The following is a 193963-nucleotide window of genomic DNA, read 5'->3' on the forward strand; positions in this document are numbered from 1 at the left end:
GATGGTAGTGTGGGAGTTCCCATGTGAGAGTAGGTCATCGCCAGACGCTTATTTAAGAAAACCCAGCCATGCTGGGTTTTTCTATAGTGTTCTGCTGATATAGCTCAGTTGGTAGAGCGCACCCTTGGTAAGGGTGAGGTCCCCAGTTCGACTCTGGGTATTAGCACCATCTTCGAAAACCCAGCCTAACGGCTGGGTTTTTTCGTTTTATCCTCTCTTGTATCCAGCAGGCCAGTTGCTGACTGCCCCGTCTCTCCCTCTCTCCCTCTCTCCATCTCTCAATCGCCCTGCAGCAAAAGAGCGTCTATTTCGACAATGGTGTGAGCTTGCTTGGCTACACTTTGCTTCCAACTGGCTGTTGAACTGAATTTTTGGAGGGGTGACCTTGCCTGTCTCGTCCGGATCCGAATTGGGGAGTCTTGGCTTCACTGAGCAGGATCTCACCTCTGAGGATGCATTTTGGCTTGGTGATATCCTGGTTGATCGGCGGGACTCCTCGGTTCATCACGCTGAGCAGCGGATCCCCCTATCTGACAGAGCACTCTCTTTGCTTCTGGTGTTGGTTCGTAACCAGGGAATCGCGGTGGAGCGAGAGCGCCTGATGCAGATGTGCAGCGACGCGACCCCGATCTCCAACAGGACACTGACTCAGCTTGTTGCTGAACTGCGTTCGGCGCTTCATGACGACAGTCATCACCCCCGTTATATCGAAACCTGTCCGCGACGCGGCTATCGCCTACTTGAAGAGGTGGTGATCCGCCCTGCTGTATTGTTGCCTGTCCAGGAGTGGCAGGGTGTCGTGATGCAACTTCGCTCCAGCCGGATAATCCGCGTCAGTGCAGGTTTCTTTATTGTGGCATGGCTGCTGTTGCAGGTGGTGGCGGTGCTGTTTCCCATGTTGGAATTGCCGGATATCGCCTACAAGGTGGTGGTGCTGTCGCTGACCGTTTTGCTCCCCACGATTCTCTACACGACCTGGATCCGGGAGATCCGAATCCGGCGCCGGAATCTGCAGCACAATGCGGGAGAGCATACCCGTTATCGGCGGCAGCTAGGGCTGGAGGCGTTGGTGATCCTGACCCTGACCTCCCTGGCCTTCCTGCTTGGTGGGCATGTGTTGTCCAAGCTTGATGCGGAGCCCCAGCCCATGGTGAGCGCTCCGGTTATCGACCCCAGTACCGTTGCGGTTCTGCCCTTTGTGTCCCGCGTTGATGACCGGGTTCCGAGCTACTTCGTCGGGGGGGTTCAGGAGGAGCTGATAACAACGCTGTCGGCGGCGGACAGCCTGAGGGTTGCCTCCATGCGCGCGACCCGAGGTATCGCCTCGGCGCTCTCTCTGGTGCAGTTACGAGACCGGCTGAGGGTGCAGTACGTTATCGAAGGCGGGGTGAGCCGTATCGATGAGGAACTGGTGGTGGTCGTGCACATTAGCGATACCGAGAACGGTTACCGGGTATGGCAGCAGGAGTTTCGCGGTGATGATAAGCGCCTGCTGGTGCTGTCCAGTCAGATTGCCCGCCAGATCTGGTTAGCCATGGGATTGCTGTTACCGGAGTTGCACCTGGAGGGCGAGGGGCCTCTGTTTACTGAGGATGTTGTTGCTTATGACAACTACCTGTTGGCCAAAGACCTGCTCAGGGACAGGCCCACGGAATCGCGATTGCTTAAAGCGGAGGAGTTATTGCTCAGGGCGCTGGGTCGGGATCCTGAGTTTGCCTCCGCATCCGTTGCCCTCTGTGGGGCTTATCTACAGCTTTTCATTAAAACGAAAGCAAAAGAGCAGTTCACTTCCGCCCAGCGGGCCTGTGAGCATGCCCGTACTTTCGAACTGACCCAGGTGGACGCCCTGTCGACCCTGGCGAATCTTTATCGTTTGTCCGGCCAGGAGTTGCAAGCCCGGGAGCTCTATCAGCAGGCGCTGTCACTGGATGATGCGCATGTTGATGCCCTGACCGGATTGGCGGCGCTGGCGTTTCGCTCCGGGGATCTTATCGAGGCGGATCGTCTCTACCAGCAAGCGTTGGCAGCGGAACCGGGGTATTGGCGCAACTACCACTATTACGGCGAGTTTCTCTTTTTGTCCGGGCAATATGAGCGCGCTATCCCCCAGTTTCGTCGCGTCGTCTTACTGCAACCCGATTACGGCCCGGGCTACAACAACCTGGGCAGCGCCACCTATCTGACCGGTCACTTCGATGAGGCGATCGAGGCCTGGCGCCAGGCCCTGGAGGTGGCGCCGACCGCGTCAACCTACTCGAATCTGGGCAGCGTGTATTTCTTCAGCCGGCTTTTTAAGGAAGCGGTGGCCATGTACGACATGGCATTGGCGATGCGCCCCGAGGACTTCATCTATCACGCTAACCGCGCGGATGCCCTGAAATATATACCCGGTGAAAAGGCGACCAGTGAGGCGGGGTACAAGGCAGCGCTGAAGTTGGCACTGAATCACGAGAAAATTAACAGCGGTGATGTGACGCTGCTGGCCCAGCTGGGACGTTATTACGCCGAGTTAAACCGATGTCCTGAGTCGAAAAGTTACCAGTCCCGGGTGTTGTCGGCGCCCTCCGACGATCCCTACCTTTACTATGACCTGGCGCTGGCGCAGATCCGTTGCGGCAGCCAGCAGGAGGTTGTGCAGTCACTCCGGCGCGCCTTGGTGCTCGGATATCCATCGACCCTTCTTGATAGGGATCATCAGTTTGAGCCCTATCGCGATCATCTTACTGAGATACACACTGCTCTATAACCCGAGGAGATACACCATGGTTCGTTCCACACTCTTTTCCTGTCTGCTGCTGAGCTTGGCAACGTTCACCGCACAGGCCGGGGACAAAACGCTTTACCTTCATTACTCCGCTGAAGGCCCAGGGGGATGTACCCTGACAATCAACCGGATCGATGATGGCGGCACCGATGAGGGATCCGGCTGCAGCGAAGATAATAAATCACTGTGCGAGAGCGATCCTAAGGCCAACGCCTGTGTCTGTGGCAAGAAGGATAACAAGGTCAAATGGAAGGTGAGTAAGGAGAGTGTTATTCCGGATGGGGTCAACTTCACCGTGACGTTTACCGCGCCGAAGGATGCGAGGGGACAAGCTTTCTCCCCCTTCAAAAACGAGAACCAGTGCGGCGCCACCATCATCTTTGGTAAAGAGGGTCAAAACTGTGCCTTGGGGGATTTTGCCTTATTCGACAGCCTTGCCTTCGAGTACGAGGTTATTGCAGCCAACGGTATCGAGCCTGGTCAGCCCGATGCGATCCACTGTGTTGCGGACCCCAGGATTGTGATCGAGCACTGAGGCGGCCTAGCATCCCCTATCAGGGGGTGCACCCCCCGAGGTTGGGATCCATGGCATCAATCCAGCGGTTGATAAGATCAACCGCTTTTTCATGGACCAGAGCCCGACCAATGGGGGGCATGCGGTCTTTAGCCTCAAGGTGGCTCATGCGGTAGGGAAGGATGGAGGCGCCGCTGTGGCCCGGGACAATGTCGTAGTCCAGCCCGGCGGCTCCGCCATCGTAGCCTGGGGGCTGTTTACAGATGCCGTAGCTGAACTGAGTATGGTCCTGGAAGAAGCCCAGCCGTAACCCCGATATGCTGGCAAACCCTTCGGCGCGGTGGCAGTGGGCGCAGTTGATGTCCAGGTATCCCTTAGCCCGAGCTGTCAGGCTCGCGGCTTCATCCTCCAGAGCCGCAGCGGTCGGGATCGCCTCTGGCAGGCGATCCAGCCAGCCATCGCCCAGCCAGCTTTCCAACTGTGCTTGTCCTGTGGCATCGGACCGATTCAGCAGGTGGGCCTTGAGGCCGATGGGACTTATCCGGGTGACACCCGCCTCATTGAGTTGATGGCACAGCTTGCATTGAGGCTGGGAGGGAACCTCGTAGGTGAAAGTTAGGGTTTGGTCCCGGTGGGTCATCTGGTGGTCGACACGGGCACCGGCGAGCGCCAGGCGTGCTTCTTCACCCTCCCAAAGATAGGGGAGGGCAACCCATCCGTTTTCCCGGTGGATCAGCAGCCGGGTCTCGATCAGGCGTTCGTTGTGGGCGCCTGACAAGGCGCTGTCCTGAGGCAGGGCGAAGGTCTTGACCAACACCGACCCCACCGGGAAGCTGAAGGCTTCTTGCTCTTCGTAGTTGACCTGACTCCCCGGGGGAAGGAAGAGAAAACGGTATTTACTGGCGTAATCGGAAAACAGTGCCGTCGTGAGCAGGTAGAGGCGACCGTTGGTGTTGGGATCGCGGGTTGGCTGGGCAGGGTCCACAAAGAGCCCGTATTGGCTCAGCCGTTCGCAGTTTTCCGTTTGCAGGGCGGTCCAGTTCACTTCGCTGGTCGTGGCCTCACAGGCGGACGCCGGAGGGGGCTCAGGAGGTGGAGAGGGCGGTAGGATTGGGACATTGGCCTGTTCGTTACTACCGCCACAGCCGGACAGTATCAGGACAAGAAGCAGGCTCTTAAGTTTGAGAGAGGTTCGCATCGGCCCTCCTTAATAAAGGCCGGGCTGGCAGATGCCAGCCCGGTAGAGGGGTTACTGAGAGCAGGCTGCCGATGGCAATCGCTTGATCCACTCGTTGATCAAGGCCACCCCGGCATCGTGGGACAGTGCCCGACCGATCTCCGGCATCATGTCACCTGCCTCGGTGCTCGCCATGCGGAAGTGCATGATTGAGGCTTCCGGATCCCCAGGGACGATGTCGTGGCTCAGGCTGCCGCCGCCGTAGGCAATGGGCGCCTTACAGGTGCCGTGTGCTTGCTCGTTGCCGGCGTAGGGGCGCCAGTACTCCAGCTTGAGGCCGGTGTTTGAGGCGTTACCCTCCGGACGGTGACAGTGGGCACAGTTGATGTCGAGATAGCCTTTGGCCAAGCTCATCACCTCGGCATCGGTAGCTTCGCTCAATACACCCATCTCATCGGCACCGAACTCACCCAGCAAGCCAAAGTTCGGGGCAGTGTTGATGGCGGCAACGTCCGTCGGCAGACCGGTCAGCAAGCCGTTATCTGCCCAGTGCTGCAACTGGTTGGCAGTACCGCTGGCGTAGGCGTAATCGCTGTTGAGGAAGCGGGCTTTCGGGCCAATGGGGGCAAAGCGGGCCACCCCTTCGCTGTCGGTCAGCTGGTGGCACTGCTTACACTGGTTAACGTTCGGTACGCTGTAGTCGAAGGTCAGGGCTTCACCTTGATGCATCAAGGATTGCTCAAACACCGAGCCGGGCTTGGTCAGCTTGGCTTCGCTCTTATCGGCGCTCCAGACGTACGGCAGAGCGGTCCAGCCGTTTTGGCGGTGAATAAGCAGTCGGGTTTCGAGCAGCTCTTCCCCTTCGGTGCCCGGCATGGCGCTGTCTTCGGGCATGGCAAAGGTTTTTACCAGTACGGTACCGACAGGGAAGTCGAAAGTCTCATCGGCGTTGTACTGCGCGGCTTGACCATCCGGCAGGAAAGCAAAGCGGTACTTGCTGCTGTAATCGGTAAACAGCGCGCTGGTGAGATCGTACGGGACGCCACCACTGTTGGGGTTCTGGGTCGGATCCAGCGCATCGGCAAACAGGTTGTAGTCCGCCAGAGTGGGGCAGTTCGCACCCAACAGGGCGTCCAGGTTGACGCTGTTGCCAGAGGCGACACACAGGGACTGATCGCCATCGCCGATGATGCTGGCTTCGCCATCGCCGATCTCGCCGGAGTCGCCAACGGTGTTGCCACCATCACAGCCCTCAACGTCATCGTCGATACCACAACCAAAGACCTGATCACCAAAGGTGACAGTGTGGACGGGCAGGCTGATCTGGCTACAGTTCATCAGAGTGCCTTCGCCGTTATCGAGCAGCACATCCGGCGTGCCCAGATCGGCGGCGGAGTGGTTGCCGGCATAGAGTTGACCAATGGTCACGTCGCCATTGTCGATGGCACACAAATTGTCGCTGCCATCGGCGGCAAACGGCGGCTCTTTGAAGTCGACGCCGGCGTAAGGCATGCCTTCACCACCATTGTCGAAGAACAGACCACTGTTGGCGATCGCCTCACCCAGACCATCATAGAGGATGGCGGGGAATACCCCGTGCAGGCCCTGATAGGCTGCGATGATATCGGGGATCAGTTTGCCATTGGGTGCGCTGCCACTGTCGCTGATCTGGTTACCGTGGATATGGATATTTCGCGGCACGGCGCGCCAGCCGTCGTCGATGATCCCGCCTGGCAGGGCGTAGTTCATGACGAACGCGCCTTCGATGTCCTGCTCGGCAATAAAGAAACTGGTGGCGGTGATGGACAGGGTGTCGTGATCTTCAATGACGTTGTCGAAGATCTCCACATCACGGGTGGAGAGGATGATCACCCCGGTGCCAGGTGGCACGATGTGTACCCCGGCGGGGTTGGAACTGGCGTTGGCAAAGTTGGGCGTGTTGTTCCCGTGTACGTGGTTGTTGAAGATCCGCACGCTACGGCCGTAGTAGCCGTTCCCGATGGGCAGATCAAAGACCAATATCCCGCCGGTGTTGCCCACTGCTTCGTTATCGTACACGTCGGCATACTGGGAGTTTTCGATCTCAATACCGGCGACGTTCTCTTTGGCGACGTTACGACGTACCACGATGTACTTGGATTGGCCAACGTAGATCCCCGCGTCCGCCGAGCCGCGCACATAGGTGTCTTCAATCAGGATATTTTCACATTCCACCGGGTACAGGCCGTACGCCCCGTTGTCGGCATTGAGTTCGCCGTCCCAGATGGTCGACAGGCGACGCAGGATGATGCCGTTGGTGTTTTTCAGCTTGATGCCGTTGTTGGCGGCTTCATTGACCTGCAGATCCTGGATGGTGATATTCATGGCGTTCTGCACAAAGATCCCATCTCCCCCCGCCGACTCGGAGAAGTCGAGGATGGTCTTGTCCTGACCGTGGCCCATGATGGTGACGTTCTTGGCAAAGACGCCATCTCCATCGGCATCGCCGTCAAACAGCAGAGTCCGGTCCGGTTTAAAGGTGCCTTCGGGCAAGACAATCACATCGTTGCTTTGCGCGTTAATGAAGGCTTCCAGGATGTTTTCGGCGATATTACCTTCGGCGCTGATCATGATGGCGCCCTCCGGGAAGGTCGGGCCTGTGGGCGCTGTCGGTTCGGTCGGGGGTGGGGTGATCACGAGCGCGGTATCGTCATCGCTGCCGCAACCGCTGACTCCCAATGCGCACAACAGCGCCACAGACGCCGCCAACTTGTGTTTTTGGAACATAGGTTTCTCCCTGAATGCGACCCCAACGGCAACCTTGCCCCGGGGGTTGGTTATGGTTTAAGCGCTAACCTCGGATAATCAGATGCAAAGGTCAATCGGCAATTTGGGTGGGTTGATGCAGTTATGAAGCTGATGTAAATCACAAATTGATGCGAAGGGGAGAGTAAATCGCCAACACCTTACCGGAATAAAAACTGTGATCTATGTCCTCTTTGTGGCGAAATAGGGGGACAGTTTTGTTGACCAGTGGCAGTATCTTCTGCTGAACCAGATCCAACCGATAATGACGGAATATAATAAAATGAGCGCTCAAGCCGATTCTGGACGCATGTCCAAAATTTTGGATGGGATAGAAAGAGCAGGTAATAAACTGCCGGACCCCGCCATCCTCTTCCTCAGCCTGATGATCGTGGTTTGGGGCCTGTCTGCGATCTTCTCCACCATGACCTTCGATGCGGTAGATCCCCGCACCGGCGAAGCGGTGGTGATCAAAAACCTGCTGACCCCGGAAGCATTGACCCAGTTCCTGACCAGTATGGTGAAGACCTTCACCGGTTTTGCCCCGCTGGGCGTGGTGCTGGTCGCCATGCTGGGTGTGGGTGTTGCCGAGCACTCCGGCTTCATTAACACCGCACTGAAAAAGATGCTGAAGATCACCCCGGCCAAGTTCATCACCCCGGCCGTGGTTTGTGTGGGCATCATCTCTCACACCGCAACCGATGCCGGTTACGTGGTGGTGATCCCGCTGGCAGGCGTTATCTTCTACGCCATCGGCCGTCACCCCATTGCCGGCATCATGGCGGCGTTTGCCGGGGTATCCGGTGGCTTCTGTGCCAACTTCATCCCCTCGGCGATCGATCCGCTGCTGCAATCCTTCACCCAGGCGTCTGCCCAGACTCTGGATCCGAGCATCCAGCTTAACCCGCTGAATAACTGGGGTTTTGCTGCTGCCTCTACCCTGCCGATCATCGCCATCATCTGGTACCTGACCGACAAGGTGATGGAGCCGCGCCTGATGAAGACCACCCCGCTGGATGCCGGTATTGAACCGCCTGCGATGGATGAGATTGGTGTGCGTGAGAACAAGGCGTTCCGCTTCGCGGGCCTGTCCATGCTGGCCTCCATGGCACTGGTTGTTGGCCTGGCGCTGCCGGAGTCCTCTACCCTGCGTGCTGCAAACGGTGAACTGACCGATTTCTCTGCTCCCCTGATGCAGGCGATTGTGCCGCTGATCTTCATCTTCTTCGTGATCCCGGGTGTGGTGTTCGGTTTCATGAACGGCACCTACAAGGTATCTGGTGATGTGATCAAGTCCATGTCCAAGGCGATGGAGGGCATGGGTGCCTACATCGTACTGGCCTTCTTCTGTTCACTCTTTATTGCCGCCTTTGCTTCTTCCGACCTGGCAGTGCTGCTGGCCGTGAAGGGCGCCGACTTCCTGAAGTCTCTGGGCATGTCCGCGGGCAGCACCATCGTTGGGATGATCCTGCTGGTGGCGTTCGTGAACCTGTTCATGGGCTCCGCATCCGCTAAGTGGGCGCTGATTGGTGCCGTACTGGTTCCGATGCTGATGGAGCTGGGCATCTCTCCGGATCTGGCCCAGGCCGGCTACCGTATCGGTGACTCCTCCACCAACATCATCACCCCGCTGATGCCTTACTTCCCGCTGGTCGTGGTCTACTGCCAGAAGTACGTGAAGAACACCGGTGTGGGTACCCTGATCGCGGCGATGCTGCCCTACTCCCTGGCGCTGCTGACCGTATGGACTGCCTGGCTGCTGCTCTACTGGGGCCTCGGCCTGCCGCTGGGTCTGGGTGCGTCCTACACCTACGGTGGTTAATCCGCTCTGAGCAAAAAAAAAGGGTCGCTGCGGCGACCCTTTTTTGTGCGTCATCGTCCGAACTACTGTCGGACAGTATTGTGCCTGCTCAGGACCTGATGAGGCTGAGACGGTAGCCAAACAGGCCATGTTGTTTACCGCTCTCCTTGGAGGAGAGCCGTAGTCTGGGTCGGGCATCGATGTGAATATCGATGGTGGTCATGTCGAGCAGGAGGGCGACGCGCTTCGACCGTGTTACGCCGAAACGATAACGCCAAAGCAGCTTTAGAAGTTCCCGCCAGCTCGTGAGAAAGACCGCCAGATGGCGGTCCGAAAAGTGCAGAGAAACCGAGGTGCTGGCTTGCGCCAACACCAGGGATCCGCGAAATTGCAGGGCGCGCACGGCCTTCACTTGAGGTTGCGGGCACGGATACTGATGCTGCCGTTGACTCGCCACGGCGCCTGCTGGGAATCGCCGTTGGAGTCGCTGGGGACGAGTAACTCGACATTGTCAAAGTCGTAGGTGAGCTCTGCGTTGCGCTCATTCAGCTTGTCGTAGAGGGCGGCGGCCAGTTCGGGCCAGTTGGTAGTGGGGTTAGCCATGGTGTACTCCTGCGTTTGCTTTCGGTTTGCATCGTCTCTAACGCAGGAGCCTTGAGCTCGGTTCAGTCCTTTTTGTCCAGCCGTGTAACCCACTCCATTACCCGGGCCCGTGATACCTTCAGGCTGCCCGTCTCCAGCGCCGGCGACCAGGGCAGGTAGCGGCGAGGCCGCATAAAGCGAGGCAGCTTCTTCATCACCCGACGATTGAGCGCTGCCTCATCCCAGTCACCCTTGACCACGGCGACCGGCAGCAGACCGAACTCCTCATCGGGCACCGGCACCACCACCGCCTCTTCGACGCCTTCGCAGCGCTTGAGCACTGCCTCGATCGCCTCCGGTTGCACATTCTCCCCCCCACTGATGAACATGTTGTCGGCACGGCCCAGCACCTTGAGCTGCTCACCGACCCATTGACCCCGATCCTTGGTGCTGAACCAGCCCTCGTGATCGAAAGGGGTCTCCAGGTTGCCGTCACGGTAGTAGCCGAGGAAGCGGCTCTCGCCCCGAACCTGGATGATCCCCTCCTCGATACGCACCTGGCGTCCCGCCAGCGGGAAACCGGACAGCCCCTCGGCATTGGCTGGCCCCGTGGTGATCTGGCTGCCCATCTCGGTCATGCCGTAGCTGGTGAGCGCCTTCAGTGGCAGGGATTTGAGCGCCTCCAGCAGGGGAGCCGGGATAGGTCCTCCGCCCAGCAGCAGAACCTTCAGGGATCCCAATAGCTCGGTGCCCTGCTCCCGGTCCAGGATGCGCTTGAGCTGGGTCGCTACCAGGGAGAGGTGGGTCAGGGCCTGGTTCGCCAGTGCCTCGGCGGGATCCGGGCTGTCCGGCAGCACCACGGTGGCACCGCAGCCCAGGCAGCGCCAGAGGATCGCCAGCCCACCGATATGGAACAGGGGCAGGGAGAGCAGCCAGCGGTCGCCCTTTGCCAGAGGGGTTCTATCCTGGCTCCCCTCCGCGGCAGCCAGGTGGTTCAGGGTATGGTGCATCGCCGCCTTGGGATGGCCGCTGGAGCCCGAGGTCAGGATCATGCTTACCGGCGCCGAGGCATCAAATCGCCACAGAGTCGGTTCGTAGCCTGAAGTGAGCGTCAGGGGGCGGGCGGTGCACTCCACCGGTGAGGCTTCATCGTGCCACAGCCACTGGATCCGCAGTTCGGTGATCAATTGCTGCTGCTGGGCTTCGGGGAAGCGGGGCGACAGGGGCACGAAGACCGCGCCCAGCCGCATGGCGGCGTAGAGCAGCAGGATCCCCTCCAGCCGGTTTTTGCCGATGTAGCCCAGGTGGTGCCCCGCCCTGACGCCCTGCTGCTGCAGGTGGTGGCAAAGGGCGCTGACCCGGCCATCGAGCTCGATGTAGCTCATTGGGTGACCCTGGCCATCGATGGCCAGGGCTTCGCCGAAGCGGCGGGCGGCGGTGTGCAGTGGGCAGGTGATAAGGCTCAAAACAGTCGCTCCAGTTGGGCTTCGGGGATCAGGGGGCGGCCGGGTACGCCCCAGAGGTTGGGCTGGCAGAGATCGGCACCGGTGGCTTCCAGCGTATCCAGTCCCGGCGTCTGCTCCGGGGTGAGTTGCCGGGCCAGGGCGGCGATGGCGGCCAACCCCAGGTTGCTCTCGAAGCTGGAGGAGAGCACACAGCGGACGCCATCGTGATGGGCGGCCTCAACGATGTCCGTCAGCCGGTCGATGCCACCGATGAGGGTGGGTTTAAGCACCAGCGCGGTGACGCCCGGCAGGGGTTGGTATCGGTACTCCTGTGCCTGGGTGGTTTCATCCAGGGCCAGGGGAAGGCGATGCTGTTGGTAGAGCGCCAGGCTCTCCTCCAATGTAGCGCAGGGCTCCTCAACGAAATCGATCCGGTCGAGGGGGACGCTGGCGGCGAAGGTGGCCGCCTGCTCGTACGTCCAACCCCGGTTGGCGTCCAGGCGCAAGCGCAGGCCCGGCGCCTGGCCCAGAACCCGGTGAACCAGATTGATCTCCTCCTCTACCGGTGCGCGGGCTACCTTGAGCTTGGCCAGCCGTGGCGGTTGAAGCTGCGCTGACAACTGCGCCAGGACCTGCTTCTCGCTGCCCGCCAGCAGAGGTACGGTTGACGGCGGCGGTCGTCGCTGTGGTTGGCAGAGCAGGCGGCCGCTGTCGAGGGCAAAGCGGGCAGCGGGGGGCAGGGACGCTTCATCGCCCTCCCTCTGGCAGTACGCCAGCAGGGAGTCCTGGTTCTGAGCCAGGGTGTCCCGGGAGAAACCGGGCAGTGGGCAGCAATCACCGTAATAGAGCTGGCCGTCGAGGCTGAACTTGAGCAGTAGACCCTCTCGCTGGTCGAGGGTTTGGCCGGCGAAGCGGATGGGGGTATCGAGAGGCAGTCGGTAGTGCAGCAGCGCGCTGGGGTGCATGGAGATATCAGAACATTGGGTGATGCCGGCAGTGTAGCAACTATTGCGGGCGAAACTCAGGATAAAGCCGCGTCGATCACCGCTTGCGAAAAGGCTTCCGGGACGCCGGCATGCAGGTTGTGGCCGCCACCGGCGAGGACAAGGTGGCTAACTGCGCCGCCCTGCCGGGCCCAGTCTTGGCCGAGCTCGGTGAACTTGCTGTCCTTTTGGCCGGTGATCAGGGTCAGCGGCTGGTACCGGGCCAGGGCGCGAAGATCGGCCTGATGGCCCAGGCTGGTCCCCAGGTAGAGTGCGGACAGGCAGCGGGAATCGTTGTTCTTGCGCATCGCGATAAGTCGTTGACGCTGGACGGGGGCAAGATCCGCAAAGACCGGTTGCCGGTACCAGGCCTCCAGGAAGCGCACCATGGGCTCCGTTTGCATCTTCCGATGCCAGCGCCCATCTGCCTCCAGGCGCTGCTGCCGCGCCTCCTCGCTGGTGAGCCCGGGGTGAGCGGACTCCAGGGTCAGGCTGAGTAATCGCTGGCTCTGACCCTGCTGGTGCAGGTGTTGCGCCAGGTGCAGGGCCAGTCGTCCTCCTAGGGAGTAGCCCAGCAGATGGAACCGGTCGATCTTCCGGGCGGCCAGGGTCGCCAGCAGCAACCGGTTGACCTCATCGAAAGCGGGCTGTCGGGTTAGCCGGACGCCCTGGCTGGCGCCGTGGCCGGGCAGGTCGAGGGCATAACAGCAAAAGTGCTGTCCTAAAGCGGCAGCCACCCCCTGCCAATCGGCATGGCTGCCGAGAAACCCATGCAGGAGTACCAGGGCTGGTTTGTCTGTCTGACCCCAGGCGGTGAGCGCCAGGGGAGCCTCAGCTGGCTCCATGGCGGATCTGCTCGGCCAGTTGCAGGATCTGCTCGGCGGACTCGTCGGGGGGAAGGATCACCTCGATGACGCTGGCGCCGGGGTGGGCCAGGGCGCTGTCCAGAGCATCGGCCAGGGCGTCCAGCTGTTTGGGCTGGTGATAGGGCAGGGCAAACAGCTCTGCCGCATGACGGAACCCCAGGCCGTGGCCGAGACGGTAGTAATCCTGGCGCAGCTGCTCGCTGGGTACCGGCAGCAGGTTGAAGATGCTGCCCCCGTCGTTGTTGAGGGCCAGGATCACCAGCGGCGTGGTGAGCTGTCGGGCCAGGGCCAGGGAGTTGAGGTCGTGCAGCAGAGAGAGGTCACCGATGCACAGTACGGTGGCACGGCCATTGGCCAGGGCAACGCCGCAGCTGGTGGCCAGCAGGCCATCGATGCCGGAGGCGCCGCGATTGGTCCAGATGACCGGAGCACTGTCGCTGGGCTTTGCCAGCATATCGTAGAGGCGGACAGGCAGGCTGTTACCGATGAACAGGTCGATGTCGCCATCCAGGTGCCGGGAAAGCAGGCGAGCAGCGGAGAGTTCGGTGAGCGCCCCCTGGTCATACTGTTGCAAACGGGTCTCCAGCGCCGCGTTATGGTCGCTCAGGTCGTCGGCCCAGCCCGCGTGTGGCGCCTGGCCCCAGGGCAGGCCGGGCAACAGGGCCAGACGACCTACAAACTGCTGCTTGCGGCGATGGTTGGGGTCGAGATTTCGGCGATGGGGCAAAAAGTGCCAGAACGCCTTCCAGGGGTGTTGTCCGATGTAGCTGAGCAGCCGCTTGGAGAGCAGCCGTCCGCCCACCAGCAGCAGATTTTCAGCCTGTTGCAGCAGGCTTTGGGCTGGGGCATGGTGCCAGAGCTGGTCCATGTGGTGGATCACGCCTTCACTCTGGCGCAGCTGGCTCTGGCTGTCGGCGATAATAGGCCAGCCCAGCTGGCGGGAGAGCGCCAGCAGCTGGCGGGGATCCTCCCCCGGCGCCAAGCTGCCGGCGACAATCACCCCCTTGCCACGGGCAAACTCGGCGCATTGGCCCGGGCTGGGCAGGGCGGAGTGGCTCTGGCGGGGAGCGTGAACCCAGGGGTGATTATCCTGTCGCCACTGGGCGATGGGTGCCAGGTAGTCGCTGAAATCGCTGCGCTCTGCATCCGGGTAGAGGGGCTCACGGTACATGCAGTTGATGTGCAGGGGCCGGTCCAGATCCGCCATGGCATGGTCCAGCTGGCTCAGAAGCGCCTGCGGCGGCAGGTGAAGATCCGCCGCTGGCAGGTCGAGCCGACGGGCGTAATCGGCAAACAGGGCAGGCTGGATGATCGCCTGGTTGGCTCCGCAGTCGATCAGTTCGGGGGGGCGGTCGCCGGAGAGGATCACCAGGGGCACACCGGTCTGGCTGGCTTCCACTACGGCGGGGTAGAGGTTCGCGACTGCCGTGCCTGAGGTGGTGATGATGGCCACCGGTGCCCCACCGGCCTTGGCCAGCCCCAGGGCGGCGAACCCTAACCCCCGTTCATCGAAGTGGGTGTGGCGCTGGAAGCCCGAGTGGTCGGCCGCGGCCAGGGTCAGCGGCGTCGAGCGGGAGCCCGGGGCCAGGCAGAGGTGTCGGACACCGAGGCGGTGCAACTCTTCGAGCAGCAGTCGCGCCCACAGCAGGTTCAGATCGGCACAGTGGCTCATAGTCCGTTGAGGATCCCCAGTACGGTGGCAAGTTTATTGTTCAGCTCCTGCCATTCAGCTTCGACCTCGGAGTCGCCCACGATACCGGCACCGGCGAAGAGGGTGATGCGCTCCGGGCTGAACAGGGCGCTGCGGATAGCCACCGAGAACTCGGATTCGTTCTGGCCCAGGTAGCCGCAGGCTCCTGCATACCAGCCCCGGTCAAAGCCCTCTCGCTGGCGGATAAAGCTCATGGCAGCATCCCGGGGCAGGCCGCCCACCGCCGGGGTGGGATGCAGGGCTTGCAGCAGCTGCAGGTCGGAGACGCCCGCCTTGATCTCGGCGCGGATCCCGCGGTGCAGATGCTGGATATGGTTCAGCTTGAGGATGGTGGGACTCTCCTCCACCCCGACGTAGTCCGCTAGGGGAGACAGCTGAGCCTCAATGTGTTGGCGAACCAGCTGGTTCTCATGGCTGTTTTTGCTGTCACTGAGCAGGGCATCGGCCAGCGCCTGGTCGTCGGCCTCATTGAAGCCCCGCACCGTGGTGCCAGCCAGTGCCTCGGTGGAGAGCTCGCGGCCAAGGCGATGATAGAGGCGCTCCGGCGAGCAGCTGATGAAGGTGTGCTGTTCGCTGAACTGGAAACCGTACTGGTAGCTGCCGGGATTCAACAGTTGCCAGGCGTGGAGTACCGTCCAGGGGTTGGGCTGGGCGCTGGTGCGCATCCGCGTTTCCCGGGCCAGCACCACCTTGGGGGTATCATCGATAAAGCTGGGGTGAGTCACCTGGCCGATCAGCGTCTCCCAACGGGCCCGGTTGGGGGTGTCCTGACGGGAGAGCAGGTGCGCCGGGCCCAGTGGAGGCAGCGGTGCTGCTTTTACCACGGCTTGCAGGGCGGTGTGAGCGTCACTCAGCTCCTGAGACCACTCGCGATTGTGGACGCTCAGGTTCAGGCGCAGCTGGGCCTGCTCTCCCTGGCGGCGCAGCTCCAGGCGCGGCAGGACAAACTGGGCCTGGCCGAACTCCGGCCAGGCGGGTTGCTTGGGATCGAAAGCCACGCCGCCGTAGAGGCGCAGATCGCCGTCACCATCCTGCTGCAGCAGCTGACGGTAGAGTCGGTCGAGGGTATCGGCATCGGGCATGCGATCCAGACGGTGGCGCTGGGCGATGCCGATGGCGGCAACCTCCTCACCGTTCCGGCGGCCTCGCCAGTAAATTTTGGCTTCCTGGGGCTGTGCGGCGAGCCAGGCGATCAGTGGTGGAGCCTCGACCGCTTCACTCAGGGTCAGGCATCGCTGGCCGGGGGCAAGGTGGCTCAGGGCATCCAGTTGTCGTTGAAGCCGGGTGACGGCTGCGGTCAGCGAGGGCAAAGACACCGAAGAAACCACCTTCATAAAAAGACTTAACTGATTGAAATTAAGAGCCTAGGCCGAGTGCTGTCAAGTTGGGATCGCCAGCCTGTGAGCTAGACCGAAGTCGCCAGCATTAGGCTGGTAAGCCCGGCCAGGGTGGTGATGGAGGCCGAAAACCCGGGCTTGCCGACATGGAGAATGTTCCAAACCACCTTGGTGCAGCTGGCGGTGGTTGCGATCATCAGCGCCAGCCGAAGCTGGTGCATCCACAGCAGGTGCAGCAGCACCGTCACGAGCAGCAGAGCGGCCAGGGCCGTCAGGCAATGCTCCATGCGTCCCTGCTCCGCCACCATGCCCCGTTCGCTGTTGAGCATCCGCGAGTCGGTTTCCCCACCCTTGAGGCTGTGCCATATCAGGGCGCTCAGGGCGATAACACCCAGTCCCGCCAGAATCACACTCTGGTTCCAGGCACCTACAGCGGAGAGGGTGACAACCAGTGGGCGGGCCCAAGCGTGCAATCGGGCAGCAGGGCAGTATGATTGGGTCATGAACGGCTCCGGCGGATGGGATGCGCCTATTAGAGCCGCGTATGACTCAAATGTCGCACAATTGACCATTTTGAGGCGGCAAATTGTGCGGCCGATCCCCTTGTGAATTGGGCCTTGAACGCTCTTTTCTTCCTCTTAACGTTCAGTTATCGGGCGGTATAAAAAGTGGTCACCTCAGTGGTTGTGGCGGCACCGGGCCACTGCCTGCTGCCAGCCCAGCAGCAACTCCGTGCGCTTAGACTCGTTCATGCTCGGGGTAAAGCGGCGCTCCAGGGCGCAGACGGAGGCCAGCTCGGAGAGGTCCTGCCAGTAGCCGATGGACAGCCCCGCCAGGAAGGCGGCCCCGGCGGCGGTGGTTTCCCGGTTCTGGGGGCGAAGTACCTCGGTGCCCAGCATGTCCGCTTGAAACTGCATCAGGAAGTCGTTGGCCACGGCGCCGCCGTCCACCCTCAGCTCTTTCAACGGGGTGGAGGCGTCCCGCTGCATGGCCTCGAGCAGGTCCCGACTCTGGTAGGCGATCGCTTCCAGGGCGGCGCGCACCAGGTGGTTGCGGTTGCAGCCCCGGGTCAGGCCGGTGATCACGCCCCGGGCCTCCGGCTGCCAGTAGGGGGCGCCGAGGCCGGTGAAGGCGGGCACCAGGTAAGCGCCGGCGGTATCCGATACCGACTCCGCCATGCCCTGGCTGTCGGCGGCGTGCCGAATCAGCCCCAGCTCGTCCCTCAGCCACTGGATGCAGGCGCCGCCCATGAACACCGAGCCCTCGAGGGCATAGGCCTGCTCGTTGGGGCCGGCACAGGCGAGGGTGGTGAGCAGGCCATGCTCGGATTGAACCGGCTTGTCGCCGGTGTGCATCAGCATGAAGCAGCCGGTGCCGTAGGTGTTCTTGGCCTGTCCCGCCCGGGTGCAGAGCTGTCCGAACAGTGCCGCCTGCTGGTCGCCCGCCATGCCCGCCACCGGGATCTTGGCCGGGCCTATCTGGGCATGACCGAAGATCTCGCGGCTGCTTTTCACCTCCGGCAACAGGCTGGCGGGGATATTCAGCGCCTCCAACAGGGTCGGGTCCCAGCACTGACGGTGGATATCGTAGAGCATGGTCCGGCTGGCGTTGGTGCGATCCGTGGCGTGGACGGCGCCGTCGGTCAGCTGCCACAGCAGCCAGCAGTCGATGGTGCCAAAGCGCAGCTCCCCCCGCTCTGCCCGCGACCGGGCCCCCGGCACGTTATCCAGCAGCCAGGCGATCTTGGTGCCGGAAAAGTAGGGATCCAGCACCAGTCCGGTGGTATCGCGAACGTGCTGCTCCAGTCCCTGGGCCTTGAGCTGCTGACACTGTTCCGCAGTACGGCGGCACTGCCATACGATGGCGTTGTGGATCGGCTGACCGGTGGCGGCATCCCAGATCACCGTGGTTTCCCGCTGGTTGGTGATGCCGATGGCGGCCACCTGGTCATGGCGGACACCGCTGCGGGCCAGCACCTCCGTCAACACGGCCCGTTGCCCGGCCCAGATCTCCATGGCGTCGTGCTCGACCCAGCCGGAGCGCGGGTAATGCTGGGTAAACTCGCGCTGGGCACTGGCGCGGATCTGCCCCTGGCGATCAAACAGCAGGGCGCGACTGGAGGTGGTGCCCTGGTCCAGGGCGAGGATAAATTGGTCTTGGGCCATGAGGTTCACAAGGGGTTGTGGGCATTATGGAAACTGTAACGGCTTTGGCCGCAGACGTCAGTGGCGAAGGCGAAGTTCTGGTGGGTGCCATCAAAACGCGCAAAGAAAAGCCGGCCCGAAGGCCGGCTTGAGATTGCCACTTTCGATCGCCCGATCAGTCGATGTTTGCTCCGGTTTCGACGCGGGCCTCGGCATCCGCGCTGGCAGAGCTGCCATCGTCATCAACGAACTGGATCAGGACCTGTTCATTGTCTTCGACCTCGGCTTGCAGGGTCTGGAAGTCGTCAGCATTGAGCGTCGACAGTTCAACGGTGAAGGCACAGGTTAATTCTGCACCCGGCGCCAGGGTGTAGTCGTCTGTTGTTAGCGGGCAGGCGCCATAGGAGGTGCCGTCCAAGCTGCCGCCATCGTTGACGATGCTGAACCCTTCACCCGTATTGCCGGTCACGACTTGAACGCCGAGCAAAGACAAGTTGGTCAGCTTGATAGTCTCAAAGTTGCTGGTGTTTTTGGCGTAGACAAATACGGTACCGGATAGTCCGAATTCTCCTTTGATAGTGGGGGTCACGTTCTTAAAGAGCACTAATGCATAGTCCGGTTCGGTTTGCAGAACCGTGCCGGGCTCATCGGCAGAGGTGAACTTTGCGAACGCGGTATTGAACAGAGGATCACCCCTCGCGACAACAGTGCCCATGTGATCCTTGATTCCGCCGTTCAAGTAGTTGCCGGTCACCTTCGCAACGATGGTACATACATAGGGGTTCGACAGCCCGCGATCACCATCGGTATAGGGGATGGTGATGCTCAGAGCCGCTTCGGGGCCGCCCGGGCATGCGTCCGCACGCTGGGCCGTGTCGCTGGCCCGGGTACTGAACAATACGTCATCCACCAGTTGCGTCAGAATCACATCCTCCTTGGTAACGGAATTGGTATTGGTGAAGGTAAAGCGGTAGACCACCGTCTTACCCGTCTCACCCGTCTCATCGACGCTGATCTCATCAACGAACGCAGCGGCATTCAGCGCGGGAGTTGGGATGCTGACGTCCACCGAGGGTGCCACTTTTTTCTGCAAGGTCATCATGGGTTTGGCTAACGTCACTGTCACCGCTTCGCTGGCGGTCGCGCGGCGGTTCTCATTGTCTCGGGCCTCCACGGAGGCGGTATTGCTATAAGAGTCTCCTTCGTTGGTAAGGCCAGAACTGACCACATACCGGCACTTGAACTCGGCATTGGGGGCCAGGGTCAGGGTGGGGCCATTGCGGTCACATTTGTCTCCGGCGTTGGGCGCAGAGTTGTCCTTCAATAACTCGTCGATACTGCCCAAGGTGCTGGTGTCTTTCAGGTAGGTGCCATCATCACTGCCATCGTCACCGCTGTCATCACTGCGGTTATCGACGCCGACCGTGAGGGTGTCCACCGAACTGGTGTTTTTGACCACGATCTCGAAGGTGAGATCGCCAGAACCCTCCACATACCAGTTGCCCGAGTCAGCCGGGATCTCGCTGAGTCCGTTGCCGTCCACTGGGGTCTTGGAAATTGTGATAGTGGGATTAACGTTTTCCAGATTGACCGTTACGGTATCGGAGCAGTTGTCATCGGCCTGGCGAGCATAGCCGGTTGCGGTGACGTCACAGGTATCGTCGCCGATCGGATCCCCATTGGCGTCCTCGGCGCTGAGGCGAATAAAGTCGATATAGGTTTCCAGTGGCGATGAGTCATCTTCAGGTGTCGCATCATTCGGCAGATCTTCGTCATCGATCCTGATGCGGAATTGACAGGTTTTGCTGGGTGTCGACTGGGTTAGGGTGAAGTCGGTGATCCCTGCGCAGGTGTTGTGCGCGCCCAGCAGTGTCAGGTTGCCCTTGATGGTGTTACCCGAGGTGCTGTCGTAGCCGGTATCACTACTCGGATCATCCAGATCGAATATCTGGGCGGCCATCGTCCCGTCCGGTCCGTTGGTTTCCGAGCGATAGACGTCCTCCAACTCGGTGACAGTCAGCGGCGTATCCGGATAGGTACCGTCCGCGTTTTTCTTCAGCTCGACTTTAAGCTGGAACTCGTAGATCCCGTCAGGCTCATCTTGTGTCGCTGGATATAAGGTGGTGTTGATCTGGGTCTTGGTAATCACCGGCGGATCCGGCGCAATAAAGACGTCGATATTGAACTGGTCGCAGTTACATTTCGACTTGGTGTTGGGCTCCTGACCCGGATAAGTTTGGGACTCCGAGCAGTTCATCCGCTCGATGTTGTCCCAGGCGGCGCAATAGATAAAGTCCACCTGCTTGTCATCCCCACCGTCACACAGCATGGTGAAGGTGGCATCGGGGATGGTGTATTCGTCGTTGATCAAACCGGCTTTGGCGATGTCGCCGCAGCGGTCTCCGTCAAGTTCCTGCGCCACACCCACATCAATGCCGACAGGCTTGGGGATCAGGATGCTACAGGCATTGTCATCCTGCTGCACCATCTGTGGTGATTTTTGATTGAGCGGCAAAAAGAAGGTGGTATCCCAGCGCTCGGCAGCGTTGGTGCGTACACGCAGATCGGCGGTCACCTCGAACAGCTCTCCCTGTGTACAGGTAAAGGGGGTGCTGGTGCTGCCGTTTACGGCGGTGACCGTAACTTGAGTGATTTCTACATCATTGGCGGTACAGTTGAGTGACTCGCCCACGACATCTTTTACACCAGATCCTCCTGTCTTGACGTACGCGTCCGCCATACAAGAATTAGCGGAATTGGCGGGATCATTGAAGATGGGATTGTTCGCCTCAGTAACCGCCGCCGTTAAGGCTGAATAACTGAGCAATGCCGCTGCAATACTGGCATTAGTTGCAAGCTTTTTCATTTTGGAATGCTTCATCATCATGCTTCCAAGTTTTTTGAGGGTCAGATAACCCTGCGTAAAGGCTACAAGACCATTACGAAGCCATAGGTGCAGAGCTCGTGATGGCAACTGCGAGTTTTTATACTTGGGGAGATGTAGGGGCGACATTCAAGATAAACATGAGTGCCGCCCTGGGCCGCCAACGATAAAGGGCCCGGGGGAGAGAGGGTACAAGGGTATGCATGACTGCCTCCGCCAACAACCAGACTCAGGGAGAGGGAACCGCGTATCCTTTGAAGTTTTACACCGCAGGTGGCACGCCGTTTCGTCGAGTCTGTAACAGGGTTAAGAGCATAGGAAACCTTAGTCCAGCAATACCCATGTTCAAGTTGTGGATTTGCAGCGGCAGGCCTAAATATTGTTTTTTCTGAAGAAGTTTTTTATTACTGGTGTGAACCGGGGCGCCCAACTTGTTCTGTTCCGGGTTGCCCGCCATGCCGAGGCGAACAGCCAGCGGCAGCGTGATCCTGAAGTCCCCCCTCAGAGGAAGAAAAGCGGCCCGTTCGGGCCGCTTTTTTGTTGTGAAGAGGGATTAGCGCCTCACTCAGTTGTGCATCTTGCCGCCGTGGTTCTGCATCAGCTTACCGGCGTAGTTGTCGGCTTCCGCATGACACTGGCCACAGGCAAACTTCTGCTGCAGGTAGGGATACATGTAGGTGTCTTTGGCTTCCGCATCCTGCAGTTGCCCGTTCTCGTTGTAGAGATCGATGGCAAAGGTGTGGATGCGGATGTCACCGCGCTTCTCCTTGGTCGGTGTGCCGTCACCGGTCACATTGCCAGCAGTGCCGTTCTTCACGACTTCCGGCATGTGGCAGGTGACGCAGTCTAAGTTGGCGTGGAGAGCGGAGTTGAATCCCTTGGCGTGGTCGCCGGAGTGGCAGTCGGTACAGGCCTTCACCGCACCCTGGTGGATATCTTCATCCTGGTTCAGGGTGGACTTGTGGGGCTCGTGGCATACCGCACAGGCGTTCTCGGCACCGTAGTAAAGCGGGAACTTGATGTAGTGCTTACCGGTGATCTCACCGCTGTCGGGGTCGATCGCCATCAGCTCATCGTGGGTCTGGTGGTGGCGGGGCAGGCCGCTGCGAACCATCACACGGGCGCCGTATTCTGGGCCGTCCGGGAACGCTTTGTTAAAGCTGCTTACGAAGCCGTTCTTATGGTTGCGGTCGCCGTCACGGGTATGACACTCGGCGCAGTGAACCGGCTGTCCGTACCCCATCTCTTCGCTTTGCAGGTCGGCGGTCAGGCGAGGTACTGCATTACGGGTGATGTTGTCGGTGCTGGGGTCCTTGGTGTGGGCCATGCCGGCACCGTGACAGCTTTCACATTGCACGCCAGCGGCCACGAAGGTGCCGGAGATCCCGGGCAGGTCGTCCTGCTTGTGTGGGTGGAGGGTGTCGTCAAAGGGCTTCCAACCGGTGGTGTGGCAGTGGCCGCAATCCCAGGGTTTGTCCACGGAGCCGGCGTTGTAGTTGACCATGATCTGATCATCCAGCCCCAGCGCTTCTGCATGGATGTTGTGCTGGGCCTGGGCACCGGTTACCAGGTAGCCGTCCTTATCCATCCAGCGCAGCTTCCAGCCGTAGCCCCCGGAGGTGTAACTGACGTCCGCGTAGGTTTGCGGGGCACCCAGGGTGTTGTCGGTGGGATTGCCGTTGTTGTCGATCTGTTCCAGGGCACCGCTGACGTCGGTGTAGGGGAACGCCGGCATCTGGTCGTCGGCGATCTTCATGATCTTAAAGTTGTGGCCGTGCAGCTGGTGGCTCTTCATGTCGCCCAGTGCCGAATTGTTGTGGCAGCTCAGGCAGCTCTGGCTACCGGCAAAGATCGCTTCCGCCACGGTGACGGTGATGGTGCCACTGGCTTCGTCGGTGCCGTCGCTGACGGTGTAGGTGATGGCGGCGTCGCCAACAAATCCTTTGGGTTCAAAGAGGATGCGGTCGGCATCAATGGTGACCGTGCCCTGTTCGCTGGTGGCACTGACTAAGGTCAGGATATCGTCCTGGTCTTCATCACTGGCGTGCAGCATCGGGTTGATGGTCAGCGCCCGGTTGCTGTCGGTCAGGCGGATAGCGTCGCCCGCCACTGGCGGCGTGTTCTCGGGCGGCGGCGGTGGCGGCTCGGTCGGTGCCTTGTCGTTGTCACTGCTGCACCCCACCATGGCGGCAGCGCTCATCATCAGAACCAGTGTGGTTTTGCGGAAGGCTTTCATCATCATCTCCTGCGACGCTTTGTGCGTCTTTTTTTTGGCAGGGTCAGTATCTGAAGGCGAAAAGAGGGCGGCCAGATAAGGGGAATTCCCCCAGAGGCTCAGATTGTGAAGTCTGCTTATCAAGCACTGTTTAAACTAATGATTTAATTTGATTTATTCTTGGCCTTCCTGCAGTAGGAAGTGACACATTTGCTGCCCCTCAGTTGTCAAAAAGTAGAGCTTGCTCACATTTTGCTGGATTAGTCCGCTCTGCTTGAGCTGGCGCATATGGAAGTTGAACTTGGTGTGGTCCGCCACGCCCACCAGGCGGCAGAGATCCATGAAGCGCAACTGACGATGGCGCCCGAGCTGCAGCAACGCTTGGCGCCGGATGGGGTTGGAGAGGGCGGAGAACACCTTATCCGCGGCCTCATCCGCCAGTTTTGGCTGGGGTTGGCGCTGGGCGTTAACCCGACGCACCGTGGTGGCCAGGGTGGCGAGGTTGAACGGCTTGGCCAGGAACTCATCCGCTCCCTTTTTCATGGCGTCGACGGCGGTATCCACCGTGGCAAACGCGGTGGTGATGATCACCCCCATGCCGGGCTGGAGACGGCGCAGGTTGGCGATCGCCTCGACGCCACTGAGTCCGGGCATCACCAGGTCCAGAATCGCCACATCAAAGCCCTGGGATTCGGCCGCATCAAGGGCGGTTTCCGCGCTGTCGCAGGCGCACACCTGCATCCCCTCCAGGTTCAGCGCCTCCTCCAGGGCCAGTCGCAGTTCGGTATCGTCTTCGGCCAACAGGATGTTGAGGTTCATTACAGGCTCCTCGGTAACGTGATGGTGACACACAGGCCATGCAGCCAGTTATGCAGGCTGAGTTCACCCTGGTGTTGCTGAATGATCTGCTGGCTGATGGCTAGTCCCAGCCCGGTACCATTGGGTTTGGTGGTGTGGAAGGGGCGCAGGCTGGCGCTCTGCTGCGCTTCGGGAATGCCCCCGCCGTAATCGCGGATGTGGAGCAATACCTGGTCTCCCATCGCCTCGGTGTGGATCTCCAGCCGACGCTCTGTCCGGCTGGCGTCGATGGCGTTGCTGATCAGGTTGATCAGCACCTCCTCCAGTTTGACGGGATCGCCAACGACCGTCAGTTGCGGGGCGAGATTGCGGTGGAGGGTGAAGGGTTTCAGGCGGTGGCCCATCAGTTCAAGGGCGGAATGGATCACCTTGTCCAGGGTCACCGGCTGCATCGGCTGGGGGGACGGGCGGGCAAAATGCAGCACCTCCTGCGCGATATGAGTGGCGCGATCCAGCCCTTTTCGGATGCGGTTCAGCTGGTGTTGCAGCGGCGGTTCCGGGGGAAGTTGCTTCTCCAGCAGATCTACCCCCAGGGTGGCGTAGCTCAGTGGCGTCTTTATCTCGTGGGCGATGCCGGACGCCAGCTCTCCCATGGCGCGCATCTTCTCGCCCAGCAACAGCTGGCGTTGCTGGGCCTCAATCTGCGCTTCCCGCTCCCGATCGAAGATCTTCAGGGCCTGATAGAGGGTCACCAGGATGGCAAAGGCACATAGGGTACGAAGCATCGGCACCCAGAGGCCCGCCTTCGTTGACAGCAGGCCGGCGGCCAGGCCGTAGGCGATCAGGGCGATGCCGCAGTAGGCGAAATAGTGGCCCGCAATACGGCGTTCCCGATACTGCTGGCGGGCGTAATAGATCATGCCTAAACCGGCAACCACGCTGGCACCCAAACCGAAGATCCAGCGGATCAGGGTGGCGGCCAGGCGCAGAAAATCATCCAGCGGCATCAGCGGATAGCTGGCGGCCAGGTGCAGAATAAAGACCCCTTGGGCCAGTCCCAGACCTGCCAGGGCCCAGGGTTTGCGGGCAACGTCGGTGATCACCAGCATCTTCCAGGCAAACCAGGCCAGGGCCAGGAAGGAGACCCAGAGTTTCAGCACCCGCAGGATCTTCATCTCCGAGTACCAGATCATCGGGGTATAGGGGCCCATCAGCTGAAGGTAGAGTTCTGACCATTCGTGAAAGGCGTGAACAAAACCGAAGACGGCGAGGGCGGGCAGGGCGGAGGCGATGGCCAGTTGACTGAGGCGCAGGTTGCGAAAGGCGATCACCGAGCCGATGGTAAAGAACACCAATCCATAAAACAGGTAGGTGTTAAACACCAGCAGCGTATCGAACACGGAATCCCTCCCTTTGATTGCCGCCAGTATGGCGTTGATCTTAGGTCGGTTACTGTGAGGTAAACAGAGTTATTGCAGTCACGGGTGAAAACTCGGCAATGGAAGCGTCATTGCGCTGCTCTGCCTGCTGGCGACCCTGAGCATTGGGCTCCATGAATGCCGGATCTTGGCCGCGACGGTTCACGGTCTTAAGTTGCTGGCGGTGATCGCGTACAAAAAGGGGGTGGCCTAGGCCACCCCAACTTCCCGGGGGACGGGAAGTGCGCTCAGGATTCAGGGACGGGTTGAGGCGCGTCCTCCGACCTTCATCGGGTCGCCCGGGTAACCGAGGGCGGTCCAGTCCAATCGGGTGCCTTTGCCATGGCACTCCATGCACCCAAGGGCATCCTCTTTGGGGGCGACCATGTGGTTAAGGCGCCACCACATCTCCGTGGGGGCAAAACCGTACTTGCCGCTGTATCCCAGCCCCAACTTTTTCAGTTCCGGGTTGGCCTCCATGCCCAGGCGGGCAGCCTGATCCCAGTCGAAGGTTGTCCAATAGCCGCCCTCGCCCCACACCTTGGCGGTGACGAAGATGTTGTGGCCGGCATCGTAGATCTGTTCACCCCGGTGGACCTTGAAGGGGTAGAGCTTGGCCTTGCTGTCGCGGATATCCCCCAGGGGGAAGGCCAGTTTGGTGACTTGGGTGGGGTCCATCTTGTCGCCGATGACGTAGGCATCACCGTTGCCGTTGTACCAGGCGTACTCCGGTTTCACCATGGTGTCCCAGACAAAGTCGCCCTTCTTGCGCTGGTAATTTTTGCGGCCGAACTGATCCAGGGTTTCCTCACGATTCTGGCCCGCGGTGGACCAGTCCCAGACCATCTTGGTGGGTTCGTTCTTGGCAAAGTAGGGGATGTGGCAGGTCTGACAGGCGACCGCGGCGACATGTCGGTCCAGCTTGGCGTTGTTGTGGGGGGCGGCATCGTGGCAGCGTTCGCAGCCGAAGTGGTTCTGGCCGCCAGGGGAGACCCCCATTGCCTGGCCGGCGATCTGGTGCTTGGGCGCGTCGTGACAGGCCTGGCACTGGAAGTCCAGGCCATCGACGTCCATGTGAACGTCGGTCTGGCGATCCGGGTACCCCATGCTGGAGTCCAGGTCCCCATGTTTCACCCCGTCGCCACCGCCACCGTAGAAGTGGCAGCTACCGCAGTTATCCCGTACCGGGGCCCCCACGTTTTGAGCCACCCTGAGCAGGTTGACCTTGGCCAGGGGGGCGCCGGCGCCTTCCGGGTCCTTAACGTAGGTGCCGGTGGTGTCATGGCAAACCAGGCAGTCCACCAGGGCGGTGTTGGTAAAATCAAAGTTGTTGTCTTTCCAGCCGTAACCGGCATGACAGCTGGTGCAGCGTGGCTCGTTACCGCTGATGGCGGTACAGAAGTTGTTCAGGGTGTTGCGCTTGCCCCGGTCAACGAGACGTCCGGGCAGTTGCTGTTCTAAAGACCAGGTCCAGTGGGAGCTTTGGATGAAATCCTTGGCATGCTCTTCGTGGCAGGCCAGGCACTGGGCCGTGGCCTCGGGTCCGCTGGTGATAGGGCCGTCGATATACTCGGCATGGGGGTTGGCTGCCCCCGCCGGCCCGGCGAGCAGACCAAGCATCAGGGGGAGTAAGATCGCTTTCATGGGGCCTCCTAGCGCGCCCGGGACGGTCCGGGCGCGTCGGCGTCAGAATTTCAGGGCCAGGGTGGCGTTGATGTCGTAGGCGGTGTCGACCACCGGCAGCATGGAGAACGCGCTGCCTGCAAGGAGATCGTCCACCTTCTGCGGGGCGCCCACCGGGGTGCCGCTGCCGCTGTACTCGTAGTCGTAATAGAGGCCGGCCAGCTTGATGAACATCTTCGGATTGATGTCGAAGATGTAGTAAGCCTCACCGACGTGGCCGCGGGTAGCCAGCTTGCTGCCGATGGGGTCGTCCTGGGCCTGGGTGAAGGGGGTCCAGTATTCGGATCCGTAGTTGTACTCCAGGCCGAACTTGCCGCCGGAGGTGGGGATTTGGAACCCGGTGTAGATGCCGTAACCGTTATGATCGCCGGGGTCCTGGGCTGCCACCGGCACCATGAGGATCTCGCTGCCGTCGGCGTTCAGTGCCGCCTCGAAGCGGGCATCCGCCATCATGCCGCCGAACAGGCCGGCATTGCCGTTGGACTCGGTGCGGGTCCACCCCAGGGAGGCGAAGCCGACCCAGCCACTGTCGCCCTCGTAGGCGTAGCCAACACCGCCGAGATACATGTCGCCGATGACGTTGGAGGGCTGCACCCGGGTGACGAAGTTGAAATCGTCAAACTTCTGAAGGTCCTGGTACATGGTGGGGGCGAAGATCCCGGCCAGTTGGGTGGGGAACGCCATCAGCCCCTTGAAACCGTCGTTGACGTCCTTGGCGCCGAACAGGGTGAGCTGGAGGAAATGGGTACCGTCGTTGAGGGCGTCAATATTGAAGCCGGCCAGGTGGGTATCCTTGGTGACGATGCCACCGTACATCTCGCCGTTGCCCCATTGGGACTCGAAGCCCTGGCCGTAGCAGAAGCGCAGCACCTGGCCTTCGACACCGGTGATTTCGCCGAGTCGGTAGCCCAGTGTGGCGCCGTCAAAGTTGAAGTTCACCAGGTGGCCTGAGGGGGTGCCACCCCGCAGCTCATTCTCCCGGTACTGGGTTGGCGGCCCGTAGGTGGAGGGGCGGCGGCCGATGGAGAGATAGAACTGGCTACCGGCGATCTCCTTCCAATCGAAGTAGGCCCGCTCTACCCGCAGCCAGTCGCCACTGGTGTTACCGCTGTTGGTGCCATCCATGGTGAAGCTGCGCCAGGAGTCGAACACCTGCACACCGGTGGAGTCGCCCCAGTTTTTGTACATGGTGAGACGACCGGCGAAGCTGACGTTGTCCCAAACCTTGGCGTTGAGGTTGAGGCGCAGGCGGGTGTTGTAGAGCACGTCATTGTTGACGTCGTAGGTTTGCTTCGGGGCCAGCATCATCGGCATAACGCCCTGGAGCTGGCCGCTCATAAAGGCCTGGGCCAGGACCGGGTTGGCGGCCATCATGGCCCCCAGGGGGGAGTCTGGGTTGTTTGGGTCGCCCAGCTGGCCGGAGATCGCTTTGGCACCGAAGTCATCGAAGTCCACCAGCATGGCCGGGCTCCAGGTCACGTCCTGGTAGTGCAGGGTGTGGGCCCGTACCCGGAAGTCGCCGGTCAGCTGGATGCGGTCCGTGGCGGTGTGGCGTTCGGCCTTGTCCAGCCGTTCGGAGAGGTATTCGAGCTCCTCGTTGAGTTCGTCGATGCGTTGCTTGAGGGCTTCCTGCTCGGTGGGATCCGCTGCCAATGCGGGGGCGGCCAGAGCGAGGGAAACCAGGGTGGCGATTAGGGTTTTCATGATGACACTCCTTCGTCCTGTTGGGGCTTAGCCGCAGGTGGCGGGCTGGTCGGAATCGGCGGCGTGGTCGTAGAGGAACTGGTTGATATCGAGCAGCATCTGTTCATTCAGTTGCTCGAAGACTTCGGGCTTGTCTTTGTGTTTGTCACGCTGGAAGAAGCGATCCCACTGACCCATGGTTTTGGACATGGGCGTCAGCTCCATGGTGGCTTCGGAGTGGCAGGCCTTGCAGTGTTTCTTGTAGAGGTGGCGGCCTTTTTTCGGATTGCCGCCATCGACGGCCAGTGCACCGGCGGCAGTGGCCAGTATCACAATGGCCAGTGTGGTCTTGATTGAGGTTTTCATCTCGTCCCCCTTTGCTTGCGGACGGAGCGCCAATGGAGCACTCCAACACTTTTGTTATATCCATACATTAGGCGAACCTCATTTAGCTTGTAATCAATTAGATAATACTGAATGAGTTGTTGTTGATATGGATCAAACAGTTTGTTAACAGTTGATCTGAGACAGAGATCAGGCTTGCAGGCGCCAAGCCGGCAGTGCAGGGAGCGAGGGGGAGGGAAAAGAAAAGGGACGGCCATTGCCGTCCCTTTTTCAATTGCTATGGGTCACATTACCGCTTGGTCACGAACTCTTCCGCGCTGGTGGGGTGCAAAGCCACGGTGGCATCGAAATCTGCCTTGGTGGCGCGCCACCCGTTCGATGCAAGCCGCCCGAACTTGCCTTGGCGTCAAGTTAGCGCATCGTTACAAACTCTTCCGCAGAGGTCGGGTGCAACGCCACGGTGGCGTCGAAATCTGCTTTGGTGGCGCCCATCTTGATGGCGACGGCGAAGCCCTGCAGGATCTCATCCATGCCGAAGCCGATGCCATGCAGGCCGACGATCTTCTCCTCGGGACCCACGCAGACCAGCTTCATCTCGGTGGCCTGCCGGTGGGCAGTCACCGCGGTGTACATGGCGGCGAAGGAGGAGGTGTACACCTTCACATTGCTTTCGCCGTATTCGGCCTGGGCCTGGGGCTCGGTGAGACCGATGGTACCGATGGGTGGGTGGCTGAACACCACGGTGGGCACCAGGGCGTAATCCATCTTGGCCTCCGGCTGGCCGCCAAACAGACGCTCGGACAGGGCGCGTCCGGCCTTGACCGCCACCGGCGTCAGTTCGATGCCGCCGGCCATGATGTCTCCGACGGTGTAGATCCCCTCCACGTTGGTGTTCTGGTACTCGTCCACCGGAATGTAGCCACGGTTGTCAGCTTCAACACCGGCGGCCTCAAGATTGATCTTGTCGGTGGCCGGCTCGCGGCCGATGGCCCAGATCAGACAGTCGATGTTGAGGCTGGTTCCGTTCTCCAGGTGCAGGGTGAGGCTGCCATCTTCCTCTTTGACCAACTCTTTGGGGATCGATTGGGTATGCAGGGTAGGCCCCTCTTCCGCCATCAGTTTGCTCAGGGTCCCGGTGATCATCGGGTCAAAGTTTCTCAGCGGTGCGTGCTTGCGCACCAGCAGGTGGGTTTCCGATCCCAGGCTGTGTAGCACGCCGGCCAGTTCGACGGCGATGTAACCGGCACCGATGACGGCAACGCGCTTAGGTTGTTCGGTGAGGGCGAAGAAGCCGTTGGAGTCGATCCCATGTTCCGCGCCCGGGATGGCCGGGATGGTGGGTCGGCCACCGGTGGCGATCAGGATATGGGGGGCGGTGTAGTGCTCACCGTTGACCTCGACGGTTTTATTGTCGACAAAGCGGCCGAACCCTCTCACCAGGGTCACGCCGTTGGCGTCCAGGCCACGGTTGTAACCGCCGTGGATCCGCTCGATGTAAGCCTCACGGTTTGCTATCAGTTTGCCCCAGTCGAAGCGGTTCAGGGTGGTATCGAAGCCATAGTCCGGTCCGTACAGCTTGATCGCTTCGGCGACCTGGGCACCAAACCACATCACCTTCTTCGGCACACAGCCGACATTAACGCAGGTACCGCCGAGGTGTTCGGCTTCGATCAGCAGCACTTTTGCGCCGCGCATTGCGGCCCGGTTGGCTGAAGCGATGCCGCCGGAGCCGGCGCCAAGAACGATGTAGTCAAATTGCTGTGCCATGGGGAGCTTCCTTTACCTGAAGTGGAGCAAAACGTTTGGCCCGAGTTGTACCCTGATCCGGCGATGGGCTCAACCACAAACAAAGGATTGCCCCTATCGGAAACGGCGTTCAGGGTGTGTGTCCAAACGGGGTGGCTGACGATGCCCGATCCCTTTGCACTTGGGGATGGCCAAGTGCGCCTGGGAACCGGGTTGTGGCTTACTCCTATCGGCTCGGCTTGCTGGAGCTCCTGCACCTCACCGATTTGCGCCGCCAAACGCTTTACACCGCCACTCTCTGTTTTATCTTGGTTTTAATCTCAATCGGTGGCTCCGGTTTTGCTTTGGAGGAGAGTAGCGATGCTGAGAAAGATGCTGCGAAAAATATTGGAAAAATGGATTTCCCGGCGCGAGCGTGCGAAGCGCCCCACCTTCCAGCCCGACTACCCGCCGCAGAAGCCGGGGGATTTCACCTACGACGACCGCCTTTCCACCGGACCGCACTTTCCCCGAGACGACTGACTGGCGCTCAGGTCTGCCTTACCGTCCAACCCCTACGTAGGGGATACCGGCTAGGGCGACCAGCTCCCGATCGGCGGTGGCGAGATCTTCAAGGTTGAAGTCGGCGAGACGGTCGTGGCCGCAGGCCCGAGCCATCACGGCCATCAGTGCGGTAGCACTTTTCAGGTAGCGAGCCACCCGTTTGGGCCCCTCGACGGTATCGAGGCGCCGCCGCAGCGAGGGATCCTGGGTGGCGATACCACTGGGGCACTGGTTACTGTGACAGATCCGGGCCGCCACGCAGCCCAGGGCCTGGATCGCGCTGTTGGCCAGGGCGATGCCATCGGCACCCAGTGCCAGGGCCTTGACGAAATCCGCCGGGGTGCGAAGCCCCCCGGTGATGATCAGCGTGACATTCCTTGCCCCCTGCTCATCCAGGTAGCGTCGGGCCCGGGCAAGGGCGGGGATGGTGGCGACGCTGATGTGATCGCGAAACAGGGCAGGTGCCGCGCCGGTGCCCCCGCCGCGGCCATCCAGGATCAGGTAATCGGCGCTGGCGTCGAGGGCAAACTGGATATCCCGCTCGATGTGATTGGCGGAGAGCTTGAAGCCGATGGGGATGCCGCCGGTGATTTCGCGCACCCGGTCGGCACAGCGGTGAAAGTCCGCCGGGGTCTGGAGGTCCCGGAAGCGGGCCGGGGAGACCGCCGGCTGTCCCGGCTCCAGGTTCCGTACCTTGGCGATCTCGTCGGTAACTTTGCTGCCGGGCAGGTGCCCGCCGGTGCCGGTTTTGGCAGCCTGCCCCGCTTTAAAATGAAACGCCTGCACCCCTTTTAACTTCGCCTCGTCAAACCCGAAGCGGGCCGGTGCCAGTTCATACAGGTAGCGGCTGCAGGCGGCCTGCTCGGCGTCCAGCATCCCCCCCTCGCCGGATCCTATTCCCGTGCCGGCCAGCTGCGCGCCTTCGGCCAGGGCAATCTTGGCTTCGCGGGAGAGGGCACCAAAGCTCATGTCCGAGATCAGGAGTGGAATGTTCAGTTTCAGTGGTTTCTGGGCGCCGGGGCCGATCACCAGTTCGGTCGCCACAGCCTCATCATCCAGCAGCGGTTGATGGGCCAGCTGGGCCACCATCAGCTGGATCTGGTCCCACTGGGGCAGGGTGTCCCTGGGTACCCCCATGGCCACCATGGGGCCATGGGAACCGCTGCCCTCCAGTCCCTCCCGCGCCAGTTGGTGGGTCATGGCCACCTGCGGCTCCTCTGCGGTCGGTCGGGCGATGGGCGCTCCCCCTTTCTCTTTTTTTTCTACCGCCTCCAGGGCCTGACCCACCTGGGCGTCGTCCAGCTGTTTATGGCTGCTGTCGCAGTAAGGCTGGTTACCACTTTGCTTGCACTGACACAGCAGCGCATCGCCATCCCGCTTGGCCTTGAACATCTGCGGGGTAAAGTCTGTTCCCTCGTGGGATCCGTCACAGAAGGGTTGGTTGGCCGAGCGGCCGCAGCGGCAGAAGGCGTACTCTTTTCCTTTCTCCAGCGTCACTTTGGCGGGGCGATTGGCGGCAACGATGGCTTTGCTCATGATGGGCTCCGTTTGGCGGTAGAGCTACAAGACTAGTCCAGCGTCCCGGTACCATTAGGACCAATCTGGGCTTGGGGCTTGAAGTTAGGGCCTAAAGGCGCCATCTATGGAGGTAATCATCACGTCCGTCGGCCTCCGACGGTTGGCCCAGTTCAAGGAGTCGCCATGACCAACCCCCTGATGGAACCCCAGTCCCTGCCCGCGTTTTCCCAGATCCGCCCGGAGCATGTTCAGCCTGCGGTGGAAGCCGCGTTAACACATTGCCGCGAGACGGTGGAGCGGGTGCTGGCCAGCGACGAGGCGGTCAGTTGGGATAGCCTGGTGGCACCCATCGACGAGGCGGACGACCGCCTGTCCCGGATCTGGTCACCGGTCAGCCACATGAACTCGGTGGTCAGCAACGACGAACTTCGAGCGGCCCACGACGCCTGCCTGCCGCTGCTGTCGGAGTACTCCACCTGGTTGGGTCAGAACAAGGCACTCTATGAGGCTTACAAGGCGCTGGCCCAGAGCGAGTCGTTTAGTGAGCTCAGTCAGGCCCAGCGCAAGGTGATAGAGAATGCCCTGCGGGACTTCGAGCTTTCCGGCATCGGCCTGCCGGAAGCCCAGCAGAAGCGTTACGGTGAGATCGTGATGCGACTGTCCGAGCTCTCCAGCCAGTACTCCAACCAGCTGTTGGATGCCACCAACGCCTGGAGCAAGCTGGTCACGGACAAGTCCGAATTGAAGGGGCTGCCGGAGTCGGCCTTGGACGCGGCTCGCCAGAGCGCCTCGGCCAGAGAGATGGAGGGGTACCTGCTGACCCTGGAGTTCCCCTCCTACCTGGCCGTCATGACCTACGCCGACAGCGCCGAGCTTCGTCGGGAGGTGTATACCGCCTTCTGCACCCGGGCATCGGACCAGGGGCCCCATGCCGGCCAGTACGACAACGGCCCGCTGATGGATGAGCTGTTGGCGCTGCGCCAGGAGCTGGCTGAACTGCTGGGTTTCGACAGCCCGGCCCATAAGTCCCTGGCGACCAAGATGGCCCAGAGCCCGGAGCAGGTGATCCAGTTTCTTAACGAGCTGGCGCTGGCCTCCAAGGGGCAGGGTGAAAGGGAGCTGAAGCAGCTGACCGAATATGCTCGGGCGGAACATGGCATCGAGGACCTCAATGCCTGGGATCTCACCTACTACGCGGAAAAGCAGAAACAGCACCTGTACCAGATCTCCGACGAGGAGTTGCGCCCCTATTTCCCCGAGGATAAGGTCCTTTCCGGACTGTTTCACACCGTCGAGCGCTTGTTCGGCGTTAAGGTGCAGGAGCGCCAGGGGGTCGATACCTGGCATCCGGACGTGCGCTTTTTCGATATTCTTGAGACCGATGGCAGCGTGCGTGGCAGCTTCTACCTGGATCTCTATGCCCGACAGCACAAGCGTGGTGGCGCCTGGATGGATGACTGCCAGGGGCGCCAGCGGCTAAGCGATGGTCGCGTACAGCTGCCAGTGGCCTACCTGACCTGCAACTTTAATGGCCCGGTGGGGGACAAGCCGGCCCTCTTTACCCATGACGAGGTGGTCACCCTGTTCCATGAGTTTGGCCATGGCATCCATCACATGCTGACCCGGATCGAAGACGCGCCAGGCGTTGCCGGGATCAATGGTGTGCCCTGGGATGCGGTGGAGTTGCCGAGTCAGTTCCTGGAAAACTGGTGCTGGGAGGAGGAAGCCCTGGGCGAGATCTCCGGCCACTATGAAACCGGGGAGCCCCTGCCTAAGGCGATGCTGGAGAAGATGCTGGCGGCCAAGAACTACCAGAGTGCGATGATGATGTTGCGCCAGCTGGAGTTCTCGCTGTTCGACTTCCGCCTGCACCTGGAGTACGCCCAGTTGGAGGGGGAGGATAAGATCCAGTCGATGCTGGACCAGGTTCGCGGTCAGGTGGCGGTGGTCAAAGCGCCGGACTTCAACCGTTTCCAGCACGGCTTCAGTCATATCTTCGCCGGAGGCTACGCGGCGGGTTACTACAGTTACAAGTGGGCGGAGGTCCTCTCCGCCGATGCGTTCTCCCGCTTCGAGGAGGAGGGGATCTTCAACCCCGAGGTGGGGGCGGATTTCCTTCACAATATTCTCGAGCGTGGGGGCAGTGACGAGCCGATGGCGTTGTTCACTGCGTTTCGCGGTCGTGAACCCGAGATCCAGGCCCTGCTGCGACACAGCGGTATCGTCCAGTGACGGCTCAGTGAGCCTGCCATCCGCAAGGGATGGGTTACAGCGCTGGTGAAAGCAACGCCCCGGTTTTTTCCGGGGCGTTTTTGTTGCAGAGCCCGCAAGGTGGAGTCGGGTATAGCTTAATCATTTGGCCGTGATGTTTTTTTCGTCACTTCTGCAGTTCAGTGGATATCACTCTCGTTGAGACTGTAATGCAGTGGGATCTGATAGCCAGCGTTTCCTGGCCGCGGTTTCTCTCTTTTTTGGGTGGAGGCCTCGTGAGCGACAACCGGCCCGAATGGGTGACTATGCATTTTATCTATTTTTTTATGTCCTAAATCTCTGATATAGGTGTGAATGCAACCAAATCGATGGTGTGTTTTCACCTGGTAGAAGGACAGACTGTGAGAATGAAGATCAGTAAGCATGGAGGCTTCCAGCGCTCCATATTGGCGACCTTAACGGCGCTTTACGTTTGTGGCGGTGCTTCGGCACTGGCCGTACCGAGCATGCAGCCGGTGGCGGGCGGCAAACTCTACGAACCGACTTTTACCGAAGCCGATCTGCTGGCGGAGGATGCCAAGCGTAAAGCGTATCTGGCGGGTGATATCTTCGTTGGTCCCGCTGGCCAGGTGAACAGCCAACTGCGCCCGCGGACGCCCCAGGAGGTGTTCCAGCCGATTGAAGGCGTGACCGGTGTTCAGCAGTATATCGTTCAGCTCAGCGGTGAGCCTGTGGCGACCTACGGCGGTGATCTGCCGGGGCTGAAGGCAACCAAGGCACCCCAAACCGGTTTGTTGATGGTGAAGGGGCGGGTGGATACCCAGTCCTCAGCGACCCAGGCATACCAGAGCTACCTGCGTGATCGCCAGTCGACCCTGGTCAACCAGGCGCGTCAGCAGGGCGCTAACATTCAGATTGAAAAGCACCTGACCCTGGCCAGCAACGCCCTGGTGGTGGAGATGACCCAGGAGGACGCGCAGATTCTGGCGCGTCAGACCGGCGTCACCAAGATCACCCAAAGCCGGGTGTTTGAGCTTCGTACTGACCGGGGCCCCGAGTTTATCGGTGCCACCTCCCTGTGGAACGGCTTGCTGCCAAACGCCAGCCTCGCGGTTCAGGGGGAGGGGATGGTCGTCGGTATCGTGGATACCGGGATCAACACCGACCACGCCGCTTTTGCCGATGATGCGGACTACGCCCAATTCAATCCCCTGGGTACCGACCAGTTCATTGGTGATTGCGAGGATGAGCCGATCCTCTGTAACAACAAGTTGATCGGCGTACGCTCCTACCCGGAGATCACCAGCGTTTACGCCGGGCCGGAGTTCCAGGACAACCCCTGGGGTGCCCCGGTGATGAAGCGTCCGGCTAACGGCGAGGATTACCATGGCCACGGCTCTCATACCGCCAGCACCGTAGCCGGCAACCGGCTCGAGAATGTCCCGCTGCAGCAGGCCAATGGCGAAGTGACCAGTGACGGGGTGGATATGCCCTTCACCTTTGCCAGCACCAGCGGCGTTGCGCCCCGTGCCCACATCGTCTCCTACCAGGTGTGTTGGCCCGGCAACGGAGGCGACCCCTATGCCGGCTGCCCCGAGTCCGCCATTCTGTCCGCTTTCGAGGACGCCATCGCCGACGGCGTGGACGTCATCAACTTCTCCATCGGTGGGGCGGAGTCCTTCCCTTGGGAAGACCCCATGGAACTCGCATTCCTGGCCGCCCGTGAAGCGGGGATCTCCGTCGCTGCCGCCGCCGGTAACGCGGGCAGCTTCTGGAGTGCTGACCACGCTTCACCCTGGGTAACTACCGTTGGTGCCGTTAGCCATGACCGCGTGCTCGATGCCGGGGTCAAGACCCTGGGCGATTTTGGTGGCGCACGCTACGTACCGAGCGCGCCGATCTCCGGCCGCAGCTACTCCGGTTCCATTACCGGTGAGGTGGTACTGGCGAGCTCCTACGACGACCCGAACCCCAATGACGAATACAACGCGGCGTCCTGCAACGCGCCTTTCCCGGCGGGGACCTTCACGGCGGACCAGATCGTGCTATGCGAGCGCGGTGATATCGCCCGGGTGGAGAAGGCGGAAAACGTCGCCGCGGGCGGCGCCGGCGGCTTCATCCTGCAGAACGTCGACTACAGAGCCAATAACGTGGTGGCGGACAAGTACGTGATCCCGGGTATCCATGTGGATATGTCGGCGCGTTACAAGCTGCGTAACTGGGTGCGTTATAACGATCCGGGCACTGCCATCGCGACCATCTCCGACTACGAAGACAAGTACTACTTCGACGAGACGCTGGCCAACAACCTGGCGCCGTTTAGCTCCATGGGGCCGAGCAAAACCAACAACACCCTGGTGCCGGACCTGTCTGCTCCGGGGGTACAGATCTACGCGGCCAATGCGGATGACCAGCCGTTCACGGCGTACCCCTCTGCATCAGATTGGACCTTCATGAGCGGTACCTCCATGGCGGCGCCCCATGTGGCTGGTGCCATGACCCTGTTGGCCCAGCAGCACCCGGACTGGACTCCGGCGGAGATCCAGTCTGCGCTGATGATGACGGCGGGTCCGGTTACCCTGAATACCGGTACTTACCTGCTGGAACCCTTCTATCACTTTATGGCGGGCGCCGGTGCCATCGATGTGGCCCGTGCGGCAGAGACCGGGCTGGTGATGGATGAAACCATCGAAAACTACCGCGATGCCAATCCGAACAATGGCGGTGTGGCCAACTGGCTCAACCTGCCCTCCATGGTGGAGATCGAGTGCGAGCAGAGCTGCAGCTTTATGCGTACCGTGACCGCGACCCGGGATGGTCAGTGGGAGGTGGAGAGCTTTGCCAAGGAGACTGGCTTTGAGGTGAGCGTCAGCCCTCAGAGCTTCCAGCTGTCGAAGGGGGAGAGTCAGACCCTGATGGTTACCGCCAAGGTGCCTGGCCTGACGGAGTATAAGGTCAATCCTCAGGAGCCGGGGGCGCCCTGGTCTGGTACCGATAACCTGAATGTTTTCTTCAATGGTGAGCTTCGCCTGACGGAAACATCCGGCGACAGCCCCAAGCTGCATATGCCCATCGTGGTGGCCAGCAAGGCAGACCAGATGCCGGTTTCCCTGGAGCTGAGTGTGACCCGTGAGCAGGGCAGCGAGACCCTGACCATGAACACCAACAGCTTCAGCGAGCTGACGCCGCGCTTCTACGGCCCAGTGGTCGGGACACAGGGCAGTGCCACCCTGGAAGCGGTGTCGTCGATGCTCACTCCGGAGAACATCGAGGCGGGCTGGGATATCCAGATGATCACCATTCCTGAAGGCACCAAGCGTTTCGTCTTCGAAGCGATGGAAGGCAAGCAGGTTTCCGGAGCGGATGATTACAACGCCCGTTACCGGAAGAGCTTCCCCTTCGTGATCATGGGTCTGGATATTAACGAAAACAACGGTTTTATCCCCTCCGAGGAGGCTACCGACACCTACGCGATTGGTAACGAGTATCGCGCTGAGCTGGTGTGTCTCTCCACCAGCCAGGCGGAGCGCAACATCTGTAGCATCGAGGATCCCACCCCGGGTAACTACTGGGTAGCGACCGCGATGGCTTACGGTGAGGCCACCGTCGAGGTGGAGACCGGCTATGCGATTCTGGCCTACGGCGATGATCGTGGCCTGCTCTCCGTAGAGGGCCCGGCCAGCTACGATGGCCATGGTGATTACCCGCTGACCCTGAACTGGGACCTGCCTCACGCAGAGCCCGGCACCGTCTGGTATGGCGGTATGGATCTGGGTGCCGGCCCGGGTGCGGAGGGGACCTTCGGCTTCACCGCCCTCAACATCCGTCGCGCCGAGGATGCCGTCAACTGGTCCGTGAGTCAGGACAAGGCCCGTGTAGGCGATGTGCTGTCGGTGTCGATGAATGTGGCACCCAACCTGGAGTCACAGGAGCGTCAGTACGATCTGCAGTTGCAACTGCCGCAAGGGATGCGCCTGTTGACCGAGACCGTTCGCGCCAACAACCCGGCGGTGGCCGAGGCGCTGATGACCAGCGATAGCGGTATTACCGTGCAGGGCGTTCAGGCATCGACCCGGGATGTGAAGCGGGAGTACCGCGTCACCACCAACCTGGATGACGCCATGTGTCATACGCCTCTGATCGATGAGTACTCCACCGGTGGCTACATCGATCTCTTCGGTGAGTTCGGCATGCAGCCCAACGCGGAGTGGTTACAGGGTGATTCCCGCACCAACTTCGATGTGCCGATCGACTGGCTGTTCTATAAGCAGGGCGCCCAGTTCGAGGTCTACAACCAGGCTAATGCCGGCTACATGCGGATGCATACCGTGGGCGCGATGCAGTTCAACACCGCTTACTGGAGCATGAGCTATCACCGTGGCCCCGGCTTCCTGCACGAGGCACTGGCGCCGTTCTGGCGTGGCAGCTTCGAGATGAAGTACCGTCGTCATTGGGAAGAGCCGTGGGGTCTGACCATCGCCAGCCAGTATGCCGACGAGCGTCCTGACCTGGGGGATCTGCTGTTCCTCGAGTTCGATCGCGTGTACGACAAGTACACCGGTGATGAGTTTGATTTCCAGGCTATCCTGCGCAGCGGCATCGATGATCACCCCGGCATGTTCGAGATCATCTACGCCTATGACAACCTGGGCTCAGACGTGGCCAAGGGCACTGTTTTCGTTGAAGGTTTCGACAGCGCCTGGTCGATGAACGCCGGTCCGAAAGAGGGCCAGCTGTACAGCGTACTGGGCTTCGATGACCTGGATACCGTGCTGCAGGACGACCTGGTGGTGTGTATGGACTACGTTGGTCCGGAACAGAGCCAGCTGTCTATCAGCTTCGATGTGGCGGTACAGCCCGAGGCCATTGGCCAGACCGGTGCCCTGACCTTCGATTACCAGCTGCAGGGTGGCGATGCCCAGACCTTCAGCCACGAGGTTCAGGTGAACGGCAACATCAAGATGATGGACCTGCCTGACATGACCGTCGATGAGAATGGTCGCATCGATGGCATCGAGGTGTTCTTCGTGGATGCGGACAAGGCGCCCAACCGGGTCGAAGTGGTGGGCGACAATGTCACTGCTGAGATCGAGGGCAACCGCTTCAACTTGATCCCGAACGCGTACTTCCACGGTGATACCGAAGTGACCGTCATCGTCCGTGACACCCTCAACAGCGGGGATATGGCCAGCACCAGCTTCATGCTGACTGTCGAGTCAGACGGCATTGCGCTCGCCACGATCACAGCCCTTGATGCCAAGGCCGTTGTCGAAGAGGGTAATATCCTGCTGAGCTTTACCCCCGACGTAGCGGGTGAGCAAGGTCTCGACACTGCCACCTATATGTGGACGCAGGTATCCGGCCCACAGGTAACCATTGAGGATGCTAAGGTGACCGAAGCACCAGCTGGCGACTACGTGTTCCAGCTTACCTACAGCGTCAATGGTGAAAGCATGAGTACTGAGGCTTCAGTTACCGTGGCGGAGCCTGCTCCGGAGGTGGAAGAACCTGCTCCGGAGGTGGAAGAACCTGCTCCGGTGTCCAAGAGCAGCAGCGGTTCACTGGGTTACCTGGCCCTGCTGATGCTGGCCCTGACCGGATGGCGTCGTCGCCAGCGGTAACCGGATTGTACGAGTCTGAGTGACGCCTCCCCGGCCCCGGGGAGGCGTTTTTTTTGGGGGGGCGCCCCTGCTCTATTTAATCACTCATATATCCTGGTGAGTGCAAATCCGGTAGAGACTTTGACCTCCCCCTGAGGGGCATGACCGGCATCAGGGGCCCACCTATCAGAGCGCCCTAACACGCAATCCCTTCCCCGCTACAACGCAACCTTCCTTTTATTTGGCTTCTTGTGACCTGGGTCCATGAAATGAGGCCGTGTCCTCCCCTGGGCAGCGGAAGCTCAATCGCTACTCATTTCGAGTCGGTATACTCTATCTAAGTTGTTGGCTTTTATCGTATTTGTTGCGCATTTAATGTGATCTGGCGCGCAGATGAATGAAGATGATTCTGGTGTGATAGCGGTGAGGATGATCAGTCGGCTGCGGCCGGCTCCCCGACATAAAAATAAAAACATAAGGAGTTGGTACATGAACAAGTCGGAACTGTTTAAGTCGCGAGAGCAGCGGATCCTGGCGGCGGCGCTGAGTACTGCCCGCAGTAAGGGCGCGCTGGATTTTCGGATGGCCGATGTCGCCCGGGAGGCGGAGTGTTCCGTAGGTACACTCTATGGTCACTTCCTCAGCAAGGAGGACATGATGGCGGCGCTGGTGCTTACGGCCTTGGACCAGCGTCAACAGGTGATGGTCGAGATCGGGCAGCTGGCCCTGACGCCTATGGAGCAGTTTGTGGTGTTGCTGATGTCGGAGCGTGCCCGCTGGACCAAGGACGAGGTGTTGGCCCAGTTGGAGATGCTGGTCGGTTACACCGAGCTGTGGCGCCGGGCGGCGGATAAGCGTCAGTTGGCCCTGCGTGAGAGCATGGCGATGTTGACGACAGCCCTCAAGACGATACTGGTTAACGCGGCTGAGGAGCAGGGGGTGAAGTTGGCCAACGTGGAGCTGCTGGTCGAGCGTTGCCGGGCACTGGTGCTTGGCGGCCAGATCTACGCTTCCAGATTGACCCTGGCACCTGCAGCCCAGCTCCAGGATGATGCTGCCCTGATGATCCCACTGATGACGCTGCTGCAACAGGCGGGGCTGTCGGTGCCGGAGGGGGATTGGCTCTCCCGATGCAGCGAAGGGTTGTTGGTGTGGGCCGACCGTATGGATGCTCCTGTGATGACCGACACCGCGGCTTAAGCGCCCGTCGCACTCCCCGCGAGGGGCGCCGGGCGCGCCCCTTGCCGATCCTGCCCTTATCCACTACCCTGCTGCCGATCCCCTCTTCGAGCATTGGCAGACCTCATGTTTCCCATCTTTCTAGACCTTGACGGCGAACGTCCGGATGAACTGCAGGCATTGGCCCAGCGTTGGGGGCTGACGCACCGCCAGGATGCGCCCTTTCGCCTGGTATTCGAGCAAGACCGTTTGCGCCTTTACGATCGGCGTCAGCCCAAGCTCGGCGCCATTGAGGTGGATCTGAGCGGCGGTGCTGCTGCACACCGGCGTAAGTTTGGGGGTGGACGCGGGCAGTCCATCGCCAAGGCGGTGGGCCTCAAGGGGGGCGCCTGCCCCAGCGTGGTGGATGCCACCGCGGGCCTTGGCCGGGATGCTTTCGTGCTGGCAAGCCTGGGCTGCAGCGTTACGCTGCTGGAGCGCCATCCTGTCGTGGCGGCGTTGTTGGAAGATGGGTTACGCCGGGCCGGTGAGGATGAGGAGATCGGTCACTGGGTTCGAAGCCGGATGCGGCTGTTTCCCGGTAACAGTCTTGAGGCGTTAGCCGATCTCGAAATTCAGCCGGAGGTGGTGTTTCTGGACCCCATGTATCCCCACCGTGCCAAGTCGGCCCAGGTGAAGAAGGAGATGCGGGTGTTCCAGGATCTGGTGGGGAGTGATGACGATGCCGATGGGCTGCTAGCGCCGGCGTTGGCTCTCGCCAGCAAGCGGGTGGTGGTGAAGCGGCCGGACTATGCCGAGGATCTGGCGGGCCGCCCCCCCACCATGGTGATCGCCACCAAGAAAAATCGTTTCGATGTTTACGTGAAGGCGGCGCTGGGCCAGTGATGCCCGAGTGTGCCTGGCTGACACCAATGCAGGCCCCGTTGGCCAGCCGTTTCTATGCGCAGGAGGGGCAGAGGGAGCGGGTGCGCCGTGATGAGCGGGTCGCGGTGGTGCGGGAGAACCACCGGATCATCGCCGCCCTGCGACTGAGTCCCCGGCAGGGGCATACGTTGCTGCGGGCCTTGCGAGTGGCGGTTGATCGTCAGGGGCGAGGTCTGGCGCTTCGACTGCTGCAGTTTGCCCTGGCAGAGACCGGGTCCTCTGTATGGTGTTACGCCCTGCCTGAACTGGAGCCGCTCTATCGACGGGTGGGCTTTGTCCCGGAAAGTACCGCGCCCGGTCCCATTATTGACCCCTTCAAGGCCTACTGTCGCAGGCAGTCCCTGCGTTTGATGCAGTGGCGGCCGCCATCCGAATAACCATTGAGGTTTGGCATGGGTTTTAGCGGTGAAATTTGCGACAATGCTGGGACTGTATGCCTAAGAACAAGGAGTTGCCGATGTTAGCGCCGGCCATGGTCGAAAAGCTTAATGAGCAGATTAACCTGGAGTTTTTCTCTTCCAACCTCTACCTGCAGATGAGCGCCTGGTGTGAAGACAAGGGCTACGAAGGGGCAGCGGAGTTTATGCTGGCCCATGCCGATGAGGAGATGGGCCACATGCGGCGCCTGTTCACCTACGTCGGCGAGGCGGGGGGCTTGCCGCTGATCGGTGCGATTGAGGCCCCGGATCATGAGTTTGAAAGCCTCAAGGATCTGATGGCCAAGACCTATCAGCATGAGCAGCTGGTGACGCGCAAGATCAACGAGCTGGCCCATGCGGCTTTCACCAACCAGGACTACTCCACCTTCAACTTCCTGCAGTGGTACGTGGCTGAGCAGCATGAGGAGGAGAAGCTGTTTAAGGGGATCCTCGACAAGATTGAACTGGTTGGGGCAGAGGCTCAGGGGCTTTACATGATCGACAAAGAGCTGGCAGTACTGGCCAAGGCGGAAAGCGCCAGCGTAATGCAGAACGGCGCTCAAGGCTAAGCGATAAGCGACGCCCAAGACGGATGGCACTGGCCATCCGTTTTTGTTTGCCCGTCCGGTCCGGACCTGGCAACGTCCCCCTCGGGCCCCTGGTTGAGGCAACCCCGGACGGTTTCGCCGGCTGTCACAACCCCTTTTTCACGGCAGTCTTTTTGCGTCGCATTTGCCCCAGACGGGTGAGCTGTTACCATCCATTTAGAGACACATTCATTGCGATGGCGGGTTGAAAATGAACGACTTGGAGTTGGTTCGGCGATTTGATCGTGCCCTGTTCGAGGATTACCGTCTGGCCCGCAGCTACTGCCTGGATGTCCCTACCTACGCCCTGGTTCATCTGCGCAGCGTCGCCCACCGTCTGACCTCAGCGCTGGGCAGCCGCTTCGCCATCGAGTTTCGCAGTAAGAACCTCTACGACCGCATCGAGCAACTGGCCCGCGCAAAGCGGATGGATATGCGTCTCGCCCGAAAGCTCCACAAGCTTCGCAATGAGGGCAACAAGGGGGCGCACCCGGAAAAGTACCGGCTGACGCCGGAACAGCTGGTGCAGCTGGCGGCCAAGTGTGTCAAAGATGCCGCCCGACTCTGTGCCGAGCTATATCCGCTGCTGCTGGATAGCCCGACACCCCACTGGCAGTTTGAGCCTGTCGATGCCGAAGCGGGCCGGGAGCTGTGCTACCGGGCAGTGATGGAAGATGACGCCGAGGCGCAGTACCTGGTAGGGCTCTCCCTGAAATCCCGGGCACTGATGCAGCGGGAGCGGGCGCAATCCTTTGCCTTGGCTAATGACAGTGACACCGTCGATCTCGGCGCCAGCCTCAAGGTGCTTAAACAGGCTGCTTACTGGTTTGAGCGAGGAGCACAGAGCCATCCCGGGGCCCGCTTTGAGCACGGCGTGGCGCTGCTGCACGGTTACGCGGGTCACAGTGATACGACCCGGGCACTGGAACTGATTGAGGCCGCGGCCAGCGCCGGTGTGGCGGATGCTCAGGCCCTGCTGGGCTACTTCTATCAGACCGGCAGCCATGGCTACCATGCCGACCCACTGAAAGCTCGCCACCTGCTCAAGGCGGCGGCGGAACAGGACCAGAGTGAAGCGATGGCCAACCTGGCGGTGCTCTATTATCAGGGGGCATTGGGCCAGTCGGATCTGCCTAGGGCCCGGCACTTCGCGCTGCAGGGTGCGCAGGCGGGCTATCCCCATGCCCAATACCAGTTGGCGGTGATGCTGCTGGCCGGGGAGGGGGGAGAGGTGGATCTGGAACAGGGGCTGCAGTGGCTGCAAGCGGCAGCTGAACAACATTACCCCGAGGCACTGGCAGACCTGGCACAACGAAAGCTCGATGGCGATGGGGTCGAGGCCAGCCCCGCGTCGGCGGCGGCGCTCTATCGGGAGGCGATACGTTATGGGCGCCTGCCCAGGGCGATGTTCGAGCTGGCGATGGCGCTGTTCGATGGTGAGGTGCCGGATCGGGACCTGAATGAGGCCGCTCGCTTACTGCATCTTGCTTACCGATATGCGGTACCGGGCAGTGAACTGGCGCTGGCGATCTGGCATACCGCACCGGAGCTGGTGGGCCAGCTCGAGGGGCAGGCGACTCTGGCTGCCGGCCGCGCCCTGTTTGATGCCGAGGGCCACCCATTGCGGGTTGATGATGCACTGGCCTGAGGGAGCCGGAGAGTTGGTGGCCCGGGGAGCGAGAGTGGTACTGCGCCGCTTCGGTTCGGATGATGTTGCCGGATTCTATGCCATGAATGCGGACTCCAGGGTGCTGCGCTACACCGGAGACCAACCCTTTGCCGATGAGGCGGCCTGCCGCGCCTTTCTAATGGGTTACGATCACTATCTTCGTCACGGCTTTGGACGCTGGAGCCTCTACCTGGCGGATGGTCGCTACGCCGGTTTCTGTGGCCTGCGCCGGGATGATGGTCTGGTTGACCTGGGATTTCGCCTCCCCTTTGCACTTTGGGGGCAGGGGCTGGCCTCTGAGGCGGGCGCCCTGGCACTGAGGCTGGGGTTCGAAGTGTATGGCCTTGGCAGCATTATCGGCCGGGCTCGGACAGATAACCCGGCCTCCTGCCGGGTTCTGCAGAAACTCGGCATGGCAGAGGCAGGAACGGAGTGTCGGGAGGATGGCCTAGAGTGGCGCCGTTTCACCGTGAACCGTGCCGATTGGCGCGCTCGGTCAGAGGCCGGTCGGGAACCCTGAGGATCCGCAGGGGCGCTTTCCTGCGATGCCGTTGCGAAAGCGGATGAGCTAACCTTGAATCAGCGCTGATTGATAACCCTTTTCTTTTCCCGGGTCTGGCGATGGGCCCTGGGGAAGGCATCATGGTCATGCTGTCGAATCCATTCTTAATGTCAGGAGGCATCCGTGGTCGAACTTGCTCTGGGCCTGCTGCTGTTCTTCCTGCCCCACCTGATGGTGGGGCAGGCGCCCATGGTGCGCCTGCGTCAACGCCTCGGGGCCAAAGGTTACCGCGGAGTATTCAGCCTGGTGGTGCTCCTGGGGTTGGTGCTTATCGTGGTTGGAATGGGACGGGTCGATGATGTCCGGTTGTATCAACCACCGGCCTGGTCACAGCACCTGGCCCCCCTACTGATGCTGCTGGCCTGTTACCTGCTGCTGCTTTCCCAGCTTGGTGGTGCGATAAGCCGTCAAACAGCCCACCCGATGTCCTTGGCGGTGCTGCTTTGGGCCCTGGCACACTTGGGCGCCAATGGCGGGCTGAGCGGCACTTTGCTGTTTGCCACGTTTGCCCTCTATTCGCTGCTTGCCATCTGGCGTCAATACTTGAGGGGAGTCCGGCCCCGCCTGCGTCCCGGTCGTCTCGGCAGGCACCACGAGATCTGGCTGGCGTTATTCACCTTGGCGCTGTTTCTGTCGCTACTCCTGCTGCATCCCCATCTGTTCGGTGGGCGAAGTTTGGTCTGAATCCTGGCGCCACATTGTTCCACCTGCCACCCGCACTGCGGAGCAACGTGGCCGTCGCTGTTCAGGCTTCAACTGGTTACGAATCATCCCCCCGTTGGCGCCGACAGGGAAGGCGCCAGCCGGTCTGCTGTGGCGTCCAGATTGTGCCTCGGTTAGGCTCTGATATAGTGAGCCGTTTATCTTTGCCGGAGAGTCATCATGGCCGTTATCCCGAAAAACTACGCCAGCCTGGAGCAGGGCTATAGAGACAGGGCGCTGAAGCTGTTTCCCTGGGTCTGTGGCCGTTGCGCCCGTGAGTTCCAGTACTCCAATCTGCGAGAGCTGACGGTGCACCATGTGGATCATGACCACACCAACAACCCGGCCGATGGCAGCAACTGGGAGCTGCTGTGCCTGTTTTGCCATGACAACGAGCATGAGAAATACACTCAGGCTGCGCAATATGGCAGTACCGTGCTGGCGGGAGAAGATCTCAAGCACGATGTGGCGACTCATAACCCCTTCGCCGATCTCAAGGCGATGATGGGTAACAAGCGCTGAAGTGGTACTCAATCTGTAAAGGAGCGCAACAGATGCACGAGTTAAAACAGTGGGGCTTAGGCGTCCTGACAGCAGTGGCACTGCTGGGGGTCAGTGGATGCGGCGAGTCGCAACCGGATGCGGGGGTGAACCCCGATTGGCCGACCATCGAAGGGGAGGCGTATTACCGGGAACGGATGCTGCTGCGGCCAGGAACCACCATGACGGTGACCCTGGAGGATGTCTCCAAGCAGGATGTGGCAGCAACGGCGGTCGCCAAGACCGCCATGGAGGTTCAGGGGGCGCCACCGTTCGTGTTTGCTCTGCAGTACGATCCGGCGTTGATCGATCCCCGAATGCGCTATTCGCTCAAGGTGCGTGTTGAGGAGGAGGGCCAGTTGCGCTTCATCAGCGATCGCCATGAAGATCCCTTCGAGGGTGACAATCGGATCCTGCTGATCGGCGCGGGTGGCCAGCCTCGCTAGCGCCCCGAGGCGCGGTTGAAGCCGCCGGCGGCCTCATCCTGCGCCTCATCCGGGTCTTCGTCCATCTGCTCGCAGAGCATTAACCGCCGAAGCTCGGCGGGCGGCACCAGTTCATAACGGCTGAAGGTCATCGACAGCTGACCTTTGCCGGCGGTCATCCCCTTGATCCGGGTGGCGTAGTCATCCAGTGCTGCCAGCGGGGCTTCGGCGAGGACAGCGACCAATTGGTTGGGGCGTACTTCGGTGCCGCAGATCATCCCCCTGCGCGACGTGAGATCGCCGGAGATATCACCGATCTTCTCCTGGGGAACCAGCACCTCCAGTTTCACCAGCGGCTCCAGCAGGGCCGGTTCCGCCTGTTTGGCGGCCTCAATAAAGGCTTTCTTGCCCGCCATCACAAAGGCGATCTCCTTGGAGTCTACCGGGTGGTGTTTACCATCCAGCAGGACGACCCGGATATCCTGCATCGGGTAACCCGCCAGAACCCCTTCGTTCATCGCCTCGATCACCCCTTTTTTTACCGCCGGGATGAAGGGGGCAGGGATGGCACCCCCGACTACCTCACTGACGAACTCAAAGCCTTCCTCGCGCTCAAGTGGTGAAATTGCGAGCGCCACTTCGCCAAACTGGCCCGCTCCACCGGTCTGTTTCTTGTGGCGGTAGCGGGCCTCGGCCTCCAGGGTGATGGTTTCCCGATAGGCCAGCGAGGGTTTGTGGGTCTCCAGCTCAAGGTTGAACACCTGTTGCGCTTTTTCCAGCGCGATCTGAAGGTGCATCTCCCCCAGGCCCTGAAGCACCGTTTCGTTTTCGCTTCCGGCATGGGTGATCTGCAGGCTGGGGTCTTCACTCACCAGTTTGTTCAGCACTTCCGCCAGTTTCTGTTCATCCCCCCGCCGTTTCGGCTGTACGGCCAGGGCAAATAGGGGCTGGGGCAGCTCGGGATCGGGCAGATGGAAGTTATCCTCTTCGTGGTTGTCATGCAGGATGGCGCCTACCTCGAGCCCCTCTATTTTGGCGACGGCACAGATGTCGCCGGCGACACCCTCCTGGATATCGAGCTGTTTGCGTCCCTGAAGTTTCAGTAGGTGGGTGATCTTGACCGCTTTGCGTTGGCTACCGAGGAACAGCTTCTGTCCCTTTCGAACCTTACCCTGGTAGATGCGAAAAAGACCCAGGCGGCCGGCATAGGGATCGATGACGATACGGAACAGGTGCGCCAGCAGGTGCGCATCGGCGTCGGGGGTGATCACCACCGGCTGGGCCTCCTCACCGAAGCCATTGAGGAACTCGGGCGGGTTAGCCTCCAGCGGACTGGGCATCACCTGCGCCAGGGCATCGAGCAACAGGTCGATGCCCTGGTCCCGTTCAACGCTGGTAAAACAGACGGGAACCAACTCCCCCTGTCGCAGCGCCTTCTCCAGAGGGGCATGAAGCTGCTGTGGCGTTAATGTTTCGTCCTGCTCCAGGTAGAGGTTCATCAGTGCCTCATCCTGCTCCACCACCACGTCCACCAGGGCTTCCTGGCAGCGGGTAGCGTCCGCAAACAGGGTGGGGGTTTCAAAGTCCGGCTGCAGGTAGCAGTCCACCACGGCCTGTCCGTCGGCACTGGGCAGGTTCAGGGGAAGGCAGCCATGACCGAACTGCTCCTGGATCTCCGTCAGTAGCGGCTCCAGCTGAGACGGGTTGGTGTCGATCTGGTTGATCACTATCATCACTGACTTGCCCTGCTGACGGGCGAGTTCGAAAGCGCGCTGGGTGACCGACTCGATCCCCCTTGCGGCGTTGATCAGCAGTAGGGCCCCCTCTACTGCCGGCATCACCAGCTGGGTGCGACCAAAGAAGTCGGGTAATCCGGGGGGGTCGATCAGGTTGATGTGGCGCCCCTGGTGGTCCAGCGAGAGGACACTCGGTTCGAGGCTATGGTGGTGGGCGTGTTCCTGGGCGGTAAAATCCGCGTGGTTGGTACCGTCATCAACCCGGCCCTGTTTGTGGATGGCCCGGGCATGAAAGAGCAGGGCCTCCAGCAAACTGGATTTTCCGCTGCCAGCGTGGCCAATCAGGGCGACATTCCTGATTGCATCGGTACTGTGGTCGGGCATGAATCGCTCCTCTGGATTTTGGCGTTCTGGAAGATGAGTTAGTTGCCTATATTCCCGGTTATTGACGACGCTAAAGGGTTTAAGCTCAGGTAGATACAGCATAGTCGCCCCAGCGCTCTAAGGAGGGTTCCTCCCATGGAAAATGGCTACTTCAACAGCGCCAGCCTGGCGTTTCTTACTCAATTGCGTCGCCACAATGAGCGAACCTGGTTTCATGCCAACAAGCCCGATTATGAACACTATGTTCGGCAGCCGGCGCTTAACCTGATCGCCAATTTCGCCCCTAGGTTGGCGGAGTTTGCTCCGCGTTTTCGGGCGGAAGCGAAGCGGGTGGGGGGGTCCCTGATGCGGCCCTACCGGGATACCCGCTTTGCCAAAGATAAGACCCCCATCAAGACCAACGTGGGGATCCAGTTTCGTCATGATCTGGGCAAGGACGTGCATGCACCGGGCTACTACCTGCATATTGAACCGGGGGCCAGCTTTCTCGGTGTCGGCACCTGGCGGCCTGACCCCAAAGCCCTGGCGGCCATTCGGACCGCCATCGACCAGGCCCCGCTGCGCTGGCTGGCGGCCCGGGATGATGGGGCGTTCTGCGGTCGCTTCCAACTTTCCGGTGACAGCCTGGTTCGACCGCCGCGGGGCTATGACAAGGACCATCCCCAGCTGGAGGACATTAAGCGCAAGGACTTCATCGCCATCCACCGCCTGGAGGATGGTGAAGTGCTGGGCGAGGCGCTGCTGGATCGGATGGAGGCGGTCTACCGGGAGGCGGAACCCTTTATGCGATTCCTCTGCCAGGCGATGAAGGTGCCGTTTTAGGCTTCAGCTTTTGCGTCAGCTCCGGCGTGCTCGACTCGACCCCAGCCTGGGCACTCCTTAGCCGCGAGCGGCAGCGACACCTTTGTCCTGGATCAGCGCTGGTATGAGATCGCCCCCTAGCCCATAAACAGCAACGCCCGCATGCGCGGGCGTTGAAAATTCGGGTGGTTACCACATCAGATCATCGGGGATCTGGTAGTCGGCGTAGGGATCATCCTCGTCCAGTTCCGCTTGGGTGTTACGGTCGTTGCGCAGCACGATGAAGCTGTCGTCCCGTTGGGCGACCTTGTCCGCCACCCCGGTGGGGATCAGGTAATAGCTCTGCTCCAACTTGGCGATCGCCAGTTGACCGTTGACCAAACCACGCTGCAGGGCTTCGGTGACAAACACCTTGGTGATGGTGCCCTGATCGGAAAAGTTGTAGGGGATCTCCCCGCGATCTCTAGGCTGTGCATTGCTGGTGATCAACTGACGGATCTGCGCCTGCAGCGCCTTTTTATCCGCCTCTGCCTTGCGCTCGGCATTGAGCAGGCGATCTTTTTCCGCTTGTTCCAGCTTCTTTTTGGCAGCCAGCTCCTTGGCTTCGTTGACCACCTTCTTGCCGGATTTCAGCGCGCGGTGTTTGGCCTTGTTGGCTTTCTTGGCGTCGTGCTTGCTGACAAGCCCCGCCTTCATCAGTTGATCTTGCAGTGACATGGTGGATTCTCGCGGTGGGTTATGCCGGTTAATTGTATCAACTTGCCGGCTCAGAGGGCACCGGCAAAGTCCAGCTGGCGCCAGGCTTCGTAGCTGACGATGGAGACGGCGTTGGCCAGGTTGAGGCTGCGGGCGTCCTTGAGCATGGGGATGCGGATCCGCTGTTCGGCGGGGATAGCTTCACGCACCTCCGCTGGCAGCCCCCGGCTCTCAGGGCCAAACAGCAGCACGTCACCGGCCCGGTAGCTCGGCTCGGTATGGGGACGGCTGCCCTTGGTGGTGAGGGCAAAGATGCGCCGTCCCGCCATCGCTGAGAGAAACGCGGGGTAGTCCGGGTAGCGGGTGACCGAGGTGAGTTCGGCGTAGTCCAGTCCGGCCCGGCGCAGTTTCTTCTCTTCCATGTCGAAGCCCAGAGGCTCGATCAGGTGGAGATGACAGCCGTTGTTGGCACAAAGACGGATGATGGCGCCGGTGTTGGGGGCGATCTCCGGCTCATAGAGGGCAATTTCAAACATAAACGGGGTTCCTGACGCTGATGCGCCCGTTTTACTCTGGCCCGCGGGCAAAGGCAAGTACCCGCCCTCCCCAGAGGCAGGCCTGAGACAGGGCATGAACTCAACAGCAAGCTGCAACCTGGCGCAAGGGGATGTCGGATGAGAAGCCAGGGCATTGCGTCTCGCGTTGCACAACGAGCTGATACACTGGATCAAAGGGACTATTGCAACTGGAGACAGCATGTCCTCCCCTCCTGCCTCTGACGCCTCGAAGCAGTATGAACGCTGGATCCACCTGGCCACCCGAGCTTCGGTGGCTACGGCGGTGGTGTTGATCCTGGCCAAGCTGGCGGCCTGGCTCCTTTCCGGCTCTGCTAGCCTGTTGGCCTCCCTGACCGACTCCATGATGGATGCCATGGCCTCCCTGGTGAATTTCTACGCCCTTCGACTGGCGCTGCAGCCGGCGGATCATCACCACCGGTTTGGTCACGGCAAGGCGGAGCCGCTGGCAACCCTGGCCCAGTCCGGATTCATTCTCGGCTCGGCGATGCTGTTGCTGTTTCACGGTGTTGAGCGCGTTTTCTCGCCGGTGGAGGTCAGCCACTCCGGCCTCGGGATCGGAGTGACCCTCTTCGCCATCCTGGCAACTTTGCTGCTGTTGGCCATACAGCGCCGAGCGGTGGCTGCTACCGGCTCCACCGCCATCGCCGCCGATGCCCTGCACTATCGCTCTGATCTGCTGCTAAACGGTGCCGTACTGTTGGCCCTGGCGCTGGCACAGTGGGGGATGGCATGGGCCGATGGCGCTTTTGCGGTGGTGATCGCGCTCTATATCGGTTGGGGCGCAGCCGGGTTGGGCCATGAAGCGGTTCAGCTTCTGCTGGATCGGGAGGCGGATCCGGATATCCGGCTCAAAGTGGTGGAACTGGTGGAGCAGGACGGCAACGTGCGTGGGATCCATGACCTGAGAACCCGTGTTTCCGGCAATACCCTCTGTGTGCAGATGCATCTGGAGTTGGATGCCCAACTGCTGCTGCGCGACGCCCATGCCATCGCCGATGGGGTGGAGCAGCGTATCCGCCGTGCCTTCCCCCACGCCGATATCATCGTACACCAGGACCCGGTGTAGCTCGCCCAAGCCGGTGTTAACTCTCCATCTTCAGCTCTTTGAGCTTTCGGGTCAGGGTGTTGCGGCCCCAGCCGAGCAGGCGGGCGGCATCCTGTTTATGTCCCTGACTGTGGTGCAGGGCGACTTTTAGCAGGGTGCGCTCGAAAGCGGGTTGGGCCTGTGCCAGGAGATCCTCCTCGCCCGCTTCCAGCGCCTGGCCCACCCAGAGTGCCAGCTGTTCTGTCCAGTCGCCGGTCTCCTGGTGGGATGCCACGGCGTTGAGCTCCGGCGGCAGATCGGTCTCCAGGATAGCCTGTCCGGACGCCATCACCGTCATCCAGCGGCAGGCATTTTCCAGTTGCCGCACGTTGCCCGGCCAGTCGAAACGGCAGAGGCGCTTCTCCGCTTCGCTGCTGAGCTGCTTGGGCTCGCCGCCGAGCTCCTCCGCGGCCTTGGTCAGGAAGTGGCGGGCGAGCGTCGGGATATCTTCTCGCCGCTCATTGAGCGGTGGGAGCTGGATCCGGAATACGTTGAGGCGATGGAAGAGATCCTCCCGAAATAGCCCGTCGCGAACCCGGGACTCCAGGTTCTGGTGGGTAGCGGCGACGATGCGCACATCCACCTTTATCGGCTGATGGCCGCCAACCCGGTAAAACTGACCGTCTGCCAGCACGCGGAGCAGGCGGGTCTGCACATCCAGGGGCATGTCCCCGATCTCGTCCAGGAACAGGGTGCCCCCGTTGGCCTGCTCGAAACGGCCCTGGCGTAACCCACCGGCACCGGTAAAGGCCCCTTTTTCATGACCAAAGAGCTCGGATTCGATCAGGTCCTTGGGGATGGCCGCCATGTTGAGGGCGACAAAGGGGTGGTCGGCGCGGGGGCTGTGCTTGTGCAGGGCGCTGGCGACCAGCTCCTTACCGGTGCCGGATTGGCCATTGATCAGCACGCTGATGGAGGAGCGGGCCAGTCGGCCGATGGCGCGGAACACCTCCTGCATTGCAGGTGCCTCGCCGAGGATCTCCGGAACCGCCTGGCGCTGAGGTCGGGTGCGACGGGTACGGCTGGCGCTGTGCTCCAGGGCCCGGCGTACCAGAGCCAGGGCTTCATCGATGTCGAAGGGCTTGGGCAGGTACTCGAACGCACCGGCCTGGTAGGCCCCGACCGCGCTGTCGAGGTCCGAGTGGGCGGTCATGATCAGTACCGGCAGCTCAGGGTGCTGGCTCTTGATCCTTTGCAGCAGCGTGAGTCCGTCGGTACCGGGCATGCGGATATCCGACAGGATAACCTCGGGCTGGCTGTGTTCCAGCGCCTGCCACAGGGACTCAGGGTGGGAGAAGCTGGTGCAGCTTATCTCTGCCCGTTTTAGTGCGCGCTCCAGTACCCAGCGGATGGAGCTGTCATCATCCAATATCCAGACTTGTTCGCTCACGGTGCCTCCTTTTCAAAGATGAGTGGCAGCAGCAGGGTGAATTCGGTGTGGCCTGGCCAGCTTTCCAGCTCGATCCGTCCCTGGTGTTGGCTGACGATGTTCTGGGCGATGGAGAGGCCCAGGCCACTGCCATCGGCTTTATCGGTGACCATGGGGTAGAACAAAGTGTCTCGCAGCGCACTGGGGATCCCGGGGCCGTTGTCGATGATGCTGACGGACACCACCTGACGATGGCGCTTGCCGGCAATGGTGGCGGCTCCTTGGCTGCGGGTCCGCAGCATCAACCTGGGTTGCCCTTCCGGCAGCGAAGACATCGCCTGGAGCGCGTTGCGCAGGATGTTGAGCAGGGCCTGCTGCAGCTGTTCGTTGTCCATCAAAAAATCGGGAATGGAGGGGTCATAATCGCGCTCGATCTGCAGCGGCCGCTCGCTCTCGAGTTGGCAGAGTCGGCTGGTCTGCTCCAGCAGTTTATGGATGTTGGCTAACTGCCATTGGCCCGGATGCTGGGGGCCCAGTAGCCGGTCGACCAGGTTACGCAGTCGGTCTGCCTGCTCGATAATGATGGCGGTAAACTCTTTGAGTTCGTCGGTTGCCAGCTCCATCTCCAGCAGCTGGGCTGCCCCGCGCAGTCCCCCCAGGGGGTTCTTGATCTCATGGGCAAGGCCACGCACCAGAAGTTGCGCAGCGTGGTGCTGGGCATACTGCTGTATCTCCTGACTGATACGGTGCTGTTGATCCACAACCCGTGCCTCGATCAGGGTATGGCCCTCCCCCAGGGGGCTGAACGCCAGGTCGACGGTGTGATGCTGGTTATCCAGGGTCAGCAGTGACAGGGCATACAGGGAGCGACCCTGGTCACCGGTCAGGGCCTGTGTCAGTGTCGTGTTATCGGCGGAGATCTGGCTGTAGAGGGTCTCCAGCGGGCAGCCCAGCATACGGCGACTGCCCATCCCGAGCAGTTGCTCTGCCGCCATGTTGGCGTACTGAACCTGGCGATTCGGGTCCAGCCGCAGCACAGCGGTGGAGAGGTGATCTAACAGTTGTGGGTCAGGGGCTGAGCCCATGGGGTGCATCCTTCTCGCTAGCTTGTGCGATCTGGCACCACCATAGCACTGCACCAAAAGGGTGCATAGTCTCAGCTTACTTCGGCATGGCCCCCCGGGGCGTTGGCTTGGGCTGCGGGCGTTTTGCCGGGATAAGAATCGAATGGCGATGCAGATAAACGGTTCTTAATGGGCTTGATGCAAGGACTTTGCCGTTTTTGTCGACCACCTTGGCTTGAAGTTGATGTTCGCCCCGATCCAGGTTGTCCAGGGCGAAGGAGCCACCTCCGCCGAGGGTGCGGACCTGAACGCCGTCGAGAAACAGCTGCACCCGGTGGCCGTCGGCCAGTTCCGGCTCGAGGCTGATGTCCAATCCAAGCTGACCGTTATTGTCTCGGACGGTGGCTTCCTCCGAGGGGCTTCGGATCCCGATCTTATACTCAGGGCCGCTCTCCTCCACCGGTTTGGGGGTCACCGGGGGCGGGGAGGGCAGGGAGATGGTGCTGCCCTCGCTGAGTGCAACAGACTCGGCCCCTGGCTGGGGCTTATCGGAGTAGTGAACCTGGCCGTTCTCATCCACCCACTTGTAGATCTGGGCGGTGCCACATAAAGGAATAAAAAGTAGGGAGATCAAAAACAAACGGCGCATGGTTTAGCTCCAGAGTTTGCCATCGGATGCTTCTCTGAGTGTAGTGTCTGCCTGCAAAGAAAAAAACCCACCCGGGCACCGGGTGGGTTTTGAGAGTGCCTGTGAACGACTTTGTTTTTATTGAGGGTACACAGGTTTGATCACCGCAGTAAGGCGTCGAAGGGCCTTACACGCTGTAGTACATCTCGAACTCAACCGGGTGAGTGGTCATATCCAGACGCTCAACTTCGGCCCGCTTCAACTTGATGTAGGAGTTGATGAAGTCATCGGAGAATACGCCACCGGCGGTGAGGAACTCACGGTCCGCATCCAGGCAGTCCAGCGCCTGAGAGAGGCTAGAGGCCACGGTCGGGATCTCAGCCGCCTCTTCTGCCGGCAGGTCGTAGAGATCTTTGTCCATCGCTTCGCCGGGATGGATCTTGTTGATGATGCCGTCCAGACCCGCCATCAGCATGGCTGAGAAGGCCAGGTAGGGGTTGGCAGTCGGATCCGGGAAGCGCACCTCGATGCGGCGGCCTTTCGGGCTTGGTACCACGGGGATACGGATGGACGCGGAGCGGTTACGGGCGGAGTAGGCCAGCATGACCGGGGCTTCAAAGCCGGGTACCAGACGCTTGTAGGAGTTGGTCGAGGCGTTGGCAAAGGCGTTGATGGCACGGGCGTGCTTGATGATACCGCCGATGTAGTACAGCGCGGTTTCGGACAGGCCGCCGTACTTGTCGCCGGCAAAGAGGTTCACGCCATCTTTGCTCAGAGACTGGTGGCAGTGCATGCCGGAGCCGTTGTCGCCAACAACGGGCTTGGGCATGAAAGTGGCAGACTTATTGTAGGCGTGCGCTACGTTGTGGATCACGTACTTCAGCACCTGCAGCTCATCGGCTTTCTCGACGATGCTGTTGAACTTGGTGGCAATCTCGTTCTGGCCTGCGGTGGCCACTTCATGGTGGTGGGCTTCGACGGTCTGACCCATCTCTTCGAGCACCAGACACATGGCGGAGCGGATATCCTGGGCGGAATCCACCGGGGAGACCGGGAAGTAACCGCCCTTGATGCCGGGGCGATGCCCCTTGTTGCCTTCCGCGTACTCCTTGTCGGAGTTCCACGCCGCTTCTTCTGCATCGATGGAGTACATGGAGCCGGACATGTCGCTCTTGTATTTCACGTCATCGAACAGGAAAAACTCCGGTTCCGGACCGAAAAAGACGTCATCGGCGATGCCGGTGGACTGCATGTAGGACTTGGCACGCTTGGCGATGGAGCGCGGGTCGCGATCGTAGCCTTCCATGGTCGCGGGCTCAATGATGTCACAGCGAACGTTGATGGTTTCAACGTCAGTGAAGGGGCAGAGCACGGCGGTGGACGGGTCCGGCATCAGGATCATGTCGGACTCGTTGATCCCTTTCCAGCCCTGGATAGAGGAGCCGTCGAACATTTTGCCCTCTTCAAAGAAGTCGGCATCGATCTGGCTTACCGGGATGGAAACGTGCTGCTCCTTACCCTTGGTGTCGGTGAAGCGCAGGTCAACGAACTTAGCGTCGTGTTCTTCAATCAGTTTCAATACATTTTCGACAGACATCTTATAAGCCTCCAATGGCATAAATTCGAGTGGCAACGAATGATGGCCAGCCTTAAGCCATCCTTGTGCCAAGTTTTTATATATTTGAAAAATATACAAAATTATCCATTCCCTGATCATCGTGATGCAGGGCTTGCCCTACATTGAGGCGCAGAATTACCGCTTTGCACCATTGTGGTGCGGTGCGTGTGCGCCCCGGGTCGGGTTGCGGATCCCGGTTTCGGTGCGGGTACTTTTCCCGTACTCGCCCGTTCCGAGGGCCCATAATGGAGAATTTCTTGCCGCTGGGCCATCCTTTCTGTCGCAGTGGGCGGCGCTTTACAGTACAATCGCCGCCGAAAATTTACCCCGCGAAGGGGTTGCTATTGGTCCGCTGCTACGGCAGGTCGGGCCCTTCCCTAATGCCCCTTTGCCTGGAGAGATCACTTTGAGCATCGAAAACTTGCGTAACGTGGCAATCATCGCCCACGTTGACCACGGCAAAACCACCCTGGTCGATAAACTGTTGGGCCAGTCCGGCACCTTTGACGATCGTGTCGCCCTGGACGAGCGCGTCATGGACTCCAACGACATCGAGAAAGAGCGTGGTATTACCATCCTGGCGAAGAACACCGCCATCAAGTGGAACGATTACCGCATCAACATCGTGGACACTCCTGGGCACGCCGACTTCGGTGGTGAAGTAGAGCGCGTTATGTCCATGGTGGACTCCGTTCTGCTGCTGGTGGACGCGCAAGAGGGCCCGATGCCGCAGACCCGCTTCGTGACCCAGAAAGCCTTTGCCCTGGGCCTTAAGCCGATCGTGGTGATCAACAAGATCGACAAGCCCGGCGCCCGTCCTGACTGGGTGATGGATCAGGTGTTTGACCTGTTCGACAACCTGGGTGCCACCGACGAGCAGCTGGACTTCAAGGTTGTGTATGCTTCCGCGTTGAACGGCTGGGCCTCCAACGAGGAAGGCGTGACGAAAGAGGACATGACCGATCTGTTCCAGACGATCGTCGATGAAGTGGCACCGCCGGCGGCCGATCCGGAAGGCGCCTTCCAGATGCAGATCTCCCAGCTGGACTACAACAGCTATGTCGGCGTGATCGGCGTTGGCCGCATCGCCCGCGGTAAAGTGAAAGTGAACCAGCAGGTGACCATTGAGTGCGCCAACGGCAATGTTCGCAACGCGAAAGTGGGTAAAGTGATGGGCTACATGGGCCTGGAGCGTCACGACGTCGAAGAGGCACAAGCCGGTGACATCATTGCCATCTCCGGCTTGGGTGAGCTGAAAATTTCAGACACCGTGTGCTGCCCGCACGAAGTTGAAGCCCTGCCTGCCCTGTCCGTGGATGAGCCGACCGTGACCATGACCTTCCAGGTCAACACCTCGCCCTTTGCTGGTCAGGAAGGTAAATACGTTACCTCCCGTAACATCCTCGAGCGTCTGCAGAAAGAGCTGGTGCACAACGTGGCGCTGCGGGTGGAAGAGACCGACGACCCGGACAAGTTCAAGGTCTCCGGCCGGGGTGAACTGCACCTGGGTATCCTTATCGAAAACATGCGTCGTGAAGGCTTCGAGCTGGCGGTATCCCGCCCGGAAGTGATCATGCGCACCGTTGATGGGGAGTTGCACGAGCCTTACGAAACCGTCACCATCGATGTGGAGGAGCAGCATCAGGGCTCCATCATGGAGAAGATGGGCCTGCGTAAGGCAGAGCTGACCGACATGGCGCCGGACGGCAAAGGCCGGATCCGCATGGATTTCATCATGCCCTCCCGCGGCCTGATCGGCTTCCAGACCGAGTTCATGACCCTGACCTCCGGCTCTGGTCTGATCTACCACACTTTCTACGAGTACGGCCCGCACAAGGGCGGCGAGATCGGTCAGCGTGTTAACGGTGTCCTGATCGCCAACGCCACCGGTAAGGCCCTGACCAACGCCCTGTTCAACCTGCAGGAGCGAGGCCGCTTGATGGTGGGCCACGGTACTGAGGTGTACGAGGGGATGATCGTCGGCATTCACAGCCGTGACAACGATCTGACCGTCAACGCCCTGAAAGGCAAGCAGCTGACCAACGTCCGAGCCTCCGGTACCGACGACGCCCAGGTGCTGACCCCGCCGATCAAGATGACCCTGGAGCAGGCGCTGGAGTTCATCGACAACGATGAGCTGGTGGAGGTCACCCCGGAAAGCATCCGCATTCGCAAGAAGCTGCTGACCGAGTCCGACCGTAAGCGCGCCAGCCGCCAGGCCAAGGGCTAACCAGCTTAGGCAAGTCGCAAAAAGGGCACCCTTCGGGGTGCCCTTTTTGTTGTGCGGGATTTATAACCCGACCCCAGCAGCGATTTGGTCGGACTTAGCCTTTGCGCTTCAGCGTCAGGGTGCTGCCGCCGGGCTTTTTCTTGCCCGGCTTTTTGGCTGGCTGGTCCGTCTTTGCCTGGTTGGGGTTGACGTACAGCGTCTTGGCCGGGGCCTTGTCATCGCGTCGGGCTTTACCGCTGTTGCCCCGACTCGCACGCCCCTGCTCGGACCGGGAATCTGCGTCCAGTACTCCACGCCCCTCTCCCATGCCGCCGGGACGGCGGGGCTGGCCGCTGGGGCGCTTCTCCGTGCGCTCGCCACCTTCGGGCTTGATCCGTTTGGCGGGGCGGACATGGCCCTCCGCAGCCGTCTTACTGGAGTGGGCGACGGCAGCGTTAAGCTCGGCCATCTCGGTGGCGGTGAGATCCCGCCACTGGCCCGGACGCAGCCCTTCGACGGAGACGTTCATGATCCGGGTTCGTTTGAGCGCCTGGACCTCGTAACCCAGGTATTCGCACATCCGCCGGATCTGCCGGTTCAGCCCCTGGGTGAGGATAATCTTGAATACAAACTTGCTCACGACGCTGACTTGGCAGGGCTTGGTGACGGTACCCAGGATGGGGACCCCCCGGCTCATCCGCTCTACGAATCGGGATGAAACCGGCTTATCGACGGTGACGATGTACTCCTTGTCGTGGGCGTTCTCCGCCCGCAGGATCTTATTGACGATGTCGCCGTCGCTGGTGAGGAAGATCAGCCCCTCGGAGGGCTTGTCCAGGCGGCCGATGGGAAAGATCCGTTGCCGGTGCCCGATGGCATCAATGATGTTGCCTTGTACGCCCCGCTCCGTGGTGCAGGTGATGCCGATCGGTTTGTTGTAGGCGATGTAAACGCGATCCCCCTTATCGGCGGCGCTGGCGCGTATAGGTCGACCATCCACCTCGACGCTGTCGCCGGGGCCGACCTTGGTGCCCAGTTCCGGTCGGCGGCCATTGATGGTCACCCGCCCCTGTTCGATCAGGGCGTCCGCTTCGCGGCGGGAGCAGAAGCCGGATTCGCTGATGAATTTGTTAAGGCGTTTTTCAGTCATGGTGGTCCCATCGTCTGGTCTAAAGGCGGGCGCACTGTAAAGCATAACGGTCGGGATGGGAAATCGGCAGTGTGATGACGAAGCGGAGTGAGCGCATCAGCATCTAGGTGGGGGTGATCTTTATCTTGGCACCGTCGCCCGCTGCGGCGGTGCCGAGGTATTACAGTGAGGCGATGAAGCGGTCGGACTCGGCGATCGCGCGGTTCATCTCGGCGATCACCCGTTCGATATCCCGCTCAAGCGTGTCAAACTCCTGGCCGATGGCACCAACGGCGGCCGCGTTGAGGTTGTGCTTCAGGTAGAGCTCGTTATCTTTGAGCCGACGCAGCACAGGCTCCATCTTGGCCTCGGCCTGTCGCATAGCGGTCAGCATGCTGTCATATCGCTGGCGGGTCTCCCGCAGCTTAGTTTCACTGGTGCGGCGTAGATTGGCAGACTGGTATTGCGTCAACTCCCGCTCCCACTCATCAAACATCGCTTCGGCCACGTCATTGACCCCATCAATTTGGTCGCTCACTGCTTCCGCCGCGTCCTTGGCATCCTCGTACTCGCCCCTGACCTTGTCATAGACGGCTTCGAGATCACCCCCATCAAAGGCCACCAGAGTTTTCATCTGCTCCAGCGCCGAGCTGAACTGTGCTTGTGCCTCCTCCTGGCTTTCCCGGGCGTCCTCCACCCGGTCAGCGAGAATTTCGCGTTTGTGGTAGCCCACTTGCTCCATGGCGGAATAGTAGGCGCTCTGGCAACCGACCAGGGTGAACAGGGAGCAGCAGAGTGCTATCCACCAGGAAGAGCGTGTCATAGGGCCTCCGAGGGGCGGAAGCGGGCTGCATCGATGATCGCCCAGAGGTGGATAATCCCAGCGATGATGGCGGGGACAATCAGGAAGTAGGTGGCGTAGCCGATGGTCGTGAGTACAAAAAACAGCAGGGCGGCGAGTACGCGTCCCTGTACCAGCTGGCCGAGGCCGGGAATGAAGAAGCTGCAGATGGCGGCAAGGACATTGCCGGTTGAACCCTGGGGCATGTTGACTCCTAAACTTTTTGTAATTTGGCTCCGTTTCTGGAAATGTTGCCCTAATGTAAGTCGAGGTACCAGCAGTAAAAAAGGGAGCGCAGTAGGATGTTAGCAAAGTGGCAGCAGGTATGGCGGGAAACGGATTGGCGCCGGCTTTGGGGGTTCATTCCCTTCTGCTGGCAGCGTAGTCAGGAGATTGGCCTGCAGATCACCGCAGGCCATCTGGCCTACGTCACCCTGCTCTCTCTGGTGCCTATGATGGCGGTGGTGCTGTCGGTGTTCTCCGCCTTTCCGGGCTTCCAGAACGCTAGGGGAAAACTGGAGAGCTTTGTGTACGAGAATTTCGTTCCGGCCGCCGGAGATACGGTGCAGCAGTACCTGACGGAATTCGTTGGCAACGCCTCCAAGATGACCGCGGTCGGTGTGTTGTTCCTGGCCCTGGTCGCGTTGATGCTGATCTCCAACATCGACAAGGCCCTGAACCGGATCTTCGCCATTCGCTCCCAGCGGCGCTGGGTGTACTCCTTCTCTCTGTACTGGATGATCCTCACCCTGGGGCCCATCCTGATGGGGGCCAGTATCGCGGTCACCTCTTACGTTGTTTCGCTAGAGCTGTTTACCGACGGCGGATTCTCCGGCCTCTACGCGTTTCTCATCAGTCGCTTACCTTTGCTCTTGTCAGTGGCGGCCTTTACCTTGCTCTATACCTTGGTACCCAACACCCGGGTCAGAATCGCTCACTCACTGAGCGGGGCCTTTATGGCCGCACTTTTGTTCGAAGCCAGTAAAAAGGGCTTTGCCTGGTACGTCACCACCTTCCCCTCTTATGAGGCGATCTACGGGGCCCTGGCCACCATTCCCATCCTATTTCTCTGGGTGTATCTCTCCTGGCTGATCGTGCTCGCGGGGGCGGCCATCACCGCCGCCATTCCTGAGTATTGGTCCGCTCTCGCTTGCGAAGCGGACGACGAGAACGGATCATAACGCTCATTTGTGGTAGCGAGAGGACGAAGGATGATCGCACTGATCCAGCGGGTGCACCATGCCAAGGTGGAGGTCTGCGGTGACGCTGTTGGGGCTATCGACCGGGGATTGCTGGTGTTCCTGGGGGTGGAGCAGCAGGATGACAGCGATAAGCTGAAACGGCTGGCGGACAAGGTGATGAACTACAGGGTGTTTGCGGACCAGGACGATAAGATGAACCTGAGTGTGCGTGATATCGGCGGCAGCCTGTTGGTCGTAAGCCAGTTCACCCTGGCAGCAGATACCCGCAAGGGGCTGCGTCCCAGCTTCTCCTGCGCCGCCCACCCAAGCGTGGCTGAACAGCAGTACGAGGCTTTTGTCGCCTATTGCCGCGGCCAGGGTGTGGCGGTGGAAACCGGCCGCTTCGGCGCCGATATGCAGGTCTCTCTCTGCAATGACGGTCCGGTTACCTTCTCCTTACAGGTCTGAGCGGATGGGGTCCTGTTCACTGCGTCGCCTGACAGCCCTTTGGCATGAAACCATTCCCCTGTCCCGTTTTATGGGCATAGAGGCGGTGGCATTTGAGGAGGGTTCTCTCCTGACCCGGGCGGATACCGAGGCGAACAAAAACCTGCACGGAACCGCATTTGCCGGCAGCCTCTACAGCCTGGCAACCCTGACCGGGTGGGGCCGGGTCTGGTTGGCGCTGGAAGAAGCGGGATTGAGTGGTGATATCGTGTTGGCCGAGGGGCAGATCCACTATCGCCGGCCGGTTCGGGGGCTTCCCCAAAGTCGAAGCCTGCCGGTTCAATGGGATCTGACGCCCCTGGCGCGGGGAGAAAAAGCGGTTTGTCCAGTGACGGTGGCCATCGGCGAGGAGGCCCGGTTCCAGGGCCGCTTCGTGGTGTTGCCGCGCAGTTAGATTGAATCGGGGCCTGCCCAAGGGCGGGCCCCGACGCGATCACCCCTCTAGCAGCTCCTTGAACCGACGTAGGAAGGACTTCACTTTACGGGTGTTGTCCGGACCCATGCGGATCATTAGCTTGTGGGCATCGGGCAATGCTTCAACCTGCGGATCGGCATAGCGATAGTTAACGCTGTGACTTTCCAGCAGCAGTGGTTGCTCATACTCCGGTGCCCGCAGCAGCAGATCGATGGCATCGATGAGGGCGCTGCGCAGTTGCCCCGCCGGGTATCCCAGCTCCTGGTAGGCACTTTCCAGCAGCGGCTCGGTGCGCTCGAAGGTGCGGTACAAAGTCTCAACGTCCAGTTGCTCGATGAAGTCGGCGTACTTGTCATAACGGCGATAGCCAGCGGGATCCAAATAGAGGCTGTTGTTGACTTCGAGGGCGATAAACTCCTGCTCCAGAGGTTCAAACGGCCCCTGCTGCCGCATCACCTCGCCGCTGGCCAGGTTGTCGATAAACACCGTCAGGCGCCGTACCAGGTTGTCCGGCTTCAGGGCTTCATCGATCTGCATGCCATCGGCAATGGTTTGCAGTTGCTCCTGGGCAAAGGGATCGCTGTTGTCGAGACTGGGCAGGGGTTCCGGCTCAGGAACGGATTCAGGCTCCGGCGATGGCACGGGATCCGCTTCCGGCAGTACCTCGGGTTCCGGCTCCGGCAGCGGGGCCACCGGCAGCGGCTCCTCCGGCAGGGTGACGGGCGCCACCTCGGTCACCGGTTCCGGCTCGGCCATATCCGAATTTTGGACCAAAAAGTACCAGCCTGCGGCACAGGCGATCACCACCAGAAGCACCAGGATCAGGGCAAACTGGTTGAGCCGGGAGCGACTTTGCGTGTCATCATTTTGATTCATCAGGGATACCCATCTTCTTGATCTCAATATGCATTATGGCCTCTTTTCAGCATAGTGGCCGGTGTTGATTGTGGCTAGCCAGCGCTCAGGCCTGGCCGTAGATTTCTCGCCCAGAGAGCCAGCGCCCGATGATGGCATCGACGCACTGGGGATGGCGCTGCATTAGGTGCTGGGCCAGCCTCTGAACCTGGGGAATGAGGTGGCCGTCGCGAACCAGGTCGGCGATCTTAAGTTCGGCCAGGCCGGTCTGACGGGTACCCAAAACCTCGCCGGGGCCGCGGATCTCCAAGTCCCGCTGGGCGATCTGGAAGCCATCGTTGCTCTCCCTAAGCACCCCCAACCTGGCCTGGGCTGTTTTCGACAGTGGCGGGTGGTAGAGCAGGACACAGTGACTGGCGACCGAACCGCGGCCTACCCGGCCACGTAACTGGTGCAGCTGAGCAAGGCCCAGGCGTTCGGGGTTTTCGATGATCATCAGGCTGGCGTTGGGCACATCCACCCCCACCTCGATCACCGTGGTGGCCACCAGCAACTGCAGAGCTCCGGACTTGAACGCCTCCATCACTTGCTGTTTTTCGTCCGCTTTCATGCGACCGTGGACCAAACCCACGGTGATCTCAGGCAGGGATTCGGTCAGCTCGCTGGCACACTCCTCCGCCGCCTGACACTGCAACACTTCCGACTCGTCGATGAGGGTACAGACCCAGTACGCCTGGCGTCCGTCGGCACAGGCCTGACGCACCCGCTCAATCACCTCCCCCCGTCGGCTGTCGCCGATGGCAACCGTGGTGATGGGGGTGCGTCCAGGGGGTAACTCGTCGATCACCGAAACATCGAGATCGGCGTAGGCGGTCATCGCCAGCGTTCGAGGGATGGGGGTGGCGGTCATGATCAACTGGTGAGGGTAGCGGCCCGCTTTCTGGCCCTTCTCCCTCAGCTCAAGGCGTTGATGGACGCCGAAACGGTGCTGTTCATCAACGATGGCCAGGGCCAGGTGGTCAAACTCCACCGCCGATTGGAAGATGGCATGGGTTCCCACCACCATCTTGGCCTCACCGCTGCGGATCGCCGTCAGGGTGGCCTCCCGAGCCTTCCCTTTGAGTTTGCCCGCCAACCAGGCGACTTCGATGCCCAGTGGATTGAACCAGCGAGAAAACGCCAGGGCATGTTGCTCCGCCAGCAGCTCCGTGGGAGCCATCAATGCCACCTGGTAACCCTGGCCGATGGCCGTAAGGGCAGCCAGGGCGGCCACCAGGGTCTTACCTGAGCCCACATCGCCCTGTACCAGTCGCATCATGGGTTCTGGCCGGGCCAAGTCGGTGCGGATCTCATCCACGACGCGGCGTTGGGCCGCAGTGGGAGAAAAGGGCAAGGCGGTGAGGAAGGGGTGTTCCAGGTCCGCATTGATGGTCAGTGAAAGCGCCCTATGGCCGCCCTGTTTGGCCCGGATCTGCAGCATCGACAGGTTCTGTGCCAGCAGCTCCTCCAGCACCAGGCGCTGCTGGGCCGGGTGTTCGCCGGCTTCCAGTGTGCTGATGCTGATCTCCGGCGGTGGCCGGTGGATGAGGCGGATGGCGTCACACAGGGGAATTTGGTTCGGATAGAGTCCCTCGGGCAGCAGTTCCTGCAGGGGAGTGTGTTGTAGAGTCTGCAGCGCCTGCTCGGACAGCTTGCGCAGGCTGGCCTGTTTGAGTCCTTCAGTCGCTGGATAGACCGGCGTCAGACTCTGTTCCAGTAGGGGATGGGTGTGCTCGCCCAGGACATGGTATTCAGGGTGGATGATCTCCAGGCCCTTGAGGCCGGCCCGAACCTCACCGAAGGCCCGCACTGTGGCACCGGTGCGGAAACTCTCTTTCTGTGCCAGGGCAAAGTTGAAAAAGCGCAGGGTGACCGGGCCGCTGGCATCCACCAGCTTGACCGTCATCATCCGCTTGCGGCCGTAGCTGACATGGCTACTGACCACTTCGCCCTCGATGGTCGCATGCTGCCCCGGTGTCACCATCGCCACGGGCCAGATCCGGGTCCGGTCTTCGTAGCGCAGCGGCAGGTGAAACAGCATATCCTGGATGGTTCGGATCCCGAGCCGGGCGAGCTTTTCCGCCAGTTTGTCACCCACCCCCTTAAGCTGGGTGATGGGCTGATGGGCCAGGGAGTCCATGGGGGCGAGAGCGGTCACGGGTGCCTTCTGATCACTGTATGTTTGTCCAGATAATAGCAGCCCGTGACTTAAGGATCAGCCCCTTATCTCAGGGGGACGCTGTGATCAGTCCGCTTCCCAGAGGATCGCCTCGTTGCGCATGGTGCTGATGGTCTCGCCGAAACGCTGCTCCAGGATGTGCCGCTTGATCTTCAAGGTCGGCGTAAGAACGTCGTTCTCCACTGTCCAGGGTTCCTGCACCACCAGAATGCCACCCACCACCTCGTGGGACTCTAGCGAGCGGTTGACCAGTCGCAGTGTCTCCAGCAGTGAGGCCTTGACCTGCTCCCGGGGCAACAGGGCGGCCCCCTCCGACAACTGGACCAGCGCCACCGGGTAGGGGGCACCGGAGCCGATGACGCAGACCAGCTCGATATGACTGTCCTGGGCGAACTTGCGCTCCAGAGGCACCGGGCTTACGTACTTGCCTTTGGCCGATTTAAAGTTGTCCTTCACCCGGCCGATGATGGTGACATAGCCATCTTCATCGATTTCGGCCTGATCACCGGTGCGGAAAAAACCATCTTCGGTAAAGACCGCGGCCGTGCCCTCGTCATTCTGGTAGTAGCCGCTGAACAGACCCGGGCTCTTGAACAGCAGTTCCAGGTTATCGCCAATCTTTACTTCACACTCGGTGCCGGCGGTGCCGACACTGCCGATTTTATCGGCCCGGAAAGGCAGGTTGAGGGTGGCATAGGCGCTGTTTTCGGTCATACCCCATGCTTCGGTGATCTCCATACCCAGTTCCCGGTACCAGTGCAGCAGGGCCGGAGAGACCGGTGCCGAGCCGCAGCCTAGAACCTTGGCGCTGGCGAGCCCCAGCTGGGTGCGGATTTTGCGCGCCACCAGGCCACGGATAAGCGGCAACTTCATCAACAGTGCCAGCTTGCTGCGGCCCACCTTGTCGATGATGTTTTTCTGAAACAGGGTCCAAAGCCGGGGCACCGAGAGGAAGAAGGTGGGCTGAGCGACCTTGACGTCCTCGACAAAGCTGTCCAGCGATTCCACGAAGTAGACGGTCATGCCGGTGTAGTAGCTTGAGCCCATGATGTAGACCCGCTCGGTAATGTGGGCTAGGGGCAGATAGCTGATAACCCGATCTTTTTCGTCTGCTCCCAGGTGTTTGGCCACCGCCCGCCCGGCCCAGCTGAAGGCGCGGTAGGTTTCGATGGCGCCCTTGGGGCTGCCGGTGGAGCCCGAGGTGTAGATGATGGTCATCACATCGTCGAGCTGGGGGCGGATCTCCTCCAGCGGCGCACTCATGGTCAGCAGCTGATCCCAACGGTACTGCACCGGCAGGGTCGGGTAGGAGAGATCAAAGCGCAATATCTCGTCGGGAATGGCGGCTTCCTGGGATGCCGGATCGTCCAGTTTGCCCAGGAATACCGCCTTGGCACCGGAGTGTCGCAGGACGTAACGGACGGTATCCTCGTTGGCGGTCGGATAGATGGGGATGGAGATGAACCCTCCCGCCTGCAGGGCCAGGTCGGCGATGAACCACTGGGCGCAGTTTTTCGACAGGATGGCGATCTTATCGCCTCGCTGGAGCCCCAGCTGCCGAAGGGCGCCGGCCAGCCGGTAGACCTGATCGTGCACCTCGCTCCAGGTCAGGTCATGAAGCTGGCGCTCCCGCGGCTGGCGCAGGAAGGGTTGATTGGGTTGCAGCTGGCTCCAGTGATCCAGCATATCCAGTGGCATGTTGAGCGGGTGGGACATGCGTCTCTCCAAGTCTGTTATCGTCCGTCGGGCCTTGAACAGGCCTCTCTTTGGGCAGGGGCGGATTGCGCTCCCCCCTTGGCTGTGCCCAAGTATGGCGGTCAGCGCCGGGCCCGGTTAGTAAAAACGGGTCTAACCAGTAGATAAATAAACAGACTTTTAACGGAAAGTGTAGGGATATGTAGCAAATCTGAACACTGTGGTGCGGTGGTGGAGGGATTCAGGCCGAAACAGACCGCCGGAGGGGGGGCGGTCTGCAGGCTCAATCGTCCAGGTGGGTCCAGGCGCGCTGGCTCATCTGCATCTTTTGCCACCAGGATTCGCTGGCCTGGATCTGGCCCTGGTCATCGATGTGGGGGTAGGGCAGCCCCTTCTGTCGGCAGATCTTGGCGAAGATAGGGTGGCCACCCTCAAAAAGGTGGCGCTGACAACGCACCGGATCTAGAGTGCGAACCCCGTAGCAGCCCGCCTGCTGACGCTGACGCTGGGCCTCATAAAGGATCAGCGCCGCGGCGACAGAAACGTTGAGGGACTGAACCATGCCGACCATGGGCACGATGATCTGCTGATCCGCCAACCCCAGGGCCTCGGCGCTGATCCCGTCGCGCTCGTTACCCATCATCAGCGCGGTCGGGCGGGTGTAATCGATATCGCGGAAGTCGACGGCATCCTCGGAGAGATTGGTGACCAGCACCTGCATCCCCTGATCACGGAAGTGGTTGACGGCGTCGGCCGTGCTGGTGTGACTGCGTACATCCACCCATTGGCCGGAGCCGGAGGCCTTGTGGTTGGAGATGCGGCCACTTTCTGCCAGCCAGATGGCGTGTACATCCGTCACGCCTACCGCATCGGCGGTGCGGATCACCGCCGAGAGGTTGTGGGGCTTATGGATATGTTCCAGGCAAACGGTGAGGTCAGGTTGACGGTTATCCAGCATGGCGTTGATGCGGGCAAGACGTTCGGGGCTCATGGTGTGCTCGATTCTGGGTTCACGAATACAACAACGGGGGCACAGGGCCCCCGGTTCAAAGGATGTTCGGCGGGGCGTTACAGCACCATGACGCCGTCCATCTCCACCAACACGCCCTTGGGCAGCTCCTTTACGCCGATGGCGGCACGGGCGGGGTAGGGAGCCTGGATATACTGGCCCATCACCTCATTGACCTTGGCAAAGTTACTCAGGTCCAGCATGAAGATGTTGAGCTTGACGATATCCTGCAGGCTACCGCCGGCGGCTTCACAGACCGCCTTGAGGTTTTCAAACACCTGTACCACCTGGCTGTCGAAGTCCTCACCGGCTTTCTCCATTGTGGCCGGATCCAGCGGGATCTGGCCGGAAAGGTAGACGGTGTCGCCTACTTTCACTGCCTGGGAGTAGGTGCCGATGGCCGCTGGGGCCTTGTCCGTGTGAATGATGGTTTTTTCTGCCATGAAAGCGTCCTTTAGTTACGACCTCGAGATGCACGCATCACCTCAGGCATCACCCGGATTTTGCGCAGTACATTGGCAAAATGGACCCGGTTGGCGACAGTGAGGGTCATGTTGATGGCGTAGATCCGTCCGTCTTTGTCTTCGGTGTTCAGATTCTGGATATTGGCGTCGGCGCTGGCGACGATGGAGGTCAGCTTGGCCAGCGCACCCTGGTGGTTAATGATCTCCACCCGCAGTTCGGTCACGTACTGGGCGTCCACATCGTCGGTCCACTCCACCGGCATAAACTTCTCCGGATCGCTCTCCATGCTCTTGACGATGTTGCGGCAGGAGTCGCGATGTACCACCAGCCCTTTGCCAGGACTGATGTGGGCAACCACGTCATCGCCCTGGATGGGGCGACAGCATTTGGCGAAGGTGACCAGGATCCCCTCGGCGCCCTTGATCGGCAGCTTGGCTTTCTCGTCGTTGCGGGCTGGCTTCGGGGCATCGTTGCGCAGGCGCTGCGCAACCACCAGGCTCATGACGTCCCCCAGACCAATGGCGGAGAGCAGGTCATCCAGGGTGTCGTAGTTGGAACCGGCGACCACCGCCTCGATCTGCTTCGGCTCAATGTCGTCCAGGCGCAATTCGCCCAGGGCGTGGTTAAGCAGTCGCCGCCCGAGGTTGATGGACTCGGTCTGTTCGACGTTCTTCAGCAGTTGTCGGATTTTGGCGCGCGCCTTACCGGAGACCACGAAGTTGAGCCAGGCGGCGTTAGGTCGGGCACCCGGTGCGGTGATGATTTCCACCGTCTGCCCGGATTTCAGGGGCTGACTCAGGGGGTAGGCTTTGCGGTTGACCCGGGCACCAACGCACTGGTTTCCGATATCGGTATGGACGGCATAGGCAAAGTCCACGGCGGTGGCGCCCACCGGCAGCTCAAGGATGCGCCCCTTGGGCGAGAAAACGTAGATCTCGTCCGGGAACATGTCGTTTTTCACCGATTCGATAAACTCGAATGAGTTACCGGCGCTCTGCTGCAGCTCCAGCAGGCTCTGCATCCATTTCCGGGCTCGGATCTGGGTGGTGGTGGCGTTATCTTCCTGGTTCTTGTAAAGCCAGTGTGCGGCGACACCCTTATCCGCCATCTGATCCATATCTTCGGTGCGGATCTGGATCTCCACCGGCACCCCATGGGGGCCGAACAGGGAGGTGTGCAGACTCTGGTAGCCGTTGGCCTTGGGGATAGCGATGTAATCCTTGAAACGGCCAATCATCGGCTTGTAGAGGATGTGCATGGCGCCCAGCACCCGGTAGCAGGTATCGATGCTGCCCACGGTAATGCGACAGGCGTAGATGTCCATCACCTGGTCAAACTGGATCTCCTTGTTCACCATCTTGTTGTAGATGGAGTACAGGTTTTTCTCCCGGGTGCGGAGGCGGTAATCGACCCCAAGTTCATCAAGACGGCCGATGATGGCGGCCTCGATATTGGCCATGATCTCTTTGCGGTTGCCCCGGGCGGCCGCCACCACCTCTTCCAGTACCCGGTAGCGCATCGGGTACATGGCACGAAAACCCAGGTCTTCCAGTTCATTCTTGACGTTGTGGATCCCCAGGCGGTTGGCCAGCGGGGCATAGATCTCGAGAGTCTCTCGGGCGATACGACGACGCTTGTCCGGCCTCAGGGCACCGAGGGTACGCATGTTGTGGGTGCGGTCCGCCAGCTTGATCAGGATGACGCGGATATCCTGCACCATCGCCATCACCATCTTGCGGAAGTTCTCCGCCTGGGCTTCTTCGCGATCCCGGAACTTAAGCTTGTCGAGTTTGGACACCCCCTCCACCAACTCGGCCACATCTTGGCCGAAGCGTTCGGCCAGGTCGCCATAGGTCAGCTCGGTGTCTTCGATGACGTCGTGCAGCAGGGCGGCCATCAAGGTCTCATGATCGAGACGCATCTCGGCCAGAAGCCTTGAAACGGCAACAGGGTGGGTAATGTAGGGATCGCCGCTGGAACGCATCTGCCCCTCATGGGCATCCCGGGCACAGATATAGGCCTGGGTTAGTTGTTCCACCTGCTCGGGGTTGAGATAACTGGACGCCAGTTCCTTCAGGCTTTCAAACAGGTACAACGTCGACCTCCAAAATGTAGGCGGGAATGCAAAAACGCTGCAGCCCTGGGGAGATGCAGCGTTTGGCCATTACCGGTCTTACAGGCTGCGGCCCTCGGCAATGGCGGCCACGGCGGCCAGCTCTGCCGCTTCCTTTTCGCGCTCTGCCTGGCGCTCCTGCTCATCCAAAGTGTTGGAGTTGATCAGACCTTGCTCTATCTCCCGCAGGGCGATCACGGTGGACTTGTCGTTCTCTTCGTCGACCAGAGATTCTTTGCCCTGAATGGACAGCTGGCGAGCGCGGCGCGCCGCAACCAGGATCAGGTCGAAACGGTTGCCGATCTTATCTACGGCGTCTTCTACAGTAACCCGTGCCATTTACGAGGAACTCCTGTCTATGAGCAATTGAAAAAATGACGCAAAAGTGTACATGAAGTCCGCTATTGTGCCAACAGATCTTCTAGCATACCACCGTGTGCTTCCACCTGCCTAGCCAAGCGATTGCGCTGGCTGTGGACGATGGTCTGCAGCTCGGTCAGGGCCGTGTCAAACTCGGCATTGACGATGACGTAGTCGAACTCATTGAAATGACTCATTTCACTGATCGCCTGAGCCATGCGATCCGCGATCACTTCGTCGCTGTCCTGACCCCGGGACCGGAGTCGCTGTTCCAGCTCCGCACGGGAAGGCGGCAGGATGTAGATCCCGACTGCATCGGGGATCTGTGCCTTGACCTGGCGTGCCCCCTGCCAGTCGATATCGAGAAATACGTCGATGCCCTGATCCAGGGTTTGCTCAATGGTGATCTTTGAGGTGCCGTAGTAGTTGCCGAACACCTCGGCATATTCGAAAAATGCCGCTTGCTCGATCAGGGCCTTGAACTCATCGACGCCGACGAAGTGGTAGTGCTTACCGTCGACCTCTCCGGGGCGCATGGCGCGGGTGGTGGTGGAGACAGAGACCTGCATATCGGCCGGTTGATCCTTCAACAGGGCGCTGATCAAAGAGGATTTACCGGCGCCACTGGGGGCGGCGAGGATAAACAGATTGCCACGACGAGCCATGGTTCGGGTTCCTGCAAACGGTCATGCCAGCACAGTGTAGGCGGCTTTCGATGAGTAAAGGGGGTCGAGGCGGGGCCTCAACCGTGAAAGTGAGGCGCAAAATTCTACCATGCTGCCCCACAGCATCCAAGTCGGGGGCGACTGGGAAGAGGGAGCCGGACACTAAGCCTGGGTTAGTAAAATATCGATTAGGATGATAGATGCTATCCATTTTAAAGCTGACTTCTAAGCCTCTAGTATGAAACCAACTTTGGTCATCGAAACGAGGAGCATCTTTATGAATACCAATTTAATCGGTTTGCAGCGAGACGGCGCCGACGCCCTGTCAGAGCAACTGAACGCCTTGCTGGCCAACTACCAAGTCCTCTACATGAATGTCCGCGGCTTCCACTGGAATGTCCAGGGCGACAACTTCTTTGAGCTGCACGCCAAGTTTGAAGAGATTTATGACCAGCTGCTGTTAAAGGTCGATGAGTTGGCAGAGCGGATCTTGACTTTGGGCGGCAAGCCGCTGCACGGTTTTTCCGATTACCTGAGCCGCAGCGAGATCGAAGAGGTGAAAGGCGTGCATAACGGCCATCTCGCGGTAGAGAGTGTGCTCTCCTCTTATAAGCTCCTTCTGGAACAGCAACGCCGGGTATTGGCGGCGGCGGCAGAGTTGGGCGACGAGGGAACCGTTGCGCTGCTGAGCGACTACATCAGTCAGCAGGAGAAGGAGGTTTGGATGCTGGCGGCGTACCAGGGGCGCAGCGCCTGATAGGGTGGTGACAGCAAAACACCTGTGGCGCTTTCGAGAACTGCGCTCAGGTGGCCTGCTCAGGCTCGCCGAGCCTGAGCAGTTTCATGAAGAAGTTGACGATAAACAGCACGATGAAGATCGTTACCATCATAGTTAGAGACAGAGTGATGCTGTAAACCGGGGTGAGATAGAGCGCCCCCGCCGTCATCATCACCAGCATCTGGGCTCCCAGCACTCTCAGCAGCAGATGTTCCGGTGCCGCGAACAGACGCCAGATCAGCAGGGTGTTGAGAAAGTAAAACAGCCCCAGCTGCCAAGCCTCTGTCAGGGTAGGGAGTATGAACACATACTGCACCAGGCTGAGGATGGAGAAAAAAGTAAAAGCGGTGAATACATACCGCAGCATTATCCGGGGCATGGCCACCGAAACGTTGGCGTAGACGACGCAAAGTAGCGGAAATAGGATCCCCAGCGGCACCGGCAGGTAGATCCACAGTGCCAGCCCTGACGCCATGATTAACACGGCAGCCAGAGCCTGGTTTAGGCGGGCTTGGGCGTTCAGCCGCAAAGAGATGCCTGGTATGCGTCGGCGTTCGACGCTGCCATCTCCGGGGCGCTGGCCCAAAGCCATCGCCGCTTGGTCGGTGGCCTCGATGAGTTGCCGGTGTGCGGTAACCAGGCCGGGATGAAGAGTCACAGGGTCGGCAACATCTGCTTCTGTCGACACGTTGGCTTCTTCGAGCTCCAGCGGCTTCCGGCCGCCGTTGTCCGCCATCGTTTTGAGTGCCAGGAGCTGCCGCTCGGCTTCGGCCAGCTGAACGCGGTACTGCTCCGTTTCAGCCTCGTTGCGGGGAGCGCCCTTCGCCCACAATTGATGGATGTCAGTGAGCATTGCGGTCGCAGACTCAAGGCTGTCGAGCATCTTGCGCCAGTGCTGTGGCCGGAACCTGAGGATATAGCTTGACCCCAAGGGCAGCTTCAACTGCTCCTGCAGCCACTGGTAGTGGATCTTGGCTGCCGGCAGCTCTTCGGTACTCTCTCCCCGTAGGAGATCCCTAAGCGCCCGGATCTGGGCAAGATCTTTTTCCAGCGCCTCGCTCAGCTGCTGGAAAAATCGACTCTGGGCTGACTCGGGCCAGAGGAAGGTGAACACCAGTGAAAAAACGATGATACCCAGCAGGTTTTCCTGGATCCGTAGCATCGCCAGGGTAAAGGTGGTGTTGGGGTCGGTCCCACCCATGGCGGCGATCAGTGCACAGATGGTCAGGCTCATCTGGAAGCCGTAGCCGTAGTAGGGGCAACCACTGAGGTAAACCCAAACCAGGGAGATTAAAAGGAAGCAGGAGATAAACAGCAGGGGCTGCTGGGCAAAGTTGCCCAGCAACATGAAGGCCATCAAGATCCCCAACACCGTGCCGAATAAACGGTTATAGCCCTTATGCAGCGAGTGACTGCGAGAGTCGGTGATCGCCAGTACGATCACCACGATCGCTGCCCAGTAAGGTTTGTTCCACCCGAACCAGAGGGCAATCAGAATCGACAGACTCATTGCCAGGGCAACCTTGATCGCCTCCTTGGTTTGGGCAGACAGCATGGGTTAATCCTCGGCGGTGACGGATTTTTGGATCTGGATACTGGCGCTGGTTCCCACGCGAAGTTGCAGGGAGGTCGGGACCTGATCAAGCTTGACCTTGATCGGTACCCGTTGGGCCAGGCGGATCCACTGGAAGTTCGGGTTAACGTTGGGCAGCAGGAAGGCGCCGGTGCTGCCATCTTGCTGGGCTATCCCGAAACCGATGGTTTCCACGCGGGCCTCCATGGGCAGGTCGGGATGGCTCATCAGCGTTACCACCGCAGCGTCACCGATATCGATGCCGGCCAGGTCTGTCTCTTTGAAGAATCCCTCGACCCAGAAACTGTCCTCATCAATGAGTGCCACCACAGGCTGGTTGGCCACCACCTGAGCCCCTTCGCGCAGGGTCAGGTTGGTGATGAAACCATCGGCGGCGGCATACACCTTGGTGTACTCGAGGTTCAGTTTGGCTTCACGCAGCGCCGCCTCCGCAGCCTTGACGTTGGCATCCGCGGCTTCGACGGCATTGGCGTAGTTGTTCAATTGCAGTGTGGAGATGGTGCCCGGTTCGCGGCGTTCCAGTTGTATGGCGCGATTGTTCTCGTTTTCCGTCTTATCCAGCGCCGCTTGGGCTTGCAGCAGGTTGGCTTCGGCCTTGGCGAGGGCCGTTTCGTAGGGCACAGGGTCGATCTCGAACAGCAATTGCCCCTCCTCTACCCGGCTGTTGTCATCAATATGCAGAGCGATGACCGGGCCGGTTACCCGAGGGGTGATCTGGATAATATGGGCCCTGACCAGGGCATCCCGTGTCCAGGGATTATCGAGATGGTATTGGTACCGCAGCACCACCAGGGTTGCCGCAATCGCCACCATGATGGCGGTCACCAGAAAACGTTTGATCACGACTCACTCCTGTCTAAGAAGGGATAATAAACGTCCCGATCAGGACGGTATAGATGGCGGTCAGGCTCAGTTCAAACAGGGCCGGAGCGGCAATCACACGGTGCAGGCCGATGCCAGCCAAGCCCCGGGCGGTGAGCAGGGCGCAGGCGTAAGCGATGGCGATGACCAGCAGCAACGGTGGCAGAAACACATCGCCGAAGGCGATCTCATGTGGAGCCGAAAACATATCAAGGACCTTGGTTTAAGGCGACTAAGCACGGATGGGGAACCCGAACATCAGTTTAGCAGACTCGGCTTTGAGAAAAACTTAATAGAGATCGCGGAGTTGGGATTTCTAACGCGCAGGCGAGGAGGTGTGACCCGGCCTGCGCTGGGGGTGGGGGGAGGGAATTATTCGATATTCTGGATCTTAATGTTGATTTTGAACAAAAAACCAAGCTCATGCAGGATTTTGACTGGAGGAGTTGAGTGATTTCCAAACTCACTACCCGATTTGCTACCCATTAGTGAAGTGCATATGACGTTATGCAACTCAGGCTTCCTGAACAACCCATTGTTGTTCTTAGCGCCTTTCCCAGGCTGCCACTATGTGGGTTGGTTTCATCTCGGCCTTGTGAGGACTCCATGAATGAACCTTACCCACCAGATCACTAGGGCTTAAAACGCCTTCTGACTCTGGTGTCGCTACCCAATAAACGGTCGATAGTAGTTCCATACCGCCTTGAGATTCAAAGCCTTCAATCAGCTGAGCGACACGCTCGAAGCGTTGCTTAGTGTCAGCGTGATGCTCTAGATAACTTCGTGCCTCTTGGGCAGCTTCTGGCTTAAGTTCAATTGGCGTTTCCGGCTTGTTGTGCCCATCGCTACAGCCAGTGATGGAATGCCCTTCCATTCGGTTGAGCACCTGGCGGAGAACATCTGCACAAGGTCACAGAGTGATCGGTGGGTCAATCACTCGTAGAAGTTGGGCAAGAAACGTTCATGATCTTGCTATGACTGTAGATGAGATGTTTGACCTGGAGGCTTTGGTGTACTCAGCCAGGATTAGATAATAATAAGTACGGGGCCTGTGTATGGGCCCCGATACTATGGCTGTTCAGCGTACTGAAGATAAAGTATTAAATTAAGTGTAATAATTAGTCCTTAAAAGCTGTAATCATGAGCGAGATGATTGCAGAGATCATGAGAACTCTTGGGATTGCGGCAGATAGGCAGTAACTTGAATAACAACTTCCGTAAAAACTTTGATTGAGAATCAAAACAACTAAAAGTGTTGGTAGGAATACTAATATCCACTCTAGAATGAAATTTTTTTGAAATGATTGATGAGTATTTTCCTTTGTTGACTTGTTATTACTAATGCTATCTTTGTTCAATGTTATCTTATTCTCTGCCTTCTCTGCCTTCTCTGCCTTCTCTGCCTTCTCTGCCTTCTCTNCTCTTGAAGCCTCAAAAGCATTCAAAATTCGAGTCGCTAGTGCTGATTATTGAACAGGGATGCAGCTCAATAAATCTGGCAGATGGAAAAGCAACAGTTATGCCATGATTATTAATTGATTCAATTCTTCATACGCCGAGTTCGTGCTGTTTTACGTGTCGAACGGTCTGCCCAACTTTCATGTACGCCTCATAGTTTGATATATATGAATATATGCAATATTGGATCTGAACATCAATCAACGCAAGCACTAGTTGTAAATGATCTTAGCTTTGCTTTAAAAGTGCTATGGATAATTGAATGGTCGAAAACTCTATGAATTTACAGCCTACTATTCTAGAGAATGGATATTAATATCTACGTCATTTAATTTTCAGGTCCTCGGTGATTAATGGGCTTCACAATAAACAATTCGAGTGAAGTCTGATAGTGATATTTCAATCGTTAAATAGTCTCTGTATACGCGCTGATAGCGCAGAAAAGTCTCCTTTAGGTAATCCAGATAATCTGAAATGCTCCATCAATTCCATTGCTCTGAGTCGTTGCAGGGGAGATAAGGCGATGCTCAATACCATGGTCTGTGCACTCCGTGTCGAATTCATGGTCACTGGTCGGCTGCCGCTGGCCTGTAGCGAAGAAACAGTCGGTGAACTCTTTGCCATCATCAGTCAGAGTCGTTTTGATGATGAACTTGGCTACCCAGTACTCGAGAGTACAGAAATCTCGATGTAGAGCAATCAAGCCATTCATGTTGGGCCTCAATAAACAGCCTTAATATTTTACCTACCAAAAATATTAACATAGCAAAAGCAATTATTTGTGTGAGCAATAAAATGTGTGAATCAATAATGCTCTTCAATGTAACCGTACGCCTTGGCGAAAAGGTCTTTGTCTTTGCCTAAGCCAAACTGAGCCAGTGTCACTAGCAGTGCCTTCTGGATTTCGCGCGGGCCACTGTTGGAGTTTTGCCAGCCTTCAAACCGGGTGGCTTTGACGATCTTGTCGATCTGTTCCACTAAATCGCCGATTAGTTTCGGCGTGGTTTCTGGGCGGGTTTCCAAGAAGAGTTTGGTTAAGGCCTGCTTGTTGTCCTCTTCGGTCACCACATGCTCGCCGGTTTCGCGCTCGGCTTGTACTGTATCTTTGGCGGCATCTAACAGACCTTTTAACCAGTCGATGGCTTTGATCACACCAGCTTCGTAGTCTTGGCGCAGTTTTTCTAAGCGTTCACCCAGCTCGACAAACTTAGGGTCGTTGCTGCCGCGCAGGCGGCCCATCAAGTCAATTTCCAGGCGTTTTGCGCGCTGCTCTTGCTCTTTATCCGTCAGGGTGAATATTGCGTGCTCATCCATGATCAGCTCGTCGATATCATCGCGGATGCGGTTGATGTCGGTATGCTCGTGGATCATCTTGATGGTTTCAGGGCCAAGGGCAGCCCACACCAAAGCGCCGGTTTGGCCGACTGGGCGCACTGATTCATAGATCTGCGCCAGCCATTTATAGTCTTTGCGATAAGGGGCTAAGAAGGTGTCTGGGTTAATGGCTGACCAAAGCTTGGCTAACACGCCAAAGCTCGCGGCAAATTCATCGCGTTTTTCATTGGTTGGCAGGCACTCTTGCGCCGCCATAATGCCTTCGAAACCTTCCAAGGTCCGGTCAACACCCGGGAAGAAGGACAAACATTTATCTAACTGGGCGGGTAATAATTCTTTAAAGGCTTCAATGCCTTCTACCACGCCATCGATTTCTTCCGGGTTGTAGGCCAGCGCGGTGCGCAGGTTTTCAAACACGCCAAGGTAATCAATGATGAGCCCCATGTCTTTGCGCACATCGTCTGTTTCGTACAAACGGTTGGTGCGGCACATGGCCTGTAGCAGCGTGTGATCGCGCAGCGGTTTATCTAAGTACATGCAGTAGCAGATTGGCGCGTCAAAGCCGGTAAGTAACTTGGCGGTGACGATGATCAGCTGCAACGGATGCTTGGGGTCTTTAAAGCTTTCGATTAAGTCTTTCTGGGTTTGGTCTTCGGCATCAATCTGCTGCCAACGCTCAAAATCTGCTTGCTGAATCGGCAGTTCTAAATCGTCGTGCCACTTACGCCAGTCTTTATTGAGCTTGTCTTTTTTACCGCCTTCTTCGGTTTTTACGGGTGCTTGGTCGACGTTCATCACTACTTCAACGGCATCAAAGCCGAGCTTTTCACCCAGCAAATAGTACATTTGTACGCAGGCATCGCGGTCATACACCACCACCATGCCTTTCATCTTTTTCGGCTTTACGTGGCTGGTAAAGTGTTCAGCAATATCATTGCTGACGGCGGCCATGCGTTTAGGTGCTTTGAGCATCACCGCTAATTTGCCTGCACGTTTTGATAGTGCGGCCTTTTCTTCGTCGTCGAGATTATTGTCTTTGGCGAGCTGCTCAAATTCTTGGTTGATGGCATCGCGGTCTACTCGCAGTTCTGCCAAGCGTGGTTCAAACTTCACCGGGTTAGTGGCGCCATCGCGGATCGACTGCTTGTAGCTGTAGCGGTTCATGTAGCGCCCGGGGTCTTCTTCGGCGCCGAACAGCTTGAAGGTATTGCGATCAATACCCGAAATCGGTGTACCGGTTAAACCATAAAAGTGCGCTTGTGGCAGGGCCCAGCGCATTTTCTCGCCCAAGCCACCTTCCTGCGTGCGATGAGCTTCGTCCACTAACACAATAATGTTATCGCGGTTATTGAGGCCGTTGGGGTTGCTATCGTCGATCTCGACATCTTTAAACTTAAAGATGGTGGTAATTAATATGCCACGGCTATCTTGCTCAATATGTTCACCAAGCTTTTTGCAGCTTTGTACTTTGATGAGGTTTTTAACGTCCGCACCGCCAAAGGTCTCGTTGATTTGGCTGTCCAGGTCGCGGCGGTCGACCACGATCAATACAGTGGGGTTTTTCAGGGCATTGTCACTGCGCAGCATTTTGGCGGCGTAGAGCATCAGTAAGGATTTACCCGACCCTTGGAAATGCCAGATCAGGCCTTTTTTTGGGTAGCCTTTGCGCACACGCTCGACGATTTGCTTGGCCGCTTCAAACTGTGGGTAACGCGGCAGAATTTTAATGCGCTTGGGTGGCGTGTTCTTACCGGTTTTAACCGTTGAAAACAGCGCGAAAGATTCCAGAAGCTGCAATAAGGTTTGCGGGTTTAACAAACCCTCACAGCTATCCAGCACCGATGCCAAGCCGGGCAAAATGTCATCGCGCAGGTCGGTATTGTGCCAAGGACCCCAATCTTTTGCCCGGGCATTGATGGCACCATAAGCAAAGGTTTTTCCTTCACTGGCAAAACATAGCAGGTTGGGTACAAAGAAGGGTTCAACGTTCTTCCAGTAGTGCTTTTTACCGCCCATAAAATCGGCGGCGCCGTCTTGCCAAGTCACACTCGGGCGGGTTGCGGTTTTCACTTCGCCCACTACCAAGGGAATACCGTTCACATAGAGCACAATATCAAAATAGACTTCGGTCGCCGCGATATAGTGCACCTGCTGCGACACCACAAAGTGGTTGTTGTCGATGTTATCGAAATCAATCAGGTTGATGGTGATATGGTCGCCATTCTCACCTAAAGGCAAGGTCTTCTCGGCCATTAACCATTCATGAAAATTTTCATTGGCTTTTACCAGGCCAGTGTGGCGCGCTTCTAGCACCACGCCACGCAGTTTGTAAATCACTTCATCGGCGTAATCTGGTTGCTTGGCAATATCGGGGTTTAACGAACACAACGCGTCTTTAAGCCACTCATCAACGAAGATATCCTGCGTTTGCTTGGGCAGGCTCTCACCGTGGCAGTATGTCCACTTTACTCCGCTTAAACCTTTTAAACGGTCGATAATTCCATTCTCTGTGACGGTTTGTTCGTTAAACATAAGAGAGCCCCCTAAAAACTAAATATTTTATTCCTGGTTGATTTTTCTAAAAACATGGTTTTCTCTAAATTGCACTGAAGCATCAAAATCTCCTCATTCAATATATTGTAATGCTCTAACAGTAAAAGAGACTCATCAGAAAATTTAGGAATTACAAAGGTTCTTAAGTATTTTAACGGTAGGAACTTCTGGGCATTTCCTGATTGGTTTATTTGTATTTCTCTTTCAAAGATTGGAGATTCGAGGTACATCTTTAACCATGTAGCTCTTTCTTGATCTCCGCCCATTTTGAATAAAGCGACATTCTTTATGCAAAAATTTGGTGAATCATTGCCAACAATCACAGGTGAACCTATCTTCCCAATCATTGCAAACAAAATGTCACCACTTTCTACTGCGCTTCTTTTATTAATTTCGGCAGCAGATGACTCAGAAATTTGATAACAATCTTCAAATAGAATTCTGTTATCAACCAAGTGCTTTGATGTAACCAAAGGGACTCCATAATCAACCGGGTCTGGCGTATCGTGAGTCCCATCCGTAATTTGCACGCATAAATCTGCAACAGATTGCATCCCAAATTGCGACATGTGTTGGTTCAGGAGTTTTGTTGAGAATGTTTTTTTAAATTTTACGAAAGATAAATATGCATCAATGGCAGCGAATTTCGCCAACTCAAGTTTTTTTAAAATATCAAGAAGGATTTTTTGATTTTCTTTTGTCGGGAAGACAAAAGACTGATTTTCAAGCGTTTTCCACTTAATTGTTGGTGATAGCGAACCTTCAGAAACCGCTACTGCACGCTCCATAAACGCATCTGACTGCATAAAGAATGGCAGAAATTCAGGTATTACATTTTTAGGATTCGCTTCAAGCACCATAGCATGTGCCGAACAAATACAATCCCAGTCTGCCACAGCCACTTTGCGCTGATATGCCCGGCGTTTACCAAAAATAATCTGACCTTTTTTGACCAACAGTTTTTGCCCAGCAACATCGCTTGGCACACCATGACGCTTTATTTTTAGGCTATCTGGGTCCAAATGCTCTAGGCCCACATACACTTCTAGCTCAGTTTCACTCGGTTCAACACGTTTGGAAATGTGTTTGGCGATATCGCCAAACTTCACCATTTGCCAGCCTTCGGGTAATTGTTGCTCAGTCATTTACTGCTCCACCTTGCTAACTTCAGTCTCGGTCGCTCCCGGCGTCCTGCCTTCCGCGACACTAATACTTCCTTGTATGTCGTATCCCAGCTCAGCAAGGCTGTGGAATAATTTATTGGTCTGCTTTTTCAATTGCACTCGGCTAACTTTCCATGCCTCGATGGCATGCTCAATATCGTGCGCTTCGCCGTTGTTTTGAGCTTGCACATAAAGCGGAATCGACAGGTTGTAGAGGTTTTCTTTGATGGTGTCGATATCCACCAAAGCAGTAATGTCGCTTTGCTTTTCTGGCGTAAAGTAAGCCTCGCACAGCACAGCCAAATCTTCATCCGATAAGCGGCTATGGGCGCGCTCTCGGGTAACGTGTTCCACGCCATTGATAAACAACACCTTGTTTTTCCGCTCGGCGGGTTTATTGCAGTTGAGTACCACCACGCAGGATTCCATAGGCGAGTTGTAAAACAGGTTTGGCCCAAGGCCAATTACCGCTTCGATAATGTCGGACTCAATCACCTGTTTACGGATGCTTTGCTCGGAATCACGGAACAAAACGCCATGTGGCCAGAGCATAGCGGCACGGCCAGTATCCGGTTTTAGGCTTTTGATGATATGGGTGTAAAACGCATAATCGGCACAGCCTTGCGGTGGTACGCCGTAGAGGTTGCGGCCGTATGGGTCAGCGGCAAACTTATCGCGGTTCCACTTTTTGATGGAGTAAGGCGGGTTAGCAAAAATCACATCAAACTGCTTGAGCTGGTCGTTTTCAATAAACTTGGGCTCGGCCAGGGTGTCACCGCGCAGCACATCGAACTCTTCAATGTCGTGCAGGAACATATTCATTCGGGCTATCGCCGAAGTGAGCAGGTTTACTTCTTGGCCATAGAGATGTACCGACCTCCATTCCTCACCGTGAGTACGTAGGTCCATCACGGCATTCAGCAGCATTCCGCCGGTGCCGCAAGTGGGATCGTAAGCCGTTTCACCGGGTTTTAAGCCCATAATGCGCGTCATCAGATGCACGACGGTACGATTGGTATAAAACTCAGCAGCGGTGTGGCCGGAATCGTCGGCGAATTTTTTGATTAGGTATTCGTAAGCCTCACCCAGATCATCCTGAGCGACCGATTTAATCCCCAGCGGAATTTTACTGAAGTGCTCAATTAGATCAGATAGCAGGTGATCGGGCAGGCGTTCTTTGTTGGTCCACTGGGCATCACCAAACACCCCATGTAAGCGCGGGTTGTTGGCCTCAATTAAACGCAGTGCGTTTTGAATGGCCTCACCAATGTTTTTGCTGGTGTGGCGCACTTTTTCCCAGCGGGCTTCCTTGGGAATATCAAAACGGTGGAACATGGGCATGGCGGCGTATTCGGCATCACCTTCATGGATTTCCAATGCTTCGGTGTATTCTTCTAAATACACATCCGACAGGCGCTTATAAAACAGCAGGGGAAAGATGTACTGCTTATAGTCTGAGGCGTCGATTTGGCCGCGTAAAAACTCGGCGGCCCCCCATAGGAGATCTTCTAGCTTTTTCTTATTCATGGTGCTCATAGCTCAAAGCCCTCTTTGATCAACAAAGCTTCGAGCTCTTGTTCTGCCTGCTCAAGGGCGGCGAGCTTTTGTTGAAAATCTTTGAGTGCTTCTTCCACAGTGATCGTTTCTTCAATCAGGGGCTGTTGCACATAACGGGCGATGTTGAGGTTGTAGCCGTTGTCCTCAATGTCGCTCATTGGTACCCAGCGGGCAATGCCTTCGATCTCTTCGGCAGTGGGCCCGCTACGGCGCATGGAGTCATAAATCCGGTAAATCTCATCGGCCTGCGTTTCGCTTAGCGTGTTTTGGGCTCGGCCCTTGGTGAAAATGGTTTCGGCATTGACGAACAGCACATGATCGTGGTGCTCCCGCGGCCGCTGCTTGCGTAGGATCAAAATGCAGGCTGGGATGCCGGTACCGTAGAACAGATTAGAGGCGACGCCCACCACCGCGACTAGCTTGTTCTCCTTCAAAAGCTGGGTACGTATCTTTCCTTCGGCACCGCTTCGGAACAGAACGCCATGAGGTAGCACAACGGCCATGCGTCCACGCTCGTTCAAAGAGGCAAACATATGCTGGACCCAAGCGAAATCGCCATTGGTCTTGGGAGCCAATCCGTAATTCGCACGTTGATATGGATCACTTTTCCACTGTTCGAATCCCCACTCTTTAAGACTGAACGGAGGGTTTGCTATCACACAATCAAAAGTTTCCAGCTGGTCATCTTTTAGAAATTTGGGTTCCCGAAGCGTGTCACCACGGACGATCTCAAAGTCTTCCTGCCCGTGGAGAAACAGGTTCATTCGTGCAATGGCTTCGGTTGTTAAATTCTTTTCTTGCCCCTTGATTTTTAACCGCCTTGGGTCGTCACCATTGTCTTTTACATGATGAATGGTTTCTAACAACATACCACCAGTGCCACAGGCCGGATCATAAACACTCTCGTTAGCTTGTGGGTCTAGGATATTGACCATTAAGCGGACAATGGTTCGTGGGGTATAAAATTCGCCTGCTTTCTTGTTAGCCTTATCGGCAAAGCGTTTTATGAGGTATTCATAGGCTCGGCCCATGTCATCATCACGCACACTCGATACACCGAGATTAACCTTGTTAAAGTGGTTAAGCAGTGTTGATAGCAGCTCGTCAGAGAGGCGCTCTTTGTTGGTCCAACTCGCATCGCCGAAAATGCCATGCAATTGTGGATTTGCTAACTCGATACCACGAAATGAATCTTTTAAGGCCTGGCCAATGTCTTTGGTTTCGGCAAAAACGTCTTTCCAGTGACACTCTTGTGGAATTTGAATGCGGTGAAACATCGAACCGCGAGCCAGTTGCTCGTCACCAACTTGGGCCAATGCATCGGCAAACTCTTCGTCGTAGACATCACAGATTCGCTTGAAGAAGAGAATAGGAAAAATGTAGGTTTTGTAATCTGAAGCATCGATTGGACCCGTGATGATGTGGGCCGCGTGCCATAAGTGGGCTTCCAGATCTTTCAATGAAATTAGTGTCATAGTTACTCGGCAGTAGAGTGTTGGAGCATATTGTCCTAGCTTATCATTCATGCGTAAAAGAGTTGAGCTTCGGGTCATCTGGTTGTCCAGAGCTTTAACGTAGACCGAGGAGGTCCCATGAGCTGAGCCCACCTCCTCGCTCCGTCTTCATGCAGCGTTCGTCTGAGCAGCAACCTTATCAATCAGATTGGACAACCATTGATGTGACTGTTCTGCTTGGTTTTTTACTTTCGCCAGCTTTGCCAGCTCTTCAGTTAAAGACAGTCGCGCTACGACAACCTCCTTGGCGAGGTATGCACCAATACTGAGGCTGCCATTGTTGGATTGGATTTCATCGATAGCAACGGCTTTGAAGCGTTCATCCGCAGTATGTTTTCCTGCTGCGAGTTCCGCGATGAGTTTGACGTCATCCTGGTTGAATGTGCGTTGGTTGCGTTTAGTTGCTCCGACTTCGCTGGCGTCGACAAAGTGAATTGGTGTATCAACATTTTTTGCTTTACTGAGTACAACTAAGACAGTGGGGATCCCAGTGTTAGTGAGCAGGCCGCTCGGTAATCCAACAAGAGCTTCGATTAGTCCCAACTCAAGTAGAGCTTGACGCACTTGTGCGTCATAACCGCTTCGGAATAGCCAGCCTTGAGGTAACAGAATATACGCTCTGCCGTTCGCTTTGAGTTTATCCAGGGCTAGCTGCAGCCAAAGAACGTTTCCTGCGTTTGCCGACATGTTACGTTCCGGCTTAGCAATCAGGTAGTTGGCGTCATCCAGTTGACGACGTTGATCGGCGCTGAACTTTTGATTGAGCGGAGGTTCCATCACTACGATGTCCGCGGAGGCGGCTTTCACTTGTGGCTTGGAAAGGGCATCACCATAGTGGAACTCTGTCTCGGAATCATCAAGCCGGAACAGGCGCGAAGCTAATGTATAGGTACTGAGATCGATCTCTTCTAAGATTGCTTTTTTAGGCCCTAAATCAGTAACAACACCCCCTAGACCGCAAGCGCCATCATAAACCACCTTGTCGTGACAGTTGCCAATTAGAGCTTTAAAAAGCATCGTCGTACTGGTGTTGGATGAGCTCTCGCCGTACCGACTTGCTTGTGCAGCAAGATGACGCAGCGGTTTGACTAAGACTTTTTTGTCTTCGATATTGGCGAGCCCGTCGACAATAGTTGTCAATGTTTTTGGATCGATATGGCTTGGAGGCGGTGGAGTTACAACATACTCGTTGAGGTCAAACCGTTCGCTCAGTTCTTGTGATACTTCATGCAGAATGTCGTGGTGGTCTAGCTCAGTCGCTTCGTGGAGCCGTTTAAAGCCTTGAGGGTGTAGTTTGGCAACAACAGCAATATAAGCGATCAAGTCGATAATGTGATGGACTTCCATTTTACCACGGCCTTGGTCCATGATTTTCAGGAGCATTTCTTTTACTTGTTTCATGCTGCATCGCCCATCATCAGATTTTCAATGCATACGTTGGCTACTATTTTTTGCTGTTCAGCGACTGCGATTGCATCTCGGTAGGCGTGATTGCGCGCCCAGAACAATTCAGCCACCTTATCTTGCGAAGTCACAGTCGGGACAGGGACAGTGAACTTCTTGATGCTTGCGGCACTGATGTTGGTAACGATTGAACCGGTGCTAAGTGCAGCTAACTGAGACTGGCCCAGCGGACTATTGAGGTATGCCACCAACACCTCACCGCGTACCTGGCTGGTATCGGGTCGAAGTAGTAAAAAGTTGGCAGAGGCCACAACATTCTGTTTCGATACTTCTTCACTGATGATGGCTGCACGAGGTGTGCTGCCTTTTGCTAAAAGCACCACATCGCCGGACTGAAGAAGAAACTTGCTAGGGTCGCGACCCTCTTTGACGTCAATGGGAACAAGAGCTCCGGATTTTACTTCACCAAGTGGATTGAGTGATGCACCCATTAACAGCTTGTGGTTGGCGTTTTCAGTTGCTTCTTTGTCAAAAAGAATATTGGTTGCTCCGGTGATGACTTCCCTACAGAGATTACCGATAGTCTGAGTGTTTTTCATTGTTCGTTTTCTTTCTACGATTCATCTTCTCTCTAATCGTAGAGGCGAAACGAATGGCGCGTCAATGTTTTTTTTCGTTTTCGCTCTACGAATTTATCTGCGGAGGGGTCACAGGAGTAAATGTCAATTAAAATCTATTGCAAGCTCTCTGTTTGTTCGCTTTTTCATGGCATCTCCGCTGCAGATGGTGACGGGGTCTTGGTGTTTATGCCTTCCCGCTTAGGGAAGGCATATGAATGGATTTGTTATTTTTAAGTTTTTATCTACATTTAGTCACTGTTACAGCTTTCCTGCTGACGAGGTCGGACGGTGGTAACTGCTCTCATGGGTCGCGTGCGGCCCTTCGGGTGCTATCTGCGTTAGTAATGCTTCTGTTTAGTGCACAACTAATTCAAAGCAGCTGACCGAATAAGAACATTTTTAACCAAATGCAGATCGTGTGACTTGTTACTACTGATGGAGAACTTGTTGCGTGATTGCAGTGATTGGCGTCGACATTGGACGCCAATAGGTGCTGGCGCTTAGAACTTCCTGAGTGATCTAGCTAAATGTGACTCTTATAAGGAAAGCTGAGATGAATCATTTCATTAAGTCCTCTCCGTAAACAGTCTGAAGTAAACACTGCTGTAGGAAGACCGTGCTGTCTCCGACTTCGACGTGCTATCTCCACGTGAGTGGCCAATGGCGTGTCCGCAGTGTGCTCATGACAACTTTGAAGACCTTGCGTCATCATAATTTTTCAATTTAATTCAGGTTTTTATCGGAGAGTGCCATGTATGACATTGCATACGTTTATACATCGAGTGAGCTAGAGAGTGCATTGAAAGGAAGTTATGACTACATAGTGATACAGGATTCAGGTCTTGCATCTAACATCAGTATCATTACTGGTGCATCCAAGGCTGCTATTGCTGCAGCGATAGCAGCGGCGGGCGTTGCGGCATCCAACTTTTGGAACCCAGTTGGGTGGGGAGTGGGAATAGTTGGATCCGCTGTAGGCAGCAAGTTAACGATCGCTGTTGTGGTATTGATTTGGGCCTTGGGCGTGACGCTGATCTATGCCATTGCCAATGACTACCGAGTCAAAGGAAAAGGGAGGATAGTCTTGCCAGATGGCACAGAAGTCGACGGTGAACTCATACTTGAGCCTCGATAGTCATCGACTGAGCCACGCTTAAGCGTGGCTCAGTTCACGCTGCTCAATCCTCTCCATTATCCAGTCCTGAATCTCGCCTTCCACCCAGGCTACTGCTCGCCCCCCGAGTGGTACTGGCTTGGGGAAGCCGTCTTCGGCGATGTACTTGTAGATGGTGGAGCGGGCCAGGCCGGTGCTGTGCATGACGTCTTTCAGTTTGATGAGTCTCATGAGGAAATCCTTGTTGTTCAGGTCATGAGATAGCGCCCGCCCTTCATTTTTTACCCAGGTGATGTCTCGCTCTGCATTCCAAAAATTTTCAGATACATATTACGGTCTTGCAGTAGCCGATCGTGTTGCTGTTAGGTGCCGGAATTCGGTCCGTTTTCTGGCGATGTCGTACTTCTGAAAGTCCAGGAGGCGTTATGCCTTTCGCATTTGTTGCCGGCTTCGTGGTCGGTGTCGGGCTTTACCATGCGCTGAAGGAGGGAAGTGATGTTCTCCTTTCTGATCGCTAGGCCGATGGCTGAGTTGTTTGTTGCTGGTGTGGTTGCTGGCTACAACTGGGCCAAGAGCCAGGACGCCTGAGGCGTTTTAGGACGTGCACAGTGGACGTGAATAATCCAAGGCGGAGCAGATTGCTCCGCCTTTTTTATTCCTTTTGGTTTGCCAGGGTTGCAGCCAGCGCGGTTGCTGCCAGAGGCAAGAGGGAGCGCAACATGAGTGATGAACGCAAGACAGACTATGTCACCGAGGGCCCCATGACGGTGACTCAGGTACTGGAGAAAGCCGCCGATATTCTGGCGGATCGATTTGTAACGTCGGATGCCTACTGCAGCCCGGCCCGGACCAAGGCCTTTCTCAGCTTTAAGCTGGGCCGCTATGAGCGTGAGGTGTTTGCCCTGATGCTGCTGGATAACCAGAATCGCCTGATCCAGTTTGTCGAGCTGTTTCAGGGCACCATCGACGCGGCCAGCGTGTATCCCCGCGAGGTGGTTAAGGTGGTATTGCAGCACAACGCCGCCGGCGTGATCCTGGCTCACAACCATCCATCGGGTGAGGCCACCCCTTCGGAGGCCGATCGGACGATCACCCGCCGGTTGATTGAGGCGCTCGGCTTGATCGACGTCCGGGTACTGGATCACATCGTGGTGGGCAAGGACAGTGTCTCCTTTGCGGAGCGCGGCCTGCTCTGACGCCCTCATCGCAGGAATAGAGCGAAGTTCCCAATTTGCCCTTCTGGGTACTTGAGAACCCTTGCTCCATAAGCCTTTGCGAGGAGGTAGGGCTCTGAAGTACTCAAAATCCCCATTTCAATCGAAATAAGGAACCTGAGCCATGGCCGAAGTGCATGCCGTGAAGGAACCTGAAACCATTCAACTGGTTAGCCACCTCCTCAAGATCCGCCACAGCCAGCAGATGGCGGACGTGTGGGATCTGGGTCTGAACCTGGCGCTGCGGATCTCCGATCTATTGTCGATCACCTTCCGTGACATTGACGGTGATCGTCTGGTCCTGCGCGAGTCCAAGACCGGCAAGTTGGCCACCATCCACCTCAATCCGAAAGCGCAAAAGATCATCCAGCGGATCCGTGATGAGCATCCCCACCACCTCTATCTGTTCCAATCCTATCGCAATCAGCAGTCACGCCACCGAACCCCCAGGCCCATCACCCGTCGGGCAGTCGGCAAGGCATTTGAGTTGGTGGGGGAGGAGCTCAAGATCGCGTTGGGCACTCACTCGATGCGCAAGACGCGCGGTTACCACCTCTATCAGGCCACTAACGACATTGCGCGAGTGATGCAGATGCTGAGACACCGCTCTGCCGGAGTCACCTTGCGTTATATCGGCGTGACTCAGGATGAGATCGACCGCGACTTTCGTGAGTTGGTGCTGTGACAATAAGGCGGGCATTTGCCCGCCTTGTTTTAATGTTGACTGCAGCCGAAGTTTCGAAAACCGGTGCCGTAGATCTTACTTTTTTTCTTGGCTAAATAGCTGGCCCGATAGAACAGTTCATTGAAGGACTGCTGGAACTCCTCCGAGGAAGAGTTTCGGTTGAGATAGTAAAGAGGATTATCTGGAAAGTGAACTAAGGTAGCAAACTCCATGGGATCGACTCGTAAGGCGCTGCACCAGGCATGGATGATCCGTGTGGCCATGCAAACATTATTCAAGTCTCGGTAATCACCTAAGGTGAAGTAGGCATCGTTATTGAAAAGCAGCAAGGTGTGGTAATGGGTCTTGTGTTCTCTATTCTGCTCACGGGCCCAGACGTATCGGACCTTACAAGGATAGATCCGTTTCCCGGCATTCTTTTTTTTACTGAGATCGGCTTGGATTTTTGCGTTGAGGGATGCCATGAAGCGGGATATGACACTTGGATCCGTATCCGCGAAGTGATCCGGTGTGTCCTGCTCCATGGGATCCATATTCTGCGTATCTCCGGGTAAGCGAAGATCTACGCGTAATGCTAAGGTCCTCGGGTAGTCATTAACGGAGTGATGGATGGTTTGATGAATACGTTCGAGATATCTTTGGTCGAGTGGTCCATGACTGTTGATGGTATGCGATGGCATGATTCTTCTCCTAAGTATGGTGTGTTCATAGGAGTGCATTGCCATTATTTTTTTACTTCATGTCGCTTACTTCCTACATCAAGCCTTATTGGGCTTGAGTGATTATCTAACATTCAATTTAGGGATCTATTAGCTATCCATATTACCTAACCGACATCGCCGATGGCGGTGATGTTCGGCTGCAGCGAACAGTAGAGAGCATGTAGGTCAGTGTGGCCTGAGGGATTGGTTCATTGAGTCACTCTGGAGTTATCTTGCTATGAGGGCATCCCATGCGGCAATTTACCGACATTTGATTGAATTTAGGTTATGTTGATGTAACGATGTTTACTAGGTGGCGCACGACGAGGGAGATACGTTGTGGGGACGCAAAATGATACGGGCAGGTTACGCAGTAACCATGCCTTTGAGGTTTCCGAGTAGATGGAGTATGTGCGTCATGGCTATTCATGATCAATATATAATAAGCCACTCACTGCGAGAGTGTAAATTTTATTTGCGTTACATTAAAAAGGAGTTTGGTGACGCATTAACATGGAAAACCAATCCTGCAGAAATGTGTATTGAAATAAATTCAATCTTAGACAGAAAGATTAATGATTTCAATCAAAAGGTTGCTTTTGCCAATAGAATGAAATCAGCCTGCCAACACGATCTTATCTCATCTGATAGATTTTCTTGGATTAAAAGTGATCGGCGAGCTTGCTTTTGGGTTTGGGGTTGGTTGATTAATTCAACCCCTACCAAGCTTGGTTATAGCCACTTAGAACGACCCAATCACAATGATATTGACTTTGGCTATATGAAGGGAGAGGCGCGAAGCCATTCTATCAGGTATGAAGCAATTGTTAATTTTTTTGATGAATGGAATGTAATAAGGTCATGGAAAGATGATTTATTGTCTCGTTTAGCTGAAGAATGGGCTCAAATACTTAGAAAGACAAAAACATTTTCTTGGCTTGACGAAAAAAATGAAGAACAAATATGGTGGGCTTGGAAGCATATTGTTGACTCGCCGGTTAAAAGCGACTATTTAGCGCCTATGGATAACGCTGAAAGATATTTGTCAATATGTACCGCTTTTGACTTATGGGAGGCAGAGCGTGATAGTAAAGATTTGTTTCTTCATAGGTTTAATAAAGCTTGGCACCAAAAAAAACATCGCGACAATCGTGTTGGAAAGAAATCTCTTAACACTTATGTTTCAGAGGATGTGAAGAACAAGTTAGAAACTCTTGCGTTAGAGCGAGGGCAGAAACTCCACCAGGTCATAGAGTCCTTAATCAATAATGAATATCAGGCAACACGAACCAAGCTTTATGTTTAAATCCAATTTATTATAAAAAGCAATAAGAGATCATTATGGAAAAAAAGTTAGCACGGATCTGCTGGAACACTTTTGACTGGCAGCGTCCATCGGGCCCCAAGGGTAAAAGTCTGGACCGCAATTGCTTTGAGTATCAGCGTGGTTATGGGCACGAAGAGTGGCTAAAAGACACCAGTAAGCTGATCGATGGCTACAAATACTCATTTTTGCAGCCGGTGAATACTAGCAAGAAGCGTCATGCGGGGCAGAGCTACGCGGTCTGGTTATACACCATGGAGGGTAAGCAAAAGTCTCTGGTTGGTTGCATTAAGAAGGTTGATTGCCTGACTGCTGAGGAGGCGCAACGCGGTGCGGAGCAGCATCAGCAGAATGGCTGGTTTGAAGAGATGCGGGAGCAGCTCACTGAACAGGACATCGATACTCGCTATCTGATAGAGGATGAACCTCTTCATAACTTCAACATCAAGTTTAAGCCGCAGGATCTTGAATGGTTTGATGAGCCCATTAACATTACGATGCAGTACGGCAACAACCGCTACGTGCTGCTGAATGTCAGCGATGCCGAATTTAAACAAACGCTGCTGCTGGAAGATGATTTAGCTTTCGACCTGAACGAGCTCATCGAAGATAGTGATCTGTCAGCTTCTGAGCGTGAAAGCCAAGTGATGGCACGTATCGGACAGGGTAAATTCCGAAAGGATGTTATCAATCTTTGGGGTGGTGAGAAGTGTGCCGTTACCTTAGTTAACGTCAAAGAGATGTTGATTGCATCGCACATCAAGGCATGGAAAAACTGCGAAACCAAAGAAGAGCGCCTAGACGGTGCCAACGGGATTCTGCTTTGTGCCCATTTGGATAAGCTGTTCGACTATCACCTAATCACCTTCTTACCGGAGAAGAGTCACTACGCTCTGACTGCTTCTGAGGCACTGGATATTAAGCAGTTGAAAGGCATGGGCGTTGAGGAGGGAACTGAGCTGAGCACCACTCACCTCGATAGAGGTGCACTAAAGCGCTTCGAAGGTTATATGGCTCACCATAACGCAGAGTTTGAGCGCAAACAAAACGAGTATCGTAATAGCCTCTGAGTTGAAGTGAGCGATGACCAGCTTGAGATGCTTGTCAACGGAAGGGGCTGTTTGACTCTTATAGTTCAAGTCCATACTCATCAAGCAGCTCTGTGCTGTTTGATGGGTTTATGGTTAAGCAGAGCACTTCCCCTCCAACGAAGCCATGACGATGCCGAAAGCTTTGCTCACTGATTACCTTTGCGACATACCGATACCCGCTGTCCACTCTTCGAATGACGTAAAAGGGATATTTGGTCAAGTCCACCAGCCTAGTGAGTGTAGCCCCCTCCATCTGAACATCGCCCTGTTTGGGTTGGTCCTGATTTGGCTTAATCGTGTTTTAGGGATTGCACTGACATTTCGATAAATCTCAGGCATGAAGACTGAATTGAGATCCAGCGCTATGAGGCCATGTACTTGCAGTGGTTGTGGCAACGTATCCGGCTCGGTAATCCACCCGACTTGGCAGTCACCCTGGGCAAAGTGAGTAACGATCCGATCAAGTTTGAATTATTTGACTTCATTTGTTGTTACTAAGGCATTGATGGTATTCGCTACCAATGTTAGAGCTTCTCGCCGCTCTTCAAGATAGTCGTGTTGGTCATACACGCCCTCGATGCCTCTAAGCTTGTGGTTGAGGCATCGTTCTGCCACATGTGGTGCCACACCTTCTGCAGCCAGTAAGCTACGGCAGGTTCGGCGAAGGTCGTGCACTGTGAAGGGCTCAAGTTCACCCATTCGGTTTGGTGGCTGTTTTTTCTTTCCTGGCTCCTGCCCAAACAGCTTGGCGATGGCGCGGTTCAGCGTGTCTTTTCCCATATGCGGGTTCTTTGCACTTCGTCTACTTGGAAACACGTAGTCGGAACCACAGGCTCGGATCTGCAGCTCTTGCAGCCAGTCGATTGCTGGCGGCGGCAAGGGAATGGTGATTGCACTGCCCGTCTTACTGCGATCCTCCGGCAGCCTCCATAGTGCTTCACCCAAGTCGAACTCCTCCCACTTGGCCTCGGTGAGCTCGGTTTTTCGGACACCAAGTGTGACCAACAGGGCACAGGCGAGATAGTTGTCGCGTGTAAAGCTGGTTGAGTGCTCTTTGAATACTTTGAATGCCTGATCGAGCTCATCAAGGGTCAGCGCCCGTGTGCGGCTTTTTTCCAAGCCGCCAGCATCATCAACTTTGAAAGCTGCTGCTGGGTTGTGCATCAGCAGGTGTAGTTTAAGGGCGTGGTTGAAAAGCTGCTTAAGGTACATCAGCGTGTCATTGGCGATGCTGGGCCTACCAGTGTCAGCAACGGCTCGAATGATGTTGCGGATCTCTAACGGCGTAACCTTATCGAGTGGATATTGCCCGATACTAGGTTGGATCTCTTTGGTGTAGATCCGTTTGGGTATGGTCGGGTGCTTAAGCCTTTTCTCTAAATCTTGATACCAGTCAATGAAGAGATCGTCGACGGTTCGGAAGACCACTTGTTTCTCAGCGTTTCGCATGGTGATGGGGTCCTCACCTTGCAGTATCTTTTGTTTGAGTTGTGCTGCTTGCGCGCGGGCGTCGGCCAGAGAGAGGTTAGCCTGCTTGCCGATGGTCATGGAACGACGCTTGCCGAACAGGGTGTAGCGCAACATCCAGTAGGGTAGGCCGCTTTGGGGTACCATCAGGTACAAACCTTCTCCATCACCATATCGACCTGGCCTCCCTGCCTTGACGATCGACTGCGCACCCTTAGCGCTTAACTTGCCCATACATCATCCCTCGCTGCTCTCGGTAGTCCTGTTTTAGCAGGATTTGAACGGTGTGGGTAGTGAATGTGTATTTGAGGGCGAAAAGCGGGTAGGCATCCAAAGTCACTACCCGATTTACTACCCAAAACGGCATGGCTTTAACTGCACTTTGATAGATTTCACTAGACGACTAAAGTAAAAAAAGCCCTGTAAAAACAGGGCTTGGTAAGCATTGGTGAATCCGGATAGAACTTATTCGATGTTTTGGATCTGTTCCCGCATCTGTTCGATCAGCACCTTCAGCTCGACGGCAGCGGCAGTGATGTCGCTGTTAATCGACTTCGAGGCCAGGGTGTTCGATTCGCGGTTGAACTCCTGCATCATGAAGTCAAGACGTCGGCCGCAGGCGCCGCCTTTTTTCAACACTTTGCGCGTCTCTGCCACATGGGCGTCGAGGCGGTCCAACTCCTCTGCCACGTCCAGTTTCTGCGCCATAAGCACCATCTCCTGCTCCAGCCGGGCCGGATCCAGGTCGCCTTGGATCTCTGCCAGTCGGTCGCCCAGTCGTTGCCGCTGCCACGCCATCACTTCCGGCATCCGTGCCCGCACGAACGCGGCCTGCTCGGTGATGGCATCGAGGCGTTGCTCGATCAGGCTCGCCATCGCCTTACCCTCGGAGGCGCGGGCGGCAAGGAAATCGCTCACTACATCGTCGAATTTACGCAGCAGATCCTGGCTGATCTGATCCATGTCCTGTTCGCTGGACTCCAATACCCCGGGCCACTTGAGCAGATCCACCAGCTGGATCTGACCGATCCCCGCCAAGGTGTGCAGGCGCTGGGCCTGACCGATCAACTGCTGGGCCAGGGCCTCGTTCATGGTGACGGTGTCCGCTTTCTGGGCCAGGTCGAAGCGCAGGCTGACCTCCACTTTGCCGCGGGCAAGGCGCTTGCGCAGACGCTCGCGCAACACCGGCTCCAGGCCACGAAACTGCTCGGGCAGCCTCAGGTAGGTTTCCAGGTAGCGCTGGTTGACGGAACGGATCTCCCAGGAGGCGCTGCCCCAGTCGGCTTTGAGATCACCGCGGCCATAGGCGGTCATGGAGTGAATCATGGGTCAATAACTCTGTGGGTTGGTGGCTGCGACAAGTATACCGAGTCACCTTCTGGCTTTACAGGGCGGAAAAAAGCCCGCGCATGCGGGCTTGTTCGAAAGCCAGGTTAGTTGCTGGCGGTCTGCTTGGGCAGGTAAGGCCCGGCCGGAATGGCGCTGTAGGCACCGTACAGCACCTGATAGTTGGCCTGCCGGGCGAGCGGCATGTAGTTCGGTGAGGCGCGCTCCATGGCAGCGACGATCGCTCCGGCAATGAGATCCGCCAGCGGGTTGCCACTGGAACCGCCGTCCGGAGTGTAGGTGACCTGCTTGACGGTGTGCCACAGGGTTTCCCCGGTGTGGGCGCTTTTGATGGTGTACTCCAACTCGACGACCGTGGTGGTCGACAGGACGACGTACTGGGAGTCCCACTTGTTGATGGTGACGTAGAGCACGGTGTCGGTACCAAACATTTTGCCCAACTGGGTGGGCGCCAGCTGGTGCATCTCTTTGGGCTCGCTGATCCCCTCCGCACTCATCACGGTTTTCACCGTGTTCACCGGGAAAACGTAATAGCCCTTTTCACCTAGGGGTTTTGAGATGGTGGCAAGGAAATAACCTGGTGCATCGACCTCCACGGAGAGGTTGACCGGTGGCAGAACCAGGATGGAGCGGGGGGCTGCCGCAACGAAGGCGCTGGTATCCATAGGCTCAGGCGGGGTGACACAGCCGGCCAGGAGCAGCAGGGTCAGGGGCAGTATACGTTTAAGCCATCGCATCTTAATTGACCTCCTGTGTCGTGGGGAGTCGACGCTGGAGATTGCTGATCAGCGCCTCCATTAATACCTGGCTTTCCGGCCACTGCTGCTGTTCCTTCTGGTACCAAAATATCGCCTGCTCGATCTTGCCCGCGTGCAGGTAAGCGGTGCCAAGCTCCGCATAGAGGCCTGGCGCAATCACCTTGCCTTGGTAGTTGACCACCTCCGTCAACTGGGTGATGTAGGCTTCCAACTCTTCCGGGGCGCGTTGTTGCTCGTAGACGGCGTCCTCGTACTCGCCCCAGTGGTAGAGTCCACTTTGACTGGCACAGCCGCTGAGCGCACCGAGCAGGGCCGCTGCCAGTGCCAGCTTTCCATGTTTGTGCATCGGATCTCCTTACTGAATGCGGACGGTTTTGGTGACATCACCGTCGATATAAAGGGTTTCGGTGTAGATGACCTGGCCGTCACGGAGGATAGTCAGTTGATGGGTGCCGGCGCTGACCGGAATGGCGAGAGGGGTCCTGCCGGTGTACTGTCCCAGCGCCCCCAGGGCACGGTCATTGAGCTGGACCTGGTCCTCCTTCTCGCCCCCCTGCAGAAGCAGCCTGGCTTTATCGGGTTCGGCGATGATCCGCTCGGAGGGGGCGCAAGCGCTCAGCAGCAGAGCAAATAGAATCCAGATGGGTGCTTTCATTAGATCTTCTCTCCGCTGGTGATGACCAACTGGTCGATGGTGTGCGCGTCCAGTGAGCCGGTGAGCAGGGTTGCGACGCTGCCTTCGTTGGTTTCGTTGTCACCGAAGTTGGTGACGATCTTAATGCGGGCCACCTCCTTGCCGGGCAGCCTGATGGCGAAGCCGGTTTGTGCGGACGTCACCTCGCGGCCCTGGGTTTGAACCACCAGCTCCTGTCCGGGCAGGATGCCCTGGTGCTTGCCACCAGAGATGAAGATCTGCCCCTCCTGGATATCGAGAATGTGGGTTTCCCAGGGACGGTCCATCAGTTTGCCCACCAGGCCGCTCATCACCTCACTGAGGGCGGCGTTAATGGCGCGATCATTGAGTGTCGCGTCGTACTCGGCCCGGCTGCCAAAGCCCATCACCGAAGCCGACTCGAGGGTTGCTTCGGCACTGCCTGAGGTAGTGAAAAAGATGTGGCCGGTTTTGACGTCCACCAGGCGCAGCTCCACCTTGGCGTGGGCCGTCTGCGCTTTGGTGCTGGAGAGGAAGCCGCGCTCTCCGGTGGTTTTACGGCCGAACTCGGTCAAGGACCCGATGATCAGCGCATCCACGCCCACTAACTGGTTTGCCTGCCCGGTGAGGGCTTGTTCGGCCTGGATCTTGTTGAGATCCGGCCGCTCGAATACCAAAAAGCGACCGCTCTGGGACAACTTGGCCGCCAGCATGTCGGCCACCTGTTTGCCCAGGGGATCGCCCTGATTGTCGTACAGCAGCGAGCGACCGTAGTTGGTTTCGTTGGTGACGCGACCGATGGCGATCTTGCGTTTCAAGGTCGGGGCTGATGGGAGGATAATTTCCGGTGCCTGTACCTCCGGCACTTCGGCGGTTTTCAGCTCCCGCTCCGGGGTGGCACAGCCTGCCGTTATCAGGCCGGCCAAGGCCACTAAGGTCAATTTTCTCAACATCTTATTGCTCTCCATGCAAATAATCCCAGACTAGGAGAATCCGCATTGGATAACAATTGGCCAATCTCTTACAGGGGTTGGCAGCAGCTTCGGCCAGCGGGGTTAAACATGAATCCCCAAGGTTGCTATAATCGCCGCCACTTCCCGCCACTATAGGTAGATCTTCATGCGTTCCAACGGCAGAACCGCGGCCCAGCCGCGTCCGGTATCCATCACCCGAAACTTCACCGCCCACGCCGAGGGCTCCGTGCTGATCGCCTTCGGTCATACCCAGGTGATCTGCACCGCCAGTGTGGAGGAGGGCGTACCTCGCTTCCTGCGGGGCCAGGGGCAGGGCTGGATCACCGCCGAGTACGGCATGCTGCCGCGGGCGACCCACAGCCGGAACAACCGGGAGGCGGCGCGGGGTAAGCAGAGCGGTCGGACCCAGGAGATCCAGCGTTTGATCGGCCGCAGCCTGCGTGCGGCGGTGGATCTGAAAGCCCTGGGTGAGCACACCATCACCATCGACTGCGATGTGATCCAGGCGGACGGTGGTACCCGCACCGCAGCCATTACCGGTGCCTGTGTGGCGCTGATGGACGCCATCGACCACCTCAAGGCTAAGGGCAAGCTGAAGATCAGCCCGCTCAAGCAGCCCATTGCCGCGGTCTCCGTCGGCATCGTCAAGGGCCAGCCGGTGTGTGACCTCGACTACAGCGAGGACTCCACCGCCGAGACCGACATGAACGTGGTGATGGGGGAGGATGGCCGCATCATCGAGGTACAGGGGACCGCGGAGGGCGAACCCTTCTCATTCGATGAGATGAACGCCATGATGGCGCTGGCCAAAGATGGCATCGCGGCCCTGATCGCGGCGCAGAAAGACGCTTACAACCAGAACTGAAACACCAGAAGCGGCTTTGCCGCTTCTGCTTTATTAAGCCCCAGGCAGAGAGATTGGAGAGACCGTGAAAGCCTACCAGAAAGCCTTTATCGAATTTGCCCTCGAACGTAATGTCCTGCGCTTCGGTGAGTTCACCCTGAAATCCGGCCGCACCAGCCCCTACTTCTTCAACGCGGGTCTGTTTAACCGAGGCAGTGACTTGGCCAAACTGGGCCGATTCTACGCTGCTGCCCTGATGGATGCCGGCATCGATTTCGACCTGCTGTTCGGCCCCGCGTACAAGGGGATCCCGATTGCCACCACCACCGCGGTTGCCCTGGCCGACCACCATGACCGCGACCTGCCCTACTGCTTTAACCGAAAGGAAGCCAAGGATCACGGCGAAGGGGGCAACCTGGTGGGTTCCGAGCTTCGGGGCCGAGTGATGTTGGTGGACGATGTGATCACCGCCGGCACCGCCATCCGCGAGTCGATGACCATCATCCAGGCCAACGGCGCCGAGCTGGCCGGGGTGCTGATCGCCCTGGATCGTCAGGAGAAGGGTCAGGGCGAACTGTCCGCCATCCAGGAGGTTGAGCGCGATTTCGGCTGCGCCGTGGTGTCGATCATCACCCTGAAGGACCTGATCACCTACCTGGCGCAGCAGGAGGGTCGCGAGGCCGAGCTGGCCGCGGTGAGCGCCTATCGCGAGCAGTACGGCATCGCTTAAGGTTTTTTAGTGCAAAAGGCGCCTTGATGGCGCCTTTTTACTTTTTGTGCTCCGGGTGCTTCGGGATCAGCCCTAAGGCTGGTAGGTTGAATATTTTAGTGTTTGCAACAAGGGATTAGGGTCTAACGATGGAATGGTATAAGCAGGCCATGGTTGCCGCAGCATTACTGCTGGGTAGCCTGCAGGCACAGGCACAGGCACAGGCACAGGCACAGGCACAGGCACAGGCACAGGCACAGCATGAGCGCTATGAGGCAGCAGAACAGCTACTGGAGGTGATGAACATGGCGGAAGCCATGCAGTTGACCATCGAGCAGATGATGCAGGTAGAGATGCAGCAAAACCCCGCCATGATGCCTTATCGTCATGTGTTTAAGACCTTCTTTGACGAGCACCTGAGCTACGAGCGGCTCAAGGATGATTTCGTCGAGATTTACGCCGAGGCTTTTACCAGCGATGAGCTTCGGGCTCTGAGCGAGTTCTACCAGACGCCGGTGGGCCGTAAGAGCATCGATATGATGCCGCAGCTGACCAGCCAGGGCGCGCAGTTGGGGATGCTCCGGGTGCAGGAAAACCTGGAGGAGCTGGGGCAGATGATCCAAGCGGAAGCAGAGCGCTTGAGCCAACTTCAGGGCGAGTGAACCGGCAGATCGACGCAAACAAAAAGGGCGCCCGGAAGGCGCCTTTTTTGCTCTGTAGGATTCAGCTTTGCAGCAGCTGCTGGCGGATAAAGGCCCACTGTTCGGAGAAGCTGTCGGTGGGCAGCTGCTTAAAGTCACTGCGGACAAACTGGGCGATGCGCCCTTCGGCCCAGGCCAGCAGCAGGTTGGCCAGCATCCCCTCCTCAAGATAGAAGCCCTGACCTTCACGCAGGCTCTTCTCTCGCAACGCCTGCTTGATCTGGGTTTCGATCTTGCCAAACAGCTGGTTGATCCGCTCCCGCAGTCGCTCCTGTTCGCCAATCAGGGCGTCACCGGTCAGCAACCGGGTGATCCCCGGGTTGCGCTCGGCAAAGGTAAGCAGCAGCTGCAGGACCAACTGGCAGCGGTTCATGGTGTCTTTCTCTTCCATCATGATCAGGTTGATACGGGACAGCAGGGAGTCCTCGATAAACTCGATCAGCCCTTCGAACATCCGGGCTTTGGAGGGAAAGTGGCGATACAGAGCTGCCTCGGAAACCCCCACCTCGGCCGCCAGGGCCTTGGTCGTGATCCGCTGACCGGGGCAGGTTTCCAGCATTTTGGCCAGGCATTCAAGAATATGCTGGCGGCGATTTTTCTTATGATTGGCAGCCATGGGATCTCCGTATTTATCGGGTGCCGGAGTGGCCAAAACCACCGTCGCCGCGATCGGAACTGTCAAAAGCCTCAACGTGCTTGAAGGCTGCCTGTACCACCGGCAGGAACACCAGCTGGGCGATACGCTCACCGGGTTCCATGGTGAAGGACTGGTTGCCGCGGTTCCAGCAGGAGACAAACAGTTGCCCCTGGTAGTCCGAGTCGATCAAACCGACCAGGTTGCCAAGCACAATGCCTTTTTTATGTCCGAGACCGGAGCGGGGCAGGATGGTGGCGGCCAGGCCGGCATCACCGATGTGGATCGCCATGCCGGTGGGGATCAGCTCGGTCTGCCCCGGCTCAAGGGTCAGCGGGGTGTCCAGCATGGCACGCAGATCCATGCCGGCGGAGCCGGGGGTGGCGTAATCCGGCAGCGGCCACTCGGTGCCGAGGCGGGGGTCCAGGATCTTCAGTTCAATCGGTGTTTTCATCGGTTGGCAATCGCTTGGCAATAGTCATTAACAGTTGGCGGGCCTGATCGGCCTTAGCGCTGTGGCCCAGGCTCAGTGCGCCATCTTTCCAATAAAGGGTCAGAGCGTTGCCGTCGGCATTGAAGCCTTGTCCCGGTTGCGAGACATCGTTGGCGGCGATCAGATCCAGATTTTTGCGGGCCAGTTTGTCGCGGGCGTATTGTTCCACATTGTGGGTTTCCGCAGCAAATCCAACGGTATAGGGTCGATTATTGGCACTGGCAACCGTGGCCAGGATATCCGGATTTCGCACCAGTTCGATCTGCATCCTGTCCCGGGATTTCTTGATTTTGCCCTCGGCAATGCTGACCGCACGGTAATCCGCCACCGCGGCACAGCCGATGAAGATGTCCTGGCCCGGCAGCGCTGCCAGCACCGCCTCCAGCATCTGCTGCGCGGACTCCACCGGGATGCGCTGGACGCCGGCCGGTGCCGAGAGGGAGACCGGGCCACTGACCAGGGTTACCTCTGCGCCCAACTGGCGGGCCTGTTCGGCCAGGGCATAGCCCATCTTGCCGGAGCTGTGGTTGGAGATGTAGCGCACCGGATCCAGTGCCTCACGGGTCGGACCGGCGGTGATCAGGACCCGCCTGCCGGCCAGGGGGCCGTCGGCTGGGCTCTGGTAGTGTTGCTGCCAGTAGGCGGTGATCGCTTCCGGTTCCGGCAGACGGCCCGGGCCCACTTCCCCGCAGGCCTGCTCGCCGGCATCGGGGCCGAATAGGTCGACGCCCCGTGCCGCCAGGGTCCTGAGGTTGGCCTGGGTGGCGGGGTGCTGGTACATCACGGTATTCATTGCGGGGCAGAGCAAGACCGGCGCCTGGGTGGCCAATACTGCAGTGGTGAGCAGGTCGTCGGCCATTCCCTGGGCCAGCCGGGCGATGAGGTTGGCACTGGCAGGGGCGATCAGCACCAGGTCAGCCCAGCGCGCGAGTTCGATATGCCCCATGGCTGATTCGGTGGCTGGGTCGAGTAGGTCCTGCGCCACCGGGTGGCCGGAGACCGCCTGCAGGCTCATCTCGGTGACGAAAGCGCCGGCACCCTGGGTCATTACCACCCGGACTTCGGCGCCCTGTTCACGCAGTCGGCGCACCAGGTTGGGGGTTTTGTAGGCGGCGATACCACCGCTTACACCAAGAAGAATTTTGACTGGGGTCATGACCTTGCCTTGCTCCGGATTCTGCGGCCTAAGATAACACAGAGCGCCGTAAGGCTGGCAGCAACGGAAGGATAAGCGATGATGCCCATTAACCAATGGCCCAGTGCGGAACGCCCCCGAGAAAGGTTGCTGGCGCAAGGTGCGGCGGCGCTGAGTGATGCGGAACTGCTGGCGATCTTTCTGCGCACCGGGGTATCGGGCTGCAGCGCGGTGGAGCTGGCCCGACAACTGCTGCAGCAGTTTGGCGGTTTGTCGGCCCTGCTGGCGGCCAATAAGCAGGAATTTTGCGCAATTCGTGGTCTTGGTGAGGCAAAGTTCGTACAATTGCAGGCCACCATGGAGCTAGCCCGTCGGCACCTGGCCTCTGCGCTGCAGCGAGAATCCTGCATGAATTCGCCGCAAGCGGTGCGTGATTATCTGCGCAGTCATCTGCAAGGCTTGGAAGAAGAACGATTTTTATTGTTGTTGCTGGACAGTCAGCACCGGGTGATCAGCCTGGAAGCTTTGGCGCGTGGCACCATTGATGCCGCCGCTGTCTATCCCCGTGAAGTGGTTAAAGTGGCACTGTCGGCCAATGCGGCGGCGGTGATCCTGGCTCATAACCACCCGTCGGGGATTGCCGAACCGAGTCAAGCCGACCGACACATTACCGGGCGCATCCAGCAGGCCTTGGCCTTGGTGGATATCCCCGTACTGGATCATCTGGTGGTGGGCAGCGGAGAGAGTTGCTCATTCGCCGAACGCGGTTGGTTGTGATCAAATTTAGGGTTGCTACGACGATGGCTTGATCTTTGCGTAGTGATCTTGTATAAAATGCGCCCTTCGTGTGTCCTCGGGCGACGGCCATACGAGGCACAATGATGCTCGAGCTAAGATTTGGAGACTGAAATGTCTAAAGTATGTCAAGTTACCGGTAAGCGTCCGGTAACTGGGAACAACGTTTCCCACGCAAAAAACCACACCAAGCGTCGTTTTCTGCCTAACCTGCACACCCATCGTTTCTGGGTAGAAGGTGAAAAGCGCTTCGTTAAACTGCGTGTATCCACCAAGGGTATGCGTATCATCGACAAGAAAGGCATCGAAGTGGTTCTGCAAGAACTGCGTGCCCGTGGCGAAAAGGTTTAAGGAGTTAAACGATGGCTAAGAAAGGTATTCGTGAGAAGATCCGTCTGGTGTCCTCTGCTGGCACTGGCCACTTCTACACCACCGACAAAAACAAGCGTGAAATGCCGGAAAAGTTCGAGATCAAAAAGTTTGATCCGACCATCCGCAAGCACGTTCTGTACAAAGAAGCCAAGATCAAGTAATTGCTCTGGTGCTTCTGAAAAGCCCGGCCTATTGGCCGGGCTTTTTTTATGTTTACTGTGGCGGCATTCAAGGCAGGCGATGACGGTTTGGTGGCCCTTAGCAAGCACTGGTATCATCGCGCCATCTTGCTGATTGGAAGCTCTTTTTACTGATTGGGATCGTTAACTTGCGAACACTTCTGCTCTCCTCCCTGACTGGCGTGGCGCTGGCGACGATGGCTGCGCAAGCCGCATCGCCCTATATCTCGCTGCAGGACAGTTACCTCAATGGCCGTATCGATCAGCTGGTGGTACTGACCGACATGCCGACCATGCGCAAGCCCTACAACGTCAAACAGGTGCGTCACCACCTGGAACTGATCAAGGACTCGGTCCCCGGTTTGTACCTGGAGATCGATCGTCGCCTGTATCGTTATGAGCGCGAACTGGCGATCACCTATGCCGAGGTGGGGCTGGCAGCGGCCGACAATCCGCAGCAGGGGCATATCCTGCCCAATGCCCGGGGCGAGCGGCTCGACTCCAACTACCGGGCCACGGTTAACCTGCATTACCAGCCCCTGGACTGGCTGGTGTTGTCGGCGGGGGGACTGGCGCTGGACTCGGCCGGTGGTAAAACCCAGCCGGACAGTGACAGCGATCTGATCCCGATCGGCAGCTACCTGAGTATCGGCTCCGATAAGCTGCAGCTGGACGTCGGTTATCGCGAACACTGGTTGTCTCCCTTTGCCGAATCGGCCCAGCTGATGTCGACCAACGCCCGGCCCTCGTTCTCGGTCGGGCTGAGCAACCCGCTGCCGTTCGAGAAAGCCTGGAACCTGCATTATGAGGTCTACGTCAGCCGGCTGGAGCACCACGACAACATTGTCTACGGCGATGAGCTGGAATCGGGGCGGCCGGCGCTGCTGGGTTTCCAGACCAGTTTCAGCCCGGTGGAGGGCTGGACCATCGCCCTCAACCGCACCATGCAGTTTGGTGGCGGTTCGAGGGAGGTGACCCTGCGCAGCATCTGGAACGCGTTCTGGGATCCGGCTGCCAATGACAACAGCGCCAAGATCGATTGTGATGGCCCTGCCAACACCTGTGAGTCGGGCAACCAGCAAGCTTCCATCAGCAGCCGGATCAACTTCGGCGGCCCGGTTCCCTTCGCGGTGCTGATGGAGTACGCCGGTGAGGATACCGGCAGCCACTCCAACCTGCAGCTGAGCAACATCGCCATGTCGGTCGGGATCCATGTGCCCTTCCTGCCGGACTGGCTCGGTGGCCCGGACTGGTCGTTGCAATACGAAACCACCGAGTGGCAGCACGCCTGGTTTACCCATTACATCTATCGTGATGGCTATACCAACGATGGCATTGTCATGGGCCATTGGGGCGCCAACAACCGGCAGTTTAACGACAGTCGGCGCGGGGCGCAGAACCACATGATCAAGCTGGGTTGGCAGCGGGCCAGTGAGCAGCGGTACGAGTTGACCTACCGGATGACTGACAACAAGTCGCCGGCCGGGATCGAATACCGCACCGGGCATGAGCTCGACCTGCGTTACTTTGGCCGGCTGTGGGGCCAGCAGTTGGGTTACCGCCTGTACGGTGGCCGGACGGTGTTTGCGGACAATTTCTTTCGGGGTGAGTTGATATGGCAGTGGTAAGGCAATGGGTGATGGCGATGGCGTTAAGCAGTGGCGTCGCGGTACCGGTTTGGGCCAGTGCCGAGCCGCAGTTCTACGTCGGTGCCGGTGGTTCGTTGTTCAGCCGCATCAACAACGGCAACTCGGTCAATGACAGTTTCACCGAAACCAGCCTGCGTCCCAACCTGCAGCTGGGAGTGATGCGCCCGATCAGCGAGCGCTGGAGTTTGGGCACTGGTGTCGAGCTGGTGGTGGAGGACCTGCTGGACTGGAGCGATTCCACCAACCTGCTGATGTGGCGCATCGGCGAGCTGGGCTACCAGATCTCCGACCGTTGGGCCCTGAGTTTCTATGGCGGTGCCGGCCGCTTTTACCGCAACAACTTCGGATACGGTTACGGCGCCGGGGGCGGGATCTACTACCAGCTGGGCACCCACTGGCTGCTGGGCGGCGAGTTCAACTACGTGTTGACTCGCACCAGTTACCCCAATGACACCCCCTATGAAAAAGAGCACCTGGGCTGGGGCAGCGTGGTGTTCAAGTACCGGTTCTGAGACCATGGGGCAAACTGCGCGTGGCTAAAGCTTAGGAGGAGAGGGTGCCGGAATTACCTGAAGTGGAAGTGACCCGTCAGGGCATCGCACCGCACCTGGAGGGGCAGCGGGTGGTGTCGGTGGTGGTACGCCAGCCACGACTGCGCTGGCCGGTGGACCCGCAGATCCAGCAGTTGGCGGGCCAACGGATCGAGCGGGTCTGGCGCCGCGCCAAGTACCTGCTGCTGGAGAGCCAGGCCGGGGTGTTGATCCTCCACCTGGGCATGTCAGGCAGCTTGCGGGTACTCAATCCGGCGCCCGCTGCCGGCAAGCATGACCATCTGGACCTGGTCCTGAACAGTGGCGCGGTGCTGCGGCTCAATGATCCCCGCCGTTTTGGCGCCGCCATCTGGTGGCAGCTGCCGCTGGAGGCGCAACCGCTGCTCAACCAGTTGGGTCCGGAGCCGCTGACCCTGGGTTTCAACCCCGACCAGCTCGCTGATGCCCTGCGGGGCAAGCGCAGTGCCATCAAAACGGCGCTGATGGATAACAAGGTGGTGGTGGGGGTGGGAAACATCTACGCCAACGAAGCGCTGTTTGCCGCCGGGATCCGGCCCACTGCGGTCGCCGGCAGCCTCGGTCGACCTCGTCTCGAGCGGCTGGTGACCGAAGTGAAGCGGGTGCTGGCGGCGGCCATCGAGCAGGGAGGCACCACTTTGAAAGACTTTACCCAGGCCGACGGCAAGCCCGGCTACTTTGTCCAGCAGCTGCATGTCTACGGACGGGGCGGCCAGCCCTGCCACCAGTGTGGCGGTGAGCTGAAGGAGATTAAGCTGGGCCAGCGGGCCACGGTGTACTGCGGCCGCTGTCAGCGCTGAATCACTGTTCCGAATTGTGCTGCGCCTTCCCTTTCGTGAAGGCAACCTGATGCAGTCGAGCACCTAGCTCTTAGGAACTAGGATCTAGGCTCTGGTTCCTAAGAGCCGGATCAAAGCCCGAGGCTTCTGGGCTTACAGGAAAGTGGAGCCTCTTTAGGTTCAGCTGGTTAGGCCAAGGGGCAGTGGCGCCTTACGCCGGGGATTTACCCAGCTTGCGCAGCAGCGGTTTGACCACAGCGGCGGGGATGAAGCCGCTGACATCGCCATCGTGCAGTGCCACCTCCTTGACCAGTGAGGAGGAGATGAAGGAGTTCTCCTCCGCCGGGGTCAGAAATACGCTCTCCAGCTCCGGGTGCAGGCGCCGGTTCATGTTGGCCAGCTGAAACTCGTACTCGAAATCCGATACCGCGCGTAACCCCCGCACCAGTACCAACGCCTGGTACTGCTTGGCGAAGTCCACCAGCAAACCGGAAAAGCCGACCACTTCGACGTTGTCCAGCTTGGCGGTGATCTGCCGGATCAGCGCCACCCGCTCCTCCAGGTTGAACAGGGGCTGTTTACTGGGGCTGGCGGCAACGCCGACGATCACCCGGTCGAACATCCGGCTGGCGCGCTTGATCAGGTCCAGATGGCCGTTGGTGATGGGGTCAAAAGTGCCGGGATAGATGGCGGTTTGTGTCATTGTGCTGAGTCCGAATTCGGGCGGTTAGGGGAAGTTTATCGAGATAGGCCGGCGGCGCCTAGCATGATGCAGTGAAGATACTTTTCGTACCCCGTATGGGGTTGTTTATCTGTTTCGTTCGGCCTGATCCTGTTGGCAGTTTCTTCGTAGTCTGTCGAGTCAAGATCATACCTGATACAATTGCCCAGATGGCCCGCCAGGGCCACCCTGCGCGGCATTTTGCGTATCACTGGAGCCTGTGTTTTGAGGCTCGATGGTACCCAAATCAAGTGATGCCCAGTTTAACGGTCGCTTTACTTGGCATCGTTTTACCGTGACGGCAGGTTAAACAGTTTGGAGTACAGATGCTGAACCAAAAATCCATCCTTATCACCGGTGGAACCGGCTCCTTTGGGAAAAAGTTCATCGAAACCATTTTAGCCCGCTATCCACAGGTGAAGAAGATCATCATCTTCTCTCGGGATGAACTGAAACAGTTTGAGCTGAGGCAAAAGTATCCTGCTAAAGAGTTTCCGATGCTGCGCTTCTTTATTGGCGACGTGCGCGACCGGGAGCGGATGATCCAGGCCTGCGAAGGGGTGGATGTGATCATTCATGCCGCGGCCATCAAGCAGGTGGATACCGCCGAGTACAACCCCACCGAGTGCATCCGTACCAACGTGGATGGCGCGGAAAACGTTATCCATGCAGCGCTGCAGTGTGGGGTTAAGGATGTCGTCGCACTGTCGACCGACAAGGCCTGTGCCCCCATCAACCTTTACGGTGCCACCAAGTTAGCGTCGGACAAGTTGTTCACGGCCGCCAACAACATCAAAGGGTCCAAAGATATCCGTTTCTCGGTTGTGCGCTATGGCAACGTGATGGGTTCGCGTGGCTCAGTGATCCCCTTCTTCCTCAACAAGCGGGAAGAGGGCGTGCTGCCCATTACCCACGAGGAGATGACCCGCTTTAACATCTCTTTGCAGGATGGTGTGAACTTGGTGATGTTCGCCCTGGGCCACCACCTAGGTGGCGAGATCTTCATCCCCAAGATCCCCTCATACAAGATCACCGATGTGGCTGAGGCCGTGGCACCCGAGGCCAAGACTCGCATCGTTGGGATCCGTCCGGGAGAGAAGCTGCATGAAGAGATGATCACCGATACTGACTCCCTGAATACCATTGATCTGGGCGCGTATTACGCCATTCTGCCCTCGGTGTCGTTCACCTACACGGAGCAGGAGTACCTGGATCACCACAAGGCCAGCAAGGTGCCCTTCGGCTTTAAATACAACTCGGGTACCAACACTGAGTGGGAAACCGTTGAGAGCTTGCGTGACCTGATCCGCGAGCACGTCGATCCGAATTTTGAAGCGTGAGGCGGCGGTGATCCCTTACGGCAAACAAGAGATCACTCAGGACGACATTGATGCGGTGGTGTCGGTCCTGAAATCCGATTTTCTGACCCAGGGGCCGCAGGTGCCGGCCTTTGAACGGACCCTGACTGACTTTACCGGCGCCAAACACGCCCTGGCCGTCAACAGTGCCACTTCGGCGCTGCACATTGCCTGCTTGGCCCTGGGGTTGGGTGAGGGTGACTGGCTCTGGACCACGCCGGTGACCTTTGTCGCCTCCGCAAACTGCGGTTTGTACTGCGGTGCACAAGTGGACTTTGTGGACATTGACCCGCGCACCTACAACCTCTGTCCCGAGGCCCTGGCCACGAAACTGGCCGAGGCCGACGCCGCAGGCCGCCTGCCCAAGGTGCTGGTGGCCGTGCATCTGTGCGGTCAGGCCTGTGATATGGCTGCCATCCACCGCCTGTGTCAGCGTTATGGCATCAAAGTGATCGAGGATGCCTCCCACGCCATCGGTGGCCGTTACCAGGGCCAGCCCATCGGTGACGGTCGTTACAGCGACATCACGGTATTCAGCTTTCACCCGGTGAAGATCGTGACCACGGCAGAAGGCGGCGCGGCCTTGACCAATGACGACGAACTGGCGGCTAAAATGGCGCTCTATCGCAGTCATGGTATCACCCGCGACGAAGCCCTGATGACCGAGCCCTCCCACGGTGGCTGGTACTATCAGCAGGTCGATCTCGGTTATAACTACCGGATGACCGAACTGCAGGCGGCGCTGGGGGTGAGCCAGATGGCCCGCCTGACCGATTTTGTCTCTGCGCGCCATGCCCTGGCCCGCCGTTACGACGCGCTGCTGGCGGGACTGCCTGTGGTGGTGCCCTACCAGCATCCGGACAGCTACTCCGGCCTTCACCTCTATGTGATTCGCCTGAAGCTGGACGCCATTTCCTGCTCTCACGCCGAGGTGTTTGCCCAGTTGCGGGAACAGGGGATCGGCGTGAACTTGCATTACATCCCGGTTCATACCCAGCCTCATTACCGGGCCATGGGCTTTAACAACGGCGACTTTCCGCACGCGGAGCAGTACTACGCAGAGGCGATCTCGCTGCCGATGTTCCATACCATGACCGAAGCGCAACAGGTCACCGTGGTGGCCACATTGCGTGACATCCTGGGAGCCTGAGATGCGTCTCGCGGTCATTCCTGCCCGAGGTGGCAGCAAGCGGATCCCTCGGAAAAACATCAAGCCGTTTCACGGTAAACCGATGATCGCCTGGTCCATCGAAGCGGCTCGCACGTCGGGCTGCTTCGACCGCATCATCGTCAGTACGGACGACGCTGAGATCGCCGATGTCGCCCGCCAGTACGGTGCCGATGTGCCCTTTGTGCGCCCGTCGGAGCTGTCGGATGATTACGCCACCACGGTGGATGTGATCCGTCATGCGGTGAACTGGTGTTCGGAGCAGGGCGAGGAAGCGACGTTGGTGTGTTGTCTCTACGCCACCGCTCCCTTTGTCCAGGCGCAAGACCTGCGTCGCGGGCTAACGCTGATGGCACAGTCCGATTGCCAGTATGCTTTTACTGCGACCAGCTTTCCTTTCCCGATCCAGCGGGCCCTGAAGGTCAATGAGGCCGGTGAGGTTGCTATGTTCCAGCCGGAGCACCTGCTCACTCGTTCGCAGGATCTGGAAGAGGCCTATCACGACGCTGGCCAGTTCTACTGGGGCCACGCCGATGCCTGGCAACAGGGAGTGCCATTGTTTGGCCGGGCTTCCCGCCTGATCCTGCTGCCTCGTCATCGGGTGCAGGACATCGATACGCCGGAAGACTGGGTTCGGGCGGAGCGGTTGTTTCAACTGATGCTGGAGCGTGAAGCGTGACAAGGACGGCCGTGTTCCGGGTGGATGCTTCCTCTCAGATGGGGACGGGGCACGTTTACCGTTGCCTTACCCTGGCTAAGGCCCTTCAGGCAGCGGGCTACCGCTGCCATTTTGTTTGTCGGGAACTGCCGGGTCACCTGGCTGCCATCATTGCTGCGCAGCAGTATGAAATAACACTACTGCCGGCCCAGCTGGTGTCCTTTGACCCGACAGAGCGGCAGCCCTACCAGCAGTGGTTGGGTGCCCCCTGGCACACCGATGCCGACCAGACCGTCACCGTGATCCAACGTTCTCTGGGCGGCTCGGTCGATCTGCTGGTGGTGGACCACTATGGCCTGGACGCTCGCTGGCATCAGGAGCTGCGGCCTGCGACAAAGCGGATCCTGGTGCTGGATGATCTGGCGGATCGTCCGCTGGATGCGGATTGGGTGCTGGATCAGACCCATGGTCGCTTGCCGTCGGACTACCAACCCCGGCTCTTGCGGGCCGATACACAAATCCTGGCGGGCGCCAAGTATGCCCTGCTGCGGCCAGAGTTTGCGCAGTTACGTGCTGCCGCACTGCGTCGTCGGCAGGCGGCGGTAGAGACGCCCAGGTTGCTGATCACCCTGGGCGGGGCCGACCCGGATAACCTCAGTGCCCGGTTGTTGGTGTCTTTGGCCCAAGTCTTCGACCACGCAGCCCTGAGCGTGGACCTGGTGATCGGTGCGAGCAACCCGCACAGCGAGACTCTGCGTCAGAGTGTGGCGATGATGCCGTTTGAGACCCGGCTGCACGTGGCGACACCGAGGATGGCCGAACTGATGGTGGAAGCGGATCTGGCCATTGGCGCCGCCGGCACCACCAGTTGGGAGCGTTGTGTCCTGGGATTGCCCACCCTGACTTTGTGTTTGGCAGAGAATCAGCGCGAGGTGCTGGCAAACCTGGCGGACGCTGGCGCGATCCAGACACTGCCGATTGAGGCCGTATCCTCGCCGCAGATGCTGCAGCACGCGATTGTCGAGGGCCTGGCCCATCGAGAAACGCTGACCGCAGCTGCCGCACGGATTACCGATGGTCTCGGCATTAAGCGGGTGATGATGGCGCTGTTGGAGGAGCCGATCCGGGATGGCCGTCCCCTGAGGGTGAGATTGGCACAGGCGGAAGATTGCCAGATCCTCTTTGAGTGGCAATGTGCCCCCCGGACCCGGATGTTTGCCCGCAATCCCCAAGTTCCCTCCTGGGAAGGGCACCAGGCCTGGTACCGTAACAAGTTGGCGGATCCGGCAGCGCTGTTAGCGTTTATGGTGCTGGGGGAGACGCCGGTCGGCATGCTGCGCCTGGACCCGGTTGCGAGTACTCAGTATGACGAGATCTCCGTACTGGTCTCACCCGAACACTATCGTCTTGGCATCGCCGAGGCGGGACTGAAGTTGTTGCGTCGACTGTATCCGGAGCGCCATCTGTTGGCGACCGTACTGGCCGACAATCAGGCTTCCCACGGGCTGTTTCAACGATTGGGTTATGAGCCCATCAGCCCCGAACAGTATCGACTTTTACCTCAGGACTGAATTACATGAAAACCGTCCATATTGATGGCCGAGCCATCGGCGCGGGCCACAAGCCTTACATCATTGCCGAGTTGTCCGCCAACCACAATGGCGACATTAACCGGGCGTTCGAGATCATGGAGGCGGCCAAGCGCGCCGGGGCGGACGCCATCAAGCTCCAGACCTACAGCGCGGATACCATCACCATCGATTGTGACAGTGAGGATTTTCAGATCCATGGGGGTCTGTGGGATGGTAAAAACCTTCATGAGTTGTACACTTGGGCACAGATGCCCTGGGAGTGGCATAAGCCACTGTTTGAAAAGGCAAAGGAACTGGATATCACCCTCTTCAGCTCCCCCTTTGACTTTACTGCAGTGGATCTGCTTGAACAGCTTGGAGCACCGGCGTACAAAATTGCTTCGTTTGAGGCTGTCGATATCCCGCTCATCAAGTATGTCGCTAAAACCGGTAAACCCATGATCATCTCCACCGGCATGGCCAACCAGGAAGAGATTGCGGAAGCGGTTGCCGCGGCGCGGGAAGCGGGCTGTCAGGAGCTGATCCTGCTGCAGTGTGTCAGTGGCTATCCGGCGCCGGCAGAAGAGTACAATCTGGCCACCATCCCGGATCTGGCCAAACGCTTTGATGTGGTGGCTGGCCTGTCCGATCACACCATCGACAACACCACCGCCATTGCCTCGGTGGCGCTGGGCGCGGCCCTGATTGAAAAACACGTCACTCTGGATCGCACTGGCGGCGGTCCAGACGACAGCTTTTCGCTGGAACCGGCAGAGCTTAAGCATCTGTGTGACAGTACTCAGACCGCGTGGCAGGCCCTTGGTAGCGCGTCTTACCAGCGCACTGCCAGTGAGCGGGGTAACGCAAAATTCAGGCGCTCACTCTATGTGGTGGCCGACATCAAGGCGGGCGAGCCCCTCACCGCTGAAAACGTGAAGAGCATCCGACCTGGCTTTGGCCTGGCACCGAAGCATTACGATACAGTCCTGGGACGCACTGCCAGGGAGGACATCGCCCGGGGCACACCCTTGAGCTGGTCACTGCTGGCTGAGTGACGTATTGCAGCGTTTTATCTGGGGTTTTCCGTGTCCGATAGGGTTTCTGGCCTTAGGGTGGCGCGTTCTCTGAATCTGTGTCGACATCTACGCCGGCGCGTCTGTTCAGGCAGATCGTCGGTGGGCTCACTTTAAGCCGCCCAAGGCCGGGATAGCATCGGCCAAGGCAATACCTTTTGAACATCAGCGTGTTCCGCTTCAAGGGGGAGTGAGCCGATGATGCGACTGACCTGAACGGTTGATCAGGTTCTGTCAACGATGGGCGGGTAGACCGTTCTGAAGCGTTTGATCTAGCGCTTTGCGCCAAGCAAGTTCGTCAGATTGCCACGACGCGATCGCTTCATTCATCTGACGTTCGACCAATTTTAACGGTCGGCAGTGGGCTTCAAAGCCTGAGCCAGCTGTGGATTGAATCGATAGTAGGGTAATGGGAGCGTTGGCTCCTAAGATCACAGCTTCGATCGGTACGCGGGGATCCAAGGTGCCGCCCTTGCAATCAAGGTGAGCGTATTCACTGACGCTTTCGCGTGGGTGAACCTTGAGAATCACGTTGTAGCCTAACTCCCCAAGGCGTCGGGCCAGAAAAGCAAACACCTTTTTCTTCAAGGACTTTGATCCTGATTCTAATCGCTCAAGCGGCTGCGTTAGCAAGACGATGTTTTGCTTGTCCGCCTGGAGGCGATCGCGGATATTGAAAAAGCGCAGAATAAGTTCAGGCTGGCTGAGGTCGAGAAAATCGATCGCTCTGCCTTTGTGGTGGACCGCTCGAGGTAGCGCATCAGGCTTTAGCACCAGGATCTGCTCGCACTTGGCTCCCTCTCCGAAGACCCTATTTTCAGGTAGTTTGCGCCAACGTCTTAGCAGCCGCTTAACTCCTGATAAACGACGTTCGATATAATTGCCCTCGCCGTCTTCAATGAGAACAAAGTGATCAAATAGCTGAACAAATAGCCTGGCGATGGGATTCCTGTCATGGAAGATAAATAGCTTGCGATCGGAGCAGCGCAACAGCGCTTCGCCTAAACCCGGGCTGAACCTGTTGAGGTGTTCGCAGAACGGCTTTTCCAGCACTTGAGGAGCGCGACCTTGCCGGCTGTTGCGAAGTCGCATCCACAGGCCCCAGGGGCGAAGTGCCATCTGTTGCTTGATTTCTTGCCAGGGGAGAAAGTGCAGAGAGATGTGGTCCGGCAAAGCTTCTGGATGCCATTGATTCTTGTCCTGCTCCAGATGACGACTGAAAAAAGCCAGGGTAGCCCTCCGTTGCGGCCGTGATTGGGCACGCAGTATGGCGAACAACAGGTGGCGGGGAGTGGTACAGATATAAAGGTCCAAACCGACGGGATCCCATGACGGAGGTATTTGCCCCAATTCTAAAGCTTTGCATGGGCCCGGCCAATCGGATCCTGTTTAGGTTGAAGAAGCCACTTCAACGGTTGCTTGTCAAATCACAGAGAGGCAGCAAGCTCGGCGCGAACGGATGGGGAGACATGGTATATTTACTGCCCAAGCGCGCAGTGTATCTGGTTGTGAAGTCCACCTTGAGATAGTCTGCCGCGCAAATTCTGTTAATCACCAGCCTGCCGTCCAACTGAGATTCCAAATGGACATCAGGCCTTCCAAAAGTGGTCTGTTATGAGCCAATCCGCAAAGATTTATGTCATCAATCTGGAACGCAGCAAAGACCGGCTGCGTAATATTGGGTTGCAACTGGACACTTTGGGGTTGGCGTTTGAGCGTATTGCGGCAGTAGATGGTGTCCAGCTCAGTGCAGAGGCGCTGGCACAGCATTACAGCGCGACGCTAAATCAGCAGCAAATGCATCGCCAGATGCAGGCGGGAGAGATCGCCTGTTACCTGAGCCATCGCAAAGTCTGGCAGAAGATGGTGGATGATCAGGTGCCCTTCGCCGTGGTGCTGGAGGACGATGTGCAGGTTCAGCCTGAGATAGCGTTGTTCAGTCAGCGGGTCGGAGCGGTTGCTGATCACTGGGATGTGATCAAACTGTTTGTGGGGCCGAATGAGAAGCGGGTGGAAAAAGCACTGTCGATAACCCCCAGCTGCAGTCTTGTTGCCAACCAGAAGGTACCTACGTCAACAGCGGCGCAGATGGTCTCCCTGGAAGGTGCTCGAAAATTGCTGGTCATGTCGGAGCGGTTTGGCCGCCCGGTAGACTGGGATATACGCCGTTGGTGGCAGTATGACCTTAGGGTGCTGGGAGTTTCGCAGTCATTGGCCGAACCTTGCGAGCCGGAAAGTACCATTGATAAGGACTCCGGTAACCGCAAAGCTTTGAATCAGTCGGTGCTGCGTAAGCAGCTGTTGAAGTTGCAATACCACATCCAGGCAAAGCGGCACGGCAGTAATGCCCAATTACTGGATAGAATCGCAAAACATATCACTGATTAGCCTTTAGCACGCCGTGTGCTTCCTATTGCTGCTTCTGGCATCCGAGTTAAGAGAGGGTAATATCGATGCCCAGCGGCTTTATCCCAACAGTTTGCGCAGCTTGACCTCCAGGTTATTGAATCGCTTGAGCCAGCGCCGTCCCTGCAGGGGATAGTAGATCCAGGGCTTGGCGACTTCGCCATTGAGCGGCGTGAGCCAGTCCTCGGCATAGGGGGCCAAGGCTTTATCGCGGCGGGCCAATGCGTCCGACTCGGCCTCTGAGAGTATGCCCACGGGGTTGAAGCCCGCCCCGGTTTGCACTTCTGCCCGCCGCAGCGCCCAGGTTTTTACCTTGCCACGATACGCGGGCACATTGGGTAACCAGGCGGCGAAGGGGTTGGCCAGGTACGCCATGGGGGTAAAGTGGCGCTTGGCTTGCTGCTCGTTGGCCGGTTCGCGCTGTTCAAACTGCCAGTCTACTGCCTTGAGCCGATCCGGGCGGGTGATGAGAATATCGGCGTAGTAGGTGCCGACGCTGCGCTTTTTCCGGTCCACGAAGTACATTCCGGTCTGCGCGTCGTAGTGGGTGTGGGCGTCGTCCGTGGCGCGATTACAGCCACGGATGAACGCCGGCTGGATGAACCCCGCCTTGGCCTGGTTCTCGAAGTAGGCGTTTATCTGCGTGATCTCTTCCGGCGAGATAGCCCGCACCAACTGGGTGTCGTCCTGCAAAAAGCAGATTAATCCCTTCCCATCCGCCATCTCCAGGGCGGCTTGCATGTTGTTGTAGAGGCCCCCGTGCTTGCTCTGCCCCTCGTTGCCTTTGGGTGACCAGATCTGGCAGTGCTCGGACAACCTCTCCAGTACCTGGCGGGTCTGGGGATCGCTGCTCTGGTCGTCCATCACCGTGATGGGATGGCCCGGGGCGCACTGGCGGATGGAGTCGATGCAATTTTGCAGGTACTCGCCACGGTTGTAGGAGAAAACGAAGAAGCGGATGTGCATCTGGGGATCCTGGGCAAAAATGGGCTGTGGGCATTGTACGCCAAAGCGCACGCGGCCTCACGGCTCAAACCCATGCAGGCCGGCTCGGGGGCGAGTATAATGGCCGCTTTTCCTGGCGCCACGCCGGGGCAGGACTTTCTTCGGTGGGGCAGTATGTCACAAACAGAGCGTAACGAATTCACACGGTGGGACGGCATCAAGGAGTCGCTGTTCCGACTGACAGCGTTGAAACTGCTGCCCGGGCGCTGGTTCAACCCGGCGCTGCCGGATAAGGCCGCATTGACGCCCGCGGGCGAGGTCCCCACCCTGGAGATCGTGAGCCACTGCTGGAAGTACTCGGAATTCCAGCTTTACCAGCTGAGCTCGCTGGTTAACTATCCGCCCACCACTCTGAAGGTTGTGCACACGGTGTTTTACTCGGAAGAGGACGCCGACACTGTGCGGGTGCTCGACTTTTTCCGGGGCCAGTCAATCCCGAACGTTCGCTGGAACTTCCAGGCGCTGCCCAAGGAGCAGCTGTTTCGCCGTGCCATCGGCCGTAATCGCGCTGCCAAGGCTTCCCAGGCTGACTGGGTCTGGTTTACCGATTGTGACGTGGTGTTTCACCAGGGGGCGTTGGATGCCCTGGCGGCTCAGCTCAAGGGCCGACAGGAGTATCTGGTCTACCCTCAGCAGATGATGGCGACCGATCTGCTTCCCAAGGATGATCCGCTGATTGTCGAAGCCAAGCGCCACCCTCGCCTGATGGAGCTGGATATGAACCGCTTCTCGGTGCGCAAGTTTACCCGTGCCACTGGCCCTATCCAGATCGCTCACGGAGATGTGGCGCGGGCCTGTGGCTACTGCGAGACTCTGTCGATGTACCAAAAAACCATGTCCCGCTGGGCCAAGTGTTACGAAGACCGGGCGTTTCGCTGGCTGCTTGGCACTCAGGGGGTACCGGTTGAAGTCCCCAATGTGCTCTTTATCCGTCATGCCGAGAAGGGGCGCTACCAGCAGGGCAGCCAGATCTCGGTGCTGCGTAAAACGATTCGACGGGTAAAGTCGGCCCTGATTGGTCGTTAAGGTCGGCACGGCTGCTCAAGTGAACTCCATGCCACAATACCCGGTTGTAGCACGCCCCTTGTGCTCGGAGCCCCGATGAGAGAGTGCGTCATTATTCGGTGTCTGTCGGTGGGGGCGCGTGAGCGGCAGATGCGCCAGATCCTCACGCGCCAGTTTGGCGCAGACAGTGTGTACTTCGTCTGCGATTCCGACTGCGAGGAGAGTGCCCACCTTGTTTCCTTACCCCGCTATCTGGCGTCCAGCGGGTTTAAAGTGAACATCGACCGGCTGGGCTGGCGCTGCGGTGACCATTGTTTCTATGCCATCTTGAGTAAGAGTCGCGATCACGACTACTACTGGCTCATCGAGAACGACGTGTATCTCGATGAGCCCGCGGTGGGTAAGTTGCGGCTGGAGTCAGCCCAGCGCTGCGAGGATCTCCTGATCCACGGGTTTGCTGCCGGAGCATCGGGGAAAACCTGGGATAAGCACTACCGTCATTACTACGACGAACCTGCGTACGGGGGTTTGTTTCCCGTTGTCCGGCTCTCCCACAAGGCGGTGGCGTATCTGGGACAGGAAAGACTCCGCCTGGCGCAGCGCTTCGACGGAACACGTTATTACCCCAATGATGAGTCGTTCGTCTGTAGTCGGTTGCATAACAACGGTTTTCACTGTGGAGCATTGCAAGCGACAACCGAGGGGTACTTTAATCTGACCCGTAAGCTGGAGAAGAATGTGGCGCCAGGAATGCTGCACCATCCGGTCTCCACCTGCCCTCGGGAGATCGTTAATAAGGATAAGCGGCGACTTAGGAAAAATTTCTACCGGCTTCGTTGGGCCCGGGTTTACCGTTTCCTGAGGGCCAGTTACCGGGAAAATAACGGAGATGGTCGGCTGCTGGCCCGCTATATTGCAGCGTTACTCTTTCTCAGTTAGCTGTCTCACCCGGTCTGTGAGAGGCCATCGCGGCACTTCTCACCGCGATTGATTCAGGAGCTTGGCAAGCGGCGCTGCTTGCCAAGCTCCTTTTTCGTTTAGGCGTAGAAAGCACGGTACCAATCGGCGAAGCGCTGCAGCCCCTCTGCTAGGGTGGTGTCGGGACTGAAGCCCACCGCCTGCTGCAGATTTTCGGTATCGGCGTAGGTGGTGTAGACATCGCCGGGCTGCATCGGCATCAGGTTAAGCTGGGCTTTCACGCCCAGGGCCTGCTCCAGGGTCTGGATGAAGGTGAGCAGCTCCACCGGTTGGTGGTTGCCGATGTTGTAGAGCGCGTAGGGGGCCTTGGACTGGTCCGGCCGCTGGCAGCGGTTGTCAGGATCTGCCTCGGGTACCGCGTCCATCACCCGCACCACCCCCTCGACGATGTCATCGATGTAGGTGAAGTCCCGGCTCAGTTTGCCGTGGTTGTAGACGTCGATGGGCTCACCGGCGAGGATCTTCTTGGTGAACTTGAACACCGCCATGTCCGGTCGGCCCCAGGGGCCGTAGACGGTAAAGAAACGCAGTCCGGTGACCGGCAGCCCGTAGAGGTGGCTGTAGGTGTGGGCCATCAGCTCGTTGGACTTCTTGGTTGCGGCATAGAGGCTGACCGGGTGATCCACCGCGTCGGCCTCGCTGAAGGGTACCTTCTCGTTCATGCCGTAGACTGAGGAGGAGCTGGCGTAAACTAGGTGGGGAACCTTGGTGTGACGGCAGCCCTCTAGGATGGTCATCATCCCGGTCAGGTTGCTGTCGACGTAGGCCATGGGGTTGTCAATGGAGTAGCGCACCCCGGCCTGGGCCGCCAGGTGAACCACGCGGTCAAACTGGTGCTCCCGGAACAGGGCAGCCATCCCTTCGCGGTCCGCCAGGTCCCGCTCGACGAAGACGAAGTCCGGCTGGTCGGTCAGTTTTGCCAGGCGGGCCTGCTTGAGGCTGACGTCGTAGTAATCGTTCAGGTTGTCGAGGCCGATAACGGTGTGGCCATCCTGGAGCAGCCGCTGGCTGACGTAAAAACCGATAAAGCCGGCGGCGCCGGTGACAAGGATCTTCATTACTGCTCCTGTTGAATGCTCAGCCCGCGCCCAATGGCGTAGTAGCGGACGCCCTGTTGGGCCAATCTGGCCGGATCGTACAGGTTTCTGCCGTCGACGATAACCGGAAATGCCAGTTCCTGTTGGATCAGATCAAAGTCCGGTGCCCGAAATGCCTGCCATTCGGTGCAGATCACCAGGGCATCGGCACCGCGCAGGGCCGCCTCTTTGGTGCCCATCAGGGCCAGATCGCTGCGCTGACCGTAGAGGGATTGGGTCTGCTCCATCGCCTCCGGGTCGTAAGCCTGCACCTTGGCACCCGCCTGCCACAGCGCTTCCATCAACACCCGGCTGGGGGCTTCGCGCATGTCGTCGGTGTTGGGCTTGAACGCCAGCCCCCACAGGGCGATGGTCTTGTCCGCCAGCTGGCCATCGAAGGCGCGCTGCAGGTAGCGGAACAGCACCGACTTCTGCTGCCGGTTGACCCGCTCAACCGCGTTGAGGATCGCCGCATCCTGGTCGATCGACTCGGCGGTGCGGATCAGCGCCTGCACATCCTTGGGAAAGCAGGAGCCGCCGTAGCCGCAGCCGGGATAGATGAAGTGGTAACCGATACGGGGATCGGAACCGATGCCGCGGCGCACCGACTCGATGTCTGCCCCCAGCCGCTCCGCCAGGTTGGCCATCTCGTTCATGAAGGAGATCTTGGTCGCCAGCATGCAGTTGGCGGCGTACTTGGTCAGCTCGGCACTGCGTTCATCCATCACCAGGGTGCGGTCCTGCTGGCGGTTGAAGGGTTCATAGAGCTCACGCATCACGGCGATGGCGTCGGCATCACGGCTGCCGATGATGATGCGGTCCGGCCGCATGCAGTCCTGGACCGCCGCTCCCTCCTTGAGAAACTCCGGGTTGGAGACCACCTTGGCGCTGCAATTGGCCTGGCGCTGCTGCAGGCCCGCCTGCAGCCGGGCCGCCACCCGATCGGCGGTGCCCACCGGTACCGTGGACTTGTTCACCACCACTTTATCTACCGCCATATGCTGGGCGATGGTGTCGGCAACCGCGAGGACATATTGCAGATCGGCGCTGCCATCCTCCTCCGGTGGGGTTCCTACGGCGATGAAGATCACCTGGCCGTGGTGCACGCCGGACGCCGCGTCGGTGCTGAAGCTGAGACGGCCTGCGGCGTGGTTGCTCTGCACCAGTGGCGTCAGGCCCGGCTCGTAGATGGGGATCTCCCCAGCGCTCAACCGCGCAACCTTTTCCGGATCCACATCGATGCAGCACACCTCATGGCCAAACTCCGCCATCACCGCGGCCTGAACCAAACCTACGTAACCGACCCCAAAAACCGATACTTTCATCTGCCGTCCTGCCCGTTAATCAACCTGTTGAATGACTTTAGTCAGCATAGTCTCTGGCTCGGGAAAGGAAGCGGGCGTGTTTATCTGCCAGCGCCGTTTGCGCCTGGCGCTGCCTTGTTCCTAAAATGGCGCTTTGTTTCCTTCACATTGAGTGGCCCCATGAAGCGCCTGCACCAAGCGCCCCACACCATACTGCTGGCCGACAACCTGCCCAGCAGCGACTTCTCCATCGAGTCTTTTGAGCCGCAGTGGTTGCGCAAGCAGGGGTGGCTGACTGGCAGTTCCGAGGCCTCCGGGCGAAATCCGGCCTGGTTCTTTGCCCTTGCCGAGGGCGAGTGTGTACTGCGGCATTACTGGCGTGGTGGGCTGCCGGGCAAGCTACTGCGTGATACCTACCTCTACACCGGCCTGGAGCGCAGTCGGCCCTACCGCGAACTGCAGCTGATGGAGTGGATGTGGCAGCAGGGGTTGCCGGTGCCGGAGCCCGTTGCGGCACGGCTGACCCGGCACGGCTGGCGTTACCGGGCGGATCTCATCACCCGCAAGCTGCCTGCCAGTCGGGACCTGGTCGGGATGCTCAAAGCGGCTCCGCTCGGCATCCGGGAGTGGCGTCGGGTCGGTCAGATGCTCGCCCGTTTCCACGATGCGGGGATCTACCATGCCGATCTGAACGCCCGCAATATCCTCCACAGCGACGGTAACTACTACCTGATCGATTTCGATCGTGGCGAGCGTCGCCGTCCGGGAAAAAGCTGGATGACCGCGAACCTTGAGCGGCTCAAGCGCTCATTGCACAAGGAGCTGGGGCGAGAGGCGGGGTTGCACTGGCAGCCGGAGCGGGACTGGCCGGCCCTGATCCAGGGCTACACCGCCTAGCGCGCCGCGCTTAACGGTATCGCCCCGGTGCCCTCGAGGCGCGGTTCAGGCCGCGCCGAGCAACTGCTCTGCGACCGCCTGCTGGCGCTGGGTGGCGCCGCGGTTGATCTCCACCACCCGCAATCCCCGCTTACCCATGGCGCGCGCTTCGCTGCGCAGGGAGAGCAGCTGTTCCAGCTGCTGCGCCAGCTCGTCGCCGTTGTTGACCACCAACATGGCGTCGGCCTGTCTGAGGCTGTCGCCGATCTCGGCGAAATTGAAGTAGTGCGTGCCCATGATCACCGGTTTGCTCAGGGCGGCCGGCTCCAAGGGATTGTGGCCTCCCCGGGGAATCAGGCTGCCGCCCACCAGGCAGGCATCACTGAAACCGTACAGGGTCAGCAGCTCTCCCATGGTATCGCCGATCAGCACCTGGACACTTTGGTCGACCTGGCCCTGGTCACTGCGCCTGACGACCTTGAATCCCGCCTGCTGGCTCAGTTCAAAGGCGTGATCAAACTGCTCCGGGTGACGCGGCACCAGGATCAGCAGCAGGTCGGGGTGGGTAGTCAGCAGCTGCCGGTGAGCATCCAGCGCCTGCTCAAACTCCCCCGGATGGGTTGAACCGGCACACCAGACGCTGCGTTCGCCCAGGTAGTCGTGGCGCTGTGCAGCCAGCTGTTGTTCGGCGTCGGCGGGGATCTGGAGGTCAAACTTGAGGCTGCCACAGACCCTCAATTTGGCGGGGTCCAGCCCCAGCGACACCATGCGCTCTGCATCGATCTCATTCTGCATCGCCACCGCATCGAGCTCGGAGAGCATCGGCCGCACCAAGCGGGGCCAGCGCTGGTAACCCTCGGCGGAGCGAGCGGACAGGCGGGCGTTGGTGACCATCACCTTGCTGCCCTGGCGCTTGGAAACGTGGATGAGGTTGGGCCAGAGTTCGGTTTCCACCAGGATCACCAGCTCCGGCTGAAGGGCGCGGAGAAAACGCTTGCAGGGGCCGGGCAGATCCAGCGGCAGGTAGCAGTGCTGAACGCTGTCGCCCAGTTGCTTGCGCACCTGGGCCGAGCCGGTCGGGGTGGTGGAGGTCACCGTCAGGGTCTTCTGCGGATAGCGGGCCTGCAGGGCGCGGATCAGCGGCATTGCCGCTAGGGTTTCGCCCACGGAAGCACAGTGCACCAGGATGCCGCCACTGCGAGCGGGCCGGGTCAGACCGAAACGCTCTGTGAGCCGTTGCCGGTAGCCCGGCTCTTTGCGACTGCGCCACAGCAGGTAAAGCAGCACCAAAGGCAGCAGAAGGGTGAGGAGCAAACTGTAAACAAAGCGGTTCATAGTGGGATCTCGGACCAGACCGGCCTGATGATAGGGAAGCGGGCGCAGGCTTTCAAATGGCGAAAGCGGGGTGCTACTCTATCGCACATTCGATCTTTCATGGCGTTTTTCATGGCTACCCCTCCGATGAAAACGAAGCAGCGCATCATCCAGGCCAGCTGCGAACTCTTTAACGAGCACGGCGAACGTGCCACCACCACCAACCATATCGCGGCCCATCTGGGCATCAGCCCGGGCAACCTCTATTACCACTTCCGTAATAAAGAGCAGATCATTCGGGCGATCTTTACAGAGTATGAGCAGTACCTGGAGGAGCACTACGTGGCGGCCAGTGAGGGGCCGCAAAGCCGGATGCAGGGCTACCTGGACAGCATGTTTCAGGGCATGTGGCGCTTCCGTTTCCTCTACGCCAGCCTGGCGGACATCCTGGCCCGGGATCCTGAACTGCACAAGCGCTACTTGCAAGCTCATGAGCGGGTGCTGCAATCGGGGATCGATACCCTGCGGCAGTTGCGGAGAGAGGGGGCGATCGCGATTGAGGACTCTTTCCTGCCGGACTTTGCCGAAGGGATAAAATTGGTGGTCACCCACTGGGTCAGCCATCTCTATATCCGGAATTTGGACACGCCGATCACCGAATCCATGGTCTACCAGGGAGTGTTGCAGGTGCTGGCGCTGTTCCAGGGCATCATCACCGTGGCCGGACGTGCCGAGTTTGATCGTCTGGTCGCACATTATCGCCTCCTGGCATCCCGCCCCGCATAGAGCGAAATTCTTTATCATGATGGATTTACAGCACGGTTGACCGGGGTTACTGTGACTGGCTGAAACTCGTGACGTCTGAAGATAAGATGGTCGCCACGAATCTTTGTTTGAATTCGGTGATTCAGGAGAACCGATGTCTACCTCTTCCTTCTACCAGCAGATCCGTGACCAGATTGCCCAGGTCAAAACGGACGGTTTGTACAAAAATGAACGGGTGATCACCACCGCACAGCAGGCCGCGATCAAGGTCGCCAGCGGCGATGAGGTGGTCAACTTCTGTGCCAATAACTATTTGGGTCTGGCCAACCACCCGGCCTTGATCGAGGCCGCCAAGCAGGGACTGGATGAGCATGGCTTCGGCATGGCTTCGGTCCGCTTTATCTGTGGCACCCAGGATATCCATAAAGTCCTGGAGCAGAAGTTGTCCGAGTTTCTCGGCATGGAGGACACCATCCTCTACTCCTCCTGTTTCGATGCCAACGCCGGCCTGTTTGAAACCCTGCTGGATGCCAACGACGCCATCGTTTCCGACGCCCTCAACCACGCCTCCATCATTGACGGCGTTCGCCTCTGCAAGGCCAAACGCTACCGTTACGCCAATAACGATATGGCGGAGCTGGAGCAGTGCCTGAAAGACGCTCGAGAAGCCGGAGCCCGCAACATCCTGATCGCCACCGATGGGGTGTTCTCCATGGACGGGGTGATCGCCAACCTGCAGGCGGTGTGTGACCTGGCGGACCAGTATGGTGCCCTGGTGATGGTGGACGACTCCCACGCGGTGGGCTTTGTCGGTGAGGGCGGTCGTGGTACTCACGAACACTGCCAGGTGATGGATCGGGTCGATATCATCACCGGCACCCTGGGCAAGGCCCTCGGCGGTGCTTCCGGCGGCTTCACCTCAGGCAAAAAAGAGGTGATCGACTGGCTGCGTCAGCGCTCACGCCCCTACCTGTTCTCCAACTCCCTGGCGCCGGCCATCGTGTCTGCGTCTATCCGGGTGCTGGAGATGATGGCCGAGGGCGACGCCCTGCGTGCCAAGCTGTGGGACAACGCAGCCCACTTCCGGGCCCAGATGAGCGCCGCTGGCTTTACCCTAGCGGGCGCGGATCACGCCATTATTCCGGTGATGATCGGGGAGGCTGCCCTGGCGGCAGAGTTTGCCGACCGCCTGCTGGCGGAAGGGATCTACGTGGTGGGCTTCAGCTTCCCTGTGGTGCCCAAGGGCCAGGCCCGGATCCGTACCCAGATGTCTGCCGCTCACAGCCGTGAGCAGCTGGATCACGCCATCGCCGCCTTCACCCGCATCGGTAAAGAGCTGGGTATCATCTGAGGAGCCTGTCATGAAAGCACTTTCCAAGCTCCATCCGGAGAAAGGGATCTGGATGGTGGATGCCCCTAAGCCCAGCATCGGTCACAACGACATCCTGATTAAGATCCGTAAAACCGCCATCTGTGGCACCGATATGCACATCTACAACTGGGATGAGTGGTCACAAAAAACCATTCCTGTGCCCATGGTGGTGGGTCACGAGTATGTCGGTGAGGTGGTGGAGATCGGTCAGGAGGTCAAAGGCTTCGAAATTGGCGATCGGGTCTCCGGCGAGGGCCACCTGGTGTGTGGTCACTGCCGCAACTGCCGTGGCGGTCGTACTCACCTGTGCCGCAACACCGTCGGCATCGGCGTTAACCGTCCCGGTGCCTTTGCCGAGTACCTGGTACTGCCGGCCTTCAACGCCTTCAAGATCCCCGATGATATCTCCGATGATCTGGCGTCGATCTTCGACCCCTTCGGCAACGCCGTGCATACCGCGCTCTCCTTCGACCTGGTGGGCGAAGACGTGCTGATCACCGGCGCCGGTCCCATCGGCATCATGGCGGCGGCCGTGGCCCGTCACGTCGGTGCTCGTCACGTGGTGATCACCGACGTCAACGAGTACCGTTTGGAACTGGCCCGCAAGATGGGCGCTACCCGGGCGGTGAACGTGATGAACGAGAAGCTGGACGATGTTATGGCCGAGTTGGGCATGACCGAGGGCTTCGATGTGGGGCTGGAGATGTCCGGTGTCCCCTCGGCGTTCAACGGCATGCTGGAGGCGATGAACCACGGTGGTAAGATCGCCATGCTGGGCATTCCACCCTCAAGTATGGGGATTGACTGGAACCAGGTGATCTTCAAGGGCCTGGTGATCAAGGGGATCTACGGCCGCGAGATGTTCGAGACCTGGTACAAGATGGCCAGCTTGCTGCAATCTGGCCTGGATCTCAGCCCCATCATTACTCACCAGTTCCATATCGATGAGTTTCAGCAGGGCTTCGATGCCATGGGCTCCGGTCAGTCTGGCAAGGTGATTCTGAACTGGGATTAAGCCACAGGGGTGACCCGCACTGGTACTACTGCGCCTTCCGCCCATCTGGGTCGGAAGGCGTTTTTGTTTCGGCCGAATACTCTATAGCCAGGGGGTAAACTCGATCCCCAGGCTGAGGCGCTCGGACTTGTGGTTGTAATCCAGCAGGCTCTCACCGTAGCCGTAGTGGGCCTGAACATAGCCGCGTGACTTGCCCAGTAGCGGCCAACTCCAACCCAGCTCGATTCCCCCCTTGCCGGTGGTCAGGTTGCCCCGCGAGCGCAGGCTGAAGTTTTGATCCTTGTGCTTGTAAAGGAAAAGCAGCTCGCCGTGGCCCATGAAGTCGAGAATGTCCGGGTTGTCATCACCCCGGGGATCGTCCGGCGTCTCTTTCGGGTCCTCCTTGAGCCGGTACCAGGCACTAAGCCCGATACTGAAATGGTCACGGGCGATCAGGGCACTGCCGATGATCCGGTTCCAACTGCGGGACTGAATGCCACCACGGCCGTTGGATTGATGGTTCAATCGGAGGCCCAGAGTCTGAAGCTGCCAGTTACCCAGGCGCCACCCGATGGGCTGGTGCCGGTAGAACAGCTCCGGCATGTGGTTGGTTTCCCGGAAGGGCGCGGATACCGCCTGGTTGTAGGCCTGCCACCAGCTCTGGTTGGTGTAGGCAACGTACAGCTGGCCCTGCTTGTTGAACCAGGGGGCAGCAACCGGCACCTTGAAGCTCAGTTGAAACTTTACCTCCCAGGGGTTGATCGATTCCGGTCCGTACTCCCACTGCTCCCGGTTGGGGCGGTGGTTGTAACTGAAAGGCAGGAAATAGTTGTTGTAGTGGGCGGTCAGGCTGAAGCGGTCATACGCTTCCTCGGCCTCGGTTTCCAGCCGCTGTGCCAGGGAGGAGTCCACAGGCTCCGCCTCCGCTTCACAGGCGGCGCGCAGGGCACCGACGGTTTGATGGCTCTGGGCTTGCTCCAGCTGTTGTTGCAGGCAGCGTTCTGAGTTGCCCTCGGCCGGGCTGGCGGCCAACGCGGCCACCATGAGCATCCATGACATGGCGTATCCTTCGCATCTAAAGATGGTCGCTAAATCATCACCATATCTTTCCCACCGGCCTTGGACAACAACCGGGATACAGGAAAAGCGGGTGCGTCGGCCGCGGGGACTTGGTGTCGGGCGCCAGCAGGCAGTAAACTGGGTCAAACGCTTCAGACGGGAATGTAAATGAGTCAGTACCAGTGTCTGCCATTGGCGGATTTCGAGGCGCTGCGTCAGCGCCGTGAGCTCCAGATTGTTGATATTCGCGATGCCAGTGCCTTCGCCGCCGGCCACATCCCCGGCGCGGTGCACCTGCACAACGGCAACCTGGCGGAGTTTGTGCTCAACGCCGAGTTCGAAGAGCCCCTGGTGGTAGTGTGCTATCACGGGATCTCCAGCCAGGGGGCGGCCGGCTATTTGGCGGAGCAGGGCTTCGAGCAGGTTTACAGCCTCGACGGCGGCTTCGAGGGCTGGCAGAAGTGCCAGGTGGTCAGCAACTCATGATGGAGGTTGGGGTACTGGGGGATCCCCGTGCGGCCCAGGCGCTGGTGGATTACCTGCTCTCACAAGGGATCTCGGCTCAGAGCCAGGCGACCAATGACGGGGTGGCCATCCTGGTGGAGGCGCCCCAGTTCCATCGCGGCCGTGAGGAGTATGAACGTTTCCTCAAGGAGCCCTACCATCGGCGCTATATGGCGGCGTCCTGGGAGTCGGGCCAGGTTCACTCTGGCCGCGATGCCAAGTTTGATTACGGCACCCCCGGACTGAGCTTCTTCCAGAGCCTGGTCACCCAGTCCGGCCCCCTGACCCTGCTGTTGCTGTTGGTCTGCGGCGGGATCTGGCTGTTCTGGAATCTCGGTTTTGCCGAGGCGATCTACGGCGCGACCCACTTCTTTGCCAGCTGGGAGGCGATGGGTGACGGCCAGTGGTGGCGTTTCTTTACCCCCTCCCTGATCCACTTCTCTGCCATGCACGTGGTGTTCAACCTGCTGTGGTGGTGGTACCTGGGCGGGCGGATAGAGCGGGAGCGGGGTGCCCTGACGCTGCTGATCCTGTTGCTGGTGGCGGGCACCTTGCCCAACCTGGCGCAGTTTGCCCTGCAGGGGCCCAATTTTGGTGGCCTGTCTGGCGTTGTCTATGCCCTGGTGGGCTACTGTTGGATCAGCGGTCGCTTCAATCCCAACTCGGTGCTGGCCCTGCCGCCCGCCTACGTCGGCTTCCTGCTGCTGTGGTTGGCCCTGGGTTTCATGGGGATGATGAACATGGCCAACTATGCGCATCTTGGCGGCCTGTTGGTGGGCATGGTGCAGGCACTGCTGGATCATCGTTCCCGACGACGTTAACCGGACGGTCGCTCGCCCTTGGAATGAGGGCGGGGTTTGGTACTATGGCCGCACCACTGTGACAAGGATCTCTCATGCCTGCGGTTTCCATGGCTGCCACTGAACTTCCCGATCCCATCCTCGCGACCTGGCTGGAGAATACCGGCTCCCTGACTGCGCGCCTGAAAGCCCTGGGAGGCCGCTTCGAGGTGACGCTGCTGGCCGAGGGGCGTACGCCCGCCGCCGAAGCAGGGCCCGGGTGGCGGCAGGGGGACGCCCTGTGGCATCGGGAGGTGCTGCTTAAGCTCGACGGGGTTGCCTGGGTCTACGCCCTGACCGAGGTGCCGATGGCGACGCTGGCGGCGGGGCATATCGATTTTCGGCGCCTGGGTGAGCAGCCCCTGGGCGAGGTACTTTTTACCCACCCGCAGATGCGCAGGGGCCCCCTGGTGGTCCACCACTACGGTGGGCAGAGCCGTCCGGCTGACGTCGCCCGACAGTTGGGCCAACCGGCGACGCTGGGGTTATGGGGGCGGGGCCGCCAGTTTTTCCTGGCTGAGCGTCCGCTTAGGGTCAACGAGGTGTTCCTCCCCGCGGCGCAGCAAGCCTTGGGCGCAGCGAAGTAACCTTCTGGTTTTTAGCACCTATCTCTCGTTAGCTGGGGGCAAAGAGGTGTGATCCCGTCCCCGTTATGTTCTCGTTGAATCCACTTGTGCTTGGCGTTGGCCTAAGTTTCCGCCACACTAGAGTGATGAAAGCTCACACCCCCATCGCGCTGCGACTCTTCAGTACCCTGATACTGATTGTCGCCCTGGTTAGCCAGGGCGCGGTGGCCCGTGTGCACCTAATGCCGGATCTGCCCGCTGCCGAGATGGTGGCGACGCATGGTGGTCATGTTGGCGGTGGCTCTGAGTCCCAACCCTGTGATTCGTCGATGCCGGCAGAGCACGATTGTTGTGACGAGGCTCCCGCCTCGATGACCTGTCATGGTAATGCTCAGCCCTGCAGTGGCGAGTGTGGGCAGTGCCAGGTGTTCAGCCCTGCCGTTGTGGCATTGCTCGGCAATTCCCTCCCGAACTTGTTGCCGACGCCCGAGCGCGCCCTGCCTCAGGCCAAGTCTTTCCATTCCGTGTCCCTCTCCAGGGACAGCAAGCCGCCCATAGCCTGATCCCCCGTCAATGCGTCGATCCAATGCGGTGATCTGGCCGTTGAGATCGTCTTGAACCCCTTATCTGGCCGTAGCCGGCGAGGAGTCCCGGCACTGAGCCAAGATTGAATGACAGTGGAGTGATCCATGACCCCGTTATGTTTCAAGAAGTTGACCCCCTGCGCTCTGGCGTTGTCACTGGTCCTGCCGGTTCCGGCCCTGGCGACGCCGGCTACTCATCTCCATGGGGAGGCTGCGCCCCTGATCGAGGCCCACGCGGCTGCTCACACCCATGCCTGCCCCATGCACCCGGAGCAAACTGGGGGAGAGGGGGATCGCTGCCCCATCTGCAATATGTTCCTGACTCCGGTGGCCGCTGCGCCCTCTGCGCACCAGCACGATTCGGCTGAGGGTCACGATGATCATGCCGACGCGGCTACCCACACCCATGCCTGCTCCATGCACCCGGAGCAAACTGGAGAAGAGGGGGATCGCTGCCCCATCTGCAACATGTTCCTGACCCCGGTGGCCGCGGCACCCGCTGCGCACCAGCAGAGTTCGGCTGAGGGGCACGATGATCATGCCCCCGCGGCCATCGGGTCTTCGGCGCTTGAGCTCGATCCCCTGCCGCAAGGGATGCCTGAAGCCTCGTCACAGGGCGATACTACCACTCGATATGTGTGTCCCATGCATCCGCAGATCGTCTCCGATGAGCCCGGTACCTGCCCCATCTGTGGCATGAACCTGGAGATGGTTGAGACCGGGGGTGCCGATGAGGCCGTGGTAGTTGGGGTGTCCGGTGGCATGCAGCAGGCCCTGGGAGTGAGGACCCAGGCCGTGGAGCGCGGCACCCTGTGGCGTTACGTCAAAACCCTGGGAACGGTGAAGTACAACGAGGATGCCATCTCCCATGTGCACACTCGGGTCTCCGGCTGGGTGGAGCGGCTGGCGGTCAACTCCGTTGGAGAGAGGGTGAAGCGTGGGCAGCTGCTCTACGAGATCTACTCTCCGGAGCTGGTTAATGCCCAGGACGATTACCTGCAGGCGTTGGACTATCTCAAACAGGATCCTGCCCGGGGCCAGGAACTGCGGCGCAAGGCGCGGCTGCGACTGGAGCTGCTGGGGATTGCCGATTCGGTGATCCGCCAGCTTGAACGTAGCGGCGAGAGCCTTTACCGGGTCCCGTTCTACGCCGAGCAGGATGGTACCGTTAGCATGCTGGCGCTACGGGAGGGGATGTATGTCCAGCCGGGCGAAACTCAGATCGAGCTGGTGGATCTGTCCACGGTGTGGGTGATCGCCGACGTGTTTGAGAATGAACAGAGCTGGCTCGAGGTGGGCCGTTACGCCGACGTGACCGCCGCGTCCCAGGGGCTGTTCGAGCTCGAGGGGAAGATCGATTACATCTATCCGGAGCTGGACCCGGTCACCCGGGCGATGCAGGTGCGGGTCAAACTGGACAACCAAGCTGAGAGTCCGCAGCAGAAGCTTCGTCCCGGTGCCCTGGTGGATGTGGAGCTGTTCGGCGGCCCCCGCCGCGATCTGCTGATCGTGCCCACCGAAGCGCTGATCCTGACCGGCCGGGAAAACCGGGTGGTGGTGCAGCAGACCGATGACAGCTTTGTCTCAGTGCCGGTGCGCTTGGGGATGATCAGCCAGGGCAGGGCGGAGATCCTGGAGGGGCTGAGCGAGGGAGATCGGGTGGTAGTATCGGGCCAGTTCCTGTTGGATTCCGAGGCCAGCATCCAGGGTAGCCTGCGCCGCCTCAGTCAGCAGGGCGGGGGCGAGTCCCAAGCCGGCCATGACCACTCGGCGCACTAGGAGGCCAGGATGTTAGAAAAGATCATCTCCGCGTCCCTGCGCCAACGCGCCATGGTGCTGGTCATCACTGCTGTGGTGGCGATCTATGGCTGGCAGGCGATGCGCACCACGCCGCTGGATGCCCTGCCGGACCTGTCCGATGTCCAGGTGATCATCAAGACCCCCTACCCAGGCCAAGCGCCCCAGCTGGTGGAGGACCAGATCACCTATCCGCTCTCCACCGCCATGTTGGCGGTGCCCGGAGCCCAGACGGTGCGTGGTTTCTCTATGTTCGGGGACAGTTTCGTTTACGTCATTTTCGAGGATGGCACCGACATCTACTGGGCCCGTTCCCGGGTGCTGGAATCCCTGTCTCAGATCCAGAACCAGCTTCCGGCGGGGGTGACTCCGTCTCTGGGGCCCGACGCCTCCGGGGTGGGCTGGGTGTTCCAGTACGCCCTGGTGGATCGCAGTGGTCACCTGGACCTGGCGCAGCTGCGCTCCCTGCAGGACTGGTTTATCAAGCTGGAGCTGCAGAGTGTGGCCGGTGTGTCTGAGATTGCCACCGTTGGCGGGATGGAGCAGGCCTACCAGATCGTGGTGGACCCGCACAAACTGGCGCTTTACCAGTTGGATTTGATGGCGGTGAAGCAGGCGCTGGATAATGCCAACGCTGCGGTGGGTGGCTCGGTGATCGAGATGGCGGAAGCCGAATATATGATCACCGCGTCCGGTTACCGACAGACCTTGGAGGATTTCGAGGAGATCCCCCTGGGCATCGTCTCCGAGTCCGGTACCCCGGTGCTGATGAAGGACGTGGCCCAACTGCGTACTGGCCCGGCTGCCCGCCGCGGCATTGCCGAGCTCGATGGCCAGGGTGAAGTGGTGGGGGGCATCGTGGTGATGCGCTACGGCGAGAACGCCCTGACTACCATTGAGAACGTCAAATCGAAGCTGAGGGAGGTCGAAGCGGGGCTGCCGGACGGGGTGGAGCTGGTGGTGACCTATGACCGCTCGCAGCTGATCCTCAACTCCGTTGATACCCTCAAGAGCAAGGTGTTGGAGGAGATGGCAGTGGTGGCCCTGGTGTGCTTGCTGTTCCTGCTCCATGCCCGCTCCACGGTGGTGGCGGTGGTGACCCTGCCGCTGGCCATTCTGATCAGCTTCATCGTCATGGGTTGGATGGGGGTCAATGCCAACATCATGTCCCTGGGGGGGATTGCCATCGCCATCGGCGCGGTGGTGGACGCCGCCATTGTGATGGTGGAGAACGCCCATAAGCACCTGGAGCATTATCGCGAGACCCACGGCGAGCCGCCCCGGGGGGAGGCGCATTGGCGCCTGATCCGGGAGGCCTCGGTGGAGGTGGGACCGGCGCTGTTTTTCAGCTTGCTGATCATCACCCTCAGTTTCGTTCCGGTGTTTGCCCTGGAGGCCCAGGAGGGGCGCCTGTTCCACCCCCTGGCTTACACCAAAACCTTTGCCATGGCGGCTTCCGCCATCCTGGCGATCACCCTGATCCCGGTGCTGATGGGCTACTTCGTCCGCGGAAAGATCCCGGATGAGCGCAAAAACCCCATCAGCCGGGCGCTGATCGCCCTCTACCAGCCGATGCTGAATGCGGTACTGCGTTTTCCCAAGCTGACCCTGCTGATCGCCCTGCTGGCCCTGGCCAGTGCCTGGTACCCCATGACCCGGATGGGTTCGGAGTTCATGCCGGAGCTGGAGGAGGGTGACCTGCTCTACATGCCCACCACCCTGCCGGGGATCAGTGCCGGTAAGGCGGCGGAGATCCTGCAGCAGACCGATCGCCTGATTAAAACCGTGCCCGAGGTCAAAAGGGTGTTTGGCAAAGTGGGACGGGCGGAGTCGGCAACGGATCCGGCGCCGCTGACCATGCTGGAGACCACCATCATGCTGCACCCGCGCAGCGAGTGGCGACAGGGTCAGACCATGGAAGGGATCATTGATGAACTCCAGCGCACCGTAAGGGTGCCGGGGATCACCAACGCCTGGGTACAGCCGATTAAGACCCGCATCGACATGCTCTCCACCGGGGTACGGACGCCGATCGGAGTGAAGATCGCCGGTGCCGATGTGGAGGAGCTGCAGCGCATCGGCGCCGAAGTGGAGGCGATCCTCAGTCCGCTGGCCGGCACCAAGTCTGCTTTTGCCCAGCGTACCGGTGGCGGTCGCTATATCGATATTGAGCCCAACCTGACGGCCGCTGCCCGCTACGGCATGACGCTCAAAGATATTCAGGACGTGGTGCAGATGGCGATCGGCGGCATGACGGTGGGGGAGTCGGTGCAGGGGCAGGAGCGTTATCCCATCAATATCCGCTACCCGCGGGAGTTGCGGGATGACATCGAGAAGCTGCGTAACCTGCCGGTGCTGACCATGACCGGTAAGTACGTGCCTTTGAGGACGCTGGCGACGCTTGAGATCCGCGATGGCGCACCCATGCTCGCCAGTGAGAACGGCCGCCTGATCTCCTGGGTATTCGTCGACATTCAGGGGCTCTCCATCGGGGAGTACATCGACCAGGCTCGGGCCGCACTGACTGAGCAGTTGCAGCTGCCGCCGCGCTACTCGGTCAGTTTCGCCGGCCAGTATGAGTACATGCAGCGGGTGACCGAGAAGCTGACGCTGGTGATCCCGATGATGCTGGCGGTGATCTTCCTGCTGTTGATGATGACCTTTGGCTCGGTGGTCCAGGCATCGGTGATCATGCTGAGCCTACCCTTTGCCTTGGTGGGCAGCGCCTGGCTGCTGTACCTGCTGGAGTTCAACCTCTCGGTTGCCGTGGCGGTGGGGATGATTGCCCTGGCCGGGGTGGCGGCGGAGTTTGGGGTAGTGATGCAGGTTTATCTCAACAACGCCATCAAGGACCACAGAAAGCAGGGTGAGATGCAAACCGAGCAGGACCTCAAGGCGGCACTGGTGGAGGGTGCGGTGATGCGGATCCGTCCCAAGGCGATGACGGTGGCGACCATCTTCTTCGGCCTGCTGCCCATCATGTGGGGGGGCGGTACCGGCAACGAGGTGATGCAGAAGATCGCGGCGCCGATGGTCGGTGGCATGGTGACGGCGCCGCTGCTGTCGCTGTTCGTGATCCCGGCCATCTACCTGCTGGTCTACCGGCATCGACTGAGCCAGGCGGGTTGAGTCGACCCAAGACGGACTGAAAACGATTTTTAACTCTTTTGGGGCCCCGTCCAGTTAGGGCGGGTAACCGATTTTTAGCTGTAAGGACATTAAAAAATGAAAAAACTATTAGTAGCTTCCCTGATGATCCTGGGTCTGAGTGCCTGTGGGCAAAGTGAGGCAGAGCAGCAGGCGGCGGAATTCGCGGCGCTGGACTACAAGGCTGCAGTGCTCAAGGGGCATGAGTGGTACCGTAACGACCAGGGGATCGTGGTACGGGTCCATCCGGACCGGGTGAACGCCATCTTCGAGGATGGCACCGAGGCCAGCGTGGCGATCCCTGAAGACCAGTTCTTCCTCTCCATCGCCCCTTGGATGACCTTCACCCACCCCTGTGGCAACCATGTTCCCACCGGTTGTACCGGTGAACTGATCGGGGAGCGGATGCACATGAGTGCGGTGGATATGGACAGCGGTGAGGAGATCCTCAACCAGATGGTTACCACCCAGCACGACGGTTTCATCGACTTCTGGGTACCGGCCAAGCGGCGTCTGGCTTTCACCTTCCACTACGAGCATCCGGAGTTTGGTTTGATGGAGGCCACCGAGGTGCTGCCCACCTTTGAGGACAGCCGTACTTGCATCACCACCATGCAGTTGCAGCCGATGGGCGCTACCGGGCCGGTGCCCCAGGCCGATGCCGGTGGTCACCACCATCACCACTAAGAAAAAGAACGGGGCCTGAGGCCCCGTTTTTTTTGGCGCCCGGACCCGCCCTGAGGTCGGGTGATGGCAGGTATCCGGTGGGCGGTTGATCTGGATCAAGACCCACAGTGCTGCAGCATCTAGGCTAGTGCTAATGGGCTCACGAAACAGGGAGCAACGGTATGATGCGCACAAGTTATTGGCTATTGGTTGGGGTATTGGCGGGCTGTGGCGGCGGTGATAACGGCTCGAAACCGGGACCACCTTCCAATCCGCCGCCACAGCCCGCTCAGGGACTTTCCATTGGGCTTTCCGATGCGCCCCTTGATGGGGTTGATCGCATGGTATTTCAGATGCATAGCCTAGAGCTCATCCCCGAAGGGCATATGGGCGGACATCATGGGGGAAGCGATTCGATAGTGCTGGATCTGTCCCGCCATCGGGTCGACATGCTCGCTTACCAGGGAGAGAAAGCCTATCAACTGCTCCGTGAGCACCCACTGGACTCTGGGCGCTACCAACTGCGTTTGCACTGGACGCCAGGCAGCGCTGATCAAGGCTCCTTTGTGGAGGATGGTCAGGGACGCCACCCGCTGCACGCTGACGATCCCTTCCTGGAACTTGGCGAGGTGATGATCCGCTCAGGAGAGCACCACGGTTATACCCTGGAGTTGGACCTGCGCCAGGGCCTGCATCACGATGGCGAGCAGTACCACTTTGCTCATCAGGGGCTGCGCTGGGTGGACGATGCAACCATGGGTCACCTGCTCGGTTCGGTGGAGGCAAGCTGGATTGCCGACTGTGAGGCGGATAATGCCTCGCTGGCGGGACTCGGTAGCCGCTTTACCCATGTGGCCTATCTCTACCCCGAAGGGACTGCTTTGGAGGCGATGGACGACATGGCACCCACGGCAGAGGTGGATAAGGTGACCCCCTTAGCCACCAGTTGGGTGAGACACGATCATCAGGGTGACTGGGTATTTGCCATCGGGTACCTGCCGGCGGGCCGCTACCAGGTGGGATACAGCTGCCTGGGGCACCTGGACCAACCCGAGTCCAATGAATCCGCCGAGAGTGGATTTGCCCTCTACCGGGATGGTGGCCCCCTGGTCATCGACAGTGGCGAGGAGGGCGGTCAGCACAACCGGCACCACTGCGGCGGTTAACGATTTATTGCATCGGCTCAATGGTGCTGAGGCCTCAAGCCCCGCTGACACGCCCCCACCAGGTTGCGAAACCTGCGCGGGGCGTTTGGCGCGAGCGCAATGGCACACCGTGATTCAGGGCAGGAAGGTGACAACGATGAGCGGCATGGGGCTCTCTGTCCCATTGGTGACTGTGCTCGCTTCCGACAGCCACCAAAGCTCCCCGCTGCGCAGATCCCGAGATTGAGACGCCTGGGTCAGCTGGCCCTCCCCAAGGGCGACCACCAGTCCCGGAGACAGGGTCCGGCTCTCTCCTTGAGCCAGCGTCAGGCGCCGGGCATTGCCCTGGGGAAAGGCAAACTGTTGCTGATCCGGCAGACTCATGCGTTCCCTATCGGCTCCGCCACTGTCTCCCTTAAGGGCGATTCCCAGAACGTGTAAGGCACTGGTCTGGCCGCTCATCACCCTATGGGTGAAGGGTCCCACCGTACTGTAGGGCGAGTAGATCAGGGTGCCTTTGGGGGCGCTCTGAGTGACGGCTTGCTCACCGAGGACCTGTGTGACACCTTCCGAGGCAGTAAGGACTAGCGTCAACTGATCGACGCTATGGATGTGGAAGTCGGTACCTTCGCCCGGGGCCAGGCGGACCTCGTAAACCTGCACCCAGTCGTTGTCAAAAACCTGGATATGACGGGCTTCTTCTGCCACCGGAACCACTATTGTCTCGGCTTTTAGGGGGAGGCTGGCCAACAGCAGGCCGCTTAGCCACAGAGTCAATGTTTTCATCGGGGGGGTACCTCTAAAGAGACGGCCCGGAGTGACAGGTCACTCCGGGCCGAGTCGTTTCCATTGCGGTTACTGCTTTTCTAGCATCTCTTCTGCAGCTTGCTGTGTCTCTTCCGCCTGCTGCTCAGCTTCTTCATACGTCTCCTGAGCTGCGTTGGATGCCTCATCGTAGGCGTCTGAAGCGGCCTCCTGGGCCTCATGGTAGGTGTCGCTGGCGCTATCCTTGGCCTCTTCGTAGGCATCAGAGGCGGTGTCTACTGCCTCGTCGTACGCATCACCAACCGCATCGGAAGCGTCGTCGTAGGCATCACCGACGGCGTCCTGGGTCTGTTCCAGCTTATCGCTGGCTTTTTCCAGGGCCTCCTTGGCCTCCTCTTTAGGCTGTTCGCTGCAGGCGGCCAGACCGAGGGTGGAGAGCAGGCAGAGCAGGGCAAAACGTTTCATCATCTATCCTCCTGGTGGTTGTACTCACCTCAGAGTAAATGATGTGTTTCCACATTACTCGAAAAAATTACCTTTTATTTTCGAGGCTTATTCTTTCCTTAAGAGATTTTATGACCCCTCTGGCGGGCTCGCCGGATCCTATGGGTAGCGCCTGCTGTGCTGATCGTCATAGCGCTCTGCTTCGTTTAAGCTTTTAGCCATCAGGCAACCAACAACCGCCCTTAAATTCGGAGCCAAAAATGATCGACCTTCACTACTGGCCAACCCCTAACGGCCACAAAATCACCATTTTTCTCGAAGAGGCTGGGTTGGAGTATCGGATAATTCCCGTCAACATCGGCACTGGCGACCAGTTCAAGCCGGAGTTCCTGGCCATTGCCCCTAACAACCGGATGCCCGCTATTGTGGATCATGCCCCCGCAGATAGTGGGGGCAAGCTGTCCGTATTTGAGTCTGGTGCCATCCTGGAGTACTTGGCGGATAAAGTGGGCCAGTTTCTTCCCCAGGCGCCGCGGCCGAGGACAGAGGTTCTGCAGTGGCTGCACTGGCAGATGGGCGGACTGGGACCGATGGCCGGTCAGAACCATCATTTCAATCATTATGCCCCTGAGACCATTCCCTATGCGCAGCAGCGTTATATCAAGGAGACAGGGCGACTCTATGGCGTGTTGGACCGACAGCTCAACGGGCGGGACTATGTTGCCGGTGAGTACTCCATTGCCGACATGGCGATCTTTCCCTGGGCCAAGCATTGGGAGGGACAGGGGCAGGATATCGGGCAGTTTCCCAATATGGCGATCTGGTTGGAGCGGATGGGAGCCCGGCCCGCAGTGCAAAGAGCCTACGAAGTCGCCGACAGTATCGCCGATGCCAAGCCCGCAACGGAGCTGACACTGGAGCAGAAGAAGCGGTTGTCTAACCTGGATTGAGTCTCGCTGTCCGACGTCGGACGGTTTGTGGCAAAAACAACGCCCTCCTATGAAGGAGGGCGTTCCAGCTTTTTTGCCGGTACAACTTTAGCCTTAGCTCGGATTCTGTTGCGACTGAGTCGGCTGGGACTTGGTGTCCGGTTGCGCTGGGATCTCTTGGTTCCGGTGAGGTTGGAGGTTGGACGCAGGCTGCTCAGAGGGCGTCACCGGGTTGGCTTTACTCTGCTGTTGAATATTCGCGACTTCGTCGTCCAATTGCTGCTTCATTTCGCCCACCCAACCTGCCGCCATCAACACCGATTGGTCATAGAGGGCATCCATCCAGATCACCAGTTCGTCGTAATGGGCCAGCGTCCACTCGCTCGCCCTACCGTACCCGGCTATGCCCAGTCGATTTCCCGCCTGACAGAGTGCGGAGCCTCTGCGGGTGGCGCCCTCTAGCACGGATTGTGTAAAGGGAACCAGCGCCTGTTGCGCTTGTTGCAGCCAGTGTTCTGGGGGGAGCTCTGAAAGAGACTCCGGCTTGTTCTCTTCTCTCTCCTGGGTTTGCTGGTCGGGGGCGTTGGGGGCGGCGGCCCGAATTTGACTGGCGTCAGCCTCGGCGGAGGGCTGAGATTGGGGGCTCGCTGCCGCTTGGCTTTGCACCACCGATAGTGGCAGTAGCAGGGTCATGATCAAGACGACGACAGGGCGGGGCATCGGGCAACTCCGGCAGTAAAAAGAGAGACTAAGCGTAGTTCAAACGAGGGCGATGTGAGGACGATCACGCCTTGTGGATAACTGTGTTGAAAACCCGAGTAAGGCCTCGCAGCAGCGGCCCTGGGGGGATCGGCACCCAGTGAACAGATTGCTGTCATTTTGATCACTGTGGAGCCGCTGTTTGCCCCGTTGACTGAACCAAACCGTCCAGTAGCAGTTCCGGGGTCACTATGAAATCAGCATGAAAACCCGAAGGTTGCGCAAGATTGCTCAACTTTAAGTCGGAAGTGGGTGTTTTTCCGCGCGATTGTGGCTATCGCTGGCTGCTCCAGCGTTGTTCTGTGGCTAAATCGTGACTTCCCGGATCCGGCGCGGATGTGGATAACCTTTTATGCAGGCCATCTATAGGGCTATGAACTTGAGTGAAACCGGGCGGTAGTCTCAGGGTGCTTCTCAGTGCGCATTTTCCCCTTTCAGGGCTGAAGCTGTTCGAGAAAGGTAAAGGGCTCCCCGTGGCTGCAAACCGGTCGCTGACGCTTGCCGGCTTCGTAGCGTCGGGCGAATACCTGGAAAAAGGCATCAAGGGCTTGGGCATTGCGCTGGTCGCCGGCAATCGCCAGGACCTGGGCGGCGACCTCGGCGGTGGCCAGTTGGTGCGGATGGGCGGCACTGCGCAGCCGGTACTGACTGGCCGCCTCCGGGGCGATGGAAAGCACCGGTAAGGACGCCAGGTAGTCGCTTTGAAACATGCGGCGGGCCTGTTTCCAGGTGCCATCGAGCAGGATCATTAGCGGCTGCCGGTGATCGGTCGTTGCCGGAATCTGTTGGATGACCTGCTCCGGCTCGGCATGGCTGGCGGGAAAGACGATGATCGACCGGTAACGAGGGTTCGCCAGAAGCGCTAGCAGCGCGGGGTCCGGCTCGGTGCGATCCCAGCAGAATGCCCGGGTCTCCGGTAAAATTTCTGCGATCAGGCGCCCGGTATTGGTAGGCTTCATCGGCTCCTTGTGATGCATCAGCAGCACAAACTGCAACGGGCTCTGGCCAGGCCTTGCCCAGGGGCAACAGCAATGGGTGCGTGCGATAAGGCAGCGTGGACAGCGATCCACGGTAGCCCCCCGGGCATTGAAGGGGCGGGTGGTGAGAGCCAGGCGCTCTTGTCTTAATCGCAGGACGTCGTTGGGTGGCAGCACTGCCGCAGTGTGATTCATGGAAATTGTCGCTCAAACAAAAGGGGGCGCGTGCGCCCCCTCAATGGACCGCGGAGCTTACTGCGTTCGGCTCAGGGTGTTCTGAATGGTCGGGGTCAGCAGTGGCATCACAATCTGATACAGCGCCTTGACCTGTTCGGTATCGGCATCCTCTCCCAACATTCCCATGGTTTTCAGTTTCGATGTGAGAGTCGTGAACACCTTCTTATCGAAGAACTCCGGCGCACTGATCCCATGCAGCCGGGACATTCGCTCCGCCAGGGCGATGCTGTCCTTCTCCAGCGCCCCCCGCTCGATCCCCGGTTCACTCTGCAACCGCGACAGGACGATGGCGTAGCGCTGGATCGTTTCCTGGATAAGGTCCGCCAGATTACAGAGCACCGCTCGATGGGCGTGGCTGGGCTGCAGCCCTTTGTCGCAGGGCTCCAGCAAGTCGTGCATCACCAGTTCGTTGATCAGCCCTTCGACCTGACGCTCGACATCGTCAAGGTCGAGGCCCATGAACAGCTCAGCCTGCAACAGCGGGTAGAGGGCCCGGATATGTTCGATCAGTGACTCCTTGGAGTGACAGCCTCCGCGCAGCAGCAGGGCGGCGATCAGGGCAGGCAGAACCAGCAGATGGAGACTGTTATTCCGGTAGTAGGTCATGGAGACGGCGGTGCCACTATGGATGCTGATGATTTCACCCATGTGATCTCGGCTGACGTCGAACTTATTCAGGTCAAGCACCATCTGCAGCACCGCCTTGCCATCCCCCTCTGGCACTGTGGTGCGGGCGGTGTAGGGCACCGCGCGGAGCAGGTCCAGGTAAAGGTCCAACTGCTGCTCCAGGGCATGGCGCTCCATGGCGTGCTGCTCTGTGGCCAACAGCACGCTGGCGGTGAGGGTCATGGCGGAGGCGGCAGCGGCGTCATTGATGTTGCACATCAGTTTATTGGCCAACAGGTTGACCGTCGGCGTGAGCCAGGACTGGCGGCCTTCGCCACGCTTCTGCTCCTCCCGCCAGTCGGGATTGGCTTGATTGAGGAACTGGTGAATGGTGATCGGCTCGCCGAAGTTAACGTAGCCCTGACCGTAGTTGCGCAGTTTACGCAGGGCAGAGAACACCTGCCAGGCGTTCTCCTTCTCCTTTTTCTTGCCGGCCAGCTCCTTGTGGTAGGAGGTCACCTCCATCACGTGGTCGTATCCCAGGTAAACGGGGACCAGGGTCACCGGCCGCTCGAGTCCACCCAGCACTGAGTTGACCGTCATGGCGATCATTCCGGTCTTGGGGGGCAGCAGACGCCCGGTGCGTGAGCGCCCGCCTTCGGTGAAATACTCCACTGAGTAGCCGCGCTTAAACAGTTGGTCCAGGTATTCACGGAACACCGTGGAGTAGAGCTTGTTGCCCTTGAAGGAGCGGCGGATGAAGAAGGCGCCACCGCGGCGGAAAATGGGTCCGGCGGGCCAGAAGTTGAGATTGACCCCGGCGGCGATGTGCGGCGGCACCATTCCCTGCTGGTAAATTACGTAGGAGAGCAGCAGGTAGTCCATGTGGCTGCGGTGGCACGGGACGAACACGATCTCGTGGCCATCCTGGGACAGTTGACGTACCTGCTCGGCGCCGCGGACGTTGATCCCTTTATACAGCTTGTTCCACAGCCAGCCCAGGAAACGATCCCCGATACGCACCAGGCCTTCCGAGTAGTCGGCCGCGATCTCGTCCAGGTACTCATGGGCCCGCTGTCGAGCCTTCTCTTCGCTGATATTTTTGCTCCGCGCCTCTTCGGCGATCGCTTCCTTGATCGCCTCGTCAGCCAGCAGGCTGTGGAACAGGGCCTGACGATCCGGCAACCGGGGGCCGGTAGCCACGGTGCGCTGACGGCCGAAGTGTACCCGAGCGACCCGGGCCAGCTTGTTGGCGATGGTGCTGTCGGTACCGTGATTATCGGCCATGTAGCGCAGAGAGACCGCGCGGGAGAAGCGGATAAAGTTGTCGCGGCCCAGTACGGTGATGATGGCGGTTTTGCGAAGCCAGGTCGGGTTGGGCTTGTTGAGCAGGGTCGCACTGACACTGACCTCTTTACCGGGGTTGCGGCCCCACAACAGGCTTACCGGAACCACCTGAATATCGAGATCAGGATCCTGGCGGTGAAGTTCCAGCAGACGTTCGAACTGGCCCTTGAAGTCGGTGCTGTTGCCGCGACCAAAGAGCGGGGTAGCCTCCGCCAGCGCCACCATCCGGGCGACAGGTTCACCATTAATGGTGAGGGGGGCGAAGGGGCTCGGCAGCCCAAGACGCCGACAGCATTCGTGCAGGGCCAGACGATCGGAAAAGGCGTCATGAGGCAAGACATAAACCAAGGGCCGATTGAGATCGAGATCCAGCTCCTCCACCGGGTTTTCCGGGATAGGTTTGCTTTTTACCAACAGCTTCTGCATCCAGTTGATCGGTTGCTGCCAGGGCTTGAGGGTCTTGTGGCTCACGCGTCTGCTTCTCTTGGGCTTAGAACGGTAGGCGCAGAGTGTACACCCAAAGCTAAACGCTGGCAGCAGCCAAGGGGCGGTTGGCGCTTAAGAGGCCCGGATAAGCGGTAAAAAGTCATAGTGATCAGACCTCTGGAAGCGCTTTTTTAATACTTATGATGAGGATGGTGTTGAAATCACCAGATACCTGTATATGATTACAGTATCTCTACTGTACGAATAAACAGGGAATGCCATGAAGCCGCTGACGCCGCGACAGGAGCAGGTTTTTGACCTTATCCGCCAACATATGCAGGACACAGGGATGCCGCCAACCCGGGCGGAGATCGCCCGGCAACTGGGATTTCGCAGTGCCAATGCCGCGGAGGAGCACCTCAAGGCGTTGGCTCGTAAGGAGTATATCGAGATTGTCCCCGGTACCTCGCGCGGGATCCGAATCCTCTTTAACGAACCTGAACCCGAGCAGCTGGGACTGCCACTGATTGGCCGGGTCGCCGCCGGCGAACCCATCCTGGCCCAGGAGCATGTCGAATCGCACTACCAGATGGATCCCAGCCTCTTCCATCCGGAAGCCAGCTACCTGTTGCGGGTTCGCGGTGACTCCATGAAGGAGATCGGGATCCTAGATGGTGACCTGCTGGCGGTACACCAGACCCGTGAGGCAAGAAACGGCCAGGTGGTGGTGGCCCGGGTTGGAGACGACGAAGTGACGGTGAAACGCTTCCAGAAGAGGGGCAATGTGGTCTATCTCCATGCGGAAAATGAGGAGTACGCCCCCATCGTGGTGGATCTCAAGGAGACTCCGCTAACCATCGAAGGCCTCGCCGTCGGAGTGGTACGCAATGGAGACTGGCAATAATGAAATTGCAGCAGGGAACGCGCTTCAATCACCCCGGTTTATGGCAGAGCTCGCGTCGTGCCTGGCCAGCTATGGACACCCAGTGTCATGACAGCCCGGGTGCCGGGCTCCAACGTGTGCTGCCGGCAGCGGCTGAGGCTGCGGGTCAGCAGGGCTGGGTGGTACTGATCAATCCCCCCGCTGGAAACTGGGCTGCCACGCTGGCTCGGGCCGGTGTCGACAGCCGCCGGGTACTGCGTGTCCGTAGCAGCGACGATGTTGAGGCCCTCTGGGCCCTGGAGCAGGCCCTGACAGGGGCGACCTGCGCCCTGGTGCTGGGCTGGTTGCCGGTTTTGGATGCGCGGGATCGGCGTCGGTTGCAGCTGGTCCAACGCCGTGCCCACTGCTCCGCTTACCTGTTTCACGGTGAGCGTGGGGAGATCCTCCACCTGGCCAACCCGGTTCACTGAAACACTCTCCGCCCTGCCTGCAGGATGTTCTTGATCAACTTTTACTCAGCCTGTAGCTTAACTTACGAATTCAATTAGAAAACTTGGCAGCAGTAAAGGCAGATGTTGCGCAGCTCTATCGCGTATGCCCATGCCCATTTCGGGGAAGGAGCTGACATAGGGCTGAGTCGTACTGTGCAAGCTCTTTCTGGACGTTGCGAAAGCAATGCTCAGAGGAGAAGCGTCTGTGAAGTACAAGCTGTTGGCCTGGATGGCCCCATGGATGGCGACGCCCTTCATGGCCAAAGCCTCGCTTTGGAATATGACCCCGGGGGTCACCGAAATCAGTCAGCAGGTCTACAGCCTGCACATGACCATCTTTTATATCTGCTGTGCCATCGCCTTCGTGGTGTTTGGCGTGATGATTATCTCGCTGATCCGGCATCGCAAATCTAAAGGTGCGACTCCCGCCCACTTCCATGAAAGCACCAAGGTGGAGATCGCCTGGACCGTGGTGCCCTTCCTTATCCTCATCGGTATGGCCGTGCCCGCGACCAGTACCTTGATCGCGATGGAAGATCCCAGCGATGCGGATCTCACCATCCAGATCACTGGTTCCCAGTGGAAGTGGCACTACCAATACTTCGGTGAGGATGTGGGCTTCTACAGCCTGCTGTCGACGCCGAAAGCGCAGATAGAAAATCAAGCCGCTAAGGGCGAGAACTACCTGCTGGAAGTGGATAAGCCCCTGGTTCTGCCCACCAATCGAAAGGTGCGTTTCCTGTTGACCTCCGATGATGTGATCCACTCCTGGTGGGTACCGGCTTTCGCGGTGAAAAAGGATGCTAACCCGGGATTTATCAATGAAGCCTGGACTCGGGTGACTGAGCCCGGGATCTACCGGGGTCAGTGTGCCGAGCTGTGCGGCAAAGACCACGGTTACATGCCGGTGGTGGTGGAGGTGTTGCCCGAAGCGGAGTTTGATCTCTGGCTGGAGCAGCAGAAGCGCCTGGCCGCCGATGCCGAGGCCGCCGAGCGTGACTCCCTGTCCGAGCAACTGGGGTTGTCCGAATCCATGACCCTGGGGGAGCAGGTCTACAACGGTCGTTGCGCCGCCTGTCATCAGCCCAACGGCATGGGACTGCCAGGGGTTTTCCCGGCGATCAAGGGCAGTCCCGTGGCGCTCGGGGACGTGGCGGCGCATATCGATATCGTTGCCCACGGCCAGACTGGCACGGCGATGCAGGCGTTTGCGGATCAGCTCAGTCTGAAGGAGTTGGCGGCGGTGGTGACCTATCAGCGCAACGCCTTCGGTAACGACACCGGCGACGTGATCCAGACCCGTGAAGTCAACGACCGTCTTAATGGCGGCGAGCCTGACGAGGCCGGAACCGGGGCAAAGCACACTGAGCCCAACGAGGTTGTCGAGCCCACCTCTGCCATTGAGGCCAGCACCGAAACGACGGCTGCCCTGACCCTGGAACAGGCGATGACGCTGGGGAGCGAAATCTACAACGGACGTTGTGCGGCCTGTCACCAGGTCAACGGCATGGGCGTACCCGGGGCCTTCCCCGCCATCAACGGCAGTGCGATCGCCCTCGGCGAGCCGGCAGAGCATATCTCAATCGTGGCCGAAGGCCGGGCCGGTACCGCCATGATGGGTTTTGCCGGCCAACTCAGCGCGAGAGAGCTGGCGGCGGTGGTGACCTACCAGCGCAATGCCTGGGACAACCAAACCGGTGACCTGATCCAGGCCACCGATGTCGACGCCGTGGCCGGCCAGTAGCAGGAGAGCAACAATGACAACGGCTTTAAAGACCCCCCAGCAGGATCAGCTCGGGCACGTCGAGACACAGAGTGATACTCACCACCATGACCACCACCTTACGGGGTGGCGACGCTGGCTGCTGACCACCAACCACAAAGAGATCGGCACCCTCTACCTCTGGTTCAGTTTCGCCATGTTCCTGATCGGTGGCGCGATGGCGATGGTGATCCGCGCTGAGCTGTTCCAGCCGGGTCTTCAGTTGGTGGATCCCCACTTCTTCAACCAGATGACCACGGTCCATGGCTTGATCATGGTGTTTGGGGCGGTGATGCCCGCCTTCACTGGCCTCGCCAACTGGATGATCCCGATGATGATCGGGGCACCGGACATGGCACTGCCGCGGATGAATAACTGGAGCTTTTGGATCCTGCCTTTTGCCTTCGCCTTGCTGATCGGCAGTCTCTTTATGGAGGGGGGTGGCCCCGCCTTTGGTTGGACTTTCTACGCCCCGCTGTCGACCACCTTTTCCGGTGACTCCACCGCCCTGTTCGTGTTCTCGGTACACATCATGGGGATCAGCTCCATCATGGGGGCGATCAACGTCATCGTGACCATCGTCAACCTGCGGGCACCCGGGATGACCTGGATGAAGTTACCGCTGTTTGTCTGGACCTGGCTGATCACCGCCTTCCTGCTGATCGCGGTGATGCCGGTACTGGCCGGGGTGGTCACCATGGTGCTGACCGACAAGTACTTCGGCACCAGCTTCTTCGATGCCGCCGGTGGCGGTGATCCTGTGATGTTCCAGCATATCTTCTGGTTCTTCGGCCACCCAGAGGTCTACATCATGATCCTGCCGGCATTCGGCGTGATCTCCGCTATCGTGCCGGCATTCTCTCGCAAGAAGCTGTTTGGCTATGCCTCCATGGTGTATGCCACCGCTTCCATCGCCGGCCTCTCCTTCCTGGTGTGGGCGCACCACATGTTCACCACTGGCATGCCGGTGGCGGCAGAGCTGTTCTTCATGTACTGCACCATGCTGATCTCGGTCCCCACCGGGGTGAAGGTGTTCAACTGGGTCGCCACCATGTGGCGGGGGGCGATTAGCTTCGAGGCGCCGATGCTGTTTGCCCTGGCGTTTATCGTACTGTTCACCATCGGCGGCCTGTCCGGCCTGATGCTGTCGCTTACCCCGATCGACTTTCAGTACCACGATACCTACTTTGTGGTTGCGCACTTCCACTATGTCCTGGTGACCGGGGCGGTGTTCTCCATCATGGCGGCGGCCTACTACTGGCTACCTAAGTGGACCGGTCACATGTACTCGGAAACCCTGGCACGGTGGCACTTCTGGTGCTCCATTATCTCGGTCAATGTACTGTTTTTCCCCATGCACTTCCTGGGACTGGCGGGGATGCCGCGACGCATTCCGGATTACGCATTGCAGTTTGCCGACATCAACCAGGTGGTTTCCATCGGCGGGTTCGCCTTCGGCCTGTCCCAGCTGATCTTCCTGGCACTGGTGATCAAGTGCATCCGCGGTGGCCAGAAAGCCCCCGCCAAGCCCTGGGACGGGGCGGAGGGGCTGGAGTGGACCGTGCCATCACCGGCACCACTGCACACCTTCGATACCCCGCCGGTGGTGAAGTAGATGAACGCACCGCAATCGCAACCGGCACAGCACGGGCGCCTCGCGGCCCGGCTGCTGCTGGTGGTAGTGGGAATGTTCGGGTTCGGCTTTGCCCTGGTGCCCCTGTATGACGTTTTCTGCGACATCACCGGGATCAATGGCAAAACCTCCCAGGAGGTGGCGGCATTGAGTACTGGGGTGGATGAAAGTCGCACCGTCACCGTGGAGTTCGTGACCTACGTCCGGGGAGACATGCCCTGGGAGTTCAAGCCAGTAACCGAGCGGATCCAGGTACATCCTGGGGAAACACATCAGGTGGCGTTCCTGGCCCGAAATCGCTCCGGCGAAAGCACCGTAGGGCAGGCGATCCCCTCAGTCAGCCCCGGCACCGGCGCGCTCTACTTCTCTAAGATCGAATGTTTCTGTTTCAATAACCAGCCTCTTGCCGCAGGCGAAGAGGCGGAAATGGGGTTGGTGTTCTACGTGGATCCGGAGTTGCCTGAGTCGATCCGAACCCTGACCTTGTCTTACACGCTCTACAACATCACCGAGCAGGCGATGGGGCGTGGCTAAGGAGAGTCAAATCATGCAGCAACACGAGAAATACTATGTTCCAGCCCAGAGTCCCTGGCCCATCATCGGTGCCGTGGGGCTGTTTTTAATCGCGTTGGGCGCCGGCACCTACGTTAGTAGCCTCGACAGCGGTGGCGGCCCCGGTGGCTATGTGCTGCTGACCGGGATCGCGGTGATCCTCTTTATGCTGGTGGGGTGGTTTCGCAATGTCATTCAGGAGTCGATGAGCGGACTCTACTCGGCCCAGATGGATCGCTCCTTCCGACAGGGGATGTCCTGGTTCATCTTCTCCGAAGTGATGTTCTTTGCCGCCTTCTTCGGGGCCCTCTTCTATGCCCGCATGGTCGCGGTGCCCTGGCTTGGCGGGGCAGGCAACAACGCCATGACCCACGAGGTGCTCTGGCCCGGCTTCGAAGCGGTCTGGCCGCTGCTGACGACGCCGGGAGGCAGTCAGACCGAGGCGATGCCCTGGACCGGCCTGCCGCTATACAACACCCTCATTCTGGTGGCTTCCTCCGTCACGCTCCATTTGGCCCACGTCGCACTGGAGCAGGGTAAACGCCGGGTGCTCACCACCTGGCTTGGGATCACCATCCTGCTGGGGGTTGCCTTCCTGTTTCTCCAGGTGGAGGAGTACCTGCATGCGTACCAGGAGATGGGACTGACCCTCAGCTCCGGGATCTACGGTAACACCTTCTTCCTGCTCACCGGCTTTCACGGCATGCACGTGACCTTGGGTACCATCATGCTGATGGTGATGTTTGGCCGGGTGCTGAAAGGCCACTTCAGTGCCGAGAAGCAGTTTGGCTTCCAGGCCTCCAGCTGGTACTGGCACTTCGTGGACGTTGTCTGGCTTTGCCTGTTTGTCTTCGTATACGTGCTCTAACCACGCTGGCCTGGGATGTTCGAGGCCCAGTTAGTAGGGGCGCGGGTTAACCGGCACCAGGCCGCTGGCGATAGCCAGGATAAGCAGTACCAACACCAGGGCCGACAGTCCCACACGGCGACCCAGATAGCGGGTCATCGGTGGTCTGTCGGCTTTTTGGTCGGCCCTGAGCATGGCCACGCCGGCCCGGCCCAGATTAAACAGGATGTAGAGCAGCAGTAGAACAATGGCAGATTTAAACAGGGTGATGATCATGGTGGCTCCTTGCCGTCATCGACCGCCTGCCCCACAGGAGCAGGCATGACAAAAGTGGGGTTCCTGGGTGCACTGCTCACTGTGCTGGCTTGCATTGCGCTGGTCAAGCTCGGACTCTGGCAGCTGGACAGAGCGGAGGAAAAGCGCCACTGGATGGCACAGCTGGAGCAGCGCGGTACGCAAACCCTGGATTGGCCGCTCAGTGGTGAGGAGCTGACCGGGTACCGCCTCTCGGTAGAGGGATATTGGCTGCCACAGCATGCGCTCTTACTGGATAATCAGGTGTGGGAGGGGAGGGTCGGTTACCGTTGGCTGGTGCCGGTTCAAATCCACGAAGCGTCCCCCTGGCTGCTGGTGGACCTTGGTTTTGTTACCGCCCCCCGCCACCGCCAGGCACTGCCGGAACTCCCGACGCTGCCCACTCAGTCCGCTCTGGTCGGCCGGTTGCGACAGCCGGGGGCCAACCGGCTCTCAAGCAGACTCAGTCCAGAGCGGGTCGAACCTTCGGCACCACTGCGGGTACAGGCCTTGAACTGGACGGAGCTGTCGGCGCTGTGGCAGCACCCTGTGGTTCCGGCACTGCTGTGGTTGCAGCAGCCGGCCGAACTGGGTTTTGAGCGTCCGTGGCAGCCGATCAACCTCGCTCCGGAGAAACATCAGGCGTATGCACTGCAGTGGTTCTCCCTGGCAGCAGCCTGTCTGGTGATTGCCCTGGTGGTAGCGCGACGGCGGGGGTTGCATGCGATTGGGGCTGCCGATAACTTAAACACTTAAGCGATTTAAGTTTTTGTCTAGATGTCACCCGCGGTACCGGTGATCGTTTGCGTTGCATTGGGAGATCCGCATGTCCTCCATCGGTACGCGTCAACGCACCCTGCTTGTGTTGTTGCTCGCTTTTGCTCTGCCCGTGATCTTTGCTTATACCGCCCTCAAGTTGGGCTGGTACCAAGGTGGTGCCACCAACCGTGGGGAGCTGCTCAGTGACCTCAGTTATCAGCAACTGGCCCTGACCAACCCGGAGCCCAGACGTTGGCAGATGGCGATGCTGTTACCCGCGCAATGCGCCGCGGACTGCGAGGCCCAGCTGACCCTTCTGCGCCAGGCGCACCTTGCCCTGGGCCGCGAGCAGGAGCGGGTGCAGCCGATTCTTTTTGTGATGCCGGAGTCCGACCCCGGAATGCTGGCTCGTCTTGGCGAAGCGCCTTTCCTCCAGGCTGAGATCAACACCCAGGCGCGCCAGGCGATGGGCGCCTATGCCCTGGTGGTGATCGATCCTCTGGGCCAGTGGGTGATGGGGTATCGCAGCGGCGAGGTGGGGCCACCCCTGACCTTGGGACAGGACCTGCTGGCCGATCTTCGTAAACTCCTCAAGCTCTCCCGGATCGGTTAGGAGGTCAGATGCGCAATTTCACCCTGTTTACGCTAGCCCTCGCCCTGGTGGTGATCCTGCTGGGAGCTTTTACCCGGCTGACCGACGCCGGACTCGGCTGTCCCGACTGGCCGGGCTGCTATGGCTACCTGGTGGTGCCCCAGGAACATCAACATGCCATTGCCGAAGCGCGCTTTCCTGAGCGCCCGGTAGAGATGGCCAAGGCCTGGGCGGAGATGGTTCATCGCTATGTCGCCGGCACTCTGGGCCTCTGTATCCTCGCCCTGGCTTTGATGGCCTGGCGTCGTCCCGCGGCGCCCAAGGGGTTGCCCTGGCTGCTGGTGGGGCTGGTGGTCTTCCAGGCAGCTCTGGGGATGTGGACGGTCACCCTGAACCTGCTGCCGCTGGTGGTGATGGGCCATCTCATTGGTGGTTTTAGTATCCTGGCCCTGCTGTTTCTGCTCTGGTTGCGCCAGTCACCACAGCGGGGCCCCTTGCCGAATGGTACCAAGCCACTGGGCACCCTGGCTGTGGTGGCAACCGGTGTCCTGCTGGTGCAGATCATGCTCGGTGGCTGGACCTCGGCCAACTATGCCTCCCTCGCCTGTACCGAATTACCGGTATGCGAGGGCGACTGGGCATCCCGTCTGGATCCGGAGGCAGCGTTCCACCCCCTGCCACCGCCGGCCAAAAGCTACGAGTTCGGGGTACTGGATTACCCCGCCCGCATGACCATTCATGTCAGCCACAGGATCTGGGCCCTGATCACCGCCCTGGTGTTGCTACTCCTGGCGCTGCGCTTGTGGACACAGGGGCTTCGTCGGGAAGCGTTGGCAGTGACGGGTGTGTTGATGCTGCAGCTGATGCTGGGGATCGCCAACGTGGTGGCCAGTCTGCCGCTGCCGGTGGCCGTGGCTCACAACGGGGTGGCAGCCCTGCTGCTGCTGTCACTGGTGGCCGTCAACTATCGCCTATGGCAAAGGAGTCGCTATGAGTAAAGCCGAGGTTGCAGCCCTGCCGATAGCCGGATGGGCGTGGAGAGATTATCTGGAGATGACCAAGCCCAAGGTGGTGGCATTGATGCTGCTGACGGCGCTGGTGGGGATGGCGCTGGCCAGTGATGGTTGGATCCCGCTGCCGGCGCTACTCTTCGGACTGTCAGGGATCGCTCTGATGGCTGGCTCCGCCGCCGCCATCAATCACCTTCTGGATCGTCGCATCGATACCTTGATGGCACGGACCTTAAACCGTCCCCTGCCCAAGGGACGTGTTGCCGCGCCCCAGGCACTGGGGTTTGCCATGATCCTCGGCATTGCTGGCTTTACCCTGCTTTACTTGTGGGTTAATCCGCTGACCGCCTGGTTGACCTTTGCCAGCCTGGTGGGTTACGCGGTGATCTACACCGGTTTCCTGAAACGGGCCACGCCACAGAACATCGTGATCGGCGGTTTGGCGGGGGCGATGCCGCCCCTGCTGGGCTGGACCGCGGTGACCGGGGACTTCCACGGTAACGGGATGCTGCTGGTGATCATCATCTTCGCCTGGACGCCCCCGCATTTCTGGGCCCTGGCAATCCACCGTCGGGATGATTACGCCAGGGCGGGCCTGCCGATGCTGCCGGTGACCCACGGGATCGAGTACACCAAGACCCATATCCTGCTCTACAGCTTCCTGCTGGCCCTGGCCTGTCTGCTGCCGGTATTGGTGGGGATGAGTGGCGCTCTATACCTGGCCGGTTCCACCCTCCTGAGTCTTGGCTTTATGTGGCGTGCTTGGCAGTTGAAGTTCCAGCCCGAGCGCTACTCACCGATGAAGCTGTTTCTGTTTTCCATCTGGCACCTGATGGCGCTGTTCGTGCTGCTGCTGGCGGATTTCTACGGCGCCCCCTACCTGGAGTTCTGGCGATGACCCTGCGTTGGCAATGGCTTATCTTGGTGGGCCTGCTTGCCCTGGCGGCGGGTCTTGGAGTGGCGCTGCAGCGGGAGGCACCGGCGCGTCCCCTGGTGTCCGCCCTGTGGCTGGAAAATCCGCGCCCGTTGCCACCCTTCGAACTGGTGAGCCAGAGCAAGGGGCAGTTCACCAATGAACAGTTGGAAGGTCGCTGGACCCTGTTGTTCATGGGCTTCACCGCCTGCCCGGATGTCTGTCCTACTACGCTGTCGGATCTTGCCCGGGTTTACGACACCCTGAGGGTGGAGTTGACCGAGGCCCCGCTTCAGGTGGTGTTGATGAGCGTGGATCCCGGTCGTGACTCACCGGATCGACTGGCCAGCTATATCCGTTTCTTCAATCCGGAGTTCAAGGCGATCACCGGTGATCATGGCCAGCTCTACCAACTCAGTCAGGCACTGGGATTGGTGTACCAACTGGTGGATAACCCCAACGGTGATGGCAGCGGCGAGGATTACCTGGTGGATCACAGTGCCGATATTGTCCTGATCAACCCCGACGGCGAGTTGGAGGCGATCTTCCGTCCCGAGGGAGGGGTCGGTGAGATCCGCCGGGTCTCCATGGCGAGACTGAAGGCAGATTATCCGGTGATCACCACCTACCGGGGCAACGAATGAGCAACGGAGCAGCAGTCGCTTGGCTCTAGGCAGTCAAGCGGTCTTTACGCACCCCGTGGTCATCTTGTGCAGGAAAGAAAACGGCACCCCAAGGGGTGCCGTTGTTGTCACTGTGCCGAGTTACTCCTCGGGCCAGCTGCCATCGGGGTTGGCCTGTACCCAGGGTTGGGAGAACCAGTAGAAGCCGCTCTGGCTGCGGCTCGGCGCAGTGCAGTTGTAACGGCTTCGACCGGCGGGCATTGGCAGGTCCGCCTGGATGGTAAAGGTGTGATCATCTAGCCAGGTGGGGGTCTTGGCCCCCTGGCCCTGGATGAAACACATCAACTGATTGGTACGGACATCCTCGACGGCCAGCTTAATAGTGAGGCTGGGGCGGCGCCGATCCACCAGCTCCGACTCCTCGCCGTCGATGGCCACCACGGGCATGTTGAGACTGTGCATCTTCACCCGCAGGCTGTCCATGTCCGCGTAGGGGCCCGCCACCGGATAGCGGGGCAGGGCGGTCAGGCTGGAGTAGGGGCCGGCGGCACCGGAGTGCTGACCGATACCGATATAGCCCATCTCATCCAGTAAGGCCCGTAGCGCCTGGTTATACTCGCCGTAGGGGTAGGCCAGCGCCTTGAGGGAGTGACCCACCTCGCTTTGGATGGCTGCTTCGGTTTGCTCGATACTGTTGCGGATCCGGTTGGCCCACTGGGCCTGGCTTTCGCCTGGGTTGAGCCGGATCATATGCTCATGGGCGTAGCCGTGGTTGCCTATGGTGGCGCCCTCCCGGGCGATGCTGCGCAGGGTATTCCAGTCCATCATGTTGCTCCGGCCCTGCTCGATTGGCGCCAGGTTCACAAAGACCGTGTAGGGGAAGCCGTAGCGGCGAAGGATTGGGTGGGCATTGTCGGCAATATTGCGGTAGCCATCGTCGAAGGTGATCACCACGGTTTTCGGTGGCAGGTCCTCCCCGGCGCGGATCGCCCGTAGGGCGGTTTCCAGCGGCACGACATCAAACTGCTGTTCGACCAGGTAGGCCATCTGCTGCTCGAACTGGGCCGGTGTGACCGAGGTTGCTGCCGGCGTGTTCTCGCTGACGTGGTGATACTGTAGGATCACCACCGCCTGTGCCGGCGCCATCAACAGCCCCAACGTGAGGGCCAGGGCCAGCGACATCATACGATTCATCATAGATTGGAACTCATCTGTTTTTATGACTATCCCCGCCGTGTTGCGGCAGCCAGCGGCGCATCGTCGCACCTTTGCTCTGGCCGTGCCGATGATCCTGTCCAATATCACTATCCCGCTGCTGGGACTGGTGGACACGGCGGTGATCGGGCACCTGAGCGATGCCTATTACCTCGGCGGCGTAGCCGTTGGGGCGATGATTATAACCTTTTTATTCTGGATCCTCGGATTTTTACGCATGGCGACCACGGGGTTGGTGGCCCAGGGCCATGGTCGTGGCGATCCTCTGGCCCAGTTACAGGTGCTGTTTCAGGGCGCGGTGATCGCGCTAACGCTGGCTGCGACGGTGCTGATCCTGCGTCAGCCTATCCTGGAGATCGCCCTTGGGGTGCTGGGCGGCAGCGACGAGGTGCAACATTACGCCAGCATCTATTTCCAGCATAGGATCTGGAGTGCGCCGGCGGCCCTGGTCAACCTGGTAGCGCTTGGCTACCTGCTGGGGCGCCAGCTACCCAGGGCGGCGATGTGGCAGCTGATCCTGGCGAATGTGCTGAATATCGTGCTGGATATCTGGTTCGTCCTCGGACTGGAGTGGGGGGTGGCGGGCGCGGCCCGGGCCAGCGTTATCGCGGATTATGGTGCCCTGTTGCTGGCGGTCTGGTTCATCCATCGACAGTTACCGGCCGCGCTGAAAACCCCGTCAACCTGGCGTGCGCTAACGATGCGCGGCTGTGGTGCGCTGATTGGGTTAAACCGGGACATCTTTATCCGTACCCTCTGTCTTCAGCTGTGCATGGTCTTTGTTACCGCGCAGGGGGCCCGAATGGGGGATGAGATCGTCGCTGCCAACTCGGTGCTGATGAACTTTACCCTGTTGATCGCCTATGCCCTGGATGGTTTTGCCTACTCGGCGGAAGCCGAGGTGGGCCGAGCCCTGGGGGCCCAGGACAAGCCTGGCTTGCTGGATGCGGTGTGGCTTGGCTGGTTCTGGTCGGCACTCACGGCAGGGCTGTTTTGCCTGATTTTTGCCCTGTTGGGGAGTTTCATTATCCAGTTGTTGACGGACATTCCCGAAGTGCGGGCGACCGCGCAGCGTTACCTGCCCTGGATCGCCCTCTATCCGCTGCTGGCGTTTACCTGTTTCCTGTTTGATGGTGTCTATATCGGTGCGGCGAAGGGCGCGGCGATGCGCAATGCCATGATGGTCTCGGCGCTCTGTTTTTTCGCGCTCTGGACACTGGTGCAGGGCTGGGGTAACCACGGCCTCTGGTTGGCCTTCAACGGTTTCATGCTCTCCCGTGGTCTGGTGTTGGGGGGCCACTTTCTCTGGCAGTGGCGCCACGACCGGTGGATCCCCTGATACCCCGTGGATAGGAAACGAGTCAGAAAACAGAGAGGTGCGGGTGATCGTAAGGGTTTTGACGGCACACAGATCCCACTATCCGGATCCCATCGCCTTTTGACGTGGCTAACTTGTCCGGCTCGGACGGCTGGACAGTGAATATGGCGGGTGGATCCGAGCGACCACCGACTGTGGCAATCAGGGGTGGGCACCGGTGGATTACATCGATATCCGTGGAGAAACCGGGATGGCCCTTTGCAGTGACAGCGCCCGGGAGCTGAACGCCCGTGAAGGTGAGACGCTTCGTGTGGCGCAAACCCTCACTGGCTGGCTCTTTGCCATCAACGCCGATGGAGAGCCGGGCTGGGTGCCCGGCGAAACCGTTTCCCGGCAATAACCAGCAAAAAGCCGCATCCTGAGATGCGGCTTTTTTTGCTGGGATGCAGCGACAACGGCTTAGAAGTAGGAGTGTTCGCCGTGCTCGTGCTCGGTCACATCCTTGACCGCCGTCAGCTCACCGCTGAACTCCTCCAGCAGTTGTTTCTCGATGCCATCCTTGAGGGTCACGTCCACCATGGAGCAGCCGTTACAGCCACCGCCAAACTGGATCACCGCGATGCCATCGTCGGTCAGTTCCACCAGGGTGATGTAGCCGCCGTGGCTGGCCAACTGCGGGTTCACCTGGGACTGGATGGTGTACTCAATACGGTCACGCAGGGGCGCATCGTCGGCCACCTTGCGCATCTTGGCGTTGGGAGCCTTCAGGGTCAGTTGGCTACCCAGCTGATCGGTCACGTAATCGATCACCGCCTCCTCCAGGAAGGGGGCACTCTTGCTGTCCACCATGGCGCTGAAGCCACTGAACTCCAGCTCGGTGTCATCTTCCTCTACCGCATCCGGTGGGCAGTAGGAAACGCCGCACTCCGCTTGAGGGGTACCGGGATTGATGACAAATACACGGATATGGGTGCCTTCCGCCTGGCTGCTCAGCAACTTGGCGAAATGTTCCTGCGCGGCTTCGCTAATGGTGATCATAAATGTGTCTCTTAAAACCTGAGTAAACGACTCGGATACTGCAATCATACCTTTTACAGGGCGGTGATTATAGCCCCAGGGTGTTATCCCGATCACGCTTCACCGGTGTCAAATCGTGACATGTATGTTCAATGGCGACGAGTGTCTGGGACCGGACTATCCAGAGGTGCAGGTTGTGGCCCGGGTAACGGGGGCGAGAATTTATCCCCCTTTCAGGGCGTCGATCCGGGATCGACGGCCGGTTGGTTTGGCCTAGCCATTTCCGGTCGCGCAAGGGCGCTGGCCAGGGCCCAGTACTGTTCGACCCTGTGCCCCTCACGGCGCAGGGCCCTGGCCACCGCTGTCATGGTGGCTCCAGTAGTAATCACATCGTCCACCAGGACCAGACCGCTTTGGGGAGGCTGGTTTGGGGCGGCCTGGTAGAGTTCCCGGGGAATACGGTGCCGATCCCGTCCCTGCCGTTCATGTTGAGGCACGCTGGATTGGGTCTTGAAGACCAGCTGATCCCATACCGGCAGGTCCAGTTGTCGACCCAGTTCATCGGCGATAATAACCGCATGGTTGAATCCCCTGACCGGCAGCCGGAGCGGATGCATGGGGATAGGCACCAGCGCCAGGGGCGGTGGCAGAGCCTGCTGCTGACACAGCATCCGGACCCGGTGGGCCAATACTTCACACATGGGTTGCACCAGCGACAGCTGATGCTGGATCTTGATCGCGCCCGAGAGGTAGCCGACGGGATGGTGGTAGGGGTAGGAGACCACCTTGGGCCACCAGCGGCGTCGGCGCTGACAGCGACCACAGCGCCAGGGTGGCGCGTGCTGCAGTGGTCGGGTGCAGCAGAGGCAGAGCGGGCCGGGATCGTTGTCCGCCAGACAGTAAGCGCACAGCCCCCGGCCCCGGGGGATGGGTTGCTGACAGAGGTGGCAGCGGTTGGGTAAACTGCCGGCCAACCACCTTGCCACGGAGTGCATATTCATGTCTGAAACCCTAGTGTCCCGCCGGTCTCACCTGCAAATTGATTGGTATGGAGCGGGACCGACACTGCTGTTGTTGCACGGCTGGGGCATGAACGGGGCGGTATGGCGGGACCTGGCACCGGCGCTGGCCGATATGGGGTTCCGAGTGGGGACGGTGGATCTGCCCGGCTTCGGCGACTCCCCAGGGCAGGATCTCCCCCAAGGGGGAGAGGCGCTGGCGTCGCTGGCCGAGGTGGTATGGTCGGCCTTTCCCGACAATGAGCCCGTGCACCTGCTGGGCTGGTCCCTTGGGGGGCTGGTGGCGACCCGGATGGTGTTGCAAGCCCCCTCCCGGACCCGCTCTCTGGTGACCCTGGCCAGTTCACCCTGTTTCCAAGGCAGCGCCACCTGGCCGGGAATCGCTCCGGCCGTGCTAGGACAGTTTCGCCAGCAGCTGGCGCAGGACTGCGATAAGACCTTGTCCGCGTTCTTTGCCCTCCAGGCGATGGGCTCGGCGACTGCAAGAGAGGATGTGCGCCGGTTAAAACGGGCTGTGATGAGTAAACCCAAGCCGGATCCCGAGGCTCTGGACAGGGGGCTGGGGATCCTGCAAGAGTGCGACCTGCGTCCCCAGCTAGCCAAGCTATCGGGCCCCTGGCTGAGGCTTTACGGGCGCCTCGATGGTCTGGTTCCGGCACGGGTGATTGAGCAAGTGGACAGCCTCGCGCCGGGCTCAGTTTCGGTGCAGATTGAGAAGGCATCCCATGCGCCCTTTATCTCCCATCCCGAGGAAACGCTGGCAGTACTGCAGCGCTTTTACCAGGGGCTCTGATCCCGGGCGACTACACTCTGGGAAGGTGTAACCTAGGCCCGGAGGCGCCATGACCCTTCCCGAGTCCCTCTACAGTCTGGTGCTGGCGATCCCCCTGGCGGGCGTCGTGGTGTTCACCCTGCGCTTTGCCCCCATCCTGTTCCGGCGTGGCGAGCTGGCCTCCGCCCAGGCGTTTGTTCGCGGACTCTGTCCCTGGTTCTACCTCTACTGCATGGCGTTTATCCTGGTGGCGCTGCTGCTGCGCTGGGTGATGGGGGCGGCCTGGGAGGTGCGCCTGCTGAGCCTGTCACTGCTGGGCTTCGGTGCGGCGGGGCTGGTCGCCCTGCCTATCGGTCAGCGGGTGGCGACCATCGCCCGGCAACGTTGGCTGGCCTGGCGTCATCGGCTCATCCTGCTGCTCAATAGTGTCCAGATGCTGCTGCTCTCCCTGCTTGGCTATGGCTGGGTCAGCGGATAGACCGGTTAAAAATGAAAGCCGCCCCGGGGGCGGCTTCGATAAGGTTAACGCTTCTTCACCTTCGCCTTGGCAAAGGCTTCGGCCAGGGCGCCGGATTGAGGGGCGCGCTCGGTCGGCCTGCTCCGCTCCGGACGCGGCCGGGCGGATCGCCCACGCCGTTCATCTCCGGCAGAGGAGGGTTTGGACGGGCTGGGCTTGTCGCGGGACTCCGCGGAGTCGTTAAGCCGCATGGAAAGGCCGATCCGCTGGCGCGCCACGTCCACCTCCATCACCTTCACCTTGACCACGTCGCCGGCCTTGACCACGCTGCGGGGATCATCGACGAAGCGGTCTGAAAGAGCGCTGATGTGCACCAGCCCATCCTGTTTGACGCCAATGTCCACGAAGGCACCGAAGTGGGTCACGTTGGTGATCACCCCCTCCAGCACCATGTCTGGCTGTAGATCGGTGATCTTCTCCACCCCATCGGCGAAACGAGCGGTTTCAAACTGGCCCCGGGGATCGCGGCCAGGCTTGTCCAGTTCGGTCAGGATGTCGCTGATGGTGGGCAAACCGAACCGCTCATCGATAAACTGGCGTGCGTCGACCTGGCGCAGCACGCCGCTGTTGCCGATCAGCTCCTGTACTGAAATGCCGGTGTGCTGGCTGATGGTTTTCACCACCGGGTAGGCCTCAGGGTGAACACCGGAGGCATCCAGGGGGTCCTCCCCATCACGAATGCGCAGGAACCCGGCGCACTGCTCAAAGGCCTTGGGCCCCAGGCGGGGCACCTTGAGCAGCTGTTTGCGGCTGGTGAAGCGCCCCTGACCGTCCCGGAAGGCGACGATGTTTTGCGCCAGGGAGCGGCTCAGTCCGGCCACCCGGGCCAGCAGGAGAGCCGAGGCGGTATTGAGATCCACCCCGACGCCATTGACGCAATCCTCCACCACCGCATCCAGGGTGCGGGCCAGCTGGACCTGGCTGACGTCGTGCTGGTACTGGCCGACCCCGATCGATTTGGGGTCGATCTTCACCAGCTCCGCCATGGGATCCTGAAGTCGGCGGCCGATGGAGACGGCACCCCGCAGGGAGACATCCAGCTCGGGAAACTCGTCGGCGGCGGTTTGAGAAGCGGAGTAGACCGACGCGCCCGCCTCGGACACCATCACCTTGGTGAGCCCCGGCTGTTGCAGGGTGCGGATCAGCTCCGCCGCCAGCTTGTCGGTTTCCCGGGAAGCGGTGCCGTTGCCGATGGCGATCAGCTCTACCCGGTGTTCGGCAACCAGTTTTGTCAGGGTGGCCAGGCTGCGATCCCACTGCTTCTGTGGTGCATGAGGATAGATGGTGTCGGTGGCGACCAGTTTGCCGGTGGCGTCGATCACCGCCACCTTGCAGCCGGTGCGCAGGCCGGGATCCAGCGCCAGGGTGGGGCGCATGCCCGCCGGGGCAGCCATCAGCAGGTCGGACAGGTTAGTGGCAAAGACCCGGATCGCCTCGGTCTCGGCGCGTTCTCGCAACTCGCCAATCAGCTCGGTTTCCATCGCCAGCGACAACTTCACCCGCCAGGTCCACTGGCACACCTGCTGTAACCAGGCGTCCGCTTTGCGGCTGCGGTTTTCAATTCCCACCTGCTGGGCGATGAGGGATTCACAGATGGAGCGGCGGTCATCGGGATCCCGCTCCGTATCCGGATCCAGGCTCAGATGCAGAATCCCCTGGTTGCGTCCCCGCAGCATCGCCAACACGCGATGGGAGGGCACCTTGGCCCAGGGCTCACTGTGCTCGAAGTAGTCCGAGAACTTGGCGCCGTTGCTCTCCTGACCGTTTACTACGGTAGCGGTCAGGCGGGCATGCTGTTTCATGTGACGACGCACCACCGCCAATACCGAGGCGTCCTCGGCGAAACGCTCCATCAGGATGGCCCGGGCCCCTTCCAGGGTGGCCTTGGTATCGGCAAAGCCTGCTTCGGGCTGGAGGAATCTCTCCGCTTCCTGTTCCGGATCCCGGCTGGGATCCTCAAGTAGCACCTCCGCCAGGGGGGCCAGTCCCGCCTCGATGGCGATCTGCCCCTTTGTGCGGCGCTTGGGACGGTAGGGCAGGTAGAGATCTTCCAGTTCGGTTTTGGTGGCAACCCGCTGGATCTGGGCACGCAGGGGGTCAGTCAGCTTGCCCTGATCCGCAATGCTGGTGAGGATGGTTTGACGCCGATCTTCCAGCTCACGGAGGTAGCCCAGACGGGATTCCAGGGTACGCAACTGGGTATCGTCCAGGGTGCCGGTGACCTCTTTACGATAGCGGGCGATGAAAGGCACGGTACTGCCCCCATCGAGCAGCGTGATCGCGGCCTCAACCTGTTGTGGGCGTACGCCCAACTCCTGGGCGATGGTGTTTGAAATCGATTCCATAGATCTGCCTGATGCCGCCGGGGCGGCTGATAAACGCAAAAACGACCGCTACCTTAGCACAGCCCGGGTGGGGCGAGAGCGAGTGGGTATGGCGGCAAAGTGTGGGGGGCGGAGCAACGCATCGGGGTTGCCCCGGCTCGATGTTTGTTCAACGGTGGGAATCCGGATCGCTTCCCGATCGGCGCTGTACAATAAGCGTCCACTCACTATCGACTTTACTTCTCGTAGTGGATCGCGGTGATATACCAGCTGACGTTGCCGGCGGGGGTAGGAACGATCGCCTCATCATCCATCTCCTTCTTCAGCAGCGCCCGGGCCATCGGGGAGTCGATGGAGATACAGTCGTCCCGGCCGAAGATCTCGTCATAGCCGACGATCTGGAACCGCTTGCTGTCGCCGTCGTCGTTCTCGACCTCGACCCAGGCGCCGAAGAACACCTTGCCCTCCTGCTGGGGTGAGAAGTCGACGATCCGCAGCAGCTCCAGGGATTTACGCAGGTAACGCACCCGGCGGTCGATCTCGCGCAGGCGCTTCTTGTTGTACTGGTAATCGGCGTTTTCACTGCGATCCCCAAGGCTCGCCGCCCAGGCCACCTTGGCAGTGGTCTCCGGTCGCTCTACCCGCCAGAGGTGATCCAGCTCCTGCTGCAGCTTGTTGTACCCTTTTCGTGTAATTAGCTTGGTTCTCATGGTACCCGGTTTGATGATTGGGGCGAGAGGGCCCGAAAGGAGAATAACAGCAGCCTGGGAGTATGATGGCAAGGGAAATGACACACTTCGCAACGATCTGAGCGCGGTCACATCGTGACAAGCGCCGTCGCTGGCATACAATGCTAACAGGCTGAATCATTGAGGAAAGCATATGGAACAGGAAACCACCAAGGTGTTGGTCGTTGACGACGATGTTCGCTTGCGGGGGTTGCTGGAGCGCTACCTGGTTGAGCAGGGCTTCCAGGTGCGAAGTGCCGCCAATTCCGAGCAGATGGATCGCCATCTGGAGCGGGAGAATTTTCACCTGCTGGTGTTGGACCTTATGTTGCCCGGGGAGGATGGCTTGTCGATCTGTCGCCGCCTGCGGGAGAAAGAGAACCCGATCCCCATCGTGATGCTGACCGCCAAGGGTGACGAGGTGGACAGGATTATCGGTCTGGAGATGGGCGCCGACGATTATCTGCCCAAACCTTTCAATCCCAGAGAGCTGCTGGCACGGATCCGGGCGGTGCTGAGACGCCGTCCGTCAGAAGTGCCTGGAGCACCCTCCCAGAGCGAAGAGATTGTGGAGTTCGGCGAGCACAAACTGAACCTCGCCACCCGTGAGATGACCAAGGGCGAGGAGTCTATCTCATTGACCTCCGGCGAGTTCGCGGTGTTGAAGGTGTTGGTGACCCATCCCCGCGAACCCATGAGCCGGGATAAGTTGATGAACCAGGCTCGGGGCCGGGACTACAGTGCCCTGGAGCGCTCCATTGATGTCCAGGTTTCGCGCCTGCGCCGCCTTATTGAAGCTGATCCCTCTAATCCCCGTTATATCCAGACGGTTTGGGGACTGGGCTATGTCTTTGTGCCAGACGGGGCGGCCCACTAGTGCCGAGAACCCTGCTGCCGCGGAGTAACTTTGGTCAGACGGTGCTGCTGATCGGCTCTCTGCTGCTGGTGAACCAGCTGGTTTCCTACCTGTCGGTGTTGGCCTACGTGGTCAAACCCTCGACCCAGCAGATGGTTCAGCTGCTCTCCCGCCAGGTGGAGCTGGTGTTCAGTGATCTGCAGTTGGATATCGAACACCTGACCCCGCTGGACGCCCTGAAAGCAAAGCTCGCGGATGATCCCCATATGGAGGCTTTCACCGCCAGGGAGGCGGATGCAGCGGGGGTAAAACAGGCGACCTTCTATCGTCTGCTGTCGGATCAGATGAGTACCTACCTGGGTGGTAAGGCACGGGTGAAGCTCTCTACCGGGGAGAAGTTCCAGGTCTGGATCCAGCCGCCTCAGGCGCCGGATGGCTGGATCCGGGTTTCTCTATCCAGTTTTGATGACTCCTTCGTGAATAACCCACTGGTCATCTACCTGCTGGCTATCGGCACTCTATCGGTGTTGGGGGGTTGGTGGTTCGCGCGTCTGCAGTCCCGACCCCTGCGCCGCTTGCAGCGGGCGGCGCTGCAGGTCTCTCGCGGCGTCTTTCCGAAGCCGCTGCCCCTCTCCGGCTCCGCCGAAGTGATGGAGGTAACCAAGGCGTTTAACCAGATGGCGGCGTCGATGGCGCGGTTGGAGACGGATCGCAACCTGCTGCTGGCGGGGGTGTCCCATGATCTGCGCACGCCGCTGACCCGGATCCGGCTGTCGGCAGAGATGATGAGCCAGGAAGATGAGTTTCTAAAAAGTGGCATCGAGCACGACATCGATGACATGAACGCCATCATCGATCAGTTCATCGCTTTCATTCGCGGTCACCAGGATGAATCCCGGCAACTGCTGAATATTAATGAGCTGTTGACCGAGGTGGCCAATCTGGAGGAGGTGCGGGGGGGCGAACTTGAGCTGGCACTGGGGGAAACCTCGGCGGTACCGATGCAGCCGGTGGCGATCAAGCGGGTGATCAACAACCTGGTCGAGAATGGCCAGCGCTACGGTCATGGCTGGCTGCGACTCAGCTCTGGTCAGGAGCCCGGCTGGATCTGGTTTAAGGTGGAGGATAACGGCGATGGGATCCCACTGACCCAGCTCGAAGCGATGTTCCAACCCTTCCACCAGGGGGATAAGGCCAGGGGAGGGGCAGGTTCCGGTCTGGGCTTAACCATCGTTCGCCGCATCATTGAGCATCATGGCGGGGAGATCCACGTGGCCAATCGTCGTGCGGGTGGGCTTGAGGTGAAGGTGCGTTTACCCCGGGAAGAGGCCTGATGGCCCTGACCCTGCGGCCATAAAAAACGCAACTTCAGGTGAAGTTGCGTTTTTTGTTGCACGCTTTTAGTGCCGGGGCGGTTTACCACCGGGGCCCGCGGCGATGATCTCCTCGGGTACGTCGTAGCGGGAAAAGTTGGCTCGGAAGGATTGGACCAGACGCTCGGCGTAACGATCATATTCATCGGGATCGGCCCAGGTCTCTCTCGGGACCAGCAGCTTGGGATCCACTCCGGGGACCGCCTCTGGCACTGACAGGTTAAGTTGCGGCAGGGGCCGAGTCGGCGCGTCAGCCAGTGCACCGGAGACGATGGCATCGATCACTGCCCGGGTCGTGGGGATATCGAAACGCTGACCCTGGCCGTAGGGGCCTCCGGTCCAACCGGTGTTGACCAGGTAAACCCGGCTGCCGAATGCGGCGATCCGCTCCATCAGCAGCTCGGCGTAGACGCCGGCGGGGCGGGGGAAAAAGGGGGCACCGAAACAGGTGGAAAAGGTCGACTCGATGGCACTGGCGCTGCCGATCTCGGTGCTGCCCACCTTGGCGGTGTACCCCGAGAGGAAGTGGTATGCAGCGGCCTCCTTGGAGAGGCAGGCGACCGGTGGCAAAACGCCGGACACATCGCAGGTGAGGAAGACCACGGCATGGGGCTCGGCGCCACGGTTGGCAGGGATACGCCTGTCTACATGCTCGAGTGGGTAGGCCGCCCGGCTGTTCTGAGTCAGTCGGGTATCGGAGTAATCCGGACTGCCCCCTGCAGCCAGTACCACATTCTCCAGCACACTGCCAAAACGGATCGCATCCCAGATCACCGGTTCATTCTTGCGGGAGAGGTCAATGCACTTGGCGTAACAGCCGCCCTCGATGTTGAATACACCACCGGGCGCCCAGCCGTGCTCGTCATCCCCGATCAGGGCCCGTTTGGGGTCCGCTGACAGGGTGGTCTTGCCGGTGCCGGAGAGGCCAAAGAAGAGTGCGGTGTCCCCATCGCTGCCGACATTGGCGGAGCAGTGCATCGGTAGGACGCCCTTGGCAGGCAGCAGGAAGTTCTGTACCGAGAACATCGCCTTCTTCATCTCTCCGGCGTAGCGCATGCCGGCCAGCAGCACCTTTCGCTCCGCGAAGTGGATGATCACAGCACCGTCGGAGGCGGTGCCGTCACGCTCGGGCTGGCACTGGAAGCTGGGCACATTGAGGATCTGCCACACCGGTTTATCGGCACGATTCCACTGGGTCGGGACAATAAACAGATTTCGGGCAAACAGCTGGTGCCAGGCGGTTTCGGTGCGTACCTCCAGCGGCAGGTAATGTTCCGGGTCTGCACCCACTTCAAGGTGAGAGAGGAAGTGCTCCCGCTGCTCCAGATGTCGCTCGACCCGGTGCCAAAGTGCATCGAACTGGCCCGGGTCAAAGGGGCGGTTGACCTCCCCCCAATCGATGGCGGACTCGGTGCCGGGTTCCTTGACGATGAAGCGATCCTTGGGGGAACGTCCGGTGCGATGGCCAGTTTCCACCACCAGGGCCCCGTTGTCGGCCAGTCGGCCCTCATGACGCCGGATGGCGGCCTCAACCAGTTCGGCGCTGCCAAGGTCCTGTCGGATATCTGCCATATTACTCTCCTCGGTTCCCAGGGTGAGAGTGGCCACAGGATGAAAACGTCGCCACCGATAGAACAGAAGATAGCGGTTAACCCTCTTATTCAAAATAGAAAAAGCTGCCATTTAGGCAGCTTTTTACAATTATACCGGGTTGTTTTGGCCCTTAATGCTGTTGGGAGCCACCCTTGAACGCCCCCTGCTGGGCCGCTGCGACATCTACCGCGTCGAAGCGGTAGTGGCTGTTGCAGTAGTCACAGTGCATATCGATTTGTCCTCGCTCTTCCAGCAGGGATTCGAGCTCGGCGGGATCCAGGGTGGCCAGTGCCGCCAGGCTGCGCTCGCGGGAGCAGCCGCAGCGAAAGACCACGTCAGAGGGATCAAACAGCTGTACCGACTCCTCGTGGTAGAGACGGTACAGCACGTCCTGACCATCCAGCTCAAACAGCTCCTCAGCCTTGATGGTGTCTGTCAGGGCTTCGAGGTGTTCGAACTCCACCTCGGTTTCGATGTTGCTGGCGGGCATCTGCTGCAGCAACATGCCGCCGGCCTGCTGCCCGTTGGCGTGCAGCCAAAGACGGGTATTGAGCTGCTCGGATTGGGCAAAGTACTGCTCAATGTTGGCGGCCAAGGTGGGCTTGTCGAGGGCAACAATACCCTGGTAGCGCTCACCCTCATCAGGGGTGATGGTGATTACCAGGTGGCCCTTGCCGATCTGGGCCTGGAGGTCCCCCTCAGGGACCTCACCATTGAAGCGGGCGACGCCACGGAGCACATTGTCGTGGCTGCCATTGATAACCAGGAGCTGGAGCGGACCGTCGCCCTGGATCTGTACCGCGATATCGCCCTCAAACTTCAGGGTGGCGGTCAGCATTGCAGTCGCGGCCAGGGTCTCGCCGAGCAGGCGCTGAACCGCAGCCGGATAGTCGTGGCCGGCCAGGATCTGCTGGTAGCTATCTTTGAGTTGGACCAGTTCGCCGCGGACATCCGCCTTGTCGAACAGGTAGCGGTATAACTTGTCGGTCATCGGTGTTCGTTGTCCTGATGTTTGACGCGCAGCAGCTGGCGTCGCTGTTTCTTGTCGGGGCGGCGGGCATGGGGGTCGGCATCGGCCATCAGGCGACGCTGCTGCGCACGCTCTGCCCGCTTTTGCTGACTTTGTTCGGTTTCCTGGTACAGGCCCTCTGCCAGTGCCGCACTGACACGTTTCTCTGCCAGCCCGGTGACCAGGATCTCTTTCTCGTCGTAGCCCTGCCAAAGGGTGACGGTGGCGCCGAGTTCCAGCTTACGACTGGGTTTACTGCGTTGTCCGTTCACCTGGACCTTACCGCCGTTGATCATCTCCTGCGCCAGGGCGCGGGTTTTATACAGTCGGGCGGCCCAGAGCCACTTATCGAGACGAACGGCGCTCATCGCCTCGTCATTTTTTGTCATTGATGCTTGTTTTAACACACAAAACCCTTAGGGTTGGGAACGGCTGTGAGGGGATACGGCATCTTAGGGCGGGTTAACTTAGCATAATTGACCAAAATTGGCTATCTGAAGCGGTTCGCCAACGATTCGCTTGTTGCCTATCATTGGCGTAAGTTAGCATCAAATATACTTCTTTTTATTATCAAGGTGTCGGCCTCCACGTGGCGAGCCGGACCAGGACGCATTTGTCGACAGATGGATTTACCTTTACCGCTTCAGCGCTGGCTGGCCCAGCTACCTCAGGCTCAGATTGCCCGGGCTCTTATGCTCGTGTTGTCCCTGTGCGTCCTCTATCTTCTCGCCCTGATCACCTGGCAGCTGCTGCCACAGCCAAACACGGAGCCCTCTACTTGGCGCCCGAGCGCCCAAACCGGCTCTGACAGCCAGGAGACGGTTTCTCTTGAGCCGCTGCTGGCACTTGAGCTTTTTGGTAAAGCGGAGCCGAAAACGGAAGAGGAAACGGCGGCACCCGTGAGCCGGGATATCATCACCGACGCCCCCAAGACGACCCTTAGAATTTTGCTTACAGGCCTGGTGGCCAGCTCTATTGAGCAGCGAGGGATTGCGGTGATCGAGAGCAAGGGCACGCAGGAAACCTATGGCATCGGCGATAAGATCGAGGGAACCAATGCCAGTCTGCATGAGGTTTATGCTGATCGTGCCATCATTCTTAACCAGGGACGTTACGAGACCCTGATGCTCGATGGCGTGGAGTACACGCAGGAACTCTCTGACGAGACGCAAAAGCTGCGCAGTGTCGGCCAGGCCGAGCGGACCGAAGCCAGCAGCAGCGCCAATGAGGCGATGGCGGAGGCCCGTGACATGCTGCTGTCCGATCCGGGCAAGCTGACCGACTACATCAGTTTTTCTCCGGTCCGGGGGGAGGACGGGTTGCGTGGTTATCGCCTGAATCCGGGACGGGAAGGGCGGGACCTTTTTCTTGCCTCCGGCCTTCAGCCGAATGATATTGCCGTTTCCGTCAACGGATACGATTTGACCAACTTGGCCGAGGCGGCGCAACTAATGAGCGAGTTGCAGGAGCTGACCGACGCCTCCTTAATGGTGGAGCGGGATGGGCAACTGACCCAGATCGACTTCTCCCTGCCAAGCCAATAAACGACTTCAAGTGAAGGAAGCACCATGACTGTTAAGCAGCGTCGACTGCCCTGGGTTCGCAACCAGATCGTTGCGGGGATGCTGGCCGGCGTCGCCGCCTTTGCGGTGGCACAGGAGCCAGCCCAGTATGCCGCCAACTTCAAAGGCACTGACATACAGGAATTTATCAACATTGTTGGAAAAAACCTGGAGAAAACCATCATCGTTGATCCGACGGTGCGGGGTAAGATCAACGTCCGTAGCTATGACCTGCTTAACGAAGATCAGTACTACCAGTTTTTCCTCAGTGTGCTGCAGGTCTACGGCTACTCCATCGTTGAGATGGAGGACACCAACATCATCAAGGTGGTGAAGGACAAGGACGCCAAGGATATGAATATCCGTGTGGCGGACGATGAGAATCCCGGTGCCGGGGATGAGATGGTGACCCGTATCGTGCCGCTCTACAACGTCGAAGCGAAGCAGCTGGCGCCGCTGCTGCGCCAGCTTAACGACAACGCCCGGGGCGGGAATGTGGTGAACTACGACCCCTCCAACGTGATGATGATCACCGGCCGCGCTGCGGTGGTGAACAAGTTGGTGGAGATCATCAAGCGGGTGGATCTGCAGGGGGATACCAAGGTGGAGGTGGTGAAACTGAACTACGCCTCCGCCGGTGAGATGGTACGGATCATCGATGCACTCTATCGTGGCGGCGGCCAGCAGGCCGCTACCGGAGCCGGCTCTATTCCTAAAGTGGTGGCCGATGAGCGGACCAACGCCGTGGTGATCAGCGGCGATGAGCGTGCTCGCCAGCGCGCCGCCGAGCTGGTGCGGGAGCTGGATCAGGAGATGAAAAGCTCCGGCAATACCAAGGTGGTTTACCTCAAGTACGCCAAGGCGGAGGACCTGCAGCAGGTCCTGTCCGGCTTTGCCGAGAGCCTGCAGACCGAGGAGGGCGGCGCCCAGCCTCAGCAGCGTCGACGGGCCAATGAGATCACCATCATGGCCCACGATGAGTCCAATGCGCTGGTGATCAACGCCCAGCCGGACCAGATCCAGACTCTCGAAAGTGTCATCCGTCAGCTCGATATCCGCCGTGCCCAGGTGCTGGTGGAGGCGATCATCGTTGAGATTGCCGAGGGGGATGAGGTGGGCTTCAGCGTCCAGTACGGTTCCCTCGATGGCGGCCTGATCCAGTACAACACCGGCTTCGGCACCACCATCGGTGAGATCGGCGCCGGGGTCTGGGACGCCCGTCCCACCGAAGGCACCGAGGTGTGTGAGGGCATTGGCTCGGATCAGCGCTGTACCAAGAACCCGGATATCGATGGGGACATCTCCACCCTGGCGGGGGCGCTCTCCAAGGTTAACGGCATGGCCTGGGGCGTCGCCTCCGGCGACTTCGGTGCCCTGATCCAGGCGGTGGCGTCGGATTCCAATTCCAACGTGCTCGCCACCCCCTCCATCACTACCCTGGATAACCAGGAAGCCAGCTTCGTGGTGGGTGACGAGGTACCGGTGATCACCGGTTCCACCTCTGGCTCCAACAATGACAACCCCTTCACCACGGTGGAGCGGAAGGAGGTGGGGATCAAGCTCACCGTGACCCCACAGATCAACGAGGGGGACGCAGTGCAGCTGCAGATCGAGCAGGAGACCTCCAACGTTAATGGCCGCACCGCGGTGGACGTAACCTTTGGCAAGCGTACCCTGAAGACCACGGTACTGGCTGACTCCGGCGAGACGGTGGTTCTGGGGGGGCTGCTTAACGAGGATGTTCAGGAGTCGGTCTCCAAGGTGCCACTGCTGGGGGATATCCCAGTGATCGGCCACCTGTTCAGCTCCACCAGCTCCCGCAAGAGCAAGCGCAACCTGATGATCTTCATCAAGCCCACCATCATCCGTGACGGTGTCACCATGTCCGGGCTCTCTGGCCGCAAGTACAACTACTTCCGGGCCGAGCAGCTGAAGCAGAAAGAGCGCGGTATCAATCTGATGCCGAATACCGATGTTCCCGTACTGGATGAGTGGGTGGTGCCGGAAGGGATGAGCCCGGAGATCTTCGAGCTGCTCCAACGCCATCAGGGCGGGGAAGGTTTACCGACCCCGGTGCGGGATGAGCGCGAGTGGATGCATAAGGCACTGGGCAAGGAGGCGGATGAGACAGTGAGCAAGGAAGCGGCGGAGCCCGGAAAATGAGCGACGAGATCCGCACCCTGGACGAATCGGTGGATCTGCCTCCGCAGCTGGAGGATGAGATGGTCATCAAGGAGGGAAGCCAGCGGCTCCCCTTCGCCTTTGCCCGCCGGTTTGGCGTCATGATCGACGACGAATCCGAGCCCCATACTCTGTGCCATATCGGCGACGCACCGCTGACGGCCCTGCTGGAGGCGCGCCGTTTCTCTGCGGCCCCGCTGGCGTTGAAGGTGCTGGACCGCAGTGCCTTTGACCTGCGCTTGACCGCGCTGTACCAACAGGACTCCTCCGAGGCTCAACAGCTGATGGAGGATATCGGCAAGGACGATGATCTGACCTCCTTGGCGGACGAACTCCCGGAGACGGAAGACCTGCTTGATGCCGACGACGATGCGCCCATTATTCGCCTGATCAATGCCCTGCTGTCCGAGTCGATCAAGCTCGGTGCCTCGGATATTCACGTGGAAACCTACGAGAAAGACCTGGTCGTACGCTTCCGGGTTGACGGCGTACTGCGCGAGGTTCTCAAGCAGAAGCGTAAGATTGCGTCTTTGCTGGTCTCCCGTATCAAGGTGATGGCCAAGTTGGATATTGCCGAGAAGCGGGTGCCGCAGGATGGTCGCATCTCCCTGCGGATCGGTGGTCGTGCTGTCGATGTGCGGGTCTCCACTATGCCCAGCTCCCGCGGTGAGCGGGTGGTGATGCGGTTGTTGGACAAGAACCAGTCGGTGCTTAACCTGGAGCAGCTGGGCATGTCCCACCGGATCCACGTTCGCTTCCAGCACCTGATCCGCCGTCCCCACGGTATCCTGCTGGTGACGGGCCCAACCGGCTCCGGTAAGTCCACCACCCTTTATGCGGGCCTGACCGAGATCAACAGCCGGGACCGGAATATCCTCACGGTGGAAGATCCCATCGAATATGAACTGGAAGGGATTGGCCAAACCCAGGTGAATACCAAGGTCGATATGACTTTTGCCCGAGGCCTGCGCGCCATCTTGCGACAGGATCCGGACGTGGTGATGGTGGGGGAGATCCGGGACCTGGAAACCGGCCAGATCGCCGTTCAGGCCTCGCTCACCGGTCACCTCGTGTTGTCGACCCTGCACACCAATACCGCCTCCGGGGCCATCACCCGTCTGCAGGATATGGGGGTGGAGCCTTTCCTGGTTTCCTCCTCACTGCTGGGTGTGGTGGCGCAGCGACTGGTGCGGACGCTCTGTACCGAGTGCAAGGAGCCCTCCGCACCCAACGAACGTGAGCGTGAGCTTATGGGGCTGTCGGCCGATGAGAAGGTGGTGCTCTACCATCCCAAGGGGTGCGAGGCCTGTAACCATAGCGGTTACAAGGGCCGAACCGGGATCCATGAGCTGCTTGAGGTGGATGACACCATCCGCGAGCTGATCCACGGCGGCAAAGGAGAGCTCGCCATCGAGCGTTACCTGCGCCAGACCACTCCCTCCATCCGTGAAGATGGCTTCTCTAAGGTGCTGGCCGGTGTCACCACCCTGGAAGAGGTTCTGCGGGTGACCCGGGAGGAGTAAGGCATGGCCGCATTTGAATACCAGGCGCTGGATCTGCAGGGACGGCAGAGGAAGGGCGTGATCGAGGCAGATACCGCCAAGCAAGCCCGCAGTCAGCTGCGCGATAAGCAGTTGATGCCCCTCTCCATCGAGCCTGCCGCCCGGCGGGAAAAGCGTCAGGATGGCGAACAACGCTTTGATCTGGGCAAGTTGTTTCAGCCCCGGGTGAAGGCCAAAGATCTCGCATTGATCACCCGTCAGCTTTCGACGCTGGTAGCCGGCGGCTTGCCGCTGGAAGAGTGTCTCAAGGCGGTGGCGGAACAGAACGAGTCGGCGCGCCTGAAAAGCATGATGATGGCAGTTCGCGCCAAGGTGGTGGAGGGCTACTCACTGGCGGAATCCCTGGCGGATTACCCCCGAGTATTCGATGAGCTGTTTGTCGCTATGGTGGCCTCCGGCGAGAAGTCCGGTCACCTGGAAGTGGTGCTGGAGCGGTTGGCGGACTACACCGAGCGCAAGCAGGAGCTGAACTCCAAGCTGACCCAGGCGCTGGTCTACCCGGTGATACTGGTGCTGCTCTGCCTGGGCGTTGTCTACTACCTGCTCACCTCCGTGGTGCCCCAGGTGGTGTCCCAGTTTGAACATATGGGCCAGTCCCTGCCCGCGACCACACAGTTTCTTATCGACACCTCGGAATTTCTCAACGCCTATGGCCTCTATATCTTTGCGGCCATCGTGCTCGCGATCCTGGGGTTCAATCAGGCGTTGCGTAATCCGGCCTTCAAGTTGCGCTGGCATGGCGTTGTGCTGGATCTGCCCATTATCGGTAAGGTATCCCGGGGCCTGAATACGGCGCGCTTTGCCCGGACCCTGAGTACCCTGACCTCATCCGGTGTGCCGATGCTCGAAGCGATGAAGATCGCCGCCGACGTCCTGCTGAACCAGAGGGTGAAAACGGCGGTACAGGAAGCCACTACCAAGGTGCGTGAGGGGGCTTCCTTAAGGGCCTCACTGCAACAGACCAAGCTGTTCCCACCCATGATGCTGCATATGATCGCGTCGGGGGAGAAGTCCGGCGAGCTGGACAGCATGCTGGGGCGGGCGGCGGATAACCAGGATAGGGAGTTCGAGGCGACCATGACCATCGCCCTGGCGGTGATGCAACCGCTGATCATCGTGACCATGGCGGGCATCGTCATGTTCATCGTGATCTCCATCCTGCAGCCGATGCTGGCCCTCAACCAGATGATTTAACCCAATTGACCCAAATGATGTTCGAGGAAGTTTGAGATGAAACGACAACTGCGACAGCGCCGTAACGTGCGCGGTTTTACCCTGCTGGAAGTGATGATGGTCCTGGTGATCATCGGCGTTCTGGCCTCCCTGGTGGCCCCCAACATCCTGGGTAACCGGGACCGGGCCAACCAGCAGAAAGCAGTGGCGGACATTGCCGGGCTGGAGAATGCGATCAGCATGTATTACGCCCACAACAGTGTCCTGCCCACCACCGAGCAGGGACTGGAAGCGCTGGTGAATCGACCCAATATTGCGCCTGAGCCCCGTAACTACCAGGATGGCGGCTACATCCAGCGCCTACCCACCGATCCCTGGGGCGGCCAGTACGTGTTGGTCAGCCCAGGTGTGAACGGCCGTTACGATCTCTGCTCTTCGGGGCCAGATCTGCAACTGGGCACCGAGGACGATATCTGTAACTACAACCTGGGTGATTTCCAGTAATGAGTGGCGTCCAGCCCTTCAGTTCGGTCAAAGCCCCGCGGCAGCGGGGCTTTACCTTGTTGGAGATGCTGCTGGTTGTGCTGCTGATCGGCGTGATGGCCGGGTCGGTTAGCCTGATCTTCGGTGGCGATGCCCGGCGTGAGGCGATGATTAAGTCGGGGGACGAGTTCCGGGTGGTGGTTTCCACGGCCCTGGAAGAGGCGGCGCTCAGTGGTGAGCTGGTGGGAGTGGTTGTCGAACCGGATCACTACTTCTTCGCCCGTTGGAACCTGGATGATGAGGCCTGGGAAGAGCACCGGGGTGACCGTCTCTATCGTCAGCGCACTCTTCCTGAGGGGATAGAGATGACCCTGGAACTGGAGGGCTTGCCATTGGTGCAGGAGGATGAGGAGGAGGCCTCGGAGTTTGGCCTGGATGAGTCGCTGTTTGAGCCCGACGAAGAGGAGAAGCGCAAGCGACCGGATCCCCAACTGCTGCTTCTGCCCTCCGGTGAGATGACCGCGTTCGTCCTGGAGTTCGATGCCATCGGTGGCGAGCGGATTGAAGGGGTGGATTTGGTCGGTGATATGCTCGGCCGCATCGCCTGGCGCCACGACCTGGAGGCGCAGTGAACCGGGCTCGTGGCTTTACCCTGATCGAGGTGATGATGGCGCTGGCGCTCTTCGCGACGGCAGCCATCGCCGTGATCAACACCGCCAGCCAGCAACTGCGGTCGGTGCCTCTGCTGCAGGAGCGCACTTTGGCCAATTACGTGGTGCATAACCGCATGGTGGACATCCTGCTGGAGAACGCGTTTCCAGAGCTCGGCAGTAAAACTGGAGAGGCGGAGCTGGCCGATCGCACCTGGCACTGGCGCCAGCGGGTGGTGAAGGCAAGCGATGAGAAACTGCGGATGATCGAGGTGGTGGTAAGCCTGGATCCCAACTTTGATAACCAGATGGCGGTGGGGCAGACCTATGTGTCGGATCCAAACTAACCCTGCTCTCCGTCATTCACGGGGTTTTACCCTGATGGAGATGCTGCTGGCGATGGCAGTGTTTGCCATGCTGGGGCTGGCGACGGCCAACGTGATGCAGCAGGTGATCCGCTCCGATGAGATCAGCCAGGATGCCCAGGGGCGACTCAAGGCACTGCAGCAGACCATGTCGATGCTGGAGCGAGATTTCGGCCAGATGATCCCCAGGGGGCATCGCGATGCGTTTGGGGAGATCTCCCCCAAGCTGTTCGAGTATGGCGACAACCTGATCGACTCTGATGCCCAGGGGATCCGCTTCTATCGTCTTGGCTGGCTAAACCCCCAGGGGCGCCTGCCACGGGGAGCGATTCAGCAGGTGATCTACCGTCTGGAGGAGGGGGTGCTACAGCGCCAGTATACCCTCTACCCGGACCCGGTTGAGGGGGAGGAACCGATCAGCCTGGATCTGCTCGATGGCGTCACGGATCTCAAGTTTGCCTTCTACCTGGAGGACAAATGGGTGACCCAGACCGATGCTGAGAGTTTCCCCAAGGGCGTTGCCGTGGAGCTGGAGCTGGAGGATTTGGGCGTGATCCGTCGTCATTTCCTGCTGGCGGACGGATACACCCAAGAGGAGCCTCAAGAGCAAGAGGACAATAACGGCGGCAACAACCCGGGCTCAGGGAACCCAGGTTCAGGGGGCAGTGGTGGCAATAATGACACTGGCTCCGGTGCTGACGTCGGGGAGAACCAGACATGAGGCGTCAGCAGCGGGGCGTCGCTCTCTTGACCGTGCTGCTGGTCCTGGTGGTGATTGTGACCCTGGGGGCGGCGATGACCCAACGCAGTCAGATCAGCGTGCGACGCACCATCAGCCTGGGCCAACTTGACCAGGCCTATTGGTACTCCCTGGCCTCTGAGGCATTGGCCAAGCGGGTGCTGAAACAGGATTTCGAGGATGCCGACGGCACCGTGCATCTGCAGCAGTACTGGGCAACTGCAGATGTGGTCTACCCGGTGGATAACGGCCATATCGGCGGAACCATCGAGGATATGCGCACCTGCTTTAACCTCAACGGCTTGGTGCAGGGGCTCACCTCCCAAGAGGAGCAGCAGGATCCCTATCAAACGCCGCTGCCGGGACGGCAGTTTATCGCCATGATGGAGGCGCTGGAGCTCGACCGTTACCTGGGCGAAATGCTGGCGGACAGGGTCCGGGACTTTGTGGATGCAGACAGCGATCCCAGTGGCACCTTTGGAGCCGAAGATGGCGACTACCAGGCCAGGCCGATCCCCTACCTGGCGCCGAACCAGTTGATGGCACACCACAGCGAGTTACGGGCGGTACTGGGCAGTTCGCCCGAGTTGTACCAGATTTTGAAGGATTATCTTTGCGTTATCCCCGGCAATGACCGCCAGGTGCTGAACGTTAATACCCTGCCGGTGGAGCGTGCGGCCTTGCTGGTGGGGATGCTGGAGGGCGGTATCAGCCTGAGCGAGGCCGAGAGTCTCATCGGTAACCGCCCCGGCGATGGCTGGGAGAGTACGGAGGCGTTCTGGCAGGAGCCCGCGGCTCAGCGCCTGACGGACCTCTCCGCCGAGGCCAAGGCAACCATTTCGGTGGACAGCGAGTATTTCCGTCTTAAGGGGGGAGCCCGGGTCGACAACTCGGTGTTTCGATTGGAAAGTATTTTAAAGCGTGGCGGCGATAACAACCTGTCGGTTGTCACCCGCCAGTATGGAGGCCAACAGTGAGCGAACGATTGGTCGTAAGGTTGGGCAGTCACGCCCAGCAACCGATCCCTTGGGTAACCTGGTCTGATGAGCAGCAGGGTGTGATCAGCTCCGGCGTATTGCCGGATGCCGAAGCCCTGTCGAGCCTGGGGGAGCGTGCCGGTGGTCGACCGGTAGATGTGCTGGTGGACACCAGTGCCGTGCGGCTGACGGAGGTGACTCTGCCCGCCAAGGCCCAGCGTCAGGCGAATAAAGCGGTGCCCTTCCTGCTGGAGGAGTCCCTGGCGGAGGACGTGGAGCGGATGCACTTTGTTATCGGCCCACGTCATGGTGATCAACTGGCGGTCGCGGTGGTCAGTCACGCCATGATGCGTTGTTGGCAGGGATGGCTGACGGACGCCGGACTGACCTGCAAACGTCTGGTGCCTGACGTGCTGGCCCTACCGTTGGTACCGGATACCGCCCTGGCGCTGTTGAGGCTTGAGGAGCAGGTGCTGCTGCGCACCGGCATCGCCGCCGGTGAGGTGCTGGATCATGACTGGTTTGATGCACTGGCACCGCGCCTGGTGGCGGACAACGATCTTCCCTGGGCACTCTACAGTGACGTCGAGGTGCCGGAGGGGGTCGAGACCGAGCTTCAGCCCCTGGAGCTGCCGATGCAGGTCCTGGCCCAGGGGCTGGCCAGGTCACCGATAAACCTCTTTTCGGGCAGTTATGCGCCCTCGCGGGAACTGGGCAAGGTGTTCCAGATCTGGGCCAAGGTGGGGATCGCCGCTTCGGTTCTGTTTGTGGTGGCTCTGATCCACAATGGCCTCAGCGTGTATCAGCTTAAGCAGCAGCGTCAGGCATTGAATCAACAGCAGGTAGAGATCTACAAGGGTCTGTTTCCGAGAGAGAAGCGGGTGGTCAACCCCACCGGGCAACTGCAGGCCAAGCTGCGCACTTTGGGGGGCGGGACCGGCGGTGGCGAGTTGATCCCGATGCTGGCCAAGCTGGCACCGGCGTTTTCCGCCGAACCTGAGGTGCGTCCTCAGGGCCTGCGATTCGATGCGGACCGCGGTGAGGTGCGGTTGCAGCTCAGCGGTAAGAGCTTTGCCCAGTTTGAGCAATTCCGTCAGATTGCCGGTCGTGAATTCGAGGTGGATCAGGGAGCGCTCAATAACGATGAAACCGGGGTCACCGGGACGCTGACGGTGAAGGTGAAGTGATGAACGAATATTGGGAAAAAGCGCAGCAGTGGTGGTTTGATCGCACGGAATCGGAGCGCCGCTACATGACCATCGCCGCGCCCCTGCTGCTGTTGGCGCTGATCTACTACGGCCTCTGGGTTCCGGTGTCGGATGCGGTGGCCACGGCGGAGACGCAGCTACGGGCAGCCCAAAGCAGTCTGAATCAGATGAAACAGGACGCCAATCGTTACACGGCACTCGCCGGCAAAGGTGGGCCCCGCACCAGCGGAGGCAGCCTTAGCCAGCTGGCCAGCCGCAGTGCTGCTGCTGCCGGGTTGCGCATTGAACGGATGCAGCCGCAAAGTGACAAGTTGCAACTGTGGCTCGCAGACTGTGAATTTGAGCGCTTGATGGAGTGGCTGTCCGAACTCAGCCTGGATCAGGGCGTTCGTATTGAAAATCTGGACCTGACCGAGTCTCAGGAATCGGGCTTGGTGCAGGTGCGCCGCCTGCAGATCAGCAAACCCTAAGGGAGAGTGAAGTGAGAGTGCTGAAGTACGGCTTGGCCGGTGTCGGGATCTATCTGGTGTTTTTGCTGGTGACCATGCCGGCCGCCTGGGTATGGCAGATGGTGCCTAAGATGCCGGGGGTGGAACTGCGCGGGATCAGTGGCAGTCTTTGGCAGGGACAGGCGGCACAGTTCAGTGCGGCGGGTCGCCAGTTGGAGCAGTTGAGCTGGACGCTGCACCCTGCCCAACTGATTACCGGTAACCTGGCTCTTTCCCTCACGGTGAACGATCCCGTGGTGAAAGGGCAGGGCGAGCTGCAGTACGGCTTTTCCGGACTCCAGGCTCAGGGAGTGCGTCTGAGTGCACCCATCCCCTGGCTGTTGGGTAACACCCGACTGCCTCTGCGCACCAAGATCCAAGGGGCGGTGACCCTGAATCTGCGTGAGCTGGCTCAGGGGGAACCCTGGTGCGAGGCGTTGGCCGGCAGGACAGTCATCAACGGCTTGGATGTGCGTAATCAGTTTGGCCACTATCCCATCGGCGACATCGCCGGTAACCTGATTTGTCGGGACGGCAACGCGGTGCTGAACCTGGATGCGGCTGAGAACCGTATTGGCGTTGCCGGTGAGGCTGTGCTGATGGCGGGGAACCAGGTGAAGGTCGAGGCCACCATTCGGGAAACCGAAGAGCAGTCGGAAGACCTGAGGCAGGCGTTGACCTTCCTTGGTCAGCCGGACAGCAGCGGCGCCTACAGCCTCAATTACAACGGCCCGGTCCCGGGACTGTAAAAGGAGAGGTTTATGTCCAGCAAGAAGCCCGAGATCCTCGCCACCGAACTGGTGGCCAAGAGTCGCCTGTTCCAGGTGGAGCAACTGCATCTTCGATTCAGCAACGGGGTAGAGCGTCACTACGAGCGGATGCGCGGCGCCATGTCCGGGGCGGTTATGGTGGTGCCCATGCTGGATGATCACACCCTGTTGCTGGTGCGCGAATACGCTGCTGGCACCCACAGCTATGAGCTGGGTTTCCCCAAAGGCTTGATCGATCCTGGGGAGGACGCCATGCAAGCGGCTAATCGCGAGTTGCAGGAGGAGGTCGGCTACGCTGCCCGACAGTTAGAACCCCTCTACCAACTGGCACTGGCCCCCAGCTATTTCTCCGCCCGTATGGAGATCCTCCTGGCCCGGGATCTGTATCCCAGCCGGCTGGAGGGGGATGAGCCCGAGCCGCTGGAGCTGGTACCCTGGCCGTTGGCGGATATTGATGGTTTGCTTGCCCGGCCCGATTTCTCCGAGTCGCGCTCGATCTGTGCCTTGTTTTTGGCTCAAAAGAAGCTGACACTGGGCGGAAGGTCTCGATAAATAGGTGGTATGGAGTGAGTCGCCTAAATGCATTATTGGATCCCGTCATTGGCATTGCGCGGCAGGCCGGAGAGCGGATCCGATCCATCTACGAACAGGGCCAGTATGAAGCCCTGACCAAGTCCGACAACACCCCGGTGACTACGGCGGACTTGGCAGCGCACCGTCACATCGTCGAAGCATTGACCGCGCTGACCCCGGATATCCCCATCCTGTCCGAAGAGGACACCCATATTCCCCTTGCTGATCGTCGTAACTGGTCCCAGTACTGGCTGATCGATCCCCTCGATGGGACCCAGGAGTTTATTGCCGGTAGTGGCGACTTCGCGGTCAACATCTGCCTGGTGGACCAGGGTGTCCCTGTGATGGGGGTGATCTATGCCCCGATGAGTGAAACCTGCTACTACGCCTGTCGTGGCGAGGGTGCGTTCAAGCATCAGGGAGGTAAAGTGGTCGATATCCGGAGTCGCGATGTGCGGGATGGCGAGGCACTGAAGATCGCAGTCAGTCGCCGCCAGCGCCGAGAGTATGTGCTGGACAGACTGGACCCCTCCCGGGAGTACGAGCTGGTGCCCTTTGGCAGTGCCTCGTTGAAAAGCTGCATGGTGGCGGAGGGCAGGGCGGATTGCTATCTGCGACTGGGGCCGACCGGCGAGTGGGATACCGGCGCTTCTCAGTGCATCGTCAGTGAAGCGGGGGGGACCCTGGTGGACACCCTTTATCAGCCCCTCAGTTACAACCAGAGAGAAAGCCTGGAAAACCCCAACTACATGGTGTTGGGTTCCCAGGCATTGCCCTGGCGTGAGATCTTACCACCCCGCGCTTAGCGTGGCTTCGCGCTGGTCAAGAAACTCCCGCACTTCCGATTTCGGGCCCCGGTACAGTACCGGGGCCGGTTGTTTGCCCATCTGGAAGTGATACATGGGATCGTAGTATTCACTCAGCAGCTGCGCGATCCACTCCCGGTGAAGGGTCAGTTCTCCCTGCTGGAGCTGCTGAGACAGTGCTGATGTCATCAACTGGCGCAATGCCTGGTGACGCTCGTTCCCCAGTCGGCGCTGGATCCGGTCCAGGCTTGCCAGCAGGAACTCACAGAAGCCCTCACCGCCCGCTTCCGTGCCATCGCGCTCGACGAAGGCGGCATGGATCTCCACCACATAATCTTTCAGGATCTGTTCAATTCGCTCCTCGGTGGTGACTTCCAGGATCACCCGGGGCGCGGCTTTCATTGCATCAAACAGTGGAATAGGCAGGGAAGTGCGGCCGATCAAACGGCTCTCATCTTCCAACACCAGCTGGCGGGCGCGGCGACGATGCTGCATCAGGGCGATGGCCAGGCGATTCTCGAAGTTGATCTGGCTCGGCTGCGGGATCAACTGGCGGCCAAAACTGGAACCACGATGGTGGGCCAGCCCCTCGAGATCCACCGCATCGTTGCGGGGGACCAGGAAGTCGGTTTTACCGCTGCCGGTCATGCCCGCCACGATCACCATCCCCGGGTTCTCCGCCATCTGGTCGCTTTGTTCGATCAGAAAGCTGCGCATCCCCTTGTAGCCGCCCTCGATGTAGGGTCGCTGAATCCCCGCCTCCGCCAGCCAGCGTTGGCTGATCTGGCTGCGCATCCCCCCCCGGAAACAGTACAGTACGCTGTCGGGGTGCGCTTCAACCTGGGCCAGCCAGGCATCGACGCGGGCCTGCTTGACGGCCCCGCCGACTCGCTCATGTCCCAGGGCGATGGCGGCTTCCTGACCCTGCTCCTTGTAACAGGTGCCAACGGCGGCACGCTCTTCGTCGTTCATCAGAGGAAGGTTAACGGCGCCGGGAAAGGCCCCCTTGGTGAACTCGACCGGTGCGCGCAGGTCAATCATGGGGGTCTCGCCGAGCAGAAGCTCGGCGTAGGCCGTCCGGGGCAGGCACTCAGTCATAGTGCACCCGGGCACCGCCCTGGTAGGGAGCCATCCGGCCGATGTTTTGGCTGGGCAGTCCGGCCTCTTTCAACAGCTCGGTCACGGCATACAGGGCATCCGGCCGCACTGCTACTAGCAGGCCGCCGGAGGTTTGGGGATCACACAGTAGCTGTCGGGTGGCCTCTTCAATGGGCGCCAACTGGTCGCCGTAACTGTCGAAGTTGCGCTGGCTGCCGCCGGGGACGCAGCCGAGCTGGCGGTAGTGTTCAACACGGTTGAGCCGGGGGAGGGCGTTGAGATCCAGATGGGCCTGGAGCCCGGCCCCCTGGCACATCTCCAGCAGATGGCCTGCCAGGCCAAACCCGGTGACATCGGTCAGGGCGGTTACTCCGTCCAGGGCTGCTAAGGGTTGGGCGATGGTATTGAGCTGACACATGGCCTCAATGGCGATCTGGTCATCCTCCGGTGCCAGCTTCTTCTGTTTCTGAGCCGTGGTGAGGATCCCGATCCCCAGCCCTTTGGTCAGGAAGAGATGATCGCCGGCCTCTGCCGTGTCATTGCGCTTGAGGCGGGACAGAGGAACCTGACCGGTCACCGCCAGGCCGAAAATCGGCTCCGGCGCATCAATACTGTGACCGCCGGCGAGCAGGATCCCGGCATCGCGACAGGCGGCCCGGCCACCCTCCACCACCTGCTGTGCCACCTCTGCCGGCAGGGTGCTCACCGGCCAGCCCAGGATGGCGATGGCCATCATGGGAGTGCCCCCCATGGCATAGATGTCGCTGATGGCATTGGTGGCAGCGATGCGCCCGAAGGTAAAGGGATCGTCGACGATGGGCATGAAGAAATCTGTGGTACTGATGATGCCGGTGTCCCCGTTGAGGGCATAAACGGCGGCATCATCGCGACTGGCGTTGCCCACTAGCAGGTTGGGGTCCGGACGCAGATCCAGCTGGCTTTGCAAAATGGTGTCGAGCACCTGGGGGCTGATCTTACAGCCGCAGCCGGCGCCGTGGCTGAACTCGGTGAGTTTGATGGGGCTCATGGACGGTCTCGTCGACAAATCAGGGGTCAATATCATACCCCAAGGTGAAAGTCGCTGCCTCCCGTGTGGATCCTCAGCAGAAAGTTGGGCAATATCTCCCGCTAAATCAAGTGGTAGGCGGTGCTTCTAGAGTCGGGACACCCTCCCTGCCGTTCCCCACGGTTCATGCATTACGGAGTGTTCATGCCGTTGAAGACCTTTGCCCTGGCCCTGTGTGCGCTGTTATTGAGTGCCTGCGGTGGCTCTAGCTCGCCGAAAAAGTTCACCAACACGGTTCGCTTTGCGACCTTCCATGTGGAGATGGCCTATGACAGCAGCGATGGGTATTTCCAGCTGTTAGCTCAGACCGGCGCAACAGGTGCTGACCAGGATCCCCGCTTGGCCAATCTGGCCTCGATACTGCAGCAGACCTACCAGGGGGATAAGCCCGATGTACTCTTGCTGACCGGCATCTCGACCAAGATCAGCGAAGGGGGCGTGCCGGACGAAACGGCGATCGCTCAGTTTGAGCAGAACTACTTGGCCCAGCCCCAGGCCAGTGACCTGTCGGGACTGAGTTACCCCTATCGCTACGTGGCGGCCACCAACTCTGGACAGTTTATTCCCCACGACGTCAATGGTGACGGCAAACTGGCTTTGCCGGAGGATGCCCAGGGCCATGGCCATTTCCACGGCCAGAACAGTTTCGTCCTGCTTTCCAAATATCCGCTGGAGCCGCAGCAGGCCCGGACCTTCCGCCAATTCAAATGGCACCAGGTTGAGGGGGTGAGCAAACCGCTACGGGATGATGGCAGCGAGATGGATGATGCGATTTGGGAAAGCCTCAGTGTGATGGACACCAATTTCGTTGATATTCCACTGCGCCTGCCCGACGGCCGTCGCATCAGTCTACTGCTGACCCAGCTGGTGGATCAGCAGCCAGCTGGTGATTCACGCCGCTCCGCCTGGCTGCAGCAGCGCAACGGGGCTCAGCTTAACTTCATTGCCGATTACATTAGTGATCGCAAGGATGGTGATTACCTGCTGGATGATCAGGGCCGCCGTGGCGGGGTAAACCTTGGGCGCCCCTTCGTGCTGATGGGCAACCTGAACAACGATGAGGACCCGTTTCATCTCACCGTGCAGACGCCCTGGGACGATCATTTTGAAGTGAACAGCAGCGCTATCCGCAAGGTGTTGTCCGACAGCTATTTGCTAGGCTCCAACGGCCGCTTTAACTCCGATGCCTTGACCCCGGCTAGCTTCGGCGCCGATGAATATGCTTTGTCGGTGACCTCCAGCCATATTCACCCGCAGACCTGGACCAGCCTAAGTGGCATGCGCTTTAGCTACCTGCTGCCGCACAAGATGCTGCATATCGCCGACAGCGGTGTGTTCTGGCCGGCGTTGGGTGAGAAGGGGAGCCAGTGGCTTTATAACGAACAGGATGAGTCGGATCCCGCCTTAAGCTCCCATGAGCGTCTGGTTTGGGTGGACATCAATTTCGGTCGCTCTAACTAGGGAAAACTGGGTAGCCGGTGAAGAGAAAAAGGCGCCAATAGGCGCCTTTTTTGAATCTGTACCCAAGGGATCACGCAACTTGTGAGTGGGCTTTTGCCCGCAGGCTGAGCCAAAGTCGGCGTTGCTGGCGCAGGGCAAGGCGCAGCTCGTTGAGCCGCTGCCGGGTGGCCCTGTCGAGTTCGTCCTTGTGCAGCCGCAGCAGGCGCTGTTGCTCCCCGTAATAGTCCTGAATTCGGGCCATCAGGGCGACATATTCTGCTTCCAGCTTCTCCAGCCACTCCTGTGCTGTTGCATGTTCGGCTAACAGGCGTTGACTGGACTTGAGCTCCATCGCCAACCGTGCCGCTTCGATACGTTCACGGGGAACCTGGCGAAGCCCGGATGCCAGGCCGAACCTTTCGAGGGCCCGGATCAGCCACTTGGTAGGGTCGTAATCCCACCAGCGGATGCCGTTGCGATAGTCAGACTCAAAGCTGTGGTGAAAGTTGTGGTACCCCTCGCCAAAGGTCAGTAGGGCCAGAACCCCGTTGTCTCGGGCGCTGTGCTGATCGTTGTAGGGTTGTCTGCCCCAGATATGGGCCAGCGAGTTGATAAAGAAGGTGCCGTGATGCACCAAAACTAAGCGGAGTACGCTTGCCAGCAACCACATCCCGAGAATGTCGCCGCTAAGCCAGCCCAGCAGCACTGGCAGCGCCACATTGGTGGCTAAAACCCATTTGCCATAGTGGTTGTGCTGGTTCATCACCACCGGGTTTTTCTGCAGGTCCCGGACATTGTTGTAGGTTGACGGCGTGATCGGGTGATACGACCTGAGCATCCAGCCGATATGACTGAACCAGAACCCACGTCCGGCGGAGTAGGGGTCCTGATCGTTATCATCGACGTGTTTGTGGTGGCGTCGATGATCGGCGCACCAGTGCAGGATACTGTTCTGCATCGCCATAGCGCCACCGATGGCCAGGATCCACTGCACCGAAGAGTGAGCCTGCCAGGTCCTGTGTGACCAGAGGCGGTGGTAGCCGGCGGTGATGGATAAGCCGCTCCAGGCCCAGAAAAGCAGCGCGATCCAGTACGCCTCCGTCTGATAACCCACCAGGACGCCGTAGAGGGGAACCAGAACGACAGCACCGATAAAGGTGAGGGCGAACATCAGATTGTTGAACAGGATCAGGCGGGGTTTGTTGTTGGACATTTGGCCACTTCATACATTGAGCTTACACTTGTTAGCCATTTTCGTTACATATGGGCAAAAGAGCAAGCCTGCCGTTCTGTAAGATGCGAAATGGTGGGGAACAGGGTAGGATCTGCCTGTTTTGCCAACGGGGAATGACGCTATGGGGATCAGGGCCCAGCAAAAAGAGAAGACCCGCCGTGCTCTGGTGGATGCGGCTTTTAATCAGCTCAGTGCCGAGCGCAGCTTCTCCAGCTTGAGCTTGCGCGAGGTTGCGCGGGAAGCGGGCATTGCCCCCACCTCTTTCTATCGCCACTTCAAGGACATGGAGGAGTTGGGCCTCAATATGGTGGACGAGGGGGGACTGACACTGCGGCAGCTGATGCGCAAGGGCCGGCAACGCGCAGAGCAGGGTGGAAGTGTGGTCCGGTCATCGATCGAGATCTTCATGGAGTTCATCGATAACAATGCCAACGTGTTCCGGCTCCTGCTTCGTGAGCGTACCGGCACCTCAGCGGCGTTTCGTGCCGCGGTAAACCGCGAGATCCGTCACTTTACCGATGAGCTAAATGACTACCTCCAGGCCCGCGCCGGCCGCTCGAAGGAGCTGTCTTACGCTCAGGCGGAGGCGATGGTTGTGCTGGTGTTCTCCTCCGGTTCTGAAGCACTGGATCTCTCAAAAAGTGAGCGTAAGGCCCTGAGTGAAAGACTTATCCTCCAAGTGGCCATGCTGGCTTTAGGGGGAGAGGCGTTGCAGAACTCTGCAAGGCACCGTCCAGAAGCCGGAGCGTAAGGCAAGCCGCCAAGTGTGATAGCGTGGTGGTGAAGTATGAGATTGATTAACGGGGGAAGGTAAATGGATTTACAGATTAGTGGTCGTTGGGCAATTGTGTGCGGTGCCTCAAAGGGGCTGGGGCGGGCTTGTGCCGAAGCTCTGGCCGCTGAGGGGGTGAACCTGGTGATCAATGCCCGTAACGCTGAACCGCTGGAGCAGACTGCCGAGGCGCTGCGTGAGCGCTACGGTGTTACGGTGGTCTCTGTGGCCGCCGATGTCACCGCAGAGACGGGGCAATCCCAACTGTTGTCAGCCTGCCCGCAGCCGGACATCTTGATCAATAACGCGGGGGGCCCGCCACCGGGGGATTTTCGTGACTGGGGCCGGGCGGATTGGGACAAGGCCCTGGAAGCCAACATGTTGACACCCATTTTCCTGATTAAGCAGGTTGTGGATGGCATGATGGCGCGAGGATTCGGCCGCATCGTCAACATCACCTCCAGTGCAGTCAAGGCCCCGATCCCTATCCTGGGACTTTCCAATGGGGCCCGCGCCGGGCTGACCGGTTTTATCGCCGGGCTGGCTCGTGAAACGGTTGCCCACAATGTCACCATTAATAACTTGCTGCCCGGCCCCTTCGAGACGGATCGTCTGACGACCGCACTTCAAGCCGAAGCGGATAAAGTGGGCGTCACGGTAGACCGGCTGCGAGAACAGAAGCAGCAGTTGGCGCCCGCTCGCCGTTTTGGCAAGCCTGAAGAGTTTGGTGCCGCCTGTGCCTTTCTTTGCAGTGCCCAGGCGGGCTATATCAGCGGACAGAACTGGGTGCTGGATGGCGGCGCCTTCCCCGGCACACTCTGAAACCTCACAATGAACTCAATCAGAGCCGCTTGGCGGCTTCTTTCTTGAATTCTTCGGGGTAACGATTGCTGGACATCACACCTCCGATTGCGAGCCGCATTGTACGACATTGAGGTGCCTAAGGAAGTGGGAGCTATTCACGTTGCCCTTAACCTTCTCGTTAGGTTGGGGTCGATCGCCTAAGTCTTCAAAAACATGTATTTAAAAGGAAGTTTCGCATGAGCGACATCAAACTGTTCCGTTATGGCAGTGAGGGGGTGGCAGAGCTGGAGGGCAAAGCCGCAGTTGTTGAGAAGCAGCTTCAGAATCTGATAGAGGCTCAGATGGAAGCGTTCCTCGGGGTACGTTTTCTGGCGACAGAATACGGCACGGGACAGAAGCAAAAGGGACGAATCGATTCGCTTGGGCTCGATGAGAATGGTTGTCCTGTCATCATCGAGTACAAGCGCCACAGTAATGAGAACGTTATCAACCAGGGGCTCTTTTATCTCGACTGGTTACTGGATCACAAGGCCGAGTTTCAGCTGCTGGTGATGAAAACCCTTGGGCATGAGGCGGCCGAAAATATTGAATGGGCCGGCACCCGACTGCTCTGTATTGCCGGCGACTTCAATAAGTACGATGAGCATGCGGTGCAGCAGATTAACCGTAATATCGAACTGCTCCGTTACAAGTTGTTTGGCGATAATCTATTGCTGCTGGAACTGGTGAATGTTGTTGCGGCCTCAGGCCAATCAACAAAATCATCGGTAGTCATGGCGGGTACGGATTCCGATTTAGTTAAAAAGAAAGCCAGTAATGGAATGAAAACCCACGAAGAACAGTTGGAGATTGCACCAGCCAATTTGCGACAGATTTATGATGGGTTAATCGATTTCGCTGCCAGCCTCGGTGATGATGTCCATTACAAGCAGTTGAAACTGTACGGCGCATTTCGCAGGATGAAGAACTTTATTTCTATCATTGTGCTCCCTAAACAAGACCCGAAGCTTCAGCTGCTGCTTAAAATAGATCCGACGTCCGTCGAAACGGAAGAGGGTTTTAGTCGTGACGTCAGCAACATAGGACATTGGGGAGCCGGTGACTTAGAGCTGACAGTGCGGACGTTTGACGATCTCGAAAAGGCCAAGCCACTGATCAGAAGAGCATTTGAGGAAAACTGATGAGCATGGCCGCCAAAGCCCTGGCTCCCATCTTTCAAATCCATATCATCGCCCCGATGGAGCCCCGATGGAGCCCCGATGGAGCCCCGATGGAGCCCCGATGGAGCCCCGAGGTTGGCTGGTTGGCCGCAGCAGCAACGGCAGGAAACAGTGGGTGCTGGAAGGCACTGCCCAAAGTTATGGCGACTGGCAAGAGCAGCAGCTGGAAAGCGTCGCATGAACCCTGAACGCAAGATCTTCAAAGCGATCTACTTGCTGTTGGAAAAGTACCACCGGCTTTATGGGCTGGAGGTGTATTTGTTCTCTGGCGGTCACGGTGCTGGCTATGCGGGCTTCCAGGTTGCGGCCAATCGATGCTGGGACACGCATCATAACGACCTCAACTACGGTGCAATCAGTGGGCGGCCCCTGCCGCTGGTGGCTTACCTCCCCCATGTTGGCATTCCCAGCTGGGCTGCGGGCCGGCAGCTTGAGATGGTGGGCTGGGAGACGGCGCGTACCTTAGCCATTCTCGACTGGCATGAGCGGAACCTCGCCCTAGCGTCGCTATTTCGGGACAATGCTGCGGCGATAGCCCGGTGGCGCGCCGATTACAGTGTTGAGCAGAGCGAGCAGTACCTCCTGATGATCAACCTGGCGGGGTTGCTGGCGGCCAAAGCCAGTGACTTTCCCCGGTTGCCCTCCCAGTGTCTGTCGGAGTATGACCCGACTGCTGTCGATCAGGTGAGAACACAACTGGCCCGGTTGGGACTCGAATCGGAGCACCATGGGGTGATGGGGATCCCCGGCTGCATGGTGACGCGACATGGCAAAGCGCTGGTGGGCGAAGAGGTGGTCGATGTGTGGCAGCGGCGCCTCAATGGCGACACGCCACAACAGATAGCGGACGCACTACTGAGAATGAAAAACGATCTCTCCCCGGTGGGTTGCGGGTGAGGTTGGAGCCAGTGCATCGGCGCTGACAAACAGAGCGAGAACCACTTGATGGAAAACAAAGACCTCTACCTGCAGGCAGAGGATAGGGCCTCCTCATCTAAGGAGAATGAATAGGCTGCGACTGTCAGGGCGCCGTTGCAGTCAGCAGCGCTAAGCACTCAATCGGAAGTAGCCAAGCAACAATCTTTTGCCCAGCCCGTTGAACAGAAGGGGTTCTTCAAGCGGTGGCGCGACGAGGACAACGGCCTAGTTAGAACCTATTGGCTCTGCGGAGCGCTGGTGGAATTCGCGTCAAACAAGGTGAATATCTTGCAGTACTTTGTGCATTGGGAGGTGAAGAAGAAGTTCGACGAGCTGGGCAACCTGCAGCGTAAAAAGACGTTGATCTTTTGAGCACCCCCTAGTATCTGATGTAATGTCGCTCTTACTGGCTATCCAATGTGCGAGACACTGAGCATGAGGGTGTCCGTACTCTCAGCCGTCCCACGGACAAAAACAGGGCCGCATAAAGCGGCCCTTTTCCTTATTCAATGCGCTCTAGCAGCACGCCCGCTTCCATATGGTGGGTGTAGGGGAACTGATCAAACAGCGCAAAGCGTGTGATTTTGTGGGTCTGTCCCAAGGTTTCCAGGTTTTCCAGCAAAGTTTCCGGGTTGCAGGAGATGTAGAGGATGCGCTCGTAGCCCTGCACCATTTTCTCGGTGGCGGGATCCAAACCTGAGCGCGGTGGGTCTACAAAGATGGTGTTGCACTCATAGGCGCTGAGATCGATCCCCTTGAGCCGTCGGAACTCTCGGACACCATTGATGGCGTCGGTGAAATCTTCGGCGGACATACGCAGGATGGTGACATTATCGATCTGATTTTTAGCGATGTTGTACTGTGCTGACTCCACAGAAGGCTTGGCCAGCTCGGTGGCTAGAACTTTGCGAAAATTCTGTGCCAACGCCAGTGAGAAGTTGCCGTTGCCACAATAGAGTTCCAGCAGGTCACCGCTGCTCATCCGTGTGGCGTCCACAGCCCACTCCAGCATCTTTTCTGCAACCTTGCCGTTGGGTTGGGTAAAGCTGTTTTCGACCTGGCGGTAGTGGTAGGGGCGCCCATGTACGTGAAGCACCTCGTCTACATAGTCTTGTTCGAGGCAAATTTTCTGCTTACGGGCTCGCCCGATGAAGTGAACCTTGGGATCCCCCCACTGCTGACGCAGTTCGATGATGGCATCTTGCCACTGTTGATCCAGCTGACGATGATAAAGCAGGCTGATCACCAGCTCTCCGCTTAAGGTGGAGAGAAAATCCACCTGGAACAGCTTTCGGCGCAGTATGGGGTTGGGACGCAAGGCATCGCGCAACTTGTTCATATAGTGATTGATCAAGTTGCTGGCTGGGAGGTATTGATTAATGGCCACCCGTTCCTGACGAGCCTGATCAAACATGATGTAGTCCAGATCATCACCATCATGCCAGACGCGGAACTCTGCCCTGAGTCGGTAGTGCTGTGGTTCCGAAGGAAACACCTCCAGTTCCGGTGTCTCGTAGTCGGCAAACAGTACCTGCATGCGCTCGCGTTTTTCGGCCAGTTGGGCTTCGTAGTGACGGGGATCGAGTGCTGCCAGATCCATGGGTGTTCTCCGAGCGAATAAGGATAAAGGGGGCAAATTCTAATCGCCCACGTCGTTAAGTCCAGCAGTCTTGGAACCTGAACACCGGCTGTGTGAGAATGTCGCGGTTAATTTTTACCGTTGCTTGTTAGATAGCAGACAGGATCTATGGGCTCCATCTTATTATTCGATTCCGGCTTGGGCGGTTTGTCCGTTTATCGGCATATCCGCGAGGTGCTACCGAAAACGACCATCCACTACGTGGAGGACAACGCACGTTTTCCATACGGGGAGCTTGGGGATCAGGAGTTGATTGATGGTTGCTGCGACATCATAGCGAGCTTGACGGAACGACTCGCAGTAGACCTGGTGGTCGTGGCCTGTAACAGCGCAAGTACTTTAGTGCTTGAACCGTTACGCCAGCGCCTTAGTCAGCCTGTCGTTGGTGTTGTTCCAGCCATTAAACCGGCAGCACAGAGCAGCAAACTGGGAGTGATCGGTCTATTGGCCACACCGGGTACAGTGCAGCGCCGTTACACCGATGAATTGATCCAGACCTACGCTCCAGAACACACTGTTATACGTGTAGGGAGCAGTGAGCTGGTGCATATGGCCGAAGGGAAGTTAGCGGGAGTCCCGGTGGACCTAGATCGTCTTTACGATATTCTGGCGCCTATCCGTATGGCCGAGACCGTGCCGGACCACTTGATCCTCGGATGCACCCATTTCCCGCTTATTGCAGAGGAGATCGGCACAGTATTGGGAAGTGACGTGGTGCTTGTGGATTCCGGTGCCGCTATTGCTCGTCGTGTGGTTCACCAATTGTCGGAGTGTCGCATCGAGTGCTCTAAGCCGACAGACGCGGGGACCTTCTTCTACACTGGCACCGTGCCTGAGGCTCTGTTGCAACAGCACCTGAAAAACATAGGATTTGGGCATATTAAGAGTTCTGGCGGGGAAATAGGCTCCATTTGAACTGTTTTTCATCGCGATGGTGGCGATTTGTTCAGTCGAAACTTTTTCTAGAAATTCCCCCTTGTCTTGGGAAAGTATCGCCCTATAATGCGCTCCCTGTCGACGGGGCACAGCGGGCCACTCAGTGAGAGGCTAAGCGGCGTCACCACAGGGGTTTCGGCCCGGCTGGTTAAAACCTAGACGGTCGAACGGAAAGTTGAAAAACGGCCTTGACGACTACGGAGAACAGCGTAATATACGCCTCCTGCTTCGACAACGAAGCCAAGCCCAAACGGGCTGCTCTTTAACAATTTGTCAGACAATCTGTGTGGGCACTCACGCAGGATTGAGAAATCATCATTTTCTCGATGCTACTGAGTGACTGCACAACATGCAGA

179 protein-coding genes and 1 tRNA gene are annotated in these 193963 nt (G+C 59.1%); 96 read left to right on the plus strand and 84 right to left on the minus strand.

Annotated features, from left to right (window positions below):
* The first annotated feature begins 93 nt into the window (after window positions 1-93).
* The 3 genes from ABD997_RS11160 (at window position 94) to ABD997_RS11170 (ending at window position 3299) form a co-directional block, all read left to right on the plus strand.
* Window positions 94-169 (plus strand) — tRNA-Thr (locus ABD997_RS11160).
* Window positions 170-409: 240 nt separating this feature from the next.
* The gene (locus ABD997_RS11165; protein WP_345317099.1) at window positions 410-2746 is read left to right on the plus strand and encodes a tetratricopeptide repeat protein; all 2337 of its coding nucleotides are present in this window, start codon (window positions 410-412) and stop codon (window positions 2744-2746) included.
* Between the two features lie 16 nt (window positions 2747-2762).
* Complete coding sequence (locus ABD997_RS11170; RefSeq protein ID WP_345317100.1) at window positions 2763-3299, plus strand: hypothetical protein; 537 nt, start codon at window positions 2763-2765, stop codon at window positions 3297-3299.
* A gap of 19 nt (window positions 3300-3318) precedes the next feature.
* Here ABD997_RS11170 and ABD997_RS11175 read toward each other — a convergent pair whose 3' ends face one another.
* Together ABD997_RS11175 and ABD997_RS11180 are read right to left on the minus strand one after the other, a co-directional pair.
* On the minus strand, window positions 3319-4476 hold the full coding sequence (locus ABD997_RS11175) for an SO2930 family diheme c-type cytochrome (protein ID WP_345317101.1): 1158 nt from the start codon (window positions 4474-4476) through the stop codon (window positions 3319-3321).
* A gap of 51 nt (window positions 4477-4527) precedes the next feature.
* A complete protein-coding gene (locus ABD997_RS11180) occupies window positions 4528-7221 on the minus strand; it encodes a parallel beta-helix domain-containing protein (protein WP_345317102.1) in 2694 nt (897 codons plus the stop codon).
* Window positions 7222-7522: 301 nt separating this feature from the next.
* On the opposite strand from ABD997_RS11180, the gene ABD997_RS11185 reads away from it, so the two are divergent.
* Window positions 7523-9061: an AbgT family transporter gene (locus tag ABD997_RS11185; protein WP_345317103.1), complete on the plus strand. Its 1539-nt coding sequence runs from the start codon at window positions 7523-7525 to the stop codon at window positions 9059-9061.
* A gap of 88 nt (window positions 9062-9149) precedes the next feature.
* Here the strand turns inward: ABD997_RS11185 and ABD997_RS11190 are convergent, their stop codons facing one another.
* The 17 genes from ABD997_RS11190 to gorA all read right to left on the minus strand — a co-directional run bounded on the left by ABD997_RS11190 (window position 9150) and on the right by gorA (window position 30901).
* The gene (locus tag ABD997_RS11190; RefSeq protein ID WP_345317104.1) at window positions 9150-9443 is read right to left on the minus strand and encodes a hypothetical protein; all 294 of its coding nucleotides are present in this window, start codon (window positions 9441-9443) and stop codon (window positions 9150-9152) included.
* A gap of 5 nt (window positions 9444-9448) precedes the next feature.
* The gene (locus ABD997_RS11195; RefSeq protein ID WP_345317105.1) at window positions 9449-9643 is read right to left on the minus strand and encodes a hypothetical protein; all 195 of its coding nucleotides are present in this window, start codon (window positions 9641-9643) and stop codon (window positions 9449-9451) included.
* Between the two features lie 62 nt (window positions 9644-9705).
* Window positions 9706-11088, minus strand: coding sequence for an o-succinylbenzoate--CoA ligase (gene menE, locus ABD997_RS11200; protein ID WP_345317106.1), 1383 nt, complete (start codon window positions 11086-11088; stop codon window positions 9706-9708).
* A complete protein-coding gene (gene menC / locus ABD997_RS11205; protein ID WP_345317107.1) occupies window positions 11085-12032 on the minus strand; it encodes an o-succinylbenzoate synthase in 948 nt (315 codons plus the stop codon). Before menC ends, menE begins: the two co-directional genes overlap by 4 nt.
* Before the next feature lie 56 nt (window positions 12033-12088).
* Entirely contained in the window at window positions 12089-12895 is an 807-nt protein-coding gene (gene menH / locus ABD997_RS11210; RefSeq protein ID WP_345317108.1) for a 2-succinyl-6-hydroxy-2,4-cyclohexadiene-1-carboxylate synthase, read from the minus strand.
* Window positions 12882-14588, minus strand: coding sequence for a 2-succinyl-5-enolpyruvyl-6-hydroxy-3-cyclohexene-1-carboxylic-acid synthase (gene menD / locus ABD997_RS11215; RefSeq protein ID WP_345317109.1), 1707 nt, complete (start codon window positions 14586-14588; stop codon window positions 12882-12884). Before menD ends, menH begins: the two co-directional genes overlap by 14 nt.
* Entirely contained in the window at window positions 14585-15943 is a 1359-nt protein-coding gene (locus ABD997_RS11220) for an isochorismate synthase (RefSeq protein ID WP_345317110.1), read from the minus strand. Before ABD997_RS11220 ends, menD begins: the two co-directional genes overlap by 4 nt.
* 89 nt (window positions 15944-16032) lie before the next feature.
* Complete coding sequence (locus ABD997_RS11225; RefSeq protein WP_345317111.1) at window positions 16033-16467, minus strand: hypothetical protein; 435 nt, start codon at window positions 16465-16467, stop codon at window positions 16033-16035.
* A gap of 174 nt (window positions 16468-16641) precedes the next feature.
* Window positions 16642-18129, minus strand: coding sequence for a glycerol kinase GlpK (gene glpK, locus ABD997_RS11230; protein ID WP_345317112.1), 1488 nt, complete (start codon window positions 18127-18129; stop codon window positions 16642-16644).
* Between the two features lie 154 nt (window positions 18130-18283).
* Window positions 18284-20992 carry a hypothetical protein gene (locus tag ABD997_RS11235; protein ID WP_345317113.1) on the minus strand — a complete coding sequence of 903 codons (2709 nt, stop codon included), beginning with the start codon at window positions 20990-20992 and terminating at the stop codon, window positions 18284-18286.
* Between the two features lie 565 nt (window positions 20993-21557).
* Complete coding sequence (locus ABD997_RS11240; RefSeq protein ID WP_345317114.1) at window positions 21558-23234, minus strand: Ig-like domain-containing protein; 1677 nt, start codon at window positions 23232-23234, stop codon at window positions 21558-21560.
* 147 nt (window positions 23235-23381) lie between these two features.
* Window positions 23382-24026: a response regulator gene (locus ABD997_RS11245; protein WP_345317115.1), complete on the minus strand. Its 645-nt coding sequence runs from the start codon at window positions 24024-24026 to the stop codon at window positions 23382-23384.
* Window positions 24026-25405, minus strand: coding sequence for a sensor histidine kinase (locus ABD997_RS11250; RefSeq protein ID WP_345317116.1), 1380 nt, complete (start codon window positions 25403-25405; stop codon window positions 24026-24028). The genes ABD997_RS11245 and ABD997_RS11250 overlap by 1 nt, the downstream gene beginning before the upstream one ends.
* A gap of 273 nt (window positions 25406-25678) precedes the next feature.
* On the minus strand, window positions 25679-27067 hold the full coding sequence (locus ABD997_RS11255) for a tetrathionate reductase family octaheme c-type cytochrome (protein WP_345317117.1): 1389 nt from the start codon (window positions 27065-27067) through the stop codon (window positions 25679-25681).
* Between the two features lie 42 nt (window positions 27068-27109).
* A complete protein-coding gene (locus ABD997_RS11260; RefSeq protein WP_345317118.1) occupies window positions 27110-28810 on the minus strand; it encodes a DUF3373 domain-containing protein in 1701 nt (566 codons plus the stop codon).
* A gap of 27 nt (window positions 28811-28837) precedes the next feature.
* A complete protein-coding gene (locus ABD997_RS11265) occupies window positions 28838-29155 on the minus strand; it encodes a c-type cytochrome (protein WP_345317119.1) in 318 nt (105 codons plus the stop codon).
* A gap of 390 nt (window positions 29156-29545) precedes the next feature.
* Window positions 29546-30901 (minus strand): glutathione-disulfide reductase, encoded by a 1356-nt coding sequence (gene gorA, locus ABD997_RS11270; RefSeq protein ID WP_345317120.1) that lies wholly within the window; start codon window positions 30899-30901, stop codon window positions 29546-29548.
* Window positions 30902-31240: 339 nt separating this feature from the next.
* On the opposite strand from gorA, the gene ABD997_RS11275 reads away from it, so the two are divergent.
* Window positions 31241-31402, plus strand: coding sequence for a hypothetical protein (locus ABD997_RS11275; protein WP_345317121.1), 162 nt, complete (start codon window positions 31241-31243; stop codon window positions 31400-31402).
* A gap of 18 nt (window positions 31403-31420) precedes the next feature.
* Here the strand turns inward: ABD997_RS11275 and ABD997_RS11280 are convergent, their stop codons facing one another.
* Window positions 31421-32959 (minus strand): glutamate synthase-related protein, encoded by a 1539-nt coding sequence (locus ABD997_RS11280; protein ID WP_345317122.1) that lies wholly within the window; start codon window positions 32957-32959, stop codon window positions 31421-31423.
* Window positions 32960-33124: 165 nt separating this feature from the next.
* Between ABD997_RS11280 and prlC the strand changes: the two genes are divergently transcribed.
* The 11 genes from prlC (at window position 33125) to ABD997_RS11335 (ending at window position 47780) form a co-directional block, all read left to right on the plus strand.
* Window positions 33125-35173, plus strand: a complete 2049-nt coding sequence (gene prlC / locus ABD997_RS11285; RefSeq protein ID WP_345317123.1) for an oligopeptidase A — start codon at window positions 33125-33127, stop codon at window positions 35171-35173.
* 386 nt (window positions 35174-35559) lie between these two features.
* Entirely contained in the window at window positions 35560-40773 is a 5214-nt protein-coding gene (locus ABD997_RS11290; protein ID WP_345317124.1) for a S8 family serine peptidase, read from the plus strand.
* 468 nt (window positions 40774-41241) lie between these two features.
* On the plus strand, window positions 41242-41952 hold the full coding sequence (locus ABD997_RS11295; protein WP_345317125.1) for a TetR/AcrR family transcriptional regulator: 711 nt from the start codon (window positions 41242-41244) through the stop codon (window positions 41950-41952).
* Window positions 41953-42057: 105 nt separating this feature from the next.
* On the plus strand, window positions 42058-42816 hold the full coding sequence (locus ABD997_RS11300; protein WP_345317126.1) for a class I SAM-dependent methyltransferase: 759 nt from the start codon (window positions 42058-42060) through the stop codon (window positions 42814-42816).
* Window positions 42816-43232, plus strand: a complete 417-nt coding sequence (locus ABD997_RS11305; protein ID WP_345317273.1) for a GNAT family N-acetyltransferase — start codon at window positions 42816-42818, stop codon at window positions 43230-43232. The genes ABD997_RS11300 and ABD997_RS11305 overlap by 1 nt, the downstream gene beginning before the upstream one ends.
* Before the next feature lie 80 nt (window positions 43233-43312).
* Window positions 43313-43843 carry a non-heme ferritin gene (ftnA, locus tag ABD997_RS11310; RefSeq protein ID WP_345317127.1) on the plus strand — a complete coding sequence of 177 codons (531 nt, stop codon included), beginning with the start codon at window positions 43313-43315 and terminating at the stop codon, window positions 43841-43843.
* A 229-nt stretch (window positions 43844-44072) separates the two neighbouring features.
* Complete coding sequence (locus tag ABD997_RS11315; RefSeq protein WP_345317128.1) at window positions 44073-45509, plus strand: DUF4145 domain-containing protein; 1437 nt, start codon at window positions 44073-44075, stop codon at window positions 45507-45509.
* Window positions 45493-46050, plus strand: a complete 558-nt coding sequence (locus tag ABD997_RS11320; protein ID WP_345317129.1) for a GNAT family N-acetyltransferase — start codon at window positions 45493-45495, stop codon at window positions 46048-46050. Before ABD997_RS11315 ends, ABD997_RS11320 begins: the two co-directional genes overlap by 17 nt.
* Before the next feature lie 165 nt (window positions 46051-46215).
* Window positions 46216-46776, plus strand: coding sequence for an NnrU family protein (locus ABD997_RS11325; protein ID WP_345317130.1), 561 nt, complete (start codon window positions 46216-46218; stop codon window positions 46774-46776).
* Window positions 46777-46974: 198 nt separating this feature from the next.
* Window positions 46975-47316, plus strand: a complete 342-nt coding sequence (locus ABD997_RS11330) for a YajD family HNH nuclease (protein WP_345317131.1) — start codon at window positions 46975-46977, stop codon at window positions 47314-47316.
* A gap of 32 nt (window positions 47317-47348) precedes the next feature.
* The gene (locus tag ABD997_RS11335) at window positions 47349-47780 is read left to right on the plus strand and encodes a YbaY family lipoprotein (RefSeq protein WP_345317132.1); all 432 of its coding nucleotides are present in this window, start codon (window positions 47349-47351) and stop codon (window positions 47778-47780) included.
* On the opposite strand, the gene fusA is transcribed toward ABD997_RS11335, so the two are convergent.
* The gene (gene fusA / locus ABD997_RS11340; RefSeq protein ID WP_345317133.1) at window positions 47777-49879 is read right to left on the minus strand and encodes an elongation factor G; all 2103 of its coding nucleotides are present in this window, start codon (window positions 49877-49879) and stop codon (window positions 47777-47779) included. The genes ABD997_RS11335 and fusA overlap by 4 nt on opposite strands.
* Before the next feature lie 135 nt (window positions 49880-50014).
* Here fusA and ABD997_RS11345 point away from each other — a divergent pair, with 135 nt between their 5' ends.
* Window positions 50015-50701, plus strand: a complete 687-nt coding sequence (locus tag ABD997_RS11345; protein WP_345317134.1) for a DUF2461 domain-containing protein — start codon at window positions 50015-50017, stop codon at window positions 50699-50701.
* 168 nt (window positions 50702-50869) lie between these two features.
* Here the strand turns inward: ABD997_RS11345 and ABD997_RS11350 are convergent, their stop codons facing one another.
* Both ABD997_RS11350 and ABD997_RS11355 read right to left on the minus strand, forming a co-directional pair.
* The gene (locus ABD997_RS11350) at window positions 50870-51397 is read right to left on the minus strand and encodes a DUF2058 domain-containing protein (protein WP_345317135.1); all 528 of its coding nucleotides are present in this window, start codon (window positions 51395-51397) and stop codon (window positions 50870-50872) included.
* A 50-nt stretch (window positions 51398-51447) separates the two neighbouring features.
* Entirely contained in the window at window positions 51448-51912 is a 465-nt protein-coding gene (locus ABD997_RS11355) for a tRNA (cytidine(34)-2'-O)-methyltransferase (protein ID WP_345317136.1), read from the minus strand.
* Between the two features lie 220 nt (window positions 51913-52132).
* On the opposite strand from ABD997_RS11355, the gene fieF reads away from it, so the two are divergent.
* The gene (gene fieF / locus ABD997_RS11360) at window positions 52133-53020 is read left to right on the plus strand and encodes a cation efflux pump FieF (protein ID WP_345317137.1); all 888 of its coding nucleotides are present in this window, start codon (window positions 52133-52135) and stop codon (window positions 53018-53020) included.
* A gap of 16 nt (window positions 53021-53036) precedes the next feature.
* Here fieF and glnG read toward each other — a convergent pair whose 3' ends face one another.
* The 4 genes from glnG to glnA all read right to left on the minus strand — a co-directional run bounded on the left by glnG (window position 53037) and on the right by glnA (window position 57696).
* Window positions 53037-54428, minus strand: coding sequence for a nitrogen regulation protein NR(I) (gene glnG, locus ABD997_RS11365; RefSeq protein ID WP_345317138.1), 1392 nt, complete (start codon window positions 54426-54428; stop codon window positions 53037-53039).
* Window positions 54425-55492, minus strand: a complete 1068-nt coding sequence (gene glnL / locus ABD997_RS11370; RefSeq protein ID WP_345317139.1) for a nitrogen regulation protein NR(II) — start codon at window positions 55490-55492, stop codon at window positions 54425-54427. Before glnL ends, glnG begins: the two co-directional genes overlap by 4 nt.
* A 76-nt stretch (window positions 55493-55568) precedes the next feature.
* On the minus strand, window positions 55569-56120 hold the full coding sequence (locus tag ABD997_RS11375; protein WP_345317140.1) for a DUF4124 domain-containing protein: 552 nt from the start codon (window positions 56118-56120) through the stop codon (window positions 55569-55571).
* 166 nt (window positions 56121-56286) lie between these two features.
* Window positions 56287-57696: a glutamate--ammonia ligase gene (gene glnA, locus ABD997_RS11380; protein ID WP_345317141.1), complete on the minus strand. Its 1410-nt coding sequence runs from the start codon at window positions 57694-57696 to the stop codon at window positions 56287-56289.
* Window positions 57697-58123: 427 nt separating this feature from the next.
* On the opposite strand from glnA, the gene typA reads away from it, so the two are divergent.
* Entirely contained in the window at window positions 58124-59947 is a 1824-nt protein-coding gene (gene typA / locus ABD997_RS11385; protein WP_345317142.1) for a translational GTPase TypA, read from the plus strand.
* Between the two features lie 94 nt (window positions 59948-60041).
* On the opposite strand, the gene rluF is transcribed toward typA, so the two are convergent.
* The 3 genes from rluF to ABD997_RS11400 form a co-directional block, all read right to left on the minus strand.
* On the minus strand, window positions 60042-61076 hold the full coding sequence (gene rluF, locus ABD997_RS11390) for a 23S rRNA pseudouridine(2604) synthase RluF (protein ID WP_345317143.1): 1035 nt from the start codon (window positions 61074-61076) through the stop codon (window positions 60042-60044).
* A 160-nt stretch (window positions 61077-61236) separates the two neighbouring features.
* The gene (locus ABD997_RS11395) at window positions 61237-61878 is read right to left on the minus strand and encodes a DUF2959 domain-containing protein (protein WP_345317144.1); all 642 of its coding nucleotides are present in this window, start codon (window positions 61876-61878) and stop codon (window positions 61237-61239) included.
* Window positions 61875-62102 (minus strand): hypothetical protein, encoded by a 228-nt coding sequence (locus ABD997_RS11400; protein WP_345317145.1) that lies wholly within the window; start codon window positions 62100-62102, stop codon window positions 61875-61877. The genes ABD997_RS11395 and ABD997_RS11400 overlap by 4 nt, the downstream gene beginning before the upstream one ends.
* A 96-nt stretch (window positions 62103-62198) precedes the next feature.
* On the opposite strand from ABD997_RS11400, the gene ABD997_RS11405 reads away from it, so the two are divergent.
* From ABD997_RS11405 to ABD997_RS11415, 3 genes are read left to right on the plus strand one after another with little or no spacing between them, the layout of a single operon-like run.
* Window positions 62199-63077 (plus strand): virulence factor BrkB family protein, encoded by an 879-nt coding sequence (locus ABD997_RS11405; RefSeq protein WP_345317146.1) that lies wholly within the window; start codon window positions 62199-62201, stop codon window positions 63075-63077.
* A 30-nt stretch (window positions 63078-63107) separates the two neighbouring features.
* On the plus strand, window positions 63108-63545 hold the full coding sequence (dtd, locus tag ABD997_RS11410; protein WP_345317147.1) for a D-aminoacyl-tRNA deacylase: 438 nt from the start codon (window positions 63108-63110) through the stop codon (window positions 63543-63545).
* 4 nt (window positions 63546-63549) lie between these two features.
* Window positions 63550-63978 (plus strand): YiiD C-terminal domain-containing protein, encoded by a 429-nt coding sequence (locus ABD997_RS11415; protein ID WP_345317148.1) that lies wholly within the window; start codon window positions 63550-63552, stop codon window positions 63976-63978.
* A gap of 39 nt (window positions 63979-64017) precedes the next feature.
* Here the strand turns inward: ABD997_RS11415 and ABD997_RS11420 are convergent, their stop codons facing one another.
* From ABD997_RS11420 to gmk, 8 genes are all read right to left on the minus strand, one after another.
* Window positions 64018-64875: a DUF3014 domain-containing protein gene (locus ABD997_RS11420; RefSeq protein ID WP_345317149.1), complete on the minus strand. Its 858-nt coding sequence runs from the start codon at window positions 64873-64875 to the stop codon at window positions 64018-64020.
* A gap of 85 nt (window positions 64876-64960) precedes the next feature.
* Window positions 64961-67033: an ATP-dependent DNA helicase RecG gene (recG, locus tag ABD997_RS11425; RefSeq protein WP_345317274.1), complete on the minus strand. Its 2073-nt coding sequence runs from the start codon at window positions 67031-67033 to the stop codon at window positions 64961-64963.
* Between the two features lie 105 nt (window positions 67034-67138).
* Window positions 67139-68788, minus strand: a complete 1650-nt coding sequence (locus ABD997_RS11430; RefSeq protein WP_345317150.1) for an AMP-binding protein — start codon at window positions 68786-68788, stop codon at window positions 67139-67141.
* A 262-nt stretch (window positions 68789-69050) separates the two neighbouring features.
* The gene (gene trmH, locus ABD997_RS11435) at window positions 69051-69758 is read right to left on the minus strand and encodes a tRNA (guanosine(18)-2'-O)-methyltransferase TrmH (protein WP_345317151.1); all 708 of its coding nucleotides are present in this window, start codon (window positions 69756-69758) and stop codon (window positions 69051-69053) included.
* A gap of 77 nt (window positions 69759-69835) precedes the next feature.
* Window positions 69836-70219, minus strand: coding sequence for a RidA family protein (locus ABD997_RS11440; protein WP_345317152.1), 384 nt, complete (start codon window positions 70217-70219; stop codon window positions 69836-69838).
* 11 nt (window positions 70220-70230) lie between these two features.
* Window positions 70231-72336, minus strand: coding sequence for a bifunctional GTP diphosphokinase/guanosine-3',5'-bis pyrophosphate 3'-pyrophosphohydrolase (gene spoT, locus ABD997_RS11445; RefSeq protein ID WP_345317153.1), 2106 nt, complete (start codon window positions 72334-72336; stop codon window positions 70231-70233).
* 78 nt (window positions 72337-72414) lie between these two features.
* Entirely contained in the window at window positions 72415-72693 is a 279-nt protein-coding gene (gene rpoZ / locus ABD997_RS11450; RefSeq protein WP_345317154.1) for a DNA-directed RNA polymerase subunit omega, read from the minus strand.
* Window positions 72694-72755: 62 nt separating this feature from the next.
* Window positions 72756-73379: a guanylate kinase gene (gene gmk, locus ABD997_RS11455; RefSeq protein WP_345317155.1), complete on the minus strand. Its 624-nt coding sequence runs from the start codon at window positions 73377-73379 to the stop codon at window positions 72756-72758.
* A gap of 277 nt (window positions 73380-73656) precedes the next feature.
* Between gmk and ABD997_RS11460 the strand changes: the two genes are divergently transcribed.
* A complete protein-coding gene (locus tag ABD997_RS11460) occupies window positions 73657-74136 on the plus strand; it encodes a Dps family protein (RefSeq protein WP_345317156.1) in 480 nt (159 codons plus the stop codon).
* A 46-nt stretch (window positions 74137-74182) separates the two neighbouring features.
* Here the strand turns inward: ABD997_RS11460 and ABD997_RS11465 are convergent, their stop codons facing one another.
* From ABD997_RS11465 to ABD997_RS11480, 4 genes are all read right to left on the minus strand, one after another.
* Complete coding sequence (locus ABD997_RS11465) at window positions 74183-75712, minus strand: FUSC family protein (RefSeq protein ID WP_345317157.1); 1530 nt, start codon at window positions 75710-75712, stop codon at window positions 74183-74185.
* A 3-nt stretch (window positions 75713-75715) separates the two neighbouring features.
* On the minus strand, window positions 75716-76594 hold the full coding sequence (locus tag ABD997_RS11470; RefSeq protein WP_345317158.1) for an efflux RND transporter periplasmic adaptor subunit: 879 nt from the start codon (window positions 76592-76594) through the stop codon (window positions 75716-75718).
* 13 nt (window positions 76595-76607) lie between these two features.
* Window positions 76608-76820 carry a DUF1656 domain-containing protein gene (locus ABD997_RS11475; protein WP_345317159.1) on the minus strand — a complete coding sequence of 71 codons (213 nt, stop codon included), beginning with the start codon at window positions 76818-76820 and terminating at the stop codon, window positions 76608-76610.
* 336 nt (window positions 76821-77156) lie between these two features.
* Window positions 77157-77486 (minus strand): hypothetical protein, encoded by a 330-nt coding sequence (locus ABD997_RS11480; RefSeq protein WP_345317160.1) that lies wholly within the window; start codon window positions 77484-77486, stop codon window positions 77157-77159.
* Window positions 77487-78593: 1107 nt separating this feature from the next.
* Between ABD997_RS11480 and ABD997_RS11485 the strand changes: the two genes are divergently transcribed.
* The gene (locus tag ABD997_RS11485; RefSeq protein WP_345317161.1) at window positions 78594-78764 is read left to right on the plus strand and encodes a hypothetical protein; all 171 of its coding nucleotides are present in this window, start codon (window positions 78594-78596) and stop codon (window positions 78762-78764) included.
* Window positions 78765-78874: 110 nt separating this feature from the next.
* Here the strand turns inward: ABD997_RS11485 and ABD997_RS11490 are convergent, their stop codons facing one another.
* The 6 genes from ABD997_RS11490 to ABD997_RS11515 form a co-directional block, all read right to left on the minus strand.
* Window positions 78875-81937: a type I restriction endonuclease subunit R gene (locus ABD997_RS11490; RefSeq protein WP_345317162.1), complete on the minus strand. Its 3063-nt coding sequence runs from the start codon at window positions 81935-81937 to the stop codon at window positions 78875-78877.
* Between the two features lie 11 nt (window positions 81938-81948).
* A complete protein-coding gene (locus ABD997_RS11495; RefSeq protein WP_345317163.1) occupies window positions 81949-83103 on the minus strand; it encodes a restriction endonuclease subunit S in 1155 nt (384 codons plus the stop codon).
* On the minus strand, window positions 83104-84657 hold the full coding sequence (locus ABD997_RS11500; RefSeq protein WP_345317164.1) for a type I restriction-modification system subunit M: 1554 nt from the start codon (window positions 84655-84657) through the stop codon (window positions 83104-83106). It abuts the gene before it with no gap.
* Complete coding sequence (locus tag ABD997_RS11505; protein WP_345317165.1) at window positions 84654-86153, minus strand: type I restriction-modification system subunit M; 1500 nt, start codon at window positions 86151-86153, stop codon at window positions 84654-84656. Before ABD997_RS11505 ends, ABD997_RS11500 begins: the two co-directional genes overlap by 4 nt.
* Window positions 86154-86300: 147 nt before the next feature.
* Window positions 86301-87593: an N-6 DNA methylase gene (locus tag ABD997_RS11510; protein ID WP_345317166.1), complete on the minus strand. Its 1293-nt coding sequence runs from the start codon at window positions 87591-87593 to the stop codon at window positions 86301-86303.
* Window positions 87590-88195: a restriction endonuclease subunit S domain-containing protein gene (locus ABD997_RS11515; protein ID WP_345317167.1), complete on the minus strand. Its 606-nt coding sequence runs from the start codon at window positions 88193-88195 to the stop codon at window positions 87590-87592. Before ABD997_RS11515 ends, ABD997_RS11510 begins: the two co-directional genes overlap by 4 nt.
* A 772-nt stretch (window positions 88196-88967) precedes the next feature.
* On the opposite strand from ABD997_RS11515, the gene ABD997_RS11520 reads away from it, so the two are divergent.
* On the plus strand, window positions 88968-89351 hold the full coding sequence (locus ABD997_RS11520) for a hypothetical protein (protein ID WP_345317168.1): 384 nt from the start codon (window positions 88968-88970) through the stop codon (window positions 89349-89351).
* 18 nt (window positions 89352-89369) lie between these two features.
* Here the strand turns inward: ABD997_RS11520 and ABD997_RS11525 are convergent, their stop codons facing one another.
* Window positions 89370-89561: an AlpA family transcriptional regulator gene (locus tag ABD997_RS11525; RefSeq protein WP_345317169.1), complete on the minus strand. Its 192-nt coding sequence runs from the start codon at window positions 89559-89561 to the stop codon at window positions 89370-89372.
* Between the two features lie 488 nt (window positions 89562-90049).
* Here ABD997_RS11525 and radC (ABD997_RS11530) point away from each other — a divergent pair, with 488 nt between their 5' ends.
* The gene (gene radC / locus ABD997_RS11530; protein ID WP_345317170.1) at window positions 90050-90526 is read left to right on the plus strand and encodes a RadC family protein; all 477 of its coding nucleotides are present in this window, start codon (window positions 90050-90052) and stop codon (window positions 90524-90526) included.
* 142 nt (window positions 90527-90668) lie between these two features.
* A complete protein-coding gene (locus ABD997_RS11535; RefSeq protein WP_345317171.1) occupies window positions 90669-91229 on the plus strand; it encodes a tyrosine-type recombinase/integrase in 561 nt (186 codons plus the stop codon).
* Window positions 91230-91258: 29 nt separating this feature from the next.
* On the opposite strand, the gene ABD997_RS11540 is transcribed toward ABD997_RS11535, so the two are convergent.
* Complete coding sequence (locus tag ABD997_RS11540) at window positions 91259-91909, minus strand: inovirus Gp2 family protein (protein WP_345317172.1); 651 nt, start codon at window positions 91907-91909, stop codon at window positions 91259-91261.
* 439 nt (window positions 91910-92348) lie between these two features.
* Here ABD997_RS11540 and ABD997_RS11545 point away from each other — a divergent pair, with 439 nt between their 5' ends.
* Both ABD997_RS11545 and ABD997_RS11550 read left to right on the plus strand, forming a co-directional pair.
* A complete protein-coding gene (locus tag ABD997_RS11545) occupies window positions 92349-93236 on the plus strand; it encodes a hypothetical protein (protein WP_345317173.1) in 888 nt (295 codons plus the stop codon).
* A 35-nt stretch (window positions 93237-93271) separates the two neighbouring features.
* Window positions 93272-94324, plus strand: coding sequence for an HNH endonuclease (locus tag ABD997_RS11550; RefSeq protein WP_345317174.1), 1053 nt, complete (start codon window positions 93272-93274; stop codon window positions 94322-94324).
* Between the two features lie 492 nt (window positions 94325-94816).
* Here the strand turns inward: ABD997_RS11550 and ABD997_RS11555 are convergent, their stop codons facing one another.
* The 6 genes from ABD997_RS11555 to ABD997_RS11580 all read right to left on the minus strand — a co-directional run bounded on the left by ABD997_RS11555 (window position 94817) and on the right by ABD997_RS11580 (window position 99522).
* Entirely contained in the window at window positions 94817-96046 is a 1230-nt protein-coding gene (locus tag ABD997_RS11555; RefSeq protein ID WP_345317175.1) for a tyrosine-type recombinase/integrase, read from the minus strand.
* Between the two features lie 231 nt (window positions 96047-96277).
* The gene (locus ABD997_RS11560) at window positions 96278-97138 is read right to left on the minus strand and encodes a YicC/YloC family endoribonuclease (protein WP_345317176.1); all 861 of its coding nucleotides are present in this window, start codon (window positions 97136-97138) and stop codon (window positions 96278-96280) included.
* Window positions 97139-97245: 107 nt separating this feature from the next.
* Window positions 97246-97896 carry a DUF799 domain-containing protein gene (locus ABD997_RS11565; RefSeq protein ID WP_345317177.1) on the minus strand — a complete coding sequence of 217 codons (651 nt, stop codon included), beginning with the start codon at window positions 97894-97896 and terminating at the stop codon, window positions 97246-97248.
* Between the two features lies 1 nt (window position 97897).
* Entirely contained in the window at window positions 97898-98263 is a 366-nt protein-coding gene (locus ABD997_RS11570; protein ID WP_345317178.1) for a DUF4810 domain-containing protein, read from the minus strand.
* Window positions 98264-98272: 9 nt separating this feature from the next.
* Window positions 98273-98572 (minus strand): PEGA domain-containing protein, encoded by a 300-nt coding sequence (locus ABD997_RS11575; RefSeq protein ID WP_345317179.1) that lies wholly within the window; start codon window positions 98570-98572, stop codon window positions 98273-98275.
* Window positions 98572-99522, minus strand: coding sequence for a CsgG/HfaB family protein (locus ABD997_RS11580; RefSeq protein WP_345317180.1), 951 nt, complete (start codon window positions 99520-99522; stop codon window positions 98572-98574). Before ABD997_RS11580 ends, ABD997_RS11575 begins: the two co-directional genes overlap by 1 nt.
* A 166-nt stretch (window positions 99523-99688) precedes the next feature.
* Between ABD997_RS11580 and rph the strand changes: the two genes are divergently transcribed.
* The 3 genes from rph to ABD997_RS11595 all read left to right on the plus strand — a co-directional run bounded on the left by rph (window position 99689) and on the right by ABD997_RS11595 (window position 101758).
* Window positions 99689-100408 carry a ribonuclease PH gene (gene rph, locus ABD997_RS11585; protein WP_345317181.1) on the plus strand — a complete coding sequence of 240 codons (720 nt, stop codon included), beginning with the start codon at window positions 99689-99691 and terminating at the stop codon, window positions 100406-100408.
* Window positions 100409-100472: 64 nt separating this feature from the next.
* Window positions 100473-101117 carry an orotate phosphoribosyltransferase gene (pyrE, locus tag ABD997_RS11590; RefSeq protein WP_345317182.1) on the plus strand — a complete coding sequence of 215 codons (645 nt, stop codon included), beginning with the start codon at window positions 100473-100475 and terminating at the stop codon, window positions 101115-101117.
* Between the two features lie 128 nt (window positions 101118-101245).
* On the plus strand, window positions 101246-101758 hold the full coding sequence (locus ABD997_RS11595) for a DUF2059 domain-containing protein (RefSeq protein WP_345317183.1): 513 nt from the start codon (window positions 101246-101248) through the stop codon (window positions 101756-101758).
* 61 nt (window positions 101759-101819) lie between these two features.
* Here ABD997_RS11595 and slmA read toward each other — a convergent pair whose 3' ends face one another.
* The 3 genes from slmA to coaBC are packed head-to-tail and all read right to left on the minus strand — an operon-like array spanning window position 101820 to window position 104080.
* Window positions 101820-102413, minus strand: a complete 594-nt coding sequence (slmA, locus tag ABD997_RS11600) for a nucleoid occlusion factor SlmA (RefSeq protein ID WP_345317184.1) — start codon at window positions 102411-102413, stop codon at window positions 101820-101822.
* Window positions 102414-102426: 13 nt separating this feature from the next.
* On the minus strand, window positions 102427-102885 hold the full coding sequence (dut, locus tag ABD997_RS11605; protein ID WP_345317185.1) for a dUTP diphosphatase: 459 nt from the start codon (window positions 102883-102885) through the stop codon (window positions 102427-102429).
* A complete protein-coding gene (gene coaBC, locus ABD997_RS11610; protein ID WP_345317186.1) occupies window positions 102869-104080 on the minus strand; it encodes a bifunctional phosphopantothenoylcysteine decarboxylase/phosphopantothenate--cysteine ligase CoaBC in 1212 nt (403 codons plus the stop codon). Before coaBC ends, dut begins: the two co-directional genes overlap by 17 nt.
* Before the next feature lie 81 nt (window positions 104081-104161).
* On the opposite strand from coaBC, the gene radC (ABD997_RS11615) reads away from it, so the two are divergent.
* From radC (ABD997_RS11615) to mutM, 6 genes are all read left to right on the plus strand, one after another.
* A complete protein-coding gene (gene radC / locus ABD997_RS11615; RefSeq protein ID WP_345317275.1) occupies window positions 104162-104836 on the plus strand; it encodes a RadC family protein in 675 nt (224 codons plus the stop codon).
* 132 nt (window positions 104837-104968) lie between these two features.
* Window positions 104969-105205, plus strand: a complete 237-nt coding sequence (gene rpmB / locus ABD997_RS11620; protein WP_345317187.1) for a 50S ribosomal protein L28 — start codon at window positions 104969-104971, stop codon at window positions 105203-105205.
* Window positions 105206-105216: 11 nt separating this feature from the next.
* Complete coding sequence (gene rpmG, locus ABD997_RS11625) at window positions 105217-105387, plus strand: 50S ribosomal protein L33 (RefSeq protein ID WP_028116431.1); 171 nt, start codon at window positions 105217-105219, stop codon at window positions 105385-105387.
* Between the two features lie 167 nt (window positions 105388-105554).
* On the plus strand, window positions 105555-107033 hold the full coding sequence (locus ABD997_RS11630; protein ID WP_345317188.1) for a capsule assembly Wzi family protein: 1479 nt from the start codon (window positions 105555-105557) through the stop codon (window positions 107031-107033).
* Window positions 107021-107566 (plus strand): hypothetical protein, encoded by a 546-nt coding sequence (locus tag ABD997_RS11635; RefSeq protein ID WP_345317189.1) that lies wholly within the window; start codon window positions 107021-107023, stop codon window positions 107564-107566. Before ABD997_RS11630 ends, ABD997_RS11635 begins: the two co-directional genes overlap by 13 nt.
* Window positions 107567-107610: 44 nt before the next feature.
* On the plus strand, window positions 107611-108423 hold the full coding sequence (mutM, locus tag ABD997_RS11640) for a bifunctional DNA-formamidopyrimidine glycosylase/DNA-(apurinic or apyrimidinic site) lyase (protein WP_345317190.1): 813 nt from the start codon (window positions 107611-107613) through the stop codon (window positions 108421-108423).
* A gap of 190 nt (window positions 108424-108613) precedes the next feature.
* Here mutM and coaD read toward each other — a convergent pair whose 3' ends face one another.
* Entirely contained in the window at window positions 108614-109105 is a 492-nt protein-coding gene (coaD, locus tag ABD997_RS11645; protein WP_345317191.1) for a pantetheine-phosphate adenylyltransferase, read from the minus strand.
* Window positions 109106-109449: 344 nt separating this feature from the next.
* Here coaD and pseB point away from each other — a divergent pair, with 344 nt between their 5' ends.
* Genes pseB through pseI form a run of 5 tightly spaced genes read left to right on the plus strand, consistent with a single transcriptional unit; the run spans window position 109450 to window position 114933 of the window.
* Window positions 109450-110463 (plus strand): UDP-N-acetylglucosamine 4,6-dehydratase (inverting), encoded by a 1014-nt coding sequence (gene pseB, locus ABD997_RS11650; protein WP_345317192.1) that lies wholly within the window; start codon window positions 109450-109452, stop codon window positions 110461-110463.
* Window positions 110464-110470: 7 nt separating this feature from the next.
* On the plus strand, window positions 110471-111631 hold the full coding sequence (gene pseC / locus ABD997_RS11655; RefSeq protein ID WP_345317276.1) for a UDP-4-amino-4,6-dideoxy-N-acetyl-beta-L-altrosamine transaminase: 1161 nt from the start codon (window positions 110471-110473) through the stop codon (window positions 111629-111631).
* A 1-nt stretch (window position 111632) separates the two neighbouring features.
* Window positions 111633-112328, plus strand: a complete 696-nt coding sequence (gene pseF, locus ABD997_RS11660) for a pseudaminic acid cytidylyltransferase (protein WP_345317193.1) — start codon at window positions 111633-111635, stop codon at window positions 112326-112328.
* Window positions 112325-113878 (plus strand): UDP-2,4-diacetamido-2,4,6-trideoxy-beta-L-altropyranose hydrolase, encoded by a 1554-nt coding sequence (gene pseG, locus ABD997_RS11665; protein ID WP_345317194.1) that lies wholly within the window; start codon window positions 112325-112327, stop codon window positions 113876-113878. Before pseF ends, pseG begins: the two co-directional genes overlap by 4 nt.
* 5 nt (window positions 113879-113883) lie before the next feature.
* On the plus strand, window positions 113884-114933 hold the full coding sequence (gene pseI, locus ABD997_RS11670) for a pseudaminic acid synthase (protein WP_345317195.1): 1050 nt from the start codon (window positions 113884-113886) through the stop codon (window positions 114931-114933).
* 252 nt (window positions 114934-115185) lie between these two features.
* On the opposite strand, the gene ABD997_RS11675 is transcribed toward pseI, so the two are convergent.
* Window positions 115186-116265: a polysialyltransferase family glycosyltransferase gene (locus ABD997_RS11675; RefSeq protein WP_345317196.1), complete on the minus strand. Its 1080-nt coding sequence runs from the start codon at window positions 116263-116265 to the stop codon at window positions 115186-115188.
* 300 nt (window positions 116266-116565) lie between these two features.
* On the opposite strand from ABD997_RS11675, the gene ABD997_RS11680 reads away from it, so the two are divergent.
* Complete coding sequence (locus ABD997_RS11680) at window positions 116566-117339, plus strand: glycosyltransferase family 25 protein (RefSeq protein ID WP_345317197.1); 774 nt, start codon at window positions 116566-116568, stop codon at window positions 117337-117339.
* Between the two features lie 78 nt (window positions 117340-117417).
* Here ABD997_RS11680 and ABD997_RS11685 read toward each other — a convergent pair whose 3' ends face one another.
* Complete coding sequence (locus ABD997_RS11685; RefSeq protein WP_345317198.1) at window positions 117418-118323, minus strand: glycosyltransferase family A protein; 906 nt, start codon at window positions 118321-118323, stop codon at window positions 117418-117420.
* 153 nt (window positions 118324-118476) lie between these two features.
* On the opposite strand from ABD997_RS11685, the gene ABD997_RS11690 reads away from it, so the two are divergent.
* Both ABD997_RS11690 and ABD997_RS11695 read left to right on the plus strand, forming a co-directional pair.
* Window positions 118477-119388 (plus strand): glycosyltransferase family A protein, encoded by a 912-nt coding sequence (locus tag ABD997_RS11690; protein WP_345317199.1) that lies wholly within the window; start codon window positions 118477-118479, stop codon window positions 119386-119388.
* A 75-nt stretch (window positions 119389-119463) separates the two neighbouring features.
* Window positions 119464-120306 (plus strand): hypothetical protein, encoded by an 843-nt coding sequence (locus tag ABD997_RS11695; protein ID WP_345317200.1) that lies wholly within the window; start codon window positions 119464-119466, stop codon window positions 120304-120306.
* A gap of 98 nt (window positions 120307-120404) precedes the next feature.
* Here ABD997_RS11695 and ABD997_RS11700 read toward each other — a convergent pair whose 3' ends face one another.
* Complete coding sequence (locus tag ABD997_RS11700) at window positions 120405-121403, minus strand: NAD-dependent epimerase (protein ID WP_345317201.1); 999 nt, start codon at window positions 121401-121403, stop codon at window positions 120405-120407.
* Window positions 121403-122746, minus strand: coding sequence for a UDP-glucose dehydrogenase family protein (locus ABD997_RS11705; protein WP_345317202.1), 1344 nt, complete (start codon window positions 122744-122746; stop codon window positions 121403-121405). Before ABD997_RS11705 ends, ABD997_RS11700 begins: the two co-directional genes overlap by 1 nt.
* A gap of 159 nt (window positions 122747-122905) precedes the next feature.
* On the opposite strand from ABD997_RS11705, the gene ABD997_RS11710 reads away from it, so the two are divergent.
* Window positions 122906-123622, plus strand: coding sequence for a 3-deoxy-D-manno-octulosonic acid kinase (locus ABD997_RS11710; RefSeq protein WP_345317203.1), 717 nt, complete (start codon window positions 122906-122908; stop codon window positions 123620-123622).
* A gap of 45 nt (window positions 123623-123667) precedes the next feature.
* Here ABD997_RS11710 and waaA read toward each other — a convergent pair whose 3' ends face one another.
* The gene (gene waaA / locus ABD997_RS11715; RefSeq protein ID WP_345317204.1) at window positions 123668-124936 is read right to left on the minus strand and encodes a lipid IV(A) 3-deoxy-D-manno-octulosonic acid transferase; all 1269 of its coding nucleotides are present in this window, start codon (window positions 124934-124936) and stop codon (window positions 123668-123670) included.
* A 111-nt stretch (window positions 124937-125047) separates the two neighbouring features.
* Between waaA and ABD997_RS11720 the strand changes: the two genes are divergently transcribed.
* The 3 genes from ABD997_RS11720 to tdh all read left to right on the plus strand — a co-directional run bounded on the left by ABD997_RS11720 (window position 125048) and on the right by tdh (window position 128067).
* A complete protein-coding gene (locus ABD997_RS11720) occupies window positions 125048-125701 on the plus strand; it encodes a TetR/AcrR family transcriptional regulator (RefSeq protein ID WP_345317205.1) in 654 nt (217 codons plus the stop codon).
* A gap of 133 nt (window positions 125702-125834) precedes the next feature.
* Window positions 125835-127031, plus strand: coding sequence for a glycine C-acetyltransferase (locus ABD997_RS11725; protein ID WP_345317206.1), 1197 nt, complete (start codon window positions 125835-125837; stop codon window positions 127029-127031).
* A 10-nt stretch (window positions 127032-127041) separates the two neighbouring features.
* Window positions 127042-128067 carry an L-threonine 3-dehydrogenase gene (tdh, locus tag ABD997_RS11730; protein ID WP_345317207.1) on the plus strand — a complete coding sequence of 342 codons (1026 nt, stop codon included), beginning with the start codon at window positions 127042-127044 and terminating at the stop codon, window positions 128065-128067.
* Between the two features lie 81 nt (window positions 128068-128148).
* Here the strand turns inward: tdh and ABD997_RS11735 are convergent, their stop codons facing one another.
* Window positions 128149-129105: a phospholipase A gene (locus tag ABD997_RS11735; RefSeq protein WP_345317208.1), complete on the minus strand. Its 957-nt coding sequence runs from the start codon at window positions 129103-129105 to the stop codon at window positions 128149-128151.
* Window positions 129106-129273: 168 nt separating this feature from the next.
* Here ABD997_RS11735 and glpE point away from each other — a divergent pair, with 168 nt between their 5' ends.
* The 8 genes from glpE (at window position 129274) to ABD997_RS11775 (ending at window position 138374) form a co-directional block, all read left to right on the plus strand.
* A complete protein-coding gene (gene glpE / locus ABD997_RS11740) occupies window positions 129274-129591 on the plus strand; it encodes a thiosulfate sulfurtransferase GlpE (protein ID WP_345317209.1) in 318 nt (105 codons plus the stop codon).
* Window positions 129588-130430 (plus strand): rhomboid family intramembrane serine protease GlpG, encoded by an 843-nt coding sequence (gene glpG, locus ABD997_RS11745; RefSeq protein WP_345317210.1) that lies wholly within the window; start codon window positions 129588-129590, stop codon window positions 130428-130430. Before glpE ends, glpG begins: the two co-directional genes overlap by 4 nt.
* Before the next feature lie 74 nt (window positions 130431-130504).
* Window positions 130505-131035, plus strand: coding sequence for a chorismate--pyruvate lyase family protein (locus ABD997_RS11750; RefSeq protein WP_345317211.1), 531 nt, complete (start codon window positions 130505-130507; stop codon window positions 131033-131035).
* 125 nt (window positions 131036-131160) lie between these two features.
* Window positions 131161-131577, plus strand: coding sequence for a hypothetical protein (locus ABD997_RS11755; protein ID WP_345317212.1), 417 nt, complete (start codon window positions 131161-131163; stop codon window positions 131575-131577).
* Window positions 131578-131703: 126 nt separating this feature from the next.
* A complete protein-coding gene (locus ABD997_RS11760; RefSeq protein ID WP_345317213.1) occupies window positions 131704-133377 on the plus strand; it encodes an efflux RND transporter periplasmic adaptor subunit in 1674 nt (557 codons plus the stop codon).
* A gap of 9 nt (window positions 133378-133386) precedes the next feature.
* Window positions 133387-136524: an efflux RND transporter permease subunit gene (locus tag ABD997_RS11765; protein ID WP_345317214.1), complete on the plus strand. Its 3138-nt coding sequence runs from the start codon at window positions 133387-133389 to the stop codon at window positions 136522-136524.
* Between the two features lie 96 nt (window positions 136525-136620).
* Window positions 136621-137229, plus strand: a complete 609-nt coding sequence (locus ABD997_RS11770) for a CueP family metal-binding protein (RefSeq protein ID WP_345317215.1) — start codon at window positions 136621-136623, stop codon at window positions 137227-137229.
* 161 nt (window positions 137230-137390) lie between these two features.
* Entirely contained in the window at window positions 137391-138374 is a 984-nt protein-coding gene (locus tag ABD997_RS11775) for a DUF4382 domain-containing protein (protein WP_345317216.1), read from the plus strand.
* Window positions 138375-138488: 114 nt separating this feature from the next.
* Here the strand turns inward: ABD997_RS11775 and ABD997_RS11780 are convergent, their stop codons facing one another.
* Both ABD997_RS11780 and ABD997_RS11785 read right to left on the minus strand, forming a co-directional pair.
* A complete protein-coding gene (locus ABD997_RS11780; protein ID WP_345317217.1) occupies window positions 138489-139139 on the minus strand; it encodes a cupin domain-containing protein in 651 nt (216 codons plus the stop codon).
* Between the two features lie 69 nt (window positions 139140-139208).
* Window positions 139209-139586, minus strand: a complete 378-nt coding sequence (locus ABD997_RS11785; RefSeq protein ID WP_345317218.1) for a hypothetical protein — start codon at window positions 139584-139586, stop codon at window positions 139209-139211.
* Between the two features lie 236 nt (window positions 139587-139822).
* Here ABD997_RS11785 and ABD997_RS11790 point away from each other — a divergent pair, with 236 nt between their 5' ends.
* Window positions 139823-140512, plus strand: a complete 690-nt coding sequence (locus tag ABD997_RS11790; RefSeq protein WP_345317219.1) for a glutathione S-transferase N-terminal domain-containing protein — start codon at window positions 139823-139825, stop codon at window positions 140510-140512.
* 93 nt (window positions 140513-140605) lie between these two features.
* Here the strand turns inward: ABD997_RS11790 and ABD997_RS11795 are convergent, their stop codons facing one another.
* The 3 genes from ABD997_RS11795 to plsB all read right to left on the minus strand — a co-directional run bounded on the left by ABD997_RS11795 (window position 140606) and on the right by plsB (window position 144888).
* On the minus strand, window positions 140606-141211 hold the full coding sequence (locus ABD997_RS11795; protein WP_345317220.1) for a hypothetical protein: 606 nt from the start codon (window positions 141209-141211) through the stop codon (window positions 140606-140608).
* A 473-nt stretch (window positions 141212-141684) separates the two neighbouring features.
* Window positions 141685-142422 carry a tRNA-uridine aminocarboxypropyltransferase gene (locus ABD997_RS11800; RefSeq protein ID WP_345317221.1) on the minus strand — a complete coding sequence of 246 codons (738 nt, stop codon included), beginning with the start codon at window positions 142420-142422 and terminating at the stop codon, window positions 141685-141687.
* 57 nt (window positions 142423-142479) lie between these two features.
* The gene (gene plsB, locus ABD997_RS11805) at window positions 142480-144888 is read right to left on the minus strand and encodes a glycerol-3-phosphate 1-O-acyltransferase PlsB (protein WP_345317222.1); all 2409 of its coding nucleotides are present in this window, start codon (window positions 144886-144888) and stop codon (window positions 142480-142482) included.
* A 235-nt stretch (window positions 144889-145123) separates the two neighbouring features.
* On the opposite strand from plsB, the gene lexA reads away from it, so the two are divergent.
* The 6 genes from lexA to ABD997_RS11835 all read left to right on the plus strand — a co-directional run bounded on the left by lexA (window position 145124) and on the right by ABD997_RS11835 (window position 151032).
* Window positions 145124-145747, plus strand: coding sequence for a transcriptional repressor LexA (gene lexA, locus ABD997_RS11810; RefSeq protein WP_345317223.1), 624 nt, complete (start codon window positions 145124-145126; stop codon window positions 145745-145747).
* Window positions 145747-146196, plus strand: a complete 450-nt coding sequence (locus ABD997_RS11815) for a hypothetical protein (RefSeq protein WP_345317224.1) — start codon at window positions 145747-145749, stop codon at window positions 146194-146196. Before lexA ends, ABD997_RS11815 begins: the two co-directional genes overlap by 1 nt.
* 226 nt (window positions 146197-146422) lie before the next feature.
* Window positions 146423-147961, plus strand: a complete 1539-nt coding sequence (gene coxB / locus ABD997_RS11820; RefSeq protein ID WP_425557069.1) for a cytochrome c oxidase subunit II — start codon at window positions 146423-146425, stop codon at window positions 147959-147961.
* A 13-nt stretch (window positions 147962-147974) separates the two neighbouring features.
* Complete coding sequence (gene ctaD / locus ABD997_RS11825) at window positions 147975-149594, plus strand: cytochrome c oxidase subunit I (RefSeq protein ID WP_345317225.1); 1620 nt, start codon at window positions 147975-147977, stop codon at window positions 149592-149594.
* Window positions 149595-150146, plus strand: coding sequence for a cytochrome c oxidase assembly protein (locus ABD997_RS11830; RefSeq protein WP_345317226.1), 552 nt, complete (start codon window positions 149595-149597; stop codon window positions 150144-150146).
* A 13-nt stretch (window positions 150147-150159) separates the two neighbouring features.
* The gene (locus tag ABD997_RS11835; protein ID WP_425557070.1) at window positions 150160-151032 is read left to right on the plus strand and encodes a cytochrome c oxidase subunit 3; all 873 of its coding nucleotides are present in this window, start codon (window positions 150160-150162) and stop codon (window positions 151030-151032) included.
* A 30-nt stretch (window positions 151033-151062) separates the two neighbouring features.
* Here the strand turns inward: ABD997_RS11835 and ABD997_RS11840 are convergent, their stop codons facing one another.
* Complete coding sequence (locus ABD997_RS11840) at window positions 151063-151287, minus strand: DUF2909 family protein (RefSeq protein WP_345317227.1); 225 nt, start codon at window positions 151285-151287, stop codon at window positions 151063-151065.
* Window positions 151288-151332: 45 nt separating this feature from the next.
* Between ABD997_RS11840 and ABD997_RS11845 the strand changes: the two genes are divergently transcribed.
* The 5 genes from ABD997_RS11845 (at window position 151333) to ABD997_RS11865 (ending at window position 155223) form a co-directional block, all read left to right on the plus strand.
* Window positions 151333-152061, plus strand: coding sequence for an SURF1 family protein (locus ABD997_RS11845; protein ID WP_345317228.1), 729 nt, complete (start codon window positions 151333-151335; stop codon window positions 152059-152061).
* A 70-nt stretch (window positions 152062-152131) separates the two neighbouring features.
* Window positions 152132-152677 carry a hypothetical protein gene (locus ABD997_RS11850; RefSeq protein ID WP_345317229.1) on the plus strand — a complete coding sequence of 182 codons (546 nt, stop codon included), beginning with the start codon at window positions 152132-152134 and terminating at the stop codon, window positions 152675-152677.
* Between the two features lie 8 nt (window positions 152678-152685).
* A complete protein-coding gene (locus ABD997_RS11855; protein ID WP_345317230.1) occupies window positions 152686-153654 on the plus strand; it encodes a COX15/CtaA family protein in 969 nt (322 codons plus the stop codon).
* A complete protein-coding gene (gene cyoE / locus ABD997_RS11860) occupies window positions 153647-154564 on the plus strand; it encodes a heme o synthase (protein ID WP_345317231.1) in 918 nt (305 codons plus the stop codon). Before ABD997_RS11855 ends, cyoE begins: the two co-directional genes overlap by 8 nt.
* The gene (locus ABD997_RS11865) at window positions 154561-155223 is read left to right on the plus strand and encodes an SCO family protein (protein ID WP_345317232.1); all 663 of its coding nucleotides are present in this window, start codon (window positions 154561-154563) and stop codon (window positions 155221-155223) included. The genes cyoE and ABD997_RS11865 overlap by 4 nt, the downstream gene beginning before the upstream one ends.
* A 120-nt stretch (window positions 155224-155343) precedes the next feature.
* Here ABD997_RS11865 and ABD997_RS11870 read toward each other — a convergent pair whose 3' ends face one another.
* Window positions 155344-156387, minus strand: a complete 1044-nt coding sequence (locus ABD997_RS11870) for a polysaccharide deacetylase family protein (RefSeq protein WP_345317280.1) — start codon at window positions 156385-156387, stop codon at window positions 155344-155346.
* A gap of 34 nt (window positions 156388-156421) precedes the next feature.
* Here ABD997_RS11870 and dinF point away from each other — a divergent pair, with 34 nt between their 5' ends.
* Together dinF and ABD997_RS11880 are read left to right on the plus strand one after the other, a co-directional pair.
* Window positions 156422-157756, plus strand: coding sequence for an MATE family efflux transporter DinF (gene dinF, locus ABD997_RS11875; RefSeq protein WP_345317233.1), 1335 nt, complete (start codon window positions 156422-156424; stop codon window positions 157754-157756).
* Between the two features lie 196 nt (window positions 157757-157952).
* The gene (locus tag ABD997_RS11880) at window positions 157953-158135 is read left to right on the plus strand and encodes an SH3 domain-containing protein (protein WP_345317234.1); all 183 of its coding nucleotides are present in this window, start codon (window positions 157953-157955) and stop codon (window positions 158133-158135) included.
* A gap of 59 nt (window positions 158136-158194) precedes the next feature.
* Here the strand turns inward: ABD997_RS11880 and nfuA are convergent, their stop codons facing one another.
* Together nfuA and ABD997_RS11890 are read right to left on the minus strand one after the other, a co-directional pair.
* Window positions 158195-158773, minus strand: coding sequence for a Fe-S biogenesis protein NfuA (gene nfuA / locus ABD997_RS11885; protein ID WP_345317235.1), 579 nt, complete (start codon window positions 158771-158773; stop codon window positions 158195-158197).
* Between the two features lie 212 nt (window positions 158774-158985).
* A complete protein-coding gene (locus ABD997_RS11890) occupies window positions 158986-159753 on the minus strand; it encodes a ComF family protein (protein WP_345317236.1) in 768 nt (255 codons plus the stop codon).
* On the opposite strand from ABD997_RS11890, the gene bioH reads away from it, so the two are divergent.
* Both bioH and ABD997_RS11900 read left to right on the plus strand, forming a co-directional pair.
* A complete protein-coding gene (gene bioH / locus ABD997_RS11895) occupies window positions 159752-160564 on the plus strand; it encodes a pimeloyl-ACP methyl ester esterase BioH (RefSeq protein WP_345317237.1) in 813 nt (270 codons plus the stop codon). The two genes, ABD997_RS11890 and bioH, sit on opposite strands and share 2 nt — an antisense overlap.
* 49 nt (window positions 160565-160613) lie before the next feature.
* On the plus strand, window positions 160614-161021 hold the full coding sequence (locus ABD997_RS11900; RefSeq protein ID WP_345317238.1) for a hypothetical protein: 408 nt from the start codon (window positions 160614-160616) through the stop codon (window positions 161019-161021).
* A gap of 44 nt (window positions 161022-161065) precedes the next feature.
* Here ABD997_RS11900 and ABD997_RS11905 read toward each other — a convergent pair whose 3' ends face one another.
* Together ABD997_RS11905 and greB are read right to left on the minus strand one after the other, a co-directional pair.
* Complete coding sequence (locus ABD997_RS11905) at window positions 161066-163405, minus strand: Tex family protein (protein ID WP_345317239.1); 2340 nt, start codon at window positions 163403-163405, stop codon at window positions 161066-161068.
* A 215-nt stretch (window positions 163406-163620) separates the two neighbouring features.
* The gene (gene greB / locus ABD997_RS11910) at window positions 163621-164094 is read right to left on the minus strand and encodes a transcription elongation factor GreB (protein WP_345317240.1); all 474 of its coding nucleotides are present in this window, start codon (window positions 164092-164094) and stop codon (window positions 163621-163623) included.
* Between the two features lie 172 nt (window positions 164095-164266).
* Between greB and ompR the strand changes: the two genes are divergently transcribed.
* The gene (gene ompR / locus ABD997_RS11915) at window positions 164267-164989 is read left to right on the plus strand and encodes an osmolarity response regulator transcription factor OmpR (protein WP_345317241.1); all 723 of its coding nucleotides are present in this window, start codon (window positions 164267-164269) and stop codon (window positions 164987-164989) included.
* On the plus strand, window positions 164989-166302 hold the full coding sequence (envZ, locus tag ABD997_RS11920; protein WP_345317242.1) for a two-component system sensor histidine kinase EnvZ: 1314 nt from the start codon (window positions 164989-164991) through the stop codon (window positions 166300-166302). The genes ompR and envZ overlap by 1 nt, the downstream gene beginning before the upstream one ends.
* A gap of 66 nt (window positions 166303-166368) precedes the next feature.
* On the opposite strand, the gene ABD997_RS11925 is transcribed toward envZ, so the two are convergent.
* The 3 genes from ABD997_RS11925 to hslR form a co-directional block, all read right to left on the minus strand.
* Window positions 166369-167913 carry a phosphoenolpyruvate carboxykinase gene (locus tag ABD997_RS11925; RefSeq protein WP_345317243.1) on the minus strand — a complete coding sequence of 515 codons (1545 nt, stop codon included), beginning with the start codon at window positions 167911-167913 and terminating at the stop codon, window positions 166369-166371.
* Between the two features lie 151 nt (window positions 167914-168064).
* Window positions 168065-168925, minus strand: coding sequence for an Hsp33 family molecular chaperone HslO (gene hslO / locus ABD997_RS11930; RefSeq protein ID WP_345317244.1), 861 nt, complete (start codon window positions 168923-168925; stop codon window positions 168065-168067).
* The gene (hslR, locus tag ABD997_RS11935) at window positions 168922-169332 is read right to left on the minus strand and encodes a ribosome-associated heat shock protein Hsp15 (RefSeq protein ID WP_345317245.1); all 411 of its coding nucleotides are present in this window, start codon (window positions 169330-169332) and stop codon (window positions 168922-168924) included. The genes hslO and hslR overlap by 4 nt, the downstream gene beginning before the upstream one ends.
* Window positions 169333-169566: 234 nt before the next feature.
* On the opposite strand from hslR, the gene gspC reads away from it, so the two are divergent.
* Genes gspC through cysQ form a run of 14 tightly spaced genes read left to right on the plus strand, consistent with a single transcriptional unit; the run spans window position 169567 to window position 182480 of the window.
* A complete protein-coding gene (gspC, locus tag ABD997_RS11940; RefSeq protein ID WP_345317246.1) occupies window positions 169567-170487 on the plus strand; it encodes a type II secretion system protein GspC in 921 nt (306 codons plus the stop codon).
* Between the two features lie 24 nt (window positions 170488-170511).
* Entirely contained in the window at window positions 170512-172668 is a 2157-nt protein-coding gene (gene gspD, locus ABD997_RS11945; RefSeq protein ID WP_345317247.1) for a type II secretion system secretin GspD, read from the plus strand.
* The gene (gene gspE, locus ABD997_RS11950; protein ID WP_345317248.1) at window positions 172665-174209 is read left to right on the plus strand and encodes a type II secretion system ATPase GspE; all 1545 of its coding nucleotides are present in this window, start codon (window positions 172665-172667) and stop codon (window positions 174207-174209) included. The genes gspD and gspE overlap by 4 nt, the downstream gene beginning before the upstream one ends.
* 3 nt (window positions 174210-174212) lie before the next feature.
* Window positions 174213-175442 (plus strand): type II secretion system inner membrane protein GspF, encoded by a 1230-nt coding sequence (gene gspF, locus ABD997_RS11955; protein WP_345317249.1) that lies wholly within the window; start codon window positions 174213-174215, stop codon window positions 175440-175442.
* A 48-nt stretch (window positions 175443-175490) separates the two neighbouring features.
* Window positions 175491-175925, plus strand: coding sequence for a type II secretion system major pseudopilin GspG (gene gspG, locus ABD997_RS11960; protein WP_425557071.1), 435 nt, complete (start codon window positions 175491-175493; stop codon window positions 175923-175925).
* Complete coding sequence (gene gspH, locus ABD997_RS11965) at window positions 175925-176536, plus strand: type II secretion system minor pseudopilin GspH (protein WP_345317251.1); 612 nt, start codon at window positions 175925-175927, stop codon at window positions 176534-176536. The genes gspG and gspH overlap by 1 nt, the downstream gene beginning before the upstream one ends.
* On the plus strand, window positions 176533-176901 hold the full coding sequence (gspI, locus tag ABD997_RS11970) for a type II secretion system minor pseudopilin GspI (protein WP_345317252.1): 369 nt from the start codon (window positions 176533-176535) through the stop codon (window positions 176899-176901). The genes gspH and gspI overlap by 4 nt, the downstream gene beginning before the upstream one ends.
* On the plus strand, window positions 176882-177640 hold the full coding sequence (gene gspJ / locus ABD997_RS11975) for a type II secretion system minor pseudopilin GspJ (protein WP_345317253.1): 759 nt from the start codon (window positions 176882-176884) through the stop codon (window positions 177638-177640). Before gspI ends, gspJ begins: the two co-directional genes overlap by 20 nt.
* Window positions 177637-178635 (plus strand): type II secretion system minor pseudopilin GspK, encoded by a 999-nt coding sequence (gspK, locus tag ABD997_RS11980; protein WP_345317254.1) that lies wholly within the window; start codon window positions 177637-177639, stop codon window positions 178633-178635. The genes gspJ and gspK overlap by 4 nt, the downstream gene beginning before the upstream one ends.
* Entirely contained in the window at window positions 178632-179822 is a 1191-nt protein-coding gene (gspL, locus tag ABD997_RS11985; protein ID WP_345317255.1) for a type II secretion system protein GspL, read from the plus strand. The genes gspK and gspL overlap by 4 nt, the downstream gene beginning before the upstream one ends.
* Complete coding sequence (gene gspM / locus ABD997_RS11990) at window positions 179822-180313, plus strand: type II secretion system protein GspM (protein WP_345317256.1); 492 nt, start codon at window positions 179822-179824, stop codon at window positions 180311-180313. The genes gspL and gspM overlap by 1 nt, the downstream gene beginning before the upstream one ends.
* 11 nt (window positions 180314-180324) lie before the next feature.
* Window positions 180325-181080, plus strand: a complete 756-nt coding sequence (locus ABD997_RS11995; protein WP_345317257.1) for a type II secretion system protein N — start codon at window positions 180325-180327, stop codon at window positions 181078-181080.
* Between the two features lie 12 nt (window positions 181081-181092).
* Window positions 181093-181653, plus strand: coding sequence for an ADP compounds hydrolase NudE (nudE, locus tag ABD997_RS12000; RefSeq protein WP_345317258.1), 561 nt, complete (start codon window positions 181093-181095; stop codon window positions 181651-181653).
* A 14-nt stretch (window positions 181654-181667) separates the two neighbouring features.
* Window positions 181668-182480, plus strand: coding sequence for a 3'(2'),5'-bisphosphate nucleotidase CysQ (gene cysQ / locus ABD997_RS12005; protein ID WP_345317259.1), 813 nt, complete (start codon window positions 181668-181670; stop codon window positions 182478-182480).
* Here cysQ and mnmH read toward each other — a convergent pair.
* Both mnmH and selD read right to left on the minus strand, forming a co-directional pair.
* Window positions 182463-183578 (minus strand): tRNA 2-selenouridine(34) synthase MnmH, encoded by a 1116-nt coding sequence (gene mnmH / locus ABD997_RS12010; RefSeq protein WP_345317260.1) that lies wholly within the window; start codon window positions 183576-183578, stop codon window positions 182463-182465. The two genes, cysQ and mnmH, sit on opposite strands and share 18 nt — an antisense overlap.
* Window positions 183571-184605 carry a selenide, water dikinase SelD gene (gene selD / locus ABD997_RS12015; protein WP_345317261.1) on the minus strand — a complete coding sequence of 345 codons (1035 nt, stop codon included), beginning with the start codon at window positions 184603-184605 and terminating at the stop codon, window positions 183571-183573. Before selD ends, mnmH begins: the two co-directional genes overlap by 8 nt.
* Window positions 184606-184788: 183 nt before the next feature.
* On the opposite strand from selD, the gene ABD997_RS12020 reads away from it, so the two are divergent.
* Window positions 184789-186105: an endonuclease/exonuclease/phosphatase family protein gene (locus ABD997_RS12020; protein WP_345317262.1), complete on the plus strand. Its 1317-nt coding sequence runs from the start codon at window positions 184789-184791 to the stop codon at window positions 186103-186105.
* 70 nt (window positions 186106-186175) lie between these two features.
* Here ABD997_RS12020 and ABD997_RS12025 read toward each other — a convergent pair whose 3' ends face one another.
* Complete coding sequence (locus ABD997_RS12025; protein ID WP_345317263.1) at window positions 186176-187297, minus strand: acyl-CoA desaturase; 1122 nt, start codon at window positions 187295-187297, stop codon at window positions 186176-186178.
* 142 nt (window positions 187298-187439) lie between these two features.
* On the opposite strand from ABD997_RS12025, the gene fabR reads away from it, so the two are divergent.
* From fabR to ABD997_RS12045, 4 genes are all read left to right on the plus strand, one after another.
* The gene (fabR, locus tag ABD997_RS12030) at window positions 187440-188069 is read left to right on the plus strand and encodes an HTH-type transcriptional repressor FabR (protein ID WP_345317264.1); all 630 of its coding nucleotides are present in this window, start codon (window positions 187440-187442) and stop codon (window positions 188067-188069) included.
* A 63-nt stretch (window positions 188070-188132) separates the two neighbouring features.
* A complete protein-coding gene (locus ABD997_RS12035) occupies window positions 188133-188912 on the plus strand; it encodes an SDR family oxidoreductase (protein WP_345317266.1) in 780 nt (259 codons plus the stop codon).
* 218 nt (window positions 188913-189130) lie between these two features.
* Window positions 189131-190075, plus strand: coding sequence for a DUF5655 domain-containing protein (locus ABD997_RS12040; protein ID WP_345317267.1), 945 nt, complete (start codon window positions 189131-189133; stop codon window positions 190073-190075).
* A gap of 216 nt (window positions 190076-190291) precedes the next feature.
* Entirely contained in the window at window positions 190292-191011 is a 720-nt protein-coding gene (locus ABD997_RS12045) for a hypothetical protein (protein WP_345317269.1), read from the plus strand.
* A gap of 523 nt (window positions 191012-191534) precedes the next feature.
* Here ABD997_RS12045 and trmA read toward each other — a convergent pair.
* Window positions 191535-192632, minus strand: coding sequence for a tRNA (uridine(54)-C5)-methyltransferase TrmA (trmA, locus tag ABD997_RS12050; protein ID WP_345317270.1), 1098 nt, complete (start codon window positions 192630-192632; stop codon window positions 191535-191537).
* A 147-nt stretch (window positions 192633-192779) separates the two neighbouring features.
* On the opposite strand from trmA, the gene murI reads away from it, so the two are divergent.
* Complete coding sequence (gene murI, locus ABD997_RS12055) at window positions 192780-193586, plus strand: glutamate racemase (RefSeq protein WP_345317272.1); 807 nt, start codon at window positions 192780-192782, stop codon at window positions 193584-193586.
* Window positions 193587-193963: the final 377 nt, after the last annotated feature.

Origin of the sequence: Ferrimonas gelatinilytica, from assembly GCF_039544205.1 — a bacterium.
GTDB lineage: Bacteria > Pseudomonadota > Gammaproteobacteria > Enterobacterales > Shewanellaceae > Ferrimonas > Ferrimonas gelatinilytica.

Excerpts from the sequence above, each read along its gene's own strand:
- gspH (WP_345317251.1), top strand. The coding sequence starts at position 175,925 with ATGAGTGGCGTCCAGCCCTTCAGTTCGGTCAAAGCCCCGCGGCAGCGG.
- fabR (WP_345317264.1), top strand. The coding sequence starts at position 187,440 with ATGGGGATCAGGGCCCAGCAAAAAGAGAAGACCCGCCGTGCTCTGGTG.
- ABD997_RS11535 (WP_345317171.1), top strand. The coding sequence starts at position 90,669 with ATGGCCGAAGTGCATGCCGTGAAGGAACCTGAAACCATTCAACTGGTT.
- gspF (WP_345317249.1), top strand. The coding sequence starts at position 174,213 with ATGGCCGCATTTGAATACCAGGCGCTGGATCTGCAGGGACGGCAGAGG.
- ABD997_RS11680 (WP_345317197.1), top strand. The coding sequence starts at position 116,566 with ATGAGCCAATCCGCAAAGATTTATGTCATCAATCTGGAACGCAGCAAA.
- pseB (WP_345317192.1), top strand. The coding sequence starts at position 109,450 with ATGCTGAACCAAAAATCCATCCTTATCACCGGTGGAACCGGCTCCTTT.
- prlC (WP_345317123.1), top strand. The coding sequence starts at position 33,125 with ATGACCAACCCCCTGATGGAACCCCAGTCCCTGCCCGCGTTTTCCCAG.
- ABD997_RS11760 (WP_345317213.1), top strand. The coding sequence starts at position 131,704 with ATGACCCCGTTATGTTTCAAGAAGTTGACCCCCTGCGCTCTGGCGTTG.
- rph (WP_345317181.1), top strand. The coding sequence starts at position 99,689 with ATGCGTTCCAACGGCAGAACCGCGGCCCAGCCGCGTCCGGTATCCATC.
- ABD997_RS11515 (WP_345317167.1), bottom strand. The coding sequence starts at position 88,195 with ATGAAAAACACTCAGACTATCGGTAATCTCTGTAGGGAAGTCATCACC.
- radC (WP_345317275.1), top strand. The coding sequence starts at position 104,162 with ATGCCCATTAACCAATGGCCCAGTGCGGAACGCCCCCGAGAAAGGTTG.
- slmA (WP_345317184.1), bottom strand. The coding sequence starts at position 102,413 with ATGGCTGCCAATCATAAGAAAAATCGCCGCCAGCATATTCTTGAATGC.
- ctaD (WP_345317225.1), top strand. The coding sequence starts at position 147,975 with ATGACAACGGCTTTAAAGACCCCCCAGCAGGATCAGCTCGGGCACGTC.
- ABD997_RS11710 (WP_345317203.1), top strand. The coding sequence starts at position 122,906 with ATGAAGCGCCTGCACCAAGCGCCCCACACCATACTGCTGGCCGACAAC.
- ABD997_RS11290 (WP_345317124.1), top strand. The coding sequence starts at position 35,560 with ATGAAGATCAGTAAGCATGGAGGCTTCCAGCGCTCCATATTGGCGACC.
- pseF (WP_345317193.1), top strand. The coding sequence starts at position 111,633 with ATGCGTCTCGCGGTCATTCCTGCCCGAGGTGGCAGCAAGCGGATCCCT.
- ABD997_RS11830 (WP_345317226.1), top strand. The coding sequence starts at position 149,595 with ATGAACGCACCGCAATCGCAACCGGCACAGCACGGGCGCCTCGCGGCC.
- ABD997_RS11330 (WP_345317131.1), top strand. The coding sequence starts at position 46,975 with ATGGCCGTTATCCCGAAAAACTACGCCAGCCTGGAGCAGGGCTATAGA.
- ABD997_RS11300 (WP_345317126.1), top strand. The coding sequence starts at position 42,058 with ATGTTTCCCATCTTTCTAGACCTTGACGGCGAACGTCCGGATGAACTG.
- ABD997_RS11560 (WP_345317176.1), bottom strand. The coding sequence starts at position 97,138 with ATGATTCACTCCATGACCGCCTATGGCCGCGGTGATCTCAAAGCCGAC.
- lexA (WP_345317223.1), top strand. The coding sequence starts at position 145,124 with ATGAAGCCGCTGACGCCGCGACAGGAGCAGGTTTTTGACCTTATCCGC.
- ABD997_RS11575 (WP_345317179.1), bottom strand. The coding sequence starts at position 98,572 with ATGAAAGCACCCATCTGGATTCTATTTGCTCTGCTGCTGAGCGCTTGC.
- ABD997_RS11505 (WP_345317165.1), bottom strand. The coding sequence starts at position 86,153 with ATGACACTAATTTCATTGAAAGATCTGGAAGCCCACTTATGGCACGCG.
- gspM (WP_345317256.1), top strand. The coding sequence starts at position 179,822 with ATGAACGAATATTGGGAAAAAGCGCAGCAGTGGTGGTTTGATCGCACG.
- ABD997_RS11770 (WP_345317215.1), top strand. The coding sequence starts at position 136,621 with ATGAAAAAACTATTAGTAGCTTCCCTGATGATCCTGGGTCTGAGTGCC.
- pseI (WP_345317195.1), top strand. The coding sequence starts at position 113,884 with ATGAAAACCGTCCATATTGATGGCCGAGCCATCGGCGCGGGCCACAAG.
- ABD997_RS11405 (WP_345317146.1), top strand. The coding sequence starts at position 62,199 with ATGTTAGCAAAGTGGCAGCAGGTATGGCGGGAAACGGATTGGCGCCGG.
- hslR (WP_345317245.1), bottom strand. The coding sequence starts at position 169,332 with ATGACAAAAAATGACGAGGCGATGAGCGCCGTTCGTCTCGATAAGTGG.
- gmk (WP_345317155.1), bottom strand. The coding sequence starts at position 73,379 with ATGGCTCGTCGTGGCAATCTGTTTATCCTCGCCGCCCCCAGTGGCGCC.
- ABD997_RS11350 (WP_345317135.1), bottom strand. The coding sequence starts at position 51,397 with ATGTCACTGCAAGATCAACTGATGAAGGCGGGGCTTGTCAGCAAGCAC.
- ABD997_RS11180 (WP_345317102.1), bottom strand. The coding sequence starts at position 7,221 with ATGTTCCAAAAACACAAGTTGGCGGCGTCTGTGGCGCTGTTGTGCGCA.
- ABD997_RS12020 (WP_345317262.1), top strand. The coding sequence starts at position 184,789 with ATGCCGTTGAAGACCTTTGCCCTGGCCCTGTGTGCGCTGTTATTGAGT.
- ompR (WP_345317241.1), top strand. The coding sequence starts at position 164,267 with ATGGAACAGGAAACCACCAAGGTGTTGGTCGTTGACGACGATGTTCGC.
- ABD997_RS11395 (WP_345317144.1), bottom strand. The coding sequence starts at position 61,878 with ATGACACGCTCTTCCTGGTGGATAGCACTCTGCTGCTCCCTGTTCACC.
- ABD997_RS11440 (WP_345317152.1), bottom strand. The coding sequence starts at position 70,219 with ATGGCAGAAAAAACCATCATTCACACGGACAAGGCCCCAGCGGCCATC.
- glpE (WP_345317209.1), top strand. The coding sequence starts at position 129,274 with ATGAGTCAGTACCAGTGTCTGCCATTGGCGGATTTCGAGGCGCTGCGT.
- ABD997_RS11255 (WP_345317117.1), bottom strand. The coding sequence starts at position 27,067 with ATGAAAGCGATCTTACTCCCCCTGATGCTTGGTCTGCTCGCCGGGCCG.
- ABD997_RS11475 (WP_345317159.1), bottom strand. The coding sequence starts at position 76,820 with ATGTTTTCGGCTCCACATGAGATCGCCTTCGGCGATGTGTTTCTGCCA.
- ABD997_RS11550 (WP_345317174.1), top strand. The coding sequence starts at position 93,272 with ATGGAAAAAAAGTTAGCACGGATCTGCTGGAACACTTTTGACTGGCAG.
- fusA (WP_345317133.1), bottom strand. The coding sequence starts at position 49,879 with ATGCCCGACCACAGTACCGATGCAATCAGGAATGTCGCCCTGATTGGC.
- ABD997_RS11430 (WP_345317150.1), bottom strand. The coding sequence starts at position 68,788 with ATGTCCCACCCGCTCAACATGCCACTGGATATGCTGGATCACTGGAGC.
- ABD997_RS11545 (WP_345317173.1), top strand. The coding sequence starts at position 92,349 with ATGGCTATTCATGATCAATATATAATAAGCCACTCACTGCGAGAGTGT.
- radC (WP_345317170.1), top strand. The coding sequence starts at position 90,050 with ATGAGTGATGAACGCAAGACAGACTATGTCACCGAGGGCCCCATGACG.
- ABD997_RS11315 (WP_345317128.1), top strand. The coding sequence starts at position 44,073 with ATGAACGACTTGGAGTTGGTTCGGCGATTTGATCGTGCCCTGTTCGAG.
- ABD997_RS11400 (WP_345317145.1), bottom strand. The coding sequence starts at position 62,102 with ATGCCCCAGGGTTCAACCGGCAATGTCCTTGCCGCCATCTGCAGCTTC.
- ABD997_RS11485 (WP_345317161.1), top strand. The coding sequence starts at position 78,594 with ATGCTCAATACCATGGTCTGTGCACTCCGTGTCGAATTCATGGTCACT.
- ABD997_RS11850 (WP_345317229.1), top strand. The coding sequence starts at position 152,132 with ATGTCCTCCATCGGTACGCGTCAACGCACCCTGCTTGTGTTGTTGCTC.
- ABD997_RS11845 (WP_345317228.1), top strand. The coding sequence starts at position 151,333 with ATGACAAAAGTGGGGTTCCTGGGTGCACTGCTCACTGTGCTGGCTTGC.
- murI (WP_345317272.1), top strand. The coding sequence starts at position 192,780 with ATGGGCTCCATCTTATTATTCGATTCCGGCTTGGGCGGTTTGTCCGTT.
- glnL (WP_345317139.1), bottom strand. The coding sequence starts at position 55,492 with ATGGGCTCAGCCCCTGACCCACAACTGTTAGATCACCTCTCCACCGCT.
- ABD997_RS11510 (WP_345317166.1), bottom strand. The coding sequence starts at position 87,593 with ATGAAACAAGTAAAAGAAATGCTCCTGAAAATCATGGACCAAGGCCGT.
- coaBC (WP_345317186.1), bottom strand. The coding sequence starts at position 104,080 with ATGACCCCAGTCAAAATTCTTCTTGGTGTAAGCGGTGGTATCGCCGCC.
- menH (WP_345317108.1), bottom strand. The coding sequence starts at position 12,895 with ATGGAGCCAGCTGAGGCTCCCCTGGCGCTCACCGCCTGGGGTCAGACA.
- ABD997_RS11705 (WP_345317202.1), bottom strand. The coding sequence starts at position 122,746 with ATGAAAGTATCGGTTTTTGGGGTCGGTTACGTAGGTTTGGTTCAGGCC.
- ABD997_RS11855 (WP_345317230.1), top strand. The coding sequence starts at position 152,686 with ATGCGCAATTTCACCCTGTTTACGCTAGCCCTCGCCCTGGTGGTGATC.
- fieF (WP_345317137.1), top strand. The coding sequence starts at position 52,133 with ATGTCCTCCCCTCCTGCCTCTGACGCCTCGAAGCAGTATGAACGCTGG.
- ABD997_RS11685 (WP_345317198.1), bottom strand. The coding sequence starts at position 118,323 with ATGCACATCCGCTTCTTCGTTTTCTCCTACAACCGTGGCGAGTACCTG.
- ABD997_RS11525 (WP_345317169.1), bottom strand. The coding sequence starts at position 89,561 with ATGAGACTCATCAAACTGAAAGACGTCATGCACAGCACCGGCCTGGCC.
- ABD997_RS11815 (WP_345317224.1), top strand. The coding sequence starts at position 145,747 with ATGAAATTGCAGCAGGGAACGCGCTTCAATCACCCCGGTTTATGGCAG.
- ABD997_RS11785 (WP_345317218.1), bottom strand. The coding sequence starts at position 139,586 with ATGATGAAACGTTTTGCCCTGCTCTGCCTGCTCTCCACCCTCGGTCTG.
- ABD997_RS11890 (WP_345317236.1), bottom strand. The coding sequence starts at position 159,753 with ATGAATATGCACTCCGTGGCAAGGTGGTTGGCCGGCAGTTTACCCAAC.
- ABD997_RS11415 (WP_345317148.1), top strand. The coding sequence starts at position 63,550 with ATGGGGTCCTGTTCACTGCGTCGCCTGACAGCCCTTTGGCATGAAACC.
- ABD997_RS12035 (WP_345317266.1), top strand. The coding sequence starts at position 188,133 with ATGGATTTACAGATTAGTGGTCGTTGGGCAATTGTGTGCGGTGCCTCA.
- ABD997_RS11195 (WP_345317105.1), bottom strand. The coding sequence starts at position 9,643 with ATGGCTAACCCCACTACCAACTGGCCCGAACTGGCCGCCGCCCTCTAC.
- mnmH (WP_345317260.1), bottom strand. The coding sequence starts at position 183,578 with ATGACTGAGTGCCTGCCCCGGACGGCCTACGCCGAGCTTCTGCTCGGC.
- rluF (WP_345317143.1), bottom strand. The coding sequence starts at position 61,076 with ATGACTGAAAAACGCCTTAACAAATTCATCAGCGAATCCGGCTTCTGC.
- menD (WP_345317109.1), bottom strand. The coding sequence starts at position 14,588 with ATGAGCCACTGTGCCGATCTGAACCTGCTGTGGGCGCGACTGCTGCTC.
- ABD997_RS11690 (WP_345317199.1), top strand. The coding sequence starts at position 118,477 with ATGTCACAAACAGAGCGTAACGAATTCACACGGTGGGACGGCATCAAG.
- ABD997_RS11240 (WP_345317114.1), bottom strand. The coding sequence starts at position 23,234 with ATGATGATGAAAGCCTTCCGCAAAACCACACTGGTTCTGATGATGAGC.
- rpoZ (WP_345317154.1), bottom strand. The coding sequence starts at position 72,693 with ATGGCACGGGTTACTGTAGAAGACGCCGTAGATAAGATCGGCAACCGT.
- ABD997_RS11295 (WP_345317125.1), top strand. The coding sequence starts at position 41,242 with ATGAACAAGTCGGAACTGTTTAAGTCGCGAGAGCAGCGGATCCTGGCG.
- ABD997_RS11865 (WP_345317232.1), top strand. The coding sequence starts at position 154,561 with ATGACCCTGCGTTGGCAATGGCTTATCTTGGTGGGCCTGCTTGCCCTG.
- ABD997_RS11800 (WP_345317221.1), bottom strand. The coding sequence starts at position 142,422 with ATGAATCACACTGCGGCAGTGCTGCCACCCAACGACGTCCTGCGATTA.
- ABD997_RS11905 (WP_345317239.1), bottom strand. The coding sequence starts at position 163,405 with ATGGAATCGATTTCAAACACCATCGCCCAGGAGTTGGGCGTACGCCCA.
- ABD997_RS11520 (WP_345317168.1), top strand. The coding sequence starts at position 88,968 with ATGTATGACATTGCATACGTTTATACATCGAGTGAGCTAGAGAGTGCA.
- ABD997_RS11375 (WP_345317140.1), bottom strand. The coding sequence starts at position 56,120 with ATGCGCCGTTTGTTTTTGATCTCCCTACTTTTTATTCCTTTATGTGGC.
- ABD997_RS11595 (WP_345317183.1), top strand. The coding sequence starts at position 101,246 with ATGGAATGGTATAAGCAGGCCATGGTTGCCGCAGCATTACTGCTGGGT.
- ABD997_RS11765 (WP_345317214.1), top strand. The coding sequence starts at position 133,387 with ATGTTAGAAAAGATCATCTCCGCGTCCCTGCGCCAACGCGCCATGGTG.
- ABD997_RS11170 (WP_345317100.1), top strand. The coding sequence starts at position 2,763 with ATGGTTCGTTCCACACTCTTTTCCTGTCTGCTGCTGAGCTTGGCAACG.
- ftnA (WP_345317127.1), top strand. The coding sequence starts at position 43,313 with ATGTTAGCGCCGGCCATGGTCGAAAAGCTTAATGAGCAGATTAACCTG.
- gorA (WP_345317120.1), bottom strand. The coding sequence starts at position 30,901 with ATGGCACAGCAATTTGACTACATCGTTCTTGGCGCCGGCTCCGGCGGC.
- ABD997_RS11540 (WP_345317172.1), bottom strand. The coding sequence starts at position 91,909 with ATGCCATCGCATACCATCAACAGTCATGGACCACTCGACCAAAGATAT.
- ABD997_RS11245 (WP_345317115.1), bottom strand. The coding sequence starts at position 24,026 with ATGAACCTCAACATCCTGTTGGCCGAAGACGATACCGAACTGCGACTG.
- ABD997_RS11275 (WP_345317121.1), top strand. The coding sequence starts at position 31,241 with ATGCTGAGAAAGATGCTGCGAAAAATATTGGAAAAATGGATTTCCCGG.
- cyoE (WP_345317231.1), top strand. The coding sequence starts at position 153,647 with ATGAGTAAAGCCGAGGTTGCAGCCCTGCCGATAGCCGGATGGGCGTGG.
- gspJ (WP_345317253.1), top strand. The coding sequence starts at position 176,882 with ATGTGTCGGATCCAAACTAACCCTGCTCTCCGTCATTCACGGGGTTTT.
- ABD997_RS11265 (WP_345317119.1), bottom strand. The coding sequence starts at position 29,155 with ATGAAAACCTCAATCAAGACCACACTGGCCATTGTGATACTGGCCACT.
- menC (WP_345317107.1), bottom strand. The coding sequence starts at position 12,032 with ATGCACCCCAGCGCGCTGCTGCACTACCGACTGCCTCTCGATACCCCC.
- ABD997_RS11495 (WP_345317163.1), bottom strand. The coding sequence starts at position 83,103 with ATGACTGAGCAACAATTACCCGAAGGCTGGCAAATGGTGAAGTTTGGC.
- ABD997_RS11700 (WP_345317201.1), bottom strand. The coding sequence starts at position 121,403 with ATGAAGATCCTTGTCACCGGCGCCGCCGGCTTTATCGGTTTTTACGTC.
- ABD997_RS11175 (WP_345317101.1), bottom strand. The coding sequence starts at position 4,476 with ATGCGAACCTCTCTCAAACTTAAGAGCCTGCTTCTTGTCCTGATACTG.
- ABD997_RS11840 (WP_345317227.1), bottom strand. The coding sequence starts at position 151,287 with ATGATCATCACCCTGTTTAAATCTGCCATTGTTCTACTGCTGCTCTAC.
- ABD997_RS11225 (WP_345317111.1), bottom strand. The coding sequence starts at position 16,467 with ATGACCCAATCATACTGCCCTGCTGCCCGATTGCACGCTTGGGCCCGC.
- hslO (WP_345317244.1), bottom strand. The coding sequence starts at position 168,925 with ATGACCGACAAGTTATACCGCTACCTGTTCGACAAGGCGGATGTCCGC.
- gspD (WP_345317247.1), top strand. The coding sequence starts at position 170,512 with ATGACTGTTAAGCAGCGTCGACTGCCCTGGGTTCGCAACCAGATCGTT.
- ABD997_RS11775 (WP_345317216.1), top strand. The coding sequence starts at position 137,391 with ATGATGCGCACAAGTTATTGGCTATTGGTTGGGGTATTGGCGGGCTGT.
- ABD997_RS11235 (WP_345317113.1), bottom strand. The coding sequence starts at position 20,992 with ATGATGAAGCATTCCAAAATGAAAAAGCTTGCAACTAATGCCAGTATT.
- ABD997_RS11835 (WP_425557070.1), top strand. The coding sequence starts at position 150,160 with ATGCAGCAACACGAGAAATACTATGTTCCAGCCCAGAGTCCCTGGCCC.
- dinF (WP_345317233.1), top strand. The coding sequence starts at position 156,422 with ATGACTATCCCCGCCGTGTTGCGGCAGCCAGCGGCGCATCGTCGCACC.
- recG (WP_345317274.1), bottom strand. The coding sequence starts at position 67,033 with ATGGACTCCCTGGCCCATCAGCCCATCACCCAGCTTAAGGGGGTGGGT.
- gspC (WP_345317246.1), top strand. The coding sequence starts at position 169,567 with ATGGATTTACCTTTACCGCTTCAGCGCTGGCTGGCCCAGCTACCTCAG.
- ABD997_RS11565 (WP_345317177.1), bottom strand. The coding sequence starts at position 97,896 with ATGCGATGGCTTAAACGTATACTGCCCCTGACCCTGCTGCTCCTGGCC.
- ABD997_RS11355 (WP_345317136.1), bottom strand. The coding sequence starts at position 51,912 with ATGTTTGAAATTGCCCTCTATGAGCCGGAGATCGCCCCCAACACCGGC.
- glpG (WP_345317210.1), top strand. The coding sequence starts at position 129,588 with ATGATGGAGGTTGGGGTACTGGGGGATCCCCGTGCGGCCCAGGCGCTG.
- ABD997_RS11720 (WP_345317205.1), top strand. The coding sequence starts at position 125,048 with ATGGCTACCCCTCCGATGAAAACGAAGCAGCGCATCATCCAGGCCAGC.
- dtd (WP_345317147.1), top strand. The coding sequence starts at position 63,108 with ATGATCGCACTGATCCAGCGGGTGCACCATGCCAAGGTGGAGGTCTGC.
- nudE (WP_345317258.1), top strand. The coding sequence starts at position 181,093 with ATGTCCAGCAAGAAGCCCGAGATCCTCGCCACCGAACTGGTGGCCAAG.
- ABD997_RS12025 (WP_345317263.1), bottom strand. The coding sequence starts at position 187,297 with ATGTCCAACAACAAACCCCGCCTGATCCTGTTCAACAATCTGATGTTC.
- ABD997_RS12040 (WP_345317267.1), top strand. The coding sequence starts at position 189,131 with ATGAGCGACATCAAACTGTTCCGTTATGGCAGTGAGGGGGTGGCAGAG.
- selD (WP_345317261.1), bottom strand. The coding sequence starts at position 184,605 with ATGAGCCCCATCAAACTCACCGAGTTCAGCCACGGCGCCGGCTGCGGC.
- ABD997_RS11320 (WP_345317129.1), top strand. The coding sequence starts at position 45,493 with ATGATGCACTGGCCTGAGGGAGCCGGAGAGTTGGTGGCCCGGGGAGCG.
- ABD997_RS11420 (WP_345317149.1), bottom strand. The coding sequence starts at position 64,875 with ATGAATCAAAATGATGACACGCAAAGTCGCTCCCGGCTCAACCAGTTT.
- ABD997_RS11185 (WP_345317103.1), top strand. The coding sequence starts at position 7,523 with ATGAGCGCTCAAGCCGATTCTGGACGCATGTCCAAAATTTTGGATGGG.
- ABD997_RS11570 (WP_345317178.1), bottom strand. The coding sequence starts at position 98,263 with ATGCACAAACATGGAAAGCTGGCACTGGCAGCGGCCCTGCTCGGTGCG.
- ABD997_RS11755 (WP_345317212.1), top strand. The coding sequence starts at position 131,161 with ATGAAAGCTCACACCCCCATCGCGCTGCGACTCTTCAGTACCCTGATA.
- ABD997_RS11790 (WP_345317219.1), top strand. The coding sequence starts at position 139,823 with ATGATCGACCTTCACTACTGGCCAACCCCTAACGGCCACAAAATCACC.
- ABD997_RS11555 (WP_345317175.1), bottom strand. The coding sequence starts at position 96,046 with ATGGGCAAGTTAAGCGCTAAGGGTGCGCAGTCGATCGTCAAGGCAGGG.
- greB (WP_345317240.1), bottom strand. The coding sequence starts at position 164,094 with ATGAGAACCAAGCTAATTACACGAAAAGGGTACAACAAGCTGCAGCAG.
- gspE (WP_345317248.1), top strand. The coding sequence starts at position 172,665 with ATGAGCGACGAGATCCGCACCCTGGACGAATCGGTGGATCTGCCTCCG.
- ABD997_RS11260 (WP_345317118.1), bottom strand. The coding sequence starts at position 28,810 with ATGAAAACCCTAATCGCCACCCTGGTTTCCCTCGCTCTGGCCGCCCCC.
- ABD997_RS11500 (WP_345317164.1), bottom strand. The coding sequence starts at position 84,657 with ATGAGCACCATGAATAAGAAAAAGCTAGAAGATCTCCTATGGGGGGCC.
- nfuA (WP_345317235.1), bottom strand. The coding sequence starts at position 158,773 with ATGATCACCATTAGCGAAGCCGCGCAGGAACATTTCGCCAAGTTGCTG.
- ABD997_RS12045 (WP_345317269.1), top strand. The coding sequence starts at position 190,292 with ATGAACCCTGAACGCAAGATCTTCAAAGCGATCTACTTGCTGTTGGAA.
- ABD997_RS11735 (WP_345317208.1), bottom strand. The coding sequence starts at position 129,105 with ATGTCATGGATGCTCATGGTGGCCGCGTTGGCCGCCAGCCCGGCCGAG.
- glpK (WP_345317112.1), bottom strand. The coding sequence starts at position 18,129 with ATGGCCCAAGACCAATTTATCCTCGCCCTGGACCAGGGCACCACCTCC.
- ABD997_RS11465 (WP_345317157.1), bottom strand. The coding sequence starts at position 75,712 with ATGCTGTCTGCCCAAACCAAGGAGGCGATCAAGGTTGCCCTGGCAATG.
- tdh (WP_345317207.1), top strand. The coding sequence starts at position 127,042 with ATGAAAGCACTTTCCAAGCTCCATCCGGAGAAAGGGATCTGGATGGTG.
- ABD997_RS11925 (WP_345317243.1), bottom strand. The coding sequence starts at position 167,913 with ATGGCAGATATCCGACAGGACCTTGGCAGCGCCGAACTGGTTGAGGCC.
- waaA (WP_345317204.1), bottom strand. The coding sequence starts at position 124,936 with ATGAACCGCTTTGTTTACAGTTTGCTCCTCACCCTTCTGCTGCCTTTG.
- ABD997_RS11305 (WP_345317273.1), top strand. The coding sequence starts at position 42,816 with ATGCCCGAGTGTGCCTGGCTGACACCAATGCAGGCCCCGTTGGCCAGC.
- ABD997_RS11725 (WP_345317206.1), top strand. The coding sequence starts at position 125,835 with ATGTCTACCTCTTCCTTCTACCAGCAGATCCGTGACCAGATTGCCCAG.
- ABD997_RS11870 (WP_345317280.1), bottom strand. The coding sequence starts at position 156,387 with ATGATGTCGCTGGCCCTGGCCCTCACGTTGGGGCTGTTGATGGCGCCG.
- ABD997_RS11460 (WP_345317156.1), top strand. The coding sequence starts at position 73,657 with ATGAATACCAATTTAATCGGTTTGCAGCGAGACGGCGCCGACGCCCTG.
- ABD997_RS11480 (WP_345317160.1), bottom strand. The coding sequence starts at position 77,486 with ATGGAAGGGCATTCCATCACTGGCTGTAGCGATGGGCACAACAAGCCG.
- glnA (WP_345317141.1), bottom strand. The coding sequence starts at position 57,696 with ATGTCTGTCGAAAATGTATTGAAACTGATTGAAGAACACGACGCTAAG.
- ABD997_RS11280 (WP_345317122.1), bottom strand. The coding sequence starts at position 32,959 with ATGAGCAAAGCCATCGTTGCCGCCAATCGCCCCGCCAAAGTGACGCTG.
- ABD997_RS11795 (WP_345317220.1), bottom strand. The coding sequence starts at position 141,211 with ATGCCCCGCCCTGTCGTCGTCTTGATCATGACCCTGCTACTGCCACTA.
- coaD (WP_345317191.1), bottom strand. The coding sequence starts at position 109,105 with ATGACACAAACCGCCATCTATCCCGGCACTTTTGACCCCATCACCAAC.
- rpmG (WP_028116431.1), top strand. The coding sequence starts at position 105,217 with ATGGCTAAGAAAGGTATTCGTGAGAAGATCCGTCTGGTGTCCTCTGCT.
- ABD997_RS11635 (WP_345317189.1), top strand. The coding sequence starts at position 107,021 with ATGGCAGTGGTAAGGCAATGGGTGATGGCGATGGCGTTAAGCAGTGGC.
- ABD997_RS11580 (WP_345317180.1), bottom strand. The coding sequence starts at position 99,522 with ATGTTGAGAAAATTGACCTTAGTGGCCTTGGCCGGCCTGATAACGGCA.
- ABD997_RS11780 (WP_345317217.1), bottom strand. The coding sequence starts at position 139,139 with ATGAAAACATTGACTCTGTGGCTAAGCGGCCTGCTGTTGGCCAGCCTC.
- rpmB (WP_345317187.1), top strand. The coding sequence starts at position 104,969 with ATGTCTAAAGTATGTCAAGTTACCGGTAAGCGTCCGGTAACTGGGAAC.
- ABD997_RS11490 (WP_345317162.1), bottom strand. The coding sequence starts at position 81,937 with ATGTTTAACGAACAAACCGTCACAGAGAATGGAATTATCGACCGTTTA.
- trmH (WP_345317151.1), bottom strand. The coding sequence starts at position 69,758 with ATGAGCCCCGAACGTCTTGCCCGCATCAACGCCATGCTGGATAACCGT.
- ABD997_RS11695 (WP_345317200.1), top strand. The coding sequence starts at position 119,464 with ATGAGAGAGTGCGTCATTATTCGGTGTCTGTCGGTGGGGGCGCGTGAG.
- ABD997_RS11750 (WP_345317211.1), top strand. The coding sequence starts at position 130,505 with ATGCCTGCGGTTTCCATGGCTGCCACTGAACTTCCCGATCCCATCCTC.
- dut (WP_345317185.1), bottom strand. The coding sequence starts at position 102,885 with ATGAAAACACCGATTGAACTGAAGATCCTGGACCCCCGCCTCGGCACC.
- ABD997_RS11345 (WP_345317134.1), top strand. The coding sequence starts at position 50,015 with ATGGAAAATGGCTACTTCAACAGCGCCAGCCTGGCGTTTCTTACTCAA.
- ABD997_RS11335 (WP_345317132.1), top strand. The coding sequence starts at position 47,349 with ATGCACGAGTTAAAACAGTGGGGCTTAGGCGTCCTGACAGCAGTGGCA.
- ABD997_RS11900 (WP_345317238.1), top strand. The coding sequence starts at position 160,614 with ATGACCCTTCCCGAGTCCCTCTACAGTCTGGTGCTGGCGATCCCCCTG.
- gspK (WP_345317254.1), top strand. The coding sequence starts at position 177,637 with ATGAGGCGTCAGCAGCGGGGCGTCGCTCTCTTGACCGTGCTGCTGGTC.
- trmA (WP_345317270.1), bottom strand. The coding sequence starts at position 192,632 with ATGGATCTGGCAGCACTCGATCCCCGTCACTACGAAGCCCAACTGGCC.
- bioH (WP_345317237.1), top strand. The coding sequence starts at position 159,752 with ATGTCTGAAACCCTAGTGTCCCGCCGGTCTCACCTGCAAATTGATTGG.